Consider the following 186691-nt stretch of genomic DNA (forward strand, 5'->3'; position numbering starts at 1 on the left):
TGCCCGAATATGTATCATTTCGATCTCCGGATCCGTATGGAGTGTCGTCCCCCAGCTTAGAAATAAAAAGAGATCCTACGTTAGAGGAAGAAATCAACACACTTCACTGGGGAGAACCAAAAAATATCGTTTATACTTACATATTACCACAATATACAAAAAAGTAATTAAAATTAGGAATAAATTTGGAGCCGGCTTGACCATCCGTTGGGTAGCCAATAAATTTTCGAAGAAGCAGCTCGTCTGAGCTCAAGTTTTAGCGTCTTATTTTAGTGGTACAACTAAGCAATGAAGAAAATGGAGGAGAGTGTATGGCTCTAAAAGCAGTGATATTGAATGCCACCCTAAAATACGGTAAGGAACAATCGAATACCGAAGCTTTGGCACGTGGGGTTACGGATATTTATGAAAGGGAGGGCGTCGAGTCTGAAATCGTGCGCCTGAACGACTACAACATAAAATACGGCATCACGGACGATGCCGGTGAAGGCGATGAATGGCCGCAAGTTTTTGAAAAGATTAAAGCAGCTGATATCGTGCTGATCGGCACGCCTCTGTGGCTCGGCGAGAAGAGCAGCATCGCGACACTGGCCATAGAGCGTCTGTACGGGAGCTCATCACTCACGAACGACAAGGGCCAGTCGATCTTCTACAACAAGGTCGGCGGAGTCGTCGTGACAGGAAATGAGGACGGTGCGAAGCATGCGGCACAGTCGATCCTCTACGGGCTCTCCCACATCGGTTTCACCATTCCACCGAACGTCGATGCCTATTGGGTTGGCGAAGCAGGTCCCGGCCCGTCCTATATTGAAGCGGGCCAAGATAACGACTTCACTAAAAAACATGTTGAAATGCTCGCCTACAACACCATCCACCTGGCACGCATGTTCAAAGAAAACCCGATTCCGGCACAAGGCAACACACTCGAGTGATAATCCTTGGAAACTTGACGAGGGATTGGCTATGATTGAGATACTACCACTTAGGAGGATGACACAATGGAATTGACAGTTTATCTTGCAGGACAGATTCATGATGATTGGCGCGAAGATGTAAAACGTCTGGCGAAAGAGAAGGACCTGCCACTCAATTTCGTCGGTCCCCAGACGGTCCATGACCGTTCGGATGATATCGGCGAAGCGATTTTAGGCGAACAGCCAAGCGGCTACTATAAGGACGATGCCGCTTCTGCGATCAACAACCTTAGGACCGAGGTGCTGATGCAGAAGTCAGATGTGGTCATCGCCTTGTTCGGCGAGAAGTACAAGCAGTGGAATACGGCAATGGATGCGAGTGCTGCCGTCACGCTTGGCAAACCACTCATCATCGTGCGCCCGGAAGAATTGATCCATCCACTTAAAGAGCTTTCCAACAAAGCCAATGTCACGGTGGAAACTGTCGAACAGGCGTTGGATGTGCTCGCCTACATCTACGAATAATGCAGGTGTTCAGAGTAAGCCCGGATCATGACATCAGTGCCCGGTATTTGGATAACCGCCGGCTGTCGAAACAGGTGCTCGAACTGTATCAGATACTGCGCGTTACCCTCAGCCTGATCGGGGTGCTCGATACCAATACGCGGTACCGGCACCACCCCATCGTCAAGCACATCTATAACGAAGGACGTCCGTACATTACGGACACTTACCGTCTGCTGGATGCATGCGACAGGGAACACCAGCGCCGTGGGGGCAAGCGCAGCCCGGCGTTCCGTGAAGATTTGGACGGCTTAAAGCGCCTTATCGAACACCATGCAGGAGACGGGTTGTGGCACGATGGCCCATTGCCCCCCTACTATGTCTATGGGGATGTCCGCATCGAAGGGGATGCAGCGTATTTGGCCTACATCGAGCTGTTGAATGCCAAATGGTTGGCGGATACGATTGCGCCACGATGCGGGGTCAATCGAAAGAATATACAAGACATGAAGTCCGAATCCTGAAAAGGATGCGGGCTTTTTTATGCAATCATTTATGTGCTACATAAAAAAAGCAGATTGGGCATATGCTCAATCTGCTTTATATATTGCTTTGACGAGTCGAGATGTTGCCTGGCCATCTGCATATTTGTTCCAGGTGGCGTCGAACACTGTAACTTCCGCCTCATCGAATCGATTTTGCTGGATGGTTTCTATTAGCGCGTCGGTCGTCTCGACGACCGGACCCGGCATCGTTTTCTTGTAGTCAAACCAGATGCCGCGCGTCCTTTCATACTGTTCGAGATCATAGGCGAAGAAGATCATCGGTCGTTTGAGCATCGAAAACTCAAACGGAATCGATGAATAGTCCGTGATGAGGATGTCGGTGATACTGAGCAGTGACGCAATATCATATTCACCTGAGGCATGGGTGACAAAGTTCGTGTCCTGCACATCTTTGAGCTCAACGGTACGGTGCAATTGAATCAGCAGATGATACTCCGAACCCAGTGCCGCTTCCATTCTTTTAACATCAAGTGGCAACTTGTCGAGTGTAAATCCATCATCCCGGAACGTCGGTGCATAGAGGAGTACCTTTTTACCATGGATCTGCGGCAATGCCTCTTTCATATTTCCCTGTGCCCGAGTCACGCATTGTTCAAAACGATAAAAGTCCGTCCTTGGCACGCCCGTCTTCAGCATGTTGGCATCACTGAGATTAAAAGCACGCTTGAAAATATCCGCCATTTCGTCTGAACTTACGACGACTTTATGGAACCGGCTGTAGACTTGCTTGAAGCGCCGGACGGCCGATCGTGGTCTGTCCCTTGCTGTCTTATCGTATAGTCCAAACATCTTGACTGCCCCATTGGCATGCCACAGTTGGATGCACAGTGCTTCTTGGCGGAAATCGCATGAGGCAAGAAGCAGATGATAGTTGTCGACGAAGACAATCTCGGCTGTAGCGAGATGGTACAGGCCACGCAGCCAGTTTCCGGGCTGGGCTGGTGAAAAGCGGATAATGTTCTGATCTGAAATATCATCGAACTGATGTCGGCAGCCGGGTTCCTTCAAAATGAGGATGCGTGAATCCGTCTGCGCCGATACTTCACTGGCCACTGCCTGGATATTGTCGCCAAATGATGCCAACATGACCGTCTTATGCTGAAGGGGCGCGATCCGGAATAGGTGGAAGATGATGCGGGCGACTGTCAGATAGAGGGTGAGCGCCGCCTCCCTGATCATTTCCGATTTGATAGGTCCTGTTTTATTTTCGTTGTGGATACACCTTCAGTCCTTGGCAGATAGATGACCTCGCAATAGTCTTTCAGGAAGTCAAATTCGCCTTCCCAGTCATGGCCCATGACGAAGATGTCAACGTCATGCGTTTTGACATCTTCAACCTTCTGGTCCCAGTTATGTTCTGGAATGACTTCATCGACATAACGCACCGCTTCAAGAATCTGTTTCCGCTGTTCAAATGGGTAATAGGCTTGCTTATGCTTGAGCATATTGAATTCATCGGTGGAGATGGCCACGATGAGATAGTCGCCGAGCGCCTTTGCGCGCCTCAAAATATTGATGTGCCCGGTATGGAGCAGATCGAATGTACCGTAAGTGATGACTTTCTTCATAGTGTGCCTCCCTACTATACCACTATGATGGTATAATGTTTTTGTATACTGGATATGATGGTAATATAAATAATTACATCATAAAAGATTATATCATATACATAATACTATTATTAACGGTGTGGTGACTATGAAAATATTAAAAGTAGCTCTGTTGAAAGTCTACAAAATGCTGTTCTGGCTGCTCGGCAAATCTTTCCATAAAGATTATAGGCTGATCATGTTCGAAAGTTTCCTTGGTAAACAGTACAGTGATAATCCGCGCGCGATTTATGAATACATGAGGGCACATTATCCGGATTACCGCTTGCTATGGAGTGTCGATCGCCGCTACAGAAAAATGTTCAAGGCGCTCGGCATCCCTTATGTGACACGCTTTACTCCAAGTTGGATGATCTATATGAACAAAGCAGCCTTATGGGTGACGAACAGTCGGCTGCCGTTATGGATTCCAAAGCCTGCCGACACGTTATACCTACAAACGTGGCATGGTACCCCACTGAAGAAACTCGGCACGGATATCGACAGCGTCCTTATGCCAGGGACTGATACGGAAAAATATAAGAAAAACTTTACAGCCGAATCAAGCAAATGGGATTATCTCATTTCACCAAATCCCTATTCGACTGAAATCTTCAAGCGCGCCTTCAAATTCTATGGTGTAATGCTTGAGACTGGCTACCCAAGAAATGATCATCTGTTCAATAACGATAATCCTACCTTCCAGGATTATATCCGTACTAAGCTCGGACTGCCCATGAATAAGAAAGTCATTCTCTATGCTCCCACGTGGCGTGACGATTCCTATCATGAACGCGGAAAATATAAATTCGATCTGCAGTTCGACATAGCGAAGATGCAGGCAGAATTGGGAGATGACTACATCATCCTGTTGCGGCTCCATTATCTGGTTGCTGAGAATCTGGACCTCTCCGGATATGAAGGCTTCCTGTATGACTGTTCCACTTACGAAGATGTAAGGGATTTGTATCTGGTGTCGGACATACTTGTCACAGATTACTCTTCCGTGTTCTTTGACTATGCCAATCTCAAGCGCCCCATGATCTTCTACACATATGATATCGAACACTACCGGGAGAATATCCGGGGCTTCTATTTCGATTTCGAAACAATGGCACCCGGCCCACTTGTTGAGACGACTGATGCGCTGATTGATGCTATACAGGGAACTGAAATTTCGGACTTCAACGAAGAATACGAGACCACCCTCTTCCGGCAACGTTTCTGTGCTCTTGAAGATGGAAATGCTGCAAAACGTGTCAGCGATAGGATTATTTGTTATTTAGAATCTTAAGTTGTATAATTCAACAACGATGAAGGAAATGGTTGTGAAAAAAAGATGAAATCAATATTAATAGTATTGAGGGAACAGCTGAATCATTTTTATCTTGTAAGACGGCTGTCTGTATATGATGTCAAAAGTAAAAATCAGAATAACTATTTAGGTACTGTGTGGGAAATTCTGACTCCTTTGATCAGTGTATTAATATACTGGTTTGTTTTTTCCACATTGAGAGAGAGAGAGCCGATAGAAATGGGGGGGGAAGAAGTCCCATTCTTCTTCTGGTTATTTGTAGGATTCATAGTATGGACTTTCTTCTTTCAAGCTACGATACAAGCTTCTAAATCCATCTATACTCGTTTAAAATTGTTATCAAAAATGAATTTCCCGCTTAGTTTAATACCTAGCATCGCGATATTCTCAAAGTTCTATACACATATCATCATGTTAGGCATTGTATTTGTTGTTTTTCAAATAGCAGGGTATTATATCAACATTTATTATTTGCAACTGCCTTATTTCATACTCGGTACATATATGCTCGTATTTTCATTTTCATTAATCACTTCTACGCTATCGACATTGGTCCGAGATGTACACATGCTGCTTAGCTCTCTACTACGCATGGGTTTATATTTATCAGGCGTTTTATGGCCTCTATCACTTCTTTCGGAGTTCCCACTTTTGATGCAGTTGATGAGATTGAACCCTCTCGTTTACCTTATTGAAGGATATCGCTCAGTATTCTTCGGCACTGAGTGGTATATGATTACGCATTGGGAGTTGACGCTGTATTTTTGGAGTCTCATTTTCGTTATCTTAGCGATTGGATCAATGTTACATGTAAACTTCAGACGTAATTTCATAGATTATCTATAAGAGGGATATACATGACAAAAACCATCATAACAAAAAATCTAGAGAAACATTATAAGCTATACGAGAATCAAAAAGAACGCATATTGGATCTAGTTTCACCCCGCTCTCACGGAGAAGTCTTCCATGCCTTGCGTGGCATTGACTTCGAAGCGGAAGATGGAGATGTCGTAGGATTCATCGGAATCAATGGTTCTGGCAAGTCTACCTTGTCAAATATTATTGCAGGTATAGTGCCCGAATCCAGGGGTGAGGTTATAGTAAACGGGCAGACTTCATTGATAGCAGTCGCTGCTGGCCTAAACAATGATTTGACCGGACGCGATAATATCGAGTTGAAGTGTCTGATGCTCGGTTTTTCACGCGATGAAATTCGTGAAATGGAACCTGACATCATTGCTTTTGCTGAACTCGAAAGTTTTATAGACCAACCAGTCAAATCATATTCAAGCGGAATGAAATCGCGACTTGGCTTTGCCATCAGTGTCAATGTCGACCCGGATATTCTGATCATAGATGAAGCATTGTCGGTCGGTGATCGTGCTTTTTCAGAGAAAAGCTTAAGAAAAATGAACGAATTTAAAGAACAGGGCAAAACAATGATTTTCGTCAGTCATTCCATCAACCAAGTCAAGAATTTTTGCAATAAGATATTATGGCTTGAATTTGGGCGCGTCAAAGCCTTTGGTGAGGTAAATGATGTCATTCCTCTATATGAAGCATTCCTCAATAAATGGCAGAAAATGTCAAAAAAAGAACGTGATGCATATCGTGCCCTTATGACTGAACAGGGCGGTAATGATACTGTTTACAGTCAGCAGGGTAACCTACTAGTCATGAATTCTGATAAAGAATTAAATGCTTCCAATGATTACAAGGTGCATTTAACAAGTAGGCTTGCGCACTTACGAGAACACAGTACTTATATATATCAATCCCCTAATACCGATGAAAATCGTAAAAACGCAGACGAGTATAAAGATAGAGTGTTCTATATAAAACGAAAAACTATATACCAATTTGAACACTATTATCTACTCAGTACTAAGCCAAGTGGCATTGAGGGGGTTATTGGATGGATGAAAGCAACAGAGCTCGCTTCTCACACCCATACTTTCGTCGATAATGACAATAAGACACTATTCTTACTTGGCAATGGCCTCGCTCGAACAGAACCATGGGGTGGAAAAAAGCAAACTATATCATCTTCTCTGGAAAATCTTAAAAATTCGAAATTTCATATTAATGAAACCATTCTAGTAGGTAAAAATATCTGGTATAAAGGTATTATAGATGATCAAAACTCTACGGTATGGCTTCATGAAGCTTCCTTATCGGATAAAATCGAAAACTGATTTTTTATAAGTTATTATTATTAGAAATAGAGGTTTATGATTGATGAATAAACATTACGGAACAGTACTAATAATGGGTCTCAATTTCATCAACACCACAATGCACTCCTTTTTAAACGAAACAATCTATCCGCTTCTTGAGAGTAAAGAGAAATGTTTCATCGTTACGGCGAATCCCGAACTTGTCATGGGGACACGGGAATCTTCAGAGTTCAAACATCATGTGGATTCAGCAGACTATGTTTTACCAGATGGCATCGGCATTATCAATGCTGCCAAAATTAAGGGGATGCCTCTAAGGGAACGTATCAGCGGTGTGGACCTTACTCAGGCTATGCTGGAGTACGCTGCTAAAAATGATTATAGCGTGTTCTTCCTCGGCGCTAAAAAAGATTCCAATCAAAAAGCTGTAAAAAATGCCAAGAAAACATTTCCAGGGCTCATTGTTGCAGGTCATGAACATGGCTATGCAGATATCACAAGCGAATCTTTTATAGACTCAATGGTTGCCACTAGACCGGATATCATCCTTGTGGCACTCGGTATGCAGCGTCAGGAGAAATGGATTTTTGATAATATTAATCGCTTCGATAAGGGAATCTTCATAGGGGTCGGTGGAACTCTGGATGTGATGTCTGGTAATGTAAAGCGGGCACCTAAGATTTGGATTACACTTCAACTAGAATGGCTGTATCGCCTTATTCAAGAACCAAAACGCTTTTTTAGAATCCTAAAAGTAATGGAGTTTATGCTTTTGCACGTGCCAATTGTTGGCCCGATAATACAAAAACTAAAGTTTAATGAAAATAGAAAAAAGCGCTGATATTATTTAATATCAGCGCTTTCGTCATGCAATTTAGCTCCTGACTCTTCATACACAGTAATGATTCTACTAAACAACAGAAACAACAGGATGATTGGTGAGAAGTAAGTAAACATGAAGAGATAATTATATTCGAACATGCCAACCATTGTGAATACCGCAAGATAGATTGCAGTATTAAACATACCTTTTATAAAAGCTAAAAGAAATGTAATGCACAATATCAATGCAAGCAGGATAGCCGCTCCTAAACCATAACGGCCAACAGTATCTAAAAATATATTGTGCGCATGGAGAAGCTCGGTAAATTCAATATAAGCATGCCCTTCTCCAAAGAATTGACGGTTATCCCATATTACTTTCCATACTTCATAGCGTCCTGATGTCAAAGCATTCCACTGTATGCCATTTTGACTGAGTGCGCCCCCCTATAAAAAATTGATAGAGAGGCTGGGCAAATCCAACCAGTATCAGAAGTATGCCGCCGCCCGCAATGATCGCAAAATGCTTCTTTTGTTTGATAGGTGTGTTATAGAAATTAATCCAGGCCAATTGAATCACTGCTATAAGTAGATACACGCCTATAGCTGTACGGCTCATCGTAATGATATTGAGTAGCAAGAACGTGGGCAACATGTAATAGATCATCGCCCGATTTGTTTTAGGTATAATCAAAAATCCTACAGTGAAAATAAGTACTAGAGTTGCTCCCGATTCATTTAGCGTAATATCAGCTAATAACAATGAAGGCAGACTGATCCATGCAGCTATTATGAGTATAGTGATCATACGTTCCGGTATCCTATACAACAAAATGATGGTAATTAGTATAAAGATGATGGCCTCCACCCAAACAAAATGATCTTGGATTAACATGCTGTAAAAAATTACCGATAGATAAACACACCAAAGCGATAAAAATAACAATCTGATGTTGCTTATATGAATATAGGAATTTTTATGGAGATAAATCCATATAGCTATAAAGGTTAAAATCATAAATGGGTTTTGGGAGTCGATCATCGCGTGCCCATCACCATTATCAATCATGATGTAATTGGCTAGCATAAATAGCAAACTGAAGACGCTCGCGAACATAACATTCTCGTAAGTTAAAATGGGAGCCTGCCTTTTCTTAGTTACCACGTCATTGATGCCTCCTGATTAATGAATAGCTATTCTACCATTTTTTCAAAAAAGTTATAGGATATTTGAATGAATAAAGTGGAATGTTACATTCTATTTCCATTTCACCCCACTTTCATATTATACTTATTGGATAGTAACATGAATCAAAGAATAAAATTAAAAAGAAATGAGTCAAATCTATTATGAAAAGCAAAATTTTTTACGGTATTCTTATCGCGCTTGTTATAGCGCTCGTAGTAATAGTCGTCTACATCTACAATCTTTTCAATTCATTCGAAAAGGGGGTTTCAGAATCATTTGAGGCCACCGAACGTGATCGGTCAGAATTGAGACTCGACGATATCAATCCGGAAATGGATAGCTTCACAATCTTAATCCTCGGCATTGACGAAAGTGAGTCACGCAATAAGCGAGAAGATATAGGAAACGGGGATTATCGTACAGATACGATGATCCTGGCCACTTTCGATAAAGATCAAGAGGAAGTAAAACTAGTCAGCATACCGCGCGATACACTCACCTACCTCCCGGAAGAGAATTATTTCGACAAGATTACACACGCCCACCGTCAAGGGGGTCCAGATGGCTCTATGCGTGCCGTTGAGTCATTGCTCAATGTGCCTGTCGATTTCTATGTCCGGGCCAATATGGATGCTGTCGTGGACATGGTAGATGCACTCGGTGGAGTGGAATTCGATGTGCCATTTGAAATCAGTGAACAGAATTCAAAAGATAAGGGAAAAATCGAACTGAAAGCGGGTAAACAAACTTTAAACGGGGAAGAAGCATTAGCAGTAGTCAGGAACCGTAAGGTCGACAGTGACTTAGGTCGTGGCCAACGTCAATTGGAGCTGGTCCAGGCCATCCTATCGAAAGCCAAGTCGACGGGTGCCCTCTCGAAACTCGACGAACTGATAGAAGTCGTCGCGGATAATACAAAGCACAATATGGAGTCGAAGACGATCCGCAGCCTTGCTGCCTACTATTCCTTCAACGACATCAACTTCAACACGACCCAGATCAAAGGCAGCGACTTCTGGTTCCAGCAGAACGGCGCCTACTTCTACTGGGCGAACGAAGAGCATCTGTACCGCATTTCAGAAACGCTTAGGGAAGTACTCGGCCTTGAAGCGCCTGATCCATATGACCTGATCAACATCCGGCTGTCAGACATGATCGTGCCCTACCAGTTTATAGAAGGCACGGAGCTTGAAGACTACCAGCCGGCAGAACCACCCTACTTCATGCGGGAAGGTTATGAGAGTAGGCTCGGCAACGGCTTTAATATTAAAGAGGATCAGGACGAAAAATCAGTCGAAGAGCCCGACAGGGATATGAATCCGGAATTCACCGATGAGGAGCCGACTACAGAACAGCCGCCCGTAGAAAACGGCACACCGCCTCAATATGAAGAAAGTACACAGGAACCGTACTACGAAGAGGAGACGCAGGAGCAGTACCAGCAAGATACAGTCCCATACTATGAAGAAGAAACACAAGAGCCTTATCAAGCACCATACTATGAAGAAGAAACACAAGAGCCTTATCAAGCACCATACTATGAGGAGAACACACAGGAAACCCCTTCATATGATGGGGTCTAGGAGGGATGATGATGCGCAGGACTTACGATAAGGAGACGAACATCAATGAGATGTTCGACTATCTGGAAGATCAGATCAAGCGCAGCGGCGAAGCACAACCGGAGGATAGGTATTTTTATCAGAACCATGACCATAAAGAGATGTACCTGTCGATAAAGGGCTATTTTGCGGAGTCCGAATCCAATGCTGAAGTGGATGCGGCGTGCTATCTCATTGCGTTGCCTGAAATATACAAGCAGATCAACATATTCGAACTCACCTTCCCGATGGATTGGATTCGCGGGGAAGACGGCAGGTTGTCCGAGCCCTTCAAAAATCTGCGGCCCCATATCCAGTACTTGGCATTGGCCGCCGCCGAGGCGAGCGGGTTCAAGTTCAATACTCCACCTGCACTCTCCCTTGGACTGGAATACTGGAATCTCGAGCAGATGCGGGTATTTTGGCAGTTCACTGCCATCAGAAGAAAAAATGCGATGTAAGGAGAATGTTGATGGAAATAAAAGTGGCGGACAGCCAAAAGATGTACGATCAATGTCTCGAAATCCGTAAACGCGTCTTCGTCGAAGAACAGAATGTGCCGATGACCCGGGAAATAGACGCATATGAAGACACTTCGACACATATCCTGCTGACAACAGATACACCCGTCGGCACCGTCAGATACCGCCCGGTAGGCGACGGAATGATCAAAATCGAGCGTATGGCAGTACTGCCAAAAGCGCGTGGATTGAAATACGGCCGGGAGCTGATGGCTTTTGTGCATAAGCACGCCCGTGAAGCCGGGTATGTCAGAGCGAAACTCGGCGCGCAGGTCCATGCCGCCAATTTCTACAGGAAGCTCGGCTATGAAGTGGCTTCAGAGGAATTCGAGGATGCGGGCATCCCGCATATATATATGGAACGCACACTGTAGACTGACCCCCAAGGGATATCCCTTGGGGGTTTCGCATTGAAAAACCCGTTCCACCTCTGTGGAACGGGTCATTGAGCTTGCATTTTACGTAAGGCGTCCATCAATGTGCGTTTTTCATCATCATCCAACTCTTCCACAACATGTTCACTGAGTTCGCAGATTGAAGGTTCCAACCCTGCCAACGCTTCCTTCCCTGCATCGGTCATTTCCAGATGGGAAGCGCGCATATCGTTCTCGTTGCGTCGTTTGGCTATATAACCCTGGTCAACCAAAGTCTGGACGGCTCTTGAGACTGAAGTCTGCTCCTTCTTCAATCGACCTATGATTGTTTTTTGTGTAAGTCCCGGCTCTTCTGAAACCATTTCAACGATATAGAGCTGTTCTCTGGATAAAGTGCCCAGTTCGGTTCTGAACTCGGCCAAATGATCAATTTTCGCATTCAGCATAAAGATATATCTGCACACATTCCGTATGTTTACATCATTTGTTGTTTCGCTCATATTATCTGCCCGCCATTCCTAACATTTACTCAGACACTTACCATTATACACAAAACTATATTGTGCACAATATAATCAGGTGAAAAATTCACTGTCTTTCTCAGTGATTGTGCCTGAGAAACGTGTACTTTGTGTTTCAACCCTATTGGCACTACAGAAAAAACGGCAAATGGTGATGATTCAGTTATAAAATGGTGTACACGCGGTTTATCCCAAATACTTTTTCTGACATTTTTCATTACCCGAATATATGCATATTCATTCATTTATTTTTTCATGATCCACCATATTTTCAAGTATCGTCGTCCGCAGTGCGACCAATTCCGGATATTCATACAGCGTCCGTATCTTAACATCTTTCAGCTGCTGTCCTTCCGGCATCGGTTCGGTGACGAATTTGACGAAGGTCACCGCGAAATCCTCTTTCGGATTCGTCGCCTGATACGGCTCATGGAAATGGGTGATATGACTGTTGTAGAACGCTTCCCGTTCAGGATCTGATTTATACTTGTTTTCAACCCATTCCTCACCATACTGGGACCAGAATCGTTCGGTATAGGCGTTCATGAAAGTATCTTCTTTCAACGATGCCACGTCAGTACTGTCATCCTTGAAGTCTTCGGGCGGCAATGACCAGACGTGGGCGAATTCATGGAGCAGCGTCCGGTATTCGTCCGGCTTCGTCTGATTGTCACGTATATCCATCGCCAGCGTGGTGCCGGAAGGCTTGACGTCTACATAGGCAAGCGTATTGCCTTCACCATCCGAAAACAGCCGGAAGGCATCGACGTCGGCGATCTCACGGGCAGGAAAGAAATGCGTGAAGCGTGTCCATATCTCCCTGAACGCTGCTTCATCCCCAAACGGGAGCGGCTTGTGCACTTCCGGCGCCCCGAGCGTCACATCTTCAACCGGATACGTCAGGTAACCGATCTGGCTCCGGTTTTCGATGAATAGATGTTTCGTATCTTCTATATCGATGTAGTCATCGAGCGCATCGAGATATTGATCGCCAAGCGTCGTGCATGCCGCCACTGTACTGCAGTCTGGATGATCGACAGGCTGTTTTGGCGCTATCTCCGCCTGATGGCCGCCATCTTCGCCGGGCAGTCCAAGCAGATATAATATGCCAAGCAGCACCGCGCCGGTCAGCATACCGAACAGCAGAAGCTGGCCGATGGTACGGAGGATGGCAGTGGACGGATGCGGCACCTGCTCTCTGCGGCTTCTGGTCACAGGGTGATCATATATCCATCCGCGATTGATGAGGACGGCTTTTATTTCCTCCAAGTGGTGCGCGTAGTCCGGGATGCCGGAATCATCGAGATGAATGATTTCAATGCCCCCTCCAGTACGGACCGGGTACTCCCCGCATGTAAAGACGAGGACCGGAATATTACGGTTGTTCGCTTCTGCCGTCAGCCACCTGAAGTCACGCTCTGAAATGTCGGTGGACAGGATGACACAGTCATGGTTCATCTGCTTTTGCATCCGCTCCCGGCGCACTGTTTCAAAGACATTGCTTGATGGCGTGACGCCATCACCGGTGATGGTACCGTATGGTGCCGAAACCCGTGCAGCCAGCCTCGGATCCACTCCGTTTTGGCGGAGGTGTTTCAACAGTGGAGGCGTCTTTGTGGAATCACTGCTGAGGTTGGTGTGCAGCCGGACATGGTGGGCCGAATGGCTGCCGAGGCAGATGCTGATGACATGACCGCCTGTAAAGGTCGAGTCCTCTTTCGTGTAGATGCCACCCGCTGCGAGAATCTCCATAGCCTCCCCCTTTCCGCCGATCGCCTGCATCCTCCAGCAGGAGCCGCGCCCCTTCTTATCGTGTGATGTAGAGCGCACTCTGCTCCCGTATTTTAGTGGAGCGGTCGAGTACTTTCAATGCTTTGGCATATTGTTTTTCGCACAATCTGTAATCGGCTTCTATCCATTTCATCATACCATGGTTGAAGCGTATTTCCGTACCTCCCACCCCGGGTCTGAATTCAAGCAGCTGATGCAAGTTCACCCAGCAGGGATTGCGGCGCCGTGAGACCGTTACGGGGAACAATGTAAAACCGATGCGTTCATCGATGACGATCGGACCGAGCCGGTGGATGTCATGCGCGGCCTTCAGATGGGCCCGTCTGGCTTTTAAGTTTGTACCATGGCAATAGACGAGCAGTTCATCGATCAGGTCCTCGCTCGGTTTGACCGAGGGCAGTACACGGTCATGGTAGACCGCTTCGCAGAGAAACTCGGGGTGGTCTACTGGTTCAATGCAGCAGATCCCCGGGTTGAGTAGTGATGGTATCATGTGTCACCTCTTCAATGTGTTGATCTTTAAATTATACATTAAAAGCTAATTATTTAACATATAATTAACAATATTTTATATTATGTTAATATAACGATAAGTTAAGTCGACTTATTAGGTGTTGTCCCCCGGGCAGATTGCTCAGTTTCATCATATGATTGGCTTATCCGGAAATAACTGATGCATCGATGCGTTATGGGACACTCCATATGAATGAACAAATAGAACGGTATGAACCGATGATCCACAGCATCATGAATAAACTGAACATCCAATACGATAAAGATGATTATATGCAGGTCGGCCGGCTGGCCGTCTACTCTGCCCTGACTGCCTTCGATGCCGTCAAAGGCAAAGGGGCGACCGAATCCCAATTCGTCTATACGCGCATCCAGCAGCGGATGATCGATGAAATCCGTAAAGTTTCGCGCTATACTTCACATGTAAGTGCTGACGGCGATGCCGGGATGGATACCGGGACCGATGATGACATGCCGACACTCTACTATGAGAGCGCCCGCCGGGTCCTTGATGACCGGGAGATGTTGTGGCTGACCTATACATTGAAAGGCTTTACGGTGCGTGAAATCGCCTCTGTTGCTGGTTTCAGTGCATCGAGCGTCAAGAACTGGCGGGCTTCGGCACGGGTGAAGTTAAGGGAGATTTACGGCATTGAAGATTGAATTTTATGATTTCTGATAAGATTCTCGTATAATGACAAGAAGCATGTTATCCTTATGCCATAAATACCAACAGGAGGCTGACCATGGCTAAAAGCGACAAGAACGAAGTGTCACTCGGCGTGCATGAAACGCTGGAACTGCATGAAATCGTGACGCTCAGAAAAGCATCTCTGATGAAAGCGCACGTATTGGAATCCCTGGCGGATGATCCCAAGCTCAGATCCCTGCTCAGAAAGGAAAAGCAGATATCCGAGAAAGCCATAGAAGAAATAGAAGCACTGTTACCATAGAAGGCACATGTCCTTTATCTTTTAGGGAGGCTGCAGTAATGGAATTTGATGATATTTTGGAACACACCGGCAACAAGAAGGATGAACTGATCGTCCATGAAATGCTCGTCTCGTCCAAATCGGCCGTTCGGGCCTACTCGGTCGCGTTGACGGAGACGATTTCCCCGGAAGTGCGCGATGTGCTGAGGCGGCAGCTTACACAGGCAATCAATCAGCATTCACGTATTGCGGACTATATGGTCGAAATCGGCGCCTATCACCCGTATGACCTCAAGAAACAGGTCAAGCAGGATAAGAAGAAGGTGAAGAAGACGCGTAAGATCATAGCCAAGAGCAGACAGCCGGAGAACAAGCTGAAAAAGCGGCGGCCTGACGACTCGGAAGAAGCGTCAAACGCCACCGTTTCTAAACAGGAACCTGAAGCGGTCGTGGCGTCGGACGATAAGGCGCAGGGTACATCGGATGCCTGACAGGTGATGGATAGCCGAACGCTTTCAATATTGCCGAACATCTAGTATAATGTCTTACATCATTGGTAGTGGAGGTTTGACGCATGGATGAAGAAACAGAAGTGGTAGCAGCACAAGTAGGGAATATAATAGAATTCCAAGGCATGAAAGGAAGAGTTGAGAAAGTCAACGACAACTCTGTCATTGTTGATATTACAATCGATAAAAATTTCGACGAGCATGAAATGTTCGAAAAGACTGTAGTCAACCATAAAAGATACAAGATCGTCGAAGAATAATCCCCGACCCGTTATACTGCGAGACGCAGTGTAGCGGGTTTTTTGTGATCTGGGGTGGGATGTGTGTGGTGCGGCCAATTCGCCTTCGTTGCGCGGACGAACGAGAGTTAGACGGTTAATTCGCCTTCGTTGCGCGGACGAACGAGAGTTAGACACCCAATTCGCCTTCGTTGTGCGGACGAACGAGAGTTAGACACCCAATTCGCCTTCGTTGCCCCAGACCAACGAGAGTTAGACGCCCAATTCGCCTTCGTTGTGCGGACCAACGAGAGTTAGACACCCAATTCGCCTTCGTTGTGCGGACCAACGAGAGTTAGAGAGCCAATTCGCCTTCGTTGTGCGGACCAACGAGAGTTAGAGAGCCAATTCGCCTTCGTTGTGCGGACCAACGAGAGTTAGACATCCAACACTCCTCTCCCCCCTATAAAACAAAGAGCAGCATCCCACACAACCTGCGGGGCGCTGCTCTTTTATCGTCTGTACCGTCTTTCTACAGGTGATAGTGGACCAGATCAAGGAGACGGTGGTCTTCTTGGAGCTGGGACACTTCGCGGTCGATGCGTGAGACGGAATGGCTCAAATATTCATATGTGCTGGTGCGGGTCTTGAAATTGAGTTCGACATGCATCACCTTGCCGGTGTGATGGTGATGATATCTCGGGATATGCCGGTCGTCTTCTGCAGAATAAGACGCGTGGTGGTTCTCCTCATATGATGCCGCGTCACAGCTGCCGGTGATGAGGAGGCCGACGCCTTCCATATCATGGATGACGCGGCTGATCGTATCGTCGGCATCGGCGAGGCAGACGATGACGTAGTCGGGATTTTCGGTATCATAGATGTATCTGAGCCAACGTTTGATGGAGCTGCTGAGGTTCGATATATGGAGATCCCGCTCACCGCTTGCCTCTGATGGATCATAGGTGCCGGCATAGCCGCCGAGGATGGCGAGCTTCATGCCGTTGGTCCTGTAGATTTCGTACGGCTCCCCGAAAAACGGTTCCTTTGTCGCCGGATGGGTGATGTTGCAGCTCATCCAAGGGAACTTCGAAAAGCTCAAGGAACGCCTGAGCCGTGAAATGTTGGCCATATCCTTATGGTTCAACACGCCGAAGCCGTAATCCATATAGTTCATCGCCGTGATGGCAGGGTTGCGCGGGGTGATGTAGTCCAGATCGATGCCGATGGTGCCCCCGAGGTCGGCGAGGATGACATGGTGGTTCTGCTCAAAGAGCAGCCCCCGCCTATATTTGGCCACCTTCGACAGCGTCACGCCCGGCGCACTGCCGAGGTTGCGTCCAAGATGCTGGGTCAGTATGAGGCTGACACTGAAAAATTCCTGCATGTCTGGATACTCCTCTCATTTGAAGTTTATCAGCCGATCAAGATGCGTTCTTTCGGATAATGGAAAGACAATTCCTTCTGCTTGCCGCCCATCGAGAACAGGAAGGAGATGAAACCGATCCGTCCGATGAACATGAAGATCATGACAACCACTTTACTCCAGTTGGTCAGATCCCCTGTAATGCCGGTCGATAAGCCCGTCGTACCGAATGCACTGGTGACCTCGAATATGATATCGATCAGGTCGAAGCGGCCGCCCTCAAACAGGACCACTGAAATGATGCCACTGAATACCAGGAAGACTGCCAGTATGATGACGGCGAATGCACGGCGCAGATCCTCACCGTCGACTTCACGGTTGAAGATGCGGATATCTTTGCGTCCCCGGCTGAACGAGATGAGGAACAGGATAAGCAGTGCGAATGTGGTCGTTCTGATGCCACCCCCGGCGGAACTTGGAGAGGCGCCGATAAACATCAGGGCACTCATGACGAGCTGTGTTGCATCACTGAACAGGCTCGGGTCGACGGTCGTCAACCCGGCGCTCCGGGTAGTCAATGAGGCGAACATGCTGTTCATCAACGTTTTGAACCATGAATCCTCCGAGAAGTAATTCGCTGATTCCATGACGAAGATAAAGAACGTCCCCACCAGGAACAAGACCAGGTAAGTGAGTGTCGTAATCTTGGCGAACAGCGTAAACCGGAAACTCCGTTTGCGCGACCGGAGGAAGCGGCGGACTTCTATCAATACTGGGTAACCGATAGCACCGAGCATGATCTGGATCATCACCGGCACCTGCAGTATGTAACCTTCCTCATAGCTGATCAATGAGTTGCCGAACAGGTCCATACCGCCGTTCGTTGTGGCCGAAACCGACAGGAACAGGCCGTTCATCAGGGAATAGTAGAAATCATTGGACTCTGCCATAAAATAGATGAAATACATCACCGCGCCGATCGTTTCGATGATCAGCAACGTCTTCAGTATCTCGATGACCAGCTTGACCGCTCCCGAGAATTTATACTGGTGGTTGTCGACGGCAATCTGCATGCGCTCCTTCAGGCCGATATGACGGCCGAACAGCACCCACAGCATGGTACCCATGGCCATAATGCCGACCCCACCAAGGTTCAGGATGACCATGATGACCACGTAGCCGCTCGTATTGAACGTTTCGGCGATCGTAATCGGGGTCAGGCCCGTCACCGACAAGGCGGAGGCTGCGACGAAAATCGTGTCGATCAGCGCCGTATCCTTCTCCCCACGGTAGAGGAAAGGCAGGCTCAGGACAGAACTTGCCACAAAAAGCGCAATCAGATAGTACAGAAAAATCCCGCGTTGGGGGGTGAGCGAGTCGAGGAAACGCTCCAACGATTTGAACATTGCAATCCCTTCTTTCAAAACCGTGCGGTTCTCATAAATACATCTTATTATCACGCACCCGATCAAGCTGTGTCAAGGTGACTTTCATACTGTTTGACAGTACCCTATCCACTACATTCCTACTCATATAAAAAAGCACCGGTCACCCGGTGCGCCACACTATTCCAGGGTGACGGTCGTTTCCTGCAGATTACCGTTGCGGTAATAGCCGACCGTCATCTCCTCTCCCTGTTCCTTTTCGTAATACAGATACTTCCTGAGTTCTATCATGTTCGCAATTTCATTGCCGTCGAACGATACGATGACATCGAACTGCTTGAGGCCGCCCGCGTCTGCCGGACTGCCATCCTCAACGTTGCTGATGATCACACCCGACTCCACATCATCAGGCAGGTTCATCTCATTGACCAGCACTTCAGCCGGTACCGTATAGAGGTCCTGCAGCAGGACGCCGAGGAACGGCCGGGAGATTTCTCCCTGCTCTTCAAGCTGGGTGGCAATCTCCTGCACTTCGTTGACAGGGATTGCAAATCCGATCCCTTCCACTGTCGGCATGCTGATCTTCATCGAGTTGATGCCGATCAAGTCACCTGACTGGTCGACCAGCGCGCCGCCCGAGTTACCTGGATTGATGGCCGCATCGGTCTGCAAAACGTTCGCCTCCCAGTCGTAGTTGCCGTCGTTGTCTATATCGACGGGCACACTGCGGTCGAGACCTGAGATGATCCCCTGTGACACCGAGCCTGAAAATGCCTGGCCAAGGGGCGAACCGATTGCGATTGCCGTTTCACCCACCTGGAGATCCGAACTGTCGCCGAACTCGATGGCATTTTCGATTTCACCGCGGTCCATACGCAATACAGCAAGGTCCGTCCATAGGTCGGTACCAACAATTTCAGCCGATTTCTGGGTGCCGTTCTCAAGTGTCACTTCGAGCTCCTGGGCCCCGTCAACCACATGGTTGTTCGTGACGACGTATGCATCTTCTTCCGTCAGCTTGTAGATGACACCAGAGCCGGTCCCCGCTTCTTCCGGTTCACTGTCAGTCTGCTGCTCAAGTCCAGGGAGGATGTCGCCGATCTTCTGGAGGTTGACGATCGAGACCACAGACTTGCGCGCCTTCTGGATGGCGGCCGTCGTATCCGAAACTTCTGCGTCACCGCTATTGTCGCCTTCCTGTTGATCGCCTCCCTCTTCTTGCTCACTCTGGTCATTCCCTGAGACGCCTCCAGCAGATTCATCCTGGTTCGTGTCGTCAGTGAATGCACTGAATAGGGCAAGTGCAATCAGGGCACCGATCAATCCGGCGATAAGCGGCAGGAGGATGGTGCTCAAACAACCACCCTTTCCACCTTTACGGCCGCCTCCGCGGCCTCCACGGCGCTCCCCCGGGGCAGTGGTCCCAGTCGGGCCCGGCTCAGGCGCCATATGCATGGTGTCTCCCACGTTCTCCGGACCGTTCTTGGCATCGGCACTTATGCCGTCTGCCGCATGATCGCGTGTATCAGGCCCCGTGTCTGCCTCTTTAGCGCCGTCGTCTTTGCCCTTGCTCCGCCGTGCACTTCCGGACCTGACATAGCCACCTGAAGGCGCCATATGCATGGTGTCCCCCATATTCTCCCGGCGAGCCTGCATATCTTCTGTGTTGCCGTCATTACCATAATCGTGCGGATTAGGTCCTTTGTACTCGACTGTGCTTTTATGGTCATCTATCTGACCCTCTACTTGTCCTGTCTGCTTCTCTTCATCACGTCCATCGCCGGCGTTGAATGTTCTTCGCTTACGGCGGTACCGGTCTTTCGGAATGATATGCTTCCTAGACTTGTCCAAAGGCGACCCCTCCTCATCAGTATTGCTTCAATTATAGAACGTTTATCTGTTTGTTTCCACTGATTCACCATCTTGATTGGCCCTATCGCTGCTGAGGAACCAGCCTGCAGCGATGACAACCGCCATGACGCTCCAGAAGATCAATTTCCAGGTGACTGAATGCGGAAAGGCTTCCGGTATGACGCCTAGTGCGTCGTGGGCGAGCGTCAGAACCGATAGTTTGACGCCGACCCAACCGACGATGACGAAGGCGGCGATTTCAAGGCCTGGCTTCTTGTTGAGCAGTTCGACGAACCAGTTGGCGAAGAACCGCATGATGATGACACCGATCAGGCCACCGACAAGCATTACGGTATACTGTCCGGCGTTGACGCCAAAGAAGTCGCCGCCGACTTCCGGGAGCGCCAGGGCAATTGCCGCTGCCGCCAAAATGGAGTCTATGGCGAAGGCGACGTCAGCGATTTCCACCTTGAAGACCGTCAGCCAGAAACCCGCTTTCTTCTTCGGCTTTTTGCCTTCGGCCGCCGCTTCATGTGCTGCTTCGTCCTCTCCCCCGCGCCAGATGGCATAGAGGTGTGAGATGGACACATAGAACAGGTAGATGGCACCGAGCGCCTGCATCCACCACCACTGGACGAGCCAGACGAGCAGCAGTATGGCGACCATCCTAAAGATGAAGGCCCCAAACAATCCATAGAACAATGCCTTCTTCCGTTCCTTGAACCCGAGGTGCTTGACCATGACGGCGAGCACCACCGCGTTATCTGCTGCGAGCAGCCCCTCGAGCACAATGAGGACGATCAACACCCATGAATACTCTAAAATTACTGCAAAATCCATTGACTTCTCTCCTTTTCCGAGTGAACGAAAAAAGACCTTGGTCGCATATCTCCGTAGAGATGCGGCCAAGGTCTCACGATACAATACAAAGTATTGCTCGATGCACCGGGAATTTCTCCGTCATGACGATGCATCGATGGGTCGCCCCATTCGTTACTCCCCTTTTCCGATTGGAAAGGTATGTTCTTTTAGTTACTTATTGAATATAGCCGATTCCGTTCCTGATGTAAAGCGAAAACCTACATCAGCGAATAGAGCCTGATGTCCGGGAATTTATCGCTGAACCAGCGCATGGCGAATTCGTTTTCGAACAGGAACACCTGGTTATCATAGCGGTCGAGCACAAGATTCGAACGGGATGAGTGCATGGCATCGGTGATGTCTTCTTCATTTTCAACCCATCTGGCAATCTTCTTGCCGATCGGTTCCATAATGACGTCTGTATTGTACTCGTTCTTCATGCGGTGCTCAAACACTTCAAACTGAAGCTGTCCGACCGCGCCGAGTATCGGCTGGTTCGTATGCATCGTCTTGTAGTACTGGATGGCGCCTTCCTGCACAAGCTGCTCGATTCCTTTGTAGAAATGCTTCTGCTTCATGACGTTCTTTGCCGACACCTTCATGAAGAGCTCAGGCGTAAACTGCGGCAGGTCTTCGAAATCGACCTTCTGGCCGGCGTACAGCGTATCTCCGATCTGGAAGGTTCCTGTATCATAGAGGCCTATGATATCGCCGGGATAGGCTTCATTGACCGTTTCAGTGTCATCTGCCATGAACATCGTGGCGCGTGCGACTTTGACTTTGCGGCCGGTGCGTGCCAGCCTGGCTTCCATGCCGCGCGTGAATTTCCCTGAGACGACCCGCATGAATGCAAGGCGGTCGCGGTGGCGGGGGTCCATATTGGCTTGGATTTTGAAGATGAAACCGCTGAAGTCTTCACTCTTCGGCGATACAAGCGACTCTTCTTTGGTCTTACGTGGCGTCGGCATTGGTGCATAGTCGACGTACGTATCGAGGAATTCCTCGATGCCGAATGTAGACAGCGCGGAACCGAAGAAGACCGGCGTCAGATCACCACGGGCGATTTTTTCATCATCAAAGTCATCGCCCGCTTCTTCAACGAGCATAAACTCCTCGATCGCCGTCTGGAACGCTTCATCTTCTTCGATGGCGTGTCCGCCGACCGGTGCGTAGTCTTCATCAAGCTGAATCGTATCATCTTCCCGGTAAGGGTTGATCGAGTGGTCTTTACGGTTGATGATGCCGAAGAAGGATGGCCCCATGCCGACCGGCCACGTCATCGGATATGTTTCGATATCAAGCGTCGATTCGATCTCTTCAAGCAGTTCGAACGGTTCCTTGCCGACACGGTCGAGTTTGTTGATGAACGTAAAGATCGGAATGCCGCGCATCTTACAGACTTTGAACAGTTTCAGGGTCTGGGGTTCGATGCCTTTCGCCGCATCGATGACCATGACGGCCGAGTCGACCGCCATCAGCGTACGATACGTATCCTCCGAGAAATCTTCGTGTCCCGGGGTATCCAGGATGTTGATCTTATAGCCGTCGAAGTCGAACTGCATGACGGAGCTGGTGACACTGATGCCCCGCTCCTGCTCGACCTTCATCCAGTCGGACGTGGCGAACTTGCCGCTCTTCTTGCCTTTGACGGTACCCGCACTGCGGATGGCGCCACCGAACAGAAGCAGCTTCTCGGTGAGCGTCGTCTTACCGGCATCCGGGTGGGAGATGATGGCGAATGTCTTCCGTTTTTCTATTTCTTGAGTAAAATCCATAATGGTCTCCTTACTTTCGCAAAATTGCGTGTACAATGTCCCGGGCGACTGCTTCAGCCTGATTTTCGTCCATCATGCTGAACAGATGCAGGACAAGTGTTTCGATCTGCTCTTCACTGGTCAACGACTGCGGGTATTCGATGCTGAAGTGGATATCCGGGAGGCTGATGATGAATGTTCCGCGCGACTCGGACTCATGGATGAAGACAGGCATGTTTTGCCCCTCAATCGATGATGTCGTCTGAAACATACTCATCCCTCCTGTACTTGCGGTAGGCGCAGTCCAGTGCAATCAGGTCATCGCGGTGGGGCACCTTTACATAGTCTTCCATGATCTGGTATGGCTCGCGGCCTTTGCAGGCGAGCACCACCGTATCCCCGGGCTCCGCCAGGGCGATTGCATATTCGATGCCTTCAGCCCGGTCCAGGAAGGTTCGGTAATTGTCGTGCGCCGCCCCTTCGGCGAGCGCTTCGACCAGCATGGCAGGGTCATCGTTGGCGGGGTTGTCGGGTGTGAATATCGCCACGTCGGCCCGCGTCGATATGTGGCCCATTTCCTTCGCTTTCGACAGATCACGTTCGCCGGTCATGCCGACCAGGAAAATCAATCTGCCGGTGACGAACGGCTCGATTGTGTCGATGATTTTACTGAGGGCGTCCGGTGTGTGGGCGAAATCGATGATGATGTCGATCGGCAGCGTGCGGTCGAGCACCTCGAGCCGTCCTTCCACGGGTGCCATGTCGCTGACTGCGCGGATGATGCGCGGCAGCTTATAGCCCTGCAGCCATTCGCTGATGATGGCGCACATCAGGTTCTGAATATTGAAGTGGCCGATGAAGGGTGATTCGACATGATACTGCCCTTCTGGGGTATTCAATGTGAATGTAAAGGCTTCAAGTGTGCCTTGGATATCCGATGGGTAGAAGTCGGCTGCGTCGGTCATGCCGTAGGTGATGACCTCATGCGGCGTCATCGCGCGATAGCGCGCCGACCAGGGATCGTCCTCATTGAGGATCGCATATTTCGGATCTTTGACATTCTGGCCCATCTGGGAGAACAGCAATCCTTTCGTGTAGCCGTATTCATCCATTGTATTATGGAAGTCGAGATGATCCTGGGTCAGGTTGGTGAAGATTGCGATGTCGTAGTCGATGCCGAACGTCCGGCCGAGACCGAGGGCATGCGACGATACTTCCATCGTGAAGACTTCGGAATCCCGTTCGCTCGCTTCCTTGATCCTTTTATGGAGCCGGGTCGTTTCAGGCGTCGTATTGGTGCTGGCATAGCGGTCGTCATTCACCACGAAACCGTTGGTTCCGAGGTAGGCGCTGTTCTTGCCGAGCGCACGGCTTAGATTGTGGATCATCGTAGCGACGGTGGTTTTGCCGTTCGTGCCCGTCACCCCGATCATCGTCTGGGTTTCATGGGGGAAGCTGTAGATGTATTCCGAGAATAGGGAAGCCACCTTGACGGGGTCTCTGACGACGAGGAGCCCGACATTTTCTGGCAAATCGGCATAACGGTCTGTTACGATGAAGCGGCACCCTGATTCCATAGCCTGCGGAATGAAATCGAAGCCATCGACCTGATGGCCCCGCACCGCTACGAATATGGCATTTCCATCCACTTCACGGGAATCCATGGAGATGTGCGCTACCGTTTCTGGAAATTCCCCGTATGTCTTTTTAATTTTCAGTAGGGAAATCAATGTCTTCGAATTCATTTTTCCTGCCACCTTTCAACTTTTATATTATACAATAGAAGAATGTTCTTTAATAGTGGGAATTGACAGAAGGGCAAACCGTTCCGTATCATCTGAACAATGATGACAACCATAAAATGCAGCGTCTTCATGCCCGTACAGGAGCTGACGGCGTTATAAAAGGTGACATAATGACAACCAATACAAAAAAGAAACGATTCTGGAAACTCGCTTTCATACTGTGCCTGACGGAAGTCGTCCGGGGCATGTTCATACTCAGCTACCTACCGGCCCTGCCGACGATCGGCATCATTTCACTGAGCCTATCGTCCATCGTCATCACGATGCATTATGTATTCGATGCCGTGACCAACATCTGGCTTGGTTTCATCATGCGTAAGATCGGTGCCTGGTGGACGATGTTCCTGAGTTACCTCGTCGGCGTCGGTGCCATGGCGCTCGTCATGTTCGATCAGAGCTTCTACTCGCTTTTGATCGCAGCATGCCTGCTCGGCATCAGCGTCTGTCCGATCTGGATCATCGCATTATCCAATGTGCAGGATGAAAACCGCGGGCGGGAAATGGGCCTCATCTTCTTTTCCTGGCTCTCCGGCCTCGGTGCCGGCATGGTCATCATGAACTTCCTGATCGGCATATTCGATGCTGCGGCGGTCGTTGCGATGGTGATCGTCTTCGCCCTGAACTTCATCATCTTCCTGATCCTGCCAGGCGACTACAAAGTAGAGACGCATGGGGAGGCCACCGCGAGCCGCCGCAAGCGCCGGCTGCCGCTTGGCGAGACGTGGGAGATCCTGCGCCATCATATGCGCAACATGCCCGGCATCATGCTTCAGGGGCTCGGCGTCGGCATGCTGCTGCCGGTCCTGCCGACGTACATCACCTCGCTGCTTGAATTGAACTATTTTGAATACACGTTCTTTATCCTGATCGTGTTCGGCCTCGTCGGATTTTCAATGACCGTGTTGAGCCGGGCACTCGATGCCCATACAGAGCGGTTCACCCGCACCGTCATCGTCGGCGGCTTCTTCATATACGCAGCTGGCGTCATCTGGTTCAGCACACTCGAAACGGTGTGGCTGATCTTCATCATCGCAAGCTTCATCGGGCTTTCCTACGGCATCATGCTGCCTGCATGGAACAAGTATCTCGCCGGCAGCATCGGTGCAAGCAGTAAGGAAGAGTCCTGGGGTGTCATCAGTTCCATCCAGGGAATCGGTGCAATGATCGGTCCGGTCCTTGGCGGCCTGACGGCAGATATATTCGGGACGGTGACCGCCACACTTACGGCCAGCGGATTGATCTTCATCATCCTCTTCCTATACTACGGCGTCCTTTTCTTCACAAATTGGCGCACAGCCCGACAATAGTGTCAAAATGACCCTTGCCAACTTCCAAGACGCATGATAATATGAATGGTGTTTGGCGGACCTAATCCGACCAACCCATCCAGCCGGTATAGTTTAATGGTAAAATACCGCCATGGTAAGGCAGAGCTGCGAGTTCGATTCTCGCTACCGGCATTTGTGACTTCCCATCCATTTTAGGATCGGGAAGTTTTTTTATGCAATCACTGGTTATATATGTGCCTTCATTGTAGAATCAATATAAAAGACAAGGGGGATTTATATATGTTGAAGATGATGATGCTTCTGATGCTCAGCCTCCCTTTTGGTGATGCTGACTACGAGGCGCATGCTGTATATGATAAAACGCTCGAACAGATATCCGGAGACGCGATACATAACGTGGTCGAGACCCATTTCGACCTTGAGACATCCTTCAACTTCGCCGCAACGGGTGATGTGCTGATACATGACCACCTCTATGAAGATGTCGAGACCGAATCAGGCTACGACTTCACCTCACGGGTCGATGAGGTTGCGCCTTATCTGCAGGATAAAGATCTCGTATTCATGAACCAGGAGACCCCGATCGGCGGCGAGGAGTTGCGATTGAGTGGCTATCCGATGTTCAACGCGCCGCTTGAGGCTGCCGATCTGCTTGAACATCTGAATGCAGACATCGTCTCACTCGCCAACAACCATACGCTCGACCGCAGCACTGAAGGAGTCGAACGTACAACTGATATTTTGAAGGAGAAAGGGATAGAATATGTCGGGGCGAATGTCAGTCCAGAAGACCGGAAGCGCCAGCGCATCATCGATGTTGAAGGGGTGTCGGTCGGCTTCCTCGCCTACACCTACGGCACGAACGGCATCCCGGTTCCTGAAGGGGAGGACCACCTCGTCAATCTGATTGATATGCTGACGATTTTATCCGATATGGAAGACTTGCGGGATGAAGTCGATATGCTGGTTGTCAGCATGCACCAGGGGAATGAGTACGAGGAGTTCCCGAGGGATGAACATGTCCAGCAATTTGAGCAGATCGCCGATGCCGGGGCCGACATCATACTGGGCCACCACCCACACGTGCTTCAGCCCGTCGACATCTATGAGCGCGAGGACGGTGAGGAGACTGTGATCGCCTACTCGCTCGGCAATTTCTTCAGCGCCCAGCAGAGTCTGGAGACGAAGCTCGGCGGCATAATCGGCTTTGACATCACCTACAGTGGAGGCGATGAAGACATCTCCGTCGATGCGGTGAAATTCATGCCTACCTATATGCACAGCAATGAGTTCGATGACTTTGAACTCGTTCCGCTGACCGACGCCACCGAGTACGGCCTCAATGACGCCGACGGCGTCTATCAGGATGTCAGCGACCATATGAAATACTATACCGACGAAGTCGAAGTCGTCGAATATTTGGAATAGACATATTGAACCACTTCCATCATGCGGAATGCGCCGCTTGTGGGAGTGGTTTTATTTTGTTGCGGGGTGATTGATTAGGTAACTCGCCTTCGTTTGGGCGACGAACGAGAATTGGAACGTTAACTCGCCTTCGTTCCGGCGACGAACGAGAATTGGAACGTTAACTCGCCTTCGTTCCGGCGACGAACGAGAATTGGAACGTTAACTCGCCTTCGTTCCGGCGACGAACGGGAATTGGAGACTCAACTCAAATTTGAGAGGGTTTCTTCTCATATCTTGATTTATACTGCTTGATTGCCAATAATTCTTCAAGATAGTGTGTTTCGACAGTGTATGCTGCATGTTTGCCTCTTTTTATGGCTATGCAATATTTCGTCAGGGCGTGTTCTATACATCTGAGCCCAACCTGATCGGCAAGCATCCACCGGATCTGCTTTTTATCCATGGAAGCATCGGGAAATAGATTGGAATGATCGACTATAGCGCGCACGACCAGCCGCTCGGTGGTTTCGTGGTGGCCGCACTGCCGGCATTCGACTGCATACCTTTTAATCGATAAATCAACGGCGCTACAGCGGGCACAGCGAATCCCTGGCTTTATACGGCTGGGATCGAGTTCTGGGACGCGCATCGGGTCATCGATGATACATGACTTGATGGTCTCGGCGACGTCCGATGCTTCTCTACTGGCATACCCTGCTGCAATATCCGCCATATAGGGTTTCAGCATTGTCCGGTTGATGATATGCCGGTCATCTGTTTCTGAATCAGAGGTGAGGTTAAAGTCGGGATTGATGAAAATGACTTTCCCGTCAATCTGAAATGAATGCCCGCCTTTCGACCTTATATGTGTCAGCTTGCCGACAGTCCGCCTCACCTGGGCGACCGGGTCTTCAGAAATACGGTAGCCGTTGACTGACCATACAGCATTTTCCAGCCGATATAACCCTGAATAATTTTTTATCTCATTCACAGTCACTTGGCCGTCATCAATAATAAGCACATCTGCCTGGAGCACTGCATTTCCGACCTGTAGCCAGATGTCCCGGAAAATCAACAGGTGATCATGGCCGGCCGCTTCCCACAGCGCGTCATAGGCCCTCTCACCTTCGAAGCCCCGACGCAATGCCCTAAGCCTTTTCACTTCCTGTCCCGTCAAGCTACAGCGCACTTCCAACGCTTCGTAAAACAGGAGCTCCTTTGATTTTCTTCTATCTGTTATAAACATGACATGCACCTCCTACATAATATATGGAGGAAAATGCCTGATTTGCTCTTTTTATTTTGACTAATTTTACACTTTGAAGATAAAAAGCGGCACCCCATGCGATTCCCCGGAATTTTGGGGCATGGACTGCCGCAGTTTTTCTATTCTCTTATCCTGTCGTAACGCTTCAGGGAGTCTTCCATAAATTCAAGCAGTTCATCGCGCATATCGGATTTAAGCGCATATTCCATCGTCGTTTTGACGAATCCGGCCTTGTCGCCGACGTCGTAACGTGTGCCTTCGAAATCAACGGCATGGACATCGCCGCCCGACTCGATGATCGCCCGGATGGAATCGGTCAGCTGGATTTCACCGCCTGCTCCAACTTCCCCTTTTTCAAGATGATCAAAAATCTCAGGCGCAAGAACGTAGCGTCCCATGATGGCGAGTGTGGAATCCGTTACGCCCGGGCCCGGTTTCTCATGCATATCGGTCAGATGGTAAAGGTTATCCTTTTGGCCATCGTATTCGACTATCCCGTAGCGGGAAGTCTCCTCTGCCGGCACCTGCTTCACACCGATGACCGAACTTTGGCATTCTTCGTAATGGGCGATCAGCTGGCCGATGGCGGGCTTTCCGCCTTCATTATCGGCGATATCATCCCCGAGCAGCACGGCGAACGGTTCGTCCCCGATGAACTGCTTGGCAGTATGTATGGCATGTCCGAGCCCTTTAGGGGATTTTTGTCTGACATAGAAGATATTTGCAAGTCCGGTCGCATGCTCAACCTTCTCAAGCAACTCGTACTTCCCCTTCTCTTTCAAGTTCATTTCAAGTTCCAGCTGATGATCGAAATGATCTTCAATGGCACGCTTGTGCTTGCCGGTGACGATGATGATATCTTCAATACCCGCTTCGACCGCTTCCTCCACTATATACTGGATCGTCGGCTTATCGAGGATCGGCAGCATTTCCTTTGGCATGGCCTTGGTCGCCGGCAGGAACCGGGTACCGAGTCCAGCCGCTGGGATGACCGCTTTTCTTACTTTTTTCATTTATGAAGCCCCTCCTTTTCCTATATTGTACTATACCAGATATTCACCTTGCAGGTACATTCTGGATAAAATAACTAGGCACAAAAAAGAAGGCTCCTAGAGCCTCCTTTTAAGCTGCTTCTGCCTTTTCCGCTTCTTTTTTGGCGGTGCGCCGTTCTTTGCGCCTGACCAGTACAATACTCACTTCATAGAGGCCGATCATCGGCAACAGAGTGATGATATGCGTGAAGAAGTCGGGTGGTGCGATGATGGCTGTGACGACCATCAAGGCGAAATATGCATACTTCCTTGATTTCCGCATGAACTCTGAGTCAAGCAGTTCAATATGACTCAGGAACAGGACCACTATCGGCAGCTGGAAAATCAGACCGAAGGGAATCGTGGTAATAAGCAGGAAGGACATATATTCATCCGCCGTCACGAGCACATCGAAATTGACCTGCCCCATCTGGATCAGGAAGAAATAGCTGATCGGGTGCACGACGAAATAGCCGAACGACACTCCGATAACGAATAGCACGAGCATGATCGGCAGGGACCCCTTCAGGAATTGGGTCTCCTTCTCGACCAGGCCCGGCCGTACAAACTGCCATAGGAACCAGCATATGAACGGAATGCTCAGCCCAAGGCTGATGGCTGCTGAGGTCTGGATGTAGAAGCGGATTACTTCAAACGGTCCAAGCACCACGATATCTGCGCCCTTCGACACGATCGGGAACCACCAGCCGACGGTGGAGAATATGGTGAAGAACCAGACGACGAACACGATCGCCGACTTGAGGAGCATAGACCTCAGATCTTCGATATGATCCATGAGAGGCGCAAAAGGCTCTTCATGCGTCACCCGTTTCCGCTTCCGCGACGGTTCTTCCGGTGGTGTCGGCGTATTATTGCCAGACCCATTCCCATTTCCACCATTGCCCCCCGCATCAGCGCTTTTATTCTTTTCCGCTTTGCGCTTATCGGTGGGGCTGATGTTCATATTCTGATATGGATCCATTTATATCACCTACTTATCTTCAAGACGTCCGCCTTCCTTGGCGAATCGGATCACCCCTTCAGCACAGCGGTATGCAAGTGCACCCACAGTACCGGTTGGGTTATATCCACTATTATGCACGAAATTTCCCGCGCCGACCACAAAAAGATTATCACGATCCCAGTGCTGCAACCAGGTGTTGACGACACTCTTCTCGGGATCATCCCCCATGATCGTACCGCCTGTGTTGTGCGTGGACTGGTAAGGTACGATGCTGTAGTCGCCGAGTTCTGCAGCTTTCGATACTTCTTTAGCCCCCATCTCCTCAAGCACTTCAGCCGAACGTTCGGCGAGATGCTGATGGCGGGCACGATCCTGGTCTTTGAAGTTGTATGTCAATTTGACGAGCGGCACACCGTAATCGTCCTTATACGTTTCGTCAAGATCGATGTAATTATCCTTATGCGGCAGCGTTGCGCCCTGGCCTGAAACACTTAATGTACGCGTATAGTTTTCGATGGATTCCTTCTTGAACTCGCTGCCCCATGACGGTGTGTCCGGGCGGAGCGGGTTTGTCGCAATCGGACGGTTGCCTGTTTGTGTGACCGAGATGTTGCCGCCATGCAGGAAATCGAGATCCGAATGGTCGAAGTTATCCCCATTGTGGTCATCAAATGCCATTCCTAATGCACCGGCTCCCATGAATGTATTGAATTGCTCATCGAAGAAGCCTGTGGCACCACCAAATATCTGGTAGCAGTAGCTGCGTCCAAGCGTCCCTTCCTCCGTCTCAGGATCATATTGCTTGCCGATGTCTGATACCCTGAGGAGCTTGTAGTTGTTGAATACATAGCTGTTCAGCACAACCACGTCCGCTGGCTGGATGAATTCCTCCCGGGTGCGTGTATCGACATATTTGACGCCGGTCACCCGGCTGTCGTCGTCTTCGTCCGTCAGGATTTCAACGACATTGGAGTGTGTGCGCACTTCAAAGTTGCCGGTCTCCCGGGCAGCTGGTATCACCGTGATTTCAGGAGAGGATTTCGCGCCGTATTCACAGCCGAAACGTTCACAGAACGCACAGTATTGGCAGGCCTGGATCTTTTGGCCGTCCGGATTTTCGAATGCTTCGCTCAAGTTTGCCGAAGGCATCATGATTGGGCTGTAGCCAAGCCCGGATGATGCTTTTTCGAATTTCTTAAGAATCGGTGTCTTGATCATAGGGGGTGTCGGATAGGCATCCGAACGCTTGCCGCCGAGTGGGTTCTCTTCACCGGAAAGGCCGCACGTCTTCTCAAACCGGTCAAAATAAGGTTCCAGCTCATCGTATGTAATGCCCCAGTCCTGGAGTCTGTAACCGTCATCTTCCATCAGTTTATCCTCACCGTACTTCTCTTCCGTCATGCTGCGGATTTCGAAGTCGTACGGCAGGAACCGCCATGTCTGCCCATTCCAGTGCGTCCCCGCTCCACCGAGGTTTTCACCAAGGAGGAACGAGCCGAGCTGGCGCATCGGCAAGGCCCGCTGGTCAGGTGAATTTCTGAACGTCAGCGTCTCTTTGGAGACATCCTGCATCAGTTCATAGCGTATCGCGTATTTGTATTCGTCATGGATATTCTGGTAATCTTCCGTACCCCGTTCCTTACCGCGCTCAAGGCCCACTACTTTTAAGCCTTCTTTGGCTGCTTCAGCTGCTATGATGCCGCCTGTCCATCCAACGCCGACCGTCAATACATCCACTTTATCAAGTTCTTTTGCCATCAGCTTTTACCTCCATATAGAGATTGCGGTTTGATATCCTCAAATTCTCCGCTGTCGATCTTATCGATATACTGGTGCTGGTGTCCCGGGAACTGCTTCATCTTCCATCCTTCCATACCACGGTTGCCGCGGTACATCGGATCGCAGTAGACCCCTTCGATTGTCGCGGAACGCAGCAGGTTGAAGAAGTCCTCCGGTTTTGCTGTCGCAGAAGGCACGCCCATATCCGCTTCACCCTTTTGGAATTTCGTCAGCACTTCATCCATATCTTCTCCGTCAAGCTTTGAAAAATCATCGTCGAATGCCTCGTTGGCTTCCGCATCCAGGCGCTCTATGCCTAAAGTGAACAGTTCCGCCCGCGTCAGGCGCGACTGATAGCCTTGGGTTGGTTCCCCTTCATAGAATGGCCCTTTCATGTATTCTTTGGAGTTGTTGCCGTATGCGCCTGCCAGCTGCATATCAAGGAAATACGGTGCACCGAGCTTGATTGCGCCGGGCCCCATATCATCTTCCGGATAAATGCGCTCCATGGCCTGTGAAATCGTTTCGAACTGTGCATCATTATGGAAGAAGATCCGGCCGGGGTTCTCTGACCCGCCGTCTGCCGCGCCCTCACCCTTGTTCTCGCCACTGGTGTCTGAGGCGGTGTCGCCATCGTTCAAATTATAGCCGACAAAGCCGCCGATCAGGGAACCTCCGATAATGCCTCCCGTGGCCACACCGGTCGTCTTAAGGAAATCGCGTCTCGAAAACTGCTTGTCATCCGATCCTTTCTGCGCCATCTAAAACACCCCTTTGAATTAAATATGTATACAGTATATAATAAACGCACAATCTTTTGAATAGTTAGGAGGAATATTGTGAATTTTTTTAAGTATCTGACATGGAACAACAGTCATATGGATCTGCGTTATGTTGAAAATCCATATGGTGGAGATATCCGGATAACGAAACTTTACCGGGACCCGTCTGCGATAGATCTCGAGCGCATCAACCGTGAATATAGCGAGGAGGTCGCCACAGCCCAACGGGCGATAAGCGGCAACCGTTTGGGTATGCTCCTCATCTTCATGGCCCTCGTCTTCATGCCGGCGCTTGTTTTAAGCGTCATCCAATCGAATGTGCTGCTGATTGCGGTTATCATCATCTATTCCATCATTGCGTACTTCGTTGTGGAAGCGATCAACCAGGTGGAGATCAACCGGGTATTGTATCAGATTGATTCAGAGGAGCGGCGCACTTCAGATGCCGCATAAAAAGGATGGACCCCAAATGGGTGCCATCCTTTTTTTGTCAGGAATCTACACTCTACGTCTCCTATATTTCAACTTGCATGCCGGCCTCGGCCAGCCTAATTTTTTTTACCCTGTGCTGCTTGGCACTGTCAAGCAGTACTTCCAACGCGCCGTGGTGAGGCAAATTTGTAAGTATCGTCTCGGTAGCGTCTGCCTTCGACGCCAGGCGTCCAGCCTCTTCTGCATTCATATGGCCTTCCACTTTGCCGTCATAGCCTTCATACAGTCTACAGTCGGTAATGAGCAGGTCGGCCCCGAATGCAAAGCGCACCAGGCTGCCCCGGTAGCATGTATCCGACGTATAGACGAGGACGGCACCGGTATCATCCGTCACCCGTATTGCATAAGTTTCCGTACTGTGTTCGTTGCGGTGGAACTCCAGTTTGAAGGGACCGACTGTATAAGTCTTTTGAGCCCGGATGGGCTGGAATGTGCTATATCGTGCACGGCGGATCTCGCGTACGGGCAGACCGCCTTCCGGCCCGTACACCTTCAGATTGCGGTCGGTTTTTTTATGTTCCCGTGCCAGTTTCCGCGCCAGTACAAAAGCTTGGATGTCCCCTGCGTGGTCATGGTGGTAGTGTGTCAGGAATATGTGGTCGATGGTGTGGATATCAACATACTTCTGTACTTGGCCGGCTACGCCACTGCCTGCATCGATCAGCAGATTCACTCCATTCTTTTGCATCAGGCAGCCGGATGTCGGTTCCGAATACTTCGGAAAACTGTTCCACATCCCTACTATTGTCACTTTCATGGCATCATCCCCCATCAGGATTATTCCATTACTTATACCCGCTTTTCATCTCGGGCAAGCGGCAATGAGCCATTTCATCATCAAAAAAGACGGGGAAAGTCCCCGTCCGGTCTAGGTATTGCGCGGTTCCGACAGCATCGTATTTCTGATGTTTGCACGGTAGTTCCATATATTTCTGATGACGGTCTTGATTACTGCATAAGTCGGTATCGCAATCAGCATGCCGATGAACCCGGCGATATTGCCTGCCGCAAGAACGACTGTTATGACAGTAAGTGGATGAAGGTTCAGTGTCTGGCCCATTACATTCGGTGTAATCAGATTACTTTCAATCTGTTGGGCGACTAAAGTGATCAGGGACACCCACACCAGCATGATGGGTTCCTGGATCAATGCAAGCAGCGCAGCCGGGATGAAAGCCATCCAGGGCCCGATGAACGGAATCAGGTTCATGAACAATGCGAATATCGCAAGCAGCAGTGCATATTCAAGGCCGATGGAAACATAGCCGATGTAGAGGATGATGCCAAGGATGAAGCTGACAAGCATCTGACCTTGGATGAATGCACGTAAAGTATTGTCTATGTCATGCAGCAGTTCGGTCAGGAACTGCTTGAATGTCCCTTTGAATGGAGACACCATCGCCGGTACGAATTTCTCATGATCCTTCAGCAGGAAGAAGAAGAAGAACGGAATTAGAATGAACGTGATCAGCACGCTGACCGTACCTGATAGGATCGCCATGACATTGCTCGCTACGTTCGACAGCATCTCCGAACCGCGGTCCAGGGCATCCTGGATATATTTCTGCGGATCGAACGGCAATTTATCCCGCTGGGAAAGTGCATAATTGAACAGCTGTTCTATCTCATTCTGAATTACTGGGGCACGGGAAATCAGATTCTGAACTTGCTGCGTCACCATTGGTACGATCAGGATGGTGAGGAGGGCAAGCAAAAGCAGAATGATGACGAAAACCGCCAGAATGCTCGTCAGGCGCCCGGCACGCCGTTTTTCCAGAAAGCGCTGTATCGGCTCAGTGATATAATACAGGAGGCCACCCAGCAGAAGCGGGAAGAAAATCGTCGCGACTACCGTGAATATCGGTTCAAAAATGACCTGGACCCTGATGACCAGCATGATGATCAGCAGTGTAATGATGATTGCAATACCAGTTTGGAACCATACTTTATTAGTCATTGGCATAATCTCCTTACGGGTTGTTAAAGTAGAACCCATTGTATCATAAATTAGAATACCTAATAATATTTATATGGACAAATGAATTGTATACAAGTAAAATTAAAGTTGTCAGAATCTTCAAGACAAAGGGGAAGGGGAAATAGTATGCAGACAATCGTTGATTTTCTTAATGGCCTCGTTTGGAGCTCGCCTCTTGTATACGGTCTGCTGGCCGTAGGACTGTACTTCAGTTTGAGGATGCGCTTCTTCCAGATCAGGCACTTCAAGGAAATGATCCGGCTTATGTTCCAAGGTGAAAGATCACCAGTCGGAATTTCCAGTTTCCAAGCCTTGGCTGTATCTTTATCCGGCCGTGTCGGTACGGGGAACATAGTCGGGGTCGCTACAGCCATCTACATCGGGGGGCCAGGTGCGATATTCTGGATGTGGCTCATTGCCTTCCTAGGGGCAGGCAGCGCATTTGTGGAATCCACTCTGGCGCAGATCTATAAGCAGAATGAAGACAATCAGTACCGCGGTGGTCCAGCGTACTACATAGAAAAGGGGATAGGTGGGAAGTTCGGTAAAATCTACGCCGCAGTTTTCGCACTTGTAACGATTCTTGCCACTGGCTTCCTGCTTCCGGGCATCCAGTCCAACTCTATAGCAGGTTCCATGACGAACTCGTTCACCATGCCACACTGGGTGATCGGCGCGATTCTTGTAGTACTTGTCGGCCTGGTCATCTTCGGCGGGATCAAATCAATCGCCAATGTTGCAACGGCAGTGGTGCCGTTCATGGCTCTCGTATATGTATTGGTGGCCATCATCGTGGTCATCATGAACATCCAGGAAGTACCTGCCATGTTCGCTCTCATCTTCAAAAGTGCCTTTGGCATGGAGCAGCAGTTCGGCGGCATCATCGGCGCGATGATCGCAATCGGCGTCCAACGCGGCATCTACTCCAATGAAGCCGGTCAGGGTACCGGACCTCACGCAGCAGGTGCAGCTGAAGTTTCACATCCTGCCAAACAAGGACTTGTACAGGCATTCTCCGTATATGTCGATACACTTTTCGTATGTACGGCGACGGCTCTCATGATTCTTATGACAGGCATGTACAATGTTTCAGATGGTGAAGGTGGCCTCCTCGTAGACAGTGGTGTCTATCAGGAAACGCCGGGTGGCGAGCAGAACGTAGAAGGCACAGTGGCCTATACACAGGCCGGCCTCGATAAGGCATTCAGTGGCCAGGATACTTTCCAGGCTGGTTTCGTCGGATTCGGTTCTTATTTCATCTCATTTGCACTTCTATTCTTCTGTTATACTACAATACTTGCATACTACTACATCGCAGAGACGAACCTCGTCTATCTGACGAAAGGCCGCTGGCCGATCGTAAAGACTCTGCTCGGCGTGCTGCTGATCGGTTCGGTATTCTACGGCACGATCAACTCGGCTGGATTGGCTTGGGATATGGGTGACCTCGGTGTAGGCCTCATGGCCTGGCTGAACGTCATCGGCATACTCATCCTGCAGAAGCCGGCCATCGCTGCACTGAAGGACTTCGAGAAGCAGAAGAAGGAAAAGGGCTCAGGAAAGTACGCAATCTACTCTCCAGACCCAGCTACAGTCAAATCGGCAGATTTCTGGCATGTGGACTATCCGAAACGCCTTAAGGATGAACAGGAATATAATATGAATTACGGCGATGATGAGCGTTAAATACCATCATTGATGTTTCACACTTGCCCCCTTGTTGGTAGAATAACCAAGAGGGGGTAATTTTTATGGAAATGACACCAGGGAAAATACACAGTATTGATTTCAAATCGGAAATTTTAAATGACACTTATGAAATCCAGTACTATATACCAAAAAACTTTTCAGACCTTTATAAACACAGGGTCATCATTACATTCGACGGCCAGGACTTCTTCCGCTTCGGACAGCTTGAACGGACGTATGAGAAATTGCGTGAGGCAGAAGAGATAGACCGGGCCATCATCATCGGGGTGCCCTACCCTGACGTCGACTGGCGTTATGACCACTTCAGCCCGAACGGCAAGCACCATGAAAAATTCGTTTCTTTCACTGCCCATGAGTTGATGAGTTGGGTTGATGAACACTTCCCGACACTAAAGGTCGGCACTTCCCGCACATTGATGGGGGAATCGCTCGCTGCAAGCTTCGCATTGTCGGTCGCCATCACCTATCCGGCCACATTTTCCAATGTATTGGCGCTCAGTCCTTATGTTGACGATGATTTCATCGCCCGCTTCGAATCCCAAAGTTCACTCATGCATCTTGACATGTATCATACTATAGGGTTGGAAGAGGATGATTTTGAAAGCATCTCGAAAGATCGTGCCGATTTCCTGATGCCGAACCGCAAACTGCATGAGCATCTTTCCACCCGGCTGCTTGAATATAAATATGAAGAGTTAGACGGTGGCCACATCTGGAAAACGTGGAAACCAATCTTGGAACCGGCGATGAAACACTTCTTAAGTTAGAATATTATGGCATTTTGAGAAAACTTTGATATACTTAAGGTATAACAAAGCAGGGAGGAATTACGATGAATTTCGGAATAGCAATGTTTCCATCTAAACAGCTGCAGGATAAAGTCAACCAATATAGAAAAAGATATGATGCGCATTATGCACTGATCCCCCCGCATATCACTCTAAAGGAAAAGTTTGAAGCGGATGAATCCGAAAAAGAAAAAATTTCACAACATCTAAAAGAAATTGCTAAAAAGCACAAACCAACTGACATCGAAATCAAGAAAGTTTCAAGTTTCTCACCGAACTCTCTAGTCATCTATTTCAAAGTAGAAAAGAATGACGAACTTGTCGCTCTGCATGACGATTTGAATGATGGCGAATTCTATGGCGAAAACAGCCATCCTTTCGTGCCACACTTGACGATTGCCCAAGGACAGACTACCCAGGAGTACGAAGACATCTTCGGCCAACTCAGCATGGTGGGCATCGATCACCAAGAAACACTTGATAAAATGAGTCTTCTTTACCAGCTCGACAATGGCGTCTGGCAGGTATATGAAACATATAAACTCGGCGAAGGCTGAGTGTCAAGGAGCGTTCCAATATATTTGGAACGCTTTTTTTTATTGCCCGCTTAAGCTGGATGGTGGTCAGTTTTGATGTAACTCTCGTTCGTTTGTTGCGACGAACGGGAATTAGCACCCCAACTCGCCCTCGTCCGCTCGACGAACGAGAATTAGCACCCCAACTCGCCCTCGTCCACGCGACGAACGGGAATTAGCACCACTCTACTCAACAACGGATACAGCCCGAAATAAAAAAGCAGCACCTTCGGGTGCTGCTTTTTCAGCTATATTAAGCCATGATGTGGTAACCGGAATCGACATGGAGGACTTCTCCTGTGATGCCGCTCGCCAAATCACTGAGCAGGAATGCGACAGTGTTGCCGACTTCAAGCTGATCAACGTTGCGTTTAAGTGGTGCACGTTCTTCAATTTCCTTCAGGATGGATTTGAAATCTCCGACCGCTGAAGAGCTCAAGGTACGGATCGGGCCGGCTGAAACGGCGTTGACGCGGATGCCGGACTCGCCGAGGTCGAGTGCAAGGTAGCGTACGCTGGATTCGAGGGCTGCTTTGGCAACACCCATGACATTGTAGTTAGGCATTGCGCGCTCTCCGCCGAGGTAAGTCATCGTTGCGATGCTGCCGCCTTCATTCATGATTGTTTTAGCATGTTTTGATACCACTGCCAGGGAATACGCACTGATGTCGAGAGCGTTTTTGAAGCCTTCACGGGTAGTATCGCTGTAGCCGCCTTGGAGTTCATCTTTTCCAGCATATGCGATTGCGTGCATCAGACCATCGATGCCGCCTGTCTTCTCGCCGATTTCCTTGAACGCTGCTTCTACCTGCTTGTCGTCCGTGACGTCACATTCCACGATGATGTCGTGGTTGCCTTCTAGGTCACCCAAGATTTTCTCCAGTTCGCGCCTGAAGCGTTCATTCAATATTGTAAATACCAGTTTTGCACCCATTTTATCGAGGGCCCGCGCGGCACCCCAGGCGATGCTGCGCTTATTGGCAACGCCCATGATAACAAAAGTTTTACCTTCGAGATTCATAAGTCATAAACTCCCTTTTTCATTACACATGGATCCATATCCACGTGCTTATGATTTAATGTTAGTACCTACTACTAATCTACAGTTTTTCATCTCTGATTGCAACAAAAAAGAAAGCACCATCTTATAAGAAAAAATGCACCCCGGAGGGTGCATTCGTTAATATAGTTCCAGTTCCCGCTTCAATTCTTCCACATACTCCCTAGATCCCGTCATGAATATACGGTCATCCACCTGGAGTCTGGTATCCCCGTGGGGCACAATCGACTCCTGTCCACGCATGATCCGAAGGAAGATGATATCTGCAGTGAACGGGAAGTCACGCAGGATCATTTCATCGTAGCGGTAGTTGTTCATCTGTATCTCATAGATGGCCGTCTCTTCATCCGTCAGGAGATCCATCATGTGCGGAGATTCGATCAATCCGCGCAATAGTGTCTTCGAGCTCAACAGTGCAGAGAATGGCTCGTATCCAAGTCCTTTGATGGCCTGTTCCCTTGTCGGGTCTTCGATTCTGTAGATGATCCGTTCCACTCCCCGATTTTTAGCCATTTCCGCGACACGCCAATTGATGTCCGCCGCATTGGCTCCGACGACCACGATATCGCTGTCGAATGCATCGGCTGCGTCCAGGGCTTCTTCGGAATACTCCGGTATCTCCTGGAATGAGAGGTTCTCTGTATTCCTTTCCCTAGAGTCGGAAAAATTCTTGTGGAAGATGAGCCTGACATTATACAGACCCCCGGCGACGCTGTGCGCCACCGGCACTGTCAGCTGGTTGTTGCCGAAGATCGTCACATTGATGACACGGTCTTCATTCTCACCTTCCGGGTAGAGCTGCTTGAAGACGACCGGGGTGATGATGCAGGCGATGACAGCACTCAATATGAACATGCCGCTCTCGGAATTCGTTATCATGCCGATCTGTTCGGCGATGACTGCCGCTGCGATGATGAGCGACAGTGTCGAGGTCAACAGGAAACCGGCTGCCGTGACGCGCTTCAAGTCAAAATACCGCAGCAGGAACGCCACCGGTATCAGTTTGCTGAACAGAAACGCAAACAGCAGTACCGGAATCAGTACGAACACCCGGCTGTCCGAAAACAGCGCAGGCAGATTCAACTCAACTCCGACCATGATGAAAAATATCGGGATGAAGAATCCATAGCCGAACGAGTCCAACTTATGGACAATATCCTGGTCCGGCTTCAGCAGGCTGACGATACAGCCGGCGATGAAGGCACCGAGTATATTCTCAGCCCCGACACCTTCAGCCAAAGCGACAAGCATGATGATGAGGGCGAAGACGCCGCGCATCCCGATCTGCATCGTACCGTTATTCAGAGATTTGATGAACTCCGAGCCGTTCATGACACGGCCGAGGAAATAGAATAGGATGGCAAAGGCCACAAGTATCCCCATCAGCCACAGCGGCTTGCTTGCATCCGCGTAGAGCTGGGAATAGAGGGCGAGCATTATCATCGTCGTCAAATCCGCAATGACTGCAATCAGCAGGATGATCTGCCCCATCCGGGTGCTGATCAGATTCGCCTCCTTCAAAGTCGGCACTACGACACCAAGCGAAATGGTTGAGATGATGATGACGAGCAGAAAGACATCGTCAAATATCCCAAGGCCCCGCATAAGCAGCGCAAACAAGAGGCTTAGGCCGAGCATCGCTGCAAATATGCCCGTCGTCAGCATCAGTATGTTCGGCAACGGCCTTTTCAGGATCTTTGATTTCTTCTGGCGACTCGCTTTCTGCGTAAACGCGTCAAAATCGATTTCAAGTCCACTGAGGAACATCAGAAAGATGAATCCAAGTGTAGACAATACCTTCAGCCAAGGGTCGTTGCCGTCGACGATATCGAAAAAGGAGTCGCCGATGATGACGCCTACGATAATCTCCGCCACAACGACCGGCAGGAAGCTGACTTTCAATCTGCTGATGAGTATAGGGGTCAGTAATGCCGCCAGCACAACGATGGCCAACGACACTACGGATGGTCCGTGTTCCATAAGCTACTCCTTATATGAGGTAAGACATTAGTGCGTTAGCAAGTGTGAAATAGATGAGCAGACTGATGATATCGTTTGACGTGGTGATGAACGGCCCGCTCGCCACCGCCGGATCAATATTCAAGCGATCCATCACCAGTGGGATGAGTGTGCCGAGCAGTGTCGCCAACGTCATCGCAATCAGCAGACTGACGCCCACGATCATACCAAGAATTGACGAATCATACAATAAGGTGATGATGGTGAACAAAAGAATCCCGCAGACCGACCCTGTTATCAAGCCGGAACCCATCTCCCGGAAGGCAAGTTTAACCTTGCTCGATTCCTTTATTTCACCGGTCGCAATCCCCCGCACCGCAACCGCCAGAGATTGTGTCCCGCTGTTTCCCGCCATCCCGCCGATGATTGGGATGAATGCACCCAATATGGCAACCTGCGCCAGCGTATCTTCGAAGCGCGTGAGCATTGTAGCGGTGATCATCCCCATGAAAGTCAGACCGATCAGCCACGGCAGGCGCTTTTTGGCTGTGGAGAAGGAAGAATCCGAAGTCGGCTCGATTTCACTCATACCGGCAAGCCTGGAGTAGTCCTCACTTGCCTCTTCATCGATGACGTCCATGATGTCATCGGCCGTGATGATACCGACCAGATGACCCTGATAGTCGACGACCGGCATCGCCAGGAAGTCATAGTCACGCATAATCTGCGCCACTTCCTCCTGGTCGTCCGAAACGCGGGCGGAGACGACACGTTCGATCATGATATCGCCGATATAGGCATCATCATCTGCTATGATCAGTTCACGCAAAGAAAGGATCCCCGCCAGCTTGCGTCCTTCATCGACGACGAACAGGTAGTAGATCGTCTCCGAGTCCGGCGCCTTCAGCTTGAGGTGGCGCATGGCCTCCCTGACGGTCATCAGTGAAGTGAGGCTGACGAACTCCGTTGTCATGATACCACCGGCGGTATCTTCTTCATAATTCATCAGCTTGCGTATTTCCTGCGCGTCCTTCCTCGGCATCAGCGTCAGAAATGAGGTCAGCTTTTCCTTTGAAACGCCGCTCAATATATCCACTGCGTTGTCGTACTGCATCTCTGCAAGCATATCTGCAGCGTAGCGGGCGTCCATCGTTTCGAATATTTCATCATACTCGTCCTCATCAAGTTCTAGGCTGTCGAAGAACTCCCCTACCTCCTCCGGGCTGAGGAAATGGTAGAGCCGCTGCCGATCTTCTTCTTCAAGCAGAAGATAAAATTCACTCTGATCATAATTATGCAGGTCCAGGAAAGCTTCCCGGAAGTCATCTATACGTTCATTCCTGAGGTGATCCAGGAGCACATCGTACTCCATCTCCATCTCAGTCTTCTCGATTGTCTCAACCAATTTTGCCACCACCTGTTCATATTGAATTTCATTCTACATCAAAACAAAAGAAAAAAGCACCCTGCGAGTGCTTTTCCTACGATATGAAAGAATCGTGCACCCGTTTCCAGAATGGGAACGGACGGAAGCGGGCGAATCTCACTTTTTCATCAGCAACCCTGAATTGTATCGATTTGACGCCTTTATGCACAAGATTGATGTGGTCGATCGTCATCTTGTAGACTTCGCTGTTGACCGGCAGCACCTGACAGGTATGGTGTTTAGGCAATACCAGCGGTGAGCCTACGGTCCGGAAGACCCGGTTGTTGATCGACGCGATTTCAGTGATCTGGATTGCTTCCAGCGAAGGATGGATCAGTGCGCCGCCGAGTGCCTTGTTGTAGGCTGTCGAGCCGGACGGGGTCGAGATGCACAATCCGTCTCCACGGAAGCGTTCGAAATGCTGATTCCTGAGGTCGACATCCATCACCAAGGTGGTGCCGTCATCCGTCCTCAAGGTCGCTTCGTTGAGTGCGAGGTACCGCGTTTCGGTTCCTTCCGACTCATACCGTATAATCGTTTCAAGAAGTGGATATTCGATGACCTGGAATTCATCATTTTGGATGGCGATGATGAGCCGTTCCACTTCGTGGGGCAGCCAGTCTGCATAGAAACCGAGATGCCCGGTATGTACACCGACGAAAGCCGTATGGTCGAGCAGGTGCTGATAGCTGTGGAAAGCCTGCAGCAGCGTGCCATCCCCACCGACGGAAATGACGATATCCGGCTTCTTGTCATCCAGTTCCATGTTCATGTCAATCATATAGTTCATCATCTTATCTTTAAGTGCGTTCGATTTGGTGTCCCCCTTGGACACTATGAAGAACTTCATGTCTCACCCCGCCTTTCCATAGAGCGCTAGCGCATGCTGCGTTTCTTTGTGTAGTATTTTTGTGCATCCTGTATCTCTTCACGGATTTCAGACATCTCCTGGTCGAGCAGATACGCCGCTTCTGCTGCATTCTGCAGACGCTTCTTGATTTCCGGTGGATATTCCCCGCTATACTTATAGTTCAATGTATGCTCAATCGTCGCCCAGAAGTTCATCGCCAAAGTGCGGATCTGAATCTCCGCCAGTATGATCACCGGTCCACCGATCCGTTCGACCGGATATTCCACGATGAGGTGGTAGGAGCGGTAGCCACTTTCCTTGGTATTCGTCACATAGTCCCTTTCTTCGACGACTTTCATGTCGGTCCGGTTGCGGACTTGACTGCATATCAATTCGATGTCGTCGACGAACTGGCACATGATCCTGACACCTGCAATGTCATACATCCCCTCTTGCAGCTTGTCGTAAGGTATGTTGCGGGCACTCGCCTTTTCGATTATGCTCTGTACTGGTTTAACCCGCGCCGTCACAAATTCTACAGGGGAGGCTTGGCGGTTGAGCTGGTAATCCCGCCTCATGCCTTTGAGCTTTATCTTAAGTTCCTCCACTGCCTGCCTGTACGGTGCGAGGAACTTCTCCCATTGTTCCATCCTCTACACTCCAGTCTTAAAACGCTTCTATTGTTTGAATGTTTCCTTGACTGCCCTTTCGAATGCTTCCCCGTAGCTGTTGCCTTCGATGGTATCAACCAGGTGATCCAGCTGATCCCAGAAGTCAGTCAATATGACATCGGTATTCAAAATGATTTCGCTGCCGTGGTGATCGCGCAGCATGCGCCATGTCTTTTCCCCAAAATGCACTCTACCGGCTCCTTCGCCGTCGTCCAGAAGATAGATGAAGCTCTTCTCATCCGGGTCGACAGTCATGCGTGCCGTCGCCTGGAGGCCTTCCGTCCGTTCCTCGGACAAGCATTTGAGCGCTTCATCTTCGAATTTGATTCCATTAACATAAATGTCCATTTCCTCACTCCTTGCGCACTTTATTCTACCATAGTAAATGGTATTTGATAACGACATAAACTGTTTACTTTACAGTCCTTTTCAATTTATAGATAATATACACTAAGGAGTGGATTTAATGAAAGAACTCGAGATTGAATTCAAGAATCTATTGACAGGCGATGAATATGGCCGGCTGGATCAGGCATTCTTCCAAAATGCCGAACCGGTCATACAGACCAATTTCTATATAGATACCCCGGATCTGGATCTTAAACACAACCGCCTGTTGCTCAGGATACGTGCAGTCGGCGGCAACCAGGTCATGACCCTTAAAGAACCGACCGATAAAGGCGTCATGGAATACCATGGAGAAGTTGATAACGACCTCAGCTTCGACCAGAACATCCGACGGGATGAACTTCCCGCAATCATCTGCAACGAACTGGAGCGCTTCAATATCGATACGACGCAGCTCAGGATATATGGCGCTTTATCGACCAAGAGACGGGAAGTGCCGTATAAGGATGGGCTGCTTGTGCTGGATAAGAACAATTACCTTGATACAGAAGATCTGGAGTTGGAATATGAGGTGTCGAATCGGGACAAGGGTGAGACCATCTTCCAGGACCTGCTCAAGGAGTATGATATCGAACAGCGCGAAGAGATAACCAAAGTGGAACGTTTCTACAATAAACTGACGGAAATCAGGACAGGTGACAATTATGCCAATACCCTATAACGATATCGGCCGTGAAAAGCTGTATGAAATGATCGATATATTCTATGGTTACGTGGGCAACGATGAGCGCATCAACCACTTGTTTCCGGAAGATTTGACAGAAACGGCCTACAAGCAGAAATTATTCCAAACACAATTCCTTGGTGGTCCGAACCTTTACATGGAAGAATATGGACATCCAATGCTGAAGGCACGCCATAATCCATTCCGCATCACTCCAAAAGCAAAGGATGCGTGGCTTGAAAATATGGATAAAGCGATGGATGATGTCGGACTTGATGGTGATTTACGCACATTCATCATGAAGCGTTACGAAATGACGGCCAATCATATGGTGAATACGATAGAAGAATAAGCAGGGTGAGGACATGAATAGAACTGGAGAACAGGCACTTGTATTAGAACCCGTATCCCATCAGATTGAGATATTCTACTTTTTCGATCCGTTCTCAGAAGACTGTCGCGCCCTGGAGCCCGTCATCAACCGGCTCCAGATCGAATACCGCGGGCATGTGACAGTCAAAAAGATACTTGCACCTTCCCTTCAGGTCCTGACCAAATGTCAGGCCCAATCCACAACAGATATCGACAATATCGCACTGGCCTACAAAGCTGCCGAAATCCAAGGCCGCAACAAAGCCCGCGCATTCATGCGCTATGTGCTGAACCGCATAATGCCGAACCGCAACATCTGCACGATTGAACATATGGAAGAGAGCGCGCGCCTTGCGGGGCTCGATGTCAAGTCGTTCACGGCAGATGCCCAATCAGGTTCGGTACGGAGCCTCCTCAGACGCGATCTGATGGTCTACCGTGAAATGGATGTCGAATCCCTTCCATCACTCGTCTTCTTTTCAGGAGATGTCGAAGCGGAAGGCATCAAAGTGGAGGGTGTATACCCGTACCATATCTACACGTATATCATCAATGAACTCATCGACCATGAAATAGAAAAAAACCCGTTGCCAAGTATCCACGACTACATTGAGACATATGAAGTCGTCAGCTTCCACGAACTCAAGACAGTTTTCGAATGGCGTACCGGTCTTTTGCTAAATGAATTGAAAAAACTCAGACTGCAGCGGCTGATTGAAGAAGTCGAGACGGAAGCCGGCTTCTACTATCAGATCCGCGGCGGATCGTCGGCATTGAGAGAATAGTTTCATCAGTATACCCCCTGTCAACTGGATAAAGATCCGGTTCGCAGGGGGTGTTTTGCTTTTACTAGACGGGACGAACGAGAGTTAAACCGCTAATTCGCCTTCGTTGCCCAGACGAACGAGAGTTAGACTGCTAATTCGCCTTCGTTGCCCAGACGAACGAGAGTTAAACCGCTAATTCGCCTTCGTTGCCCGGACGAACGAGAGTTAGACACCCAATTCATTCTTCCTATCTCTCCGCCAATAAAAAAACACGGAATCCAAAAGGATTCCGTGCTTCATATATATTATCATCTTTTTTTTAAAAAAAGCAGCACACCTTCTTTAGTGTGCTGCTCAAACAAAGGGGATGGGAGAAATTTTTCACTGTTACAACAAAGGGGTATGTTTCAGTGAGAAAAATTCCATATACGTAATATACCACGGTTAAAGGCTTCAAACAACACTTTGCATGTCTTTTCACAATATAGACAAAATGAAAACGCATTCATATCATACTTGTATAACTTTAATCTACATGTCTACATAATTAAAGAAATCCGAACCTCAAAGGTCCGGATTCCATCATCATATCTCCTTGAGCAGTGCCTCGAACTGATCGAGCTGTGATTCGAATACTTTCATCGCGTTCTCAACTGGTTCAGCAGTTGTCATATCGACGCCTGCATTCTTGAGGACGTTAATCGGGTAATCCGAAGACCCCTTCTTCAGGAATTCGTTGATATAACGCTCAGCTGTCTCAGACCCTTCCTCAAGCACCTGCTTTGAGAGGCTGGCTGCAGCTGCGTAACCTGTAGAATACTGATAGACATAATAGTTCATATAGAAGTGCGGGATGCGCGCCCACTCCACTTCAATATATTCATCGTACTCCATCACATCCCCAAAGTATTTGCGGTTGAGCGCCCCGTACACTTCGTTCAGGCTTCCGGCAGTCAGCGGCTCACCCTCTTCCTTCATCGTATGGATCTTGTGTTCGAATTCAGCAAACATCGTCTGCCTGAATACCGATCCCTTGAATCCTTCCAGCTGCTCATTCAACAGATATAGTTTCTTCTTTTTATCCTCAAGATTCCTGAACATATAGTCTGCAAGCAACGCCTCGTTGAAATTACTCGCCACTTCGGCGATGAATATGGAGTAGCCGGACATGTTCGACGGCTGGTTCTGCCTGCTGTAGTAGCTGTGGACACTGTGTCCGAATTCATGCGTCAAGGTGAACAGGTTGTTGACATTATCCTGCCAATTCATGAGGATGAAAGGATTTGTGCCGTAGGTACCGGAGGAATAGGCACCGCTTCTCTTGCCTTTATTCTCATAGACGTCGACCCAGCGGTTCTCCAGGCCTTCCTTGACGATGCCTACGTACTCTTCACCCATCGGTTCTAATGAATTCAGCATCCATTCCTTCGCTTCCTCGTACTCCATCTTGAAATCGACATCTTTCACCATCGGTGTATAGACATCATACATCTTCAGTGTATCGAGTCCGAGCAGCTGCTTGCGCAGTTCAGTATACCGGTGCAGCAGGTGCAGGTGCTTGTTGACGGTTGCAACCAGATTATCATACACTTCCTCCGGAATGAAGTTGTTTGAAAGCGCCTGGTGCCGCGCCGATTCATAGCCGCGTGCCTGTGCTTCGAAGACGTGTGTGGATACTACACCCTGCAGTGTCTGGCTCAATGTATTCTTGAATGAACCGTAAGTTTTGTATAGATTTTCATAGGCTGATCTACGCAGTTCACGGTCGCTCGATTTGAGTAGATCAATGTAAGTGCCTTGTGTGAGTGTATGCGCATTTCCTTCAGCGTCGATCGCATCCGGGAATTCCAAGTCCGCGTTATTGAACATGCCGAACGTCGATGTCGGGTTGGACAGCACTTCTCCTGCCTGTGCCATAAGCTTCTCTTCCTTGTCGCTGAGTATATGTTCCCGCTTCCTGTTCAATTTTTCAAGATCGAAGGAGAACTCGGAAAGACGCTCATCCTGGCGCCATTCTTCGAGCGCATCTTCATCAATCTGCAGGATTTCAGGCACCAGGAAACTCCATGCCGTATTGAATTTGACAACCAGTGTGCGCGCCTTGGCTTCCATACCGCTATAGGTGTCATTCGATGTATCCTGGTCGTGCTTAAGGTGTGAGTAGACGAATAACTTGCCTATCTCTTCCGTCAACTCGCGCTGGGTATGAAGCGCTTCCGATAGTCTTTCCAGGGAGTCGATGTTCCCTTCGAATTGTTCCGCTTCGCCCAGCCTGCCTTCCAATTCCTTATACTTCTCTTCGAACGCTTCGTCCGACTCGAAAATATTTTTGAGATTCCATGTATACTTCTCCTGTTGTTCTTCACGTGTTATTACTTTTGTCATTATATACCCTCCAATTTTCAGATAGTCTAATTTTCTCAATATTGCGTATAAATTTCAAGTCTCGAAACTTATTGTGAATTGTATAACGTCTTATAGTCGCCAAGCAGCCTGTGGATCACCTGCTCGCTTTGAGGCGCCCCTTGTATTTCCCGGAGGCGTATGAAGTGTCTGAAACCTTCAATCGTCAAGCTCCCCCGCTCCAGGGCAAACATCAAATACAGTTTCCATTCAAGGGGACTGTTCATGATCCAGCGCTCGGATTCTGTAATGTACAACAAGTGTTTCGGCAGATCAGCCGGATTGAGTCCAAGCTGATAAATATATGTAAGTGTGGGATTCAACCGACTTTTCTGCCGACGTTCATGCTGGATGAGCCGTTTGATATCCTGTCTGTTCATCTGGTGCATCTGTCTAGTCATCACTTCATGGTCTAGCATCAGTGCTTCTGCATCCATACCCTCTACATGGAACAGCCAGCGGCCTGTACCGATATGATGATGCAACGTCCATTTCTTCAATTGCCTGTTCCTGTCCTGATATGTAAACAAGGCATGATGGAACTGTGTCGACAACTGGAAATGGGTTGGAATCACATGAGGTCCATTGATGCGGAGCGCCGTTTCATCAAGCACCCATATGACATCCATACCAAGTGTACGGTACCCTTTCGAGCGTTCGATGATGAGCATTGGAGAAATCGGAGAATATTGGATTTCGATGGCGCGCTTCCCTACAAGCAGATCTGGAATCTGTTCTATTTCGGGCAGATAATATTCCATTGCAGCAGTGTGATTTTTGTTGAGGCTCAAGTACAGTTCATGCTTCGCCGACAAGTGAGCCAATGATTCCTTTTTGTAGAGATGCCTGATGCAGTCTACTATGCGATGGTGGGAGAAATGGGGTGTCTTTACATTGCCTGATTTCAATACGACCCGCTCCAGGCAGACCGGACAGAAATATTTCCTGTTCTTGACCGCTTCACTTGCAGTGACGTTGCCACCAGTTTCATCGTGGGCTATAAACATAAAAAAACCTCCTCATCTATATATGGATGAAAAGGTTAAAAATGATTTATTTTAAATGCAGATAATTTAATTTTCTTGAAAAACTTTTCTTACTTTGCCCCTCACGTTCATACTCATGATGATATTGCCGTATTCTTCGACAATGAGGCTGGATGTTTCAGCAGGCGCGCTGTACTCGAGAAGTTTTGCTTCAATCCGTTCTGTATCCATATAATCCATACGGTAATCGAAGAATATCTGATAGTAATATCTGCCTTCATGGACAATCAGCAGATCTTCATACTGTGTTTCATCGACTTCGACTTCATAGGAATACTTGATGAGGTCTTCCAAGTCTGCGAACCTGACCATTACTGGCTCTTTCGTAACAGGCGTCGTCTGGTCTTTCTCGCCTGAAATATTTTCAAGGAATGATTCAACATCTTTATTATTTATATCCATAGGGTTCTGCTCCATTGAGAATGGTTTGTCATCCTGAGATTTGGACACGACCACTTCGATTCCTTTGTCATAGGCATGCACTTGAATCCATAGCGGCCCGTCCATTGAAAATTCTTCTTCGTGCTCGTGGTTCACTTCATCCATGATCGACCAGAAGAATTCTTCTCCACGTTTACGGTTCAACCACAGATCTTCTTTATCGTAGCCGCGTTTTTCAATATCCTGGTAGGTGATGAAAAATTTGATTGTAGACTCATCGATCCTTTCAATCCTCATGCTCCTCACTCCTCTCCATAAAGTATGGGCTTACTTATACTATACCTTAATGTGCCAGGGTAAAACCACTTTTGGAATTGTCATATCATTATACGCCAAAATACCCACAGTTTTCAAGCAATCTGCGGGCATAACACTTTAAGTATATGGCTGATCTCGGGTGCTCTTTTTTAGAGTTCGGCGAGACGTTTTGCTTCCTTGAGGTGGAATGTCCTTACCTTGCGTGGAAGGAAACGACGTATTTCATCTTCGTTATAGCCGACTTGGAGACGCTTTTCGTCCATGATGATCGGCCTTCTCAACAGTCCAGGGTTATCCATGATCAATGTGTACAACTCCTGCATCGGCATGGTGTCGATATCCACATTAAGCTTTTGGAACGTTTTAGATCTGGTGGAAATGATTTCATCCGTGCCATCTTCAGTCATGCGAAGAATTGCCTTGACCTCCTCCAATGTGAGGGGTTCAGAAAATATATTTCTTTCAGTGTATGGAATTTCATGTTCTTGTAACCATGCTTTCGCTTTACGGCATGATGTGCAGCTTGGAGAAGTAAATAATGTTACCATGGGGCTCACACTCCAATTTCAAAAGATTTGTAATGTTAGTCTTTACCCGGTTCCATCAATTTTTAATCCCGATTGGTTAAATTTAATGGAAAACCGACTTCAACTTCATCTACACTTTGTATTATACTGCACGAACATTAAAATAAAATGAGAATTCCTTAATAATCCCGCAAATTTTCAATTAATTTATGATATTTTTATATTTATACAAGGCTATCTGCTTTATTGCAAGCTTTCGGAAAGTCTATTATTATAGGAGTAATGACTAACTTAAAGGTGATGACACATGAAAACATTATTTTCCGGAGTCCAGCCGAGCGGGATTCCTACAATCGGCAACTACATCGGCGCCTACAAGCAATTCGTCGAGCTGCAGGATGAATACGATGCCTACTTCTGCATCGTCGACCAGCACGCCATAACCGTGCCCCAAGACCGTCTCAAACTGCGGGATAATACAAAAAAACTCGCAGCAATCTATCTGGCTTCGGGACTCGATCCGGAGAAGATCACACTGTTCATACAGAGCGAAGTGCCGGCCCATGCGAAAGCGGCGTGGATGATGCAGTGCGTCGGATATGTCGGGGAACTTGAGCGTATGACGCAATATAAGGATAAGGCACGTAAACAAAACCAACGCGACGGCATCAGTGTGGGTCTCCTTACATATCCTTCACTGATGGCGGCTGATATTCTGATCTATGGAACCGATATCGTACCCGTCGGCGAAGATCAGGGCCAGCACCTTGAACTCACCCGCACACTCGCGGAACGTTTCAACACCAAATACAATGATGTCCTGACCGTCCCTGAAGTCAAGCACCCGGAATACGGAGGCCGCATCATGAGCCTGAATGATCCCACCAAAAAAATGTCGAAAAGTGACGATAACCAAAAGGGGTTCATATCACTTCTCGATGACCCTAAAGCAGCTGCCAAAAAGATACGCAGCGCCGTTACTGATTCGGGCAGTGATATAAAATATGATAAGGAAAATAAACCGGGCATCGCAAACCTGCTGACAATCTATGCTTCCCTGACCGACAAAAGCATCCAGCAATTGGAGCGGGAATATGCAGACAGCAATTATGGTACATTCAAATCGGATCTTGGGGAAGTGGTGGAGCAGTTCCTCATCGATTTCCAGGAGAAGGTCAACCACTACCTTGAAAGTGGCGCACTTGACGATATCCTTGATGAGGGCGCCGTCAAGGCATCCCGCAAGGCGGATAAGATGGTCGCTAAGATGGAGCGGGCCATGGGGCTCGGCAGAAAGCGGAAATAGCTCTCATCCTCCCCATATAACAATGCTTCACCATCATAAAAAAGCGCCTCCCTTCATCGAAGGGAGGCGCTTTTACATTTGAACATCAATCTACATATTTTTTGAACACAAGGCTTGCGTTATGCCCGCCGAAACCGAAGCTGTTGGAAATTGCATATTCCAAATCTGCTTCCACCATGCCCCGAGAGACATAGTTCAAGTCACATTCAGGGTCTGGAGTGTCCAGATTGATGGTCGGATGGACTTTGCCTTCTTTCAGGCTGAGTACCGTAATGATCGCTTCCATACCGCCTGTTGCGCCGAGCAGGTGGCCCGTCATGGATTTTGTGGAGTTTACGAGCAGTTTGTCTGCGTGATCTGCAAACACCGTACGGATTGCCATCGTTTCGAACAGGTCATTGTATGGTGTGCTTGTCCCGTGGCCATTGATGTAGTCGATCTGCTCCGGTTTCAGACCTGCATCCTTCATCGCTTCCTGCATGGCACGCGCTCCGCCTTCGCCGCCTTCAGCCGGTGCTGTGATATGGTGGGCGTCGCCGGTCGTCCCGTAGCCGACTATCTCTCCATATATTGTGGCACCACGCGCTTTGGCATGTTCCAGTTCCTCAAGCATGACGACACCTGCCCCTTCGCCGATGACGAAGCCATCACGGTCCTTGGAATAGGGTCTGGATGCTTTGTCAGGGTCTTCTGCCGTAGTCAATGCTTTATTGGCCTGGAATCCGGCGATGCCCATACGTGTAATCGGTGCTTCAGTACCGCCTGTGACCATCGCATCAGCCTGACCGCGTGCGATGAACTTGAACGCTTCACCGATCGAGTTCGTACCTGTGGCGCATGCTGTGACCGTTGCACCGTTCGGTCCCTTCAAGCCATGCTTGATGGACACCTGGCCACTTGCCATGTCCGGGATCATCATCGGTACGAAGAACGGACTCACGCGGCGTGGTCCCCGCTCATACAGGACTTTGAAGCCATCTTCAAGGGCCTGGATGCCGCCGATGCCGGAACCGATCCAGACACCGATGCGTTCACGGTTGTCATCTGTAATGTCGAGGCCGCTGTCTGCGACTGCTTCATCAGCAGCCACCATGGCATATTGGGTGAAGCGGTCCATGCGGCGCGCTTCCTTTCTGTCAATATAGTCCTCGACGTTGAAATCCTTCAGTTCCCCTGCCACATGGACATTATACTCGCTGTTGTCTATCCGTGTGATCTTATCTATACCATTTACTCCCTTCAGGGCGTTCTCCCAGGTTTCAGGCGCTGTGTTTCCGATTGGCGTCAGCGCTCCAATCCCTGTTACAACTACTCTTCTCTTATCCATGAGTCTCCTCCTTATTGTCTCCCCAGGTCAGACAGATTGCACCCCAGGTCAGTCCGCCTCCGAAGCCGACCAGGACAAGGGTGTCTCCGTCCTTTATCTTACCATTTTTAACTTCATGATGGATACTTAACGGTATTGAGGCAGCTGAAGTGTTGCCGTACCTATCAACTGTCACACTCATACGGTCTTCAGGCAGCCCCATGCGCTCGCGCGCGGCATTCATGATGCGTATATTGGCTTGATGAGGCACCAGCATACCAATATCTTCCTTTGTAAGACCTGCTTTTTCTGTAACATTGACACTCGATTCGCCCATCTGCCTGACCGCAAATTTAAACACTTCCCGGCCGTTCATACGAATGTCGCCGGTGTCCTCATCGTCATACAGATAAGGCCCCCCTTTGCCGTTGCTGCCGAGTTCAAAGGAACGTATGCCATATCCTTCAGATACTTCTCCCATAACTACAGCCCCAGCTCCATCGCCGAAGAGCACTGCAGTGGAGCGATCATCGAAATCGGTGATGTTGGACAGCTTGTCCGCTCCGACTACCAACACATTTTTGTATGTGCCGGTTTGGATGAATTGGCTGGCTGTCACCATGGCATAGATGAAGCCGGTGCAGGCAGCGAGCTGGTCCATTGACGGCACTGCCTCGAGACCGAGCTTGTTTTGGATTGTCGTCGCTACCGTCGGGAATTTATGATTCCCGGTCGATGTCGCAACAATGACCAGACCGATATCTTCTTTGGCGACTCCGGAGTTTGCTATCGCTTCTTCCGCAGCTTCGTACGCCATATCACTTGTTTCCATGCCTTCGGCGAATCGTCGTTCTTTTATACCTGTCATTTCTGTAATCCATTCATCTGATGTATCCAAAATCTTTTCGAAATCATGATTGGTGAACACTTTTTCCGGTACGTAGGTTCCGAGCCCCAATACGCCAACATTTTTCATTAGACCACACCTTATACTCTCATATTATAACTAGGTACTAATTTATCACAATCGATTATCCTGTACAACAAAAATGCACCCATGCTATGCATGGGTGCAACTTGAGTGTACTCTTATTCAGTTACGCCCCATTTGTAAGGAAGCGTCTCTTCATCGTATCCAAGTTCAATGCCGAAGTTTGTCACCCTTTCGTTGACAGGTACGACATATGCTCTGTAAAGAGTCGGTACGACTGGCATTTCCTCGACCATGAGCGCCTGCCATTCATTGTAGATCTCTTTCCTCTTCTCTACATCTAGAGCCTCAGGAGAGTTACCCTTTTCCATCAATTTAGTGCTTTCTTCAGTGGCGTAACGTGGATAGTTGAATGCCACATCCGGGCCATATAGACCATATGGGTCTACATCGGAGCCTACGCTCCATGCGCCTTGGTAGATGTCGACTTCAGGATCGTCGTTTTCAAGCATATCGTAGAATGTATTGAATTCTATCAGACGATCGTTCGTCAGTTTGACGTTCAGGCCGACATCCTTCCAGGATTGGATGTAGTAGTTTGCAAGTGGTTCCGCAGTATCCCCACCGGACATTGAAGCGAAGTTCAATTCGAGTGGTTCGCCTTCTGGCGTTTCACGGAAACCGTCGCCGTCTGTATCTTCATAGCCTGCGTCATCCAGAATCTGTTTCGCTTTTTCCGGATCATATTCTGGTGTTTCGATGCTGTCATCATGCCACTCGGCGTGATAAGGCGTGATCAGTGTAGTTGCTTCCCAACGAAGACCGTTGTAGAAACGTTTACCTACAGCTTCGTTGTCCATCGCATGCCACATCGCGCGGCGCAGTTCTTTATCGCCGACTTTGGATTCTTCAGGTTTGTAGTCCACTCTGCCTTCTTCTGCGTTCCATTCACCTAGTTTGAAGCCGATGTAGGTATAGGCACCATCGATATTGGCAAGCCATTCGACGCCTTCCATCTCAGCTACGTCCGGATATTGGTCGGTCGGGAAGTTGATTGCATAATCCACTTCTCCTGTTTCCAGAGCATTCGCGATTGATGATGGTGATACGACGCTCAACTCGATGCCGTCAAGATTCGGTTCGCCTCTCCAATAATCTTCAAACTTGGTCATTACGACTGATTCTCCAGGTGTAACGGAATCCACTTTATACGGCCCTATGCCCAGCGGATTTTCACGTGTTTGAGGCGCTTCAGCCATATCGGCGATCTCAACACCTTCATAGTGGTGCTCAGGCATTGCATAGTACCAGAAACCGCCCGCTGTAAGTGATGGTGCAATTTCTTTATATGTGAAGACAGCAGTCTGGTCATCGATCACTTCGATACCTGAAATGGAGTCTGCTTCTCCCGCTTTGTACTCATTATACCCTTCAATCAGCGTGAATCCATCGGTGGCACCACGGATACCCGGATAGTCAGGATGGCCGATGACTTCATATGAGTATACATAGTCATCTATTGTAACTGGTTCCCCATCGTGCCATTTGACGCCTTCTTCCATTGTGAATGTCACTGTTTTGTCATCTTCATTGACTTCAAAGTTCAGTGCCCCATCATTTGTAAACTGGAAATCTTCATCCATCGTGAGCAATGGCTCATCGAACAGACTTAATACTTCGGCATCTGGATTACCCTGATACAGGTTCCAGTTCAGTGTGCCTTCAAAAGGCGTATCTGAAGTCAGGCCGACTTTCAGTGTGCCTTCCCCAGTTGCTTCTCCATCGTTGGAGACAACTTGGTTGAAATCTTCATAATTATATACTTCTCCAGACTCTCCTTCTTCCCCACCTTCATCTTTCGATTCTTCTGATGAGCCTTCAGAACCGGAGTCGCCGGAGTCTTCTGACGTTTCTTCTTCCGATGATCCCCCGCCGCATGCGGCAAGTGCCAATACAAGTACCAGCATCATGAAGAACATCAATTTGGACCATGAATATTTCCCCATCTTATTTCCTCCCTATTGATGAAATTAAAACACTATATACTCAGTTCAGCTCTCGGCTGAAACTTAGTATCAAAAAACGTCGCGCATTCGTGGATATGTAATGTAACATCCACAATATTATCACAATTATCTGAAATATCAATGGCTACCAGTTAAAGTTTTCCATCATAAGTGTATTATTGCATTATTTTTTCATCTTTTTTTAAAATTTTCCGTTAACTATTTGAAACCGCTTACATAGATGCTGGGGATAAACCCCCAAACCAATGGGGATTCAACTTAACTTATGCTTTACGCTGTCTTGCGTCTCCAGCGCGTCTCATTGCTTCTCCTATATTACGCACACAAAGCATGAGGACCAAAATCATGATGGCTGCCGGCACCCATATCCAAGGCCTGTGCTGGAGTGTCTGGGAGTTGGTTGCATAGGCCATCAGTGTCCCAAGTGAAGGGTAATCTTCCGGAAAGCCGAATCCAATGAAAGACAGCCCTGATTCTATTCCGATGTTTGCCGCCAGAGACAACGTACCATTGACGATGATGATACCGACAAGATTCGGAATCAGCTGGGTGAAGACGACTTTCATATGGGAACTGCCAAGTGTCTTCGATGCGTTGATGTAGTCAAGCTCCTTCTCCTGCATGGCCAATGAACGCACCAGCCTTGCTGTACCCGTCCATAAGAATGCCGCCATTATAAGGGAGAATGAAAAGATATCGTAGGATGGTGAGATTGTTACAAATACGATGATGATCATCAGGAATGGCAATACCATGAAAAAGTCAACGATACGCATCATGGCATTATCAATCTGTCCTGCAAAATATCCGGATACTACTCCATAGATGATACCGAATCCGACACTCATTAAGGTGACCAGCATACCGATCGCCAATGAATTTCGTGTGCCTATGATCAATTGGCCGAAAATATCCCGTCCACCATAATCTGTCCCCAGCCTGAATGTATCGTTTGGTGGTTCATTGATGGCGAAAAGGTCGACCGTGACGATTTCCTGACGGTCTAAAAACATCGTCAGGCCAAACACATAGGACGTGATGATGACGAACAAGATCAATGAGAAGAGTGCGAGTTTATCTGCAATCACTTCCTTCATGATCACTTTCCACCCTGGTGGACTCTTCGGCAGGTTTTTGGAATCCAGCGCACCATGTCCGGATGCGCCATGTGGGATGTCGGCTTTGACCGTCATGTCCATATCGCCCTTTTGGTCCTCATGTGGGCCTTCATCATGCGCTTCGAATGGATCGCCATGGATCGGCCGTTCTTCTCTTTGTTCATTATTCAAGCGGGACTCTTCATTTTCATGATCTATATTTTTATTGTAGTTATCTTTATTATCCAATTTTTACGCTCCTTCCTATTTTATTCGGATCCTAGGATCAACGATGCTCAAAATGATATCGGACAGCAGCGCACCTAAGATTGCCAGGATGCCGTAGAACAGGATCAGAACATTCGCTACACTGAAGTCGCGTGTCGAGATGGAGTCCAGGAACAGCCGGCCCATGCCAGGGTAGCTGTAGATCATTTCAATGAAGATTGAACCGCCGAGAAGAGCCACTATCTCATAGCCGAAGAATGCAGCGATCGGCAAGATTGAGTTTCTGAAGATGTGCCTGTTGTAGACGGACGATTCTTTCACGCCTTTCGCACGCGCGAGTATGATGAAGTCCTTCTGCTTCGTTTCTATGATGCCACTCCTCAAGTACTGCACCGTGCCGACAAGGCCGATCAGTGCTATTGCGAAACTCGGCAGTACGAGGTGGTTTATCTTGCTCAGTATATAATCTATCGAGCCTGGTTCAAGCCCTGGACCGACTGAACCGCCTGTCGGGAACCAGCCAAGGCTGTAGCCGAACAGCCACAAGATGACCAGACCGAAAATGAACTGCGGTGTAGCAAAACCAAGGTATGTATACCCGGTGATTGTATTGTCAAGGAGAGAGTCATTGTAGCGTCCTGAAAGAAGACCGAGCGGCAAGCCGATCAAGTAGATCAGGATGGTGGAGAACAGTGACAACCATACTGTGTTCATCAATCGGTCCCCTATGACGTCCATGACAGGTCTCTGGTGGAATATCGAAGTTCCAAAATCCCCCTGGAACATGGCGAATATCCAGTCCCTGTATTGGATGTACCAAGGGTTATCAAGTCCGAGCTCCTCCCTTTTGGCCTGGATCGCTTCTGCAGGAATGTTCGGGTCAAGCAGACCTGAGAGTGCATCCCCCGGCATGAGCGAACCAAGAAAGAATACTAGGATACTCAAAATGACCAGCTGTGGGAAAGTGATCAGCAACCGTCTAATTGTAAATTTCAGCATTTATTCATCAACCTTTCACCGGTAGCGCAACTCTGTGCGTCTTTGAAATCGATTGCAATGGGAATGCCCGACCTTCTTCGTCGAGGTTTTCATCGAAATTCTGATCGTACTCTTCTTTGATTTTCTGACGCAAAGCCAAATTCCTTTCCACTTCATCCACGTCCGTATCCGGAATTGCGGCAATCAGCCGCTTCGTATAGATGTGCTGGGGGTTGCTGAATATCTCTTCAGTCGTACCCTCCTCTACGAGACGGCCATGGTACATGATGCCGATATGGCGGCACATATGACGGACCACGCCCAGATCATGGGCGATGAACATCATCGTCAAGTCCATATCCTTTTGGATGTCCTGCATGAAGTTGAGCACTTGTGCCTGCACGGATACATCCAGTGCCGATACAGGCTCATCTGCAATGATGAGCTTAGGGTTTAATGCAATCGCCCGGGCCACACCAATTCTCTGGCGCTGACCACCCGAGAATTCATGCGGATACTTATAAAGCGAGCCTGGTGGCAGGCCGACCCGGTTCAACAGGCCGAGGACTTCGTTGATCAGTTCTTCCTTAGATCTTTTATGATAGTTCCTGATGGGCTCTGCCACTATATCGAAAACGCGTTTGCGCGGATTCAGTGAAGAGTATGGATCTTGGAATATCATCTGGATATCATCACGTACGTTCACTTTACGGCCTTTTTCGTTAAGTTTCTGGCCATTAAAATGAATTTCTCCGGCAGTGACATGGTTGAGCCCCATGACCGCTTTGCCGGTCGTGGTCTTGCCTGAGCCGGATTCTCCGACCAGACCGTATGTCGTACCTTCCGGTATGCTGATGCTGACACCATCGACTGCTTTGACATAGTCTTTGACCGTATTGAAGAATCCACCCTTTATCGGGTAGTGGACTTTCAGATCTTTTATCTCCAGTAGATTCATTACGCATTTCCTCCCCGGGTGGCCATTTCATACTCATGGGTATCGGCATCGATATAGGTCGTTTCTGCATCTTCCAGGCTGAAGTGCTTATAGCATGTGCAGCGTACATGATGGCCTGGTGCGATCTCACGCAGCTGTGGATTGTATTCGTGCTCTGAAGCGGGCACCCAAGGAATGCGCGGCGCAAACCGGCAGCCTGTGCGGTCCATCTTGTCGAGTGCAGGGACGACGCCCTGGATGACATGCAGCTTCTTACCGAGCATATCTTCAGTCGGCAAGGAGTTCAGCAGTGACTTCGTATAGGGATGCTGTGGATTCTTGAACAATTCCCTGACAGGTGCAACTTCAACGATTTGACCGGCGTACATGACCGCAACACGGTCCGCCATTTCTGCGACGACACCGAGGTCATGCGTAATAAGTAGGACACCCGAATTCAACTCCTCCTGGAGTTCCCTGATGAGATCCAATATCTGCGCTTGGATCGTGACATCAAGCGCCGTAGTCGGCTCATCCGCTATCAACAATTTCGGTCGGTTTGCTATCGCAATGGCGATGACCACGCGTTGGCGCATGCCACCAGATAATTCATGGGGATAGGCTTCCGCGACCCTCTTTGGCCGTGGTATACCCACACGATCAAGTAATTCTACCGCATAGGACTCGCGTTGGTCCTTTTGCTTGGTGTTATGTATCTTCAACGTTTCGATAATCTGCTGTTTGACCTTCATGAGTGGATTCAATGCCGTCATCGGATCCTGAAAGATCATCGCCATATCTCCACCGCGTATTTTATTCATCTTGCCGTCGCTTAGCTTCAGCATATTGCGATCGAGGAAATTCACTTCGCCTTCTATACGCGCCTTGGTATGGAGCCCCATAAGCGAAAACGCAGTCGCGCTCTTCCCTGAGCCGGACTCGCCCACTAGCGCGAGCACTTCATTAGGTTTGATATTCAATGAAACATCGTCAACTGCCGGAAAGTACTCTCCTCCTATTTTAAAGGAGGTTGTAAGATTCTTGACCTCTAGTAAATTTTCAGACATTCTATTTCACCCATTCTTTCTCTGTTTCATAATGTACTCCCTATCGTTTTACTGCTTTTGCGACTTTAATTCTTAGACCATTTGAGATAAAACTACAGTAGTTTTCATCAAATCTGTCGCTCACATGTCATTTTATTCCGAAAAAACGATGCACATGCTGTAACAGGAAATGGCTCTTTACTTACTACTATCACCATTGTAAATGGCGATATTTCAAAACGCAATAATCATTTTTTGAATTGTAGCAATTTTTAAGTATTTACAAGAATTAAATATACACTAGTAAATAATGCTTTTCAACTGTATTCAAGTGGAAAAAAGCTTTTTTGAAATCGTTTTCATTTATGTATGTTTTCAGCACAAAATTTACTTTTTTGAAAAGAAAATTCATGGAGTGTATTTTCGATCATTTGCCACTATACATGTAAATCTATTTAAGGTATCATTAAACTATATAAATTTGTAGTGGAGGCAGGACCATGAAGTATCTTATCAGTTTCATCTGGGCATTGATGCTGACCCAGATGGTTAACTTCGTAATCAACAGTCTTGGCGGCGGTGGCCCTCTGAATGTCTGGAGCGGTGTACTGCTCGCGGTGATCGTCACACTGACGATTTTCGTTCTGGATGCCATGCTCAAGCCTGAAGATACAGAGGAAGTACAGCATAACCATTAGACATTAAAAATGACTGGCCGCATGCGGCCAGTCATTTTTAATTCCTCAATTCAAATTTCAATATTGAATGTTTCCGTCTCCCCGACCAATTTTGCGATCAGGGACTTTACCGGCAAATAGCGTGCCATATTTTTACCCTGGCCGGCAAGGAGCATGGCATACTCTGTTGATCCTTCTTTCTTTGAGGCATCTTGAATCGGCTGAGTCAGTTTTCTGTGCACTGGATACTCGACCACATGCTCATCACGTCCAGTCATTTCCTGGATGAACCGATTCCTGACTGCGCGCGCCGCACGTCCTGTAAACAGGCGCGTCAGAACTGACGGTGTGTCGCGGTCTTTTGAAAGTGCCTCCTTGTGCACTTTATGCGCCCCACTCTCTTCTGTAGAGAGGAACGCCGTGCCGAGCTGGACACCTGAAGCGCCAAGAATACGTGCAGCCGCTATCCCCCGGCCATCCATTATGCCACCTGCCGCGATGAGCGGAATGTTTATGTGATCCCGAGTCTCCGGTATCAGGCTGATGAGGCCATTCAGGCTCTCTTCAACTTCCTGAAGGAAAGAGCCACGATGTCCACCCGCTTCTGCTCCCTGCATGACAACCGCATCAAACCCCGCCCGTTCGATGGCTTCCGCTTCCCTGACGGTTGTGGCAGTACCGAGCAGGACGATCCCAGCTTCCTTCAACCGTTCGATGTGATGGTTATCAGGAATCCCGAATATAAATGAGCAGACCGGAACCCGCTCTTCAATCACAGCATCAATCTGCTGTTCGAACCTTTCTTCCACTGTTTCCGGTGCCACCGGGGCGATTGGCTGCTGTTCAATCCCCAATTTATCGTAGACCGGTTTCAGCGTGTCAAAGGCGCGCGCCATGTCTGCGGTCGTCACTTCGAAATGCCATGGAACGAAAAGGTTCACTCCAAACGAATGGGAAGTCTTCTTTTTGACTTGCCGGATCAGCTTGCTGAGCGCCGGTGCTTCCAGGCTACCGCCGCCAATCACGCCAAGCCCGCCTGCATCAGACACCCCGGCCACCAGCTCCGCTGTTGTGATGCCTCCGGCCATCGGAGCCTGGATTATCGCATGTTTGATGCCAAGCATCTCCTTAAGCATCGCATTATCACGTGTGTCGATCATTTATCAGCCCTCCTGGCAGTTGCCTGAAATATCTTTCAGTCATACTTTGAATGTCTATACCCCGTTTTCCTATCTACTATACAATAGTGGGCCAATACTTTATCATTAATGCAATACCAATTTTTATTGAAGGGGGAAAATATGAAGATTCTTCCAGCAATCCGCTCCTTAAAAGATTTTGAAAAACTGATTGGAAGTCCCTATAGATCATGCGTAGTATTGGATATCCACATCGGTCATCTCGACAGTCATATCCGCACCATCAAAAGCCATGGCTTCGAGGTCTATCTTCATCTGGACCTCATAAAGGGATTGGCAGTCGACACCGCTTCCCTTGAATACATCCATCAGAAATATAAACCGACCGGCATCGTCACCACGCGAGGCAGGATCGTCAAAAAAGCACGGCAACTCGGCATGAAGACCATTTTGCGTGTATTTGCCATCGATTCCTCGGCCATAGAAAAGAGCATCGAACTCATCGATCAATGTCATCCTCATCTCATAGAGGTGCTGCCCGGCGTCGTGCCAAAAGTCATCCACCTCTTCAAGCAGGAGGTGGCAGCTGATGTCATCGCGGGCGGGCTGATTGAAACGCAATCCGAAGTGGATGATGCCATTATGGCAGGTGCCAGTTACGTCACGACAAGTAAAACTTCGCTGTGGTTCGATAATATATGAATACGGTACCAACAAATAAGTTGACAGTTCCTGTTCATTAGGGTAATTTTAGAAGTAAGTTAATATGACACGGAGAAAAAGAGCCCGCACTTGTAGCTTTCCACATAGCTACCAGTGTGGGGTTTTTTATGTTCTATTAATGAAATGACAGACAAAGGAGGGGAAGCAATGAATGAACTCGTTGCGGAATTTGTAGGGACAGCCATATTGATCATCTTCGGGGGAGGTGTCGTCGCCAACGTCACTTTGAAGGGGACGAAATCAAATGGCGCCGATTGGGCAGTCATAGCATTCGGATGGGGATTTGCCGTCACATTCGCCGTCTATGCCATCGGACAGTTTTCAGGAGGCCACATCAATCCGGCAGTAACCCTGGGCTTCGCCGTCGCCGGCGCATTCCCATGGGACCAGGTCATCCCTTACATGATCGCCCAAGTACTCGGCGGACTGCTCGGGGGCATCATCGTCTGGCTGCATTTCATGCCGCACTTCAAAGCAGAAGAAGACGCCATGACGAAATTGGATGTATTCTCTACATCCCCGGCCCTACCAAACTATGTCGCAAACTTTGCCAGTGAAATAATCGGCACTTTCATACTGGTTATGGGACTGCTCTTCATTGGAGCCAATGATTTTACAGAAGGGCTCAACCCGCTGATCGTAGGTTTCCTGATCACCGCAATCGGGCTGAGTTTGGGCGGTACGACGGGCTATGCAATCAATCCGGCGCGTGACCTCGGTCCCCGGCTTGCCCACCTGCTGCTGCCGATACCTGGGAAGCGGGACTCCAATTTCCGCTATGCAGCCGTACCGGTTGTTGGTCCGCTGGCCGGTGGCGCACTCGGAGCCGCGGTCTATAATAGTGTTTTCTTAGGAAAATCCGATATTTTTCTTTTCTTAGCCATTATTGCCGTTGTTTTGGTTCTCGTTTCAGGGGTATTTCTTAATAAGAGCATCCTTAAGGATGATGCAGCGAAGATGATGTAGTAGTACGCAATATATACTCATATAAAGGGGTTTTATAATGGAAAAGTATATTATGTCACTTGATCAGGGGACGACAAGCTCACGAGCCATCCTTTTTAATAAGGAAGGTGAAGTTGCCGCTACAAGCCAGAAGGAATTCAAGCAATATTTCCCGCAGTCCGGCTGGGTGGAGCACAATGCAAACGAAATATGGAGTTCCGTACTTTCGGTTGTAGCAGGCGTCCTGTCAGAAAACGACATCAAAGCAGAACAGGTTGAAGCGATAGGCATCACCAACCAGCGTGAAACTACAGTCGTATGGGATAAGAATACGGGTCGCCCCATCTATAATGCAATTGTCTGGCAATCGCGCCAGACCGCTGATATATGTGATGAGTTGAAGGCCGAGGGCCATGAAGAGCTGTTCAACCGGAAAACCGGATTGCTGCTCGACCCCTACTTCTCAGGAACCAAAATAAAATGGATATTAGATAATGTCGATGGCGCCCATGAAAAGGCTGAAAATGGCGATCTGCTCTTTGGCACGATCGATACATGGCTCATCTGGCGTTTTACAGAAGGCGAGACGCATGTAACTGATTATACAAACGCGAGCCGTACACTGCTCTACAACATACATGAGCTCGAATGGGACAAGGAGCTGCTTGATATACTTGAAGTGCCGGAAAGCATGCTGCCGGAAGTTAAATCTTCCAGTGAGGTATACGGCAAGACTAGCAAAAATCACTTCTTCGGTCAGAACGTGCCGATTGCCGGGGTCGCAGGTGACCAGCAGGCAGCCTTGTTCGGTCAGACATGCTTCAATAAGGGAGATGCCAAAAACACCTACGGTACAGGATGTTTCCTGCTTATGAACACCGGTACTGAAGCAATACAGAGTGACAATGGGTTATTGACCACCATTGCATACGGATATGACGGCGAAGTCAATTACGCATTGGAAGGTTCCATATTCGTTGCAGGCTCAGCCATCCAATGGTTGAGGGACGGCCTACGCATGTTCAGTGACTCCAAACAGTCCGAATCCTATGCAAATGCAGTGGACTCCAACGGCGGTGTCTATCTCGTTCCGGCCTTCACAGGCCTTGGCGCTCCTTATTGGGACTCGGAAGCACGGGGTGCTGTATTCGGACTCAGCCGTGGTACAGAAAAAGAACATCTTGTACGCGCCACACTCGAATCCCTCGCTTACCAGACGAAGGATGTGCTGGACGCAATGCAGAAGGACTCGGGCATCAATCTCGAAACATTGCGCGTCGATGGTGGCGCAGCAGCAAATGATTTCCTCATGCAGTTCCAATCTGATATTCTCGGCACCCCGGTAGAACGTCCGGAAGTGCTCGAGACCACTGCGCTCGGTTCCGCATATCTTGCCGGCCTCGCAGTAGGATTCTGGGATTCCACCGATGAGATCAAATCGGTTTCTGATACTGACAGCGTATTCGAACCTGATATGGACCAGGATGAACGTGAATCATTATATGATGGCTGGCAACATGCTGTTGCTGCCACTCAGGTATTCAAACCTAAACAAGGTACAGCAGAGGACGACACAGAGTAGAACAGTCACCAGCCTTTACTTCAATCAATATAGGAGGTAAATCAATGTTAAATACTTTAACGCGTAAAAATCAGCTTCAGCATATGGAAAAAGTCGATTATGACATCGTCGTAATCGGCGGTGGCATCACAGGGGCAGGCATCGCCCTGGATGCTGCCAAACGGGGCATGAAGGTCGCACTTGTCGAGATGCAGGACTTTGCAGAAGGGACAAGCAGCCGCAGCACGAAACTTGTACATGGCGGATTGCGCTACTTGAAGCAGTTCCAGGTCGGCATCGTGCGTGAAACGGGCCTTGAGCGTGCCATCGTCTATGAGAATGGTCCGCATGTCACCACACCGGAATGGATGCTACTCCCTTTCCATAAAGGTGGTACTTTCGGCAAGACGACTACAAGCATAGGCCTCCGAGTCTACGATATGCTTGCAGAAGTTAAAAAAAGCGAACAGCGTCAAATGCTCAGCGTCGAGGAAGTTCTGGAAAAGGAACCCCTTGTCAAGCAGGAAGGTCTGCTCGGTGGTGGCTATTACGTCGAATATAAGACAGATGATGCACGCATGACACTTGAGGTCATGAAGAAGGCGGCAGAATTCGGTGCCGATCCAATCAATCATGTCAAAGCGACAGGTTTTGTCTACGATAAGGGCAAAGTAGTCGGCATCCATGCTGAAGACAACATCGGCGGCGGCACCTATCAGATTCTCGGCCGTCGTGTAATCAATGCCGGTGGGCCTTGGGTTGACGAAGTCAGATCAATGGACACGGTTTCCGAAAAGGGCAAAAAGCAGCTCTATCTTTCTAAAGGTGTCCACCTAGTTTTCGATCAGGAAGATTTCCCGCTCCGCCAGGCAGTCTATTTCGATGCGAAATCCGATGGTCGTATGATATTCGCGATTCCACGCGACGGTAAGACCTACGTCGGCACGACCGACACCCATTATAAAGGGGATAAGCAGAACCCGGTCGCAGATGACGAGGACCGGAAATATGTTCTCGATGCTGCAAACTATATGTTCCCGGGACTTGACCTCGATGAGTCGAACATCGAATCCACTTGGGCCGGCGTCCGCCCGCTCATCCTCGAAGAAGGGAAAGACCCTTCAGAAATTTCTCGTAAAGATGAAATATGGGAATCAGAGAGCGACCTGATTACAATTGCAGGCGGAAAACTCACTGGATACAGGCATATGGCTGAGGAAATAGTCGACCTTGTCGCTAAGCGCCTATCGAAGGAATATGGGCTGAAGTTCAACAAGGCCGCTACCAAAAACCAGCCAATGTCAGGGGGAGACGTCGGCGGCAGTGAAGGTTTTGATGATTACGTCGCCCGAATTGCAGAACGTGCGCCATCCTATGGCCTCTCCATAACGAATGGACAGCGCCTCGCCCGCCATTACGGCAGCAATACAGAGCACCTCTTTGAAATTGCCGGTGGTCTTGGTGAATCATCCGAGCATTACAAACTGCCAAAAGATGTGCACGCCCAAGTCATCTACAGTATACAGCATGAGATGGCAAACACCCCTCTCGACTATTTTGTCAGACGTACAGGCGACTTGTACTTCGAGATTGCACACGTCGATAAATATAAAGAGGGTGTCATCGAACTGATGGCTGATATACTGGATTATGATGAAGACAGAAAGAAAGAATATGCTGAAGATCTAGAACAGGCTTGCCGCGAAGTAAGAGGCGAGACCGCTGTAGAAATGGCATAGCATAAATGGGGCCCGCCTTTTTGAAGGCGGGCCCCATTTACGTCTCATGCACAATTTCATCTGACCTTAGGATGTCCTGAAGCGTTTTAGGAAGTCCTGAAGTCTTGGATTTTCAGATTGGTTGATGACTTCTTCCGCGGTACCTGATTCTGCAATGACCCCGTCATCCAAAAAGAGCACACGATCTGCAATCTCGAGCGCAAAGTCCATTTCATGTGTGACGAGCACCATCGCCATCTCGTCATGCTCAGCCAGATCCCTGATCACTCCAAGCACTTCCCCGACGAGCTCCGGATCCAAGGCTGACGTCACTTCATCAAACAACATGATTTTCGGCTTCATGACCAATGCACGCGCCATCGCCACACGTTGCTTCTGTCCCCCTGACAAGTTTGCGGGATAAGCCTCATACTTATCTCCAAGCCCCACGCGGTCAAGCATCTTCTTGGCCTCGTCCTCTGCTTCCTTCTTCCTATATTTTTTAACTTTCACAAGAGGCATTGCACAATTGTCCAAAATCGTCTTATGGGGGAATAGATTAAAATGCTGAAACACCATGCCGATGTTTTTCCTGACTGAGCGCAGATGTTTTTCATTAGCCCGTTTCTTTTTTCCGCCCACTTCCATCTTCCAAAGATTTTCACCTGCCACGATGATATCCCCGTCCGTCGGCTCCTCCAAAGTCATAAGCAATCTTATGATTGTCGTTTTCCCGGAACCACTGGGTCCGATTATCGCAATTTTTTCAGAAGGGTAAATATCCAGATTGATACCTTTTAGAACGTGCGTGTCCCCGAATGATTTATGGAGATCATCGTATTTTACAATTGGTTCCATTACTCACTCACTCTCATTTTCTTCTGCTTCTTCTCAAATCGTCGATTCATTTTGCTCTCAAGTCTGTTTATCAGCAATGCTGATGGATAGCTGAGCAGCAGGAACAGAAGTGCCACGATGGTCAGTGGTTCAATGTAGGACCAAGTCTGTGCGCCATAGCTTCTTGCGATACTGAGTATACCGACTACTCCTATCGTTGCGGCAAGTGGCACTTCCTTGAACAGTATTATCAAATAATTGCCAAGCATCGGGATCGTTGGTGGCAATGCCTGGGGCAGGATGACATTCAACCACCTGTCTTTCGTTGAAAGGTTAAGTGCTGTAGATGCTTCCCGCTGACCTTTTTCCACACTGTCGATACCTGAGCGGTATACTTCACTGATATAAGTGGAAAAATGGATTCCCAAAGCCAGCATGGCGGCTACAAATGGTGTGAATGACATCCCTACATAAGGCACCATCGGCCACGCAAAATACAGAAAGAATATCTGCACTATGGGAGGTGTGGATCTTATGAATTCCCTGATCCAGTAAATGATGAGGTTAAATGGCCGCCACGGCGTCGATTCCAGCACAAGCCAGATGAAGCCGACCAGCATTGCCAACAGATAGCTTACAACAGTCAGGCCAAGCGTTATTTTAAGCCCTTCCAAGATAATCGGAAATGCTTCCAGAAATGTTCCCCAACTCCAATATTGTGAACTCATCAGCTCGCCACTCCTTTCCTGGCGATTTTCTCACCTTTTTTAGATAGCCAGATCAACGGCAGTGCAATGATGAAGTACATGATGAGCACCATGAAATAGGCGATTGGCCCTTCGGAAAGATTAGAAGATCGATAGATATCCCCATAGTAGAGAATGTCGCTCAAACCAATCAGTGAAACAAGCGCTGTCCCTTTGAGTATTTGAATCGAGTAGTTTCCAAACTCAGGAAGCATCAGCCTTAAAGCTTGAGGCAGGATGACTTGATCATTCTTTGGAATCTCGAAAAGTTCAAGGTAATTGATGCTTCAGCCTGACCTTTATCGATGGATAAGACCGAGCTGCGCACCACTTCAGACATATACGCACCGTAATTCAATCCGATTGCAATGACACCGACCCACCAATTGCTGCCGAGATCGATGTTGAAGAGCATCGGGACTGCGTAGTATAACCAGAATAGCTGCACAATCAGCGACGTACCTCTGAATATTTCCACATAGAGGGCTGTAAACCCTCTAAGCAGCGGGTTCGTTGATAGACGTGAGAGCCCGGCGATGAAGGCCATCACAAAAGAAAATAAAGCCGCCATAAGAAATATGCTGATTGTCGTCCATGCACCCTGGGACAGATAGGTCAGTATATTCACCCAGTTTTCAAACATATTTCCCCACTCCTCTATTATATTAAAGGCCCAGAGGGTTATCCCCACTGGGCCTGAAAAGATTATTCAGCTTCACAGAGTTCTTCAGTCGTCATTCCATCGACTTCAACTCTGTTGCTTTCTGCTTCAAAACCTTCGGCATCATCAAGGATCTGATCGATCGTACCGTCTTCTTTAAGTGTTTCCAGTGCTTCATTGTAAGCATCGCGCAACTCAGCATCATCGAGGTTGAACGCCGCAGCACCGAAGCTTGGAATACCTTCGATATCCGGCTGTTCGAAATCATCGACGATCTCTACATCATCACTGTCCAACGATTCATAGGCAGCTCTTAGAGTCGCTTCAGTCGCTGCCGTGACATCGGCGTTGCCTGATTGTACAGCAGAAAGTTGACCTGGGATATCACCTACCGACATGATCTGGCTCGGGTCTACTCCTTCCTGATCGAGGAAATCAAACTGTGTCGTCCCCTCCATCAAAGCGACCTTCACATCTGGATTATCTGCTATGTCAGCATAGCTTTTAATATTTTTCGGGTTGCCCGCTGTCACGACCAGACCCTCCCCATATTGCATTTCAGGTTCTGCAAATAAGGCGTTTTCACATCTGTCCGGCAAGATCGCCATACCAGCAGTGATGACATCGTATTGTCCAGCCTGCACGCCCGGTATCAATTCACCCCAGTCTGTGAGATGGCCTTCGACATTGTCGATGCCCATTTCAGAGAATACAGCCTTGGCGATTTCTATTGCTGCGCCTTCAAGTTCTCCGCTCTCTGAATTTTCGTAGGCATATGGAGGTTCATTTGCAAACCCGATATTTACAGTACCGCTTTCTTTCAGTTCATCCAGTTTACTTGAACCGGAATCGGATTCTTCCGAACCGCCATTGCCGCATGCACCCAATATAAGTATAAATCCAAGTACGAGTAATAGTGGAATCTTTTTCAATGAATTTCCTCCTAATAATTATTTGGATTATTCTACTATATAAGTTGTACATTTTTAGTATACAGAACTGAGTTTCCTGTCAAATTCAATAAGTGCTCCTTAAGTATCGATTGCCTCCTGCAGCAACTATCACTATTAGTTTTTCAAGGTGGAAATTTGTCATTGAAATTATTCCATAAAAAAAACGCACCCATCCGGGTGCGCCCTATTACATATCAAATTTAAGTCCGTCATCGCCGTAATCGATCTTGACATGAAGTCCTTCGCTCAAGTCGGCTGCAATGAGTTTTCTTGCGAGCGGTGTCTCGATATGCCTCTGGATGAAGCGTTTGAGCGGCCTTGCACCGAATTGTGGTTCATAGGCCTCCTCGGAAATCCAGTCTTTGACGGCTTCTGTGACTTCGATCGTCATATGCTGATCATCAAGGCGCCGGTTCAGATCGTCAAGCAGTTTCTGTGTAATCCGCTTCATATCTTCCCGGGATAATGGTGTAAAGATGACGATATCATCCATGCGGTTGATTATCTCAGGCTTGAAGTATTGATGCACCTCGCGCATGACGATCTGCTTCGTATCCTCTGAAATTTCGCCTTCTTCAACGACGGTATCGAGCAGATGGTTCGAGCCGATGTTCGAGGTCATGATGATGATTGTATTCCTGAAATCGACGGAACGGCCTTTGGAATCTGTGAGTCGGCCTTCATCAAGCAATTGGAGCAGAATGTTGAACACATCGCTGTGCGCCTTCTCGACTTCATCGAGCAATATTACAGAATAGGGTTGACGCCTTATTGCTTCAGTCAGTTGGCCGCCCTCTTCGTGTCCGATATAGCCAGGCGGGGCACCAATCAATCTGGAGACGGCGTGTTTTTCCATATACTCGCTCATATCGATCCGTATCATATGCTTTTCTGAATCGAACATCGTTGCGGCAAGGGTTTTTGCAAGCTCGGTCTTACCCACACCTGTCGGTCCGAGGAAAAGGAAGCTGCCGATCGGTCGGTCCGGGTCTTTGATGCCTGCCCGGGCACGGATGACTGCGTCCGATACGAGGTCGACCGCTTCGTCTTGGCCGACGACCCGCTCATGCAGTATATCTGCAAGTTTCAGCAGCTTGTCCTTCTCGGTTTCAACAAGCTTCGAGACTGGAATACCGGTCCATTGGCTGACGATATATCCTATCTCGTCTTCGGTGACGACCTCGCGGATGATACGGTTTTCGCCGGCACTTTCTTCCTGCAGCGCTTCTGCCAACCTATCGAGCTCCTTCTCGAGTTGCGGCAGTCTGCCGTGGCGGAGTTCTGCCGCTTTCTCAAGCTCGTAATTATTTTCTGCTTCTTCAAGTTCCTGGCGGACCCTGTCGACTTCTTCACGCTTGTCGTTCACTTTTTGGATCTGATCTTTTTCACGTTGGACGCGTTGGGCCAATGTCTGCTGCTCCTCGCGCACTTCCGACAGTTCCTTCTGGAGCTCTGTCAGGCGGTTTTTGGAAACCGCATCATCTTCGGATTTAAGTGCCTGTTCCTCAATTTCAAGCTGCATTACACGACGGTTGATCTGATCGAGTTCCGTCGGGTTAGAACCCATTTCAGTCCTGATTGTGGCACTTGCCTGATCCATCAGGTCAATCGCTTTGTCTGGCAGGAAACGATCTGTAATATAGCGATCTGACAGTTCTGCTGCAGCTACCAGGGCACGGTCTGTGATTCTGACGCCATGATGCACTTCGTAGCGTTCCTTAAGGCCCCTCAGTATGGAGATGGTATCCTCCACATCAGGTTCCGGCACCTGTACTTTCTGGAACCGGCGTTCCAGGGCCGAATCCTTCTCGATGTACTCACGGTATTCATTCAGCGTGGTCGCACCGATGCAGTGCAGTTCGCCGCGTGCAAGCATAGGCTTGAGCATATTGCCGGCGTCCATCGCCCCTTCGGTCTTGCCTGCGCCGACGAGCATATGGATTTCATCTATGAAGAGGATGATGCGCCCTTCTGATTCCTTCACTTCCTTCAGGACCGCTTTAAGGCGTTCTTCAAATTCACCGCGGTATTTTGCGCCTGCCACCAATGCTGATAAATCGAGTTCGAAGATCGTCTTGTCAAGCAGGCTGTCCGGCACATCCTTGCGCACGATGCGCTGGGCGAGGCCTTCAACGATGGCTGTCTTACCGACTCCCGGTTCTCCGATGAGCACCGGGTTGTTTTTGCGCTTACGGCTCAATATGCGTATGGAGTTGCGGATTTCCTCATCCCGCCCGATTACGGGGTCTACATTCCCGCTCCTGACTTCTTCGACGAGGTCACGACCGTATTTTTCAAGCGCTTCGTACTGCACTTCCGGGTTTTGTGTGGTCACGTGGTTTCCCCCTCTTGCTTTATTGATGATTTCCTTGATCACTTCCACCTTATTGCCGACCGCTTCTTTCAGTATCTGTTCCTTTTCCATGCCTGCGAGCAGGACGTGTTCGATGGAGACGTACTCATCCTTCATTTCCGTCATGATTTTTTCGGCGCGGTCCATCACTTGGGTAAAGCCGTTCGACATATATTGTCCGTACTGCACATTATCGCCTCTGACGACATTGTACTTCTTCAATTTTTCATCATACTGTGCAATGATTTCGCCGGTATTTATGGACGCCCGCTCCAATACATCCTTGGCCATGCTTTCGTCCACTGTGAGCATGGCCTTCATCAGTGCTTCCGTTTCAATCGACTGCAGCTTCAGATCGACCGAAATGGATTGTGCCCGCTCTATAACCGACTGCACGGTATACGTCATTCTGTTGATATCCATATTGTTCACCTCTCTAATAATAATTTGCAGTGATGCTGTACCATAAATGTGTTTGACCTTTTTTGACCTTAACTATATTATACACCTATGTAGTCCTTTTTCAAGCAATTGATGGCTTTTAAAGCAAATTTATTCTATATTATAGTATAGGAATTTTAGGAGGGACAGTTTTGGATATCATTGAACTTATACGCTATATCTTTCTGGGTCTACTTCAGGGTTTCACCGAGCCGATACCCGTTTCATCGAGTGGCCATCTTGTCATTGCACGTGAATTGCTCGGCGTCGAAGCCAAGGGACTTTCTTTTGAAATATTACTTAATACGGCCTCCCTCATCGCAGTCCTTTACATATACAGGGCGGACATCACTGAAATCATCGTCAATTTGTCACGCTTCATTTTTAAAGGGGCACGTGATGAAGAGGCGGCAGAAGATTTCCGCTATGTCATATATCTTATCATCGCCACCATTCCGGTTGGCATTCTGGGCATTCTCTTGAAGGATATCATAGGGGACAACGCCTCCATGCTGACAGTGGGCTTCATGCTGTTTGTCACAGGTCTTGCCCTCTGGTTCATCAAAAATAAGCGTGGACAGAAGAAGGATGGGGATATCCGTTTCCGGGATGCCATCATCGTCGGGGCGGCGCAGTGTGTGGCACTCATGCCCGGCATCAGCCGCAGCGGCGCAACACTTGTCGGTGCCATGGCGGTCGGTATGAACCAGAAGAATGCTCTGCGTTTTGTCTTCCTGCTCTATATCCCCGTCTCCCTCGGTACAGCGCTGATATCGGTCGATGACCTCGTCAACGATCCGAATCTGTCCGCATTATGGGTGCCTTACCTGCTGGCTTTCATCGCCAGTCTGATAGCCACTTATATTGCCTTGAAATGGCTTCAGAACATCATGGAGAAAGGCAATCTTGCACTTTTCAGCTACTATTGTTTCGCAATCGGTGCGTTTGCCATCATCTACCATCTTGTTGCATAAAAAAAGCACTCTGACGAGTGCTTTTTTTCATGCCTTTAGCTGACGCCAAGCGCAATCTTCGCGTAGCGGCTCATTTTATCTTTATCCCATGGTGGGTTCCAGACGATGTTGACTTCAGTCTCTTCCACTTCCGGCAATTCAGAAAGCGCCTGTTTGACTGAATCGACAATCTGAGGCCCCATCGGACAGCCCATTGAAGTCAGTGTCATCTCGACACCGGCATTGCCATCTTCATCGAGATGTACGCCGTAGACCAGGCCAAGATTGACTATATCGATGCCAAGTTCCGGGTCGATCACGTTCTCGAGTGCGCCCATCATGCTTTCTTCCATCATTTTATCCATTTATCTCACTCCTTCCAGAGTATATACTATTAATATATCAAAAAAACCGCACTAGATAAACATAAATGATATGATAGTTCTATGAATATTAACAAGGAGATTTTGCATAATGGAAAAACATCTTATATGTCTCGACCTTGATGGGACGTTGCTGACAGACGAAAAGGAGATCAGCCCGTTCACTAAAAAGGTCCTGCTCAAACTCAAGGAGAAGGGGCATGAACTGATGATATCGACCGGCCGTCCCTACAGGGCGAGCGAACCTTATTACAGGGAACTGGACATGGATACTCCGATAGTCAATTTCAACGGGGCGTTCGTCCATCATCCAAGCGACCTCTACTTCCGGACCGTCCACGAGGAACTTGATCTGGGAGTCGCCCAGGAGATCGTGCGCCGGGTGCCTGACCTCAACATCCAAAATATCATTGCTGAAGTCAAGGACAACGTCTATCTCCACTATCATGATGAGGTCCTCTTTGAAGCTTTCAGCATGGGCAACCCCGAGATAAGGATCGGTGATCTGACTCAGACAATCGAATCAGGCCCGACCACAATACTGATTCAGGCAGAAGAGCCTGAAGTGCCGAACATCAGACAAGCGCTGGATGACCTTTTTGCGGACGCCATCGAACATCGGCGCTGGGGTGCACCCTACCCTGTAATAGAAATCGTCAAAAAAGGCATCAACAAAGCAGTCGGCGTCAATTACGTCCGTGGCTACATGGGCATCGATCAGAAGAATATCATTGCATTCGGCGATGAGGACAATGATACCGAAATGATCAAATATGCCGAACATGGCGTGGCTATGGGCAACGCGATAAAAGAAATACAGGATGCAGCAGATTATACGACAGACACAAACAACAATGACGGCATCGGACAATTCCTGAACGATTTTTTCAAATTGCATCTATAAAAGGAAGGAGCGGTTAATATGAAATTATTAGTGGACAGCTGTTCGGACATCCCTGTGCAGCAGCTCAAGGAGATGGAGATCGAAATGATTCCGCTGCGCATCACCATCGACGATACCGATTACCATGACCAGTATGAAATCTCAAGCTCGGAAGTGCTGGAAGCCATCACGGAAGGCAAGCGTCCGTTGACAAGCCAGGCAAATCCGGAAGATTTCACCAATGTCTTCCGCAAATATGCAAAAAAAGGGGAATCCATCCTCTACATCGCATTCTCAAGTGAACTGTCAGGCACTTATCAGAGCGCCCTGATAGCCCGCGACACGATCATCGATGAGTTTCCGGAAGCGGATATCACGATCATCGACACCAAGTCGGCGAGCTATGGCCTCGGCATGATCGTGGAGAACGCGCATGGATACTTGAAGGACGGTATGGAAAAAGACGCCATGATGGCACAGATAGAACAGGATGTGAAGAATATCCGCCATTTCTTCACAGTAAACGATCTTGACTATCTTGCTAAGGGCGGCCGCCTGTCGAAAGGTCAGGCATTCCTCGGAGGACTGCTCAACATCAAACCACTCCTCCATGTCGAAGATGGGAAACTTGTGCCCCTTGAAAAGCACCGCGGCATAAAAAAAGTGTTCTCAAGCATGACCAAGCATCTTCTTGCCGACAATGTCACCCATGAAGTGCACCTGACCCATTCGAACGCGGAAGCCCAGGCAGAACAGCTGAAGCAGAAGATACTTGAAGACACGAATGTTTCCGATGTGAAAATCTCAACCATCGGCCCTACCATAAGCAGCCATACCGGAAACGGTACTGTGGCAATGTTCTATTTCAACGAAGGAGTGTAAAAATGACACAAGTCATCATCGTCGGAGGAGTCGCCGGCGGCGCCACAACTGCCGCCCAACTCCGTAGGCTCGATCCCGAAATCGATATTACCATCTATGAAAAGGGGCCGCACATCAGTTATGGGAACTGCGGGATGCCCTATCATATAGGAGGGGAGGTGGAAAAGCGCGATCAGCTCGTCGCCGCTACCCCTGAATCCTTCAAGGAGCGCGATGTCATCGTCAAGACACGGCATGAGGTAGTGGGTGTCGATCCTGACGGCAAGACAGTAAGCGTCAAAAACCTGGAAGACGGCAATACCTTTGAAGCATCGTATGACCATCTGGTGCTTTCTCCCGGAGCGACTCCAAGGATCATCCCTGCCCTTGAGAATGTCCCTCAGGCATTCGTCCTCCATGCCCTTCACCACTTGGACGCCATCAAATCGTATATCGAAGAAAATGATATTGAGCACGTGGTCGTCGTAGGCGCCGGTTATATCAGTCTGGAAATGGTTGAAAACCTCGTCCAACGCGGCATCCATATCACGCTCGTGCACCGCAGCAGGAATATATACAAACACCTCGAATCCGACATGAACGACTTCTTCCAAGAAGAACTTGACAGGCACGGCGTAGAAGTGAAACTCGAGGCGGAAATTGAAAAGGTCGAGGGTGATACCGCTACGCTAACGACCGGCGAGGAAATCTTCGCTCCAATGATCATTGCAGGCACCGGCATCACTCCATCGACTGGGTTTCTGGAAGATTCGGGCATCACATTGAATGATTCCGGCCATATATGCACCGATGACCGCGGCCGGACGAATAAAGATTGTGTCTATGCGCTCGGAGACTCAATCGAAACATTCTATCAGCATGTGAAAGACCGGCGCGTAAACGTCGCCCTGGCATGGGGGGCGCATCGCTTGGCCTTCGTCATCAGCAACCAGGTCAGTGGCAATGGATCAGTGCGCTTTGAGGGGTTGCTTGGCACCAACATCATGCGCTTCTTCGATTATGATATTGCAAGTCTTGGCTTATCTGAAGAAGAACTGGAAGACTTCCCTTATTTTGTTGTCGATCACACCCAGAAAAACAAAGCCGGCTACATGGCAGACAGTAGCCCGATACGGGTCAGGATATATGCCCATAAAGAGGATGGCCGTATATTACGTGCCTCAGTCGTCGGCACTGAAGGTGTCGATAAACGCATCGACATCCTTGCCGCCCACATCAGACTTGGTGGGTCCGTCACTGATTTGACCAACATCGAAGTCGCCTATTCGCCGCCATACTCGAGCCCTAAAAGCGTCTTGAACATGTTGGGATATAAAGCCATCGAAAAAATGAATGAATACCGCTGAAAACAAAGGCCAGCCGACTCCATTTTAGGGAGCCGGCTGGCCTTTTCCTGATTTATTTTCCATTTATTTCCCATGCTGATTACTTTCTTTCATTTGGCCGGCGCTTTCTTGCAACCAACCAGACGAAGATGCCGAAGCCTCCGAAGATAAGCAGGCCTACGTATATATAGCCGTTGTTCATCCCGGTTTCCTCAATGATGGCATAGAGTTCACTCTCTTCCCGATCCAATACCGCAAGAAACGCATCATTTTCCATGTCACTGCCACGGATCAGGTCGCCGATGAGCATACCGCTGAGCATCTTGCTTTCATCTTCACCCTCAAACGGCACTTCTACATTTTCAGTCACAGAGGTGCTGTTTATGTTCAATACAAAATCCACATCTGATGTATAATAGCGCTGCACGAAGTGACCGTCCTCATTTTTGATCACTTCGGTCTCCCCCTGATAGATCTGGGGATGTTTTTGCGTCACTTCATTGATCGCTGCAATTTCATCCACCAGCTCCTGGTCCGTCCATAGATCCATCTGCCTGTGGACAATCGGGATTTCATCGCCGTTCAATGCGATTTCAGTACCATATTGAAACGCGATAGGCCCCTGATAGGCATACAAGTAAGTGGTCAATTGATTGATGCGCGTACCGGGGAACATATTTGCCTCCACTACATTATGGGTGAACCGCTCACTGAACCAATGGTCTGCAAGAAGCAGGGTGCCATCTGTCGGATAGGCAGGGGTTTCACGGTCAGGCTTACTGAAGCCATATGATAAAGCCTCCTGCAGATCGTTTGGAGCAGCATGGTCGAAGCCTTCCAATGAAATATCATCGTCTCCACTTATTCCATAGGTCGTGACATCTTCAGGCAGAAATTCCTTGGCGTCTATGCCATCTTGGATTACTGTCATGCTGAGTCCATCGATATTATATTCCCCAGTGAATTCACGCGCCATTTCCTTGTATCGTTTCTGGTTGTCAGCATTGCTCAGGTCTATGAATTCTGCATCGATCATGCCGTAATAGTCCTGTTGGATATTATTCAATATGGGCCTATCCAAAGCTGTATAGCCTTCAGCCAAAGTGGCCGGCATATCGACGATGACATCCATCCCCCGCTCATGCGCGGCATCTATCAGGCTTTGAAACGCTTCCGGTCCCCCGAAGGCTTCTTCAATCTCACCATATTCCCTAACGGCATAACCCAGATAATCATCTTCGGCCCGGTCGAATACAGGAGACAGCATCAAGGCGTTGAACCCCATATCCTTTATGTAGTCCAGATTGCTTTCGATACCTTGGAAATCACCGCCGAATGGCAACGGTGTTTCTTTCTCATCAGTTACATTTATGTCATTTCCGTCATCCCCACTCATGAACCGGTCGACAACGATGGTATAGATTCTGGTGTTGGTCGTTTCTGCAGATGCCGTGTCATAGGTCAAACCGAATGCCATCAACAGCATCGCCATATATATCATAGTTTTCTTCATTGCGATCCTACCTTCTGCTTTTATAGGTTCAGTATACTAGATAACGTTTTAAAAAAGGTTCATTTCAATAAACGTTCACAAATTTCCATGAAAAAAGGCACCCCTAAAGGAGTGCCTCTGCCATTACTGGAACATTGCGCTCAAAGGACCCATCGGCAAGTAGATGCCGAGTGCAATCGTGATGATCAGGAATACGATGAGTCCGATCATAAGATTGCGGCCTGTGCCTTTTTTACGCTGCTTGATGATGGCCATTTCCATCAGGCCGATCGTCACCAATCCAAGAAGGAATTTGATGCCGTAGAGCATCTGGTTGCCGCTGCCGAAATCGAGGAACAGCATGAGGCCACTGAATAGGATGATCAGGTAGACCAGCCTCAACACCATGTGCAGCGGCTTCGAGTATTTCGATTCGCCATCCGGATAGTCGATTGAATTATAAGTGATGAAAAACAGGATGATCGCAAGGACCAGTGCCGTCAAGTGCAGATGTATCACATAAATCTTCCTTTCAAATATGAATCATCAATATTCTATCATATTTAAGAGGAAATTACTTCCCAATATGTGTCGTGAGGGTGCCGATGCCATTGATTGCGATGCGCACCTCGTCACCCGGCTTGAGGAATTTCTGGGGATCCATGCCGGCACCGACGCCTCCCGGGGTGCCCGTTGCGATGACATCACCCGGCTCAAGCACGACAAATTTGGAGATTTCCGCAATGAGTTCGTCCAATTTGAGGACCATTTCCTTCGTGCTGCCGTCCTGGCGGATTTCATCGTTCACTTTAGTCACGATGGATGTCTCTTCCGGATTCGGAAGTTCATCTTTAGTTACAACGAAGGGCCCCATCGGACAGCCGCCCTTCAGACTCTTCGACAAGAAGGCCTGCTTATGCTGCTTCTGAAGGTCGCGTGCAGTGATATCATTGATGATTGTATAGCCATATATATAGTCAAGCGCCATTGAACTTGGAACCTTCTCGGCACGTTTACCGATGACTACACCGAGTTCCCCCTCATAGTCGAGTTGACTCGTGATGTCCTGATGGTTCGGTATCGTTTCCCCATCTCCCACCAGACTCGTCGCCGCTTTGGTGAAGACATAGAGGCTTTGTACCTCATTGTTCATTTCGTCAGCATGGGACTGGTAGTTTCGCCCGAAAGCAATCACATTATTCGGAGGGGTTACAGGCGCTTTGAATGTAATTTCATCGAAAGGCGCTTTATATTGGTCCGGATTTTCGGAAGCTTCCGCTTTTCCCACGAGTTTACGGACTAATTCCTGGAAGTCGAGTGTGTGATACTTTGAGATGCCTTCCAGAAGTGTTTTTGGATATGCCTCCTCCGAGCCGAATGCCTCAAACAATCTTGGCAGGATCCACGCACTCTCTTCACGCTTTACTTTGACGCCGTAATACGTATGGTCCTGGTAATAGAATGTTAGAAATTTCATGGAATACGCTCCTCTTATTATGTGTATTTATTATATTATAACATGTCTCTCTTGTTTTTCATGTCATTTTCAGAATTATTCGCAAACAAATGCTCGATTCCTTTCACATTATACTTTTCCATGACAGCAGAGAGCACGAGGAGAAAGATGTAGGCTGCTGAAGCAAGCCATATCATGGAAGATATCTCCATTTCCCCATACATGCGCATGCCAATACCATAGAAGACAAGCATGAACAAGATATTCGATAACACATAAAGCGTGACGATGTATCTACCGGCACGGCTGAACACGCCGATGATCCTCCCAGGCAGGACTATAGTGGCATATGCCAGCAGGAAGAAATAACCCAGGGCAAGGACAGGGCCCCCGAAGTTTTCGGCAAGCAGCCGTCCGCTGTAACTGCCAAGCGTCAGTACTTGGGCCATCTTCATTGCGATGCCACCGCCTGCCAACACGACGAAAAGTACGATGGCCATCACGGGGCCATCAGCAATCATCCGGACAACATCAAGCTTTCCGAAGGACAGCCCGATGAGCAGCCATGGCAGGACGGTGAATATAAGGCCATACAAACTGCTCAATGCATTCTGTGAAAATATTTCAATATTCATCGCGACAATCGCAAAATAATCCGTGTCACGGAAGACGGAGGTATACTCGGTCACATCCTGCATCGCCGTATAGATGATATCTGTCGGAGACCCTATATTTGTAAAGAAACCGACAAGTACATTCGTTGTCAGATGTACAGCAAACAAGGCTAAGCCGCTAAACAGCGGTGCGCTCCAGTGCGCCCTCACGAATAACACCGTCACCAGGCCCATCAGCGCCAGTCCGGGAAGGAAATCGAATGCGTGGACGAAAAACGTATGCACTATCCCCAGGGCCAACAGAAATCCGAGCACCTTGGCCAGGTTCCCCACCCCGATCCCGCTATAGGAGTGGATGAGGTAACCGCCTACAAGCGCAATCAGAGGGACGACTGCCCCTCCGATGAAGATATCGAGCGCCAGGAAAGTGCTGAGGTTGATTCCGTGCAAGTATTCGTATGGGTTCACTGCATCATAGGGCATCATGAAATATAATCCGTTCATCAGGAGGGCAAGGAGCAAGGCAAAACCAAGTATACTCCTGGCCCTCATATTATCAGTCATCAATTTTAACCGCTCCATACTCAAAGAAATATAGGTATACAGTAACATTTTTGCTTAGGGCCTGCATGATGGATCGCCTGTATATATCCATCTGTGTACGGTAACGGTCGATCAGATCGTCCACTTCATCACCCGGACGCAGCCGGTCCGTCTTGTAGTCGATGATGACATAGCCCTCCTCCATCTCAAGCAGTACATCGACGATCCCCTGGACCATCTGGCTGCTGAAGTCCGAATATCCGATTGCTGCCTGGTTCATGATGAAAGGCGTCTCCGTATATATCTCCAGGCTGTCATCCAAGAGCTGGCGCATATCATCATCAGACATGAAGCGCTTCATGTTGATCATCATCTTGTCGCGGTGGGTATCCGTAATCAGGGGATCTTCTTCAGTATGCACCCTGATCATATCGAGCATGAAATCTTCAAGCGGGCCCTCTTCGGCTTTATCCAGCCCGCTTATTTCATCATACCGGTTCAGAAGATGCATCATCAGTTCGTGCATCATGGTACCAAAAACAGGCGCTTCCATCGAGCTGCTCCTGAAATTGGGGGCTCTCAAATTCGGCGTACGGTCATGCCGGATGACCGCACTATCGTCTGGAGGCGTTTCATTCCGCCTTTTTATTTCCGTTACCGATTCCTTATATACAGTATGCGTCGCTGCCCGATCTGGATAACGGTAAAGGATGCGTTCCTTAAGCAATTGGTTTTCGTTTGTCTTCAACTGTTCGATGTCATCAAGCGTAATATGCTCCCTCGATTGCCTGACTTCCTTGATTTCTCCAATCTCCGCCATTTCAAGTGTCTGGCTTGGGATCTGATCCAGTACCGGGGCCAGCAGGTCCCTGATGTTCTGGATGGCCAGACGGTCATCTGCATGGACCATGCCGCCTTCATAGCTGAACTTATCCTTCCGTTCGTCTTTATAGACAAGCGGGATGATGAGCTGGTGGACTGCCCGGGTCAACGCCACATAGACGAGGCGCATCTCTTCACTGATCCGCTCACGGCGGACCATTCGCCTGAGGACTTCCGAGTGGATGCTTGGAAGCACTGCCTGATGTTTTGGCATATAGCGTTTGAATGCTATCCCCGCGTCAGGATGCACTGCTGCTTTCCTTGACAGGTCCATCATATTAAGCTGACGATGGAGACCTGCATAGATGACATAGCCGAACTCCAGACCTTTCGATGCATGGATGGTCATGACGCGTAATGTGTCATCTCCGTCTGAGACTGTATTCTCCTCACCGAAATCCTGCCCATCCTGGATCATGCGATGAATGTATGCAATAAAGTCGTAAAGTGACAGATGCGACATCTTTTCAAATTCCATGGCTTTTTCGATGAAGCCGTTCAAGTTCGCCCGCCGGGTCAGGCCGCCACGCATCCCTGCGAAGTATTCCAGTATATTAAGTTCGGCATAGATTTCATCGATGAGTTCCGGCACGCTCATATACCGTGCGTGGGAACGGAACATTTCAAGTGCCTCACTCAGAATCCCTATCTTCTTCATGACGACTGCAGACCCTTCGTATGTCAACACCGCCTCATACAAGTAATCCTCGTCCGAACGTGCCCGGATTTCAGCGATGTCATCTTCCGAAAAGTCGAACATGGGCAGCCTCATTACACCGACGAGATGGTCATCCTGCAGCGGGTTGTCGATGATCGACAGCAGGCTGATCATCGTGCGGATTTCAAGGGTATCCAGATAACCGGAACGGTTGTTGACAAAAACAGGCAGCTCAGCTGCAGACAGCAGTTTGCGGTACGCTTCATTATCCCGCGTATTGCGGGTCAGAATCACGATATCCTGATAGTCGACGCCTTTCTTCCTGAGCTTGCGGACGATTTCTGCAATATGGAGGATTTCTGCATCACTCCCCGCCCCTTCCGCATTTTCTATAATGTGGCATTCCGACGCAAGCGGTGGGGCATCCAGATAATTCCCTTGAACAAGCCGATGGGTTTCGTCGTAATCCACTTCCCCGACCTCCTTGTCCATAATGCGTCCGAACACATCATTCGTCACATCAATGACTTCCCTCCGTGAACGGAAGTTATGGTTCAGACTGATCAATCTGCCGCTTCCAGGATTTTTGAAGCGTTCCGCCTTCTCGATGAATAGTGAAGGGTCTGCCTGCCTGAATTTATAGATGGACTGTTTCACATCCCCTACCATAAATAGGTTGCCGTCCTGTTCGTCCCCCGACTTCAGCGATTGTATAATCGCTTCCTGCACACGGTTGACATCCTGATATTCATCGATCATGACTTCCTTGAACTGTGCACGGTAGCGGCGTCTGATGTCACCATCTTCAGCCCCCAATATGGCCAGGGCATAATGTTCATAGTCCGAAAAGTCCATTTCATTACGCGCACGCTTTTCGCTCTGGAACCGTTCGAGCACTTCCAGTGCGATTTCAATCAATGTGTTCCTCATGCCATTGAGGGGCGATAACTCCTCCTTGACGAGGGAGAAGGTATAGGCAGGTAGTTCACGTATTTCCTGATACCGTTTCTTGATCCGGTTCTGGACGTCGAGCAGTCGTTTTTTCTCATCTTCATCTTCGATATTGCGGATGAACGCCGAGCGACCGTCTTTGAGCATATAGGGCGGCAGCTCGACCGGATCACCGTTGCGGTTGGTCTCCATCGCTTGGCGCACGCTTTTCTCAAGTGTTTCCAGGCCGTCAAAGGCATCCCGTACCTGCGTTTCTTTTATGGATGTGTGTACTGCTGTCCTGTAATGCTCAAAAAGCCGTTCGATATCCGGGTACAGTGCCGCGAGCTTCAGCCTGACATCGTGGTTGTGGGAGGCTAATATGCCCCCGAGATAACCTTCATCCTGGTACCGATCGAGGTTCTCCTCCAGATACCCTCTCGGATCTGGACTCGCCACAGCGGTATGGTACAGATCCCGTATCGTGTTCTGGAGCCCATCATTGCTCTTGTCGGATGACAGCATCATGGCCAGCTGGTTGAAATCCGGATCCGCTTTTTTATAATAGGTTTCCAAAACATTCGAAATGGCCTGCTCAAGCCTGATCTTCATTTCGACGTCACCCAATGTGCGCATATCAGGCGGCAGTCCGATTGCATTATAATGCATCTGTATAAGATGCAGGCAAAAGCTGTGGAGCGTCTTGATATGGGCTTCCTTGAGCTTCAGGATTTCTGCATATATGGCCGGATCGCGCTTATCATGGTAGGCGGCCTGGAGTGCCGCCTCGATTTTATCCTTCATGTCACGGGCGCTCATATTGGTGAATGTCGCCACGAACACTTCATCGATGCTGTATTTTCCGCTGAGCACCTTACGGATGATGCGTTCGACGAGGACGGTCGTCTTACCGCTTCCGGCTGCCGCCGCCACCAATACATCAGACCCCTCATATTCAATTGCCTCGAGCTGTCTATCCGTCCACTGGACCATCTATGGCCACCTCGCTTTCAAATTCACCTATCGACTCTTCATCATAGGCGCTGACTCTTATATCTTCACGGTTCATCAGGGCATCGATATGGCATGCCGACTTGAAGTCGCACATCTCACAAGGCAGCCGCCCACCGTCCATCTCCATCGGGGAGACGCGGACGTCACCGCTGTAGATTCTGTCGGTGGCCTCCCGGTACATCTCCAATACGTGCGTCGCATAATGGGTGAACAGATGGGGGCTCATATACCGGTGCCGGGTCCGCCCATTGATCTTCCCGTTTTTCGTGACTGATACAGGGAGATAGCGGCCGTACTCCTTGAAATCCTCAAACTCGGACAGCATGCCCTGGATGCCGATGGAATGCTCGTCGATGATGCCGTCATATTCCGGGTGCTCGTTGATGAATACGCCGTCCGGGCGCATGCGCCTTCGGCGTTCCGCTTCGACCGTCTCGAGCGATGCCTCATCATCAAGCGCAATGAGCGGATCCCGCACCGGGAAGAACAACATGCTGTTCGGCATTATCTTTTCTTTACCGAAATAATCGGGACCGTGCTTCATCAGCACGTACATATAGGTGATCATCTGAAGCTCCAGTCCGTTCAAAATGCCTGCACGGGATATGCTCCTCGTACTCGACTTGTAGTCGATCAGATTAACGTATGCAGAATCCCCGATGTCATACATGTCGACCCGGTCGATCTTGCCGCGCAGAAGGATGCTGTAGCCGTCATCAGACGTCAGCGTCACCGCTTCCATTTTACTGTCCCTGAAGCCGAACGACAGCTCTGCATCCTTTATGTCATATTCTCCACTCGCTTCCATGTCCTTCATGAAGCGCAATAGGCGCATGATGGCATCGCCGGCGCGCTTTTTTAAGGACTGGTAGTAGCCCGTGCGCTCGAAGATGCCGTATTGGATTGCTTTGGAAAACCGTTCTATCCCTTGGGCCACGGCGCGTTCTATAGTCTCTTCTTCATGCAGCAGCGTATAGTCCAGCTGCTTCACGACGTCATACAGCACCTCGTGGTACAAGTTGCCGAGCTCAAGTGGTGCCACCTCATATGGCTTGCGTATCCTAAGCTTCAGTCCATAGCGGCTGAAATGTTGGAATGGACATCTGAAATACGATTCGAACCTCGACACACTGGCCTTCATCTCATTGGAGTAGAGCGCTTCCGCCGTTTCCCGTGAAAGCGGCTCTGCCCGGTTGTCATGGGTGAGGTTGCGCCTGAGGCGGGGGTAGACATCATGCCAACGTTCCTTGGCCACTATCTGATAAGCCTCGATCCACCCCCTGTACTCCGGCAGCGAAAGGAATGCTTTTGGCCCGTCGACCGGAGCCGTCATCATTTCACGCATCTTAAGATGCAGTAAGGGCTCCATGCTGTCGATCGAAGTGATCAGGCGGCTTGGTGCGAAGCGGTCATATTCATTGGTCTTCCGGTATTCATAGTGCCTGACACCTGTTTCCCCCGGCAGCAGTTCCGCCATGAAGGGGCTTATCTTGGTGCCGTCCCCTGACGGCAAGGTGCTCGACCAGCTCAAATACAGCCCTTCAGTCGCCCGTGTCACGCCCAGGTAGAAGACGAAACGCTCATCTTGCGCCAAAGTCCGGGAGCTCGGTGACAGTTCGATATCAGCATGCTCAAACACCACTTTCTCCTCATCTGTAATGATGTCCGTGCTTGTCGTCTCACGTGGCATGACGTCACGGTTCAACCCGATCATGAAGATGTACTTCTTGTTCTCCACCTTGGAGAGGTCGAGTGACCCCACCATCACCTGGTCGATGGTGGAAGGCAATAGACTGAACTCGGCATTCTTCAGGCCATCGATGAAAGTTTCATAGAAGATGGTGAAGGAGACTTCTTCGTCATCAAAGACGACGTAGGCGTCATCGAGTAGGCGGATGAACATATTGTAGGCCTGTTCCGTCTCGTCCCGCCTTCCGACTTCACCTGCTGCGTCAAGCTGCTCCATCTCGCCGACCAGCCTGTCTGCGATTCCTTCATCAACGACGAAATCATAGATGATGCCGATATAACCGCGTACTGTATCCGCCTCCCTGAGTGCCTGATAAAGCGTTTCAAGCCGTGTCAGCATACGATTCTTGAAGTCGATCATGCCAGCATGTTCTTCCCCTCTATCGACGCGCCGCACCCCAAAGTCGGTAACTTCAGTCTGATAGCGGAAATGGTCGTCATCAAACAGCTGGAGCCCTTCGATGCCGCGTTCCAATATAAAGTTCTCAAGCAGGTCGACATAACCGCGCTCAACGTCTTCATGCAGGTATCCTGCCTTCAGCACGTTCATGAAGGCGGAAGCTTCGTAGTGCTTCATGTAGCACTCGAGAAGCCCCATCACAAACTGGATGAATGGGTGCTTATACATTGGTATCTTGCGGTCCATATGATAGGCGATATCGTAGCGCCTGAACACAGACTGGATGACTGGTTCGTAGTTGGGATCCCGGTGGAGCACACCTATATCGCTATAGGCCGCTTTCCCCTCAAAGACGAGATCCTCTATTTCACGCGCCACATCGTTGACTTCCTCGGTCACCGTCGGCGCCTCGGTAAAGATGACACCGTCATAGTCGAACAGCTTCTGACCCTGATCGAAGTAGCGCTCCATCTGGATCAGTCCAGCCTTATCCGAGCGTCTGAAATCTTCACCGAAGTGCGTAAAATCAAGCTTGGCATCCCCCATGTAGTAGCGTAGGCGCTCGATCACCGCATCAGTTTTACGAAAAAGCTGTTTATTCGTGCCTTCGTGTGTAAGCAGCAGATTGATCGTCCGCACCCTTGTCTCAAGTGCCTGGATCAGCGCAAATTCACTTTCTGTAAAGTTATGGAAGCCATCTATATAGATGACGGCATCTTCAAGTGAACGGATCGGCACATCTGAATACAACAGTTCGATGAATTGATCGGCTATGTTGATATCCTCTATCTGGAGTTCGTTGATGCGGCCTTCCCATCTGCGGTAGATCATCTCCAAGTCGTGCATCTTATCGGCGACACGGCCGGCCGGTGCATCTATCCGCTCGAAATCATCAGGCGCCACGCGGTAGGCCCGCAATTCACTCAGCATATCCAGAACCTTATCCGAAAACTTTATGTACTGTGCGCTGTTTTTATAGAAGCGGAGCGCCTGCTTCATTTCATTCATCATCTTGTGCAGGAGCATGATGTGCCCGCCTGACGATAGGGCATCACGCGTCGAATGCCCCGTTTCATTAAACACATGCCACATGAGCCGGTTGAAGCTGAAGACAGCTGTACGCAGGCTGCCGACGCCTGGATGCTCCGCTGTCGGATTGGTGATGATGTTCTCATACCGCAATGTATTCTGGGTAGGTGTCACTATATATATACTGGAGCCAAGAGGCGCCTTCTCCGTAATCTGCCCGATTTCATCGAACATCTGCCTGGTCTTTCCCGTACCGCTCACTCCAGTCCAGATATTGATTCCCATATACTCACTCCTTCAAGTAGACAAAAGACACCCGAATAAGGGTGCCCATCAATCGAAATTAGTGCCAAACCTGTTCAGTGGCCAAAAACGCAACTGTACTTCACCTATAATCTGTTCCCTATCGACCATCCCGAAGTCCCGGCTGTCACGGCTGATGGGACGATTATCCCCAAGTACGAGGAATTGATCTTGCGGAATCTCCCCACCTTCCACGCCGAGATCGGAAAGTGTAAAATTATCCATATAGGAATCCCCGGTATTCACCACATAGTCCTCTTCAAGGGGCTCCCCATTTACATATACCTGCTTGTCTTCCATCTTCACCGTATCCCCCGGTGTTCCGATGACCCTTTTGACATAGGCTGGCCCCACCTCAGAATTGAAGACGACCACATCCCCAGTTTCATATCCACCGAAGTATTCCACGATTTTATTGGCTACGACCCTATCTCCGTCTTCGAATGTCGGATCCATACTCAGGCCATCGACCGAGTAGGATACGAAAAGAAAGGATCGGATCAGAACAATCAGGATGACTGATACGAGGATGGCCATCAGCCATTCTCCAACTTCCTTCTTCATCCGCTTCCCTCCTATTTCTCCAATTTACTATTGATATACCTCTGGTACCATTTTGAAAAGAAATACAGCACCACAAGGAAAATGATTGATAGCGTCAACTGCAGCGGCGAAGTGAAGAATGATGTAATATCATATCCGACGATGGACATAAGCAGTATCATAATCGCCTTGGACACCAGCAATATATATAAGTATACGACTTTTCTTATGTTCGATAAAGCAGCTATAAGATTGATGACTGAACTTGGCGTAAAAGGCAGGGACAGGAGGATCAGCAGAAAGGAGAACCCCTTCAGATCGATGAATTCAAGCATCCCCTCCAACCGCTTATGCCTGTGGATATATCTCTGGGCAGGCGCACGGAGGAAGTAACGGATCGTCAGAAAGACAAGGTAACTGCCACCGACCGTCCCCGAGTAGCTGAGGAGGAAGCCGATTATGAAACCGTAGGAATTGATGTTTATGATGACAATCGCAAAAAGCGGAAGGAACGGCAGGAACGATTCGATCAGTGTCAGAACGAACCCGACTAGCGGCCCGAGTGCTTCCACTTCAGCAAACAGGGATTCCAGACCTTCCTGGGTGGTCAAATTCTTGAGTAGGGTTTCGAGTTCCAATACGCATAACCTCGCACATTTAATAAAGGCTATATTACCTTGTAATATAGCCTGATCTTCCCTTGATTATATAGTTTTTATCGGAGTCTGTCATTCAATTGTTCTCTCAATGAATCATAACCTGATTTGCCGAGCAGCGCGAACATGTTCTGCTTGTATGCTTCAACACCTGGCTGGTTGAACGGGTTGACCCCAAGAAGGTAGCCGCTCATCGCACATGCCACCTCGAAGAAGTACACCATGCTGCCGAACGTATAGGCATCAAGGCGGGGCACTTCCACCATCATGTTCGGCACGCCGCCGTCGACGTGGGCCAGGATGGTCCCGCGCATCGCCTGACGATTGACTTCATCGACGGTCATGCCTGCGAGATAGTTCAGGCCATCAAGGTCCTGGGATTCTTCTTCGATGGTCAGTTCGCTGAGGGGAGTCCCGATGCTTATGACGGTCTCCATGAGCGTGCGCCGGCCTTCCTGGATATATTGTCCCAATGAGTGCAGATCAGTGGTGAAGTGGGCACTGTGCGGCAATATGCCTTTGTTGTCCTTCCCTTCACTTTCACCGAACAGCTGCTTCCACCATTCCGCAAAATACTTGAGCCGTTCATCATAGTTGATCAGCATCTCCACAGTGTAGCCTTTGTCGTAGAGGGCGTTCCTGACCACAGCATATTGGTATGCAGGGTTCTTTTCAAGCGCCGGTTCAGCCAGTTCCTCCATGGCATCGGCAGCGCCCTGCATCATGGCATCGATGTCTATGCCTGAAGCGGCGATCGGCAACAGACCGACTGCAGACAATACCGAGTATCTGCCACCGACATCATCCGGGACCACGAACATTTCATAGCCTTCTTCACGGGCGAGTGTATTCAAGGCACCCTTCTCCTTGTCCGTAGTGACATAGATGCGGCCCTTTGCATCCTCATGTTTTTCCTCAAGGAGCTGCTTGAAGATGCGGAAGGCGATTGCCGGTTCCGTCGTCGTGCCTGATTTGCTGATGACGTTGATCGAGAAATCCTTGTCTTCGAGATAGGTCTTCAATTCATTCATATAGTGGCTGGACAAGTGGTGGCCGGCAAATATAATTTCCGTCCCTTCATGTGAAAATGTCGGCTTCAACATTTCAATTGCAGCTTTGGAACCCAAGTATGAGCCGCCGATGCCGATTACGAGCAGGACGTCGGAATCCTTCCGGATCTTCTCGGCAGACGCTTTGATGCGTGAAAATTCTTCCTTGTCGTAGTCTTTCGGCAGCCCGACCCAGCCGAGGAAGTCACTGCCCGTCCCCATCTTGTCATGAATCATCTCATGCGCTTTTGAGACGAAAGGGGCAAGGTTCTCAATTTCTTCCTGGTTCATGAACCCTGCAGCATTGGAATAGTCAAATTTGATATGTGTCATAGTAGCCTCCAGAATATTTTATCCTTCGCTACTATTGTAGATAAAACACAGCGCGCTTTTCAATCAATTTGTCGCACCTTTTCGATTCCGGCATTTTCAGGGATCAGGTCGGCTATCTCCTCGGCCTGCCCGGCATGCAGGAGTTCGACGATCCGGCTGCCGACTATGACACCATCGCAATGCGCACCGATCTCTCTAGCCTGCTCCCGCGTCTTGATGCCGAAGCCGGCACACACAGGGACCGGGCTCACTTGGCGCACAGCTTCCAGATGCGCACCCAATGAGTCATCAAAGCCGTCCCTGATACCGGTTGTACCATTGACCGTAACGGCATAGACGAAGCCTTCCGCCGTCTTGAGCACTTCTTCCATGCGTGCTTTTGAACTGGTCAGCGTGACGAAGCGAATCAGTGCAATGTCCACATCCTTCAATGGAACTTCGAATTCTGCCGATTCCTCATAGGGCACATCCGGAATGATCACTCCTGATATGCCCGCTTCTTCACACAGCGCGGCGAAATTCCCGACACCAAGCCGCAATACCGGATTCGCATAGGTCATGATGACGATCGGAATGTTTATCTCATCCTTGAAGCCTGCAACTGCCGTAAGCACTTCCTTCAGCGTGACGCCTTCGGCCAATGCCCGCTTTCCGGCTTCCTGTATCGCCGGACCGTCCGCCACCGGGTCGGAGAAGGGGATGCCGAGTTCAACGATGGATACACCAGTCGATTCGAGCTGCAGTATCTGATCTTTAAGATTCGCCAGCCCGCCGTCTCCAGCCATGATATACGCGATGAAGGCCTTACCTCCGGCTGATTCCAGATTTTCGAATTGTTGTGCGATGCTTTTTCTGCCCATTAGGCTTCACCTTCCTGACGTGCTTTGATTTCCGCTACATCCTTGTCGCCACGCCCGGATAGGCAGATGACGAGAATTTCATCACCGGTCATCTGACCGGCCATCTTGATTGCATGTGCTACCGCATGGGCACTCTCAAGTGCCGGTATGATGCCTTCTTTATGGGATAGTATCCTAAACGCCTCCAGTGCTTCCCCGTCCGTGATATGTGCATATTCTGCACGGCCGATCTCCTTTAGATGGCTATGCTCGGGCCCGATTCCGGGATAGTCGAGGCCTGCTGAAATGGAATAGGCCTCCTGCACCTGGCCCGCCTCATTCTGGAGCAGGTGCATCTTGGCACCGTGCAGGATGCCGACACTGCCTTCGTTTAAGGAAGCCGCATGGCGGTCCGTCTCTATGCCATCACCGGATGCTTCCACACCAACAAGGCGGACATCTTCATCGTCTATGAATGGATGGAACATGCCGATTGCGTTACTCCCCCCACCGATGCACGCCACTATGGCATCAGGCAGGCGCGCTTCCTTATTCAGCATCTGGCGCTTCGTCTCCTTGCCGATTACGGACTGCAGGTCACGCACGATCATCGGGAATGGGTGCGGCCCCATCGCTGAACCTAAGACGTAATGGGTATCTTCTACATTGGCGACCCAGTATCTGAGCGCTTCGTTGACCGCATCTTTAAGTGTCCCCCTGCCCTGATCGACACTGACGACCCGGGCACCGAGCAGTTCCATGCGGAAGACGTTCGGTTCCTGGCGCCGTATGTCTTCTTTGCCCATGAAAATGACACAGTCCAGATCAAGTAGTGCACAGACAGTCGCTGTGGCGACACCGTGCTGGCCAGCGCCCGTTTCTGCAACCACCTTCCTTTTGCCCATCCTTCTGGCAAGCAATGCCTGACCGATCGTGTTGTTGATCTTGTGTGCCCCGGTGTGGTTGAGGTCTTCGCGTTTAAGATAGATCTTCGCCCCGCCTGCATATTCCGATAGCCTTGCGGCATGATAGAGCGGCGATTCCCGTCCCACATAGTTTTCCAGGTAATGGTTCAGTTCTTCACGGAATGCTTCATCATGCTGCGCATCCTCATAGGCTTCCGTCAATTCTTTGAGCGCGTGCATAAGGGTCTCCGGCACATAGCGGCCCCCGTATTCTCCGTAGTGGCCGTCAGCATCGGGCTGAGTATAGATTTTTTCCACTTTCCTCTCCACCTTTCATTGTTCTGATCAATTCAAATATCTTATCTTTGTCCTTCACGCCATGTGTTTCGACGCCACTCGACACATCGACGGCTGCAGGTGCAACCAGATGTTTTGCTTCCCTGATGTTGCCTGCATTGATGCCACCGGCCAGCACCAGACGGGAATGGTCGAGTGCCCTACCCTCGAGTGCCGACCAGTCAAACCGCCGTCCGCTGCCACCGCGGTATTCTGCCGGTGGACTGTCGATGAGTATGTGGCGGGCATCATACCGGAACATTTCCGCAATGGGCATGCTGCCGATGGAAAACGCTTTGATCACCGGCATTTTCAAGCCTGCCGTATATGCGCGCGACTCATCCCCGTGCAACTGTACATAATCGAGGCCGACCGCCTTATGGACATATTCGACATCTTCAGCCGGTGCATTGACGAAAACACCCACACATTCGACTTTTCCTCTAACTGCTTCTGCCATTCTTTTGGCCGTGTTAACGTCGACCTTCCGAGTACTGGGTGCAAATACGAACCCGATCATATCGGCCCCTGCTTCTGCAGCCCATCCGGCTGCTTCGACCGTCTGGATGCCGCATATCTTAATCTTCATCTACAGCACCCCTTTTAGGGCGCGGATCGTTGCGGCCGGGTCTTCTGCAGCCATCAACGTCTCCCCAACGAGCAGTGCTGCGGCACCGGCCACCCGCATCCGCCTGCCGTCTGCTGTTGTACGTATGCCGCTCTCGGCAATGAAGTGCACCGGGTGATGGCCATATGTTTCAAGCAGTTTTTCTGTATCACCCAAATCCACTTCAAATGTCTTCAGGTTGCGGCTGTTGATGCCGATAAGTGCAGGGTGAAGCTTCAAAGCACGCTCCATTTCATCTGCAGTATGTACCTCCACTATGCATTCAAGGCCATAGCTGGAGGCATATGCGAACAGTCGCTCCAGCGCTTCGTCGTCCAATGCTGCCACAATCAGGAGGATGACATCTGCTCCATGCCGGTATGCCCGGTCGATCTGCCGCTCGTCTATGATGAAATCCTTGTTCAGTACAGGCAGCGCGACTACTTTCCGGACCGCTTCGAGATCCGCCATTGACCCTTTGAAATATTTGTCATCGGTCAATACTGAAATGGCGTCAGCACCGCCTGCTGCATATTTCTCTGCCTGCTCATCAGGCTCCATTCCGATGTTGATGTCCCCCTTCGACGGAGAAGCCCGCTTCACCTCCCCGATGATGCTTATCGTTCCGGCAACGTCAAGCCTATCCTTCAAGGAAATGGGCGTTCTGTCCGGCCCTTCTTCCTCTGCTGTGAGCCGTGTCACTTCCTGCTGTTTATATGCAATGATGTCATCTAATATCGTAGTCATTCAAAATCCCCCTCTTTTTGAATATGCGACGAGCCGGTCGAGTTTGGCCAGGGCTTGTCCGGATGAAATGCTTTCCTGCGCCATTTCAATGCCTGCCTGCACGGAGTGGGCCTGTTTGGCGCAGTATAGCCCGATGCCGGCATTCAACAATATGGTGTCGCGCTGGGCTGGTGTCGCTTCGCCAGTCAATACATTCTTCAAAATCTGCGCGTTCTCTGCGCTGCTGCCACCGTTGATTTCTTCCCGTGTATAGGAGGGCAGGCCGACCGACTCCGGAGTGAAGGTCGCATCTTCAATTGTTCCCTCATCGAGTATGGTCATATGATTTTCACCGAGCAGCGAGGCTTCGTCCATTCCGCCCGCTCCATTGATGACCACCGCCCGGCTCCTTCCGAGCCTTTTCAGCACTTCTGCCATCGTTCTCAACTTATCCTGCCGATAGACACCGAGAAACTGGTAATCGAGTGCCACCGGGTTGATGAGCGGCCCTATCAGATTGAATATCGTCGGTACTTTAAGGTCGTTGCGCACTTTCATGATGCGCTTTATTTTTGGATGGACATGGGGGGCAAAGAGAAAAGTGATGCCATTGTCATCCAACAGATGATCGATATCACTCGGCTGAAAAGACAGTGATACACCAAGTTCCGCCAACACGTCAGAGCTCCCGGTCCTGCTTGTAACGCTTCTGTTGCCGTGCTTTGCAACTTTTATGCCTGCCCCTGCAAGGACGAAAGCGGAGGTCGTCGAAATGTTGAAGCTATTGGAACCATCCCCGCCTGTCCCGCAGTTATCCATGACACCTGGAACATCGCGCAGTATGGGCATCGCATGCCTCCTCAACACCTCTACAAGCGCTGTGATCTCGGCCACGGTCTCCCCTTTGGCCTTCAAGCCCATCAGAAAGGCGGCTATTTCGCTGTCGCTCACTTCGTCCGTCAGCAGTATGGAGACTGCCTCCGTCATTTCCCTGCCGGTCAGATCAGCGCGTTCCGATAATTTTGCCAAGTGTGGTTTCATACTGCCGTAATCTGTTCTTGCCAGTACTTCTGCCGTCATATTTTTCCCTCCTTGAAATAAAAAAACTCCATAGACCTATTGTCTATGGAGGACGATTCACCGCGGTGCCACCTCGCATTGGACGGACTCGCCGCCCCTGCTCTTGCCGCGTAACGTGCGGCGGACGGATGCATGCTGATCAGGCCCATTCATCGACGTTGCACGGACCGGTTTCCAGCTCCCCCGGTTCTCTGTACCATGCAATACGCCACTACTTGTTCTGATATACATCTTCTTCAATTTTTAAATACAAAAAGCTCCCCTGTCACTGTAAAAAGGACGGGGAGCCGTGGTGCCACCTTTATTGATCGGCTAAGCCGATCCGCTCAAGATGCAGCATAATGCCGCATCGTCCATGTAACGTTGGAAATACGCCGGGGATTTAATCGTCCACCGGTTGCACAGAAGTCCATTCACACTGCCATTGCACCGGTTCACACCACCCACCGGCTCTCTTTTGCAATTCGGCAATTGCTACTTGTCTTCATCAATCAAAGTGATTCATTTAATTGAAATTCATGTTACTACAATCAAATTATGATTGCAACCCTATTTCTGAATTATTTTATGGGTCCAATTATTTCTCCACATCTTTGAACTCATCTTTTATGCGGTTCATCGCTTCCTCCAGGACAGATCTCGGAGAAGGGACGCATATCCTCTGGAACCCTTCCCCCTCCTTGCCGAAATTACTGCCGTCCTGCAGCAGGACATTAGCCTTATTGTAGATGCGGTCATGCACTTCTTCATCCGATAGGCCATAGCCGCTGAAATCCATCCACAGCACATACGTGCCGGCAGGGTGTTCCACTTTAACGGTTGGCATTTCCTCTTTCAGGAAATTGATGACAAAATCTATATTGCCATCGATATATTCCCTCACCTGTTCCAGCCATTCATCTCCCTCATTATATGCTGCAATCAAAGCAGATACAGTGAATGGACTCGGCATGCTCGTCCCCTGCGCCTCCTTGAACTGCTGCCTCTTCGCCTCATCGGTGATGACGACATTGGTGCAGTGCAGGCCGGCCAGATTGAATGTCTTGTTTATCGCAGTCATGGAGATGATGTGATCTGTATGATCGGACACTTTCGCAATCGGCGTGAATGTTTCCCCGATGCGTATCAGATCTCCATGGATCTCGTCGGCGATGATGATGATGTCATTCTCCCGGCAGATTTCAGAGAGCCGCTTAAGATCTTCTGGACTGAATATGTTGCCCGTCGGGTTATGCGGACTGCATAGGATGAACATGCTGACCTCACTCTTTTTGGCCAAGGCTTCGAAACCATCGAAGTCGATATGGTAATGTCCCGCTTCATCCCTGATAAGCGCATTGTTCTCCACGACACGTCCATTGCCTTCAACAGCAGCAGTGAATGGTGGATAGACAGGCCGTTGTATGATGATTCCGTCCCCTGGTTCAGAATAGGCTTTGACGGCGACATTCAACGCATGGACCGTACCCGGGGCATAGATGATTTCTTCTTTGTCTATAGTCCAGTCATACCTATCTGAAAACCATTTCTGTATCGCTTCATAATAGGCATCCGGCGCCAGTGTATAGCCGAATATTTTATGGTCGACGGTCCTGTGCAACGCCTCGATGATCGGCTCTGCCACCTGAAAATCCATATCAGCTGTAAATAGCGGGATGGTATTTTCATCATAGTGGTCCGTGAGCCCCATTTCCTTGAGCAGTTCGCCACCGTCCCATTTAATGGCATATGTTTCCCTTCTGTTTACAGGTGTATCAAAATTATATTTCATCAAAATCGCTCCTTGTTGTAATTCTAGTAATTCTTTTATCACTCATCTTGTAATTATAACGCTTCAAAAGATCAGTTTGAAACAATTGAACTGAAACCCCACAGGCTTGTCACCTGAAGGGCAGGTTGAAATCAAACTGACTCGTCGACTGCCTTGATCAACTGATTTTCCGCATCACTCAGCATGCTCAGTTACTTTTCAACGAAGTAACCATCTATTCTACAGATTTGTCTGTTCATTTGGTATAATGGGAAATAATAGTTACCTCTACTTAGATTACAACTCTCTGTTGCTGTATCCTTCTATACTGAATGAAAGCACCTAACCGCTTTTTTTCGCTGCTCTGAACATCTCGGTTGTAATTCTCATCACACCTTCATTGAAGACACGTTCATATATCATGCCGAGCCTCTCTTCAGTGATGTCCTCTTCATTTTCGACCCAACGCTGACAAATGCCGATCATCCCAGATACCTGGTATTCAATGATGTATTCATAGTCTGATAGCTCCTGGATGCCGATATCGTCTGCAAAATCCAATATCACCCGCCTGAAGCGCGCCTTCAGTTCATACTGGAAGCCGGGGTCCCCCTCCGGCCCCAGCAATATGGCGATGCGCGCCCTGTTTTCCCTGATGCAATGGGAAACATCCTCGAACGACCCCTCAAGCGGAGCCTGATCATCACTGAGCATCTTCAGACGCTCGATGATGGTTTCCTCACTTGGGAGGAGCAATTTCTTCTCCGTCTCCAGCACTTCGTAGACGTCTGCAAAATAAGTGTAGAATGTGCCACGGTTGTATCCGGCGAGGTCCGTGATTTCCTTGACGGTAATCTTATCAAGAGGCTTCGAGACGTACAGGGTCCAGAATGCTTCAACGAAATTATGGCGGGTTTCTTCTTTACGACTTATTTTGGACATAATATTCCCTCCTTTCCAACACTCCACATTGGATTGTAGGTTGAATCATATATATAATTTAACTAATATTGTCATAGTACAACACGTTGTCGGGTTACAATATACATCTCATATTATACAGGAGTGAAGCCACTTGAAGCTAGCCGATTTTTCAATAAAAAGACCAAAATTCACCATCGTCATCATGATCATACTCATCCTCCTCGGAGCCGTTTCCCTGACCAGGCTGCCGCTGCAACTGCTGCCGAATGTCCAGCCGCCGATCGCTGCGGTGGCGACCAGCTACCAGGGGGCTGGACCTGAAGAAGTGATGAAGGATGTGACGAAGCCGCTCGAAGCAGAACTCTCCACAGTCAGCGGTTTAACCAATATATCCTCCCAATCCCAAGAAAGTTCCTCGGTGATCCTTCTTGAATTCGGATATGACATGACGATTGATGAAGTCGAAAATGAAATCGTCCGCACGATAGAAAACACAAGTCTGCCCGAGGAGGCAGGGGACCCATCCTTCCTCGAGTTCGACATCACGATGCTCCCGAGTCTGACGCTTGCCGTATCTTCCGAAAACAAATCAGTCAGTGAATTCCAGGATCAGGTCGAAGATCTCATCAATGAACTCGAAAACATCAATGGTGTGGCCTCGATCAGTGAGACTGGCAGCATCACAGAAGAAATTTCCGTGGCACTCGATACTGAGGCACTCGAAGAGTATCAGCTGAGCCAAAGCGATGTGGCCAACATCATTGAAGCCAATAACATCTCCATACCAAACGCCACAATCGTCGATGAAGAAGAAAAAGAATCCATCACAACCCGGACGGTAAGTGAGATCGACGGAGTGGAATCACTCGAGGAACTGGTCTTGGCGGATCTGCCCGAGGGTGCTGGCACGCTCACTCTCGATGATGTGGCAGATGTCGCCATAACGGAACAGGATGACGCTGTCATCAGCCGTCTGAACCACGAAGAAGCCATGCAGATTGAAATGAGCCTCGCGTCCGATGCAAACGCATCGACCGTCAATGGAGAATTCCAATCTGTCCTTGACGAGCAGCTAGACAAGGAAGAATTTGAGGATCTCACTGTTGAAACGCTATACGATGAAGGGGAATATATAGACCTCGCCATCAACAGTGTCTACCTATCATTGATAAGCGGTGCGATACTTGCGATGATCGTCCTTTTCGCATTCCTGCGCAACTTGAAATCACCACTCATAATCGGTATCGCCATACCGTTTTCCGTCATCACTACATTTGCCCTCTTGTTCTTTACGGACATCAGCATAAACTTGATGACGCTTGGTGGCCTGGCACTCGGCATCGGTATGCTCGTCGATAACGCCGTCGTCGTCATCGAAAATATATACCGCCATCTGTCGATGGGCAAAACACCGAAACAGGCGGCAAGTGTGGGGACGAAGGAAGTGGCGGGTGCCATCACCGCTTCTTCAATGACTACAGCAGCAGTCTTCCTGCCTGTTGTCTTCGTGAGCGGCCTGGTCGGCCAACTGTTCACGCCATTTGCTGTAGCCGTAGTATTCAGCTTGTTGGCTTCACTTTTTGTCGCCCTGACCGTGGTGCCTATGCTTGCCAGCCGCATTCTGGAAGCACCAGATGACAACGAAGAAGAGAAGCGACGGGACCGTCGTTATATGAAGGGGCTCAGGAAACTGTCGCACTGGACACTCACACATCGCCTGACTGTCCTTATATTGACCGCCCTGATTCTTATAGCCGGTGGCGTAGGCATCTATATTCAAGGCTTGGATCTCCTGCCTGAGAGCGATGAAGGGACGCTGACTGTTGAAGTGGAAATGCCGCAGGATGCGATCCTTTCCGAAACAGAAGCGACCATTGCCCGAATAGAAGAGAAATTTGAAGATTATCCGGAAATCGATACCTACATGAGCACCATCGGCTCCACCTCCACGATGAGCCCGGTCGACGAGAGCAATGTAGGCAACATCATGGCTACATTGGTTGGCCCGGGTGAACGTAGCGTCACGACCAATGAATTCATTGAAGATATCGAAAATGAAATTGAAGGTGTGGAACCCTCTGCTGAAATCAGCGTCAACCCGATGTCGCAGGCAGGCACAGGTTCCGACCCGAACACACTCGCGCTGAATATTGCAGATGAAGACCCTGAGAGGCTCGTCGAATCCGAAGAAATCATTATAAAGGCTTTGGAAGATGATGCAGATATAGACAACGTCACCTCAAGCCGCGAGGACATGACCCAGGAGCTCCAGGTGCGTGTAGACCGCGCAGCTGCCAGGGAAAATGACCTACAGCCTGCAGAGATAGGCTCAGCAATCTACGAGGCGACTAACGGAGTCCCGGCCTCCACTGTCGACGAAGGCTCCGAGTTCCTGACGATCAATGTCAAATATCCGGATGAGGTCACAAGCAGCGTCGAGGCCTTCAAGAATATCCAGATCGCCAATGGCCAAGGCGACTACGTCACAGTGGAAGATGTCGCTGAGCTGGAAGAAGCTGAGATGCTTTCGCTCATCAACCGCGATGACCAGAAAGAAACGACGGAACTTACTATTTCGTACAAACCTGAAATGAGCCTCAATGAGGCGGGCAGTCACGTTGAAAGCATCATTGAAGATACAGATTTCGCAGATGAAACGGAAACGTCGATCGGCGGTGACCTGGAAATGCTCAGTGACGCAATTCCTCAGCTGTTGCTTGCGATAACACTCGGCATCATATTCATCTATCTCGTGATGGTTGCCCAGTTCGAATCCTTCAAACACCCATTCGTAGTCATATTCTCATTGCCGCTCAGCATCATTGGGGTGATGTTCTCATTGATCATCACAAATAATCCACTGAGCGTCATCGCTGTAGTCGGCGTCATCCTGCTGCTTGGCATAGTGGTCAACAACGCCATACTGCTGGTCGACTACATCAATCAGCAGAAAGCCAAAGGCATGACTACGCTCGAAGCGATCGAAAAGAGTGTCCAGGACCGCTTCCGCCCGATAGTCATCACCGCGCTGACGACCGCACTCGGCATGTTGCCGCTTGCACTTGCCATTGGTGAAGGTGCAGAACTCATTGCACCGATGGGCATTGTAGTGATAGGTGGTCTGATCAGCAGTACGTTCCTGACGCTGTTCATCATTCCAATCATCTACAGCTACTTTGATTCTGAAACACGCAAGATGAATAAGAAGTACATGACACCGGATGGTGAAATCATCACCCAAAGAGAGATTGACGCGCAAAAACGTAAAGAAGAAGCTGCTTCACCAGAAGATGAATATGGCTATACTTCTGATGACGATGTTCCAGAATACGGCGATGAAGCGCCGAACGTCCAGGAAGATACCCCACCGCAGGATACTTCCGGAAACGATAGGGACTATATCAAAGAGATGGAGTCGCTCATCAACAGGATGAAAAATGACAGACGGAAATAAGCATACGAAAAAACGATTGCCTGTTTAGGGCAATCGTTTTTTTATTGATGATGTTCAGGCCCACCCCCTGAACCTTACTGCCTCTGATACACGCTTTATGCCTAACGTGTAGGCCGCGAGCCTCATATCCATCTGACGTGATTGGTGCAGCTTGTATATGGCTTCGAAAGCGGCTGTCATCTTACCTTCCAGCAGCTCTTTTATTTCTTCTTCTTCCCAATAGAAACCTTGCTTATTCTGAACCCACTCAAAATATGACACGGTCACACCGCCGGCTGAAGCTAGGACATCCGGAATGATCAGCACACCTTTTTCAGTCAATATTCGCGTTGCTCCCTCCGTAGTGGGGCCATTGGCCGCCTCACATATGATTTCCGCCTTAATATCCCAGGCATTGCTTTCAGTAATTTGATTTGCGATTGCTGCTGGAATGAGGACATCGCAGTCCACTTCGAGCAGTGCTTCATTTGTAATGGATTCTGCAGGTAGTTTTTCCGCCAGATTAACTTTCCCCCGGTTTCTCAGTACATAATCGATGTCTATCCCTTCAGGGTTATAGAGGGCGCCCGAAGATCTTGATATACCGATGATCTTTGCCCCCTTATCATGCAACATCTTTGATACGTAACCTCCCGCATTACCAAATCCCTGTATGACGATGCGTGCACCCTTCATGGATATACCCACTTTCTCCATGGCCTGCTCGACACACATCACCGCTCCCATTGCGGTCGCCGTTTCGCGTCCTTTCGACCCTCCGACTGCAAGTGGTTTGCCTGTGATGAATTCGAATGGATCATCAGAGTGCTTCACACTGTACTCATCCATCATCCACGCCATCGTCTGCGCATCGGTATAGACATCAGGAGCCGGAATGTCCTTTGTCGGCCCTGCAATCTGAGAGATTGCCCTGACATATCCACGCGAGATTTCTTCTTTTTCCCTACTGCTCATACTCCTCGGATCGCAGACTACCCCGCCTTTACCACCACCGTATGGTATATCGACAATTCCTGCCTTTAGTGTCATCCACATCGCAAGGGCAATGACTTCTTCTTCCGTGACATCAGGATGGAAACGGACGCCCCCTTTAGTTGGACCCGCGGCGTCATTATGTTGGGCACGGTATCCGGTGAACACTTTTACAGAACCGTCATCCATTTTTATGGGTATACACACTTTGAGCATCCTGAGCGGTGCTTTAATCAATTCGTACATTCCTTCATCGTATCCAAGATTATCCAATGCCTTATGGATGACTGATTGTGTTGATGTAATCAAGTTCGAGGTTTCTGTCATGATCAGTTCTCCTTTTTCTCTTTCACCCTATTTTATGGCAAACTGAGCTAGCCCCTAGCCACACATATTTCAAGTGAATATTCGAATATTCATAATAATACAAAAAATTAAGTAAATCAACATGTTTATGAATATCCATACAAAAGAGGCCGGACAGATAATCTGTCCGGCCTCTTCCTTTGTTCGCGCCTATTCTATGCCCAACCTCTGTAGCGCGCAGCCTCGGCTGTTCGTTTCAGACCTATGATATAAGCTGCAAGTCGCATATCGATATGGCGGTTTTCATGCAGGTCATAGATATCATTGAATGCTTTTTTAAGCTTGATTTCAAGCTTTTCATTGACTTCATCTTCATCCCAATAGTAGCCCTGGTTGTTTTGGACCCACTCAAAGTAGGAAACCGTAACACCACCGGCCGACGCCAATACATCAGGCACGATGAGCTTACCGTTATCAGTCAAGATTTTCGTCGCTTCTTTAGTGGTCGGGCCATTGGCCGCCTCACAGATGATCTCCGCTTTAATATCGTCTGCGTTGTCTTCTGTGATCTGGTTTGCGATCGCAGCAGGTATGATGACATCACAATCGATTTTGAAGAGATCTTTACCAGGCAATGCGTCATCGAACAGATTCGTCACTAGGCCAAAGCTGTCGCGTCTGTCGAGCAGATAATCGATGTCAAGGCCCTCCGGATCGTGCAACGCACCATTGGCATCCGACATGCCGACGATTTTAGCGCCCCTGTCAAACAGGATTTTTGAAAGGAAACTTCCAGCATTACCGAAGCCTTGGATGACTACGCGAAGATCTTTCATCTTCATGTCGCGTTTTTCCAAAGCCTGCTCAAGACAGATGATGACCCCCATCGCAGTCGCACGGTCACGACCTTGCGAACCACCGAGGACGATTGGCTTACCGGTGATGAAGCCAGGTGAGTTGAATTCGTCAATCATGCTGTATTCATCCATCATCCACGCCATGATCTGCGAGTTCGTGAATACATCAGGTGCCGGAATATCTTTTGTCGGCCCGACAATCTGAGAGATTGCACGGACGTAGCCACGGCTTAAACGCTCTACTTCCTGGATGCTCATCTCACGCGGATCACACACAATTCCGCCTTTACCGCCACCATAAGGTAGATCGACGATGCCTGATTTCAAGGTCATCCACATTGAAAGTGCCACGACTTCCTCTTCATTAACATCCGGGTGGAAGCGTATTCCGCCCTTAGTCGGTCCAACAGCATCGTTGTGCTGGGCACGGTAGCCGGTGAATACTTTAACTGAACCATCATCCATGCGCACCGGGATGCGCACTGTCAAAAGACGCATCGGCTCTTTGATCAGTTCATACATACCCTCATCAAAACCGAGTCTATCCAAAGCCTCATGGATGATCGCCTGTGTGGAAGTGATAAGATTTGATTTCTCTGACATTTTTATCCGCCTCTTTTTTTGGAACTGTTTTCATAATCATTGTATCACATTCGTTACTTTTTAAAAGCGTTATTTCCAAGTACTATTTTGCAAGCACTTTTTTGATTTGAACGATGGCCCAGTCGAGATCTTCCTGGGAGATGATCAGTGGAGGCGCAAAGCGGATGACTGTTTCGTGAGTTTCTTTGCAGAGCAGTCCGAGTTCTTTCAGTTCTTCGCAATATGGTCTTGCTGCTTCAGTCAGCTCGACACCGATGAAGAGTCCGCGACCGCGCACTTCCTTGATTACAGGGTTATCGATCTTTTCTAGTTCTGCTTTGAAATATTCACCGAGTTCACGTGATCTTTCAACGAGGTTTTCATCATTCATGACATCAAGCGCCGCTTCCGATACTGCACAAGCAAGCGGGTTTCCTCCGAATGTGGAGCCATGGGAACCTGGGTTGAACACACCAAGCACTTCTTCGTCAGCCAATACGCAGGAAATCGGGAAGACGCCGCCACCGAGTGCTTTACCGAGGATATATACATCCGCATCCACGTTGTCCCAATGTGTTGCAAAAAGCTTACCGGAACGGCCAAGGCCTGCCTGGATTTCATCTGCCACAAAAAGTATATTGTTTTCATCGCAGACTTCGCGTACCGCCTTCAGGAAACCTTCAGGTGGTATGTTGATACCCGCTTCACCTTGAATCGGCTCCAGCAGGATTGCTGCCGTGTTTTTGGTGATCGCTTCCTTGATCTGGTCGATATCGCCGAAGTCAACGAGTTTGATGCCGTCAAGCAGCGGACCGTAACCGCGACGGTACTCCGGTTCAGAAGAAAGCGATACTGCTGCCAATGTACGGCCATGGAAGTTCTGGTTCATGGCGATGATTTCCGCTTTATCATCTTCCACACCTTTTACATCATATGCCCACCGGCGTACTGCTTTGATTGCTGTTTCCACAGCTTCGGCACCCGTGTTCATCGGCAAAGCCATTTCCTTGTCAGCGAGCTTACATACTTTTTCATACCAAGGTCCGAGGCGATCTGAGTGGAACGCGCGGGAAGTGAGCGTCAACTTATCCGCCTGATCTTTTAGGGCCTTGATTATCTTAGGGTGCCTATGCCCCTGGTTGACTGCGGAGTATGCACTCAGCATGTCCAGATATTCATTGCCCTCAGGGTCCTTCACCCATACGCCTTCAGCTTCTGAGAGTACGATTGGCAGGGGGTTGTAGTTTGGTGCCCCGTATTGTTGTGTCTGCTTGATGATTTCCTGTGATCTAGTCATTCTATCTCCCTTTCTTAAAAAGGCGGGTAAGCGTCCCGCTCGCTTTTTGTAATCTTTATGATCATGCTGTCAAATTACATTATAACATTTCAGAAGTCGTTTTGCCTTGCATATGGAGCGTCAGGTAGTCCGGACCACCCGCTTTGGAATCCGTACCGGACATTTTGAACCCACCAAAAGGCTGGTAGCCGACGATGGCTGCAGTACATCCGCGATTGAAGTACAGGTTCCCTACGTGGAAATCTTCACGCGCCTGTTCGATGTGGTGGCGGTCCGTTGTGAATACCGCTCCTGTCAGGCCGTAGTCTGTTGCATTGGCATATTCGATGGCCTGCTCGAAATCCTTGGCTTTTGTGAATCCGACCACTGGACCGAATATTTCTTCCTGCATGATGACCGCATCATGCTTAAGGTTTGAGAAGACCGTTGGATGGACGAAATGTCCTGTTTCATTCTCAGTTTTGCCGCCGATCTCCAACTGCCCTTCTTGCTTACCAATCTCGATGTATTTCGAAATCTTTTCAAGGGAGGCATCATCGATGACTGGTCCAACATTGACATCTGTTTCCGGATTACCCACTTTCAGATCCTTCGTTTTGGCTACAACCTTCTCAAGGAGTTCATCATGTATATCTTCAAGAGCAACTACACGGGAGCAGGCGGAACATTTCTGCCCGCTGAAACCGAATGCAGAGTAGACGATTGCCTCTGCTGCCTCTTCAAGGTCCACGGCGGAATCGACGACTATCGTATCTTTACCGCCCATTTCTGCAATGACGCGCTTCAAGTGCGTCTGGCCCTTTTGGACGACGCCTGCCTTTTCGTAGATTTTCGTGCCTACCTCACGGGAACCCGTGAAGGAAATGAAACGCGTATCCTTATGTTCGACAAGGTAGTCCCCGATATCCTTCGATGATCCTGGGATGAAGTTCACGACGCCTTCAGGCATACCTGCTTCTTCCAGCACTTCAATGAACTTGTATGCCACTATCGGCGTTCTTGAAGATGGCTTGAGGAGCACTGTGTTGCCTGTCACCAGCGCAGCAGCTGTCGTGCCCGCCATGATTGCGAAGGCGAAGTTCCAAGGAGAGATGACAAGGCCGACACCAAGCGGAATATAATGGAATTGGTTGTACTCGCCAGGGCGTGATTCCACATGTTCGCCATCTTTTATCTTAAGATGATTGCGTCCGTAGTATTCCAGGAAGTCGATGGCTTCCGCTACATCCGCATCCGCTTCCTTCCAAGGTTTTCCTGCTTCTTTTATAAGCAGGGCTGTAAATTCATACTTGCGCCTGCGGACGATCGCCGCTGCTTTGAACAGGACGTCGGAACGGAACTCGAACGAATATTTCCTCCATGATTCGAACGTCTCCAGTGCGGTGTCCATCGCTTTTTGTGCATGCTCTTGATTGGCCTGGTACATATAGCCGATTGTCTCCGCTTTATCAGCAGGGTTGTAGGATTCTTTCTTGTCTTCGGTAGTGATGCGTTCCCCGCCGATGATCAACGGATAATCCTGACCGAGATAGTCTTTGACTGTAGCCAGACCTTCTTCCAGTTTTTTACGGTTTTCTTCTTTCGAGTAATCCATAAAAGGTTCATGCTTGTACGGTATCATCTAAAGATGCCTCCTTTAATATTAAATGCCTATCATAATAATGGACTTAAAGCAGGACTTTTTCAACCCTTTTAGAGCCTATTTTAAAAGCGCTTACACATAGCCTGCAAACGTATTCACCACCACGTATAAAAATACTCGGATAAGGTCCATTACAGCTTGGTGCTGTTGGCCCAACCAAAATATGGATGTAAAGGTTATACAGGTTAAAATGTAGGTTTCCACAAAAAAATGTCCGGGCCACTGCAGCAGAAGTTGCAGTGGCCCGGACATGCTTCTTCTAGGCCCTTCATTTGTCCTTCAAATGTCTTTTCGCCGTATCTATCCATTCCGGCATCTTTTGTCTAATGGACTCGAAGCCATATTCTTCCGTGTCCTTGATCTGATCCAGGACAGAACGTCTATCCCGTTTCCGCTCCTCGTTTTTGAAGTATTCATTTTCCTTCAATGTAAGGTTCAGCTTCCCATTCTTGTCCACGCTGAGCACTTTGGCCCTGACGATCTGGCCCTTGGATAAAAATTGGTTCACATCGTGTACATAATCATTCATCACTTCTGAAATATGGATGAGTCCTTCTTGATTATCAGGGGTTTTGACAAAAGCACCATATGGCTGGATACCAGTTACTTTGACTTTGATGAACTGGCCTTTCCGATATTTCTTTGCCAATTGGATTACCCCACTAACTTTTCAGTTATCATACGCATGAACCATTTTATCACAAGCAACCGTGTTTATCGAATCAAACACTGCCAAAATAAAAAACCACAGGATAGAACCTGCGGTCATGCATCATTATAGAGTCGTTTGAGCACCAGGGCCTGTTCAGTCATCGGATCGATTTCCGCCAAGGGTATCACGGTTTCAAACGACTGGTTGAAGATCTCCTGGATCGCCCGGCTCACAACGTGTACATCATCACTTTCATATATGGCGGATATGGCGTCATATATTTCCGGGTCATAATCAAAACCCGCTTGCAGTTGAAGCGGGTTCCAGTCTGAAATAAGTCTGTAGAGTTCAATACCTGCTTCCGGGCTCATCGCTCTCCTGCTCCATCCGCTTCATCACCTGTTCTTCGAACTCCTTCATCTTCTGTTCCTGTTTCTCGGAATACCGCTTGATCAGGCGATATGCCAGATAGGCCAGAAGCATGCAGATCGCCAAAGTGATGAAGGCGGGTATATATTCACTTTTATCTTCAGGGAAATATAAAAATGGCATCATAAATATTCACTCACCTTTGCTCCATACAGTATAACAAAGGTCTATTATGAATCGAGACCCTTTTAGTGACTATTTTGTGAGCGTTTATAATAAACGTCTTCATGGGAACCTAAGCCTACTCTGCCACTTCGATTGTTTCTATCTTGACGTCTTCTTTCGGCCGATCTTGTGCACCTGTCTCGACATCTGCAATCTTCTCCACTACATCCATGCCTTCAATGACATGGCCGAAAACCGTGTGGCGCTGATCGAGCCAAGGTGTACCGCCTTTTTCCTTATATGCTTCGATGATCTCAGCCGGATACCCTGCACCTTCAAGCTGGTTGATCATCTGCGCCGGCACTTCAGATGCCTGCACAATGAAGAACTGGCTGCCGTTCGTACCAGGTCCTGCGTTCGCCATGGATAGGGCGCCGTAGAGGTTGAATGCCTCTGTTGAAAACTCGTCTTCGAACGTTCCGCCGAATATGCTCTCCCCACCCATGCCTGTGCCGGTCGGATCTCCGCCCTGCACCATGAAGTCCTTGATCACACGGTGGAAGATTTGACCATCATAATAGCCGTTCTTTGCATGTGTCGTAAAATTTTCGACTGTCTTCGGGGCGATGTCGCCGAACAACTTGACTTTAACGTCCCCATGATTGGTGCGGATGATTGCGGATGTTTCGTTATTGCCTACCTCTGTCGTCAATTGTGTAAATGCCATGAATAATATGCCTCCTGATTTCATTTATTGCAATTTTAACATTGAAATTATGAAAATATAAAATGAATTTTCTATGAAAAATATTCCCTTTTTTCCTATTTAACACTATACAGACATTCTATATTTTTTCAAACCCTATACATTTATTTAGGTGCCGCATTGCTGTATAATTGCAATATATATTGTAAAAATGAAGGAGGATATACTTTGACGCTGATACATATGGCGATATTACTGCCCCTGGTCGCTGCTGTGGCGATCGGCATCATCTATAAATATTATAAACGCATTCATCTGGGCTGGTTCGTATTGCCGGTCCCCGTAATAATTGCCATCTACCTGGCAACATTCATCCCGAAGGTAAGCAGCGGTCCGATACTTGAAACTATGCAGGTGATGCCCCGCATAGGGATGAATTTCGATGTCTACATAGACGGCCTCGGCCTCCTGTTTGCTCTACTCATATCCGGGATAGGTGCGCTGGTTGTACTCTATTCGATCGGCTATCTGTCCCACCGGGAAGACCTGGGCAATTTCTACATCTACCTGCTCATGTTCATGAGTGCGATGCTCGGTGTCGTCCTGAATGATAATGTTTTGATGCTTTATCTATTTTGGGAATTGACTTCCATATCAAGTTTTCTTCTGATCGCTTTCTGGTTCATGAAGGAACGTTCACTATATGGCGCACAGAAGTCCATGCTGATCACCATGTTCGGAGGGTTCATGCTGCTTGGTGGATTCCTTACTCTTCATACGATTACGGGCACCTACAGCATCCGCGAGATGCTGGCACAGGTTACGCTCATCCAGGAAAGTCCGGTGGCACCGACCGCCATTGTACTCATCCTGCTCGGTGCTTTCACCAAGTCGGCACAATTCCCGTTCTACATCTGGCTGCCTGACGCTATGGAAGCACCGACGCCCGTCAGTGCCTATCTGCACTCAGCCACGATGGTCAAAGCCGGCATATATCTCGTTGCACGCCTGACGCCATTATTTGCATTCTCCGAATTATGGGTATGGATAATCCTGCTCGGCGGGTTGATTACACTTGCCTGGGCATCCTTCAATGCAGTGCGTAAAGACGATCTGAAAGCAGTACTGGCCTTTTCCACCGTCTCCCAGCTCGGCATGATCATGTCGCTGCTTGGTCTTGGTGCATTGAGTGTGGGCACCGGTGCCGGTGAGACATACTTCTCGATTGCCGTTGTGGCGGCGGTATTCCACCTCATCAACCATGCGACCTTCAAAGGTGCACTCTTCATGGTCACTGGAATACTCGACCATGAGACGGGCACAAGAAGTCTGAAGCGCCTTGGCGGCCTTTTGACCCTTATGCCGATCTCATTTACGTTGACTTTCATTACAGCGTTATCGATGGCAGGACTGCCGCCATTCAACGGGTTCCTGTCAAAGGAACTTTTCCTTGAGGCGATGATCCATGTGACGGAGGCTGATTTCGCTTCACTAGCGAATATCGCTTTCGTATTCCCTCTGCTTGCAATAGTCGGAAGTATATTCACTTTCATCTATTCCATACAGATCATCTATGGCGTCTTCTTCGGTAAACGTACCCATGATACACCGAAGGAACCCCACGAAGCGCCTGCCCTGATGTGGATATCCCCGGCGATACTTGCTGTACTCGTCATTACATTCGGACTGTTCCCGAACGTATTGTCAGGTTCAATAATCGATCCGGCCGCCATGAGCATAATGGCGACTGATGCGCCGCTCGGCACCCATATCTCCATGTGGCATGGGTTTGCGAATCCTGCTCTGTGGGCGACGATTGCCATCGTCATTACCGGTTCATTGTTGTTCTATTTCCGGGACAAATGGATGTTCATATATGATTACCATAAAGAGCGCTTTACCTTGAACTATGTCTATGACCAAGGGCTCATGCACAGCAGGTTCGCTTCAAGGAAAGTGACCGACAGCTACATGACAGGCTTCATCCGTTCCTATCTGGCCTATATCTTCATGTTTTTCGTCGTGTTGGGCGCCATCTCCCTATGGAACACGGGTATAGAGCTCAACTTTTCGGATATGGCACCTGTCGGCATCCAGGAAATGATTCTTGTGATGATTGTCCTGATATCGATTACGGTCATACTCGCCACCAAATCCCGTATCGTTTCAATCATCATGCTCAGCGCGATCGGTTTCGTGATGGCCCTGTTCTTCGTGTTCTTCAGGGCACCTGACCTTGCTTTGACACAGCTGGCCATCGAAACGGTAACGACGGCGTTGTTCCTCGTATGCTTCTACCATCTTCCGGCAAGAAGCAAGCATCCGGAACGCATGCGCTTCAAGTTCACCAATTTCCTTGTGTCCCTTGGGGTCGGCATCATCGTCATCATGATCGGCCTGATTGCATACTCCAATCAACTGTTCGACCGCATCAGCCAGTTCCATATCGATAATGTTAAAGAACTCGGCGCCGGCGGCAACATGGTAAACGTCATACTCGTCGATTTCCGTGGCTTCGATACCTTATTTGAAACATTGGTATTCGGCATCGCCGGAATCGGCATCTATGCTCTGATGAAATTAAGACTAAACAGAAAGGATGAGACAGATGAAGCAGACCCTGAAGAAAACCGGGCATGATAAAGCGGATAGACAGATGAACGACGTCTTTTTGCAGTTCACTGCGAAACTGGTATTCCTCATCGTCATCATGTTCTCATTCAACCTTTTCTTTGCCGGCCACTATACACCAGGCGGCGGTTTTGTGGGAGGATTGCTTGCTGCTGCAGCATTGATATTGCTGTTGATCGCATATGATAAAAAGACACTGCAAAGGATGGTTCCGATCGACTTCAGGCTGATCATCACATCCGGATTGACGTTTGCAGTCGGCTTGCCTACGCTATCATTCTTCTTCGGCACGCCGTTTTTCACGCACCAGCACACTCATATAGAAATACCCGTATTCGGTGATGTGGCCCTCCACTCCGCCGTCCTGTTCGACCTTGGGGTGTTCCTGACAGTGGCTGCGACTGCGCTCTTGATCATAGTACTTGTCGGGGAGGCGGAAAACTGATGGAACTGATAACAATTCTACTGAGTGGCATTCTGATCGGTTCTGCCGTCTACCTCATGCTATCAAGGAGTGTCATCCGCATCATCATCGGCACAGCTTTGTTGAGCCATGGGGTGCACCTCATGCTGTTGACGATGGGTAAACTCAAGCGCGGCAACGTGCCTGTGCTTGATGAGGCAGTCGAAAACTATACCGATCCCCTGCCGCAGGCGCTTATATTGACCGCGATAGTCATCGCCTTCGCGCTGACTGCATTCATTCTGGTCCTTGCCCTGAGAGCCTACGGAGAGTTGGGGACAGATGATGTTGAAGAAATGAAAGGAGTTCCACATGACGACTAACATATTGCCATTGCTGCCCATCATCATTCCCTTCTTCACCGGGATAGTGATGCTGTTTACAGGCAGACGTCCTTTGGCACACAGAGTAATGGCGGCAGTAGGCAGCCTGCTTGCCCTCATCGCCACCATCTGGCTTACAATCCATGTTTACCAGAGCGGCACGATCGTCACCTACATCGGCAGCTGGGTCGCCCCGTTCGGCATCAGCGTCGTCATCGATATGGCTGCTGCCCTGCTGCTGTTAACGACGGCTATCATCACCATGTTCACTGTCATCTACTCATTCCAGTCGATCGGCATCGAACGGGAGAAGTACTATTATTATGTCATGGTAATGTTCATGATCACGGGAGTGAACGGTGCATTTTCCACCGGGGACATCTTCAACATGTTCGTCTTCTTTGAAGTGTTCCTTCTTGCATCTTATGTACTCATCACTCTCGGCGGCACAAAGATTCAACTTCAGGAAGGCTTCAAATATATACTGGTCAACCTGATTTCTTCGAACTTCTTCGTCCTTGGATTGGCGTATCTCTATTCTGTGACCGGCTCATTGAATATGGCGGATATCTATAATAAATTATCAGCTTTTGAAGGGAACTACAGTATCATGACGCTCGTCGCCGTCCTGTTCATCTTCGTATTTGCGACAAAAGCCGGTGTATTTCCGCTCTACTTCTGGTTGCCTGGCTCCTATTACGCGCCACCTATGCCAATCCTCGTCCTTTTCGGGGCACTTTTGACCAAGGTTGGTGTATATGCCATTGCACGGACATACAGCCTATTCTTCATCGACAATGTAGATTTCACAAACCAGATACTGTTGCTAATTGCTTTAGCGACGGTTGTAATGGGGTCGATCGGTGCCCTCAGCTACACTGATATGAAACGCATCATCATCTATAACATACTTATTGCCGTCGGCGTCATTCTTGTGGGCGTGGCAATGATGGATCAGACCGGCCTTGTCGGGGCCTTCTACTACCTCATCCACGATATGCTCATAAAAGCGGCACTTTTTATGCTCGTGGGTTATCTGATCTACCGCACGGGTGAGACCGGCATCCAGAAACTTGGTGGTCTGATCAGGCTGCATCCGTGGACTGGATGGATGTTCTTCATCGCTGCGATGGGGCTTACCGGAGTCCCACCGTTATCCGGATTCTATGGCAAGCTTTTCATCGTCCAGTCGACCTTTGAAAATGACCATTACATTTCTGGAATCATTGTACTCCTATCGAGTCTTGCCGTACTGTACTCCGTAATCAAGATTTTCATCGGGGTATTCTGGGGCAGCGACATGGACTTCTCGAAGCTGCGCCCGATTAAAAGCGATAAGATATTATTTGCATCCTTCGCAATGGTCATACTGTCGGTTGTATTCGGACTTGCTGCTGATGCCCTCTATCCGCTCTTTGATATGGCTGCGCAATCTTTCTATGATCCGGCTTCTTACTCCAACTACTTGACGGAGGTGGAATAGATGGCTCTACAGATACTCATAAACCTGGCACTTGCTTTCCTATGGATGTTCATCGGTTCGAATTTTACCGTTCCCGCCTTTACGACCGGCTATCTGCTTGGTCTATTGTCAGTCTATATACTGAGGGGATTCCTTCCGGGTTCGTTCTATCTGAAGCGGGTATATGCGATAATCCGCCTCACCTTCATCTTCATCATCGAGTTGATCAAGTCGAACATTGAAGTCGTTAAAATCGTACTGCGTCCAAAAATCGATGTGAAGCCTGCATTTTTTGCCTACCCATGCGATTTAAAGGATGAATGGGCAGTCAGTCTGCTATCGGCTCTCATCACTTTGACGCCCGGCACACTAGTCGTTGCAATTTCAGATGACCGTTCCATCCTCTATATCCATGCCTTGGACATTGAGGATGCAGAGTCCGAGATCAAATCCATCAAAGAGAGCTTCGAGCATTCGATAGAAGAGGTGAGGAAAGCATGACAACTTTTTTGGACATCATCATAATTATCAGCATCATCATCCTAGCTTTCGCCATGCTCGGTATGATCTACCGTATGGTTAAAGGACCTTCGCTGCATGATAAAGTGGTGGCGCTCGATGCGCTTGGCATTTTGCTGATGGCCATGATTGCACTAATGGCTATGACGCTGCGCACCACCTATCTGCTCGTTGTCATACTATTGATCGGCATTCTCGCCTACATTGCAACAATCGCGTTTGCGAAATATCTCGAGAAAGGCGTGATCTTCGAAAATGATAGACATGATAATGACTAGCATCATCGCCTTCTTCATCCTGGGTGGCGCCTTCTTTGCAGCGGTCAGTGCCATTGGGGTCATCCGCCTGCCTGATGTGTACTCGAGGCTGCACGCAGCTTCGAAGAGCTCCACTCTTGGAGTGATGATGATGATGACCGGTACTTTCCTGTACTTCTGGTATATAGAGGGTCACGTGGACAGCAAGCTGTTCCTGGCAGTATTGTTCGTCTTCATCACCGGCCCGGTTTCGGCGCATATGCTCTCCAGAAGCGCATTCCATGCGGATGTGGAACCTGCCGAATCGACTGTATTGAATGAATTGAAGCGAGATGAAATGCGGGAGGAATAATCCGCACAATAAAAAAACGATGGATAAATTATCCATCGTTTTTTTTTATCTTTTCTTTTTGACTGCCATCGTACACCTTGATAGGCAGACAATTTCATCTACTTCATCGGTGATTTCAATTTCCCATATTTGGGTCGTCCGGCCTTGATGCCGGCATTTGGCTTTTGCCGTGAGCGTGCCGGATTGTTTGGTCTTCATATGATTGGCGTTGATCTCCATACCAAACGTTATTTCATCGTCTCCGACAAGGGAGGTGGCCCCCATACTCGCTGCGGTTTCGGCAAGGACGACACTGGCGCCACCATGCAGGTAGCCGAAAGGTTGGAAGACCTTTTCGGTAACCGGCATCTCCATGATCATCAAACCAGGTTCCTCATGCACCGTTTCTATCGACAAGAGCGCTATCAATCCGCTATTCATGTATTTCCCCCGTTTCAAAAAGTTTAACGATGGTACGTATCATGACCCCAGTGGCCCCTTTCGGACCGAACGCGGTCGGTGAATCTACAGTGCCCGTCCCTGCTATGTCGAAATGGATCCAAGGTGTGCCGTTGGCGAACTGTTTGATGAAGCATGCTGCGAATGAAGCCCGCCCCGGCTTCTCAACATGGTTGGTCAAGTCAGCTACAGCTGATGCGCGGACATTGCGCTCTTCCACGTCAGAAATCGGCAATTGCCATACTGCTTCACCGGTCTGTTCCGACACCTCCATCAGCGGTTTTAGGAATTCATTCGATTTATTTGTAAATATCCCCGTCCGTTCAGTACCGAGCGCTGCCACCACCGCACCCGTCAATGTGGCGAAATCCATAATGATTGATGGGGAATACTGTGAAGCATGGAATACTGCATCGCCCAGCACGAGTCGGCCTTCCGCATCCGTATTCTTCACTTCAACCGTCTGGCCGCTATAGGAAGTGTAGACATCATCAGGGCGCATCGCATTGCCATCAACCATATTTTCAGCCAGGGCCACGACGGCTATGACGTGGACCGGAAGCTTCATTTTAGAAATCGCATGAATCATGCCGATGACATTCGCAGCGCCGCTCATATCGTACTTCATTTCAGGCATCCCCGTCTTGGATTTGATAGAGTAGCCTCCAGTATCGAACGTGATACCCTTGCCGACCAATGCAACCGGCTTATGGTTTTTCGCCTCAGGGTGCGCATATTCGATCGTGACCAGCCTTGGCTTCGCCTCGGAAGCCTTACCTACGGCCATGATCAGACCATACCCTTCCTCTTCCAGCACCTGCTCATCTTTAATTTCTCCGGTGACATGTTCATGGGTACTGAAGATATCCGCAATCTTCCCCGCCATGTGTTCAGGCGTCATGATGTTTGGCGGTGTTTCACTGAAATTGCGTGCCAATGCTATACTTTCCCCAACAGTGCTGTAGTACGCGACATCATTTTTGATGTCGCGTGTGCCGGTCAATGAGAAATGGGCTGTCTCAGCAAAACCCGGGCCTGCATTTGTCTTATAGGAATAGAACTCATATATGCTCGCTTCTGACATTATTGCAAGCGCCTCTGCCGAATTCTGTCCCTTAACCTCGAACGTGTCCATTAGAATCTGTCCTTCGGCGATGTCACACTGCTTCAGATATTGGAACAGCGTCCCGAACACTTCCAGCATCCCTGTACCTTCAGAGGCCTCCTGATCGCCTAGGCCGATTGCGACTACCTTTCTGTAGTCCTGCTGAATATGGACGCCTGTCGCGGTGATTTTCTTGAATTCTGCAGACAGGATGCCCTTCTCGACCATCTCTTCAAGCTGGCCATTAAGTAAGGTATCCACTTCTTCAAAATTCAACAGTGTTGCCGGGTCCTTCGGCAGGCCGATGATGATCGGCTCATCCGTAGCGATATATTTATCACGATATTGAAATTTCATTTTATCCCCCCTAGAACATCTGATACCCGGCGTTGCGCAGATAACGTATCGTCATTCCTGCAAGTATGGTCCCGACAAGGCCGCTGCCAAGCATCAGTATATCTGCAAGCTGCAAATTCACGAGGTGTTCCCCAAGCGTACTGAACGCCCCCGCAGTATTCGTCAGATACTCGGTCGTCGATATGCCATCGACGATGAGCAATACAATGATTGGGTAGATCCCCACCATCAACCATGTCATTTTCAGGATCATATTGAGGATGAAGCTTATGCCGTAGAACAGCACAAAAAATAACAGCATGGATATGGCTAGCTGTATTATTGACATTTATTTGACCTCCAACTGAAAAAGGCATGGGCATAAAATACCCATGCCTGTACTATCGATTTATCAGAACATTTTACCTTTCGAATACGCGAGGAGCGGACCGCCGATTTTGAAGACTGCCCTTGTATCGACTACGCGTTTCATGAAGGCTGCTTTCTTGCCTTTTATCTCGCGTCCCAAAACAAGGCCTATGCCATCGTTCGAACCGAGTGAACATACCGTGCCTTTATCGGAAAACACGAATGGTTCCTTCTTCTCGCCCTTCAATGTCAATTCGATGTTTTTTGCAGTGTGTTCCCCAAGCTGCATCGCGATCTGCGCAGTAGTTGGGTAAGGACGCGCATTTTCACCTTCACCGTTCATGACAGCTGCAACGTCACCTATGACATAGATGTTGTCGTATCCTTTTGCCGTCAGGTCAGGTTCCACTACAAGACGACCGCGCTTTACGCCTTCGAAGGTTTCATCCATGAGCTTACTGCCGCGTACACCTGCAGTCCAGATGACACTATTCGCTTCAAGCTGCTGTTTTTCGTCATTCACTTCAACTACAAAGCCATCTTCGTTGGCAGCGACGATAGGTGTATTGACCATAAATTTGACGCCACGGTCTTCAAGGAATTTCATTGCATACTGTACGAGATTTTCCGGGAACATCGGCAGCATTTTCGGTGCCGCTTCAACGCAGGTGATATTGACTTTGTTGTAGTCGACGCCGTATTTCTCACACAGTTCCGGTACACTTTCAACAAGCTCGCCCAAGTATTCGATGCCTGTGAATCCAGCACCCCCAACCAGTATGGAGAGATCCTTCTGGTCATTGGAACGCTTATAGTTGGCGATGTTTTCTTCTATCTCGCGGTAGGCCTTGACCGCAGTCTGAGGATTGACGATGGAATGCGCATGGTCTGCCATGCCATCGATGCCGAATGTTTCGCTTTCGAACCCAAGTGCGACCACGAGAATATCATAATCGAAATTGCCATGTGTCGTTTCGACGGTCTGTTCATCTTTATTGATGGCAGTCACTTCAGCAGGTACGAAAACCACTTTCTGGGCATCAATCACCTTATTTATAGGATAGACGCCGTCCTGCCACTCCATGGTGCCAGCAGCCGTCTCGTGTAGCCAAGTAGATTCATAATGATACTCATTCTTGTTGATCAGCGTAATGTCGGCATCTTGGAAGGATAGCTTCTTCTGCAAGTCCGAAACCATCTGCAATCCTGCATAGCCTGCACCCAACACAAGAATCTTCTTTCTTTCAAAACTCATTGTAACGTCACCTTTTCTCTCGTTATTTATTCCGATAAACATTGCCACAACTAAAATCGCTAATATTATTCTTATATAATATTAGCGATTTCTTTCACATATTTCAAGTGATTCAGTGCAGATTCTAACAATCTCCCGGTTCCCCGGCAACTTCTTTGGTGCGGAAGGAGGAACCGCATCCGCAAGACAGCGTGGCATTTGGATTTTCAATCGTGAAGCCGCCACCCATCAACGACTGTTTGAAGTCTATTACCGTCCCGTCGATTACTGGGATATCATATTTGTCCACAAGCACTTTCACGCCATAGAATTCGTATACTTCATCTTTATCAGTCTGCTCGGTTTCGGCACCCATGCCATAGGTCAAGCCTGTACAGCCGCCACCTTGCACTTTGAATCTGAGGTATCCGTCTTCCATATCGTTCTGCTCGAGCATATCCTTCACTTCGTAGGCTGCGCTTTCAGTCAATGTTATATGAGACATACCGTCACCTCTTTAGTTTCTATTATATTATACTGTTGATTATAAAGCACTGGGGCGATCAACTCAAATCATCAAATTCCTTTTCCAGCTTTTCATTGTTCTTCTCTATGCGTTTATATATCTTCTCAAGCAGCTTATCTGCCGTCATTGCACTGACTATCTCGCCATCAACCAAGACGAAGAACGCCTTACTGCACAAACCGCAATTGTTGAGGCAGCCGTAGTCGAGCACGTCTATGCCTGGATCTTCATCGAGTTTTTGGTAGATGTCTTCGGTGCCCTTCAGCATATTGGATGAGCAGAATTCGACGAGAGTGAACATTATTATCCTTCTTTCCACTATATATTAGTTCCATTCATTGTAGTTTATATACTTAACTATTATAATGGATATACTAGAATTTAAAAACAAGGCGGTACTGACTATGAAGAATATCGTTTGTCTTGGGGGCGGTTACGGAAATATGCGCTTCATCCAGCGTATAGCTCCTAAGCTCCCTTCCGGATATACCATCACATTGGTGGATGTGAATCCCTTCCACGGGATGAAGACCGAATACTATGCGCTCGCGGCGGGCACCAAAAGCGAGACCAAAGTCCGGATGGACTTTCCTGACGACAAGAACGTCAAAGTGCTCTTTGATACAATAACCGGCATCGATCTCGAAAAGAAGGCTGTGACCCTTGAAAGGGAGACGATCCATTATGACATGCTCGTCATCGGCCTTGGCTGTGAAGATAAATACCACGGGGTGCCGGGGGCTGCTGAACATACGTACAGCATCCAAAGCCTCAGGCAGTCCCGTGCCACCTACGAGAAGATCGGCGACTTGGAACCCGGCTCGAAAGTGGGCATCATCGGTGCCGGCCTAAGCGGCATCGAGATAGCAAGCGAACTTCGTGAAGCACGTGAAGACCTCAAAATCCGGCTTTTCGACCGGGGAGACCGGATCTTGCCGATGTACCCTGAACGTCTCAGCGCGTACGTCAAAAGATGGTTTGACGATAATGACGTTGAAGTCATCCCGAATTCCAACATTGTTGAAGTGGCAGCCGATACAGTCTACAACAATGACGCCTCCCATGCCCTCGACATGTCGATATGGACTGCAGGGGTCCAGCCTGTTGAAGTCGTGCGCAACCTTCCTGTAGAGTTCGGGTCTGGGGGGCGTGTGGTATTGAACCAATATCACCAGATACCAGGTTTTGAAGATGCGTATGTCGTGGGAGACTCGGCGGCACTCAAGCACGCACCTTCGGCTCAAGTGGCCGAAGGCCAGGCAGAGCAGATTGCCGAAATCATCGAGGCAGTCGTCAAGGATAAGCCGTTGCCAAAGGAAATGCCCGACATCAAAATGCAGGGAATCCTCGGCTCGCTCGGTTCAAAAGAAGGCTTTGCCTACCTTAGGGAAAGGACCGTCACCGGACGTATCGCCCGCATGCTGAAAAGCGGTGTGCTATGGATGTACAAGCTCGGGGTCTAGACTCATGGACAGCTAAATGAAACAACAGCCCCCGCGAGTGCAGGGGCTGTTGTTATTTTAAAAGACCTGTTCCACTTCTACAAATCCTGGAACTTCTTCAAGGAGAGCACGCTCGATGCCTGCCTTGAGTGTGATTGTGGAACTTGGGCATGTGCCGCATGCACCCAGAAGGCGCAATTTGACGATGCCATCCTCAACATCCACAAGTTCGCAGTCCCCACCATCCCTCAGCAGAAACGGACGCAATTTATCCAGTACTTCATCTACTCGTTCGTACATTGTATCTTGTCCTGTAGTCATTCCATTCACTCCTATTCTTCTTACGCAATTAACTTATATATGTATTATAATGGATTTGGAAAGAAAAATCCATCATCAGAAAGGCGGATGTTATTCAATGAAATATGCTATCAACGTCTATGGCCGCGATGTCATCTGTGCCAGCTGTGTGAACGCGCCGGGGTCGAGGGATACCTACGAATGGCTCCAGGCGGTGCTGAACCGCAAATACCCAGATCATGACCTCCACTTCAATTATATAGATATGGACCATGATGAAAACCTTTCGGATTATGATGCTGACATCATCGAACGGATAAACGATGATGAGCTGTTCTATCCACTCGTCACAATCAACGATGACATCATCCAGGATGGCCATGTCCAATTGAAGCCGATCCAACGGGCAATCGAACAGAAATGATGCTAGAACAGGGTGCCGGAGCGGCACCCTGTTTTCTTATATTGCAATATTCAATCCACGACTTACTAATGCCTTCGCAAATAGGAACGTCGCCGCCCCAACTGCCAAATCTTTCAGGATGAAAGGCAACACCGCCAACTTGAAGGCTTCGGCTGCATTCACCGGAGTCTCCAAAAAGATGTTCATCGCGAACATGAAATACAATAACCCACTCAAAAAGATTATCAGGATGGCTGCAAATGTAAAGCTGAGGCTTCTGAGGGTGGTTACTTGATGGACACGGCCAAACCCTGCACACCAAGCGGCGGGTATGTATCCCACTATGAAGCCGAATGTGGGCGAAAATATGCTGCCGATGCCTCCACCCCCGGCGAAGACCGGAAGGCCAAAGAGACCCATGAGCATATAGACGAAGGCGCTCAAAGCTCCTAATTTCGGGCCGAGCAGCAGCCCCCCGAGCAGAACCATTGGAACTTGGAAAGTCAGGGGCACCGGCCCCAATGGGATGCGGATTTGGGCACCGATTGCGATGAGTGACGCGAAGACTGCGACATAGACAAGATGTTTTGTAGACATGATTCCCTCCTCTTCTTTATGAGTATGATACCACTTCCGCCGAACAATTGTTACCCTTTAATTAAAATTGGTTGACGATATGTCTAAAATAAAAAGCCCACAGGCTTTTTATCTTACTGGGGTGATCGGTTTACCGCCATTTAACACTTCCATGATGTTGTTGACGCATAGGTTCATCATGTTGTTCCTCGTGTCTACTGAAGCGCTGCCGATGTGGGGCAGGAGTGTCATGTTCGGAATGTCTGTAAATGGATGGGCGTCACTGATCGGCTCATTCTCGAATACATCCAATGCTGCGCCTTTGATATCACCATTTCGGACAGCCTGAGCCAAGTCTTCCTCCACTACATGCGCGCCCCGGCCGATATTGATGAAGAAGGCGCTGCGCTTCATCTTATCGAAGGCCGCTTTATCGAAACGATGCCTTGTTTCTTCGGTGAGCGGTGCTGCACATAGGACGAAATCGGATTCTGCCATAAGTTCTTCAAAAGAGACCAGCTCAGCCCCCAATTCGTCGGCTGCTTCTGAACGGCTGCGGTTATGGTAGATGATCTTGGTACGGAAGCCACTCAGGCGACGTGCAAAAGCAGCACCGATCGAGCCCATCCCGAATATGCCAACCGTTTTGCCGAAGACATCTGTGCCTGCCATATGATAAGGACTCCATCCCGACCACTCCCCGGCCATCAGCTCGCGGTTCGCCTCCAGCACGCGCCGTGCCGAAGTCAATATCAACGTGAAGGCAAGCTCTGCCGTCGTCTCCGTCAAGACGTCAGGGGTATTGGTGATGATTACACCATGGGACTTCGCAGCTTCGAGATCGATGTTATCATAGCCGACCGCCAAGTTTGCGACGACTTTCAAATTCTGGGCGCCGTTAAGCATTTCTTCATCGACTTTATCGCTCAGCATGGTCATGACACCGTGAGCGTCCTTCGTCTCCTCCAAAAATCTCTGCCGCGGCATCGGTGTGTTGTCCTCGTCCCACACCACCACTTCAAAGTCCTTTTTCAGCTTGTCGACCATAGCCGGATTGATCCTTCTTGTAATGACGATCTTCTTCATCTATTCAACACTCCATCCCTTGAGATTTTCAATCATGAAGGTCGGTTGTATGGGCTGTTGCCTGACCTGTTCGCTCGAGGTCACCCCTGTGTCCACGTGGAGCGTGTCCACACCACCTTCCAGTCCTGTCTTGATGTCTGTATCGTAATTGTCTCCAACGAGTAGTACACGCTCCTTTTGAAGCCCCAGTGCCTTTATCGCCGCTTCCAGTATAATTCCTGATGGTTTGCCCACAGTGACTGGTTCTACGTCCGTCGCACTGGTGAGTACAGCAGCCAAAGCGCCATTCCCGGGCACAAGACCTCTTTCCGTTGGAAATTTGCGGTCGGGATTTGTGGATATGAATGTTGCGCCTGCAGCAATCAACAAGGCGGCTTCCGATAACTTTCCGTAGTTGATGTCTATATCCAGGCCCATGACGACGTAATCGGCATGCTCATCTGCCGATTGGATAATCTTGAATCCGGCTGATTCCAGTGAATATTTAAGGCTATCTGAGCCAACAACATAAACCGCAGCCCCCGGGTGGGCCGCACTCAGATAATCGACAGTCGCCATGGTTGAAGTGTATAGCGTTCGGGGATGAATATCAAACCCCATGTCAATCAGCTTCTGGGCAGCCTCTTCCTGTGTCTTCGTCGCATTATTGGTCAAAAATACATAAGGGATCGAGGCTTTGTTGAGCCTGTCTACAAAATCGATTGCACCTTCTATGACCGTTCCACCATTATACATGGTGCCATCCAGGTCAATGAGGTAGCCTTCATACGTCATGGTCATCCCCCTTGAACGCTGTAATAGCCTGTCCTTCGTTTTCAAAGAAGTTCAGGACATTCTGCTTAAAATCACTGTATGCGGATAGATTACTGGCGAAATCCCGTTTCATCTGGTCATGGTTGAGCCGCGTATAGTTACGTGTCAGCTCGCTCCGCCATTCGAACGTAGCACGGAAACGTTCGTTATCTTCTTTGGGGATCACGCCTTCGTTTTCCATTATATCCATGACATCCTGGTAACTGCCGGGGTCCCTCAATATAAAAGCGTCAATGATCATATTACCGACATCGACCGACGCTTCGATCAGCATATGGCACGTGCGTTCCAATGCCAGCCCATCTACTTTCTCGAATGTTCCAGTCAATTCCTCTACGTACATGAGGCGTTCGTTCAGTATATCCTTATCTACAAAATACATGTTCCAAGCCACTTCCAATCACGATAATTTTGTAACGTCCTTATTAATATGATAGCATAATCCCAATAACTTTAACTGGAGGATACCCCTTTGATCGACTTCTTTCTTTATGATGATGTAGAAGATACCCAGACGCGATATGTCAGTTTCGTCGGTGAGCATGGCCGTTATGACCTGGCCATTATACAGACAGGCCGCTATTTCGGCAAAAGTCTTGTGCTGAATACCCAAAGTAGCCGGTTTGGAATAATCGGCAGTGATGACCTCGAGGAACCGGGATATATCGCCCATATCCTCGACTATGATGACGATCAGGCGGCTGAGGTCGAGTCTTTCCTGTCGGAAGTCATCGTCTAAATGCCTGCATTGCCTAAAAAAGCCTGCTTATCCCCTAAGGGAAGCAGGCTTTCTTGTTGTCTGTCTCATTCCTCAGGCGTCAGGTGGCCTGCCAATGTCTTTTTATCCGTCTCATTTTCTTCAGGGTCTGCGGGCCCAACATCATTTCCCTGTTGCCCTTCCTCCACCTGCTCCTTCAGTTCGGACTTCGGCACTTTGCGGAGCACGAAGTAGGCGCAGCCGAAGTTGCAGTATTCACTGATGTAGTCTTCAATGGCACTGAATTTCTTGTCAGGCTCAACCTTCTTTTTACTGTCCCGATAAAAGCCGGTCAATCTCAACTTCTCATAGCCGATATCCCCTACTATATAGTCGTATTTGTTCAGGACCTCGCTGTATTTCCCTTCGAATTGAGCCTCATCGAATGCTTCACGGTAATCTTCTATAAGTTCAAAATGCATATGATCGATTGTAATCATTTGAATCACCCTTCAATACTTCATCACTTTCGGCTTGCCTCGGCATCACCTGGCCATCCATATGATGAACAGAGCACACCGCTTGTCCTGCCTGACAATACTTGCACGCTTTTCAGAGAGCCGTGCATCCTCCTTATAATTCAAGCATTAAATTCATATTATCATATTAAGCGGGACTTCATGTGATGCTTCAGGATATTTTACCAGATTGATGGAATCCTCTTCTTCAGGCTGAAGACGGGGATTTTTATGTGCTAGACTTCAGAGCCCCTTTCTTCTATTGGTGAATTGGTCAACTTCGATACGGCCACGACCAGTATCAACAGTACTGCAATGACTCCGAGTGATAGCAGTAGACTCGATGTGAATCCGAGCACCAGGTAACCCACTGTCGCAATCAATGCAGAACCGATTGCATATGGCAGCTGGGTGAGCACATGGACGATATGGTTGCATCCGGCACCGGTCGAGGACAGTATGGTCGAATCGGATATCGGTGAACAGTGGTCCCCGAACACGGCACCTGCCAGTACAGCCGCGATGCTCGGCAGCAACAGCTCTGTTTCATTCAGGGAGATCATGATCTCACCGGTAATCGGAATCAGTATTCCAAAAGAACCCCAGCTCGTACCGGTGGCCAATGCCATCAGGCATGCCACAATGAAGACAACCGCCAAAAGTACACTGGTCGGCATATTGGAACTCTCAACCATGCCACCAAGCAATTCCCCTGTACCGATTTGACCGATCAGATCCCCTATCATCCAAGCGAGTGTGAGGACCAGAATGGCTGGAAACATCGCCATGAAACCCGTTTTGATGCCCAGCCAAATTTCAGTTTTGCCGAAATGTTCGTCTTTTCTTGTGTACCTGAAATAATAGAACAGGCTGAGCACAAGCCCGACGATTCCCCCGAGGACGAGGGAGTGTGTCACCATAGTGTTCTCGAATATGCTGAAGACGTCAAATGATCCACCTGCGATCACCCCTGTTATGAACATGAATACGATGACTGTCGCAGCAAGACCCAATATCGGTACGATGAGCGCCTTGGCCGACCCTTTCTCATAGACCGGCAAGTCTTCATCCGTCTCACCCGGAACCTCACGTGTACTACCGAACAGCTCTCCATCCTGGATCGCACGGGTTTCATGCTTCCTCATCGCACCGATGTCGAACTTGACAAAGATGACGATGAACATCATCGCAATTGCCGTGATGACATAGAAATTCATCGGGATCATATAGATGAACGCTTCAAATGGCGTGACACTGACCATCCCGGCTGCAGCTATCAGGGGCGCCACAAGTCCCATTATGCCTGCCCCCCAACTGGAGATCGGTGACACAACAGAAACGGGAGAGGCTGTCGTGTCGATGAAATAGGCCAATTTCGCGCGTGAAACCTGATATCTATCAGTGAGCGGCTTGGCTACCTGACCCACGATCAATGCACTGAAATAATCATCGATGAAGACGATGATCCCAAGTAGCGCTGTAGCAAATGTCGCCCCTCTTCTGGATTTCACTTTCGTCAATGCCCAGGCCGTGAAGGCTTTCGCACCACCGGACATGTTCATGAAGGCAGTCATGATGCCAAGGAGGCTTAAGAATATAAGGATGAAAGCGTTCCACGTATTAATGCTGCCTCCGTCTATGAAGATAAGCAGAAAAGCGTCCCATATGACACCTAAAGTGCCGGTCACGTCAGCACCTGCCACGACAAGTGCCGATGTTATTATGCCTATCCCCAGACTGATGCCCACCTTACGCGTCAACAAGACCAGCAGTAATGTAAGTAACGGGGGAATCAGTGATATGTACTCCCAATTCAATATGCTCTGCATATTTTTAACCTCCAATTAAAAATGTGAATGTGATTTTACGATGATAAAGAAAAAGACGCCACAGCAGCATTACAGAATCAGCCACTGTGACGTCCCTCACAATTACGTAGCGCATCATCGTAATGATAGTACCTGGTCTATTGAACCGGATCCCAGAATACCCCCCTACCAGGCGGTTTCTTCGGCAACTTCCCCTTTCCCGGAACATCAAAGCATGTCTGCTCCTTTCCGGTACTATTGGTCGTTGCAACCTCTACTTTCGGTTATTAAGTTAATACATGACATTATAGCACATACACATCATATTACAACTACAGTTTATCGGCATACATCTTTACGATGTCCCTCAGGAATTCAGGCATCTTATAGACTTTATTGGAATAGCGGAACTGGGGGAATATCCTGCCGAACGTATACATATCCAATGTTCCAAGCTTGTAGGTCTTACGGTCCTGTATTACTTCACCGTTGATGTAGTATTCCCGTTCAGATTGTACGTATCCGATGTTATCCATGACGAAACAGCCGAATATATCCCCCCTGAAGCCAAGGCCACGTACTATTTCATCCTTGAATTCATTTTGGGCGGCCTGGTTGAACACTTCCTTCAGCTCACGCCCAGTCAATTCGATCTGTACAGCATTAATGGCATGGGGCAATACTTTATGCAGATCGTATTCGGTCAGATCACCGCCGGCAAACGATTTCGCAATCAACCCCGTATGCAGAAGACCGACATCACTATCTGTGAATATCCGCAGCATTTCGGCAAGTCTGGAGATGAATCTTCCTGTCGAATAGAGCCGCCTTTCTATAGGCGCCACATCATGCCTGACGACTGTCGACAACAGTTGGCGCCCCCTGTCATAATACTTATCTTCCGTTCCCGTCAGAAGGTCAGTGCTATACAGACGAGCCTGCTTATCCACCAATTTGCCTGCTTCAAAATCGAGCGTAACTTCTCCGACGTAATCACCGAACCGTCCGGCAGCCGCAAGCAGCGTATCGCCGACCCACTCCCCTTCCTCAAGGTGGTGATGGGTGTGGGAACTTAATATCACATCGATTTCAGGGAACATCATAGCAAGGGATTCATCATCGTAACGGCCAAGGTGACTCATCATGATGATGCAGTCGACTTCAGTGTTCATTTCCCGGATTGCATGGAGGATCCAGTCGAAGGCTTCGGACACTTCCCACCCGAGTGCCTTATAGAAGGGCGTGAATTCAACTGTAGCCGCGATGAAACCGAATTTTATCCCTTTAATTTCCTTGATGACGTAAGGTTTGAAGTAAGGGTGGGCACTGCCCACTTCCCGCAAATTGGCACAGATGACGTCGAAGGTAGCATCATCATATAGCGTCTTAAGTTCCTCTTTCTGCAAGGTGATGCCTTCGTTGTTGCCGATCGTCGCCACCTCGCAACCCGCTTCATTCAGCAGCTCGACATTTCCTTTGCCGAGTGTCGCTTCGGTATATGGATGGGCCCGATCGGTATGGTCCCCAAGATCGACGTAGACCATGTGATCTTTATATTGTTGTTTTTTGTTGATCAGAAAGTCACTGATCTTTTTATAGTTATATAAGTTGCTGTGTATATCATTAGTATGGAAAAGTTTCAATTCCATTGAATCACCTCTATAGGATGGTCTTTAGAATCATGTAGACACCAAGCAGCAGCAGCACTGTACGTAGGACGACAACCAGCGAGTCGGAGTTGAAGTGCCGATTCGCCATCACCCCGATCTTGGCACCGAGGAAGGCAGCAGGTACGATGAAGGCAGCATACCAGACATCGACGTTGCCCTGCAGTATATGGCCGAATGCGGCCGCACTTCCAGAGAAGAACACCATCATCATGCTGGTCCCGATTGCGATTGTTGCCGGCATACGGAAAACAAGAAGCATCAATGGCGTCATGAGTGCACCTCCACCGATACCGAAAAGGCCGGTGAAGAATCCTACTATGAAAGTTGAAATGATTGCGATATAAGCCGGAAAACCATAATGGTGCACATCCCCCATATTATCCACATGTGGTTCCATGTAACGTTCATCCTGAAAAATTGAAATTGGCTTGATGCGGTCCCTGACGATAAGTAAGGTGCTTAAGAAGATGAGAAAGATGCCAAAATATAGGTTGAAGCTATCCACTGTGAAGAAACGACTCGCATAGGAGCCGATGAAGGCTCCCGGCATGATGCCGATCAGGAACAAGCCGCCGTTTTTCTTATCCACCTGATTACTCCGTCCATAGGAAATCATCGCCGACAAGCCGATGACGATCAATATTATGCTCGAAGTACCAACGGCACTCTGTGGTGTTATCCGGTCAAGGATACCCATATTGATGCCGAAGAAAATGAGCAGCGGCACTATGATGACACCACCACCGATGCCTACAAGTGCACCAAGGGCAGAGGCCATCAGACCAATCATTATAAGGATGATATATTCCATAAGCATCACTCCTTCAAGGGCCCGAAGGGCAACCTTGGGCATTATCATGACATGCTTGCTCCAAATCAACTAGAACAGTTTCAGCTGCCTGGGGGAGAGTCCCTCGTAGCGTATTCCCATCAGTTCCATGAACTGTTGGGCGTTTCCGGCAGCATGTCCGCCGGAGTTATTGTTGAAAATGATATGGATCTCCCTCGTCTTGTGGCGCAGTATCTCTACCTGCCTTTTCAGCCACTCAAGTTCTACACCGTTATAATTATAGAGGTAGCGTACATTGCGCCATTCCTCACTCGAGCGGTCCTTCTGGGTCCACCCGTGTACATTACGGCCGTGCAGACGGATGAACGCTGTCTCATCCGTCACCCGGTTGACGAAGGGTATGCTGCCGATACCTGCCTGCGGTTCATCACAGATTGTATGGATGGCTTTATTGGCATGCAAGAATGCCAACGTATCCTCCTTGAATTGTTCCGTAAACCAGGATTGGTGCCTGAATTCGACAGCAGTTTTATAAGGGGCCAATTGTTCTTTGGCATACTTGACGTATTTAATGTTTCTGCTGGTGCAGTCAAACCATGGCGGGAACTGCAGCAGGACAAAGCTGAGCTTACCAGCCTGCCCCATCGGCCTCAACATGTCACGAAAGGCTGCAAATACATCTTTTATGGAATCGTAATGATCGCGGTAGTCACTGTGTCCTGTCATGTACTGGTGTGCTTTGACGATGAATTTGAAGCGTTCCGGGGTTTCATTGCACCACTTCTCAATTGTCGTATGGCGTTGAATGGCATAGTATGTAGCATCAAGTTCAACAATGGGAAAATGAGAGGCATAAGCCGTTAATTTATCTTTTTTATTTGTCAGGTCGGCATATAGGCTATGATGGTCGCCCCACCCTGTCAAACCGATATAGATCATAAAATCACCTTACCTCATTATACCATATCCCCCACGCATAATTATATTAGGCGTAAGGTGAAAAAATTCAATACCGACATTTATAATCACAGCAAATCATGTTATCATTTATTTTATAATGATTATAAATAACAACGGTGCTTCACTAAGTTGGCGAAATCCAGTACCATAAAGTAAACTGGGAAACTGTTCTGTCACCCGACGATAATAACAAGATACCGCCATATCTGCCCGACGCGCGGTCCAGTCTTTTCTTCATGATAATGATTACGGTTCATAATTCTATAATACAAGGAGCACAATCCAATGAGCATAATAGAATTCAGCAACGTCAGCTATAAGGACATTCTGCATGACATCACCGGCCACTTCAAAGAAGGGCGCATCACCACTTTCGTCGGCCCGAGCGGCGCCGGCAAAACGACGTGCCTGAAACATATAAACGGATTGTTGTCCCCTGACTCAGGAGAGATATTCTTCAGAGGCGAAAACATCCGTAACATGGATATGATAGAACTCAGGAAGAAGATAGGGATGGCTTTCCAGAGCGCACCGATGATCGGTGGCACAGTGTACGATAACATCAACCTCCCTAAAGCGATATTCAATGAATCCCTGGACAAAGCGTACGCCACTGAACTCCTTGATGGTGTCGATCTCGGCGATATTCCGCTGGATCAGGACATCCGCTCCTTATCAGGTGGGGAGAAAAGCCGCATTTCGATTGCCCGTACATTGGTCAACCAGCCGGAAGTTCTGCTTCTCGATGAAATCACCTCAAGCCTCGACTACCGAATGGTGAAAGAGGTCGAGCGCATGATCATCAAACTCCAGCGGAAACATGATGTGACCGTCATATGGATCACCCATGACCTGGACCAGGCAAGGCGTGTCAGTGACGATATGTGGTTCCTCCGTAAAGGGGAACTCATCGAATTTGGCGATGCTTCATTCATCGACGAATCCAGCAATCCGCTGGTACAAAAATTTGTGGAAGGGGAGGAATTATGACATTCGCCCAGCTTTCTCTGTCCCTGGTCTTTATCGCAATCCCTCTAGTTCTTACGCTTTTCCTTAAACTTGGATTAGAGAAGGATATCATAATCGCCACCATCCGTTCGATCATCCAACTGCTGATCATCGGCTATATATTGACCTTCGTTTTTGAAAGTGGCAGTGTCATATTCATCATTCTGATGATCATGCTGATGATTGCGGCCGCAACGCAGAACGTCATCAAAAAAGGGGAAGGGATACCAGGCATCACCTTGATGATCGTCATCACGCTCGTCCTGGTCGAACTGGTCACGATGGGAATCATGCTCGGCTTCGGCATCATCCCCTTTACTCCTGAAGAAGTCATTCCAATCAGCGGAATGGTCATCGGCAACTGTATGGTACTGTCTCTCCTATTTTTAAATAAATTTAAAGATGAAGTCGAACGCAGCGATGAAACAATCGAACTCATCCTTTCAATGGGCGGGAAACCTAAGACGGCTATAGACAAAAGTCTGAAATCCGCCATCCAGACAAGCATGATCCCCACCATCGAAGCCCAAAAGACCATGGGACTCGTCCAATTGCCGGGCATGATGAGTGGACTCATAATCGGCGGCGCCGATCCGATAGAAGCGGTCATGTACCAGTTGCTGGTCCTGTTCCTGATATTGACTACAGCTTCACTGTCTTCCGTCATGGTAGGCTATATGTCCTATCCGAAGCTGTTCAACCAGAAGATGCAGTTCATAGGTCTCACATACAACTCGAAATAAACGTAAAAGGGCACACCTAGTGGGTGTGCCCTTTTGTCATCATAAGCTCTTCTGCAACTCTGCCTTGATGCTGTCATATGTGGCGTGCCAAAATTCAGCATCAGAAGTAAAGCGTTCTGTAAGCTTGGTGATGAGGCCATGGAAGGCTTTCTCATGTTCTGGGTCATCTTTATCCGGAAGTTGGCTTTTCATCTCTGACACTTCCTGTTCCACCGCTTCTGCCCGCGGCCCCCAATGTGTCACTTCCTGACCATTCTCGTCGATGAAGATGAATATCGGAATCGAACGCGACTTTCCATTCGTCAAATATTGATCCATCAATTCAAGGTTCGAGTCCCTCAGTATCATCTTGACCGGCATATGACTCTTCTCGGCTAAATGCATCAATATCGGTATGTTCATCATCGCGTCCCCACACCAGTCTTCGGTGATGGCGATCACCCGTAGATTCTGTTTCTCCAATTCCAGGAAAAATGACGCGTCATCAGGTATGTCGAAGGCATCATATACCTCCTGCAGGTTCTCTCTATGCTTCTGCATCTCTTCAATATAGGTTTCAGCTGCAATTGCCTGGCTGAACCACTGATCAAGTGCCATGTTTACCCCTCCATTTTAAATGATATATCTGCAGTATATCATTTAAAATGCTTTTCCTATTGAATTTGGAAAAATGTTGGACTATGCTTTGCATAATGCAAAAGGAGGCAAGTGTAAATGGATTCAGAAGTAAAACATATAAGAGGTTTAATATTTGTTCTGATCGGGGCCGCTTTATGGGGGCTCGGTGGCACGGCCGCAGACTACATATTCAGGAACACTCCGGTTACGGTGGAATGGTATGTATCATTCAGATTGACTGTAAGCGGCATCATCCTGCTTAGTGCCTATTGGTTATTTTCGAGGAAGCATCAACCCGTAAGGCTTGATTGGAGAACATTGTTGATGCTGATCATTTTCAGTCTATTCGGGATGACTATGGTGCAGTATTCATTCATGGCGGCAATCGGTTACGGTAACGCCGCTATAGCGACCGTCCTTCAATACACCGGCCCCATCTACATCATAATGTGGCTGATCATCAGAAAGTATGCCAAGTGGACAACGGCAGATGCCTTCATCATTATTGGCATGATTACAGGTGTAGTACTGATTGCCACAAACGGTGATTTGACTACACTCATCGTACCGCGGCCGGCACTATTTTGGGGCATCGTCTCCAGCATCGCGCTCGCCTACTACACATTGCATGCCCAAGTGCTGCTCTATAGGCTGCACCCCCTGCAACTGGTCGGGGGATCAATGCTCATCGGCGGCATAGCGATGAATTTCATCCATCCTGTATGGGATTTCGACTTCAGCTTTGATTGGACACCTACTCTCATGATCATCCTCCTGCTCTCCGTCCTTTTAGGCACTACCCTTGCCTTCTTGCTCTATATCAGCAGCCTGAAGCACCTTTCTTCGAAGGAAGCGGGAGTCCTTGGCATAGTGGAACCTGCTTCAGCTGTGGTGAGCTCGGTCCTCTGGCTCAACATAAGCATGGGCTGGTACCAGGTGGCTGGCATCATCATCATACTAGGGGTCGCCATCTACATTTCCACAGGGAGAAAAGAGGCAGCATGAACGCCCATTACAGCTTGAAGAAAATCGGACCATCAAGGTCCGATTTTTTTATGTCCATACCCATAAGGCAGAGCAGCTGCCGATGATTCGTTATCTTCCATATATCAATAGAATATTCCCAACCATACCGCAGTGCTCATGGCGAGCAGAAGCAATACCTTTTCACGTTGCGTAACTTGTTCGATATCTTTTACATCCATGCTTAAAATCAGATAGATGGCATACCCGAGCATCAATAATGCACCAACTGCCCCAATCGGCCGACCTGATATCATTGTCGTGACGATGATGAAAACCAATATGAGATAAATCAGGGCAGGAAGTCCCGCCCGATAAAGGCCATAGCGTTCGACCGACCAGACGACCGACGTCCGCTTCTTTGGAACAGCATTCCTGTCAGCATTCAAATCAGGGATGTGGTGGACCATCACCCATGCCATGCACCAAAGCGCGTTTATCGTGGCATTCTGCCAAGCCCATAATGGAACGGAATCCAGCATGATCCATGGCGCTGCAAAACCAAGCAGCAGCATGGACGGGAATAGGCTGACCCATTCTCCAAGGAACGGCCGATAGGCAAAGATGAACGGTCTGGTTGAATAGGTTACAGCACCCCAGATGCCGATGAGCGTCAAGATGACAAGCTTGAATTGGCCCAGCACCATAAAAAGGAGCCCGGCAGATAGAAGTATGATGGTTGCTAAAACCGCCATCCGCCTCAGACTCCCAAGAGACATTACACCATCCTGGATGACGCGGCTGCCACCGGACAACAAGGCAGGACTGGCCTGATCGGTACCTGATTCGAAGTCCATCAGATCATTCAATACATGGGCCAGCACACCGTGTACGAGGAGTGCACCTGTGACAAGCAGCAGGGATAGACCAAATAGGCCGAGTACCGTGACATCATAGCCCAGCAGAAGCGGCAATGCTGTAGAGATGATTGCTGCTATGCTTGAGGTCACCACTGCTATTGCTCTGACCACCATTTTAAGTCCTTTGAGACTGAAGCCCCTTTGCGTCATCTGAGTTCCCCCTTTATTTTATCGAATCACTGAACCTGCGGTGGGTGAGCGCCTCCTCTATATGCTTTTTCCATCTCTTCCTCCCGTTTACTACGAATTTCAGATCTCTCCCGTCTCTCAGTGTGATCTGCAGGCCATTAGTGATCGGTATCAGCTTCAACACCCTAAAGTTGATGACTTCCACTTGCTCTATTTCATCCAGCATTATCTTGGTCTCTTTACGGTCCAGATTCATTGCCTGAGGAATATGATAAATGGCTTCAGACGTCAGGTGCAGCTTGCCGGTGGTCGGCACATCATTTTTAAAAAGGTTGCCGTTACCACTCTTTAATGCCTTCTCCTTCATTTCCCTACCTCCCATTCCTTCATGATATATCTGATTTCGGCCATCACATCTTCTGGGGTCACGCTATAATGGGATAGGCGGATGGCTGCTGATTCACCGGCTGTTGCATGAAGGTGGACAGCTGCTGTCATGGCATCCAATAGGCTGGCCCCCTGTCCAAGGAAAGAAGCGATCATACCAGTCAGCACATCACCACTCCCCCCTTTAGCGAGGCTGTCATTACCATTTTGATTGATCAGCAGGGCATCAGGTGTCGCAATGACGGTACGATGGCCCTTGAGGACCAGATTGACACCATATTTTTGGGCAAATTCATGAGCGATGCCCAACCTATCAGCTTCTACTTCTGAAACTTCCTTGCCAAGGAGCATGGCCATCTCCCCCGGATGCGGGGTCAGGACGACCTCGCCTGCGTATTCGGAGATTCTACCGAGCTGATCCTTTATATGGTAGAGACCATCGGCATCGATGACGATAGGCTGTCCTGTGCACCCTTCCATTAGACGCTGTAGAAATTCTTGTCCACCAGTAAAGCGGCCAAGGCCAGGACCGACCGCCAGGACGTCCAGATCTTCGAAGGGGATACCTTCCGTAACGGTACTGCTGAAATGGCCGGCTTCACTAGGTAGTGTGCGGAGCAATGCATTCTTGTTCTGACTGGCTACGGCCGTATATATATCCTCAGGCACAAGCAACGTTACAAGCCCGGCACCTGTCATGAAAGCACTCTCGGCACTGTGCAAGGGGGCTCCGATATAGGGCTTTGAGCCGCCTACAACAAGCACATGGCCAAACGTCCCCTTATGTCCAAACTGATAACGTGCCGGCAGTGCCTTTTGCGCGCGTTCGGGGGTGACGACTTCAGGCAGATTGGATTTGACGGTTTCTGCAATGGAGCAGGGGATGGAAATATCTTTCACCTGCCATCTGCCTATAATGGACGGTCCCTGTTGCAGAAAGAAGCCGCGTTTTGGAAAACCGAACGTATATGTAATATTTGCCTGTATGGCAACATCCGTTACCTCGCCCGTGTCGCATGACAGGCCCGATGGAATATCCACTGCAATAACTTCTCCATCCACTTTATCATTCACCGCTTCAATGACATGTTTGATCGGCTCGCGCACCGGGCCTTCTCCACCTGTACCGAGCATCGCATCGATGACGACTTCAGCTTTCCTCAGGTCCGCCCCCATACGCTCCTCTCCGTCTTCCAAGTGGTGTAGGGACAATTCTCTCGCTGAATAGACCTTATATTGTAGATGGGCATCCCCCTTAAGCTTTTCGGGTTTCTCGAGAAGCCATACCATCGGCTCATATCCTGCATCAAACAGGCGCCTGGCAATGACGAACCCATCGCCGGCATTGTTCCCTGAACCAAGCAGTATCATGACGGAAGTGTTCTGGTCGGGATAGGCTGACTCTATTTCTTCAGCGACATGATTGCCGGCAAGCTCCATCAGCACCTTACCCGGCAACCCTATATTTTCAATGACGTGGCGCTCGATTTCCTGCATTTCCCTTCTGCCTACTATCTTCATCAGATCCCTCCTCCATCTTATATGCCATTATACACTCCTAAAGGGAAAATAAAAATTTACATATAATCTGAACTCATTTAAGTTTTCCAATAGCAGTATTTCAGCTACCATTACATTTTCATTACAATTCTATATAATTTATCAGAATACATTGAAATCTCCAATCACTATGTTAACGTAAGAAAGGATAAACAACTAAACAAAGGAGAATTACACTTTTATGAGAAAAGGCATCAGATCTTTGTCATTTGCGATTGCGTCACTTTTTACCATCACTGCATTTTTACTTAGCGCCCCATCAACAGCATCTGCTGAACAGTGGCAGGAAACAAGACAACCTCAAGGCTTGCATCCAGTAGTTGCAGAGCACGCAGAGCTATTGAGGCAGCACGCTGCTGCACGCGGCATCAACATACGCTTTACAGACGGTTTCCGGTCATTTGAAGAGCAGGACAGACTCTACGCGCAGGGACGTACTACAGCAGGCTACATAGTGACTAATGCCCAGGCCGGGGAATCCTACCACAATTATGGTTTGGCGGTCGATTTCGCGCTGGAAGTCGGTCATGATGTCATCTGGGATTTAGAATATGACGGCAATGGCAACGGCTACCCGGATTGGTTCGAGGTCGCACAGATTGCTAAAAACCTCGGGTTCACCTGGGGCGGGGACTGGGAATCTTTCAAGGATTACCCGCATCTCCAGATGGACTTTGGATATTCCATCCATAATCTGATCAATGGCAACCATTATCTATTCTAATGATATTGAAGAAAGCATGTAACCATGCTTTCTTTTTTTGTACTGTATTTGGTAATATGGAGAGCGTATGTCCATCCTTCCAATGGTGGTTGCTGTTATAATGGTATGGAAGGTCATCAATATATTATTTGCGAGGGAACTTGTTTGGAAGATAAAACATTAATAAAAGATCGGAGCTATACATACCAGCTCCTCTCCTTTTTTTCTGATCTGAAATATCTGCTTAAAGGTAAAGTGCTTCTGGCTAATGTGCTCCCTGTTTTTACTGCATATTGGCTCGCGCTATACTTCAATGGAGAACATTTCATAGATCATCTGGGCATATTTTTTCTGATGATGATTGGCAGTACGCTTGTCATTTCGGGCGCGTTGATGCTCAACAATTGGTATGAAGCAGATTTGGATCGCGTAATGGCCAGGACACAAAACAGACCAACTGTGACAGGTGCTTTTACATTAAAAGCAGTCCTATGGTCGGGTATCATTTCCACTCTACTTGGTTTGGCCATCATGTCTGCTACAACGGCTGAAGCCTTCATCTATTCGTTTGCCGGCTGGTTCTTCTATGTTGTGCTTTATACATTCTGGTCGAAACGCAGATACACGATGAACACGATCGTCGGCAGCATTTCAGGTGCCTTCACCCCAATGATAGGCTGGGCTGTAATCGCCCCCGCCTACCATATTGTACCGTTGGCATTGTTCTATCTCTTGCTCATCTGGCAGATTCCACATACTTATGCCATCGCCATAAGAAGATTAGCTGATTACTCACGCGCTGGCGTACCGATGCTGCCGGTAGTGCGGGGGGTGGATGCCACCATCAGACAGATTGTGGTATATGTCATTCTGCTCCTGCCCTTCCCCGTTATCCTTCTCGATTCGATGGGATGGCTTTTCTCCATATCGACAGCAATACTGACCTTCTATTGGATTTTCATCGCTTCTCGGGGGAATGTATCAGAAGATAAGAAGATCTGGGCTAAGATGAACCTCCGCTACTCCATCCTCTATCTTGTCCTGATATTGCTCATGATGATTATCCTCACTTCTCCGTTGGTGCAGCCTTTCGTCTAAGAAATTTGCATAACAAAAAGCCTTATCACCGATGTGATAAGGCTTTTTTGAATTGTTATTGGTATTAACCGATGGAACCTTCCATTTCGAATGAAATCAGACGGTTCATCTCAACTGCATATTCCATAGGCAGTTCTTTCGTGAATGGTTCGATGAAGCCCATGACGATCATCTCTGTCGCTTCCTCTTCTCCAATTCCGCGGCTCATCAAGTAGAAGAGCTGCTCTTCGGAAACTTTGGAAACTTTAGCCTCATGCTCGAGGGAGATGTTATCGTTCAGGATCTCGTTGTAAGGAATTGTATCTGAGGTGGACTCGTTATCCATGATGAGTGTGTCACACTCGATGTTGGAACGTGCACCAGTGGCTTTCCTTCCAAAGTGGACTTGGCCACGGTAAGACACTTTACCACCCTGTTTTGCAATCGATTTGGAAACGATTGTAGATGATGTGTTAGGTGCCAGGTGAATCATCTTAGCTCCGGCGTCCTGCAGTTGACCTTTACCTGCAAGCGCGATGGAGAGCGTCATTCCACGTGAGCCTTCGCCTTTTAGGAAGATTGATGGATACTTCATCGTGATCTTGGATCCAATGTTGCCATCTACCCATTCCATCGTGCCATTGGCATCGACGAATGTACGTTTTGTAACAAGGTTATACACGTTGTTAGCCCAGTTCTGGATTGTAGTATAACGGCAGTAGGCATCTTTTTTGACGATGATCTCAACAACAGCTGAGTGCAGGGAGTTCGTCGTATAGACAGGCGCTGTACACCCTTCTACATAGTGGACGCTCGACCCTTCGTCACAGATGATCAGGGTGCGTTCAAACTGTCCCATATTTTCAGAGTTGATTCTGAAATAAGCCTGGAGTGGCGTATCGAGTTTGACGCCTGGTGGACAATAGATGAATGAACCACCTGACCATACTGCAGAGTTGAGTGCCGAAAATTTGTTGTCTGTTGGAGGGACAACTGTCGCCCAATATTCCTTGAAGAGTTCTTCGTTTTCACGGAGGGCAGAATCTGTATCTTTAAAGATTACACCTTTATCTTCCAGGTCCTGCTCCATATTGTGGTAGACCACTTCTGATTCATACTGTGCAGAAACACCCGCAAGGTATTTCTGTTCTGCTTCTGGGATACCAAGTTTATCGAAAGTACGCTTGATTTCTTCTGGAACTTCGTCCCATGAACGCTCTGACTGTTCAGATGGTTTCACGTAGTACGTGATTTCATCAAAGTTCAATTCTGAAAGGTCTCCGCCCCATGTCGGCATTGGCATCCTATAGAAATGTTCCAATGATTTGAGACGGAAGTCCAGCATCCATTGCGGTTCTTCTTTCATGTTCGAAATCTCTCTTACTATTTCTTCTGTCAAACCGCGGTCCGAACGGAAAATGGAGACATCTTCATCATGGAAACCATATTTATAATCTTCCATTTCTAGCTCTTGTTTAGCCATTCAACTCACTCCTTCTCATAGTTTGCTGTCAGAGGATTTGACACCTTTTTCAAGGGCCTTCCAAGATAGTGTGGCACATTTGATGCGTGCCGGGAATTGGGTGACTCCGGACAGCGCTTCGATATCCCCCATATCTTCAGTGATATCATAGTCTTCACCCAACATCATCTTGCTGAATTCATCCCCCATGGCAAGTGCTTCATTAATATTTTTACCGGTGATCGATTCAGTCATCATAGACGCACTGGCCATTGAAATGGAACAGCCCTCGCCGTCAAACTTGACATCCTCGACTATTTCATCGACGACGTTCAACGTCAGGCGAATGCGGTCTCCGCATGTCGGGTTGTTCATGTCTACCGTCATTGTACCGTTTTCAATGACCCCTTTGTTGCGTGGGTTCTTATAGTGGTCCATTATGACTGACCGGTATAGTTGATTCAGGTTATTAAAATTCATAAGAGAAAAACTCCTTCGTACGCTTAAGGCTTTCGATCAAGCTGTCAATCTCTTCTTTCGTGTTGTATATATAGAAACTCGCGCGTGCTGTAGACGATACGCCCAGCCATTTCATGAGTGGCTGTGCACAATGGTGTCCCGCTCTGACTGCAATCCCCTCTGAATCAAGGGCGGTCGCAAGATCATGTGGATGCACATCGGTCAAGTTGAATGTAATCAACCCGGCACGGGAATCCGGACCATAGATTTCTATGCCCTCCAATGACTTCATCTGCGAAAGGGCGTAGTCTGCAAGTTCTTTTTCATGAGCCAGAATCGTTTCCGGACCGATTTCCCTTATATAGTCGATAGCAGCCGCCAAACCAATCGCTTCAGCAATCATTGGCGTACCGGCTTCGAATTTTACAGGTAAATCTGTCCAAGTGGATGTTCTGAGATCGACGAAATCGATCATATCGCCACCATATTCTATAGGCGGCATTTCGTCAAGGAGTTCACTTTTGCCGTAAAGGACGCCGATGCCGGTTGGACCAAGCATCTTATGCCCGCTGAACGCATAGAAGTCAACATCCAGATCCTGTACATCAACTGTCATATGGGGCACTGCCTGCGCACCATCAACTACAATATAGGCACCGTTATTATGAGCCGTTTCAGCGATGCTTTTGATGTCGTTGATCGTCCCCAACACATTGGACACATGGGTGACTGCGACAATCTTCGTCTTATCGCCGATAGTAGCTTCGATGCTGTCTTTAGTCAATGTGCCGTCCGCTTCCATCGGGATGAAGTTCAGTTCAGCCCCTGTCCGCTTTGCGAGCTCCTGCCATGGGACAATATTAGCGTGGTGTTCCATTTCAGTCACTACAATTTCATCACCCGGTTCAATGATCATATCACCGAAGCTCCGTGCTACAAGATTGATTGCTGCAGTCGTGCCTCTAGTGAAAACAATCTCTTCGAACCGTTTGGCATTGATGAAGGATTTCACTTTCATCCTGGCCTGTTCATAACCTTCAGTTGCATGAGTCCCAAGTGTATGGACACCCCGATGAACATTCGAGTTATATGACTGGTAATATTCGGTCATCGCATCGATGACAACCAATGGTGTCTGACTTGTCGCTGATGTATCCAGGTAGATGAGGTCTTTGCCGTTGACCTGCTGATCAAGGATTGGGAAATCCTTTCTGATATCATTCACGTTCATTCGGGAAAACCCCTTTAAAGCTTATTTTGAAAGTACTTTCAATTCAATAACATCCCTGAGCTGGTTCTTGACGGATTCTATCGGCAAGGCGCGTACGACTGGATCCAGGAAACCGTGGATGACGAGCCTTTCAGCTTCCCTTCTGGAAATGCCACGGCTCATGAGGTAGAACATCTGAAGCGGATCTACACGGCCGACAGATGCCGCGTGGCCTGCAGTAACATCGTCTTCATCTATCAGGAGGATCGGGTTCGCGTCACCCCTTGCACGTTCACTCAGCATAAGCACCCTTGATTCCTGCTGTGCATCACTGCGTGATGCGCCATGCTTGATGTACCCTATGCCGTTGAATATGCTTGTTGCACTATCTTTCATTACGCCATGCTTCAATATATGGCCCTCTGAGTCTTTGCCGTAATGGATGATCTGCGAAGTGAAGTTCAGTATCTGTTCTCCGCGGCCAACGACAACAGTCTTCAGATCTGATTTTGAGTTGTCTCCCATCAAGTAGGTCGTGTTATCTATAATGACGTTGGAGTCATTCATCTGGCCCAATGCCCAATCTATATATGCATCTCTTCCAGCTACACCACGACGGTTGTTGTAGCCTGTAAACCCTTCAGGCAGGAAATCGACTGCACCGTACGTGATTTTGGCATTATCTTTAGCGATGACTTCAGAAATGATGTTGAACTGTTCATTGGAATGTTCGACTGTAGACAGGTAGTTTTCAACATAGGTCAGTTCCGAGCCTTCATCCGCCACAATCAGTACGTGGTTGAAGAGGGAGGCTGATTCATCATCATGGAGGACTACCATCTGCACAGGGTCTTTCACCTGAACATTCTTTGGAATGTACACAAACAGACCGCCATTCAACATTGCTGCATGGTAAGCCGCGAGTTTGTGTTCATCTATTTTGACCCCTTCGGTCATAAAGTACTTTTCTACGAGTTCCCTATGGTTCTCGCTCGCTTCAATTATATTTTCTACAATGACGCCCTGATCGAGCAGTTCGTCAGAAACCTGGAGGTAGGCAGGGGTATTATTGTGCTGGACATAGATGTTTTTAGTGTGTTCCTTGTCCAGAAGGTTTTTGACTGATTCAGGCAGCTCTTCAAGTGAACCATAGACATCACTGTCCACTACCGGCTTCGAGTTCGTGAAGAAGTCCCACCTGTTGATTTTGGTCTTGTCCGGTTTTGGCATTTCAAGCGTTTCAATCTTATCGAGTGCTTCTTTCTTCTTGCTGATCAGCAGTTCAGACTCACCGCGTTCCTTTGCACGTGAAAGAACTTCATCAGCATTGATAACATATTCATTCAAATCAGTAGCCATGGTCATCCTCCTGTCTTATTCTGCGTCTGCAGCAATTGTTTCATCTTCGATGCCGAGTTCTTCCTTGATCCAGTCGTAACCCTCTTCCTCAAGACGTTTCGACAGCTCCGCGCCGCCTGACTTGACGATACGGCCTTGCATCATTACATGAACATTATCTGGTTCGATGTAGTTCAATAGGCGCTGATAGTGTGTGATGATCAAAGCACCGAAGTTTTCTCCACGCATTTCGTTGATGCCTTTAGATACAATCTTCAATGCATCGATATCAAGACCGGAGTCTATTTCATCCAGGATGCCGAATTTCGGTTGCAGCATCATGAGCTGAAGGATTTCGTTGCGTTTTTTCTCACCGCCGGAGAAACCTTCGTTAAGGTAGCGTGTGGACATGTCCAGGTCCATCTCTAGATGGTTCATGTTTTTGTCCAATTTTTTGATGAACTGCATCAAATTGATTTCATCGCCCTCTTCACGTTGGGCATTGATTGCAGAACGCAGGAAATCGGAGTTGGTCACACCGGAAATCTCGGATGGATACTGCATGCCGAGGAAAAGGCCTGCCTGGGCACGTTCGTCCACTTCCATCTCAAGTACGTTTTCACCATCAAGGAGTACCTCGCCTTGAGTCACTTCATACCTTGGGTGGCCCATGATCGCCTGGGCAAGCGTGGATTTACCTGTACCGTTTGGCCCCATTACAGCGTGGATTTCACCTTGCTTCAATACAAGATCCACACCTTTGAGAATTTCCTTACCTTCGATTTCAACATGCAGGTCCTTGATTTCTAGAACAGATGCCATTTATATTACCCTCCAACAGATTATTTTATAATTTATTTCTCCTTACTAGTTTATAATAATTCCAATTAATAGTCAAAGACTAGCAAGGGTTTTCCAATACTCCTATATTATAACGTAAACTTACCCGACTTTAAACCTTTGCACCCTCCCAAACATGCATATGGGCAAAAATATCCCCCACGACCGATGCGGATCGTGGGGAATAAGCAGAACGACTTCTATTTTATGATGTCCAAGGTGAATGGCGGCTTGTAGATTTCCCCTTCATTTGCTTTAATGGCCCCGATTACGATGAATACATAGAATGCGATGGTCAAAATAGGGCCTAGGATCAGACCAATCAGGATGAATGATGTCAACCAGGCTACAAACATATAGATCGTGTATGAAAGACCGAAGTTGGCAACTACCCTCAATGCCTCTCCCGTCGCTTCATCCTCATCCTTCTTCAGGACCCATAGGATGATCGGGCCGATTACTGCTGTAAAAGCCGCGACTAGAAATGAAACCATGACGATGGATTTGTCGAATACTCCCTTTTCTTCACCGTTCATTTTTACCCCTCCCTGTAGAGCGTATTTTATTCAGTATACTTTTACCCTTATTCTTAATATATGTAACATCATATGCTTTATACATGTTTCTGCTTCATAAAAAGCTTTCCATTGAAAATGAGCAGGGTATTTTCTCAATTAAAAAAACGACAGTCTATGCTGCCGCGTCTGTGTTTATTCTGCCGGAATCACTGCTCCTTCATAGTTGTCTTCAATATATTGTTTGATTTCTTCTCCTTGCAGCACTTTAATCAATTTCTTTATATCATCGCGTTCTGCATCCCCTGAACGTACTGCCACCAGGTTTGCATATGGAGAGTCACCCTCTTCAATGGCGATTGAATCATCCACTGGATTCAAGCCTCCGTCAAGCGCAAAATTCGAATTGATGATTACTGCGGGTGCTTCATTATTATTGTACATTTCAACCAACAGTTCTGGTGCTGTCTGGTTGTTGAATTCGAAATTCTTTTCATTTTTGGTGATGTCATCAAATGTTGCATCTTCGATATCGATGCCTTCTTCGATTTCGATCAATCCTGCATCTACAAAGAATGACAGGAAACGTCCCTCTTCAGCCGGGTTGTTGGAAACAAGGATGGTTGCGCCATCTGGTAAGTCTTCTAGGGCATCATAGTCTTTCGAATAGACGGCCATAGGTTCTATATGGACATTCCCTGCACTTTCTAGATCATAATCGTGGGATTCTTTTTCCGTTTTAAGGTACGGTGTGTGCTGAAAGTAGTTTGCATCGACTTCCTCATCCGCTAAAAGACGGTTTGGGGTAGTGTAGTCATTGACGATTGAAATATCAAGTTCGATTCCTTCTGATTCAAGCAGGCTGGCTGCCTTTTCAAGAATTTCGGCATGTGGGGCGGGAGAAGCGGCTATCGAGAGTTTTCCGCCAGCCTCTTCAGTTTCTTCGTTTTCACTTGTTTCAGCATTCTCTGCACTTTCCTCGCTGTCATCTGAAACGGCATCTTTGGAACCACCGCATGCTGTCAGGAGAACTGCAAATGCCAACAGGGTAAAAAACAATAGATATTTTTTCATGATCAATTCCTACTTTCCAATTGTATTTATAATGAGGGCTATCTTTTATCCACAGTTTTGGCGGTGAAGTCTCCAATGAACTGGATGATAAAAACGATCGCCAATATTATTATCGTTGCGACCAGAGTGACATCGCTCTGGCTTCTGGTGAAACCGACCATGTAGGCAAGGTTGCCCAGCCCGCCGGCTCCGATGACTCCTGCAATCGCAGTGGACCCGACCAGCATGATCGCCGTGACTGTGATTCCTGATATCAATGCCGGCAGAGACTCCGGCAGGAGCACTTTCCTGATGATTGTCCAAGTGCCTGCCCCCATGGACTCCGCTGCTTCGATGACACCTTTGTCAATCTCTTTCAGTGCTATTTCCACAAGTCTTGCATAGAAGGGGGACGCCCCAATGATCAATGCCGGCAAGGCACCTTGGGAGCCCATGATGGTGCCCATCAACACTTTAGTGAATGGTATCAGCAATATGATTAATATGATGAACGGTATGGCCCTGAACAAATTGACGAGGAAAGCCGTTACGCCATAGATCGGCGCACTTGCTGCATGCTCTTTCTTGGATGACAAGAAGAGTATGATGCCTAGCATCAGGCCGAAGATGAAGGTGAACGCGGTTGAAACTACCGTCATATAGAGGGTTTCCTGTGTAGCTGTCCACACATTCCCCCACCTGACATTCTCAAAAGAGAGCATTTCCTGGAATGCTGCCACAAAATTCATCATTGCTGCTCCACCTCCACTGTTACATCGTGCTCGGCAAGCTCCTCACCAAGAAGTCCCAACTTCTCTTCGTCCGCTTCTATGGCAACGTAGAGGTGCCCGTAGGACTCGTTGTTGGTCCGCTTGATGTTGCCAGACAATATGTTCAAGTCCAAGTTGTATTTTTTGATGACTTGGGAAACGATCGGCGCCCTGGACTGGGACCCGACAAATCCAAGCTTCAGAACCTTTGAAGCTGGGAACATTTCTTTCACCTCTTCAAAAGACAGTGCTGATTCTTCATCATTGATATCGTCTTTGACAAATCGTTTCGTCACGCTATGTTCAGGATTCTGGAACAATTTTATGATCGGTCCTGTTTCGACTACCTTGCCGTTCTCCATGACAGCGCCTCTATCACAGATTTTACGGATCACATGCATTTCATGGGTAATCAGAACAATAGTCAAGTCCATTTCATCCCGAATCCTGATCAGCAGATCCAACACCTCATCGGTCGTTTCCGGATCGAGCGCGCTTGTCGCCTCATCGCACAGCAACACTTCGGGCCGATTGGATAATGCGCGGGCGATCCCCACCCGTTGCTTCTGGCCTCCAGACAATTGGCTCGGATGATTGTCTTCTCGTCCCGTCAATCCGACCAGAGCAATCAGTTCAGCGACTCTCTTCTCACGCTCCTTTTTAGGCACACCGGCAATTTCAAGCGGAAAACTGATGTTTTCAGCGACCGTCCTAGACCAGAGAAGATTGAAATGCTGAAAAATCATAGAAACTTTCTGGCGTTTTTTCCGAAGTGCAGGGCGTGTCATCGAAGTAAGGGTATCTCCGCTGATCACCACGTCACCTGAAGTTGGCCGTTCCAGACCGTTGAGCAGCCGGATCAGTGTGGACTTCCCAGCCCCGGAGTAGCCTATCACCCCAAATATCTCGCCCTGACGGACATGCAGATCTACCTCATCCACTGCTTTTATATCTGCGGCTTTAGTCTTAAATGTCTTGGTCGCTTTTTTTATATCTATCATCATGCTCCACTCCTGCCTATAAAAATAAGAAAGCCTACTCAAAAAATGAGTAGGCTTCTGGTATCATCCGCAGCCTCTCATCTTCGATCCTAGGATCTAGTGAATTAGCACCTTGTCATAATGACGGTTGCCGTGGCTTCATAGGGCACTTCCCTCCACCACTCTTGATAAGAGTCTTGTTATTCGATTGTTAACCATGATAGCACCAGTCGGTCTAGGCGTCAACAAAAAATTCTTCTAATTTTTCAGTTAAATGGGGGACGGATTGAAATGCATAGATTTCTTCCTTCAACTTCCCATTTTTAAAAAGGAGGAGTGCGGGTGCAGAACGGATCTGATATTTTTCAATCAATTCCTTTTCATAATTCAGGTCCACTGCTGTATAGGAAAAACTTTTCATCTCCGCTACTACATCCAGCATCTTCTCAGCAATCCTGCAATTGGCGCAGATTGGCGCATAGCAGTACAGGATAAAGGTGTCTTCAGCTTGAATATGGCTGATTATATCGATTTTTTCGGAGGATTTCTTCATTTTCGAACTTACCTTTCATGAGCAGTCTTTCATCGACGTAAAATCCATGATGGGCGAGCAGCATCGCAAGATAATCGAGGGGACACCGGCTCACTTCACCATAGTTAGAATCTATATAAACGTGCGTGCCCTCACTAATGTGCCTTTTGAACCACTGTCTGATCTTTCTGCCTTCCCTGTCTGAATCGGTCAGGATATAGACCTCAGAACCATTTGATTCTTCCAGGATTTCATCCAATTTGGAGATTCCCATGGTACCATGCGTACATATTATATGTACAGGCTCCACCAGTACTTCTTCGATGCGGTGCTTATCTGTTTTTCCCTCTACAATGAGTATCTTATCAGAAACATGCATAGCCATCACCTCTGGTCCATGATAGATTTTAAAAAAACTCTGGACAATGTCCAGAGTTCAAGTATTCTATGCGTCCACCATTTCATCATAAGCATCCGCATCCATCAGCTTATCGACCTGTGAATCGTCGGAAAGTTCGACAACAAGCATCCAGGCCTCTTCATAAGGAGATTCATTGACGAGTTCAGGGCTATCTTCCAGCTCTTCATTTATTTTTACTACTGTACCACTTACCGGCGCATATAATTCAGATACGGTCTTAACTGATTCTACGCTACCGAATGATTCCCCAACTGTAATATCGTCACCTTCAGCAGGGAGCTCGACGAATACGATGTCCCCGAGTTCTGATTGTGCAAACTCAGTGATGCCGAGTGTTACCTTGCCATCTTCCACCTTGACCCATTCGTGATCTTCTGAATACTTGAATTCTTTTGGTGATGCCACAATAAAAACCTCCTTTTTCTTATACACATATATATTCTCACATACTTTGCCATTTAAGCAAGGTTAATCATTCGTATCAAAGGTTCTCCTATACTCTGCCTCTTTAAAACCGAGCAGTACGGTTTCTTCGCGATAGAGCAACGGTCGTTTTATAAGCAGCCCGTCAGCTTCCAGCAAGCCAAGCTTCTCATTGTCGGATAAAGTATCAAGACGTGTCTTAAGTTCCAGTTCCTTGAACTTTTTTCCACGTGAATTAAAGAATTCATCCAAACTTCTTCCGGATTTCTTGGCCATCTCTGATATTTCTTCTCCGGATGGAGGGGTTTTCACGATATCGATGTCCTCAAAAGGAATGTCATTCTCTTTCAGGAAGTTTTTGGCCTTACGGCAAGTCGTACATTTTGGATACCCATATAATATAGTCATCAATTTCCTCCAGTTTAATTATAAGGTGATTCTTCAAGTTTTCCATGGATGTTGGGGTCTGGCATATTTTCATATTATAAAAAAAGATGGTAGACTGAAACATATCGATATATAAAGGAGTAAGATTATGAAGCCGATTACTGCATATGATGACTACAGCCAAAAGATTCAAGGTGATGATAAGATCATCATCAAGTTTTTCGCAGACTGGTGCCCGGACTGTACGCGCATGAACATGTTCATCGATCCCATCCTGGAAGAATACAACCATGTTGAGTGGTATGAACTGAATCGTGACGATGTGCCCGAAGCTGCGGATGAGAATGATGTCATGGGGATTCCGAGCCTGCTCGTTTTCCAGAACGGCAAGAAGCTCGCCCACCTGCATTCTGCAGATGCCAAGTCACCTGAATCCGTCCAGGAATTCCTGAAATCAAACATATGATCAAGTAAAGTGCCCTTCTGCGGCACTTTTTCTATTTACCTTCCTCAAACAACCCAAGGTTTTCCTTCAAATCCTCTGCAAGGATTTGTCCAGGTGCAGCTTTGTGAAGTATATAACCGTAGGTCAGGCATGAACCGAATACTCCGCCGGCTACCCTGGTAATCTTTCCAAGCTCCCCCATTGCGATGCCGACCACCCGGCAATCAAACTGTTGACGGGCATCATGGACGGCACTCAATATGCTGAGGACGTCACGCCCCCCGGCCGGTTGGTAGGCCAGCTTTAAAATGTCTCCGCCACTTTCGAGCATATCTCGATATGTTGCCATCATTTCGTCAAAGTGGGGAGTGTCCTGAAAATCGTGCTGACTGAGGATGACGCCTATCTCCTTGGATTTTGCGCGCGCGACGAGGTTATCGATGATGTCTTCATACATGAAAAATTCAATATCCACCATGTCGATGCTGCAACGTTCCATCACATCAGCAAGCAATGATTCATATTCAGCTGCCGTCTTTTGGCCTTTCCCCCCTTCTTTCAATGTCCGGTACGTATAGATGATCGGATACCCGGCCATATGGCTCGTAATATATTCGACCATTTCTATATGGTCTTCACGGCTCAACGCATCAAATGCATCGCTCCTGATTTCAAGGATATCGAATGCACTGGTATTCATCCTTGCCGCTTCCATTTCTTCATCAATCATTTCCTTTGAATTACCCGAGAAGGATACAACCACCTTCGGCATGCCCGCTCCGATATCTACACCTTTAATATTCATAGTAATCCCCCACGTTATCTTCATTTACCTATACATTAAATAAAATGCATAAAAATTTCAATTATATATCCATTTCATTTTTTATTTGTTTGCCCCCATACAATAAAGGGCACGATCATAATGAGGTGATATCATGTTGAAAACAAAAAGGGTGTATGACGATTCTTCCTCCCAGGATGGAAAACGCATTCTGGTCGATGGAGTGTGGCCAAGGGGCATCAAAAAAGAAGATCTCGACCATGATGAATGGTACAGATCACTCGCTCCTTCAAATGACCTTCGGAAGTGGTTCAACCACGACCCGGAAAAATGGGAGACATTCAAGCAAGATTACTTCAAAGAACTCAAAGAACACAAAGAGCTTCTCGAAACACTCCGGGAAGAAAGTGATGGTCATAATGTCACCCTGCTGTACAGCGCAAAGGACACACAGTACAATCAGGCTGAAGTCATCAAGGAATACGTAGAAAATATGCGATAGGCCCTTCAATGGAGGGTCTATCTTTTTTTATTCTACTTCCCGCTGATATATTTTGAAATGAACTCCCGATCATCATGCGCCACCATGGCGCCCCGGTAATTCTGGGGCTCGTTGATCCCTGTCAATAGAATCAGGGTATCCTCTCCTGCATGTTCAATCGCCTGCACAATACCTTCCTGCCTTGAGAACGCGGTGATTATTTCCATATCCTTGTAGCTTTCCGGCAAGTGCCTCTCCATCATCTGGACAATCGTTTCCTCATCTTCGTAGCCGACTTGCTCTGCTGCCAGGATAAGGCAAGGGACATTTTGCGGCACCATTTCCATAGTCTTCTTGATTTTATCCTGCCCCCTTAATCCGATGCCCGTCACCATGACCATCAGATTTTTGCCCTTTGCTTCTGCATACTTCATCGCATTCGATATGGACTCATTGATGGCGACGGGTGTATGGGCAAAATCCAGGATGAAGTCATAACGCCCTTCTGAAAACATTTCGAACCGATGCACCGGTGCCTGGATGCCTCTTGAAGCGCCTATGACAGCATCAGCTGAAAAACCTGCCTCCACAAGTCCGAAGATAGCAGTAGCCAGATTGATGTAATTATGTTCTCCAATGAATCCTGGTGAAACCGTGTAGCTCAATCCGCCGATGTTTAGATTGATGTGGTCAGGCTCTGTCCGATAATGATAATAGGCGCCTCCAAGCTTGGAAAAATGCCTCCCTTGGCGCGTCAATGAAGCATACTCCGGTACATCGGCATTCGCCATGATACATGTACTCCGTTGAGCCAATTTCAACTTCGCTGCCAAATATTCCTCTACAGTTCCATGATATTCGAGGTGTTCCGGACTGAAATTATTGAATATGGCCATATCATTCCAGATAAAATCAGTACGCCGCTGCTCCAGGGCGATTGACGTCGCTTCATAGACGATGTAGTCATAGTCACGATCGGCGAAATGTTTGATGATTTCAGCGAACTCCAGATGCATTGGTGTGGTTGGAGTAGTATGTCGAAACGGCACTTTCTGATAGGCATCGTCAAATATTCCAAGAGTACCCACAGTTGCCGTTCTGCAACCGAGGTTGGACAGTAGCCTGCCGATGAAGTGGCTGACTGTCGTCTTTCCGTTCGTACCAGTGACTGCTATATATTTAAGTTTTTTTATAGACTTACCATAAAAAAATTCTGCCATCTTATTCGCGGCCTTCATGAAGTCTTCGACATATACTACAGGCACGTTTCTGTCATCAAAACGGCCGACCTCAAAATCCGTAATGATGAAGGCAGGAGCATTGGCTGAAGCAGCATCAAAATAATGCTCTGAAGTTGCAGAGTTTTTGAGCATGAATACATGACCCGGTTCAATGTCCTGGTACATTGATGTAATCCCCGAAACCGACTTCTCCACCCTATCCTCCATATTTATACTTTTTAACAATTGACCCCCTAAAGCATCGACTATTTCATTTATCTTCATCTAAGACCCCTTTGTCTTTCCTATTTACTCATTTTACAACAATACCCCACTTCGTATTGGCAATAAACGGAATTTGCTCAATTGGGGGCTGGAAACAGCAATGTGGAATCAAGCAGATATTTCTGTTGATGAAGAACCGCCAACGACTTCAGATGGTCCAGCATTTCTTCTTTAGGAAGATTGCCTGCCTTAAATTCCTGTTTCATATTTGCATAGCGGTCGCGTTCTGCATTTGTGCACCCCTTTGTGAAATATCCCCAAATGTGGTCGAATGCATTCATCATCGACCCTTTGGTCGGGGGGATGGCTATTGCGTCTTCTATCAATCCCTTCACTTCCGCAATTCCGGCATCTCTCTTTAATGCTTCCCTTAAACGATCATAATGCTGTTGGCTATGATACATGACCCGATATTTTTCACGGGCCCACAGCCGCTCGGTTTCTCTCCTTTCCTTCATAACGCATCACCCTCCATAGATTTTGGAAAAATAAAAGCCTGCCACATATAGTTGACAGGCTTTTAAATGGTTTTCCCGGCTTTTTTAAGCCTTCATTTTACAGTATGGATCATTTGATGATCAGCACTGGCGTGTTCACGCGTTTGGCTATCTTATGGGTAACGTGGCCGAGGACATGCTTTATATCCCGTTTAGAGCGCTTGTTGCTCATGACCACTACTTCATAATCATTTTCTTTTATTTCTTCGAGCAGTTCATGGATGATCCGCCCTGCCCTGAATGTCGTGGTATAGTTCAAGCCACGCTCATCCAGCTCTTCCAGGAAAGGCTTCAATGCCTTGATTTTATCTTCGGTGATTTCGTCGAAATGCTTACCATGATATTTCACATTATCTGCCATTTCACTATCGGGGATCACATTGAATATTGTAATGTTAGCGTCTTCACTGTTGCCCGTAAGTTTCGTCAACTGGTCAGGTACGTTATTGAAAGAGTTTCCAAAATCATACGGGAGCAGAATTTTTTTATACATGTTCATCCACCTTTCTGGTATATCAAGAATGACTTCTTTATTATAATTTACCAGTTTTCATCAGATTATTCCAAACATTCCCCACTATTTGCGCAATGTAATTTTTTGCAGGCGTAAAACAGCAGTTTCCGACTATGATATCCATCATTTAAGAAGAAATATATTTGATTGATTAAAAAATGCTTCTACCTCGTTATAGGCAGAAGCATTGCTTCAGTGTATTTCCAGATATGGAGACGGCGGGAGTCGAACCCGCGTCCAGGGACCTTGGCACAACTCTTTCTACGTGTGTAGTCCATTTCTTAATTTCGCATGGCTGTTGGTAATGGACGGACCACAGATCCATGCTAGCCTGATTGATCTCTTCACCGGGTTCTCCAGGCGGAAGAACCAGATGCGTATCCTGTTAAGGTTGAATCATCCAATCAAGACGCACAGGAAACGTCATGGGATGATGCAGTGTGCTCTTAGGCAGCTACTGCGAAGTTGTCTTGTTTGCCAGTTATTATAAACTGTGTATCGTTGATGACGGAGCCGAAACCTCCGACACGCTTAAGTTGCTCAAACAGCCCCTGTCGAATCCGGAACGTCCCCGGATTTTAACAGTTCGCCTTCATCAGACGTATACTATATAATATCAGAATCCATACGTTTTTTCAAGGATATCACTTCATACGGTCCTTCAAGGCACGATCTACATCCCGCTTCATCTGTTTACGTTTAAGGTCTTCCCTCTTATCGTACTTCTTCTTGCCTCGTCCCACTCCAAGCAGGACTTTACAGAAACCATTCTTGATATATAATTTCAGTGGAATCAAAGAGTAGCCTGTTTCCTGTATTTGCCCGGCAAGCTTATCTATCTCCTTTCGTTTGAGCAGCAGCTTGCGCGAGCGGAGCGGGTCATGATTATGGCGGTTCCCTTCTTCGTAGGGGGCGATGTGCATATTATAGACATACATCTCCCCCTTGTATACACGCGCATAGGCATCCTTCAAGTTCGCTGAACCGCGTCGGATGGATTTGATCTCTGTACCCTTGAGCTCTATACCCGCTTCTATCGTATCTTCGATATGATAGTCATGGCTGGCCTTCCTATTTTGGGCTAATGGTTTATCATATGTTTTATTCATGGCTATTTCTTCTTCCTCTTACTGTTTTTTGCGCCTTTATAGAATGGTTTTTTATTGGTCCTGCCCTTATCAAAGTGCTTCTTGCCATCCTTACCTTTTTTCCCGTTTCGTTGACGGTTGCCGGATTCGGATTTCGCCTTGATCTCAACCGGTCTGCCTCTTCTCTCGCGCGGTTGGCGAGCTGGCATTCCAACTATCTTGAAATCAATGAGACGCTCATGAAGGTTGACATCCAGCACTTCCACCTCAACGGGATCCCCGATGCGGTATACTGTGCCGGCACGGTCACCGATAAGCGCCATATGGCGTTCATGGAATTGATAGTGGTCATCCGTCATATGGGAGACATGGACAAGCCCTTCGATTGTATTCGGCAGTTCAACGAACATGCCAAAATTCATGACGCCCGAAATGACACCTTCGAAAGTTTCCCCGACATGCTGTACCATATACTCTGCCTTTTTAAGGTCGTCCGTATCCCGCTCTGCTTCCTGTGCCCGTCTTTCCCTGTTCGAAGTATGTTCAGCGATATCAGGGAGTTCTGCCTCCATCTGCCTTTGTGTCTTCTGATCCGTCTTGCCTTCAATCAGATATTTACGGATCAGCCGGTGCACAACAAGGTCGGGATAGCGTCTGATCGGTGATGTGAAGTGGGTGTAGAAATCAGCCGCCAGACCGAAGTGGCCCAAGTTATCTTCTGCATAGCGAGCCTGCTGCATCGAGCGGAGCATCAGTGTACTGATCACCATCTCTTCAGGACGCCCTGCGACTTCCTCAACTATCTCCTGCATGGCACGCGGATGGATTTCATTGCCTTTCCCTTTGACTACAATACCGAAATTCGTGATGAATTCGAAGAACTGACGCAACTTCTCCTCTTTCGGGTCTTCGTGTACCCTATAGAGGAAAGGCACTTCCATCCAATGGAAATGTTCAGCTACAGTTTCATTGGCGACAAGCATGAATTCTTCAATCATGCGCTCGCCCACTGAACGTGTGCGGAGGACGACGTCGGATGGCGTGCCATCTTCTGCGACGAGCACCTTTGCTTCATTGAAATCAAAATCGATGGCGCCGCGTTTTTCACGTCGCTTGCGCAATATCATGGCGAGCTCGCGAGCTTTCTTGAGCATAGGATAGACATCCGGAAATTCTGAGATGACCGCCTGGTCTTCATCATCAAGCATCCGGTTAACTGCATCGTACGTCATGCGCCTATCGGAATGGATGACGCTTTGGAAGATGTCATGGTCAACCACTTTACCGTTGCCATCGATTTCCATCCTGCAGCTCATTGTCAGGCGGTCTGCACCAGGATTCAGGGAACAGATGCCATTAGACAGACGATGTGGAATCATCGGTATGACCCGGTCTACCAGATAGACACTTGTGCCGCGTTCATAGGCCTCTTTGCCCATCTGGGATGCCTCATCGACATAATAGCTGACGTCAGCAATGCTGACTGTCAGTTCGTGGTTACCGTTATCCAGTTTTTTGACGGCGATTGCATCATCCAGGTCCTTCGCGTCTGCCCCGTCTATGGTGATCGTAAATTCATCACGCAAGTCACGCCGGCCGTCCAGTTCATCCTGACTGATGGTATCCGGTGTCGCTTCTGCCTCCTTCATCACTTCTTCAGGAAACTCGATCTCGATGCCATGCTGATAGATAATGGAGAGTATATCGACCCCTGGATCATTCTTATGTCCCAATATCTGGATGACATGCCCCTCTGGCTTGTCATCGCCCTCCCGGTATTTAGTCAGCTCAACAAGAACCTTATGGCCGTCTATGGCACCCAGGTTATGATTTTTCGGGATGAAGACGTCGTCTATCATCTTTTGTGAATCCGGTTCGACGAAACCGAAGTTCTTGCTTGCATGATACTCGCCGACGACTCGTGTTGTACCCCGGGTCAGGATAGTGGTGACCTGACCTTCCTGGTTATCCCCTTTTGAATGTTTCTGCACTTCCACCAGCACTGTATCTCCATCAAGGGCACCATTGATTGAAGTGGGTGGAATGAAAATATCCTCCATATCGCCTTCTTCGGGACGCAGGAAACCAAACCCGCGTTTGTGCATGGAGAGCTTGCCCTTGAGCATGTCTGTTTCACTCATCTTGATATATTTGTCTTTTTTCGTCCTGTGAATCTCACCTTCTTCTTCAAGGGCCACAACGGCTTTCACCATTTCCTTGAAGTCGTCTGAATCATGAGCTGAAAGTTCCTGTTTGAACTCCTCCATCGTCATCGGACGATAATCGTCAGCTTCAATAACATTTAAAATGCGTTCTCGATAGTTACCCATTACTTATCCCCCTATTACTCATTCCAATCCAGCTGATCCATGAAGGCATGCATATCCTCAAACAATTGCTGCTTTTCTTTATCGATCGTCAATACATGCCCTGATTCTGGATACCATTCCAGTTTCTTTTCATCACTTTCAGTCGAAGTTTCATTAAAGATGATGTTTGCCGAGTCTGGATTGATCATCTCATCCTGTTCCGACTGAGCCACAAACAACGGTGCATATACATCCGGGAGATGGTCACGGACCGCTTGAATCACATCCCGCACCTCGTCCAGCATGCCGGTCGGGCGGAACGCCTCCATTTCATTTTCTATTTCTTCATGTGTCTTGCCTTCCATTTTCTTGAATCCCCGTGCATATTCCAAAACGCCCTCATACATTGTCTCACGATCTTTGAGGTACATCGGACTGCATATGGTGGCGACCCCTACTACATCCCGAACAGTGGCCAATTTCAGGGCATAGACGCCACCAAGAGATAGGCCTGCCACAAAAATCTTATCGTAGCCTTTAGAGACCAGGAAATCGTAGGCTTCAGTCACTTGCTTCCACCAGATATGTGGACTTGATTCCAAAAGATTTTCAGGAGGCTCTGCATGCCCTTCGTAATGCGGCGCATAGGAAGTTATGCCGTGTTTTTGGAGATAGCGTCCAAGTTGCCTGACATCTGATGAGTTGCCTGTGAACCCATGCAGCAACAGGACTGCCTTCTCGCCTTCCTCAAAAAAGAATGGTTCTGGTAATTGTATCTTCATTATTTATACCCTACTTTCTGCACATTAATTTCATTGTACGACAATTTAAGAACATAGAAAAATAAAAAGAAACCTCCTATCAACAATAGGAGGCCATTATTTCTAATTTAGATATGTCAGCAGTAGCATGATCAGGAAGAACAGTAACGAAAGTATGACTGTTGTCCTATGCAGTACAAGATCCATGCCCCGCGCTTTTTGTTTACCGAATAATTGCTCAGCACCGCCACCGATTGCACCTGAGAGGCCGGCGCTTTTCCCTGACTGTAGCAATACCACTGCAATTAAAGATATACAAACGACAATCAACAATATGACGAGCAGTGTTTGCATGTGGTAATCCCTCCGAATATTAGTAACACAAGCATTTTATCAGATTAAAGGGGGGATTGCAAATGCTGTCCCGACTAAAAAGCCTCCCTTAGGTCAAGGGAGGCTCGTGGATTATTTTAGATCCAGATTATAGAAGGATGCAAGCCCTTCATATTTTGCCGTTTCAAACAGCTCATCTTCAATTCTGAGCAGCTGATTGTATTTGGCGACACGGTCTGTACGTGATGGCGCGCCGGTTTTAATCTGTCCTGCATTAACAGCTACCGCAATATCTGCAATCGTCGTATCTTCCGTTTCTCCGGAACGGTGGGAGATGACTGCAGTGTAGCCTGCACGCTTCGCCATTTCGATTGCTTCGAATGTTTCAGTCAAAGTACCGATCTGGTTGACTTTGATGAGGATGGAGTTTCCGACGCCTTCTTCAATTGCGCGTGCCAGCTTCTCAGTATTGGTGACGAAAAGATCATCTCCGACCAATTGTACTTTAGAACCAAGCTTTTCAGTAAGGAGTCTGGTACCTTCCCAATCATTCTCATCCAGCCCATCTTCGATGGATATTATTGGATATTTTTCAATCATTTCAGCATACCAATTGACCATGTCTTCAGAAGTATAGGATTTGCCTTCTCCTTTTAGTTCATACTTGCCTGTTGAGGCGTCATAGAATTCACTCGAAGCTGCGTCCATCGCCAAACGGATTTCTTCACCTGGCTTATAACCTGCTTTTTCAACCGCTTCAATGATTGTCGACAAAGCCTCTTCATTGGAACCGAGGTTCGGTGCAAAGCCCCCTTCGTCTCCTACACCAGTATTATAGCCTTTTTCACTGAGTACTTTTTTCAGGTTATGGAATATTTCCGTGCCCATGCGCAGTCCTTCCTTGAATGTTTCAGCACCCACAGGCATAATCATGAATTCCTGGATATCCACGTTATTATCTGCGTGCTCGCCTCCGTTGATGATATTCATCATCGGCACTGGGAGTTGGACTGCGCTGAATCCGCCTAGATATTTGTAGAGTGGCTGCCCCATGAAGTCGGCAGCTGCTTTTGCTACGGCCATAGAAACGCCCAGAATAGCGTTTGCACCCAATTTACCTTTATTGGTAGTGCCATCAAGGGCAATCATCATTCTGTCGATCGACACTTGTTCAAGGACACTGAAATCACCCTCTACAAGCTCAGGCCCAATAATTTCATTAACATTTTCAACTGCTTTTTCGACACCTTTGCCAAGGAAGCGCGCATCATCCGCATCCCTCAACTCAACTGCTTCATGCTCTCCCGTTGAAGCACCGGAAGGTACAAGCGCACGGCCGAAGGCACCGCTGTCTGTCAATACTTCGACCTCAACTGTCGGATTTCCTCTTGAATCAAGCATTTCACGTGCGTACACATCTATAATTAATGGCATAACGATATCTCCTTTTTAATTGATTTCTATTTTTATCATTTTCAATCTTATCAGCACAATCTACTCCAAAAGGCTTTTGCCCGTCATTTCTTCCGGCTGTTCCAATCCCATCAATTCAAGTAGGGTCGGCGCCAAGTCAGCCAGTCGTCCACTTCCAACCGTAACATCTTCTTTCGTTACGATGACAGGAACCGGGTTTGTAGTATGGGCAGTCATCGGTTCACCGTCCAAAGTGATGACTTCGTCCGAGTTGCCGTGATCGGCGGTTATGATGGCTGTACCGCCCTGCGCGATGATTTCATCTACAATAGGCCCAAGACATTCATCCACTGCTTCTATTGCTTTGACCGTCGGCTCCATTTTACCGCTATGACCTACCATGTCAGGGTTTGCAAAGTTCATGAGGATGAGATCAAGGTCTTCTTTTTCGAGTTCTTCAAGACAACGTTCCTTCACTTCATACGCGCTCATTTCAGGCTGTAGGTCATAAGTTGCCACTTTAGGAGAATCTAAAAGGGCTCTACGTTCTCCCTCAAACTCATCATGCTGCCCACCGCTCATGAAGTACGTTACATGCGGATATTTTTCTGTTTCTGCAATCCTCAGCTGCTTCTTGCCTGCTTTGGAAACCACTTCGCCTATTGTGTTGATTATGTCTTCTTTTTCAAAGACTACATCTGCATCCACTTGGTCACTGTATTTGGTGAAAGTGACGAATTTCAAATCTTTGATTCGCTTTTCAATATCAAAGCCCATGAATTCCTCATCTGTATATATTTCAGACAACTGGGCTGCACGATCCGGACGGAAGTTATAGAAGACGATCGCATCTCCGTCGACCACTCCTTTATCATAGCTTTCTTCTGTATCGGATATGATGAATGGTTTGACGAATTCATCATATTCGCCCCTATCATAGCTTGCCTGGATCCCTTCTTCAGCTGAAGCAAAGCGGGGGGCTTTTCCGTATGTGATGGCATTGTACGCCATTTCTTCACGATCCCATCGCTTATCCCGATCCATGGCATAATACCTGCCGCTGACAGTCGCAAATTCCCCGATGCCGATCTCTTTGAAACGCTTCTCCGATTCCCGTACATATTCGAGTGCTGAATCTTGCACAACATCCCGTCCATCCAGAAATGCATGTACATAAACTTGTTTAAGGCCTTGTTTCTTAGCGATCTCCAGTATTGCGAAGAGGTGTTCATAATGGGAGTGTACGCCGCCATCACTGAGCAGACCCATGACATGAAGGGTACTGTCGTTGGTGTTTACGTGGTCCATCGTATCCAGCAGTACCTCATTCTCATAAAAATCCCCATCTTCAATGGATTTATTGATTCTTGTAAGGCTTTGATAGACTACGCGCCCCGCGCCAATGTTCAGATGACCGACTTCAGAGTTGCCCATCTGCCCTTCAGGCAGACCAACGTCGAGACCGCAGGCGCTGAGTGCATTATTTGGGTATTTCTTGAAAAAGCGGTCATAGTTCGGCTTATGGGCTGCTTTAACAGCATTACCTTTCGTTTCGTCCCTGTTGGCAAAGCCATCAAGTATGATGAGAGCAACTGGTCTAGTCATTTTTGGCACCTTCCAATAGCTGCACAAAAGATTCAGGTTTGAGTGACGCGCCGCCTACAAGAGCGCCGTCAATATGCTCCTGCGCCATGTACTCTTTTATATTTTCTGGTTTGACTGAGCCACCGTACTGGATACGGATTGCTTCTGCAGTTTCTTCATCATAAAGTGATGCCATCGTCTGGCGGATGACACCGCACATCTCATTTGCATCATCGCTTGTCGCGGATTTCCCTGTGCCGATCGCCCAGATAGGTTCGTAGGCGATAACAGAGGTTTTAGCCTGTTCCTTGCTTAGACCCTCAAACGCTTTGGAAACTTGTTGTTTCACTTTATCTTCTGCCTTGCCAGCCTCGCGTTCGTCATCCGTCTCACCACAGCAGATGATCGGCACGATGTCTTTTGAATGGAGCGCATGCGCTTTTTTGTTGATTGCTTCATCAGTTTCATTGAAGTGTTCACGGCGCTCCGAGTGTCCGATGATCACATAATCGACTCCAAGGTCTTGGAGCATCAATGGGGAAACTTCTCCGGTGAAGGCACCCTCATCTTCATAATGGCTATTTTCAGCACCTATGCCGAGCGCCATACCTTTTGCCTTTTCCACGAGCGACGGCAGATGGATGAATGGAGCGCAGATTGCACTCTCCACTTCAGTTTTGTTTGGCAGTTCGCCGAGTGCATCTATAAATGCCTCACCTTCTGAAATGGTTTTATTCATTTTCCAGTTTCCTGCAATAAATGGGGTTCTCATAATATTCCTCCTTGTTTTTGTATAAGGCTCTAAACATTACTTCTCGTCAATTACAGACAAGCCTGGCAATTCCTTGCCCTCCAGATACTCGAGTGAGGCGCCGCCACCTGTTGAGATGTGGGAAAAATCCTCAGCATAGCCAAGATCCATTGCTGCAGCTGCGGAATCGCCTCCACCGATGATTGTCTTCGCATCTTCAAGTTCAGCAATCGCCTTGCATACACCAATCGTGCCGTGTGCAAAGTTCTCCATTTCAAACACACCCATCGGTCCATTCCATACGACTGTCTTCGCGCCTTGCAGCACTTCTTTAAAGGCAGCGATTGTATCCTCACCGATATCAAGGCCCTCCATGTCGGATGGTATTTCATCGACACCTACGGTTTTATGTTTGGCATCTGCGGCAAACTCTTCTGCGACGACTACATCCTTTGGCAGAACAATTTTATCTTCTGATTTCTCAAGAAGTTCCTTTGCCAGCTGCACTTTATCTTCTTCAAGGAGCGAGTTGCCTATTTCTTTGCCTTGCGCTTTTAGGAAGGTATACGCCATGCCGCCGCCTATGATTACTTTGTCAGCTTTTTCGAGCACATTTTTGATTACGCCGATTTTATCCGACACTTTGGCGCCGCCTAAAATGGCCACGAATGGACGCTCCGGCGAATCGATGGCACCTCCGATGAATTCAATTTCCTTCTGCATGAGGAATCCTGAAACTGTTTCGATATTGGATCCGATGCCCACGTTTGAAGCATGGCTTCTATGGGCTGTACCGAAGGCATCGTTTACGAAGATATCACCAAGAGAAGCCCAGTATTTACCCAAGGATTCATCGTTGCCGCTCTCCTTTTTGCCGTCGACATCTTCGAAACGTGTGTTTTCAAACATCAGGACTTCGCCCTCTTTCAAATCATCGATGGCACCTTCAAGCATTTCACCTCTTGTGTGGGGGATGAAATTGACATCCTGCCCAAGCAGTTCCGATAACTTATCAGCGACTGGTTTAAGCGTCTTATCTGCCTTATCCGCTTCTGTCTTCACTTTTCCCAGGTGGGAGAAAAGTATCACTTTCCCTCCAGCTTCAATGATATGCCTAATTGTAGGCAACGCCTGGACGATACGATTGTCATTGGTGATTTCGCCCTCTGACATCGGAACGTTCAGATCAGCGCGCAACAATACCTTGCGCCCTTTCAATTGTACATCTTCTACAGTTTTCTTCATGGCTGCGCCTCCTATACTTTTCTGCTCATTCCCATTATACCCATACCACTGTACGAATAAAATAAAAACGGGCGGAAAGTCCGCCCGTTCATCTATGATTTACTTCTTATTGGTTGCCATGTGATGAAGTGTTCTGACCAGTTGGGCAGTATAGGACATTTCATTGTCATACCATGAAACGGCACGTACAAGCTGTTTTCCATCCACATCTACAACACGTGTCTGCGTTGCATCGAACAGGGAACCTTCTTTGATGCCGATGATATCGGAAGAAACGATTTCATCTTCAATATAGCCGAATGATGGGCTCACCGCATCCTTCATCGCCTGGTTCACTTCTTCAACTGAAACATTTTTGCCGAGTACTGCTGTAACTTCTGTAAGGGAACCTGCCTTAACCGGTACACGCTGGGCACCGCCATCAAGTTTACCATCGAGTTCAGGCAATACGAGACCAATGGCTTTAGCTGCACCTGTAGAATTCGGTACCACGTTTTCAGCTGCTGCACGTCCGCGGCGGAAGTCACCTTTAGCATGTGGACCGTCCAGTGTGTTCTGATCAGCTGTATAGGCATGTATCGTCGTCATGAGGCCGCGTTCAAGTCCAAACTCATCATTGAGTACTTTAACGACAGGCGCAAGACAGTTCGTCGTGCAGGATGCAGCTGATACTACTTCCTCTGACCCATCAAGCACATCTTCGTTGACACCGTAGACGATTGTTTTCATATCGCCTTTACCTGGAGCTGAAATCAATACTTTTTTGGCACCTGCTTCGATATGCTTCCTTGCGTCTTCTTCATTTGTGAAGAGACCCGTACATTCGAGAACGATATCGATATCCAAGTCTCCCCATGGGAGTTCCGCAGGATCTTTGGTGTTGAAGGATTTCACTTCGTTGCCGTTAATCTTCAATCCACCGTCGATCGCTTCAACATCACCTTCGAAACGTCCTTGGCTCGTATCGTATTTTATGAGGTGTGCAAGAAACTCGTCATCTGTAAGATCATTGACTGCCACCAATTCGATATCTTCATAATTGAGGATTTCCCTGGCTGCGAGTCTACCTATACGTCCAAAACCGTTGATTGCTACTTTAACCATAATTTATGGCCTCCTTGAGTTTATATATATTGAATTAATCAATCATTCTTCAACAAAAATTCCCCGATGGCTTCATCGATGAACAGAATAGTATTCTTCGGAGCCATCTTCATATACGCACGGACTGCTTCCTTCTTGCTGCTTCCACCTGCCACTGCAAATATTGCTTTTTTTGATGCGAGATCTTCCAACTGGATACCGATGGTTTTGACCTTACGCACGATATCCCCTTCAGCATTGAAATAGTAGCCGAAGGTTTCGCCAACTGCGCAATCGGCTTCCAGTTGGGAGAGGGCGGCAGCTTCCACATTTCTGCGACGCGCCATCATGAATGCTTCGCCGATGCCGTGCATGACATAGTCAGAACGGCGGTTGAGTTCAGTAATTTCTTTAATGGATGGCTCATCCTTCAAAGATTCATATACCGAATCTCCTACACTATCAGGTGCATAGAGGACCCGGTGCTCACCGCCCGTCGCTTTTGCAAGACGACTCGCAATCGAGTTCGCCTGGTTGCCCACTTCTTCACCGAGCCCACCCCGGGCCGAAACGAACAGGAGATTCTCCTCCGCTGGTTTCAGATATTGGCTCACATTGGCCATCGTCGAACCACCTGCCACGGAAATAATGGCATTGTCGAAGATCATTTTCTGGAATTCTTCGGCCATGAGCTGGGATAGCTCCTGCTGGAGCTCGGGATCTTCATCAGCATCCCCCCGGATGATATGGCAACCTTGCAGATTATATTGCCGCTGAAGCTTAAGGGCCAGTCCGGAACGCCGATCAAGTGTTGTCATGAACGGTGAAAGTTCATCCAATACTTCAATACCCGTTTGGGAAATCGATATTCCTTTTTTATCGATATCGATCAGATCCAAATCATGTAATGCATCGACTTCCTTACGTAAAACCCTCTCGGTCATATTAAGTTGCCTGGCAAGTGGCCGTCGACCTATCGGTTGGTAGGTCCTGATTTGTTTCAGGATGGTTGAACGCTTCTGCAATTCCGACACTACTTCCGGTGCGATACGCTTTTGGATGTCTAAAAGTTTTTGCCACATGAGTTTCGATACCTCACCATCATGAGACGTATTGCGTCCCACATGGGACAAAAATAATTACATTCTAAATATATCATAAATATTCAAGAATGCAATTATTCGGCTTCAGCTATTTTATTGTACCCAGATACTCCTTAAGGTAATCATAGACATAGACAAAATCAATGATGCCTTCTTGAATCACCTGACTTTTATGGCACAAGACCGGGACGCGCATCATATACGCCTCCTGCAGGGCATCGTCTTCATCGATATCTATCGCCGTCATCTTGACATCGCTATATCTCAATTCAGACAAGGCAAGCTTGATCTGCTCCATCCCTTCATCACAAAGCGGACATCTATTCCTCGTATAATATACCAATTCGAGCATACTCATACCTCTTTCTTCAATTTCTTCCTTATGGTCTGCAGAACCTGATCCGCCATTTCTGTACTGATGATGCCGGTTGCGATCGCCAAGGAAATAAGCGCAGCTTCAAATCCATATTCGAGGGCCGTCATATACTCCTGCAGCACAATCTGCCGCATTGAATCGTACGCCATGCCTCCTGGGACAAGTGGGATGATTCCACATGTAATGTACAGAATGACAGGCATCTTCTGACTTCTCGAATTCAAGAGTGCCGCTGCCGATAGAACGAGAGCGCCGATATAAGAGGCAAGAACAAGGTCGGCGCCCCCTTCCCTCAATATATAGAACACCATCCAACCGACTGCGCCGGTCAGCCCACATCTGATGATGGCCGCCCGTGGCGCATTGAAAAGTACGCAGAATCCTGCAGAAGCGAAAAAGCTAAGGATGAATTGATAGACATAAATCATCAGCAGCCTCCTAGATCATCAAAAATACAAGTCCCACACCAGCACCGATCGCAATGGCAGTCAGTGCTGCTTCAGTGCCTTTCATGATGCCGGCCATCAAATGCCCCCGGATCATCTCACGTATTGCATTTGTAATGAGGACACCGGGAACAAGCGGCATTACACTGGCGATAATGATGGTATCAAGCATAGTGCCAAAACCCGTATCGACAAAAAATATAGCCGTCAGCGCGATATATAAGGCGGCAAAAAATTCTGTAAAGAATTTAACTTTAGTGTAGCGGAGGATACCTTCCATTACAAAGACTCCCCCTGCGCCCCCGACGAAGGCGGCAGGCAGATCAGCCGCCACACCGTCGAACAGCAGCAAGAACATCATCCCTATGATGCCGCCCGATAATATGGTCAGCCAGAACGGGAAGAACCTGCTGTCGTGAATGGCCTCCATACGCCGCAAAGCCTGATCGAGGGGCATACCGACGGAAATGCGCCTCGAAAGTTCATTCACTGCCACAACCTTCTCCAAGTTGTTTGCCCTTTCTTCAATACGCAGCGTCTGGGTCAATGCATAATCATTCAAGGAAAAAATAATGACCGTGGGGGTCGCGAACACTTGAGCATTCTCTATACCATAACTGGATGCGATGCGCAACATCGTATCCTCTATACGGTAAGTTTCCGCTCCACTTTCCAACAGCATCTTGCCACAATTAATGACGATATAAAAAACATCGCGCACAAAATTTTCGCTAAGGACTTTTTCTGGAGCTTCTATGATCTCAAGTTCGCCACTCACACGGCCACCTCTATTTACACCCCCGGAGAGGATCGAACTCCCATCTCAAGAACCGGAATCTTACGTGTTATCCATTACACCACGGGGGTATGATAAAATTAATATCATTCTTCATAAAGCCTTATTCAGTATAGCAATAAACTTGAATAAATTAAAGGCCTAAATTAATCTTTATACCATAAACGTTTTCTTTTGACCTTATTTGACTAATGTGGTATAAATGAATTAGCCAATTAAGAGTACTATAATATCAGGAGGTAACACAATGAATTTAATTCCTACAGTTATTGAACAGACGAACCGCGGAGAACGCGCCTACGACATCTATTCCAGGTTGCTCAAAGACAGGATCATCATGATTGGTACGGGCATCGATGACAACGTGGCGAACTCCGTCGTCAGCCAACTGCTTTTCCTGCAGGCCCAAGATCCAGATAAAGATATTTTCCTCTATATCAACTCTCCTGGTGGCAGCGTGACTGCAGGCATGGCAATCTATGATACAATCCAGCACATCAAACCTGATGTACAGACCATCTGCCTTGGCATGGCCGCTTCAATGGGGTCATTCCTGCTTGCAGCAGGGGCAAAAGGCAAACGCTTCGCCCTGCCGAACGCTGAAGTGATGATTCACCAGCCACTTGGTGGTGCGCAAGGTCAGGCTACAGAAATTGAAATAGCGGCCAAGCATATATTGAGAACACGCGAAAAACTCAACAAGATCCTTGCAGAGCGCACGGGCCAAACGCTCGATAAGATTGAAACGGATACCGATCGCGACTTCTTCATGACAGCGGAAGAAGCCAAAGAATATGGTTTGGTTGATGACGTAATGGAGCCTGAAAAATTACAGGGCTAAAATTATTGGAAAAGGGATGGAATATCGATTCCATCCCTTTTTCTATTTTCCCATTGCGTAACCCTCAGGCAAATTTTAAATTTCCGGATTATCATCACTACAGACAGGCTATAGTGGTATTAAGGAGCGTGATGACATGAATGTATTAATTACAGGTGGATCTGGTTTTGTAGGTTCAAGACTGACAAAAATTCTCCGGGAGGAGAATGATCATGTGTATATATTGACACGAAGCGACAGAAAGTCGGAACATCCTTTTGTACACTTCATCAAATACAATCCTGACGACCCGTCAGACGACAGGTGGATGCAGGAGTTGCCATTAAAAGTTGATATCATCTATAACCTGGCGGGAGCCTCACTCCAGGAGAAATGGACGGATTCCCACAAGACGGCCATTTATGAATCAAGGATGAAAGTGACCCGCATGTTGAGGATGTGGGCTGAGCAGGCTGAAATTACTCCTCAGGTTCTTGTAAACGCCAGTGCAATCGGCTATTATCCAGTCAGCGAGAAGGTTCAATATGACGAAGGCGATGCCTTTGCCGAACATGATTTCCTATCTGAAGTGGTTGTGGCGTGGGAGGCTGAAGCCAAGAAGTTTGAAGATCTCGGAACCCGTACCGTCTTCACGCGATTTGGCCTGATTCTCGATAAGGACGAAGGCGCCCTCCCCCAAATGGCCCTGCCATATAAAATGGGAGTGGGCGGCCCCATTGGAAGCGGAAACCAATGGTACAGTTGGATCCATATAGAGGATCTGTTGAATGCTCTGCTGTTCGTAGGCGTGCATTCGGAAATTTCAGGCCCGGTCAACCTTACCGCCCCAATGCCACTCAGACAAAAACATTTCTCCAAATATTTGAGCACTGCACTCGGAAAACCCGACTTTTTCCATACACCTTCTTTTCTGATCGAAAAGCTTTTGGGTGAACAGTCCATGCTCATATTGAAAGGGCAATACGTGCTCCCGGAAGTACTGATGGAAAATGATTTTAAATTCCTCTTTCCTACACTGGAAATTGCACTTGAAGATCTATATGGCCAATAGAACGAAGAAAGCGTGCACTTTGGTGCACGCTTTCTTCGTTAAAAAGTGATTTCTTCACCGCTTCTCACCTGCTCCGCTATCTTATCCAGTTTCCTTAGGCGATGATTCACCCCGGACTTCGATATCGGACCTGTCGACATCATCTCCCCTAGCTCCTTCAGGGAGACTTCCTGGTGCTCAACCCTTAATTTCGCGATTTCCCTAAGGCGTTCGGGCAGCTCTTCAAGCCCTATTTCTGAAGCGATGAAATTGATGTTCTCAACTTGACGCATTGCAGCGCTGATTGTTTTATTCAGGTTTGCTGTTTCACAGTTCACCAGACGGTTTACAGAATTGCGCATATCCCTGACAATCCGTATATCTTCAAATTTCAAAAGTGCCTGGTACCCACCGATCAGGCTAAGGAATTCTGCAATCTTCTCGGCTTCTTTGAGATAGGTGATGTAGCCGCGCTTTCTTTCAATGAATTTCGCATTCAACTCATAACCATTCATTAACTCAGTCAGATTCCTGGCATGCTCCTCGTACAAGGAGAATATCTCCAGATGATAAGCTGAGGTTTCCGGATTATTCACCGATCCGCCTGCAAGGAACGCACCCCTCAGATAGCTTCTGATGCAGCACTCCTTCTCTTTGATATCTTCACTTATGGCATGTTCAAGCAGACCATCCTTCATGATTTCCAAGTCTTCCAGTACTTTCTTACTTTCTTTCTTTATCCTTGAAATATAGACGTTGTTTTTTTTCAGTTTCATTTTCTTACGGACCAGAAGTTCTATCTCAACTCCATACGTAGTCCGAATCAATGAGAAAATCCGGCGCGCAATCGCCGCATTCTCAGTCTGTATATTAATAATCCATTGTCCATTGGAATGGCTGAGTGCCCCGTTCATTTTGATGAGCGCTGAAAGCTCACTTTTCATACAGCACGTATCCACTTCGATTCTGGTCAATTCATTCTTCATCTCAGAAGCAAATGACATGCGATCACGCCCCATTCTATTTTTTCCTATACTGCAACGTACTGATTTCCCTAAGCGCAATGTCATAGATCATCTGCGCCAGTATTTTGTTGTTGTGCCGTACTGCCCCATCTTCATCGATCTGGACAAGGCGGTGGTCTGTCATTACTTCAACTTCCATCTGTCTGAGCCTCTCTCTGTCACTCTCGACGATCTCCATATCATTTTCATGGTAATAATTAGATATGCGGCCTTTGATATCTTCCTCATTCAAAATAATGAAGTCTGCAATATTCTGGCCGACGTGGTGATGGATGGCTTCAAGATGATCTGCAGCGCTGTAATCTATCGTTTCGCCAGCCTGAGTCATGATGTTTGAAATATAGACCTTAATGCCGCGCGCTTTAATTATCGCTTCCTTCATGCCCTCAGGTATCAGGTTGGGGATGATGCTCGTATACAGGCTCCCCGGTCCAAAGACGATGACGTCAGAAGACTCGATGGCTTCTATGGCCTCGGGGGTTGCTACGGTATCGTCCGGAATCAAATACATTTCCTCTATCTTCTGTCCAACTTCCGGAATATAGCTCTCTCCGACGATAATCGAGTTGTCAGCCATACGTGCAGCCAGCTCCGGACTGATATTGGTCGACGGAATGACGGTACCCTTGACGTTCAGTATCTTGCTTAATTCCTTGACTGCCACGGCAAAATCACCGGTCATATCATACATCGCAGCCAGCATGAGATTGCCGAGTGCATGACCATCGAGTGCATCTTTATTGAAGCGGTAAGAAAAGAGATTATCCAATTTCGTCTCCACTTCACTAAGTGCACTCATTACATTTCTGATGTCCCCTGGTGCCGGCATATCAATCTTATCGCGGATAAGCCCGGTCGAGCCGCCGTCATCTGCTACAGAAACAATGGCGGTTATATCCACCGGGTATCTTTTCAGGCCTCTGGCTAAAACACTCAGCCCGGTGCCGCCCCCGACTACTGTAATCTTAATCTTCTTCATGTTCTGCACCTTCTACCGGTGCATCTCTGTGGACCGCCCGGATGGTAAAATTAAAGTCTTCACTCAGGTCTTCTGTGAGCTTCTCTGCAAGCGTTACAGACCGATGCTTGCCACCTGTGCATCCGATGGCGATGACCAGTTGCGCTTTCCCCTCTTTTATATATTGGGGGATCATATATTTAAGGAGATCATACAGTTTTTTATAGAACTTTTTGGTCTCCTTCCATTTCATGACGTAGTCCGAGACCGGTTCATCGAGTCCTGTCAAAGGCCTCAGGGCATCAATATAATGGGGATTCGGCAGAAAACGCACATCGAACACCAAATCCGCATCGATTGGCAGGCCATGCTTAAAGCCAAAGCTCAGCACATTTATATTAAAGGCTGGACTGTTTTCTCCAGAGCATTTTTCGAACATCAGGTTCCTTAATTCTTTTGGAGTCGTTTCGGTCGTGTCGATGATATGGGAGGCATGGCCGCGCAGAACACTCAGAAGTTCACGTTCCTTCATGATTGCGTCCAACAAGACCATCTCTCCATCGAGCGGGTGTGCCCGTCGGCTTTCCTTATAGCGTGAGACGAGGCGGTTGTCATCTGCATCCAGGAATATTATTTCCAGGGCAATATCCGGATGATCCCTCAGCTGTTCTATTTCAACAAGTAGCTGGTCAAAGAACTCTTTGCCCCTGAGGTCTATGCCCAAGCCGACCTGGTCCATCTGTCCTTCTGTCGTTTCCATCAATTCCAGGACTTTTTTGAGCAGAATCGGGGGAAGATTATCAATGCAGAAATACCCCATATCTTCAAGCGCTTCAATCGCTACAGACTTTCCGGCCCCGCTCATGCCCGTCACTATACTCAGTTTTTTCATAGATCCACATCCTCTTAAGCGTTAATTGCCTCTTTCAATTAAACCATCTCGCATCTTCTCCCGCAACACTCAGTAAGTTTCCTGCCTCTAGGACTCTATTAAAAAAACCCAGGGTGACGTGGCCAATGGCAGTTGGATAAGACATCCTACTGCCATTGGCCCAAAACCCTGGGGTAACATTCCTATTTGCTTTCCTGCATATCTCCAAGCTTCTCGATATAGTGCTGGGCGTTCTGGGCAGCTATACTGCCGTCCCCGGTTGCTGTGACGATCTGACGCAGGGTCTTGTTACGTACGTCTCCAGCTGCAAAGATGCCCGGGACTGATGTCTCCATTTCATCATTGGTGACCACATATCCCATTTCATTCAAGATGCCCAAACCTTCAAATGGTGCAGTCAGTGGCTTCATGCCCACATAGACGAAGACGCCATCTGCTTCATAATCGTACGTTGAGCCTGTATTCTTATCAAGCAGCGTTACGCTCTTCACTCTACCCTCACCGTTGATGGACTGGATCTCAGTATCCCAGATGAAATCCATCTTGTCGTTTTTGAACGCACGGTCTTGGAGGATTTTTTGAGCCCGCAACTGATCACGCCTATGCACTACAGTTACTTTGCTTGCGAATTTCGTCAGGAAGACCCCTTCTTCTACTGCAGAATCCCCGCCGCCGATTACGACGAGTTCCTTCTCCTTGAAGAAAGCGCCGTCACATACTGCGCAATAGCTCACGCCGCGGCCGCCGAGTTCTTCTTCACCCTCGACTCCGACCTTCTTATATTCGGCACCTGTCGTTATGATGACAGTGCGCGTGTAGATATCCTCATTGCCCGTTTTAAGCACTTTGACATCTCCCTGATCTTCAATGGATTTAATGTCGCCATATTTATATTCGGCACCAAACTTTTGGGAGTGCTCAAACATTTTGGTGGATAATTCAGGACCTGTTATGAAGTCAAATCCAGGAAAGTTCTCAACTTCTTCCGTATTTGCCATTTGTCCACCCGGCATACCGCGTTCAAGCATCACTGTCTTAAGGTTTGCCCGGGAAGCATAGACGGCAGCTGTCATTCCTGCCGGCCCTGCACCGATGATGACGACGTCATAAATATTTTTTTCTTCAGTCATGGTCAAAACTCCTTTTCCGTATTATCAGCTGTTAAATATTATAAAGGGATATTTACATTATTTCATCATTTCTGCTCGATATGCCCCAATGCCTTATTCAAACGGTAGAGTGTAGTGCCGAATGTCTCGACGAGATATTTTTTGGTGAATTTCCTTTCGCGCTTATGGAAATACATTGCCGCAGCTGCAAAGGCATCAATATCTTCCAGCTCCACTTTCTGCTCATACAGTTCGTGAAATAGTTCTATCCAGGACATCTGGTCCTCTTCATCCGTAAAACCGGCTTGCGACAGTGCCTCAAGTCCTTTATGCATCCGTCCCAGCCTGACCAGCTTAAGCCCCTGGAAAAGGAATGAGATATACAATTTCTCGTAATCTTCCAGATTTTCAATCGTGTCCCACACATCATGACCCAATATGACGTCCCTCGGAACGACATTGTAGATCTTATAGAGGCCTAGAAGACGTCTGTACGGATCGTCATCCTTCAAGTAGGCAGTTTCTATCTCTGTTACTTTCTCAGATGCCCGATGACGGTTCCAAGGGCTATATATTTCCTTTACCTGATGAAACGTCTGCATACGATTCCAGAACATCTTGGATTCTTCCGCACGACCAGTATGATAGCTTGCATGGCTCAATGCATGGAGCAGCTGGAAACTGATGAACGACTGTTTTTTGAATAAAGGATAAAGAAGCTCGTATGACCTTTCGTACTTCTGAAGGAAATTGAGCACGAGTCCCACTTTGAACCGGGCATCATCATCCAATGGTTGCACCACTTCCAACTTTTTAAGGAATTCATTGAATTTATCCTCTTCCCCCGTATGATAGTACAAGAGTGTCATATGGCTCAATGCATGCATATCCGTGCGATCTTCCAGAAATAGCTGCTCCAATAGTTCGTGCGCTTCATCATAACGGTTCAGGAATAGGAGCGCCATGGCCTTCTGATTTCTGAATTCGCGTTCCTTCCGGATGTCTTCAGGTACTGTGAATAGAAATTCCAGAGCCTCTTCTATCCTGGCGTTCATAAAGAGATGCTGGAACAGATGCTGCGCTGTAAATCTCGCCGCTTCCCGCTCCACCTCTTCTTCATCATGAATACTCACTTCGAACATCTCTTCCAGTTCCTCATCATAGCCGGAGTCCGGCTCATATTTGACATACTGTACACCGAACAGAAACGCCTTATTCGCATCATTGCTGATGATGTAAAGCTGACTTAATATAAAATAAAATTCAGCATCATACTGATGCTGAATGAATGCGTTGATCAATATATGTTCAGCTTCTGCACCGCGGCCATTTTCAGCAAGCAAGTATGCATACTGGGACAGATATGCCAGATTATTCCGGTCAAGTTCATAGGCTTTCTGAAAGCTCCTGAGCGCCTCCGGTTTTTTATTCTGTTCTGTTTTCTTCAGACCTTGATTAAAATGGAATTCTCCATTCTGATCGAACGGAATCACTTTCCTAGTCATTATCCATACTCCTTATTATAAGCGGATTACCGTAAGCTGCCGAGTGGTCGGGGACATCTTTTGAAACGACGCTTCCCGCCCCTATTACAGCATGATTGCCGATACTCACCCCCGGCAAAATAGTGACGTTTGCACCCACCATAGTATCATGCCCGATGTACACATTCCCGAGACGATACTCATCCACGAGGTATTCATGAGTCAATATCACTGTATTATACCCGATTATACTGTTTTTGCCAATGTGGATGCGCTCTGGATGCATCAGGTCCGGCATGGCTTTGTAGGCAAGAGAAACGTTCTCCCCAAGCTTCATACCGAGCCCTTTCCTGTATAGTACGTGCTTCCATCTGGTCGAGGGACAAAACCGGCCAAGTTCTATTATGATGAAGTTCTTGGCAACTTTAATGCGTGAGACTGTCCTATATAGATGCCACAGCGGATTTATCGCACCCGCCTTGAATTTTTCAAGTTTCCTCATTTTCGTCTTCCTTTATAGATGCCTTGTACCTCCCGGTATTTCGGCAACTTATATTTCATTTCCCTATAGATCCAGACACCCGCTGCCACAACAATCAGGATGATTGAAATCAGCTGTGCGGTACGCAGCTGTTCTCCTATCATCAAACTATCTGTGCGCATTCCCTCTATGAAGAAACGGCCGAGGGAATAATACATCAAGTATAGAAGGATGGTCTGGCCCACTTTCAGTTTTTTACGGAGCATGAGGAGAAGGATGAAGCCTACTATATTCCATACGGATTCGTACAGGAATGTAGGGTGGTAATACGCACCGTCTATAAACATTTGGTTGATGATCCAGTCTGGGAGCATCAAGGATTCCAGGAAGTTTCTGGAGACCTCTCCCCCATGCGCCTCCTGGTTCATAAAGTTTCCCCAACGGCCTATAGCCTGTCCCAAAATAAGGCTCGGGGCCGCAATGTCCGCCAACTGAAAGAAACTGAAGCCTTTAACCCGGCAGTAGACGATACCAGCGATGAAGCCACCGATCAATCCTCCATGAATCGCCATACCCCCTTCATTGATCAGGAGTATGGAAAATGGATTCTGGCTATAGTATTCCCATTGGAAAATAACATAATATAATCTTGCACCTATAATTGAAGCAATGATGATGTAGAACATCAAATCCATGAAAAGTCCTTCAGGAAGACCTTTTCGGTTTGCTTCACGGTCTGCTATGTAGTATCCAAGCAGCATGCCGGCTGCTATGATGATGCCATACCAGTGGATTCCTATCGGGCCGAGTTCAATTGCGATCGGGCTGAACGGTGCGCTATAGATCATCAATCATCCCTCCGTTGATTTGGATTTGACGGTTCAGACGATCATTGAATTCCTGGGCTGCATCATATCCCATATACTGCATGCGATAATTCATGGCAGCCACTTCAATGATGCCCGCCAGGCTACGCCCCGGACGGATGGGGATGGTCTTCTGGTCGATCTCAGTATTCAAGATCTTCAGCTTATTCTGATCCAGGCCGAGACGTTCATAAGTTTTTCCCTTCTCCCAGGCCTCAAGATTCACATTGAGCATGACGCGCTTCTCCTCCAGGATGCTCCCCGCTCCAAAAAGCGTCATAACATTAATGATGCCAAGGCCGCGTATCTCAAGCAGATTGCGTATGATCGGCGGCGAAGCACCAATAAGTACATTCTTCGACACTTCTTTTATCTCAACATTATCATCAGCTACGAGCCTATGACCATTCTTGACAAGTTCCAGCGCCGTTTCGCTCTTTCCTACGCCACTTTCTCCGGTGATCAGGACACCAATCCCATATATATCCACCAGTACACCATGCATGTTGGTTTCTGGCGCTAAAGCTTTTTCCAGATGATTGGAGATTCTACTCGTAAAATTAGTCGTGTTGTCCTCAGTGACCAGAAGAGGAATTCGGCTTTGGTTGCACGCTTCTATAAATTCAAGCGGCGGATTCAGATTACGTGTGATGATGATGCAGGGCGTTTCTTTACGGCACAACTTTTTCGGCCGATCTTCCCTTTCTTCTTCCGTAAGCATTCTCTCAAAGAATGAAATTTCCGTCATCCCAAGTATTTGTATGCGATCGGATGAATAGTGGGAAAAATAACCTGCCATCTCAAGGCCCGGACGCGAGACATCGATATTGGTGATTTCCTTGTTGATGCCATCATTCCCGGAAATCAATTTCAGTTGAAATTCGTCTATGATCTTTTTAACTGTGAGCATTGGGTCACCTCAGACATTTAATAATTCAACTATAAAGAATCGAGCTGCCCTTTTCAATGAAACGGAACTTGATTACATGGGGCAATTTTTCAACTATATACAAAAACACACTATAGCCCGGCAATTGCTGGACTATAGTGTGTTCTTTAACTGCGGTGCAGTGTAACACTGCCAAATTTGGTTCCCACTTCAAGAAGCAGTGCTTCTTCTTCCGTATCATTGAGGAGCATCAATTCCTTGAACCCGATATCCTGCGATTTCATGAATCTGACATTCAGGTCCGGAGGATAATTGATCTGCCCGATGACGGTGCTCAAGCGTCCTTCCACAGCGCGTGCGTGCGGGATGTTTATATTGATGCTGCCCATGTTGGCATTGACTGTGGCTGACTCGGTCCCTGGCTCCAAGGAAACATTCACTGAACCATTTGAAGATATTGTAATATCTTTTGCATTCAACTTATCGGTGTTGATTGTCCCAAGCATGGAAATCATCTCTATCGATCCATGGGAACCTGCTTTAACGGTTATATCGCCCCTTGATGTTCTGATGAATGCATTGCTGCTCACTGCATCTTCGATGGAGATATTGCCATTCAAAAGATCGATGGTAAGATCATTGAAGGATTGGGATTCAATCTGAACATTGCCGTTAGACCCTGAGATGATGAGTCGTCTGAGCGTTTCCCGATTCACCTGGAGTTCAATATTCACCCGGGCTGTACGGATGTCTGAGACGATGAGAAGTTCTTCATTCTTGACTTCACAGATGATGTCCTGGAAATAATTACGTTGCTTATCAAGTTTTCTGTAGAAAGGAGTGACTTCAAATCTCGCTGTAGTGGAGCCATCTGTTGGCACAACCTTGATATTGCCGTTCGCAATATCGATTGATACATTCGAATAGTCGTCCTCGACCGTTTCGATGAGACGATTTTTTGAACCTTGTGTAAACATTGCATCAATGGAACTGTTTTTGACACTGTCGAATGCCTTCTCGAAAGTGCGGTAGACTTGTGCAGTCTGCTTCTGCCCTTCCATTTTGTTTTTGACTTGATTCAATGCTTCATTTGCCTTTTCAGGGTTTACATACTTCTGAAATTCATCCATGAATTGGTTGAGGATATCCTTCGATCCATTTTTAGTCGAGCGGTTCCGATTGCTTCTGTCTTCTTTTGTGTCCTGTACTGGATCATCCTGTTTCTCTTTGGATTCTATCGCTTCCATTAAACGGATTGCTTCTTCTGACGTAATTTTTCCTTCTTCCAACATTTTCAGAATGCGGTCTTTGTTATCCATTTCAATCCCCCTGATGGTTTCTGTCCAACCATTTTTTTAGGTGCTGTCCCGTATAGCTTTCCGGTTCTGCCATTACGTCCTGGGTTGAGCCGCTGACTACGATGGTCCCTCCCCCATCGCCGCCTTCCGGGCCAAGGTCGATGACATGGTCGGCCACTTTTATGACATCGAGGTTATGTTCGATGACAATGACGGTATCCCCGTTATTGACAAGACGCTGGATCACAGTAATCAATTTGCCTATATCCTCCGAATGAAGGCCAGTAGTGGGTTCATCCAATATATACAACGTTTTCCCCTCAGATCGTCTGTGCAGTTCGGAAGCGAGTTTGACTCTTTGTGCTTCCCCGCCTGACAATGTCGTAGCAGGCTGACCCAATCGTACATAGCCAAGCCCCACATCAAGCAATGTTTTCATCCTGCGTTTGATCTTCGGAATATTTTCGAAGAAATAATACGCCTCTTCCACTGTCATCTGCAGGACATCTGCAATGCTCTTATCTTTATATTTAACTTCCAGAGTCTCTCTATTATAACGCTTTCCATCACATACTTCACATGGTACGAATACATCGGGCAGAAAATGCATCTCTATTTTGATGATGCCATCGCCTTTACAGGCTTCACACCTTCCCCCTTTGACGTTGAAGCTGAACCGTCCCTTTTGATACCCTCGCACTTTTGCTTCATTCGTCTGGGCGAAGACATCCCTGATTGTATCGAATACGCCTGTATAGGTTGCAGGGTTGCTGCGTGGTGTACGGCCAATCGGCGACTGGTCGATATCGATTATCTTCTCGATGTTTTCTGCGCCTCTTATCTCTTTATGGTCCCCGGGTATCTGCTTTGATTTATACAGTTTGGTATGAAGTCCTTTATAGAGGATTTCGTTGATCAGGGTACTTTTACCTGACCCCGAGACCCCGGTGACCACATTCAAAACTGACAGCGGAACTTTAACATTGAGATTCTTCAAGTTGTTCTCTTTGCCTCCGCGTACTTCCAACACCTTTTTCATGTCAGGTTTGCGGTACTCAATCGGCAGTGGAATTTCCTTCTTGCCGCTCAAATATTGACCGGTGATCGAATCTTCATTCGCCATCACTTCTTCCGGTGTACCTTGAGCCATTATACGTCCACCATGCTCCCCTGCCCCAGGGCCGATATCAATGAGGTGGTCACTTGCAAGCATGGTGTCTTCATCATGCTCCACCACAATCAGAGTATTACCGAGGTCGCGCATATCCTTTAGTGTATTGATCAGGCGATCGTTATCCCTTTGGTGGAGTCCAATCGAAGGCTCATCAAGTATATACAGCACTCCACTGAGCCTTGAGCCAATCTGTGTCGCAAGACGTATGCGCTGGGCTTCACCCCCAGAGAGTGTGCCGCTTCGTCTATTTAGCGTCAGATAGTCCAAGCCGACATTATGAAGGAAGGACAGGCGCTCGTACACTTCTTTAAGGATCGGTGCAGCGATTTTTCTGTTTTGTTCAGAGAGGGAGAGTCCATCAAAGAAATCTATCGCCTCTTTGACCGGCTGATCCACTGCCTGGCCTATATGCCGCCCCTCTATCCTTACAGCAAGGGCTTCTGCATTCAACCGGTACCCCTCACATGTCTTACATGTGATTTCCCTCATGTATCTGCTCATTACATCCCTTGTGTAATCAGATGGGCTCTCCTTGTAGCGCCGTTCGATATTATTTATGATTCCTTCATAAGGCATCTTGCGATTGCGGACTATACCGTTGCTTTGGGTGAATCTGTAGCTGACCATCTCGCCTTTAGATCCATGCAGTATCAGGTCTTTTTCTTTCTTCTTCAGGTCTTTAAAGGGGGTGTCCATATCTATACCAAAATGCTCGCAAGTCTGTCTGAGCAGGGTTGGGTAATAGTCGGAGCTGATTGGTTGCCAAGGGAGAAGCGCCCCCTCCTTTAATGATAGTTCTGCATCAGGGATGACGAGGCGTTCGTCCACTGCCATTTTCATCCCTAGGCCATCACAGTCCGGACACGCTCCATACGGGGCGTTGAAGGAGAACAGTCTAGGTTCCATTTCGGATATGGTGAAACCGCATATTGGACAGGAGAAATGTTCGGAGAAATGCATGTCTTCCCCATCGATGACATTGACGGTGATGTTCCCCTCCCCTTTTTCAAGTGCGGTCTGCATCGAATCGCTCAAGCGCGCTTCAATGCCTTCGCGAATGGCAAGCCGGTCGACGACGACGTCCACATCATGCTTTTTATTTTTGGAGAGTTCCGGTACGGATTCGATGTCATACATTTCGCCATCTACGATGACCCGGGCATACCCTTCCCTAGCCAAATCTTCAAACACCTTTTCATGCAACCCTTTACGACCCTTTATGATAGGGGCAAAAAGCTGTACTTTAGTCCTTTCTGGGAGCTCCATGACCCGGTCGACCATCTCTTGAACTGTCTGGGACGTGATTTCGACACCATGGATTGGACAGAACGGAGTGCCCGCCCTTGCATAAAGCAGTCTGAGATAATCATATATCTCAGTAATCGTAGATACGGTCGATCTTGGGTTGTTGCTTGTTGTTTTCTGATCGATGGAGATCGCAGGTGACAACCCTTCTATCGAATCTACATCTGGCTTCTCCATCTGTCCCAGGAATTGCCTGGCATAAGAACTCAAAGACTCCACATAGCGTCGTTGACCCTCAGCATATATGGTATCAAACGCCAAGGAAGACTTCCCGGAACCGGACAGTCCGGTCATAACCACCAGGCTGTCCCTTGGGATGTCGACATCGACGCCTTTTAAGTTATGCTGTCTTGCACCCCTTACACTGATATACTTGTTCTTCAAAATATCACCCTTCTGCTTTCAATTCGAATAGTGCGTCCCTGAGTTCTGAAGCGGTTTCGAAATCGAGATCCTTGGCAGCCTGTTTCATATCTTCTTCAAGCTGGACCATCAATTTCTCTTTGTCCTTTTTCGTCATCTTGGTCTTGGTACGCTTATCCGATCCGTCACTTCTGCTTTCTGTCTTAACTTCCACTTCCGCACTGATCGAATCTCGTACTTCTTTCTGTATAGTCTGAGGCGTGATGCCGTGTTTTTTGTTATATTCAATTTGAATTTCGCGTCGTCTTGCGGTCTCTTCAATGGCGTAGTTCATCGAATCGGTCATTTTATCCCCATATAAAATCACATGTCCTTCACTGTTACGGGCTGCGCGACCGATTGTCTGGACAAGTGACCGACTTGAGCGCAGGAACCCTTCCTTGTCGGCATCCAATATTGCGACCAGTGAAACTTCAGGGATATCCAGACCTTCCCGGAGTAGGTTGATTCCAACCAGTACATCGTGGACACCCATCCTGAGTTCCCTGATTATTTCAATACGCTCAAGCGTCTTGACTTCGGAGTGCAGATATTGAACCTTTATTCCGGACTCTTTTAGGTAGGCAGTCAAATCTTCTGACATTTTCTTGGTCAGTGTTGTGATCAGGACACGCTCATTCTTCTCGCTCCGGGTCACAATCTCTTCAAGCAGGTCATCAATCTGATGTTCCGTCGGTCGGACATCGATAGTGGGATCCAGCAATCCGGTCGGCCTTATGATTTGTTCGACCATCTTCTCAGTATGCTCCATCTCGTAAGGTCCAGGCGTTGCTGAGACATAAAGCAACTGCTGTGTCTTCGCCTCAAATTCTTCGAATTTCAAAGGCCTGTTATCGAGTGCACTCGGTAATCTGAATCCATGGTCCACCAAAACTTTCTTTCTTGCCTGGTCTCCGTTATACATGCCTCTTATCTGCGGTACGCTGACATGGGACTCATCTATCATGACTAGAAAATCATCGAAATAATCGAGCAGTGTGTATGGTGTCGAACCCATAGGGCGCAGCGTCAGGTGGACAGAATAGTTTTCTATCCCTGAGCAGAAGCCCATCTCCCGCATCATCTCCAAGTCATAGTTCGTCCGCTGTTCGAGACGTTGTGCCTCAAGCAGTTTGTTATCATCGCGCAAAATCTTAAGTTGCTCTTCAAGCTCTTTTTCTATGCGGCCGATGGCCACTTTCATCTTTTCCTCGCGCGTGACGAAGTGAGAGGCGGGAAAGATTGCGATATGCTCGCGCTCTGCCAACACTTCACCAGTCAGATAGTCCACTTCCCTGATGCGATCTATTTCATCGCCAAAGAATTCAACGCGCACGCATTGCTCATCGCGTGAAGCTGGGAATACTTCGACAATGTCTCCCCGCACCCTGAAAGTACCCCTTCTGAAATCGATATCATTTCGTGAATACTGGACATCCACGAGCTTACGCAGAAACTCATTACGGTCCATCTGCATTCCAACCCGTGCGCTCACCACCATATCACGGTATTCTTCCGGGTTACCAAGACCGTAGATGCAGCTGACAGATGAAATGATGATCACATCGTCGCGCTCAAACAACGCACTCGTTGCAGAGTGCCGCAATTTATCTATTTCATCATTAATCTGTGCATCCTTCTCTATGAAGGTATCCGTTTGAGGGACATAAGCTTCAGGTTGATAATAATCATAGTAACTCACAAAGTACTCTACCCTGTTATTCGGGAAGAATTCCTTGAATTCGCTGTATAGTTGTCCTGCCAAAGTTTTATTGTGTGCAATTATTAAAGTTGGTTTCCCCACTTTTTCAATCACTTTACTCATGGTATATGTTTTCCCGGTGCCTGTCGCACCAAGTAGTGTCTGATGTCTATTTCCGGACTTGATCTGGTCTGTAATCTCTTCTATCGCCTTTGGCTGATCGCCGGCAGGCTCAAATTTGGAGACCACTTCGAATTTGGCCATTCATTCTTCCCCCATTAATATGTTCGTAGACTATTTTACAAAATAAAAATAGAAATGGCAAACATTTGTTCGGTTCTGGCTAATCGTCTTCTTCTTTATCGACTTGGTAAACTTCCACTAGCATGTACCCTAAGACTATCGACAGCGAGTCAATGAATATCACCCATTCAGAATGATAGAAACCACGATAGATGGAGACTCCGAAGATTATGAAGGTCAGGAATACTGCGACGAACTTGTTGCGTGTCAATCTTGAAAAAATCACCACTGTAAGAGCCGGGACCACCATTCCCATCATGTACCAGTAAAGGGACATTCATCAGAGCTCCTTTTCCATTATGGCTTCAGTAATATCCATTAGTTCCGTTTTCGGTATGAACCTCTCCCGCAACATATCCGGAAGTATGTTCTCAAGGAAGTCGGTTACACATTCCAGATGGGAATATTTTCTGATGGTCAGTAGGGACATTTCGTAGATTTCAAAAAATAGAGGCTCGGGATTACGTTTTTGTATTTCACCGAAGGATTCATATAACAAGTCGATCTTATCCGCTACGGCCAATATCTCACCTTCCACAGTACCATCCTTGCCCTCTTTGAAACGCCTTAAATAGGTTTCCTGATACTCGACTGGAAATTCTTCCATCACAAACCGCTTAGTCATGCTCTCTTCAACTTCTTTGAACAGCACATTGAGTTCATCAGAGGCATATTTGACAGGTGTTTTGATATCACCTGTGAATATTTCCGGATAATCATGGTTCAACGCCTTCTCATAAAGGCTTTTCCAGTCAATACTCGTTCCATTATGTTCTTCTACAGTGCCTAGGTACTGGGCGATTTTAGTCACTTTAAAAGAATGGGCTGCCACATTATGGTCCTGGTATTTAAATTTCCCGGGACACCTCACGAGTTTTTCCAGATCATTTAGACTTTTAAAATATTGGTGGACTCCCATAATTATTCCTCCTTGACGTAGTTGATGTAATCTTGAAGCAGTTTACGCTCGACCTCCCCGACATATGCTCTGATTATTTCTCCTTCAGAATCCACAAAAAATGTCGTAGGCATCAGATGGATATTGAAGGTCTGGAGGGCAGAATCTTCATCCGAAAACTCATAGACTGGGTAGGAGACTTTGAATTCTTCCAGGAACTTATTTCTATTGGATGCCTTATCGTCTACATTTATTCCGATGATGCCAACGGCTTGGTCCTTATGCGCCTGATGGAATTCATTCAATTCAGGTGTCTCGCGACGGCATGGGTCACACCATGAGGCAAAAAAGTTGATGACAGTCACTTCATTATCTTTTATGATCGCCTTCATTTTTTTCCCATCATTCCGTACACCCTCCATTTTCTCATCGATGATGTTCATGCCAACTGCATGATGGTTGTCCTTACCTTCCGACTCCTGGAGTGTTTTTAAAGATTGTTCTTTCAAGCCCTCTTCCGACATGTTGATGACAGCAGTGACGCCTGCCCCGACTGTCAAAAAGAATAAGCCCAATATGATTATGATGACGATGTTTTTAAGTTTCATATTTCAACAAACCTTATTATTTATTTAGATTAGTTTAACATAACTTATAGAGACTTACATTTAATAGAGCATGCTGAAGTGCATGAAAAAAGGCCAGGACCGAGTCCTGACCTAACATTATATTGATTAATATCTGAAGTATCCATCGATTGAACCGTGCACATAACTCACAGCACGCTGTCCTACACCTTCAGATGGATTCAATGCGTCGACCATTTGGCCATTGCCGATGTAGATACCGACGTGTGAACCACCATTGAAGAATACAAGATCTCCCGGTTGAGGGTTGGACACTTGTGTACCTGCTGCCATTTGACCTGCGGCAGTTCTTGGAAGGTTAACGCCCTTAAATGCTTTCATGAACTGTTGGGAAAGGGCTGAACAATCTACTGCTGTAGAAGTATTTGCACCGTATACATAGCTCTTGCCTGCTGCTACCGAGTGTGCAACAGAGGCTGCATTGCCACCCACATTTGATACTTGCTGGCTTTGAGCTTGTTCAGCTTCCTGCTTTTGTGCTTTTGCTTGTTCAGCTTCCCTTTGCTCAATTCTTTGCTGACGTTCTGCCTCAGCTTGTTCCGCTGCACGATCATTGTTCTGTTGTGCCGCTGGTGCAGAAGGCTGCTCTAATGTCGTTTGTTCTGCTTCAGCCTGCTCTGCCGCTGCTGCCTGTTCTGCTCCAGCCTGCTCTGCCGCACGCTGTTCCGCTGCTGCCTGATTCGCCTCAGTCTGCTCAACTGCAGAAGATGTTTGATTTTCAACGGTTTCTTCTACAGCAGGTGCTGTCTCGACAACTTCAGTCTGTTCTTCTACAGCAGGTGCAGCTTCAACGACTTCAGTTTGTTCTTGTACAGCAGGTGCAGCATTACCGGAGACGATCAATGTTTTACCTGCAAAGATAAGATCGGAAGATAGGTTATTCCATTCCATAATCTGTTGGTAGTCGACATTGAATTTCTGTCCTATTTTAAAGAGGGTATCGCCTGGTTGGATGACGTATGTGCCATCACCAGCCGTCTCATCTTTTTTAACTTCTTCTTTCTCATCAAGGCTCAGCTGCTCGCCTTCAATAATAAGGTCGCTAGAGAGTCCATTTACTTCTTTAAGCGCAGAAACTGTTGTTCCGTGTTCAGTTGCAAGGCCCCAAAGCGTATCTCCACTCTCTACCGTGTAATCTGCTGCAGATATATTGCTGGATGCGACACCTGTGAGTGCAGTGACTGTTGCGACTGATAATAGCGTCTTTTTCATAAGTAAATAAATCCTCCTATTTTTTAAATCTATATGTACGTGTTTATGTTTATATCTATCCCACTCAGGGTAGATTTAGATTGTGGCTTAATCTTGAAAAGTTTCTTGGTGACTACGTTGCACACTATAGCACAGAATATCAGCCATTTGTGCCTTTGTAATACACTTGTAATGTAAAAGAAATCACTGAAATACAACATAATATAATGTTAAGCAGTAAAAGCGCCTGAC

Annotated in this window: 187 protein-coding genes, 2 tRNA genes, 1 other RNA gene, 1 pseudogene, 2 riboswitches and 1 other annotated feature; of the genes and pseudogenes, 54 read left to right on the forward strand and 137 right to left on the reverse strand. The window is 48.0% G+C overall.

Features of this window, described 5'->3' with window-relative positions; genetic code table 11:
• Nucleotides 1-311 precede the first annotated feature (311 nt).
• The 3 genes from ACFFLE_RS03825 (at nt 312) to ACFFLE_RS03835 (ending at nt 1942) form a co-directional block, all read left to right on the forward strand.
• On the forward strand, nt 312-932 hold the full coding sequence (locus ACFFLE_RS03825; protein WP_380569829.1) for a flavodoxin family protein: 621 nt from the start codon (nt 312-314) through the stop codon (nt 930-932).
• A 66-nt stretch (nt 933-998) separates the two neighbouring features.
• A complete protein-coding gene (locus tag ACFFLE_RS03830; RefSeq protein ID WP_380569830.1) occupies nt 999-1439 on the forward strand; it encodes a YtoQ family protein in 441 nt (146 codons plus the stop codon).
• A complete protein-coding gene (locus ACFFLE_RS03835; RefSeq protein WP_380569831.1) occupies nt 1439-1942 on the forward strand; it encodes a pyrimidine dimer DNA glycosylase/endonuclease V in 504 nt (167 codons plus the stop codon). Before ACFFLE_RS03830 ends, ACFFLE_RS03835 begins: the two co-directional genes overlap by 1 nt.
• Before the next feature lie 66 nt (nt 1943-2008).
• On the opposite strand, the gene ACFFLE_RS03840 is transcribed toward ACFFLE_RS03835, so the two are convergent.
• Nucleotides 2009-3163 carry a CDP-glycerol glycerophosphotransferase family protein gene (locus ACFFLE_RS03840; RefSeq protein ID WP_380569832.1) on the reverse strand — a complete coding sequence of 385 codons (1155 nt, stop codon included), beginning with the start codon at nt 3161-3163 and terminating at the stop codon, nt 2009-2011.
• The gene (gene tagD / locus ACFFLE_RS03845; RefSeq protein WP_380569833.1) at nt 3160-3552 is read right to left on the reverse strand and encodes a glycerol-3-phosphate cytidylyltransferase; all 393 of its coding nucleotides are present in this window, start codon (nt 3550-3552) and stop codon (nt 3160-3162) included. The genes ACFFLE_RS03840 and tagD overlap by 4 nt, the downstream gene beginning before the upstream one ends.
• 130 nt (nt 3553-3682) lie before the next feature.
• Here tagD and ACFFLE_RS03850 point away from each other — a divergent pair, with 130 nt between their 5' ends.
• The 4 genes from ACFFLE_RS03850 to ACFFLE_RS03865 are packed head-to-tail and all read left to right on the forward strand — an operon-like array spanning nt 3683 to nt 7909.
• Nucleotides 3683-4867: a CDP-glycerol glycerophosphotransferase family protein gene (locus ACFFLE_RS03850; protein WP_380569834.1), complete on the forward strand. Its 1185-nt coding sequence runs from the start codon at nt 3683-3685 to the stop codon at nt 4865-4867.
• A 45-nt stretch (nt 4868-4912) separates the two neighbouring features.
• Entirely contained in the window at nt 4913-5734 is an 822-nt protein-coding gene (locus ACFFLE_RS03855) for an ABC transporter permease (protein ID WP_380569835.1), read from the forward strand.
• Nucleotides 5735-5745: 11 nt separating this feature from the next.
• Nucleotides 5746-7086, forward strand: a complete 1341-nt coding sequence (gene tagH, locus ACFFLE_RS03860; protein ID WP_380569836.1) for a teichoic acids export ABC transporter ATP-binding subunit TagH — start codon at nt 5746-5748, stop codon at nt 7084-7086.
• 43 nt (nt 7087-7129) lie between these two features.
• The gene (locus ACFFLE_RS03865; protein ID WP_380570016.1) at nt 7130-7909 is read left to right on the forward strand and encodes a WecB/TagA/CpsF family glycosyltransferase; all 780 of its coding nucleotides are present in this window, start codon (nt 7130-7132) and stop codon (nt 7907-7909) included.
• 2 nt (nt 7910-7911) lie between these two features.
• On the opposite strand, the gene ACFFLE_RS03870 is transcribed toward ACFFLE_RS03865, so the two are convergent.
• Together ACFFLE_RS03870 and ACFFLE_RS03875 are read right to left on the reverse strand one after the other, a co-directional pair.
• Nucleotides 7912-8298 carry an O-antigen ligase family protein gene (locus tag ACFFLE_RS03870; RefSeq protein ID WP_380569837.1) on the reverse strand — a complete coding sequence of 129 codons (387 nt, stop codon included), beginning with the start codon at nt 8296-8298 and terminating at the stop codon, nt 7912-7914.
• The gene (locus tag ACFFLE_RS03875) at nt 8279-9055 is read right to left on the reverse strand and encodes a hypothetical protein (protein ID WP_380569838.1); all 777 of its coding nucleotides are present in this window, start codon (nt 9053-9055) and stop codon (nt 8279-8281) included. Before ACFFLE_RS03875 ends, ACFFLE_RS03870 begins: the two co-directional genes overlap by 20 nt.
• Before the next feature lie 185 nt (nt 9056-9240).
• Between ACFFLE_RS03875 and ACFFLE_RS03880 the strand changes: the two genes are divergently transcribed.
• From ACFFLE_RS03880 to ACFFLE_RS03890, 3 genes are read left to right on the forward strand one after another with little or no spacing between them, the layout of a single operon-like run.
• Nucleotides 9241-10662: an LCP family protein gene (locus tag ACFFLE_RS03880; RefSeq protein WP_380569839.1), complete on the forward strand. Its 1422-nt coding sequence runs from the start codon at nt 9241-9243 to the stop codon at nt 10660-10662.
• Between the two features lie 11 nt (nt 10663-10673).
• The gene (locus ACFFLE_RS03885; RefSeq protein WP_380569840.1) at nt 10674-11141 is read left to right on the forward strand and encodes a DUF2538 family protein; all 468 of its coding nucleotides are present in this window, start codon (nt 10674-10676) and stop codon (nt 11139-11141) included.
• Between the two features lie 11 nt (nt 11142-11152).
• Nucleotides 11153-11575: a GNAT family N-acetyltransferase gene (locus ACFFLE_RS03890; RefSeq protein WP_380569841.1), complete on the forward strand. Its 423-nt coding sequence runs from the start codon at nt 11153-11155 to the stop codon at nt 11573-11575.
• A gap of 68 nt (nt 11576-11643) precedes the next feature.
• On the opposite strand, the gene ACFFLE_RS03895 is transcribed toward ACFFLE_RS03890, so the two are convergent.
• From ACFFLE_RS03895 to ACFFLE_RS03905, 3 genes are all read right to left on the reverse strand, one after another.
• The gene (locus ACFFLE_RS03895; protein ID WP_380569842.1) at nt 11644-12075 is read right to left on the reverse strand and encodes a MarR family winged helix-turn-helix transcriptional regulator; all 432 of its coding nucleotides are present in this window, start codon (nt 12073-12075) and stop codon (nt 11644-11646) included.
• A gap of 258 nt (nt 12076-12333) precedes the next feature.
• Nucleotides 12334-13926, reverse strand: a complete 1593-nt coding sequence (locus ACFFLE_RS03900; RefSeq protein WP_380569843.1) for a hypothetical protein — start codon at nt 13924-13926, stop codon at nt 12334-12336.
• Entirely contained in the window at nt 13904-14380 is a 477-nt protein-coding gene (locus tag ACFFLE_RS03905; protein ID WP_380569844.1) for a competence protein ComK, read from the reverse strand. Before ACFFLE_RS03905 ends, ACFFLE_RS03900 begins: the two co-directional genes overlap by 23 nt.
• A gap of 209 nt (nt 14381-14589) precedes the next feature.
• Here ACFFLE_RS03905 and ACFFLE_RS03910 point away from each other — a divergent pair, with 209 nt between their 5' ends.
• The 4 genes from ACFFLE_RS03910 to ACFFLE_RS03925 all read left to right on the forward strand — a co-directional run bounded on the left by ACFFLE_RS03910 (nt 14590) and on the right by ACFFLE_RS03925 (nt 16101).
• The gene (locus ACFFLE_RS03910; protein ID WP_380569845.1) at nt 14590-15063 is read left to right on the forward strand and encodes a sigma-70 family RNA polymerase sigma factor; all 474 of its coding nucleotides are present in this window, start codon (nt 14590-14592) and stop codon (nt 15061-15063) included.
• An 83-nt stretch (nt 15064-15146) separates the two neighbouring features.
• On the forward strand, nt 15147-15353 hold the full coding sequence (locus tag ACFFLE_RS03915) for a spore coat protein (RefSeq protein WP_380569846.1): 207 nt from the start codon (nt 15147-15149) through the stop codon (nt 15351-15353).
• Nucleotides 15354-15391: 38 nt separating this feature from the next.
• Entirely contained in the window at nt 15392-15823 is a 432-nt protein-coding gene (locus tag ACFFLE_RS03920; RefSeq protein WP_380569847.1) for a spore coat protein, read from the forward strand.
• A 101-nt stretch (nt 15824-15924) separates the two neighbouring features.
• The gene (locus ACFFLE_RS03925; RefSeq protein ID WP_380570017.1) at nt 15925-16101 is read left to right on the forward strand and encodes a YkvS family protein; all 177 of its coding nucleotides are present in this window, start codon (nt 15925-15927) and stop codon (nt 16099-16101) included.
• 490 nt (nt 16102-16591) lie between these two features.
• Here the strand turns inward: ACFFLE_RS03925 and ACFFLE_RS03930 are convergent, their stop codons facing one another.
• The 7 genes from ACFFLE_RS03930 to ACFFLE_RS03960 form a co-directional block, all read right to left on the reverse strand.
• Nucleotides 16592-17446, reverse strand: a complete 855-nt coding sequence (locus ACFFLE_RS03930; RefSeq protein WP_380569848.1) for a bifunctional UDP-sugar hydrolase/5'-nucleotidase — start codon at nt 17444-17446, stop codon at nt 16592-16594.
• Between the two features lie 29 nt (nt 17447-17475).
• The gene (locus ACFFLE_RS03935; RefSeq protein WP_380569849.1) at nt 17476-18831 is read right to left on the reverse strand and encodes a TrkH family potassium uptake protein; all 1356 of its coding nucleotides are present in this window, start codon (nt 18829-18831) and stop codon (nt 17476-17478) included.
• Nucleotides 18832-18990: 159 nt separating this feature from the next.
• Nucleotides 18991-20661 (reverse strand): S1C family serine protease, encoded by a 1671-nt coding sequence (locus tag ACFFLE_RS03940; protein WP_380569850.1) that lies wholly within the window; start codon nt 20659-20661, stop codon nt 18991-18993.
• Nucleotides 20662-20703: 42 nt separating this feature from the next.
• Nucleotides 20704-21501, reverse strand: a complete 798-nt coding sequence (locus ACFFLE_RS03945; protein ID WP_380569851.1) for a MeeY/MeeF family manganese export membrane protein — start codon at nt 21499-21501, stop codon at nt 20704-20706.
• A 239-nt stretch (nt 21502-21740) separates the two neighbouring features.
• Complete coding sequence (locus tag ACFFLE_RS03950; RefSeq protein WP_380569852.1) at nt 21741-23297, reverse strand: peptide chain release factor 3; 1557 nt, start codon at nt 23295-23297, stop codon at nt 21741-21743.
• Nucleotides 23298-23307: 10 nt separating this feature from the next.
• Nucleotides 23308-23547, reverse strand: coding sequence for a YueH family protein (locus ACFFLE_RS03955; RefSeq protein ID WP_380569853.1), 240 nt, complete (start codon nt 23545-23547; stop codon nt 23308-23310).
• The gene (locus ACFFLE_RS03960) at nt 23522-25021 is read right to left on the reverse strand and encodes a UDP-N-acetylmuramoyl-L-alanyl-D-glutamate--2,6-diaminopimelate ligase (protein ID WP_380569854.1); all 1500 of its coding nucleotides are present in this window, start codon (nt 25019-25021) and stop codon (nt 23522-23524) included. The genes ACFFLE_RS03955 and ACFFLE_RS03960 overlap by 26 nt, the downstream gene beginning before the upstream one ends.
• A gap of 62 nt (nt 25022-25083) precedes the next feature.
• On the opposite strand from ACFFLE_RS03960, the gene ACFFLE_RS03965 reads away from it, so the two are divergent.
• The 3 genes from ACFFLE_RS03965 to ACFFLE_RS03975 all read left to right on the forward strand — a co-directional run bounded on the left by ACFFLE_RS03965 (nt 25084) and on the right by ACFFLE_RS03975 (nt 27798).
• Nucleotides 25084-26388, forward strand: a complete 1305-nt coding sequence (locus tag ACFFLE_RS03965; RefSeq protein ID WP_380569855.1) for an MFS transporter — start codon at nt 25084-25086, stop codon at nt 26386-26388.
• An 82-nt stretch (nt 26389-26470) separates the two neighbouring features.
• Nucleotides 26471-26541 (forward strand) — tRNA-Thr (locus ACFFLE_RS03970).
• Nucleotides 26542-26649: 108 nt separating this feature from the next.
• Nucleotides 26650-27798, forward strand: coding sequence for a CapA family protein (locus tag ACFFLE_RS03975; RefSeq protein WP_380569856.1), 1149 nt, complete (start codon nt 26650-26652; stop codon nt 27796-27798).
• Nucleotides 27799-28045: 247 nt separating this feature from the next.
• Here the strand turns inward: ACFFLE_RS03975 and ACFFLE_RS03980 are convergent, their stop codons facing one another.
• The 5 genes from ACFFLE_RS03980 to ACFFLE_RS04000 form a co-directional block, all read right to left on the reverse strand.
• Nucleotides 28046-29026 (reverse strand): nuclease-related domain-containing protein, encoded by a 981-nt coding sequence (locus ACFFLE_RS03980; RefSeq protein ID WP_380569857.1) that lies wholly within the window; start codon nt 29024-29026, stop codon nt 28046-28048.
• Between the two features lie 140 nt (nt 29027-29166).
• A complete protein-coding gene (gene galU / locus ACFFLE_RS03985) occupies nt 29167-30060 on the reverse strand; it encodes a UTP--glucose-1-phosphate uridylyltransferase GalU (protein ID WP_380569858.1) in 894 nt (297 codons plus the stop codon).
• 109 nt (nt 30061-30169) lie between these two features.
• Entirely contained in the window at nt 30170-31060 is an 891-nt protein-coding gene (gene tatC / locus ACFFLE_RS03990) for a twin-arginine translocase subunit TatC (protein WP_380569859.1), read from the reverse strand.
• Nucleotides 31061-31069: 9 nt separating this feature from the next.
• A complete protein-coding gene (locus ACFFLE_RS03995; RefSeq protein ID WP_380569860.1) occupies nt 31070-32800 on the reverse strand; it encodes a GMC family oxidoreductase in 1731 nt (576 codons plus the stop codon).
• The gene (locus ACFFLE_RS04000; RefSeq protein ID WP_380569861.1) at nt 32800-33582 is read right to left on the reverse strand and encodes a gluconate 2-dehydrogenase subunit 3 family protein; all 783 of its coding nucleotides are present in this window, start codon (nt 33580-33582) and stop codon (nt 32800-32802) included. The genes ACFFLE_RS03995 and ACFFLE_RS04000 overlap by 1 nt, the downstream gene beginning before the upstream one ends.
• A gap of 78 nt (nt 33583-33660) precedes the next feature.
• Between ACFFLE_RS04000 and ACFFLE_RS04005 the strand changes: the two genes are divergently transcribed.
• Complete coding sequence (locus tag ACFFLE_RS04005; protein WP_380569862.1) at nt 33661-34056, forward strand: hypothetical protein; 396 nt, start codon at nt 33661-33663, stop codon at nt 34054-34056.
• Between the two features lie 61 nt (nt 34057-34117).
• Here ACFFLE_RS04005 and ACFFLE_RS04010 read toward each other — a convergent pair whose 3' ends face one another.
• Together ACFFLE_RS04010 and ACFFLE_RS04015 are read right to left on the reverse strand one after the other, a co-directional pair.
• Nucleotides 34118-34852, reverse strand: coding sequence for an MBL fold metallo-hydrolase (locus tag ACFFLE_RS04010; protein WP_380569863.1), 735 nt, complete (start codon nt 34850-34852; stop codon nt 34118-34120).
• 111 nt (nt 34853-34963) lie between these two features.
• Entirely contained in the window at nt 34964-36052 is a 1089-nt protein-coding gene (locus ACFFLE_RS04015; RefSeq protein ID WP_380569864.1) for an AI-2E family transporter, read from the reverse strand.
• Nucleotides 36053-36199: 147 nt separating this feature from the next.
• On the opposite strand from ACFFLE_RS04015, the gene ACFFLE_RS04020 reads away from it, so the two are divergent.
• The 3 genes from ACFFLE_RS04020 to ACFFLE_RS04030 all read left to right on the forward strand — a co-directional run bounded on the left by ACFFLE_RS04020 (nt 36200) and on the right by ACFFLE_RS04030 (nt 39128).
• On the forward strand, nt 36200-37759 hold the full coding sequence (locus tag ACFFLE_RS04020) for an alanine/glycine:cation symporter family protein (protein WP_380569865.1): 1560 nt from the start codon (nt 36200-36202) through the stop codon (nt 37757-37759).
• Nucleotides 37760-37824: 65 nt separating this feature from the next.
• A complete protein-coding gene (locus tag ACFFLE_RS04025; RefSeq protein ID WP_380569866.1) occupies nt 37825-38550 on the forward strand; it encodes an alpha/beta hydrolase-fold protein in 726 nt (241 codons plus the stop codon).
• Between the two features lie 65 nt (nt 38551-38615).
• Nucleotides 38616-39128 (forward strand): YjcG family protein, encoded by a 513-nt coding sequence (locus tag ACFFLE_RS04030; RefSeq protein ID WP_380569867.1) that lies wholly within the window; start codon nt 38616-38618, stop codon nt 39126-39128.
• A 271-nt stretch (nt 39129-39399) separates the two neighbouring features.
• Here the strand turns inward: ACFFLE_RS04030 and fabI are convergent, their stop codons facing one another.
• The 6 genes from fabI to ACFFLE_RS04060 form a co-directional block, all read right to left on the reverse strand.
• Nucleotides 39400-40167 carry an enoyl-ACP reductase FabI gene (fabI, locus tag ACFFLE_RS04035; RefSeq protein ID WP_380569868.1) on the reverse strand — a complete coding sequence of 256 codons (768 nt, stop codon included), beginning with the start codon at nt 40165-40167 and terminating at the stop codon, nt 39400-39402.
• Nucleotides 40168-40326: 159 nt separating this feature from the next.
• Entirely contained in the window at nt 40327-42186 is a 1860-nt protein-coding gene (locus tag ACFFLE_RS04040) for a cation:proton antiporter domain-containing protein (protein WP_380569869.1), read from the reverse strand.
• A 10-nt stretch (nt 42187-42196) separates the two neighbouring features.
• Nucleotides 42197-43543, reverse strand: a complete 1347-nt coding sequence (gene mgtE, locus ACFFLE_RS04045) for a magnesium transporter (protein ID WP_380570018.1) — start codon at nt 43541-43543, stop codon at nt 42197-42199.
• Nucleotides 43544-43646: 103 nt separating this feature from the next.
• Nucleotides 43647-44441: an NAD kinase gene (locus tag ACFFLE_RS04050; protein ID WP_380569870.1), complete on the reverse strand. Its 795-nt coding sequence runs from the start codon at nt 44439-44441 to the stop codon at nt 43647-43649.
• Between the two features lie 26 nt (nt 44442-44467).
• Nucleotides 44468-45091 carry a GTP diphosphokinase gene (gene yjbM / locus ACFFLE_RS04055; RefSeq protein ID WP_380569871.1) on the reverse strand — a complete coding sequence of 208 codons (624 nt, stop codon included), beginning with the start codon at nt 45089-45091 and terminating at the stop codon, nt 44468-44470.
• A 27-nt stretch (nt 45092-45118) separates the two neighbouring features.
• On the reverse strand, nt 45119-45460 hold the full coding sequence (locus tag ACFFLE_RS04060; RefSeq protein WP_380569872.1) for a UPF0738 family protein: 342 nt from the start codon (nt 45458-45460) through the stop codon (nt 45119-45121).
• Nucleotides 45461-45578: 118 nt separating this feature from the next.
• Here ACFFLE_RS04060 and ACFFLE_RS04065 point away from each other — a divergent pair, with 118 nt between their 5' ends.
• The 3 genes from ACFFLE_RS04065 to ACFFLE_RS04075 are packed head-to-tail and all read left to right on the forward strand — an operon-like array spanning nt 45579 to nt 47341.
• The gene (locus tag ACFFLE_RS04065; RefSeq protein ID WP_380569873.1) at nt 45579-46181 is read left to right on the forward strand and encodes a CYTH domain-containing protein; all 603 of its coding nucleotides are present in this window, start codon (nt 45579-45581) and stop codon (nt 46179-46181) included.
• Nucleotides 46165-46536: a globin domain-containing protein gene (locus tag ACFFLE_RS04070; protein ID WP_344704128.1), complete on the forward strand. Its 372-nt coding sequence runs from the start codon at nt 46165-46167 to the stop codon at nt 46534-46536. Before ACFFLE_RS04065 ends, ACFFLE_RS04070 begins: the two co-directional genes overlap by 17 nt.
• Nucleotides 46537-46549: 13 nt before the next feature.
• Nucleotides 46550-47341 (forward strand): DsbA family protein, encoded by a 792-nt coding sequence (locus ACFFLE_RS04075; protein WP_380569874.1) that lies wholly within the window; start codon nt 46550-46552, stop codon nt 47339-47341.
• A 567-nt stretch (nt 47342-47908) separates the two neighbouring features.
• Here the strand turns inward: ACFFLE_RS04075 and pepF are convergent.
• From pepF to spxA, 4 genes are all read right to left on the reverse strand, one after another.
• The gene (gene pepF / locus ACFFLE_RS04080; RefSeq protein WP_380569875.1) at nt 47909-49708 is read right to left on the reverse strand and encodes an oligoendopeptidase F; all 1800 of its coding nucleotides are present in this window, start codon (nt 49706-49708) and stop codon (nt 47909-47911) included.
• A 68-nt stretch (nt 49709-49776) separates the two neighbouring features.
• The gene (locus ACFFLE_RS04085; protein ID WP_380569876.1) at nt 49777-50733 is read right to left on the reverse strand and encodes a competence protein CoiA; all 957 of its coding nucleotides are present in this window, start codon (nt 50731-50733) and stop codon (nt 49777-49779) included.
• A 66-nt stretch (nt 50734-50799) separates the two neighbouring features.
• Nucleotides 50800-51450: an adaptor protein MecA gene (locus tag ACFFLE_RS04090; RefSeq protein ID WP_380569877.1), complete on the reverse strand. Its 651-nt coding sequence runs from the start codon at nt 51448-51450 to the stop codon at nt 50800-50802.
• A gap of 170 nt (nt 51451-51620) precedes the next feature.
• On the reverse strand, nt 51621-52019 hold the full coding sequence (spxA, locus tag ACFFLE_RS04095; RefSeq protein WP_344704150.1) for a transcriptional regulator SpxA: 399 nt from the start codon (nt 52017-52019) through the stop codon (nt 51621-51623).
• 286 nt (nt 52020-52305) lie between these two features.
• On the opposite strand from spxA, the gene trpS reads away from it, so the two are divergent.
• The gene (gene trpS / locus ACFFLE_RS04100; protein ID WP_380569878.1) at nt 52306-53304 is read left to right on the forward strand and encodes a tryptophan--tRNA ligase; all 999 of its coding nucleotides are present in this window, start codon (nt 52306-52308) and stop codon (nt 53302-53304) included.
• Nucleotides 53305-53389: 85 nt separating this feature from the next.
• On the opposite strand, the gene fabF is transcribed toward trpS, so the two are convergent.
• The 7 genes from fabF to ACFFLE_RS04135 all read right to left on the reverse strand — a co-directional run bounded on the left by fabF (nt 53390) and on the right by ACFFLE_RS04135 (nt 61875).
• Nucleotides 53390-54631 carry a beta-ketoacyl-ACP synthase II gene (fabF, locus tag ACFFLE_RS04105; protein WP_380569879.1) on the reverse strand — a complete coding sequence of 414 codons (1242 nt, stop codon included), beginning with the start codon at nt 54629-54631 and terminating at the stop codon, nt 53390-53392.
• A complete protein-coding gene (locus ACFFLE_RS04110; RefSeq protein ID WP_380569880.1) occupies nt 54624-55586 on the reverse strand; it encodes a beta-ketoacyl-ACP synthase III in 963 nt (320 codons plus the stop codon). Before ACFFLE_RS04110 ends, fabF begins: the two co-directional genes overlap by 8 nt.
• A 113-nt stretch (nt 55587-55699) precedes the next feature.
• The gene (locus ACFFLE_RS04115) at nt 55700-57547 is read right to left on the reverse strand and encodes an oligopeptide ABC transporter substrate-binding protein (RefSeq protein WP_380569881.1); all 1848 of its coding nucleotides are present in this window, start codon (nt 57545-57547) and stop codon (nt 55700-55702) included.
• 284 nt (nt 57548-57831) lie between these two features.
• Nucleotides 57832-58914 carry an ABC transporter permease gene (locus ACFFLE_RS04120; RefSeq protein ID WP_380569882.1) on the reverse strand — a complete coding sequence of 361 codons (1083 nt, stop codon included), beginning with the start codon at nt 58912-58914 and terminating at the stop codon, nt 57832-57834.
• A gap of 15 nt (nt 58915-58929) precedes the next feature.
• The gene (gene opp4B, locus ACFFLE_RS04125) at nt 58930-59892 is read right to left on the reverse strand and encodes an oligopeptide ABC transporter permease (RefSeq protein WP_380569883.1); all 963 of its coding nucleotides are present in this window, start codon (nt 59890-59892) and stop codon (nt 58930-58932) included.
• 7 nt (nt 59893-59899) lie between these two features.
• Nucleotides 59900-60829 carry an ATP-binding cassette domain-containing protein gene (locus ACFFLE_RS04130; RefSeq protein ID WP_380569884.1) on the reverse strand — a complete coding sequence of 310 codons (930 nt, stop codon included), beginning with the start codon at nt 60827-60829 and terminating at the stop codon, nt 59900-59902.
• Nucleotides 60829-61875, reverse strand: a complete 1047-nt coding sequence (locus ACFFLE_RS04135; protein ID WP_380569885.1) for an ABC transporter ATP-binding protein — start codon at nt 61873-61875, stop codon at nt 60829-60831. Before ACFFLE_RS04135 ends, ACFFLE_RS04130 begins: the two co-directional genes overlap by 1 nt.
• Nucleotides 61876-62354: 479 nt before the next feature.
• On the opposite strand from ACFFLE_RS04135, the gene ACFFLE_RS04140 reads away from it, so the two are divergent.
• Nucleotides 62355-62552, forward strand: coding sequence for a YjzD family protein (locus ACFFLE_RS04140; RefSeq protein ID WP_380569886.1), 198 nt, complete (start codon nt 62355-62357; stop codon nt 62550-62552).
• Between the two features lie 50 nt (nt 62553-62602).
• Here ACFFLE_RS04140 and ACFFLE_RS04145 read toward each other — a convergent pair whose 3' ends face one another.
• Nucleotides 62603-63691, reverse strand: coding sequence for an NAD(P)H-dependent flavin oxidoreductase (locus tag ACFFLE_RS04145; protein WP_380569887.1), 1089 nt, complete (start codon nt 63689-63691; stop codon nt 62603-62605).
• Between the two features lie 141 nt (nt 63692-63832).
• On the opposite strand from ACFFLE_RS04145, the gene ACFFLE_RS04150 reads away from it, so the two are divergent.
• The 4 genes from ACFFLE_RS04150 (at nt 63833) to ACFFLE_RS04165 (ending at nt 68638) form a co-directional block, all read left to right on the forward strand.
• Complete coding sequence (locus ACFFLE_RS04150) at nt 63833-64372, forward strand: glycerol-3-phosphate responsive antiterminator (protein ID WP_344704171.1); 540 nt, start codon at nt 63833-63835, stop codon at nt 64370-64372.
• A gap of 168 nt (nt 64373-64540) precedes the next feature.
• Entirely contained in the window at nt 64541-65359 is an 819-nt protein-coding gene (locus tag ACFFLE_RS04155; protein WP_380569888.1) for an MIP/aquaporin family protein, read from the forward strand.
• 37 nt (nt 65360-65396) lie between these two features.
• Nucleotides 65397-66920, forward strand: a complete 1524-nt coding sequence (glpK, locus tag ACFFLE_RS04160) for a glycerol kinase GlpK (protein ID WP_380569889.1) — start codon at nt 65397-65399, stop codon at nt 66918-66920.
• Between the two features lie 44 nt (nt 66921-66964).
• Entirely contained in the window at nt 66965-68638 is a 1674-nt protein-coding gene (locus ACFFLE_RS04165; protein WP_380569890.1) for a glycerol-3-phosphate dehydrogenase/oxidase, read from the forward strand.
• Between the two features lie 66 nt (nt 68639-68704).
• Here ACFFLE_RS04165 and ACFFLE_RS04170 read toward each other — a convergent pair whose 3' ends face one another.
• From ACFFLE_RS04170 to clpB, 5 genes and pseudogenes are all read right to left on the reverse strand, one after another.
• Nucleotides 68705-69475, reverse strand: a complete 771-nt coding sequence (locus ACFFLE_RS04170) for an amino acid ABC transporter ATP-binding protein (protein WP_380569891.1) — start codon at nt 69473-69475, stop codon at nt 68705-68707.
• Nucleotides 69475-70182: an amino acid ABC transporter permease gene (locus ACFFLE_RS04175; RefSeq protein ID WP_380569892.1), complete on the reverse strand. Its 708-nt coding sequence runs from the start codon at nt 70180-70182 to the stop codon at nt 69475-69477. The genes ACFFLE_RS04170 and ACFFLE_RS04175 overlap by 1 nt, the downstream gene beginning before the upstream one ends.
• Nucleotides 70182-70771, reverse strand: a pseudogene (locus ACFFLE_RS04180) (amino acid ABC transporter permease). Before ACFFLE_RS04180 ends, ACFFLE_RS04175 begins: the two are co-directional and overlap by 1 nt.
• Nucleotides 70772-70905: 134 nt before the next feature.
• Nucleotides 70906-71793: an ectoine/hydroxyectoine ABC transporter substrate-binding protein EhuB gene (gene ehuB, locus ACFFLE_RS04185; protein ID WP_380569893.1), complete on the reverse strand. Its 888-nt coding sequence runs from the start codon at nt 71791-71793 to the stop codon at nt 70906-70908.
• A 208-nt stretch (nt 71794-72001) separates the two neighbouring features.
• Nucleotides 72002-74590 carry an ATP-dependent chaperone ClpB gene (clpB, locus tag ACFFLE_RS04190; protein ID WP_380569894.1) on the reverse strand — a complete coding sequence of 863 codons (2589 nt, stop codon included), beginning with the start codon at nt 74588-74590 and terminating at the stop codon, nt 72002-72004.
• A gap of 170 nt (nt 74591-74760) precedes the next feature.
• Here clpB and ACFFLE_RS04195 point away from each other — a divergent pair, with 170 nt between their 5' ends.
• Complete coding sequence (locus ACFFLE_RS04195; protein ID WP_380569895.1) at nt 74761-75582, forward strand: undecaprenyl-diphosphate phosphatase; 822 nt, start codon at nt 74761-74763, stop codon at nt 75580-75582.
• Nucleotides 75583-75617: 35 nt separating this feature from the next.
• On the opposite strand, the gene ACFFLE_RS04200 is transcribed toward ACFFLE_RS04195, so the two are convergent.
• Nucleotides 75618-75926, reverse strand: coding sequence for a metal-sulfur cluster assembly factor (locus ACFFLE_RS04200; protein WP_344704190.1), 309 nt, complete (start codon nt 75924-75926; stop codon nt 75618-75620).
• Between the two features lie 109 nt (nt 75927-76035).
• Here ACFFLE_RS04200 and ACFFLE_RS04205 point away from each other — a divergent pair, with 109 nt between their 5' ends.
• Genes ACFFLE_RS04205 through ACFFLE_RS04215 form a run of 3 tightly spaced genes read left to right on the forward strand, consistent with a single transcriptional unit; the run spans nt 76036 to nt 79055 of the window.
• Nucleotides 76036-76848 (forward strand): Cof-type HAD-IIB family hydrolase, encoded by an 813-nt coding sequence (locus tag ACFFLE_RS04205; protein WP_380569896.1) that lies wholly within the window; start codon nt 76036-76038, stop codon nt 76846-76848.
• Nucleotides 76849-76866: 18 nt separating this feature from the next.
• A complete protein-coding gene (locus ACFFLE_RS04210; RefSeq protein ID WP_380569897.1) occupies nt 76867-77709 on the forward strand; it encodes a DegV family protein in 843 nt (280 codons plus the stop codon).
• A gap of 2 nt (nt 77710-77711) precedes the next feature.
• Complete coding sequence (locus tag ACFFLE_RS04215) at nt 77712-79055, forward strand: CoA-disulfide reductase (protein ID WP_380569898.1); 1344 nt, start codon at nt 77712-77714, stop codon at nt 79053-79055.
• Nucleotides 79056-79134: 79 nt separating this feature from the next.
• Here the strand turns inward: ACFFLE_RS04215 and ACFFLE_RS04220 are convergent, their stop codons facing one another.
• The 17 genes from ACFFLE_RS04220 to ACFFLE_RS04300 all read right to left on the reverse strand — a co-directional run bounded on the left by ACFFLE_RS04220 (nt 79135) and on the right by ACFFLE_RS04300 (nt 99870).
• A complete protein-coding gene (locus ACFFLE_RS04220) occupies nt 79135-80547 on the reverse strand; it encodes an alpha-amylase family glycosyl hydrolase (protein WP_380569899.1) in 1413 nt (470 codons plus the stop codon).
• Between the two features lie 123 nt (nt 80548-80670).
• A complete protein-coding gene (locus tag ACFFLE_RS04225; protein ID WP_380569900.1) occupies nt 80671-81045 on the reverse strand; it encodes a YisL family protein in 375 nt (124 codons plus the stop codon).
• A gap of 55 nt (nt 81046-81100) precedes the next feature.
• The gene (locus ACFFLE_RS04230; protein ID WP_380569901.1) at nt 81101-82003 is read right to left on the reverse strand and encodes a fumarylacetoacetate hydrolase family protein; all 903 of its coding nucleotides are present in this window, start codon (nt 82001-82003) and stop codon (nt 81101-81103) included.
• Between the two features lie 35 nt (nt 82004-82038).
• Complete coding sequence (locus ACFFLE_RS04235) at nt 82039-83160, reverse strand: DUF418 domain-containing protein (protein ID WP_380569902.1); 1122 nt, start codon at nt 83158-83160, stop codon at nt 82039-82041.
• The gene (gene addA, locus ACFFLE_RS04240) at nt 83153-86602 is read right to left on the reverse strand and encodes a helicase-exonuclease AddAB subunit AddA (protein ID WP_380569903.1); all 3450 of its coding nucleotides are present in this window, start codon (nt 86600-86602) and stop codon (nt 83153-83155) included. The genes ACFFLE_RS04235 and addA overlap by 8 nt, the downstream gene beginning before the upstream one ends.
• On the reverse strand, nt 86583-90086 hold the full coding sequence (locus tag ACFFLE_RS04245; RefSeq protein WP_380569904.1) for a PD-(D/E)XK nuclease family protein: 3504 nt from the start codon (nt 90084-90086) through the stop codon (nt 86583-86585). The genes addA and ACFFLE_RS04245 overlap by 20 nt, the downstream gene beginning before the upstream one ends.
• 48 nt (nt 90087-90134) lie before the next feature.
• Nucleotides 90135-90668: a signal peptidase I gene (gene lepB / locus ACFFLE_RS04250; RefSeq protein ID WP_380569905.1), complete on the reverse strand. Its 534-nt coding sequence runs from the start codon at nt 90666-90668 to the stop codon at nt 90135-90137.
• An 11-nt stretch (nt 90669-90679) separates the two neighbouring features.
• Nucleotides 90680-91285, reverse strand: coding sequence for a TVP38/TMEM64 family protein (locus tag ACFFLE_RS04255; RefSeq protein WP_380569906.1), 606 nt, complete (start codon nt 91283-91285; stop codon nt 90680-90682).
• A gap of 77 nt (nt 91286-91362) precedes the next feature.
• Entirely contained in the window at nt 91363-92685 is a 1323-nt protein-coding gene (locus ACFFLE_RS04260; RefSeq protein WP_380569907.1) for a glucose-6-phosphate isomerase, read from the reverse strand.
• A gap of 59 nt (nt 92686-92744) precedes the next feature.
• Nucleotides 92745-93545, reverse strand: coding sequence for a tryptophan synthase subunit alpha (gene trpA, locus ACFFLE_RS04265; RefSeq protein ID WP_380569908.1), 801 nt, complete (start codon nt 93543-93545; stop codon nt 92745-92747).
• Nucleotides 93545-94747: a tryptophan synthase subunit beta gene (gene trpB / locus ACFFLE_RS04270; protein ID WP_380569909.1), complete on the reverse strand. Its 1203-nt coding sequence runs from the start codon at nt 94745-94747 to the stop codon at nt 93545-93547. The genes trpA and trpB overlap by 1 nt, the downstream gene beginning before the upstream one ends.
• The gene (locus tag ACFFLE_RS04275; RefSeq protein WP_380569910.1) at nt 94716-95354 is read right to left on the reverse strand and encodes a phosphoribosylanthranilate isomerase; all 639 of its coding nucleotides are present in this window, start codon (nt 95352-95354) and stop codon (nt 94716-94718) included. Before ACFFLE_RS04275 ends, trpB begins: the two co-directional genes overlap by 32 nt.
• The gene (trpC, locus tag ACFFLE_RS04280) at nt 95355-96119 is read right to left on the reverse strand and encodes an indole-3-glycerol phosphate synthase TrpC (RefSeq protein WP_380569911.1); all 765 of its coding nucleotides are present in this window, start codon (nt 96117-96119) and stop codon (nt 95355-95357) included.
• Complete coding sequence (gene trpD, locus ACFFLE_RS04285; protein WP_380570019.1) at nt 96120-97139, reverse strand: anthranilate phosphoribosyltransferase; 1020 nt, start codon at nt 97137-97139, stop codon at nt 96120-96122. It lies immediately after the preceding gene.
• 96 nt (nt 97140-97235) lie between these two features.
• Nucleotides 97236-97409, reverse strand: coding sequence for a hypothetical protein (locus ACFFLE_RS04290; protein WP_380569912.1), 174 nt, complete (start codon nt 97407-97409; stop codon nt 97236-97238).
• 41 nt (nt 97410-97450) lie between these two features.
• Nucleotides 97451-97678 (reverse strand) — a binding site (T-box leader).
• A gap of 77 nt (nt 97679-97755) precedes the next feature.
• Entirely contained in the window at nt 97756-98949 is a 1194-nt protein-coding gene (locus tag ACFFLE_RS04295) for a MalY/PatB family protein (RefSeq protein ID WP_380569913.1), read from the reverse strand.
• A 321-nt stretch (nt 98950-99270) separates the two neighbouring features.
• Entirely contained in the window at nt 99271-99870 is a 600-nt protein-coding gene (locus ACFFLE_RS04300; RefSeq protein WP_380569914.1) for a TetR/AcrR family transcriptional regulator, read from the reverse strand.
• Nucleotides 99871-100003: 133 nt separating this feature from the next.
• Here ACFFLE_RS04300 and ACFFLE_RS04305 point away from each other — a divergent pair, with 133 nt between their 5' ends.
• Nucleotides 100004-103306, forward strand: a complete 3303-nt coding sequence (locus ACFFLE_RS04305) for an efflux RND transporter permease subunit (protein ID WP_380569915.1) — start codon at nt 100004-100006, stop codon at nt 103304-103306.
• Nucleotides 103307-103360: 54 nt separating this feature from the next.
• Here the strand turns inward: ACFFLE_RS04305 and ACFFLE_RS04310 are convergent, their stop codons facing one another.
• From ACFFLE_RS04310 to ACFFLE_RS04345, 8 genes are all read right to left on the reverse strand, one after another.
• On the reverse strand, nt 103361-104605 hold the full coding sequence (locus ACFFLE_RS04310) for a Glu/Leu/Phe/Val family dehydrogenase (protein ID WP_380569916.1): 1245 nt from the start codon (nt 104603-104605) through the stop codon (nt 103361-103363).
• Between the two features lie 194 nt (nt 104606-104799).
• Entirely contained in the window at nt 104800-106044 is a 1245-nt protein-coding gene (locus tag ACFFLE_RS04315; RefSeq protein ID WP_380569917.1) for a Glu/Leu/Phe/Val family dehydrogenase, read from the reverse strand.
• Nucleotides 106045-106126: 82 nt separating this feature from the next.
• Nucleotides 106127-107320: an ornithine--oxo-acid transaminase gene (locus tag ACFFLE_RS04320; protein WP_380569918.1), complete on the reverse strand. Its 1194-nt coding sequence runs from the start codon at nt 107318-107320 to the stop codon at nt 106127-106129.
• A 79-nt stretch (nt 107321-107399) separates the two neighbouring features.
• The gene (pruA, locus tag ACFFLE_RS04325; protein WP_380569919.1) at nt 107400-108941 is read right to left on the reverse strand and encodes an L-glutamate gamma-semialdehyde dehydrogenase; all 1542 of its coding nucleotides are present in this window, start codon (nt 108939-108941) and stop codon (nt 107400-107402) included.
• Between the two features lie 289 nt (nt 108942-109230).
• Nucleotides 109231-109611, reverse strand: coding sequence for a S1 domain-containing post-transcriptional regulator Ygs (gene ygs, locus ACFFLE_RS04330; RefSeq protein WP_344703191.1), 381 nt, complete (start codon nt 109609-109611; stop codon nt 109231-109233).
• A 116-nt stretch (nt 109612-109727) separates the two neighbouring features.
• Nucleotides 109728-109985: a DUF1871 family protein gene (locus tag ACFFLE_RS04335; protein WP_380569920.1), complete on the reverse strand. Its 258-nt coding sequence runs from the start codon at nt 109983-109985 to the stop codon at nt 109728-109730.
• Nucleotides 109963-110169 carry a hypothetical protein gene (locus ACFFLE_RS04340; protein ID WP_380569921.1) on the reverse strand — a complete coding sequence of 69 codons (207 nt, stop codon included), beginning with the start codon at nt 110167-110169 and terminating at the stop codon, nt 109963-109965. The genes ACFFLE_RS04335 and ACFFLE_RS04340 overlap by 23 nt, the downstream gene beginning before the upstream one ends.
• Nucleotides 110170-110284: 115 nt before the next feature.
• On the reverse strand, nt 110285-110875 hold the full coding sequence (locus tag ACFFLE_RS04345; protein WP_380569922.1) for a peptidylprolyl isomerase: 591 nt from the start codon (nt 110873-110875) through the stop codon (nt 110285-110287).
• A 207-nt stretch (nt 110876-111082) separates the two neighbouring features.
• Here ACFFLE_RS04345 and ACFFLE_RS04350 point away from each other — a divergent pair, with 207 nt between their 5' ends.
• The 7 genes from ACFFLE_RS04350 to mnhG are packed head-to-tail and all read left to right on the forward strand — an operon-like array spanning nt 111083 to nt 116861.
• Nucleotides 111083-113494, forward strand: coding sequence for a Na+/H+ antiporter subunit A (locus ACFFLE_RS04350; RefSeq protein ID WP_380569923.1), 2412 nt, complete (start codon nt 111083-111085; stop codon nt 113492-113494).
• Nucleotides 113463-113930, forward strand: a complete 468-nt coding sequence (locus tag ACFFLE_RS04355; protein WP_380569924.1) for a Na(+)/H(+) antiporter subunit B — start codon at nt 113463-113465, stop codon at nt 113928-113930. The genes ACFFLE_RS04350 and ACFFLE_RS04355 overlap by 32 nt, the downstream gene beginning before the upstream one ends.
• Nucleotides 113930-114271, forward strand: coding sequence for a Na(+)/H(+) antiporter subunit C (locus ACFFLE_RS04360; protein WP_380569925.1), 342 nt, complete (start codon nt 113930-113932; stop codon nt 114269-114271). The genes ACFFLE_RS04355 and ACFFLE_RS04360 overlap by 1 nt, the downstream gene beginning before the upstream one ends.
• Entirely contained in the window at nt 114261-115754 is a 1494-nt protein-coding gene (locus ACFFLE_RS04365) for a Na+/H+ antiporter subunit D (RefSeq protein WP_380569926.1), read from the forward strand. Before ACFFLE_RS04360 ends, ACFFLE_RS04365 begins: the two co-directional genes overlap by 11 nt.
• Nucleotides 115755-116234 (forward strand): Na+/H+ antiporter subunit E, encoded by a 480-nt coding sequence (locus tag ACFFLE_RS04370; RefSeq protein ID WP_380569927.1) that lies wholly within the window; start codon nt 115755-115757, stop codon nt 116232-116234.
• Complete coding sequence (locus ACFFLE_RS04375; RefSeq protein ID WP_380569928.1) at nt 116231-116530, forward strand: Na(+)/H(+) antiporter subunit F1; 300 nt, start codon at nt 116231-116233, stop codon at nt 116528-116530. Before ACFFLE_RS04370 ends, ACFFLE_RS04375 begins: the two co-directional genes overlap by 4 nt.
• Entirely contained in the window at nt 116508-116861 is a 354-nt protein-coding gene (gene mnhG / locus ACFFLE_RS04380) for a monovalent cation/H(+) antiporter subunit G (protein WP_380569929.1), read from the forward strand. The genes ACFFLE_RS04375 and mnhG overlap by 23 nt, the downstream gene beginning before the upstream one ends.
• Before the next feature lie 45 nt (nt 116862-116906).
• On the opposite strand, the gene ACFFLE_RS04385 is transcribed toward mnhG, so the two are convergent.
• From ACFFLE_RS04385 to ACFFLE_RS04410, 6 genes are all read right to left on the reverse strand, one after another.
• A complete protein-coding gene (locus ACFFLE_RS04385) occupies nt 116907-117281 on the reverse strand; it encodes a hotdog fold thioesterase (RefSeq protein WP_380569930.1) in 375 nt (124 codons plus the stop codon).
• Nucleotides 117274-118761, reverse strand: coding sequence for a leucyl aminopeptidase (locus ACFFLE_RS04390; protein WP_380569931.1), 1488 nt, complete (start codon nt 118759-118761; stop codon nt 117274-117276). Before ACFFLE_RS04390 ends, ACFFLE_RS04385 begins: the two co-directional genes overlap by 8 nt.
• A gap of 10 nt (nt 118762-118771) precedes the next feature.
• Nucleotides 118772-119089, reverse strand: a complete 318-nt coding sequence (locus ACFFLE_RS04395) for a YuiB family protein (protein WP_380569932.1) — start codon at nt 119087-119089, stop codon at nt 118772-118774.
• Between the two features lie 63 nt (nt 119090-119152).
• Complete coding sequence (locus ACFFLE_RS04400) at nt 119153-120364, reverse strand: NAD(P)/FAD-dependent oxidoreductase (protein ID WP_380569933.1); 1212 nt, start codon at nt 120362-120364, stop codon at nt 119153-119155.
• Nucleotides 120365-120488: 124 nt separating this feature from the next.
• Nucleotides 120489-120848 (reverse strand): HesB/IscA family protein, encoded by a 360-nt coding sequence (locus ACFFLE_RS04405; RefSeq protein ID WP_380569934.1) that lies wholly within the window; start codon nt 120846-120848, stop codon nt 120489-120491.
• Nucleotides 120849-120906: 58 nt separating this feature from the next.
• Nucleotides 120907-121170, reverse strand: a complete 264-nt coding sequence (locus tag ACFFLE_RS04410; RefSeq protein WP_344703377.1) for a DUF1450 domain-containing protein — start codon at nt 121168-121170, stop codon at nt 120907-120909.
• Between the two features lie 103 nt (nt 121171-121273).
• On the opposite strand from ACFFLE_RS04410, the gene ACFFLE_RS04415 reads away from it, so the two are divergent.
• Complete coding sequence (locus ACFFLE_RS04415; protein ID WP_380569935.1) at nt 121274-122332, forward strand: NAD(P)/FAD-dependent oxidoreductase; 1059 nt, start codon at nt 121274-121276, stop codon at nt 122330-122332.
• A gap of 57 nt (nt 122333-122389) precedes the next feature.
• Here ACFFLE_RS04415 and ACFFLE_RS04420 read toward each other — a convergent pair whose 3' ends face one another.
• Nucleotides 122390-122632, reverse strand: a complete 243-nt coding sequence (locus ACFFLE_RS04420; RefSeq protein WP_344703381.1) for a NifU family protein — start codon at nt 122630-122632, stop codon at nt 122390-122392.
• Between the two features lie 97 nt (nt 122633-122729).
• Between ACFFLE_RS04420 and ACFFLE_RS04425 the strand changes: the two genes are divergently transcribed.
• A complete protein-coding gene (locus ACFFLE_RS04425) occupies nt 122730-123035 on the forward strand; it encodes a YuzD family protein (RefSeq protein WP_380569936.1) in 306 nt (101 codons plus the stop codon).
• Nucleotides 123036-123071: 36 nt separating this feature from the next.
• Here ACFFLE_RS04425 and ACFFLE_RS04430 read toward each other — a convergent pair whose 3' ends face one another.
• The 4 genes from ACFFLE_RS04430 to ACFFLE_RS04450 form a co-directional block, all read right to left on the reverse strand.
• Complete coding sequence (locus tag ACFFLE_RS04430) at nt 123072-123611, reverse strand: biotin transporter BioY (RefSeq protein WP_514131197.1); 540 nt, start codon at nt 123609-123611, stop codon at nt 123072-123074.
• Nucleotides 123612-123719: 108 nt separating this feature from the next.
• The gene (locus tag ACFFLE_RS04440) at nt 123720-124676 is read right to left on the reverse strand and encodes a 2-hydroxyacid dehydrogenase (protein ID WP_380569938.1); all 957 of its coding nucleotides are present in this window, start codon (nt 124674-124676) and stop codon (nt 123720-123722) included.
• Nucleotides 124677-125450, reverse strand: a complete 774-nt coding sequence (nucF, locus tag ACFFLE_RS04445) for a 5' nucleotidase NucF (RefSeq protein WP_380569939.1) — start codon at nt 125448-125450, stop codon at nt 124677-124679. It abuts the gene before it with no gap.
• Complete coding sequence (locus ACFFLE_RS04450) at nt 125440-125871, reverse strand: DUF86 domain-containing protein (protein ID WP_380569940.1); 432 nt, start codon at nt 125869-125871, stop codon at nt 125440-125442. The genes nucF and ACFFLE_RS04450 overlap by 11 nt, the downstream gene beginning before the upstream one ends.
• Before the next feature lie 90 nt (nt 125872-125961).
• Between ACFFLE_RS04450 and ACFFLE_RS04455 the strand changes: the two genes are divergently transcribed.
• On the forward strand, nt 125962-126228 hold the full coding sequence (locus ACFFLE_RS04455; RefSeq protein ID WP_380569941.1) for a DUF3055 domain-containing protein: 267 nt from the start codon (nt 125962-125964) through the stop codon (nt 126226-126228).
• Between the two features lie 65 nt (nt 126229-126293).
• Here the strand turns inward: ACFFLE_RS04455 and ACFFLE_RS04460 are convergent, their stop codons facing one another.
• The 5 genes from ACFFLE_RS04460 to ACFFLE_RS04480 all read right to left on the reverse strand — a co-directional run bounded on the left by ACFFLE_RS04460 (nt 126294) and on the right by ACFFLE_RS04480 (nt 131911).
• On the reverse strand, nt 126294-126686 hold the full coding sequence (locus tag ACFFLE_RS04460) for a YutD family protein (RefSeq protein ID WP_380569942.1): 393 nt from the start codon (nt 126684-126686) through the stop codon (nt 126294-126296).
• Nucleotides 126687-126940: 254 nt separating this feature from the next.
• The gene (locus ACFFLE_RS04465; RefSeq protein ID WP_380569943.1) at nt 126941-128533 is read right to left on the reverse strand and encodes a Na+/H+ antiporter NhaC family protein; all 1593 of its coding nucleotides are present in this window, start codon (nt 128531-128533) and stop codon (nt 126941-126943) included.
• 99 nt (nt 128534-128632) lie between these two features.
• Nucleotides 128633-128797: riboswitch (Lysine riboswitch) on the reverse strand.
• Nucleotides 128798-128844: 47 nt separating this feature from the next.
• Nucleotides 128845-130161 (reverse strand): bifunctional metallophosphatase/5'-nucleotidase, encoded by a 1317-nt coding sequence (locus ACFFLE_RS04470; RefSeq protein WP_380569944.1) that lies wholly within the window; start codon nt 130159-130161, stop codon nt 128845-128847.
• Between the two features lie 10 nt (nt 130162-130171).
• Entirely contained in the window at nt 130172-130993 is an 822-nt protein-coding gene (locus ACFFLE_RS04475) for a sulfite exporter TauE/SafE family protein (RefSeq protein WP_380569945.1), read from the reverse strand.
• 69 nt (nt 130994-131062) lie between these two features.
• Nucleotides 131063-131911 carry a DUF72 domain-containing protein gene (locus ACFFLE_RS04480; RefSeq protein WP_380569946.1) on the reverse strand — a complete coding sequence of 283 codons (849 nt, stop codon included), beginning with the start codon at nt 131909-131911 and terminating at the stop codon, nt 131063-131065.
• A 306-nt stretch (nt 131912-132217) separates the two neighbouring features.
• On the opposite strand from ACFFLE_RS04480, the gene ACFFLE_RS04485 reads away from it, so the two are divergent.
• Nucleotides 132218-132922 carry an ABC transporter ATP-binding protein gene (locus tag ACFFLE_RS04485; RefSeq protein ID WP_380569947.1) on the forward strand — a complete coding sequence of 235 codons (705 nt, stop codon included), beginning with the start codon at nt 132218-132220 and terminating at the stop codon, nt 132920-132922.
• The gene (locus tag ACFFLE_RS04490; RefSeq protein WP_380569948.1) at nt 132919-133683 is read left to right on the forward strand and encodes an ABC transporter permease; all 765 of its coding nucleotides are present in this window, start codon (nt 132919-132921) and stop codon (nt 133681-133683) included. Before ACFFLE_RS04485 ends, ACFFLE_RS04490 begins: the two co-directional genes overlap by 4 nt.
• Nucleotides 133684-133722: 39 nt before the next feature.
• Here the strand turns inward: ACFFLE_RS04490 and ACFFLE_RS04495 are convergent, their stop codons facing one another.
• Nucleotides 133723-134280: a thioredoxin family protein gene (locus tag ACFFLE_RS04495; RefSeq protein WP_380569949.1), complete on the reverse strand. Its 558-nt coding sequence runs from the start codon at nt 134278-134280 to the stop codon at nt 133723-133725.
• 117 nt (nt 134281-134397) lie between these two features.
• On the opposite strand from ACFFLE_RS04495, the gene ACFFLE_RS04500 reads away from it, so the two are divergent.
• Entirely contained in the window at nt 134398-135306 is a 909-nt protein-coding gene (locus ACFFLE_RS04500) for an EamA family transporter (protein ID WP_380569950.1), read from the forward strand.
• Between the two features lie 104 nt (nt 135307-135410).
• On the opposite strand, the gene ACFFLE_RS04505 is transcribed toward ACFFLE_RS04500, so the two are convergent.
• From ACFFLE_RS04505 to ACFFLE_RS04515, 3 genes are read right to left on the reverse strand one after another with little or no spacing between them, the layout of a single operon-like run.
• Nucleotides 135411-136334 carry a prenyltransferase gene (locus ACFFLE_RS04505; RefSeq protein WP_380569951.1) on the reverse strand — a complete coding sequence of 308 codons (924 nt, stop codon included), beginning with the start codon at nt 136332-136334 and terminating at the stop codon, nt 135411-135413.
• A gap of 13 nt (nt 136335-136347) precedes the next feature.
• Nucleotides 136348-136680 (reverse strand): hypothetical protein, encoded by a 333-nt coding sequence (locus ACFFLE_RS04510; RefSeq protein ID WP_380569952.1) that lies wholly within the window; start codon nt 136678-136680, stop codon nt 136348-136350.
• Nucleotides 136677-138221 carry an NAD(P)H-hydrate dehydratase gene (locus tag ACFFLE_RS04515; protein ID WP_380569953.1) on the reverse strand — a complete coding sequence of 515 codons (1545 nt, stop codon included), beginning with the start codon at nt 138219-138221 and terminating at the stop codon, nt 136677-136679. The genes ACFFLE_RS04510 and ACFFLE_RS04515 overlap by 4 nt, the downstream gene beginning before the upstream one ends.
• A gap of 220 nt (nt 138222-138441) precedes the next feature.
• Between ACFFLE_RS04515 and ACFFLE_RS04520 the strand changes: the two genes are divergently transcribed.
• Entirely contained in the window at nt 138442-138984 is a 543-nt protein-coding gene (locus ACFFLE_RS04520; protein WP_380569954.1) for a M15 family metallopeptidase, read from the forward strand.
• Nucleotides 138985-139128: 144 nt separating this feature from the next.
• Complete coding sequence (gene cyoE, locus ACFFLE_RS04525; protein WP_380569955.1) at nt 139129-140061, forward strand: heme o synthase; 933 nt, start codon at nt 139129-139131, stop codon at nt 140059-140061.
• Between the two features lie 64 nt (nt 140062-140125).
• On the opposite strand, the gene sufB is transcribed toward cyoE, so the two are convergent.
• From sufB to ACFFLE_RS04590, 13 genes are all read right to left on the reverse strand, one after another.
• Nucleotides 140126-141523: a Fe-S cluster assembly protein SufB gene (sufB, locus tag ACFFLE_RS04530; RefSeq protein ID WP_380569956.1), complete on the reverse strand. Its 1398-nt coding sequence runs from the start codon at nt 141521-141523 to the stop codon at nt 140126-140128.
• Nucleotides 141524-141538: 15 nt separating this feature from the next.
• Nucleotides 141539-141982: a Fe-S cluster assembly sulfur transfer protein SufU gene (gene sufU, locus ACFFLE_RS04535; RefSeq protein WP_380569957.1), complete on the reverse strand. Its 444-nt coding sequence runs from the start codon at nt 141980-141982 to the stop codon at nt 141539-141541.
• Nucleotides 141972-143192, reverse strand: a complete 1221-nt coding sequence (locus ACFFLE_RS04540; RefSeq protein ID WP_380569958.1) for a cysteine desulfurase — start codon at nt 143190-143192, stop codon at nt 141972-141974. The genes sufU and ACFFLE_RS04540 overlap by 11 nt, the downstream gene beginning before the upstream one ends.
• Nucleotides 143193-143213: 21 nt before the next feature.
• Nucleotides 143214-144530 carry a Fe-S cluster assembly protein SufD gene (gene sufD, locus ACFFLE_RS04545; RefSeq protein ID WP_380569959.1) on the reverse strand — a complete coding sequence of 439 codons (1317 nt, stop codon included), beginning with the start codon at nt 144528-144530 and terminating at the stop codon, nt 143214-143216.
• A 15-nt stretch (nt 144531-144545) separates the two neighbouring features.
• Nucleotides 144546-145331: a Fe-S cluster assembly ATPase SufC gene (gene sufC, locus ACFFLE_RS04550; protein WP_380569960.1), complete on the reverse strand. Its 786-nt coding sequence runs from the start codon at nt 145329-145331 to the stop codon at nt 144546-144548.
• A 218-nt stretch (nt 145332-145549) separates the two neighbouring features.
• Nucleotides 145550-145885, reverse strand: a complete 336-nt coding sequence (locus ACFFLE_RS04555) for a DUF4870 domain-containing protein (RefSeq protein WP_380569961.1) — start codon at nt 145883-145885, stop codon at nt 145550-145552.
• A gap of 174 nt (nt 145886-146059) precedes the next feature.
• Nucleotides 146060-146938: a MetQ/NlpA family ABC transporter substrate-binding protein gene (locus ACFFLE_RS04560; RefSeq protein ID WP_380569962.1), complete on the reverse strand. Its 879-nt coding sequence runs from the start codon at nt 146936-146938 to the stop codon at nt 146060-146062.
• A gap of 38 nt (nt 146939-146976) precedes the next feature.
• Nucleotides 146977-147669: a methionine ABC transporter permease gene (locus ACFFLE_RS04565; protein WP_380569963.1), complete on the reverse strand. Its 693-nt coding sequence runs from the start codon at nt 147667-147669 to the stop codon at nt 146977-146979.
• Entirely contained in the window at nt 147666-148688 is a 1023-nt protein-coding gene (locus ACFFLE_RS04570; protein ID WP_380570021.1) for a methionine ABC transporter ATP-binding protein, read from the reverse strand. The genes ACFFLE_RS04565 and ACFFLE_RS04570 overlap by 4 nt, the downstream gene beginning before the upstream one ends.
• A gap of 74 nt (nt 148689-148762) precedes the next feature.
• Nucleotides 148763-148862: riboswitch (SAM riboswitch) on the reverse strand.
• 40 nt (nt 148863-148902) lie between these two features.
• A complete protein-coding gene (locus ACFFLE_RS04575; RefSeq protein WP_380569964.1) occupies nt 148903-149220 on the reverse strand; it encodes a thioredoxin family protein in 318 nt (105 codons plus the stop codon).
• Complete coding sequence (locus ACFFLE_RS04580; protein ID WP_380569965.1) at nt 149171-149578, reverse strand: toprim domain-containing protein; 408 nt, start codon at nt 149576-149578, stop codon at nt 149171-149173. The genes ACFFLE_RS04575 and ACFFLE_RS04580 overlap by 50 nt, the downstream gene beginning before the upstream one ends.
• 66 nt (nt 149579-149644) lie before the next feature.
• A complete protein-coding gene (gcvH, locus tag ACFFLE_RS04585; RefSeq protein WP_380569966.1) occupies nt 149645-150025 on the reverse strand; it encodes a glycine cleavage system protein GcvH in 381 nt (126 codons plus the stop codon).
• Between the two features lie 63 nt (nt 150026-150088).
• Nucleotides 150089-150451 carry a Spx/MgsR family RNA polymerase-binding regulatory protein gene (locus ACFFLE_RS04590; protein WP_380569967.1) on the reverse strand — a complete coding sequence of 121 codons (363 nt, stop codon included), beginning with the start codon at nt 150449-150451 and terminating at the stop codon, nt 150089-150091.
• 127 nt (nt 150452-150578) lie between these two features.
• Between ACFFLE_RS04590 and ACFFLE_RS04595 the strand changes: the two genes are divergently transcribed.
• A complete protein-coding gene (locus tag ACFFLE_RS04595) occupies nt 150579-150896 on the forward strand; it encodes a thioredoxin family protein (RefSeq protein WP_380569968.1) in 318 nt (105 codons plus the stop codon).
• Between the two features lie 31 nt (nt 150897-150927).
• Here ACFFLE_RS04595 and aroD read toward each other — a convergent pair whose 3' ends face one another.
• On the reverse strand, nt 150928-151680 hold the full coding sequence (gene aroD, locus ACFFLE_RS04600; RefSeq protein WP_380569969.1) for a type I 3-dehydroquinate dehydratase: 753 nt from the start codon (nt 151678-151680) through the stop codon (nt 150928-150930).
• A gap of 133 nt (nt 151681-151813) precedes the next feature.
• Here aroD and ACFFLE_RS04605 point away from each other — a divergent pair, with 133 nt between their 5' ends.
• Entirely contained in the window at nt 151814-152161 is a 348-nt protein-coding gene (locus tag ACFFLE_RS04605; protein ID WP_380569970.1) for a DUF488 domain-containing protein, read from the forward strand.
• Nucleotides 152162-152193: 32 nt separating this feature from the next.
• Here ACFFLE_RS04605 and ACFFLE_RS04610 read toward each other — a convergent pair whose 3' ends face one another.
• The 18 genes from ACFFLE_RS04610 to ACFFLE_RS04695 all read right to left on the reverse strand — a co-directional run bounded on the left by ACFFLE_RS04610 (nt 152194) and on the right by ACFFLE_RS04695 (nt 168015).
• Nucleotides 152194-153645, reverse strand: coding sequence for a Mur ligase family protein (locus ACFFLE_RS04610; RefSeq protein ID WP_380569971.1), 1452 nt, complete (start codon nt 153643-153645; stop codon nt 152194-152196).
• A gap of 77 nt (nt 153646-153722) precedes the next feature.
• Nucleotides 153723-154103 (reverse strand): YbgA family protein, encoded by a 381-nt coding sequence (locus tag ACFFLE_RS04615; protein WP_380569972.1) that lies wholly within the window; start codon nt 154101-154103, stop codon nt 153723-153725.
• A gap of 109 nt (nt 154104-154212) precedes the next feature.
• Nucleotides 154213-154635, reverse strand: coding sequence for a universal stress protein (locus tag ACFFLE_RS04620; protein WP_380569973.1), 423 nt, complete (start codon nt 154633-154635; stop codon nt 154213-154215).
• A 228-nt stretch (nt 154636-154863) separates the two neighbouring features.
• Nucleotides 154864-155229: a transfer-messenger RNA gene (ssrA, locus tag ACFFLE_RS04625) on the reverse strand.
• Between the two features lie 71 nt (nt 155230-155300).
• On the reverse strand, nt 155301-155765 hold the full coding sequence (gene smpB, locus ACFFLE_RS04630; protein ID WP_380569974.1) for an SsrA-binding protein SmpB: 465 nt from the start codon (nt 155763-155765) through the stop codon (nt 155301-155303).
• Between the two features lie 2 nt (nt 155766-155767).
• Nucleotides 155768-158074 (reverse strand): ribonuclease R, encoded by a 2307-nt coding sequence (gene rnr / locus ACFFLE_RS04635; protein WP_380569975.1) that lies wholly within the window; start codon nt 158072-158074, stop codon nt 155768-155770.
• A 14-nt stretch (nt 158075-158088) separates the two neighbouring features.
• Nucleotides 158089-158835 carry an alpha/beta hydrolase gene (locus tag ACFFLE_RS04640; RefSeq protein ID WP_380569976.1) on the reverse strand — a complete coding sequence of 249 codons (747 nt, stop codon included), beginning with the start codon at nt 158833-158835 and terminating at the stop codon, nt 158089-158091.
• Between the two features lie 102 nt (nt 158836-158937).
• Complete coding sequence (secG, locus tag ACFFLE_RS04645; RefSeq protein WP_344704457.1) at nt 158938-159168, reverse strand: preprotein translocase subunit SecG; 231 nt, start codon at nt 159166-159168, stop codon at nt 158938-158940.
• A gap of 111 nt (nt 159169-159279) precedes the next feature.
• Nucleotides 159280-160581 carry a phosphopyruvate hydratase gene (eno, locus tag ACFFLE_RS04650; protein WP_380569977.1) on the reverse strand — a complete coding sequence of 434 codons (1302 nt, stop codon included), beginning with the start codon at nt 160579-160581 and terminating at the stop codon, nt 159280-159282.
• 60 nt (nt 160582-160641) lie between these two features.
• Nucleotides 160642-162165, reverse strand: coding sequence for a 2,3-bisphosphoglycerate-independent phosphoglycerate mutase (gene gpmI, locus ACFFLE_RS04655; RefSeq protein WP_380569978.1), 1524 nt, complete (start codon nt 162163-162165; stop codon nt 160642-160644).
• Complete coding sequence (gene tpiA / locus ACFFLE_RS04660; protein WP_380569979.1) at nt 162158-162916, reverse strand: triose-phosphate isomerase; 759 nt, start codon at nt 162914-162916, stop codon at nt 162158-162160. The genes gpmI and tpiA overlap by 8 nt, the downstream gene beginning before the upstream one ends.
• Before the next feature lie 36 nt (nt 162917-162952).
• The gene (locus ACFFLE_RS04665; protein WP_380569980.1) at nt 162953-164140 is read right to left on the reverse strand and encodes a phosphoglycerate kinase; all 1188 of its coding nucleotides are present in this window, start codon (nt 164138-164140) and stop codon (nt 162953-162955) included.
• A 99-nt stretch (nt 164141-164239) separates the two neighbouring features.
• Nucleotides 164240-165247, reverse strand: a complete 1008-nt coding sequence (gene gap, locus ACFFLE_RS04670) for a type I glyceraldehyde-3-phosphate dehydrogenase (RefSeq protein ID WP_380570022.1) — start codon at nt 165245-165247, stop codon at nt 164240-164242.
• Between the two features lie 35 nt (nt 165248-165282).
• Entirely contained in the window at nt 165283-166305 is a 1023-nt protein-coding gene (locus ACFFLE_RS04675) for a sugar-binding transcriptional regulator (protein WP_380569981.1), read from the reverse strand.
• 109 nt (nt 166306-166414) lie between these two features.
• Complete coding sequence (locus ACFFLE_RS04680) at nt 166415-166678, reverse strand: glutaredoxin family protein (RefSeq protein WP_380569982.1); 264 nt, start codon at nt 166676-166678, stop codon at nt 166415-166417.
• 2 nt (nt 166679-166680) lie between these two features.
• A complete protein-coding gene (locus tag ACFFLE_RS04685) occupies nt 166681-167130 on the reverse strand; it encodes a threonine/serine exporter family protein (protein WP_380569983.1) in 450 nt (149 codons plus the stop codon).
• A 10-nt stretch (nt 167131-167140) separates the two neighbouring features.
• A complete protein-coding gene (locus ACFFLE_RS04690; protein ID WP_380569984.1) occupies nt 167141-167926 on the reverse strand; it encodes a threonine/serine exporter family protein in 786 nt (261 codons plus the stop codon).
• Between the two features lie 17 nt (nt 167927-167943).
• Nucleotides 167944-168015: transfer RNA gene (locus ACFFLE_RS04695), tRNA-Arg, on the reverse strand.
• Between the two features lie 176 nt (nt 168016-168191).
• Here ACFFLE_RS04695 and clpP point away from each other — a divergent pair.
• Both clpP and ACFFLE_RS04705 read left to right on the forward strand, forming a co-directional pair.
• Nucleotides 168192-168785: an ATP-dependent Clp endopeptidase proteolytic subunit ClpP gene (gene clpP / locus ACFFLE_RS04700; RefSeq protein WP_380569985.1), complete on the forward strand. Its 594-nt coding sequence runs from the start codon at nt 168192-168194 to the stop codon at nt 168783-168785.
• A 136-nt stretch (nt 168786-168921) separates the two neighbouring features.
• Complete coding sequence (locus tag ACFFLE_RS04705; protein ID WP_380569986.1) at nt 168922-169836, forward strand: TIGR01777 family oxidoreductase; 915 nt, start codon at nt 168922-168924, stop codon at nt 169834-169836.
• 38 nt (nt 169837-169874) lie between these two features.
• Here the strand turns inward: ACFFLE_RS04705 and whiA are convergent, their stop codons facing one another.
• From whiA to ACFFLE_RS04780, 15 genes are all read right to left on the reverse strand, one after another.
• The gene (gene whiA, locus ACFFLE_RS04710) at nt 169875-170819 is read right to left on the reverse strand and encodes a DNA-binding protein WhiA (protein WP_380570023.1); all 945 of its coding nucleotides are present in this window, start codon (nt 170817-170819) and stop codon (nt 169875-169877) included.
• A gap of 16 nt (nt 170820-170835) precedes the next feature.
• A complete protein-coding gene (locus ACFFLE_RS04715) occupies nt 170836-171819 on the reverse strand; it encodes a gluconeogenesis factor YvcK family protein (protein WP_380569987.1) in 984 nt (327 codons plus the stop codon).
• On the reverse strand, nt 171806-172690 hold the full coding sequence (gene rapZ / locus ACFFLE_RS04720; protein ID WP_380569988.1) for an RNase adapter RapZ: 885 nt from the start codon (nt 172688-172690) through the stop codon (nt 171806-171808). Before rapZ ends, ACFFLE_RS04715 begins: the two co-directional genes overlap by 14 nt.
• A 182-nt stretch (nt 172691-172872) precedes the next feature.
• Entirely contained in the window at nt 172873-173820 is a 948-nt protein-coding gene (gene trxB / locus ACFFLE_RS04725) for a thioredoxin-disulfide reductase (RefSeq protein WP_380569989.1), read from the reverse strand.
• Nucleotides 173821-173885: 65 nt separating this feature from the next.
• On the reverse strand, nt 173886-175304 hold the full coding sequence (locus tag ACFFLE_RS04730; protein WP_380569990.1) for a tetratricopeptide repeat protein: 1419 nt from the start codon (nt 175302-175304) through the stop codon (nt 173886-173888).
• Complete coding sequence (locus ACFFLE_RS04735) at nt 175297-175785, reverse strand: acyltransferase (protein ID WP_380569991.1); 489 nt, start codon at nt 175783-175785, stop codon at nt 175297-175299. Before ACFFLE_RS04735 ends, ACFFLE_RS04730 begins: the two co-directional genes overlap by 8 nt.
• Nucleotides 175782-176612, reverse strand: coding sequence for a prolipoprotein diacylglyceryl transferase (gene lgt / locus ACFFLE_RS04740; RefSeq protein WP_380569992.1), 831 nt, complete (start codon nt 176610-176612; stop codon nt 175782-175784). Before lgt ends, ACFFLE_RS04735 begins: the two co-directional genes overlap by 4 nt.
• A complete protein-coding gene (hprK, locus tag ACFFLE_RS04745; protein ID WP_380569993.1) occupies nt 176602-177540 on the reverse strand; it encodes an HPr(Ser) kinase/phosphatase in 939 nt (312 codons plus the stop codon). Before hprK ends, lgt begins: the two co-directional genes overlap by 11 nt.
• Nucleotides 177541-177686: 146 nt before the next feature.
• Nucleotides 177687-178838: a DUF4097 family beta strand repeat-containing protein gene (locus ACFFLE_RS04750; protein WP_380569994.1), complete on the reverse strand. Its 1152-nt coding sequence runs from the start codon at nt 178836-178838 to the stop codon at nt 177687-177689.
• 1 nt (nt 178839) lies between these two features.
• Entirely contained in the window at nt 178840-181680 is a 2841-nt protein-coding gene (uvrA, locus tag ACFFLE_RS04755; RefSeq protein WP_380569995.1) for an excinuclease ABC subunit UvrA, read from the reverse strand.
• A gap of 4 nt (nt 181681-181684) precedes the next feature.
• A complete protein-coding gene (gene uvrB / locus ACFFLE_RS04760; protein WP_380569996.1) occupies nt 181685-183664 on the reverse strand; it encodes an excinuclease ABC subunit UvrB in 1980 nt (659 codons plus the stop codon).
• 79 nt (nt 183665-183743) lie between these two features.
• Nucleotides 183744-183980, reverse strand: a complete 237-nt coding sequence (locus ACFFLE_RS04765) for a DUF2198 family protein (protein ID WP_380569997.1) — start codon at nt 183978-183980, stop codon at nt 183744-183746.
• Between the two features lie 3 nt (nt 183981-183983).
• Nucleotides 183984-184622 (reverse strand): YfbR-like 5'-deoxynucleotidase, encoded by a 639-nt coding sequence (locus ACFFLE_RS04770; RefSeq protein WP_380569998.1) that lies wholly within the window; start codon nt 184620-184622, stop codon nt 183984-183986.
• A 2-nt stretch (nt 184623-184624) separates the two neighbouring features.
• Nucleotides 184625-185209, reverse strand: coding sequence for a TlpA disulfide reductase family protein (locus tag ACFFLE_RS04775; RefSeq protein ID WP_380569999.1), 585 nt, complete (start codon nt 185207-185209; stop codon nt 184625-184627).
• 126 nt (nt 185210-185335) lie between these two features.
• Nucleotides 185336-186460 (reverse strand): LysM peptidoglycan-binding domain-containing protein, encoded by a 1125-nt coding sequence (locus tag ACFFLE_RS04780; RefSeq protein WP_380570000.1) that lies wholly within the window; start codon nt 186458-186460, stop codon nt 185336-185338.
• Nucleotides 186461-186691 lie beyond the last annotated feature (231 nt).

Source organism: Salinicoccus siamensis (genome assembly GCF_042429615.1).
Lineage (GTDB): Bacteria > Bacillota > Bacilli > Staphylococcales > Salinicoccaceae > Salinicoccus > Salinicoccus siamensis.

Bases quoted from the DNA above. Each gene is read 5' to 3' on its own strand.
- ACFFLE_RS04335 (WP_380569920.1), bottom strand. From the start codon at position 109,985: ATGAGCCCGGAAGCAGGTATTGAACTCTACAGACTTATTTCAGACTGG.
- ACFFLE_RS04020 (WP_380569865.1), top strand. From the start codon at position 36,200: ATGCAGACAATCGTTGATTTTCTTAATGGCCTCGTTTGGAGCTCGCCT.
- ACFFLE_RS04215 (WP_380569898.1), top strand. From the start codon at position 77,712: ATGACACAAGTCATCATCGTCGGAGGAGTCGCCGGCGGCGCCACAACT.
- ACFFLE_RS03915 (WP_380569846.1), top strand. From the start codon at position 15,147: ATGGCTAAAAGCGACAAGAACGAAGTGTCACTCGGCGTGCATGAAACG.
- ACFFLE_RS04575 (WP_380569964.1), bottom strand. From the start codon at position 149,220: ATGAAGAAATCCTCCGAAAAAATCGATATAATCAGCCATATTCAAGCT.
- ACFFLE_RS04090 (WP_380569877.1), bottom strand. From the start codon at position 51,450: ATGAGGATTGAAAGGATCGATGAGTCTACAATCAAATTTTTCATCACC.
- ACFFLE_RS04075 (WP_380569874.1), top strand. From the start codon at position 46,550: ATGAATAGAACTGGAGAACAGGCACTTGTATTAGAACCCGTATCCCAT.
- ACFFLE_RS04555 (WP_380569961.1), bottom strand. From the start codon at position 145,885: ATGAACGGTGAAGAAAAGGGAGTATTCGACAAATCCATCGTCATGGTT.
- trpD (WP_380570019.1), bottom strand. From the start codon at position 97,139: ATGAAACCACACTTGGCAAAATTATCGGAACGCGCTGATCTGACCGGC.
- ACFFLE_RS04595 (WP_380569968.1), top strand. From the start codon at position 150,579: ATGAAGCCGATTACTGCATATGATGACTACAGCCAAAAGATTCAAGGT.
- ACFFLE_RS03905 (WP_380569844.1), bottom strand. From the start codon at position 14,380: ATGATACCATCACTACTCAACCCGGGGATCTGCTGCATTGAACCAGTA.
- ACFFLE_RS04420 (WP_344703381.1), bottom strand. From the start codon at position 122,632: ATGACTACAGGACAAGATACAATGTACGAACGAGTAGATGAAGTACTG.
- ACFFLE_RS04365 (WP_380569926.1), top strand. From the start codon at position 114,261: ATGACGACTAACATATTGCCATTGCTGCCCATCATCATTCCCTTCTTC.
- ACFFLE_RS03935 (WP_380569849.1), bottom strand. From the start codon at position 18,831: ATGTTCAAATCGTTGGAGCGTTTCCTCGACTCGCTCACCCCCCAACGC.
- galU (WP_380569858.1), bottom strand. From the start codon at position 30,060: ATGAAAAAAGTAAGAAAAGCGGTCATCCCAGCGGCTGGACTCGGTACC.
- ACFFLE_RS04025 (WP_380569866.1), top strand. From the start codon at position 37,825: ATGGAAATGACACCAGGGAAAATACACAGTATTGATTTCAAATCGGAA.
- ACFFLE_RS04565 (WP_380569963.1), bottom strand. From the start codon at position 147,669: ATGATGAATTTTGTGGCAGCATTCCAGGAAATGCTCTCTTTTGAGAAT.
- mnhG (WP_380569929.1), top strand. From the start codon at position 116,508: ATGATAGACATGATAATGACTAGCATCATCGCCTTCTTCATCCTGGGT.
- ACFFLE_RS04235 (WP_380569902.1), bottom strand. From the start codon at position 83,160: ATGACTGATAATATGAGGGCCAGGAGTATACTTGGTTTTGCCTTGCTC.
- ACFFLE_RS04230 (WP_380569901.1), bottom strand. From the start codon at position 82,003: ATGAAATTTCTAACATTCTATTACCAGGACCATACGTATTACGGCGTC.
- ACFFLE_RS03890 (WP_380569841.1), top strand. From the start codon at position 11,153: ATGGAAATAAAAGTGGCGGACAGCCAAAAGATGTACGATCAATGTCTC.
- tagH (WP_380569836.1), top strand. From the start codon at position 5,746: ATGACAAAAACCATCATAACAAAAAATCTAGAGAAACATTATAAGCTA.
- ACFFLE_RS03920 (WP_380569847.1), top strand. From the start codon at position 15,392: ATGGAATTTGATGATATTTTGGAACACACCGGCAACAAGAAGGATGAA.
- glpK (WP_380569889.1), top strand. From the start codon at position 65,397: ATGGAAAAGTATATTATGTCACTTGATCAGGGGACGACAAGCTCACGA.
- ACFFLE_RS03995 (WP_380569860.1), bottom strand. From the start codon at position 32,800: ATGGCAAAAGAACTTGATAAAGTGGATGTATTGACGGTCGGCGTTGGA.
- trxB (WP_380569989.1), bottom strand. From the start codon at position 173,820: ATGACTGAAGAAAAAAATATTTATGACGTCGTCATCATCGGTGCAGGG.
- ACFFLE_RS04210 (WP_380569897.1), top strand. From the start codon at position 76,867: ATGAAATTATTAGTGGACAGCTGTTCGGACATCCCTGTGCAGCAGCTC.
- ACFFLE_RS04500 (WP_380569950.1), top strand. From the start codon at position 134,398: ATGGATTCAGAAGTAAAACATATAAGAGGTTTAATATTTGTTCTGATC.
- ACFFLE_RS03930 (WP_380569848.1), bottom strand. From the start codon at position 17,446: ATGCAGGAATTTTTCAGTGTCAGCCTCATACTGACCCAGCATCTTGGA.
- trpA (WP_380569908.1), bottom strand. From the start codon at position 93,545: ATGGGCAGAAAAAGCATCGCACAACAATTCGAAAATCTGGAATCAGCC.
- ACFFLE_RS04370 (WP_380569927.1), top strand. From the start codon at position 115,755: ATGGCTCTACAGATACTCATAAACCTGGCACTTGCTTTCCTATGGATG.
- ACFFLE_RS04065 (WP_380569873.1), top strand. From the start codon at position 45,579: ATGAAAGAACTCGAGATTGAATTCAAGAATCTATTGACAGGCGATGAA.
- ACFFLE_RS04130 (WP_380569884.1), bottom strand. From the start codon at position 60,829: ATGAATCTACTGGAGATAAAAGATCTGAAAGTCCACTACCCGATAAAG.
- mgtE (WP_380570018.1), bottom strand. From the start codon at position 43,543: ATGGAGATGGAGTACGATGTGCTCCTGGATCACCTCAGGAATGAACGT.
- ACFFLE_RS04640 (WP_380569976.1), bottom strand. From the start codon at position 158,835: ATGAAGATACAATTACCAGAACCATTCTTTTTTGAGGAAGGCGAGAAG.
- ACFFLE_RS04685 (WP_380569983.1), bottom strand. From the start codon at position 167,130: ATGATTTATGTCTATCAATTCATCCTTAGCTTTTTCGCTTCTGCAGGA.
- ACFFLE_RS04260 (WP_380569907.1), bottom strand. From the start codon at position 92,685: ATGACACATATCAAATTTGACTATTCCAATGCTGCAGGGTTCATGAAC.
- pruA (WP_380569919.1), bottom strand. From the start codon at position 108,941: ATGATACCGTACAAGCATGAACCTTTTATGGATTACTCGAAAGAAGAA.
- ACFFLE_RS04665 (WP_380569980.1), bottom strand. From the start codon at position 164,140: ATGAAGAAAACTGTAGAAGATGTACAATTGAAAGGGCGCAAGGTATTG.
- ACFFLE_RS04460 (WP_380569942.1), bottom strand. From the start codon at position 126,686: ATGATTACAATCGATCATATGCATTTTGAACTTATAGAAGATTACCGT.
- ACFFLE_RS03830 (WP_380569830.1), top strand. From the start codon at position 999: ATGGAATTGACAGTTTATCTTGCAGGACAGATTCATGATGATTGGCGC.
- ACFFLE_RS04730 (WP_380569990.1), bottom strand. From the start codon at position 175,304: ATGACTAGGAAAGTGATTCCGTTCGATCAGAATGGAGAATTCCATTTT.
- uvrB (WP_380569996.1), bottom strand. From the start codon at position 183,664: ATGGCCAAATTCGAAGTGGTCTCCAAATTTGAGCCTGCCGGCGATCAG.
- fabF (WP_380569879.1), bottom strand. From the start codon at position 54,631: ATGGATAAGAGAAGAGTAGTTGTAACAGGGATTGGAGCGCTGACGCCA.
- tpiA (WP_380569979.1), bottom strand. From the start codon at position 162,916: ATGAGAACCCCATTTATTGCAGGAAACTGGAAAATGAATAAAACCATT.
- ACFFLE_RS04145 (WP_380569887.1), bottom strand. From the start codon at position 63,691: ATGATCGACACACGTGATAATGCGATGCTTAAGGAGATGCTTGGCATC.
- ACFFLE_RS04000 (WP_380569861.1), bottom strand. From the start codon at position 33,582: ATGGCGCAGAAAGGATCGGATGACAAGCAGTTTTCGAGACGCGATTTC.
- fabI (WP_380569868.1), bottom strand. From the start codon at position 40,167: ATGAATCTCGAAGGTAAAACTTTTGTTATCATGGGCGTTGCCAATAAG.
- ACFFLE_RS04505 (WP_380569951.1), bottom strand. From the start codon at position 136,334: ATGACGCAAAGGGGCTTCAGTCTCAAAGGACTTAAAATGGTGGTCAGA.
- trpS (WP_380569878.1), top strand. From the start codon at position 52,306: ATGAAAACATTATTTTCCGGAGTCCAGCCGAGCGGGATTCCTACAATC.
- lgt (WP_380569992.1), bottom strand. From the start codon at position 176,612: ATGATCTATAGCGCACCGTTCAGCCCGATCGCAATTGAACTCGGCCCG.
- ACFFLE_RS04430 (WP_514131197.1), bottom strand. From the start codon at position 123,611: ATGTCTACAAAACATCTTGTCTATGTCGCAGTCTTCGCGTCACTCATC.
- ACFFLE_RS04405 (WP_380569934.1), bottom strand. From the start codon at position 120,848: ATGTCTCATATAACATTGACTGAAAGCGCAGCCTACGAAGTGAAGGAT.
- ACFFLE_RS04520 (WP_380569954.1), top strand. From the start codon at position 138,442: ATGAGAAAAGGCATCAGATCTTTGTCATTTGCGATTGCGTCACTTTTT.
- ACFFLE_RS04410 (WP_344703377.1), bottom strand. From the start codon at position 121,170: ATGTTCACTCTCGTCGAATTCTGCTCATCCAATATGCTGAAGGGCACC.
- ACFFLE_RS04495 (WP_380569949.1), bottom strand. From the start codon at position 134,280: ATGGCACTTGATCAGTGGTTCAGCCAGGCAATTGCAGCTGAAACCTAT.
- ACFFLE_RS04340 (WP_380569921.1), bottom strand. From the start codon at position 110,169: ATGATGCCATTTTTATATTTCCCTGAAGATAAAAGTGAATATATACCC.
- ACFFLE_RS04220 (WP_380569899.1), bottom strand. From the start codon at position 80,547: ATGAAGAAAACTATGATATATATGGCGATGCTGTTGATGGCATTCGGT.
- ACFFLE_RS04425 (WP_380569936.1), top strand. From the start codon at position 122,730: ATGAAATATGCTATCAACGTCTATGGCCGCGATGTCATCTGTGCCAGC.
- ACFFLE_RS04485 (WP_380569947.1), top strand. From the start codon at position 132,218: ATGAGCATAATAGAATTCAGCAACGTCAGCTATAAGGACATTCTGCAT.
- ACFFLE_RS04200 (WP_344704190.1), bottom strand. From the start codon at position 75,926: ATGGATAAAATGATGGAAGAAAGCATGATGGGCGCACTCGAGAACGTG.
- ACFFLE_RS04085 (WP_380569876.1), bottom strand. From the start codon at position 50,733: ATGTTTATAGCCCACGATGAAACTGGTGGCAACGTCACTGCAAGTGAA.
- ACFFLE_RS04205 (WP_380569896.1), top strand. From the start codon at position 76,036: ATGGAAAAACATCTTATATGTCTCGACCTTGATGGGACGTTGCTGACA.
- ACFFLE_RS03910 (WP_380569845.1), top strand. From the start codon at position 14,590: ATGAATGAACAAATAGAACGGTATGAACCGATGATCCACAGCATCATG.
- ACFFLE_RS03980 (WP_380569857.1), bottom strand. From the start codon at position 29,026: ATGTTTATAACAGATAGAAGAAAATCAAAGGAGCTCCTGTTTTACGAA.
- ACFFLE_RS04570 (WP_380570021.1), bottom strand. From the start codon at position 148,688: ATGATAGATATAAAAAAAGCGACCAAGACATTTAAGACTAAAGCCGCA.
- ACFFLE_RS04245 (WP_380569904.1), bottom strand. From the start codon at position 90,086: ATGGGAATCAATATCTGGACTGGAGTGAGCGGTACGGGAAAGACCAGG.
- ACFFLE_RS03855 (WP_380569835.1), top strand. From the start codon at position 4,913: ATGAAATCAATATTAATAGTATTGAGGGAACAGCTGAATCATTTTTAT.
- ACFFLE_RS04680 (WP_380569982.1), bottom strand. From the start codon at position 166,678: ATGCTCGAATTGGTATATTATACGAGGAATAGATGTCCGCTTTGTGAT.
- ACFFLE_RS04465 (WP_380569943.1), bottom strand. From the start codon at position 128,533: ATGCAGAGCATATTGAATTGGGAGTACATATCACTGATTCCCCCGTTA.
- lepB (WP_380569905.1), bottom strand. From the start codon at position 90,668: ATGAAGAAGGAAGTTGGAGAATGGCTGATGGCCATCCTCGTATCAGTC.
- addA (WP_380569903.1), bottom strand. From the start codon at position 86,602: ATGGTCCAGTGGACGGATAGACAGCTCGAGGCAATTGAATATGAGGGG.
- ACFFLE_RS04615 (WP_380569972.1), bottom strand. From the start codon at position 154,103: ATGAAGGAAAGGAGAGAAACCGAGCGGCTGTGGGCCCGTGAAAAATAT.
- ACFFLE_RS03825 (WP_380569829.1), top strand. From the start codon at position 312: ATGGCTCTAAAAGCAGTGATATTGAATGCCACCCTAAAATACGGTAAG.
- ACFFLE_RS04560 (WP_380569962.1), bottom strand. From the start codon at position 146,938: ATGAAAAAATATCTATTGTTTTTTACCCTGTTGGCATTTGCAGTTCTC.
- ACFFLE_RS04605 (WP_380569970.1), top strand. From the start codon at position 151,814: ATGTTGAAAACAAAAAGGGTGTATGACGATTCTTCCTCCCAGGATGGA.
- ACFFLE_RS04295 (WP_380569913.1), bottom strand. From the start codon at position 98,949: ATGAAATATAATTTTGATACACCTGTAAACAGAAGGGAAACATATGCC.
- trpC (WP_380569911.1), bottom strand. From the start codon at position 96,119: ATGACTACGATATTAGATGACATCATTGCATATAAACAGCAGGAAGTG.
- ACFFLE_RS04765 (WP_380569997.1), bottom strand. From the start codon at position 183,980: ATGTCCCTTTACTGGTACATGATGGGAATGGTGGTCCCGGCTCTTACA.
- rapZ (WP_380569988.1), bottom strand. From the start codon at position 172,690: ATGAAAAAACTGAGTATAGTGACGGGCATGAGCGGGGCCGGAAAGTCT.
- ACFFLE_RS04170 (WP_380569891.1), bottom strand. From the start codon at position 69,475: ATGGAACCAATTGTAAAATACGATGATCTCCATAAATCATTCGGGGAC.
- ACFFLE_RS03950 (WP_380569852.1), bottom strand. From the start codon at position 23,297: ATGGATTTTACTCAAGAAATAGAAAAACGGAAGACATTCGCCATCATC.
- ACFFLE_RS04135 (WP_380569885.1), bottom strand. From the start codon at position 61,875: ATGTCTGAAAATTTACTAGAGGTCAAGAATCTTACAACCTCCTTTAAA.
- ACFFLE_RS03960 (WP_380569854.1), bottom strand. From the start codon at position 25,021: ATGAATTCGAAGACATTGATTTCCCTACTGAAAATTAAAAAGACATAC.
- tagD (WP_380569833.1), bottom strand. From the start codon at position 3,552: ATGAAGAAAGTCATCACTTACGGTACATTCGATCTGCTCCATACCGGG.
- ACFFLE_RS04470 (WP_380569944.1), bottom strand. From the start codon at position 130,161: ATGGAATTGAAACTTTTCCATACTAATGATATACACAGCAACTTATAT.
- ACFFLE_RS04395 (WP_380569932.1), bottom strand. From the start codon at position 119,089: ATGTCAATAATACAGCTAGCCATATCCATGCTGTTATTTTTTGTGCTG.
- ACFFLE_RS04750 (WP_380569994.1), bottom strand. From the start codon at position 178,838: ATGGATAACAAAGACCGCATTCTGAAAATGTTGGAAGAAGGAAAAATT.
- ACFFLE_RS04355 (WP_380569924.1), top strand. From the start codon at position 113,463: ATGAAGCAGACCCTGAAGAAAACCGGGCATGATAAAGCGGATAGACAG.
- nucF (WP_380569939.1), bottom strand. From the start codon at position 125,450: ATGACGTATGAAGGCTACCTCATTGACCTGGATGGCACCATGTATAAT.
- sufB (WP_380569956.1), bottom strand. From the start codon at position 141,523: ATGGCTAAACAAGAGCTAGAAATGGAAGATTATAAATATGGTTTCCAT.
- ACFFLE_RS04175 (WP_380569892.1), bottom strand. From the start codon at position 70,182: ATGAGTTCACAATATTGGAGTTGGGGAACATTTCTGGAAGCATTTCCG.
- ACFFLE_RS04400 (WP_380569933.1), bottom strand. From the start codon at position 120,364: ATGAGTTTTGAAAGAAAGAAGATTCTTGTGTTGGGTGCAGGCTATGCA.
- ACFFLE_RS04440 (WP_380569938.1), bottom strand. From the start codon at position 124,676: ATGAAGAAGATCGTCATTACAAGAAGGATCAATCCGGCTATGGTCGAC.
- ACFFLE_RS04345 (WP_380569922.1), bottom strand. From the start codon at position 110,875: ATGGCATTTACACAATTGACGACAGAGGTAGGCAATAACGAAACATCC.
- ACFFLE_RS03945 (WP_380569851.1), bottom strand. From the start codon at position 21,501: ATGGATTTTGCAGTAATTTTAGAGTATTCATGGGTGTTGATCGTCCTC.
- opp4B (WP_380569883.1), bottom strand. From the start codon at position 59,892: ATGCTGAAATTTACAATTAGACGGTTGCTGATCACTTTCCCACAGCTG.
- spxA (WP_344704150.1), bottom strand. From the start codon at position 52,019: ATGGTAACATTATTTACTTCTCCAAGCTGCACATCATGCCGTAAAGCG.
- ACFFLE_RS04780 (WP_380570000.1), bottom strand. From the start codon at position 186,460: ATGAAAAAGACGCTATTATCAGTCGCAACAGTCACTGCACTCACAGGT.
- ACFFLE_RS04290 (WP_380569912.1), bottom strand. From the start codon at position 97,409: ATGTATATCAGAACAAGTAGTGGCGTATTGCATGGTACAGAGAACCGG.
- ACFFLE_RS04315 (WP_380569917.1), bottom strand. From the start codon at position 106,044: ATGTCAGAGAAATCAAATCTTATCACTTCCACACAGGCGATCATCCAT.
- ACFFLE_RS03885 (WP_380569840.1), top strand. From the start codon at position 10,674: ATGCGCAGGACTTACGATAAGGAGACGAACATCAATGAGATGTTCGAC.
- sufU (WP_380569957.1), bottom strand. From the start codon at position 141,982: ATGAATTTTAATAACCTGAATCAACTATACCGGTCAGTCATAATGGAC.
- ACFFLE_RS03850 (WP_380569834.1), top strand. From the start codon at position 3,683: ATGAAAATATTAAAAGTAGCTCTGTTGAAAGTCTACAAAATGCTGTTC.
- ACFFLE_RS04390 (WP_380569931.1), bottom strand. From the start codon at position 118,761: ATGAAATTTCAATATCGTGATAAATATATCGCTACGGATGAGCCGATC.
- ACFFLE_RS04775 (WP_380569999.1), bottom strand. From the start codon at position 185,209: ATGAAACTTAAAAACATCGTCATCATAATCATATTGGGCTTATTCTTT.
- hprK (WP_380569993.1), bottom strand. From the start codon at position 177,540: ATGCTCACAGTTAAAAAGATCATAGACGAATTTCAACTGAAATTGATT.
- ACFFLE_RS04415 (WP_380569935.1), top strand. From the start codon at position 121,274: ATGAAGAATATCGTTTGTCTTGGGGGCGGTTACGGAAATATGCGCTTC.
- ACFFLE_RS04165 (WP_380569890.1), top strand. From the start codon at position 66,965: ATGTTAAATACTTTAACGCGTAAAAATCAGCTTCAGCATATGGAAAAA.
- ACFFLE_RS04735 (WP_380569991.1), bottom strand. From the start codon at position 175,785: ATGAGGAAACTTGAAAAATTCAAGGCGGGTGCGATAAATCCGCTGTGG.
- ACFFLE_RS03895 (WP_380569842.1), bottom strand. From the start codon at position 12,075: ATGAGCGAAACAACAAATGATGTAAACATACGGAATGTGTGCAGATAT.
- ACFFLE_RS03975 (WP_380569856.1), top strand. From the start codon at position 26,650: ATGTTGAAGATGATGATGCTTCTGATGCTCAGCCTCCCTTTTGGTGAT.
- aroD (WP_380569969.1), bottom strand. From the start codon at position 151,680: ATGAATATTAAAGGTGTAGATATCGGAGCGGGCATGCCGAAGGTGGTT.
- ACFFLE_RS04490 (WP_380569948.1), top strand. From the start codon at position 132,919: ATGACATTCGCCCAGCTTTCTCTGTCCCTGGTCTTTATCGCAATCCCT.
- ACFFLE_RS04360 (WP_380569925.1), top strand. From the start codon at position 113,930: ATGGAACTGATAACAATTCTACTGAGTGGCATTCTGATCGGTTCTGCC.
- ACFFLE_RS04070 (WP_344704128.1), top strand. From the start codon at position 46,165: ATGCCAATACCCTATAACGATATCGGCCGTGAAAAGCTGTATGAAATG.
- ACFFLE_RS04140 (WP_380569886.1), top strand. From the start codon at position 62,355: ATGAAGTATCTTATCAGTTTCATCTGGGCATTGATGCTGACCCAGATG.
- ACFFLE_RS04310 (WP_380569916.1), bottom strand. From the start codon at position 104,605: ATGACAGAAACCTCGAACTTGATTACATCAACACAATCAGTCATCCAT.
- ACFFLE_RS04060 (WP_380569872.1), bottom strand. From the start codon at position 45,460: ATGGACATTTATGTTAATGGAATCAAATTCGAAGATGAAGCGCTCAAA.
- tatC (WP_380569859.1), bottom strand. From the start codon at position 31,060: ATGGATCCATATCAGAATATGAACATCAGCCCCACCGATAAGCGCAAA.
- ACFFLE_RS04050 (WP_380569870.1), bottom strand. From the start codon at position 44,441: ATGAAGTTCTTCATAGTGTCCAAGGGGGACACCAAATCGAACGCACTT.
- ACFFLE_RS04030 (WP_380569867.1), top strand. From the start codon at position 38,616: ATGAATTTCGGAATAGCAATGTTTCCATCTAAACAGCTGCAGGATAAA.
- yjbM (WP_380569871.1), bottom strand. From the start codon at position 45,091: ATGGAACAATGGGAGAAGTTCCTCGCACCGTACAGGCAGGCAGTGGAG.
- ACFFLE_RS04705 (WP_380569986.1), top strand. From the start codon at position 168,922: ATGAATGTATTAATTACAGGTGGATCTGGTTTTGTAGGTTCAAGACTG.
- ACFFLE_RS03865 (WP_380570016.1), top strand. From the start codon at position 7,130: ATGAATAAACATTACGGAACAGTACTAATAATGGGTCTCAATTTCATC.
- ACFFLE_RS04610 (WP_380569971.1), bottom strand. From the start codon at position 153,645: ATGAAGATAAATGAAATAGTCGATGCTTTAGGGGGTCAATTGTTAAAA.
- clpP (WP_380569985.1), top strand. From the start codon at position 168,192: ATGAATTTAATTCCTACAGTTATTGAACAGACGAACCGCGGAGAACGC.
- ACFFLE_RS04375 (WP_380569928.1), top strand. From the start codon at position 116,231: ATGACAACTTTTTTGGACATCATCATAATTATCAGCATCATCATCCTA.
- ACFFLE_RS03880 (WP_380569839.1), top strand. From the start codon at position 9,241: ATGAAAAGCAAAATTTTTTACGGTATTCTTATCGCGCTTGTTATAGCG.
- sufD (WP_380569959.1), bottom strand. From the start codon at position 144,530: ATGGCTACTGATTTGAATGAATATGTTATCAATGCTGATGAAGTTCTT.
- ACFFLE_RS04110 (WP_380569880.1), bottom strand. From the start codon at position 55,586: ATGAAAAATGTTGGCGTATTGGGGCTCGGAACCTACGTACCGGAAAAA.
- ACFFLE_RS04515 (WP_380569953.1), bottom strand. From the start codon at position 138,221: ATGAAGATAGTAGGCAGAAGGGAAATGCAGGAAATCGAGCGCCACGTC.
- ACFFLE_RS04580 (WP_380569965.1), bottom strand. From the start codon at position 149,578: ATGCATGTTTCTGATAAGATACTCATTGTAGAGGGAAAAACAGATAAG.
- ACFFLE_RS04475 (WP_380569945.1), bottom strand. From the start codon at position 130,993: ATGGAATATATCATCCTTATAATGATTGGTCTGATGGCCTCTGCCCTT.
- ACFFLE_RS04715 (WP_380569987.1), bottom strand. From the start codon at position 171,819: ATGAAGAAGATTAAGATTACAGTAGTCGGGGGCGGCACCGGGCTGAGT.
- ACFFLE_RS04010 (WP_380569863.1), bottom strand. From the start codon at position 34,852: ATGAAAGTGACAATAGTAGGGATGTGGAACAGTTTTCCGAAGTATTCG.
- ACFFLE_RS04675 (WP_380569981.1), bottom strand. From the start codon at position 166,305: ATGTGGCAAAAACTTTTAGACATCCAAAAGCGTATCGCACCGGAAGTA.
- ACFFLE_RS03955 (WP_380569853.1), bottom strand. From the start codon at position 23,547: ATGTTTCAGACGACATCATCGATTGAGGGGCAAAACATGCCTGTCTTC.
- ACFFLE_RS03835 (WP_380569831.1), top strand. From the start codon at position 1,439: ATGCAGGTGTTCAGAGTAAGCCCGGATCATGACATCAGTGCCCGGTAT.
- ACFFLE_RS04450 (WP_380569940.1), bottom strand. From the start codon at position 125,871: ATGTATTTTGTAGATAAGGATATACTGAACGAACGCCTCATGTACGTA.
- clpB (WP_380569894.1), bottom strand. From the start codon at position 74,590: ATGGATATCAACAGAATGACGTATACCGTGCAGTCGGTTATAGAGCGG.
- pepF (WP_380569875.1), bottom strand. From the start codon at position 49,708: ATGACAAAAGTAATAACACGTGAAGAACAACAGGAGAAGTATACATGG.
- ACFFLE_RS04480 (WP_380569946.1), bottom strand. From the start codon at position 131,911: ATGATCTATATCGGTTTGACAGGGTGGGGCGACCATCATAGCCTATAT.
- ACFFLE_RS04015 (WP_380569864.1), bottom strand. From the start codon at position 36,052: ATGACTAATAAAGTATGGTTCCAAACTGGTATTGCAATCATCATTACA.
- ACFFLE_RS04620 (WP_380569973.1), bottom strand. From the start codon at position 154,635: ATGTATAAAAAAATTCTGCTCCCGTATGATTTTGGAAACTCTTTCAAT.
- ACFFLE_RS04590 (WP_380569967.1), bottom strand. From the start codon at position 150,451: ATGACTATATTATATGGGTATCCAAAATGTACGACTTGCCGTAAGGCC.
- ACFFLE_RS04540 (WP_380569958.1), bottom strand. From the start codon at position 143,192: ATGAACGTGAATGATATCAGAAAGGATTTCCCAATCCTTGATCAGCAG.
- ACFFLE_RS04115 (WP_380569881.1), bottom strand. From the start codon at position 57,547: ATGGGGAAATATTCATGGTCCAAATTGATGTTCTTCATGATGCTGGTA.
- rnr (WP_380569975.1), bottom strand. From the start codon at position 158,074: ATGGGTAACTATCGAGAACGCATTTTAAATGTTATTGAAGCTGACGAT.
- ACFFLE_RS04155 (WP_380569888.1), top strand. From the start codon at position 64,541: ATGAATGAACTCGTTGCGGAATTTGTAGGGACAGCCATATTGATCATC.
- gpmI (WP_380569978.1), bottom strand. From the start codon at position 162,165: ATGACTAGACCAGTTGCTCTCATCATACTTGATGGCTTTGCCAACAGG.
- ACFFLE_RS04275 (WP_380569910.1), bottom strand. From the start codon at position 95,354: ATGAAGATTAAGATATGCGGCATCCAGACGGTCGAAGCAGCCGGATGG.
- eno (WP_380569977.1), bottom strand. From the start codon at position 160,581: ATGCCATTAATTATAGATGTGTACGCACGTGAAATGCTTGATTCAAGA.
- ACFFLE_RS04770 (WP_380569998.1), bottom strand. From the start codon at position 184,622: ATGGGAGTCCACCAATATTTTAAAAGTCTAAATGATCTGGAAAAACTC.
- ACFFLE_RS04300 (WP_380569914.1), bottom strand. From the start codon at position 99,870: ATGTCCAAAATAAGTCGTAAAGAAGAAACCCGCCATAATTTCGTTGAA.
- ACFFLE_RS04040 (WP_380569869.1), bottom strand. From the start codon at position 42,186: ATGGAACACGGACCATCCGTAGTGTCGTTGGCCATCGTTGTGCTGGCG.
- whiA (WP_380570023.1), bottom strand. From the start codon at position 170,819: ATGTCATTTGCTTCTGAGATGAAGAATGAATTGACCAGAATCGAAGTG.
- secG (WP_344704457.1), bottom strand. From the start codon at position 159,168: ATGCAAACACTGCTCGTCATATTGTTGATTGTCGTTTGTATATCTTTA.
- ACFFLE_RS03840 (WP_380569832.1), bottom strand. From the start codon at position 3,163: ATGATCAGGGAGGCGGCGCTCACCCTCTATCTGACAGTCGCCCGCATC.
- sufC (WP_380569960.1), bottom strand. From the start codon at position 145,331: ATGGCATCTGTTCTAGAAATCAAGGACCTGCATGTTGAAATCGAAGGT.
- ACFFLE_RS04510 (WP_380569952.1), bottom strand. From the start codon at position 136,680: ATGAAGGAGAAGGCATTAAAGAGTGGTAACGGCAACCTTTTTAAAAAT.
- ACFFLE_RS04150 (WP_344704171.1), top strand. From the start codon at position 63,833: ATGAAGATTCTTCCAGCAATCCGCTCCTTAAAAGATTTTGAAAAACTG.
- ACFFLE_RS04385 (WP_380569930.1), bottom strand. From the start codon at position 117,281: ATGAATAGCGGATTGATAGCGCTCTTGTCGATAGAAACGGTGCATGAG.
- ACFFLE_RS04320 (WP_380569918.1), bottom strand. From the start codon at position 107,320: ATGACTAGATCACAGGAAATCATCAAGCAGACACAACAATACGGGGCA.
- smpB (WP_380569974.1), bottom strand. From the start codon at position 155,765: ATGAATAAAACATATGATAAACCATTAGCCCAAAATAGGAAGGCCAGC.